The organism is Agrobacterium sp. rho-8.1 (assembly GCF_033957725.1).
Lineage (GTDB): Bacteria > Pseudomonadota > Alphaproteobacteria > Rhizobiales > Rhizobiaceae > Agrobacterium.
Genome location: NZ_CP192788.1, coordinates 55,809 through 282,304, shown reverse-complemented (window position 1 = coordinate 282,304; position 226,496 = coordinate 55,809). Strand labels below are relative to the sequence as shown.

Sequence of the window (226,496 nt, the reverse complement as noted above, 5' to 3'; positions counted from 1 at the left end):
AGCCATTCGTGTTTTCGATCGACAGCATCCGCATCACAGATGTTGCAGCCTTGAAGGCAAGTTTTCGAAATGCGTTCACTGAGCACCTGCCATCTCACGGAAATAATCGTCCATACCTGCGTTACCTGAAGCTTCAGGGTTTCTGCCCATCAGCTCGCCAGCGTTGAAGGCCGCGACCAAGGGGTCAATCTTGGAGCTGGCTGTTTTCTTGTCGATGTAGATGTTGCTGCCGCGCTGCTCTGCGCTCGCGTTCTGGACGCACCAGGTCAGTAGGCCAGAGCCGCACTGCTTCATGGTGCCGTTAGCAAGCTTGCGTTCAATCCCGAAGATCGAACCCGACAGCTTGTACCCTTGCGAAACCGCCTTCACCATCGGATCGACGATTGAGTATCCAGCTAGCTCTTCCAGCAAAGCTGTCACGCCGTTCGGGTCAAGCCCGATCGCACCAACCTCTGGTAACTTCCCGGCGTCACGTAGGCTGGCAATGATGGCCGCTGCTTCCTCTACATCCTGAGTGACGCGCTTGCAGATGACCAGGTCGCCATCACGCTCGAAGTCATTCAGCTTCTCGACTATCTCCGGATGACGCTTGAGAACGGACGGTTGCGCCCATGCCTTTGCCCACAGCAACCAGTGGCGCGTGACTTTGTGACGTCCGATTGCTGCCAATCCCCAAAGGTCGAGGAGGCCTCCAACATCGCCACCCACGACAATCACGTCGCACTCGTTGATCAGATACTGAAGGGTAATGCGCTTGTCAGCAGCGGCCTCCCAGTAGTCAGCACCGATCCACCGATCGGAATGCAAGGCCAGGCCAATTTCCACGTTCAAGTGCTGGCTTGCCCAGCGCCGCTCTTCTTCTTCACCCTTCTTCTGGGCGGTCTGCCATTCCTCAATCAGGCGATCCAACGTGATGGAAAGTCCGAGATTTGGCAGAACCATGTGCCAGTTGGATGGATCTTTCCAAGGCTTCTGTCGCTGGTCTGCATTTCTTCCGGGAACTCGTAGAGAACCGGAAGCGTGCTGCCGTCGACAATGGTGCCATCTCGAACACCTCGGGCATATTGCAGTTCAGACTTGAACACGCCCGAGGGCGGCTCGTCGCTTTGCGTGGTAATTATGATCAGGAACGATTCTTTGTTCGGGATCAAACCACCGCTGATCTGACCAAGCACACGCGAGGCGTAGGAGTATGACGACATGATGTGCAGCTCATCGAGCAGAACGCCCGCAGGCTTGGAACCTGTCAGCACCTTCATGTCAAAAGTCTTGATACGCAGCTTCGCCTTATTGAGGCGATCAACTATCTTCTTCTTATGCTCGATGGCGTGAAACCGTTTCGCGAGATACGGATCAGCCTCAATCATGCCCGCCGCCTGCTGATATGCTGTGTCGGCCACGTCCTGCGTCGGACCAATCAGCAGAAACTCAGCGCGAGGGCGCTTATTCATCAGCAGCGCCGTGACCATGATGCCAGCGCCGCCCGTCGTCTTCGAATTTTTCTTCGGTACCAATCCAAAGACGTTGCGAACATGGCGTTCGCCATTCTCGTCGATTGAACCGAAGATTGCGCGAACGATGTGGCGAAACCAATCACCGGCAGCGTCGGCCATGTAGGGTTGGTCGGGAACATCAGGCAGGCGCAGATTATCGAAGATGCCTACCGCGCGATTTCCCTCGTCGAAATCAAGAGGAAGTTCGGGGACGATTGGCCGACCATCGCGAAGCCGCTCGGCCCAGTCCGGGCATGAGAAATTCCAGTCGGCCTTTATTGCAGAAGCGAAGCCCATGGAGTGCCTTCATGCGCCGTATGGGCGTCTCTGTCGGCGGCCTCCTTTTCCCCAACCTTTTCGTCCGGCTCTTTTGCGGGAGCTCTTGGAATTGGAACGGCGGCAGCGCCTTTTTCGATGATGTCGAATATTCTGGAGATCGCGACCGAGTTGCCGGACTTCAATTTCTTAAGCGTGACCTCAAGCGCCATGCCTTCGATCTGGTCCGCGCCTTCGTTGAGCTCACGGGAAAAATTCTTCCGTAACGTCTTCTCATCGCACCGAAGATACCCGGCAATCCGCGCTTGCGTCCAACCCGCCGCCCGAAGTAGGCACACAAGCTCCTGATTTTCATTGCTTTTTCCGAATGACGGTCTGCCGCGGCGATCTTTGATCGGCTCAATTGGCTTGCCGAACAGATCAAGCTCGACACCCTCGCCATTTTTTTCATCGGTCACGGTAAAAAAAATCTCTCGTTGTGGGGGACGCGGGTGCGGGAGAAAGAGGCTTTCCAGACTTCTTGCCCCCCCGACCACTTCAACAGGATGAGGCAAGATAAGATTGGCAAAGTGAGATATCTAATAAATTAGCGAGCGGGTTCCGATGGACGACTTAAACAAGATCAATTCAAAAATAGAAGAATTAAATCGTGAAACGGTTCGCATCAGCAACCAGTCTCAGGCCGTTGAGACTGTTAAGTTCATGTTCGAAGCTGTTCAGAAATCAATGGACAGCTTCACTAGCAGATTAACCATATTTGCCTCAGTTACTGTGGCTGGCCTTGGCCTTGGAACCATTGCAAACGGTTGGTATCAAGTAGAGAGAATTTCTGAGGTAGTGGAGAGCGCTAAAAAAGGCGAATTTCAACGGGACGCGAAGCTCAAGGAATATTTTGATACCAGAAATTTGAAGGCAGTGAATGTCTTTGGCACATTAGATCAACGAAACGTTTTGGAAGGCACCGTAACGGTCGTACCAACAACACTCGCGGATAGAATTATCGGCTACAGAGTGGAAGCACAATTTCCATTTAAAGTCTCGTTTGAAGGTTCAAATTCTATTAAACTTAATTCGTACCACCTGACCTTCTCGGAGAAGTTTACCGGAGCATTTTTCGACAATCTCGATGAGCTCGTTGTTAGAGAGTCACTGAACGGCACGACATCAACCAATGAGATAAACATGGTATCGAGCGTTAAATATAACGTTTCCCACCTCATATCGTTGACCAAAACAGAGTGCGAAAGCGCGTACAGAAAAGTGCACGATCTTGTTAATAACAAAGATTTGGGAACAGTCGCGATCCAGCCATATTTTGAGGTTGAGAGTCAGATCATCAAGGATCATGTTTTTGATATCAAGCTTTCTGAAGCACGGTCGGTTTACGATTGTGATTATCTAAAATCTCTTAGTAAGTAACTTCGCGACCGCTCCTCTCGTTGCTTCAATGTGTCGTGGCATAGCTTGCACAGCGTCTGAAGATTGGTCTCATCGAAGAACACCACCTCATCACCCTTGTGAGGTTTGACGTGGTCGCAGATGAGTTTCGATGTGTTGCCTTCGATCTTGCCGCAGCCTGCCATCTGGCGTGTGAACAGGTAATCCCCCCGCAAATTAACGGGCTTCAAAAGTAGAATTTTCTCGGGCTTTATGATCGAGGAGATTTTTGATGAAGACGAGCAGATTTAGCGAACCGCAGATATTGGCCATCCTGCGCCAGGCAGAAGGTGGTGTTCCAGTTCCCGAGCTATGCCGGGAGCACGGGATGAGCACTGCCTCATTTTACAAATGGCGGGCCAAGTATGGGGGCATGGACGCATCGATGATCAGCCAGATGAAAGCTCTGGAGGATGAGAACCGTCGGCTGAAGAAGATGTATGCGGAGATGAGCATGCAAGCGGAACTGCTCAAAGAGGCTTTGGGAAAAAAATGACGCGGCCATCTCAACGCCGAGAGATGGCCGGGAAAGCAGTGGCATTACGCGGGGTGAGCATTGCGCTTGCCTGCCGCACCTTCCAGGTCAGCGAGACCTGCTATCGCTACAGCGCCAAGCTGAACGACGAGAACGAGCAGATCGCCGATCTCCTGATCGGGCTGACGCGGGCAAAGAAGACTTGGGGCTTTGGCCTGTGCTTTCTATACCTACGGAATGTCCGAGGACATCGCTGGAACCACAAGCGTGTCTACCGCATCTACCGCGAGCTGGAGTTGAACCTCAGGATCAAGCCACGCAAGCGTTTGAAGCGGGACAAGCCCGATGCGTTGACCGTGCCGGAAGCTCCGAACCTGGTCTGGTCCATGGATTTTATGGCGGATCGTTTGGAGGACGGTCGGCAATTCCGACTGTTGAATGTCCTGGACGACTTCAACCGGGAGGGGCTGGGTATCGAGGTGGACTTTTCGCTGCCTGCTGAACGCGTCATCCGCAGCCTGAACCGGATCATCGAATGGCGCGGTAAACCGTTCGCCATTCGTGTGGATAACGGGCCTGAGTATGTCAGTGGCAAACTGATGGAATGGGCCGAAACGCAAGGAATTGCGTTGAGCCACATCCAGCCCGGAAAGCCGCAACAGAACGCCTATGTCGAGCGCTACAACCGCACCGTCCGACATGAATGGCTTGACCAGTACATCATTGAAAGCATCGAGGAGGCGCAGGAATTCGCCACGCAGTGGCTATGGACCTACAACAACGAACGGCCCAATATGGGCATCGGCGGCATAACGCCTGCACAGAAACTAAAAATGGCCGCGTGAGTTCTACTGCGGAGCCCCGTTAAGAATGGGGGGATTACCAAGGGAATCGAACCCTCGTATTCAGCTTGGGAAGCTGCTGCTCTGCCATTGAGCTACACCCGCGCACAAGATGACGGTGTGACAGTTGTGGTAGACTGTCAAGCTTCGTTAGGGCTATGCAGCGCGGAAGTGTTTTGACAATTTGAGGCCTTGGGCCTGATAATTGGAGCCGAGGCCGCTGCCATAGAGGCCTTCCGGCTTGGTCAGCATGTGTTCATAGACCAGGCGGCCGACGATTTGGCCGTGTTCCAAAATGAAGGGGACTTCATGGCTTCGAACTTCGAGAACGGCGCGGCTGCCGGTGCCACCGGCGCTGGCGTGGCCGAAGCCTGGGTCAAAGAAGCCGGCGTAGTGGACGCGGAATTCGCCGACCAGCGGATCGAACGGTGTCATTTCAGCAGCGTAGAGGGGCGGAACATGGACGGCCTCCTGCGAGACAAGAATGTAGAACTCGTCCGGGTCAAGAATGAGTTCGGCACGACCTCTCGCGTGGATCGGCTCCCAGAAATCCAGGACATCATGGGCAGCTTTCTGGTCGACATCCACAACTGCGGTGTGGTGTTTGCCACGATAGCCGATCAGGCGGTTTTCACCAAAACCCTGAAGATCGATCGACAAGGCGATGCCTCCGCCGGACACGTTGGGCATTTCGCTCGCGACCAGCGTTTCCTCTTCGTGCAAGGCCAGCATTTCAGCATCGGCCAGGACGGAATGACCGATACGAAAGCGAATTTGTGAGAGACGCGAGCCCTGACGGACGACGATTGGGAACGTGCGCGGGCTTATTTCGAGATAGAGCGGGCCGTTATAGCCCGCGGGGATCTTGTCGAATTCCTGCGCATTGTCGGTGATGACGCGGGTGAAGATATCGAGACGACCCGTAGAGCTTTTGGGGTTGGCAGACGCGGACATATCCGAAGGCAGGGCAAGCGCCTCCATCAATGGTACGATGTAAACGCAGCCGGTTTCCAGAACGGCACCTTCGCCGAGATTGATTTCGTGCAAGCTGAAACGCGTCAGCTTTTCGATGACTTTTGTCGATGGGCCGGGCATGAAGCTGGCGCGTACGCGGTAAGCTTTTCCGCCCAGACGCAGATCCAGGCTTGCTGGCTGGATCTGATCTCCATCCAGCGCGCGTTCGCTCTTCAACTGTCCAGAACTGAACAGTTCCCGGATCGCAGTATCCGCCAATATGCCCGTCGTTCTCGCCATCGTTTGATCATCCCTTTTCACGGCGACAAAACCAAAAGCAAGGCATTGACGCAAGTCGTTAACAGAGTTAAGCCAAGCTTATCCCGTGGTGATTTGGCCGGTCGGCTTGCAGCCACGTTAAACAAGTGGCTAAAAAGACCGGGTGCGCTTGTAACCGGTCTGCTTTTGCGGCCGGTTTTTTTGTTTGTAAGGTGATGACATGAGCAAGAAATGGCGCCCGGCAACACAATTGGTACACGGTGGTACACTGCGTTCCGGTTATGGCGAAACATCTGAGGCGATCTACCTCACGCAAGGGTTCGTCTATGACAGTTCCGAGGCGGCCGAAGCCCGTTTCAAGGGCGAAACGGAAGGCTTCATCTACGCCCGTTACGCAAGCCCAACCAATGACATGTTCGAAAAGCGCATGTGCCTGCTGGAAGGCGCCGAAGATGCGCGCGCCACGGCTTCTGGCATGGCTGCCGTCAGCGCCGCCATTCTCTGCCAGCTGAAGGCAGGCGATCATATCGTTGCCGCCCGCGCCTTGTTTGGTTCTTGCCGTTGGGTCGTCGAGACGCTGGCACCGAAATACGGCATCGAATGTACGCTGGTCGATGGCCGCGATCTCGCCAATTGGGAACAGGCAATCCAGCCGAACACCAAGCTGTTCTTCCTTGAAAGCCCGACCAACCCGACGCTGGAAGTGGTCGATATCGCAGGCGTAGCAAAGCTTGCCAACCAGATCGGCGCGAAGCTGGTGGTCGACAACGTGTTTGCCACACCACTTTTTCAAAAGCCGCTGGAACTGGGCGCACATATTGTCGTCTATTCCGCAACCAAGCACATCGATGGCCAGGGACGTTGCCTGGGCGGCGTCGTTCTGTCCGACAAAAAGTGGATCGAGGAAGAGCTTCAGGATTACTTCCGCCACACAGGCCCGGCCATGTCTCCTTTCAACGCGTGGACGCTGCTTAAAGGTGTTGAGACGCTGCCGTTGCGCGTGCGCCAGCAGACAGAAAATGCCGGAAAGATTGCGGATTTTCTCGCCGATCAGGGCAAAATCGCCAGGGTTATCTACCCAGGCCGCGCCGACCATCCGCAAGCCGACATCATCGCCAAGCAGATGACGGGTGGCTCGACGCTGGTGTGCTTTGAATTGAAAGGTGGCAAGGAAGCGGCCTTCAAGCTGCAGAACGCGTTGGAAATCGTCAAGATTTCCAACAATCTGGGCGATGCGAAGAGCCTGATTACCCATCCTGGGACAACTACGCACAAGAACCTGACCGACGAGGCCCGCGCTGAACTCGGAATTTCCGGCGGCACGCTGCGTCTTTCCTGCGGGATCGAAGATACTGACGATCTGCTGGAGGATTTTGCAGCCGCAATCGCTAAGGTATCCGCCTGATGTGACAGCCACGGCCCGGGCATATGCCGGGCCGTTTCTACCCGTTCCTCTGCCACAGACTAGCGCGCCGAGACGCCCGAAAAACGCCAAACGCCAAAAAGTCGGTGTGGTAACCGGATATTACCTTACAGGTGATATCTATTCGGGAAAGCGTGCATCGTATTCGTCAAAATCCCGCGTTGACCTGCAGTTTCTTGACGATGACCCACGCCTTTGGTGTAGAATGTTTGACAAGCAATGACTTAGGGCCGCATTATGTATCGAGCAGTGACAAGAGACATCGAGGTCACCGTCGACCCCTATTACCTTGAAGAGCAGTCAGACCCGGATGACAGCCGTTACGTCTGGGGCTACACGGTGGTGATCTCCAACCATTCCAGTTTGGCCGTCACCCTCGTCAGCCGGTATTGGAATATCACGGATGAGACGGGACAGGTGGACGAAGTATCAGGCCCTGGCGTGATCGGTGAACAGCCGCAGCTGAAACCCGGCGACACATATGAGTATTCCTCCGGCTGCCCGCTGGATACACCATCCGGCATGATGTTCGGCCACTATGAAATGAAAGCAGAAACCGGCGAGGTTTTCACCGTCGCCATCCCCGCATTTTCTCTGGATAGTCCCGGGCTGACAAGAATTCTCAATTAAAAAAGGCGGGATATCATCCCGCCTTTTCAATTCATTTCGCCGCTTCCATTTCCTCTACCGGATAATGATAGGTGGTGGAGCAGAACTCGCAGGTAACGGAGATGACACCATTCTCCTGGCTTTCCTGGATTTCTGTTGCGGAAAATCCTGACAGGACCCCTTTGATCTTGTCGCGCGAGCAATTGCAGCGATCAAGGATCAATTGCGGGTCATAGACGCGCACGCCCTGCTCGTGGAAAAGGCGAAACAGCAGTTTTTCCGCAGGCACCTGCGGATCGGTCAGCTCATCCATGTCCACCGTGTCGATCAGAGCAACCGCTTCGGTCCAGGCATCATCCTCCGAATATTCGGCAGCGCCCTCGTCGCCATCACCGCCGTGCAGGTCGCGTTGGCGAACACGCTCAGGCGCCTGTGGCAGAAACTGCGCGATAATACCGCCCGCTCGCCAACTGCAACGCGGATTGCCATCGCTGTCCCGGTCAAACAACTCGGCAACGCCAAGGCGTACGCGGGTCGGCAACTGTTCTGACTGCCGAAAATAGACACCGGCAATATCCTCCAGCGACGACCCATCCAAGGGTACGATGCCCTGATATGGTTGCATGCCCACGCCCTGGTCGATGGTGAAAGCGAGAATACCTTCGCCCAGCAACTGTTCCGGCGAGGTTTGGCCAGCAGCGGTCGCCTCAGTCAGGCGCTCCTCATCGAAACGAGCATAGGCGCGCATACTCTCAGGTGCAGAAAAATCCGCGACCAGTAGATCCACAGGACCATCGCTCTTCGTTTGAAGGGTCAGTTTGCCAGAAAATTTGAGGGACGTGCCAATCAGCGACGTCAAAACCACGGCCTCCGCCAAAAGGCGAGCCACGACCGGCGGGTAATCATGCCGCGCCAGAATAGCATTGAGGAGTGGCCCGACCTGAACGGCGCGACCGCGCACGTCCAGTCCCTCTACCTGAAAGGGAACGACCTTGTCATCGCCAGCCAATTTAAGATCGTCCAGCTGTACCGTTGCGTCTGCCATGTCCTAACTCCTTAACGTCACTCGCCCGTGCTTTCGCGCAAAATGATCGAAAACGCGATGGTATCGACCAACAGGCATGATGTTCGTCTTGCGCAGATAGACCGGGCACGATGAAAACGGAACCACCGTGCCACCTTAACTTTAGCAAAAGGGGCGGTTTATCCAAAAACAGCGTGTCCGTTCGGACCGGACCTCCTGCGAGACACGAGCCGGCACGAAGCCACCGAGCGGCGAACGATTGATGAAAGGTTGCCGTTTTAAATAACGGCAACATTGAATTGCGCTAGAAATAGGAACCTTGGCTTGAAATTCAAGTCAACCGGTTCCGCATCACCTGCAGGTGATTGGCTGACGCAAATCAGATAACGCCCATGCACCAGGCGATGATGGCCTTTTGGGCATGCAGACGGTTTTCGGCTTCATCGAAAACGACAGACTGAGGACCGTCGATGACGTCATCCGTCACCTCTTCACCGCGATGCGCCGGCAGGCAATGCATGAACAGGGCGTCCTTGCTGGCTTTGCCCATCAGGGCGGCATTGACCTGATAAGGCTGAAAGATGTTGTGGCCGCGAGCCTTGTGTTCCTGGTTCATGGACACCCACGTGTCGGTCACCACGCAATCGGCACCGGCAACTGCTCGTTCCGCATCGTGATATAGCGCCACTTCGCCGCCATTGTTGCGCGCCCAGTTCAGGAAACGGTCATGGGGCTCAGACCCCATCGGTACGGCCATGTTCATGCGGTAACCGAAGCGGGCAGAGCCTTCCACCAGCGAATGCAACACGTTGTTGCCATCCCCCGTCCAGGCGATGGTCTTGCCCTTGATTGGGCCGCGATGCTCCTCGAAAGTGAGAATGTCGGCCATGATCTGGCAAGGGTGCGTCTCGTCGGTGAGGCCGTTGATGACGGGCACGGTCGCGTGTTCGGCAAGCTCCAAAAGGCGCGAATGGTCCGTGGTGCGGATCATGATCGCGTCGACATATCGCGACAGAACCTTGGCCGTATCGCCAATGGTTTCAGCGCGGCCAAGCTGCATTTCCGTGCCCGACAAAAACAGCGTCTCGCCGCCCAGTTGGCGCATGCCGACATCGAAGGAGACACGCGTCCGCGTGGAGGGCTTTTCGAAGATCATTGCCAACATCTTGCCAGCCAGCGGCTTTTCCGCCGTGCCGTTCTTGGTGGCAATCTTTCGGGCACGGGCGTCGTCCATAATAACCCGCAGGTCTTCCGAACCGACGGCCGAAAGGTCTAGAAAATGCTTTGCTGATGCCATTTCAATATAGTCCCGTTGGTGCAGGCCGCGCTTGGCGCTTGCCTGAACAATGCGCGTTCAAGCGCTTCTTGCCATTTTCGTCGTAAGGCTTTCCGCAGCTCGTTCGAGCCGGGCCAACCCCTCTCGCGCCTCTTCTGCCGTCACGACAAGCGGCGGCAGCAGGCGGATGACATTGTCACCAGCGGGAACGCCCAGAAGCCGCTCTGCGCGAATGGCGTGCAGCAGATCCGATGACGGCACCTTCGCCTTGACGCCGATCAGCAGGCCCTCGCCTCTGATCTCCTCGATCACATCAGGATAGCGATCCTTCAAGGATGCAAGTCCTTGACGAAACACAAGCGTCACATCCCGCACATGCTGGAGGAAGCCCTCGGCCAGAACGATATCCAGCACCGCGTTGCCACAGGCCATCGCCAGCGGGTTGCCGCCGTAGGTCGTACCATGAACGCCAGCCGTCATGCCGGACGCGGCCTCTGCCGTGGCAAGACAAGCGCCGAACGGAAAACCGCCGCCGATACCCTTGGCCACCGCCATGATATCCGGCGTCACGCCCGACCACTCATGCGCAAAGAACTTGCCCGTGCGGCCAACACCGGTCTGCACTTCATCAAAAATCAGCAGCAGGCCATGTTCATCACACAGCGAGCGAAGTTCCCGCAAAAATTCTGGGGTTACAGGGCGAACACCGCCTTCACCCTGAATGGGCTCGATCAGCAACGCTGCCGTTTCCGGTAAGATCGCCGCTTTCAGCGCGTCGAGATCGTTAAACGGCACCTGATCGAAGCCTTCGACCTTCGGGCCGAAACCTTCGATATATTTTTCCTGTCCACCGGCGGCAATCGTTGCCAGCGTGCGCCCATGGAATGCGCCTTCGAAGGTAATGATACGGAATTTTTCCGGATGACCGTGCGTGTAATGATAACGGCGCGCGGTTTTGATGGCGCATTCCAGGGATTCTGCACCCGAATTGGTGAAGAACACCTTGTCCGCAAAAGTTGCATCCGTCAGCCGCTTGGCGAGCACTTCCTGCCCCTCAACCTCGTAGAGATTGGACAGGTGCCACACCTTCTCTGCCTGCGACTTCAAAGCGTCCACCATGTGAGGATGGCTGTGACCAACCGATGTGACCGCTACCCCCGCGCCGAAATCCAGATATCGCTCGCCGTTTTCCGTAACGAGCCAAACGCCCTCTCCTCGTTCAAAGCGCAGAGGAGCTCTGGAAAACGTATCGAACAATGGCGCGGTGTCGGCCATGGCAGTGTCACTCCTTGCGCGAAAGGCGCTCTCATGAGGGCTTACCGGTCATCCCGTGCCTGAAAATCAAAAATGCCGCCTCGCGGCGGCTTCTGGTCGTCTTCCTCTTACGCGATCACTATTGTCACTTCACCTGGCGATGTCAACAAATGTCCGTATTTTCCGGCTTTCTCAAGCCATGGTAGGCAATTTGGGACACCATACGAGGTGTTGCTTTTCTGACTCACAAATGCAGCAAGTTGGGGAAAACCGGAAAATCGATTCCAGATGATTCCCACGACTCTTGTCAGAGAGTCACCCGACGATTAGGTTAATCTTCAATTACTAGACTGCAAGCGGCGGAACTAGTCACCTAAAATCTGGCGGACACTCTGCGCGTGGTTCACTCCACGGCATTAGAGAATGATTCGGCCTGCGCGACAAGCGGAGAAGCGGCATGAACTGGACTGACGAACGCGTTGAGAGACTCAAAAGGTTGTGGGCCGAGGGCCTGAGCGCGAGCCAGATCGCGGCACAACTTGGCGGTGTCAGCCGCAATGCCGTTATCGGCAAAGTCCACCGTCTGAACCTGCCCGGCCGCGCGAAAGCAGGCGGCACAGTTGCTACGTCACGTCCCGCAGCAAAGCGCCCAACGGTCGCGACACCGTCTGCTGCACCCCGCGCCGCAAATACCTTCCAGGCACGTGCTGCGACACCACGTCCAACGGTGCGCACAGCAACGTCGAACGATCAGGATACCGATACAGGCCGGGTTCTTGACTACGCACCGGTCAACACAGCGGTTCTGCCGACATCGCTGCGTCTAACACTGACGGAACTTACGGAACGCACCTGCAAATGGCCGGTCGGCGATCCGCTAAAGGATGACTTCCATTTCTGCGGCTGCGACGCGTCTGAATCCTCGCCTTACTGCAAATTCCACGCAAAGATGGCGTACCAGCCTGTGAGCGAACGCCGCAGAGCCTGAAGGTTCGAGAAACACATTATGATGATAAAAAAGCGGGTCATTGGCCCGCTTTTTTAATGTGTGAAGTGTTGTGATGTCTTCGACGTCGGCACGCTTCGCTCAAAGCGTCTATTATCACTGCTTCGGTGTGATAGGTCAGAATGGTGCGCCACTCTTCTACCTCTTGAGTCGTGATGAGTTCGGGCAAGCGGAGAGGCACCTGTTCATCGTCGGCCAGATGTTCAATGAAGCCAACCGCCGCAGCGGTGTTGATATCTGCGTGTGGAGCTGCAAGACAATAGCGGGCGTAATGCACGATACGCCGGGCTTTCTCTCTTCTGTCGTTTTTCACGCAGTCTTCGAAAAACGGGCGCAGCTCTATCCATGCAGCCATGGGCGACCAGGCGCGTTCGATCTCATCGCGCAGTTCGGGTGCAGCCTCGATGGCCTTACGACGCCAAACGCTCATATCAATTGTCCACCATCATCCCATGAACTCTTATAGAGCGATGAGCTTGACGTTGGACCGAAATATTCAGGAGAAGAATTATGCTGTGCGCAAAAAGCGTCCCAGACAGGGATCTGCCTGAGCGGTGAGCGCTGAGAATGCCGTGTCCGGGTTAGTGCCCTACGCCGCTAGAAGTTTGACAAGGCACCCGGCCAGATCGCAGCCCTTCGATTGAACGGCTGCTTGATCTTGGCGGATGGTTCAGCCTTGACGGGCTTTGCGGTTGGCATAGCGGCGATCGCGCTCTGCCTTGCAAGCGGCTTCGTCTTCGATGACGCGGGCGATGCGGTTTTTGTCGGCCAGCTTACGGGCGTCTTCTTCAGCACTTGCCGCAGCTTCGAGTTCAGCCTGCTTTTCGGCGGCTTCTGCTTCGAGGCGGATTTTTTCGTCGCGTTTTTGCTGGTCGCGTTCAGCCTGGCGCGCTCTGCGGGCCTCGGCAACGGCAATCTGTTCGGCCTGCTTGGCTTCAAGCATGGGTGCCGCAGCTTCCTTGGCTTCGCGATAGGCCTTCAAAAGAGCAGCCTTTGCGTCAGCCGCGGCGCCGCGTTGTTCGGAGACTTCGTTGTTCTTGATGTTTCTAGTGTTTCTCAAATCTCTATTCCAGTTGAGTGGTCATACTGATCCTGCGATCAGGACTTCTTACCACGTTTCGTCGGGGCGGGTGCAGGGTTCAGGCTGTCTTGCAATTCTTTGGCAAGACGCGCTTCGCGCAGTCTGAGCGTCTTTTCTTCACGAGCTTGCGTAATCGAATTCAGTTCGTCAACCGCATGGCCACGCGCAAAAAATTGCGTCTGCGTCGCGCCGAATGCGATCTCTGCCTGTTTGCGAGATTTGCTGTGTGTTTCAGACATGAAATTTCCTTCCTGTCGCGCCGGCCTGAAATCGGGATCGATTTGCTGGAAGTCCGATGCGTGGTGGATCGAGCAGCCTGGAGCCTGTTACGCCATAAAGGCACAGTACCCGAAGCGAGTGCCGCCAAGCAGCACAAAAAAAGGCCAGGCAAAGTGCCTGACCTCGGTTGGTCTCATGCTTTCAACAGTGCCAGTACATCCGTGGTCAAGGGAAAGCAGATCCCGTTATTTAAGCAGCCTGAAGGTTGCAAGCAGACATTTTGCCCGACTTGTTGTCGCGCTCAAGGTCGTAGCTCAGCTTCTGGCCTTCAACGATTTCGCGCATACCTGCACGCTCTACAGCGGAGATGTGTACGAATGCGTCTGTGCCGCCGTTGTCAGGCTGAATGAAGCCGAAGCCCTTGGTGGAGTTAAACCATTTTACTGTGCCTGTGGTCATAATGAACCCTTTCAAAGCATAAGAGATAGATCGCAGAACTGATGCCCTGCGTGCGATTATAGCGATTTTTTTGAAGAAAGGGTTAGTTCAAAACGCGGTGCTAATCGCGCGGCAACCAAAGCTCAGCAAGAAAAATATCGACAACCAATTAATAGAGCCTTCCGGTCGGATAGTCAAACTTTAATTTTCAGATAATTTCAATCAGCCCTTGTCATCATATCAGTGGCCATCCGATATCGTTTGCTTTTGTTGACGATATTGAGCTCTGAAACGTTCGGGTATCCCGGTTGTTTATCACCCCAGATCCACATCTGTCCAACACATCATATCTTCAGCGTAGCTTAAGCGAGGCCCCCACCGGCTTGTGATGAGCCTAGAGCAACCACGCGATCCCATACGTAAACGCACATTGCTGATATGCGTCGATTATGGGCGCGCGCTCTTCGATGCGTCACGTCGCATCTGCCTTCGTCGTAGACGTCAGGCTTCCATCGAATATCCTGCGCCGCGTACGGTGCGGATAACATCCTGCATGCTGGAGAAGTTGAGCGCCTTGCGCAGACGGCCCACATGGACGTCCACCGTGCGTTCATCCACGTAGATGTCGTGCCCCCATACGCCGTCAAGAAGTTGCGAGCGGGAGAAAACGCGGCCGGGCGATACCATCAGGAACTCCAGCAAACGGAACTCGGTAGGTCCCAGGCGCACTTCGCGGGCCTTGCGATGAACGCGGTGGGTTTCGCGATCCAGTTCGATGTCGCCGCATTTCAAAACGGATGACAGGACTTCGGGCCGGGCGCGGCGCAACATGGCCTTGACGCGCGCCATCAGTTCCGGCGTGGAGAACGGCTTGACCACATAGTCATCGGCCCCTGTGGCCAATCCACGCACGCGTTCGCTTTCCTCGCCACGCGCCGTCAGCATGATGATCGGCAGACGTTCCGTTTCAGGGCGCATGCGTAAACGACGGCACAGCTCGATGCCAGAGACACCTGGCAGCATCCAGTCGAGAATGAGCAGATCCGGGGTACGTTCCTGCAAGCGGATTTCCGCCTCGTCACCACGCGGGATCGTGTCCACGTCGTAACCTTCGGATTCGAGATTGTAGCGAAGAAGAACGCTCAACGCCTCTTCATCTTCGACAACTGCTATTTTCGGCACCATGACTAGTGACTCCGCCAGGCTTGTAGGAAATTCACTCGGTGATCGCACCGAGCGTATTGGAACTGTCGTCCTTGGGACGCTCGCCTGCCGGCTGGCTGCCGGTGGCCATGTAGTAGATGGTTTCCGCGATGTTCGTCGCATGGTCGCCCACACGCTCGATGTTCTTGGCGCAGAACAGGAGGTGTGTGCAGGTGGTGATGTTGCGCGGGTCTTCCATCATGTAGGTCAGCAGCTCGCGAAACAGCGAGGTGTACATGGCATCGATTTCCTCGTCGCGTTCGCGGATGGTCTGCGCCTTTTCCGCCGAACGGGTGGAATAGACATCCAGAACGTCCTTCAACTGGACCAAGGCCAGCTCGGACAGATGCTCGAGGCCGCGGGCCAGCTTGCGGGGCACGCCGGTTCCGGCAACCGCGATAACACGCTTGGCGGTGTTTTTGCCAAGGTCGCCCACGCGCTCCAGATCAGCGGCGATGCGCAGCGAACCGATGATTTCGCGAAGGTCAGCCGCCATCGGCTGACGCTTGGCAATGGTCACGATTGCCTTGTCCCCGATTTCGCGTTCGGCGTTGTCGAGGATCGTATCGTCCGAAATGACCTTCTGGGCCAAAGCAGCATCGGAATTGACGAGTGCGCGCACCGCATCGCTGCACATCTGCTCCGCAAGGCCACCCATTTCAGCGATACGGCGGCTGAGGAACTTCAGTTCTTCGTCGTACGCGGACATGATGTGTGAGTTTGTCGGCATGGTCGAATTCTCCAGTTTCGATGCGGCTGGCCGCAAGCTCTGTCGGGCTCAAGCGGTTCGACGCGATGGGTTGCAATCAACGACGGGATCAGCCGAAGCGACCCATGATGTAATCCTGCGTGCGCTGGTCATCCGGGTTGGTGAACATCTTGTCGGTGTCGTTTTCTTCGACGAGGTGGCCCAGATGGAACATCGCAGTGCGCTGTGAAACGCGGGCCGCCTGCTGCATGGAGTGGGTCACGATGACGATGGTGTAGTTGGAGCGAAGCTCGTGGATCAACTCCTCGACCTTGGCCGTCGCAATCGGGTCGAGCGCCGAGCAAGGCTCGTCCATCAGAATGACTTCAGGGCTGACGGCAATCGCGCGGGCGATGCACAGACGCTGTTGCTGACCACCCGAAAGGCCCGTGCCGGACTCCAAAAGGCGATCCTTGGCTTCGTTCCACAGGCCTGCCTTTTGAAGGCTGGCCTCGACGATCTGATCCATATCCGCCTTGTTGCGAGCAAGACCGTGAATGCGCGGGCCGTAAGCGATGTTCTCGTAGATCGACTTCGGAAACGGGTTCGGCTTCTGGAACACCATGCCGACGCGGGCGCGCAGTTCAACCACATCGATGTTGCTGTCGTAGACATCTTCGCCATCGAGTGTGATCTTACCCGTGACGCGGCAACCGTCGATCGTGTCGTTCATGCGGTTCAGCGTCCGCAGGAACGTGGACTTGCCACAGCCCGATGGTCCGATGAGCGCGGTCACGGTGTTTTCGCGGACGTTGAGGTTCACATCGTAGAGCGCCCGTTTGTCGCTGTAGTAGACGGACACGTCCTTGCCGATCATCTTATGAGAAACGTCATTCATTTTCTTGTCCAGCGCCTTTTCCATTGCTGCTTCCGACAACATATTCATCGTTCTAAGCTCCTTCTACCAGCGCCGCTCGAAGCGACGCCGCAAGAGAATTGCGCCAACATTCATGACAACGAGGAACATCAGCAGGATAATGATAGCGCCGGATGTCCGTTCGACAAAGGCGCGCTCTGCCTCGTTTGCCCACATATAGATCTGGACCGGCAAGGCCGTGGATGGGTCCATCGGCGTTGTCGGGTAGTTTGCGACGAAGGCGACCATGCCGATCAACAGCAGGGGAGCGGTTTCGCCCAGAGCATGCGCCAGGCCGATGATGGTGCCGGTCAGAATACCCGGCATGGCCAGCGGCAGAACATGGTGAAAGATCGTCTGCATCTTCGAGGCGCCCAGTCCCAAAGCCGCAGCACGGATCGATGGCGGCACGGCCTTCAGCGCCGCACGGGTGGCGATGATGATCGTCGGCAAGGTCATCAGCGTCAACACGAAGCCACCGACCAGAGATGCCGAGCGCGGAAAGCCCATGAAGTTGATGAAGACCGACAGGCCGAGCAGACCGTACACAATCGATGGCACGGCTGCGAGGTTGTTGATATTCACCTCGATCAGGTCGGTAATGCGGTTCTTGGGCGCGAATTCCTCCAGATAGATCGAGGCTGCCACGCCAATCGGCAGGGACAGCACCAGAACGATCATCATCATGTAGAAGGAGCCGATGAGCGCGACACCCACACCGGCGGCCTCCGGACGGCTCGACGCACCATTCACGAAAATGCCGGTGTTGAACTGTTTGGCGAGTTGGCCGCTTGCGACGAGCTGATCCATCCATTTGACCTGCTGGTCGGAGACGCGGCGGTTGGCCTCTTCGCCGGTCATGTCGAACTGGCCCTTGAAGGCCGAGTCGATATCACCGGACGCCAGCAGCGCGACATTCCGCGTCGTACCGATCACACTGGGATCAGACGTTACGATGTCACGCAACTGGGTGCGTACACTGTCGGATACCATGGTGCCGATGGTGCGTAAGGCTGTGCGGTCGTCCAGCGACACGCCCAGCGCCTTGGCCACCGCGTTGCGCGCCAGAACCGGGTAGTTTGCCGTAACAAGCTTGTTCGGATTGGTGGCGCGTTGATTGTCAGGATCGATGATCTGTTCGGAAAACTCGACCGGAACCGTAATCGTGGTCTGTTGAAACGCCGTGTAGCCTTTGCCCACAACCGACCAGATCAGGAGGAAGAGGAACAGCAGGCCGAAGGAAATCGCGGCAACGCCATAGGTGCGGAAGCGGCGCTCCGCTGCATAACGGCGCTTGATGCCGATATCGCGACGGGCCGTCTTTGGCGCGACTGGCACGCCAGCCGCCGAAGAAACAACGTCGGTCATTCGTACTGCTCCCGGTATTTGCGCACAATGAAGAGCGCGTAGATATTAAGGCATAGCGTGATGGCAAAGAGCGTGATGCCGAGCGCAAAGGCAACCAGCGTCTGCGGCGAGGTAAACTCAAGGTCGCCGGTCAACTGGCTGACGATCTTCACCGTCACCGTCGTCATCGGTTCGAACGGGCTGATCTGCAAGCGTGCGGCAACACCTGCCGCCAGAACCACAATCATGGTTTCACCGATGGCGCGCGATGCCGTCATCAGGATGGCGCCGACGATGCCAGGCAGGGCAGCGGGAAGGAGGACACGCTTGATGGTCTCGGAGCGAGTGGCCCCCAGACCAAGCGACCCATCACGAAGTGTGCGTGGCACGGCTGTAATGATGTCGTCAGACAGCGAGGACACGTAAGGGATGAGCATGATGCCCATCACGAAGCCTGCCGTCAGAACGCTCTGTGCCTGAATGAAAGAGGTGTAATCGCCAGTCGTCAGGCCGTTGATCTGCGAGGAGATGTCGCGCAGGAACGGGCCAACGGTGGTCAGCGCGAAGAAGCCGTAGACGATGGTCGGAATACCGGCCAGAACTTCCAGCAGCGGCTTTGCAATGGAGCGGACACGCCGAGACGCGTATTCTGCCATGTAGATGGCCGAGAACAGCCCCACCGGGACGGCGACCAGCATGGCGACGAAACCGATGTAGAGCGTACCGGCAAGAAGCGGAATGAGACCGAACTGGCCGACTGATTCCGTTGCCCCTGCGGCCGCAAACCGCGGGTCCCAAACGGTGCCGAAGAAGAACTCGTGGGCTGGCACCATGTTGAAGAACTGAATGGCTTCCGTCAGCATCGACATGACGATGCCGATGGTCGTCAAAATGGCGAGCGACGACGCCAGAAGAAGCGCACCGAGAATGACGCGCTCGACTTTGTTTCTTGCCCGAAATCGAGGAGCAATGGCACGCAGCGCATAGAGCGCGCCAAGCAATGCAGCACCCAGCACCACAACAATCATGCCGATACGGCTGGACGTCGTCATCGTGTTGAGCGTCTGGGCTGCCTCGACCATGTAAGGCTCTGGGTCACCGGCGATGGCGACGCCCTTGGCGGCAAGCAGCGGGCGAACCGGCGCACCGGCTTTCACAGCGTCGTGCTCTTCCGCCGTCAGGCGCTGAAGACCACGCGCGATGGAGCCGACCATACCGTAGTTCAGGCTCTGCTGCGCCTCTGACTGCGCGCGAATATCTTCCGGAAACTCGGCGCGAACCGCTGCCGTGATGACCATCGGGCTGACGATGAGCCAAACAGCCAGAATGAAGGCCGACGGTAGGATGGCCCACACCAGTGCATAAGAGCCATGGTAACCGGCGCGAGAATGCATGGATGATGGACGACCACCTGCCAGCGCGACAGCGCGGCGCGTGCCAAGCACGTAACTGGTGATGCCGATCAACGCCAGTATCAACAAAATGATAGGTGTGTTCATGAAACTTTCCTCGGCACGCCACATGGCGCGATGCGGTATCGGGCACTTTCAAAGGCGATAAAAATTTCGGCCTTTTGACCGAAGATGTCATCTGTTCGGACAAAGCCGACGCAGTCCGGCTTGATACACAAAGCGATCACCGGGTTTAAGCGTTTCGATCAACGGAAGACGACAATCCACAGAAGGATGGATGCGCGACGCCTCGCCGCGCATCCAGCTTTATTACATCGTGGTACCAGCTTCGAACTTCGAACGGATTTCCTTGCGCTCTGCATCAGGAGCAGACACCAGGCCGTAGTTTGCCAGCGGGGAGTCAGGGCCGATCATTTCGTCGGACAGGAAGAATTCAACATATTCCTTCACGCCAGGAATGACGCCGACATGTGCCTTCTTGACGTAGAAGAACAGTGGGCGCGACACTGGATACTTGCCGCTTGCAACGGTTTCGGTCGATGGAACAACGTCGCTGACGGTCGCAACCTTCAGCTTGTCCTTGTTGTTTTCGTAAAACGCGAGACCAAACACGCCGAGGCCACCCTTGTTGGCATCGATGCGGGCAAGCGTTTCCGTGTAGTCGCCGTCGATGTCGACAGCGGCACCGTCTTTACGAACTGCAACGCACTTGGCAGCAGCCTGCTTGGCATCAGTCACGAGGGTCTTGAGAGCCTCGGTCGCGCCAGCTTCCTTGCAGCCGTCAGCCATGATCTTCTCTTCGAAGACTTCGCGCGTGCCGTGCTTGGAGCCAGGGATGTAAGCGGCAATCGCAACATCCGGCAGGTCCTTGTTGATTTCCGTCCACTTCTTGTAAGGGTTGGCAACAAGCTTGCCGTCCTTGACGATTTCAGCGGCGAGACCGAGGTAGAGGTCCTTCGGTACGAGCTTGATGTCCTTGTTGGACTTGTCCATCGCGAACACGATGCCGTCGTAACCGATCTTGACTTCCTGCACGTCAGCGACGCCAGCTGCCTTACAGGCCGCAAGTTCGTCAGCCTTGATAGGGCGTGAAGCATTGGCGATATCGATGGTGCCTTCACCAACGCCCGAGCAGAAAGCCTTCAAACCGCCGCCCGTGCCGCCGGACTCGACAACAGGAGCCTTGAAGTCAGGGAAGGTTTCGGCGAACGTCTCAGCAACGATCTTTGCATAAGGCAGAACGGTGGACGAACCGGCAACCTGGATCTGGTCGCGCGCAGCAGCAGCACCTGCGAAGGCAACCGAAGCCACCAAGGCTGCGGCGGACAATTTAACGATGTTCATATAACTCTCCCGTAGGGGCCCGTGGCGGGCATGTGTGGACGCTGCCGGCAGTATCTTTTACCCTCTGCCCAATCTGGGCTGCCCCGGCGGCCTCTTCATAACCAGTCTTGCCCCACCCTTTTATGTCACTTCGATGAAGTATTTGTGACAGTTTAAGAGTTTGATTTTATTGTACATTTTTTATAACACCACGATCTATGCGAGTCTTGTGTTAAAAACGCACCGTGAAGTCCGTGCCAACGTCGAGCTCTGAGCGGATAATCAACCGGGCACGGTGGCGGGTGAGGATATGTTTGACGATGGCCAGCCCCAGACCTGTTCCTTTTTTCGAGCGGCTGTCTGCCACACTGACCCGATAAAACCGCTCGGTCAGGCGCGGCACATGCTCGGCTGGAATGCCCGGCCCCTTGTCCACCACGCTGACTTCGACCGGCTTTCCGGCATCCGAACGCAGCGCGACATCCACGACCTTGCCATCCTGTCCGTATTTGCAGGCGTTTTCGACGAGGTTCTGAAACACCTGCACCAATTCGTCGCGGTCTCCCGTCACTTCCACCTTGCCATCCGGCATATGCAGGTTGATGGAGACATCGAGATCCTGTGCCAAAGGTAAAAGAGAATCCCGGACATGGCCCAGCAGCGGCACGAGATCGACCTTCTGGTCGGGCGCAATATTGGCCCGCAACTCCAGCCGAGACAACGACATCAAGTCATCCACCAGACGGCTCATACGCGTGGCCTGATCCAGCATGATGCCCAGGAACCGCTCTCGCGCCTTGGGATCGTCGCGGGCCGGGCCCTGCATCGTCTCGATAAAACCGCGCAACGAGGCCAGAGGCGTGCGCAACTCATGGCTGGCATTGGCGACGAAATCGCTGCGCATGCGATCGATGCGGCGCAGTTCGGAAATGTCGCGGAACGATAAAACATAAAGCGGCGCACCTGCCTTGTCCTTCGTGACCACCTTGGCGATGCGCACGATGAAGACGCGTTCGGACGGCAAACGCTCGGAATGCTCCACCTGATTGGCCTCACCTGTCGTGATGGCTTCACGAATAACGTCGAGGAGACCGGGTGAGCGCATACGACCGGAAATGTGTGAACCGACCGGCATCAAACCGAAGGCGCGTTCGGCAGCGGCATTTTCGAACAGAACGCTGGCGTTGCGATCCAGAATGAAGACCGGCGTATCGAGTGCGGCAAGGCCTGAGCGTACGCCGGCAAGCAGGCTTTCGCTGACACCTTGTTCATCATTTCCCGGGTCTGACACTTCCACACGCGCCTGAGCCTTGGACGACGTTCCCGAATTGAGCGCGAGGATGGCCAGAACAGCCGCGACCCACAAAACGGCGGGAACGTAGGGAGACAAAAGTTCGAGAGAAGCGACAACAGCAAGCAGGGAAACGACCAGAATAGGCAACCAGCCGCGGCGAAGCCTGTTCAGATATCGCGCCGATGTGCTGCCTTCATTCCTCACCATCTCGGTTCACCCTCGCCTTTCGCCGCAAATTGCGCATCGAAACCTTTTATCGCTCTTTCATGACAGAGATTCATCACTATGTCTTTTCTCACAGTTTGATATCCATATTGGATGCGAGCTCGTTTTTAAGAGCCCGTCAATTTCTTAAAGCAGCACTCAGGGAGCGATGATGAGCGAAAACGCCAAGGACCGTTCGGTTGAACTTGAGATCAACGGAAAAACCCGCATCTTCAACATCGATGACCCGGTTCTGCCGGACTGGATTGAAGACAACAAGCTGTCAGCCGGTGGCTTTCCCTACGACAAGAAAATGAAGCGTGAGGAGTATGACGAGACGCTGGAGGCTCTGCAGATCGAGCTCGTGAAGGTGCAATCGTGGCTTCAGGCCACCGGCACGCGTGTCATGTCGGTTTTCGAGGGACGTGATGCGGCCGGAAAGGGTGGCGTCATCTCCGTCATCAAGGAATATCTCAACCCCCGCAGCGCGCGCGTCGTCGCCTTGACCAAACCGAGCGAAACCGAACGCGGCCAATGGTATTTCCAGCGGTACATTTCCCATTTCCCGACGGCTGGCGAATTCGTGATGTTCGACCGGTCCTGGTATAACCGTGCCGGTGTCGAACCGATCATGGGTTTCTGCACACCCGAAGAACACAAGCGTTTCTTGAAAGAAGCCCCTCGCCTTGAAAAGATGGTCGTTCACGAAGGCACCTATCTCTTCAAATTCTGGCTGGATACCGGCCGCGAAACGCAGCTTGACCGTTTTCACGACCGCCGCCATAGCCCTTTGAAGGCCTGGAAACTCTCGGACATGGACATCGCCGCGCTGAGCAAATGGGACGACTACACGGCCATGCGTGATTTGATGCTGGAAAAGACCCACAATGACGAAGCGCCCTGGACGGTCATTCGCGCCAACGACAAACGCCGGGCCCGGATCAACCTCATCAGGCACATTTTGAAATCGCTGGATTACGATGGGAAGGACAAGACGGTGATCGGCGAGATTGATCACAAGATTCTCGGTTCCGGGCCCGATTTTTTGAAGTAGGAATCTGAACCAGTTTGACGCATCATCAAGTCGAGAGAGTGATGCCGCAACGTCCGTTACCCTGAGTTCTTCAGAGCGTTCCCTTTTTTCAAGGGAACGCGACGTCCACGCCGACCTGTTGAACGGTCACTGCCCCGGCAGAATGCGTGCCGAGTAAAGATTGACCGGGCGTCCGTTGCCATCGATATCGCTGTTGATAATGATGGTGCCAGAGTTGCTTGGCGCGAGCGTGCGGTCAAATGTGACATTGATCAACATATCGGCACGTTCTGGCGTTGCCGTGAAGCGGTGGCGGGCGCAATCCCCAAGGGTGCCAAAATCGCAGCTGATGGACAGCTGGGTCTGGCGGTCACTGGAGGATTGCAGCGTGATGGCGATGGTCGAGGACTTGCCTGCCATTTCACGCAGAACATCGGCCGGAACCGTGATGGCGATATTTCCATCGGCTTCCGAAACCCGCGAGGTGAGACGGACAGCCTTTCCGGCGGCCGTCGAAATCGGCTCGAGGGCGGCAAGCGAACCTGCCTGAAGTCCCTCGTTGCCCCGCTCTGCATTGAAAACCTCTTCCCAGGCATCGGAAAAGCCGCGCCCTGCCTCAAGGCTAGGCTGGGGTGCTGCTTCGGTACCGGTAAAATCTTCCGATTGCACTTCCGGTGGCGGGTTGGGGACACCGGTGTCGCGCTCCGACGGGCTCAGCAATATGCCGGAACTGTAGATCCACCACGCTCCGAAACCGAAAAAAGCGATGAGGGTAAAAGAGATGAATAGCCTGGCGACGAGACCCTTCTTGCGGCGGGCTTTTGCCGTGCGCTGCGGCGTAAACGAAAGGGATGCCGCATCAGCAGCAGGCGCAGTTCGGGCATCGGGTGCGATCACTCCCCGTTCGGCATGAAAATCATCGCCGCTGCGACTTGTGGTCTGCGCTTCGTCTGGCGCCTCGGCGCGAATTGGCGTCTCAACCGGCAGCACATCGTCTTCGTCAGTGCGTGGTGAAGGCGGTATAACTTGCGGGGTGGCGCGCGATATCGGCTGGGCGGGCGCCGATGTGCGAGAGGCCTCACGCCGGACATGATCTTCCACGACGCTCAGCAGCCGATTTCGCTCTTCGGCCTCAATCGTGTGAACAAGCACCTCCAGGCGCTGGCGTTGCTGCGCCACCACCTCGGGGTCATCTATCCCTTGTTTGCGCAAACCCGCTTCCAGCGCCTGGCGCGAAGATTGGTAAATCCGTGCCCGCACTTCGGCACTGGATCGGTCCGATTTTTCGAGGGCATTTCTGATTGCCGTTTCCAGTCCGCTCACTATCGGTCCTTTTCTCGCCATCCGAAAGGCTTTTGCGGCATTGCGCCATATGTTTACGATTCGGTAACCTCTCGCTTGCTCAACCGCAAGAGACGTCTTGGTCAAATATGGGGATGGAATGGTGAAAACGTGTTGAGCGGGTGCGCCGAGCGACCGGTTGACCGTCCTACGAACATCCCACTTCAGCAAACCCGGTATCAAAAAGACATGACGGTCGCCGCGTCAACGGCCTTAAGGCTCCCACCACCGCCCTCTTCTTTTTCGCTTTTCATATCCTGTTGGCTTCGCTACATCTTACGTGCGCGTAAACGTCACTCATGGGAGGAAACATGCTGCCGTCCGTACTCAGGGACAATCTTCGACTGCCGGTGATTGCCTCGCCACTGTTCATCATCTCGCATCCCGAACTGACGCTGGCGCAATGCAAGGCGGGTGTCGTCGGCGCGTTTCCAGCGCTCAACGCACGCCCCGAAAGCCAGCTGGACGAATGGCTGGCGATGATGACCGAGGACCTGGCCAGCCACAACGCAGCAAACCCTGACAAACCGGCAGCCCCCTTTGCCGTCAACCAGATCGTCCACACTTCCAACAAGCGTCTCGAGCATGACCTCGGGCTGTGCGTAAAATACAAGGTGCCGATCGTCATCTCTTCCCTTGGTGCAGTTCCCGAAGTCAATGCTGCGATCCACTCCTATGGCGGCATCGTGCTGCATGACATTATCAACAACCGCCATGCCAATTCGGCCATTCGTAAGGGTGCCGACGGATTGATCGCCGTTGCAACCGGTGCTGGGGGCCACGCGGGGACTCTCTCGCCCTTCGCGCTGGTGCAGGAAATTCGCGAATGGTTCGACGGCCCCCTGCTTCTGGCGGGTGCAATCGCCAATGGCGGTGCCATTCTCGCTGCCCAGGCGATGGGCGCTGATATGGCCTATATCGGCTCCCCCTTCATTGCCACGACAGAAGCAAGGGCGAACGACGCCTACAAACAGGCCATTGTGGACGCTCAGGCCAGCGACATCGTCTATTCCAACTATTTTACCGGCATCCACGGCAACTACATGAAAGCCTCGATCGTTGCAGCTGGCATGGACCCCGACAACCTGCCGGTCGCCGACCCATCCAAGATGGACTTCGGCGCGGCAAACAGCGGTACCAAGGCGTGGAAAGATATCTGGGGTGCCGGTCAGGGCGTGGGTGCGGTGAAGGCAGTCGAACCCGTTTCCGCACTGGTGGATCGCCTTGCCAAGGAATACGACGCCGCCAAGGCTCGCATTCTGGCTTGATGGAGGCCACGAGGATTGGTGACGCGGGATTTTTGATCGAAGCCTTATTCAAGACTTGAAATCCATCCCCAATGCCTGTATCAGCCCGCCATACACCGCGCCGACAGCTGTTCGACGCTTGGCAAGCCGCTTTAGCTCAGGTGGTAGAGCACATCATTCGTAATGATGGGGTCGCAGGTTCGAGTCCTGCAAGCGGCACCAGTTTCAAGATTATAAATCAAACCACATGCCTTCGTTCGTCGCAGTGTGATTACCAGCAATCGAATATAGGCCCGTGCCAGTTTCACGATCTATAAGTTCGACTCCACTGGTCGATGGGCGCGCGGAATAGGGAGTTTGCAATCGTGCTTTTCAGACGGGCAAGACAGCGCGTTATTGGTTTCTTGAGCAGGGGAAAGGTTCAGTTTGGACCCAAGTGCGACATTAACTTCGGAACACAGTTTCTCGTGCAAACTGGCACGATAACGATCGGTCGACGAGCGCATATCCGCAGAGGTTCCATCATTCACACCTATGGCGGCGACATCACGATCGGGAACAACTTCAGTCTTAACCCGTATGCGATTATCTACGGTCCCGGTCGCGTCCTCATAGGCAATGACGTTCGGGTCGCGGCGCACGTTACAATCGTCGCTTCCAATCACAATTTCGACGATCCCAGCAGAACGATAAAATCCCAAGGCAACTCTTCAATCGGCATCACCATCGGAAACGACGTCTGGATTGGTGCCAATTGCGTCATTCTCGACGGTGCCAAGATCGCTGACGGATGCGTTATTGCGGCTGGCTCCGTGGTGCGCGGAGAAACCGTGACGATGGGAATATACGCAGGCGTTCCGGCCAAGCTGAAACGCCTGCGGGGTCAAAACAGATCGGTCCAGCTGTAGGATTTAGCCGATACGGGGGCAGCCCTGTCGATTGGCCAGTCGGAGTCGGGTATATTCGTTTCTGCGCCCATAGCCCTCAATCACGATGCGCCGCGAATCGGCTTCGATGATCTGTGGATCTATCATACCCCGACGAAGAGCATTTCTTATCGCTTCCCTGGGGCTGCAACCCCGATCGTACCGCTCTTCACCATAGTCCCGATCAGGCCTGTAGTCTCTGTTTCTGCCTTCACGGTAGTCCCGATCAGGCCTATAATCTCTGTTTCTGCCTTCGCCGATATGCAGTTCGAAGTCCTGCGCTTGCGCAGCGAACGGTTCATGGCCGACAGAAACAATCGTCGTCACAATGAGCAGAGTAAGGCTTGCCAGTTTCATGGTGGTTCTCCCGCGTTGTTCGGCAAGTATAAATCCCTTATGATGAACGCCAGCAGAACGGTTGTCTTACCGCACTGGCGCTGCCATCACTGTTGGGGCTGCGGCTGAACCGTTGTCCTCGGGATCAACGTGCCGTCCTGGCTTTGGGGTGAAAGCTGTCTGTCTCCGTTCAGAAACGCAATGCTCACCACGATACCGACGAGCACGCACAGCAGCGCTACAAAAATCAGACCTGATCTGTCTATTGGTTGTTTCATAACGCCCTAACATAAACGCGAATGTGAAGATGGTGGGGCGAAAAACACGATTCTTTAACGGCGGACATATTTGGTTACAAATGCATGAAGGCACGCTCTCGCGTGCCTTCATGTGTTAACGTTTGCCGCTTAGGTGGAGCGCGTCAGATGATGCCGCCACTACCGCCTTTCGATTCAGGGCGCTCAGCTGCCACTTTGGCGCGATAGCCGCTGGCGCGATAGGTGGCGACAGGGTCGATGGCTCCGCCGGCCCGTTTCCGCGCCTCCGCCAAAATAGGCTCCACATCAGTCCGATACGCGCGTTTGAGAGTGTCGGATGCCATGAGAGCATCGTTGTCCTGCTGGAAACCATCAAGTGCCATGCGATCCACCAGCAGCGCCTGCGCATAGGCGCGGCGGATTTCGTTGGCGCTGGAAATGAGGCTTTCGATGGGGTCGGTCACATTGTGCGATTGGTCGATCATATGGGCTGGGTGGAAGCCTTTGACGCCGCGATGGTCGGCATCCACCAACTCGTTGAAGACGAGGAACAGGCGGTAAGGATCGATGGAGCCCGCATCCAGATCGTCATCGCCATATTTGCTGTCGTTGAAATGGAAGCCGCCGAGTTTGCCGAACTGGATGAGGCGGGCGACGATCATTTCGATATTGGTATTCGGCGCGTGGTGGCCGAGATCGACAAGGCAGTAAGCTTTTTCACCCAGCGTGTTGGCAATGAGGTAGTTCGTGCCCCAATCCTGCACCACTGTGGAATAGAAGGCGGGCTCGTACATCTTGTGTTCGGAGAAGATGCGCCAGTCATCCGGCAGCGCTTTGTAGATGTCTGCCATTCCCGAAAGATAGCGCTCGAAACTCTTGGTGAAATTGCTCTGGCCGGGGAAGTTGGAGCCGTCACCCACCCACACCGTCAGCGCCTTGGAACCGAGCGCGTTACCAATTTCGATGCATTCGATGTTGTGGTCGATGGCCTGTTGACGCGTCGCCGCATCTGCGTGGCTGAGTGAACCGTATTTGTAGGAATGCGGTTGGTCCGGCGCGTCCGAAAAGGTGTTGGAATTCATGGCATCGAAGCCGAGGCCCAGCGCGTTCGCATGCTCCTTGAGCGCTTTCGGATCTTGCCTGTCCCATGGAATATGCAGGGAAACATTGGGCGTGGCTGAGGTCAGCTGGTTGATGACGGCGCAATCGTCCAGCTTGTCGAAAATGCCCCGCGGCTCTCCCCTGCCGGGAAAGCGGGCGAAACGGGTCCCACCGGTACCGACACCCCAGGAGGGAACGGCGACGAAAAACTCGGACACTTTTTTCGCGATAACATCGATGTCGATATTGCGGCGCGAGAGATGCGCGCCCAACGCGGCGTAATCCGCGTCATGTGCTTCACCGCGCTTTTGGTTTTCCGCCTCGACAATATCTGCCGCAATCCTCAATTCCATCATCCCTTCCTCCCTTTGCTCGCCCTGCCGATTGAACCAATTCCGTGCTCCCCACGTTATGTCGTCGAAAACAATCAGACGGGGTATTCAATCGTGGACGTTATTCGCATCATTCTTGCCATTTTCCTGCCGCCAGTCGGCGTCTTTCTTCAGGTCGGCCTTGGCCTGCAGTTTTGGCTCAACATTCTGCTGACGCTGTGTGGATACATCCCCGGCATCATTCACGCCATCTGGGTCATCCTGCGCAGATAAAAGGTTTTTCACCCGCGACTAGCGGGTGAAACTTTGCGCGTTACCGGCATCGACATTGATGATGTTGCCGGTGGACTTGGCCGACACGTCCGAGGCGAAGAAGTAGATCGCCTCGGCAATATCTTCCGGGAAGACATTCAGCTTCAGCATGGAACGCTTCCGGTAATGCTCTTCCAGATCATCGATTTCGATCTTGGAAGAAGCGGCGCGTTGTTCCCGCCATTCTCCATTCCAGATTTTCGAGCCGCGCAGAACAGCGTCGGGATTGACGGTGTTGACGCGGATACCGGCATCAGCACCCTCGAGCGCCAGGCAACGGGCAAGGTGAATTTCGGCAGCCTTGGCTGTGCAGTAAGCGGACGCATTTGGTGACGACGCCAAGCCGTTCTTGGACGCGACGAAAACGACGTTGCCACCAAGATTCTGGCGACGGAACAGGCGGAATGCTTCTCTTGAGACGAGGAAATAACCGGTCGCCAGAATATCGATATTCTTGTTCCACATGGCGAGCGTGGTGTCTTCCACCGGGGCAGATGACGCGATGCCTGCATTCGATACCAGAATATCCACACCGCCAAATTCAACACTGGCTTCAACGAAGGCTGAAAGCACCGCTTCTTCCTTCGTCACATCCAGCTTGACGCTACGAACCGCATCAGCGCTGAAACGCTTTTCGAAGTCATTTTTCGTCGTTTCCAACGCGCTTTCATCAATGTCCGCCAGCACCACGCAGGCACCTTCGTTGGCCAAACGTTCGGCCGTCGCACGGCCGATGCCGCCCGCACCACCAGTAATGAAGGCCACGCGGCCGGCAAGGCTTTTCGGCTTGGGCATACGCTGAAGCTTTGCTTCCTCCAGCAGCCAGTATTCGATATCGAAGGCTTCCTGCGCAGGCAGGCCCTGATATTCGGATACCGTCGAGGCGCCGCGCATGACGTTGATGGCGTTGACGTAGAACTCACCGGCAATGCGTGCGGTCGCCTTGTCCTTGGCGAAGGACAGCAGACCGACACCGGGAATGAGGAAAATTACCGGGTTGGGGTCGCGGATTTTCGGTGAATTGTCGCGCTTGCAGCTCTCGTAATAGCGCGTGTAATCAGCGCGATAGTCATCCAGCGCCTTGTCCAGACAGGCCAGAACGGCGTCTACATCCGGGTTAACAGTATCGAGATCGAGGATGAGCGGACGGATCTTGGTGCGAAGGAAGTGATCCGGGCAGGATGTGCCAAGCGCGCCCAGCGGCTTCAATTGTGCGGAATTGACGAATTCCAGAACGGAATCCTGATCATCGAAATGACCGAGCTTGCGCTCGTCACGACCGATGCGGCCACGAATTTCCGGCATCAGGCGCGCAGCAATGGCGCGGCGCTCATCCTTCGCCAATGTCTTGGCAACCGCGCCCCCGAAAATGGTCTTGCCTTCGGTCTTTGCGGCGAACCATTCGATCGCCTTGTTGATGATGGCGAGCGTCAGTTCGTAGCACTTTTTCGCATCATTATCCCAAGTGAAAAGGCCGTGGCTTTCCAGCACGACGCCCTTGGAATTGGGATTGGCCTTCACGAAGGCTTCGAGATCGAGACCCAGCTGGAAGCCCGGACGACGCCATGGCAGCCAGCCGATGTCAGCCCCGAAAATCTCTTGCGTCAATTCTCTCGAATTCTTCGAAGCGGCAATGGCGATGATGGCATCCGGGTGCATGTGATCGACATGGTCGAACGGCACGAAACCGTGCAGAGGGGTGTCGATGGAAGCCGCGCGCGGATTGAGATTGAAGGTGCAATGGGGAAGAAAACCGACCATGCGGTCTTCATCGTCCACACCCTTGTAGATGCCCTTCAACGCTTCGAGCTTGTCCATGTAGAGCGTGGCAAAGCCATCCAGCTTGATGGTGCCGACATCGCCGCCAGAGCCCTTGACCCACATGACGCGAGCCTTTTCGCCGGTTGGAGGATCGGTTTCCAGCACCTTGGCAGAGGTGTTGCCGCCACCGTAGTTGGTGATGCGCTTGTCTGCGCCCAGCAGATTGGAGCGATAGAGCAGCTTGCCTGGCTCATCGAGCTTTGCAGCATAAGCATCGTCCCAGCGGCTTTCGAGAAGACGTGTTTGTCCCATCGCTATATCCTCCCAGATCGTTCACATGCGGACTATTGAACCAGCCCGCCTTCCGTTAGGAGCAGGTATCGCGCATTCAAAAGCGCAATGTCAATCATAAACGATCATATATTTTCATTGTGCGATGCAACATTATTTATTTTGATTGAACTTGATTGACAACATCAGAAGTTTACGGAAGATTGCGATCAGGAGGACCCCATGCACGAAAGCGAACGCCATCGCATCATCTTGAGCGCCATACAGGAAAAGCCTGTTGTGACGGTGCAGGATATTGCCGAATTGACGGACGCTTCCGAAGCAACGATCCGACGCGATATCGCTTCTCTGCATGTTCAGGGAAAGCTGAGGCGCGTCAGAGGCGGGGCAGAGGCAGTCCACCCGCCACAGCTGGGGAATCTTGCCGCACGCCCGTTTCGGGTGTCGGAATCGGTCAACATCGATAAGAAACGCGCAATTGCACGCAAGGCTGTCGATCTCTGCGAGGAAGGTGACGCCATCATCATCAATGGCGGTACGACCACCTTCCAGATGGTGCATTACATGTCGGCCCGGCGCTTGCAGGTGATGACGAATTCCTTCGCCATCGCAGAGCACTTGGTGAAGCATTCGAAATGCAATGTCAGCGTTCCCGGTGGCGCGATCTACCGCGACCAGAGCCTGATCCTGTCGCCTTTCGAGAATGACGCGATCCGCAATTTCTATGCGCGGCGCATCTTTATCGGCGCGCAAGGTGTCGGTGCGCTTGGCATCATGGAATCGGATGCGCTGGTCATCCAGAGCGAACAGAAATTGATGCGGCAAGCGGAGGAGCTGATCGTGATGGTCGATAGCTCCAAATTCCGAAAACGCTCCAGCCTCATTCTCTGCCCTTTGGACAATGTCTCGACCATCATCACCGATGACGGCATTTCGGACGAGGCAGCGCGGATGGTCGAGGCAGCGGGCGTTGCACTTGTTGTCGCCGGATCGGTTGCGGGTGCGCAGGCGCCGCCATCGCCGGATGAAGAGGATTCTGCTTCGGTTGCTTGAGGGGCGCCAAGCGGAAGTTGTTTTAACGGGAGGAAACGGAACATGAAACTGACACGTAGAAAACTGACCCGCGCCTTGGCGCTCAGTGTTGCCATCGGCGTTGCCGGTTTCGGCGGCATGGTGCAAGCGAAGGACATGAAAATCGCGCTGGTCGTCAAGTCGCTCGGCAACGGCTTCTTCGAGGCCGCCAACAAGGGCGCTCAGGAAGCCGCCAAGGAACTGGGTGGTGTGGAGATCATCTATACAGGCCCAACTTCAACAACAGCCGAAGGCCAGATCGAGGTCATCAACTCGCTGATTGCGCAGGGCGTGGATGCCATCGCGATTTCCGCCAACGATCCGGACGCTGTCGTGCCAGCCCTCAAGAAGGCAGCACAACGCGGCATCAAGGTCATCTCCTGGGATAGTGGCGTTGCACCGGCGGGCCGTATTCTACAGTTAAACCCATCGTCCAACGCCCTAATCGGCAAGATGTGCCTGCAGCTTGCAGCCGCGCATCTCGAAGGCGGCAAGGGTGATTTTGCGATTCTCTCTGCCACGACCACCTCCACGAACCAGAATATCTGGATCGAAGAGATGAAGAAGCAGCTGAAAGACTTCTCCGGCCTCAACCTCGTCACCACTGTCTATGGCGACGACCTGGCCGACAAGAGCTACCGTGAAGCGCAGGGCCTGTTGACCTCGCAGCCGAATGTGAAGGTCATCGTCGCGCCGACCACCGTCGGTGTGCTTGCGGCATCGCAGGCGGTAAAGGATGCGGGCAAGATTGGGCAGGTCTTCGTGACAGGTCTCGGACTTCCTTCCGAAATGGCGGGTGCCATCAAGTCCGGCGCCACCAAGGAATTCGCCATCTGGAACCCGATTGACCTCGGCTACTCCGCAACCCAGATCGCCTATCACCTCGTCAAGGGTGATACTGACGGCAAGCCGGGCACCGAGATCGAAGCCGGACGCATGGGCAAGATCAAGGTTGGCGAAAACAGCGAAGCAGCCATGGCCGATCCGTTCATCTATGACGCCAAGAACATCGATCAGTTCTCGAAGATTTTCTGATCTGACCTAGACGTGGCGGGTGGGGCTTACCCCCCCCCTCTGCCCTGCCGGGCATCTCCCCCTCAAGGGGGGAGATTGGCAAGACGCGTGAGCGCCACTTAAAGGTCGACAATCGAGATGTTCGAAAGGTTGCCGCGATCCGATCTCCCCCCTTGAGGGGGAGATGTCCGGCAGGACAGAGGGGGGTGGCCCCACCCACAAATTCCAATAAACTGACTGGCAAGACAGATGACGCGTGTTGAAACCAAAATCATGGATGCGCCCGAGGCCTCAAGCCCCTCGCCCATTCTCGAAATGCGCGGCATCAGCCAGATATTTCCCGGCGTCAAAGCGCTGGATGGCGTCAACATCCAGCTCTACCCCGGCAAGGTCACGGCGCTGATCGGTGAAAACGGCGCCGGCAAATCGACGCTGGTGAAAATCCTCACCGGCATTTACCGCCCCAATGAAGGCGAGATCCTGCTGGACGGCCAGCCGGTGACGTTTCACAGCGCTCAGGATGCTCTCGATGCCGGTGTCACCGCCATTCATCAGGAAACCGTGCTGTTCGATGAACTCTCAGTCGGCGAAAACATCTTCCTCGGCCATGCGCCGAAAACCCGTTTCGGGCTGATCGACTGGAAGACCATCAACGATCAATCGCGCGCCCTGCTGGAGCGGCTGGAAAGCAAGATCGATCCGACGATCCGGTTGAAAGACCAATCTATTGCGCAGCGGCATCTGGTGGCGATTGCCCGTGCGCTCTCTGTCGAAGCGCGTATCGTCATCATGGACGAGCCAACAGCTGCGCTTTCCCGCAAGGAAATAGACGACCTGTTCCGCATTGTCGAAAACCTGAAACGGCAGGGCAAGGCCATCCTGTTCATCAGCCACAAGTTCGATGAGGTCTATGAAATCGCCGAAAGCTACGCGGTTTTCCGCGATGGCAAGATGGTCGGTTCGGGCGATCTGGCGCAGACCCCTCAGGACGAAATCGTGCGCCTGATGGTGGGTCGCGACGTGAAGGACGCCTTTCCGAAACAGCCTGTCAATATTGGCGCGACGACGCTTTCCGTCGAGCGATACTGCCACGAGACGGAGTTTCGTGACATTTCCTTCGACCTGCGCAAGGGTGAAATTCTCGGTCTTTACGGGCTGATCGGCGCTGGCCGCTCGGAGCTTTGCCAGTCGCTCTTCGGCATCACACGCCCTGCATCCGGCACGCTCACATTGAATGGCGAAGCGCTGGCCATCCGCTCGCCCGAAGATGCGATCCGCGCTGGCATCGTCTATGTGCCGGAAGAGCGTGGACGGCACGGGCTGGCGCTCGATATGCCGATCTATCAGAATATGTCTTTGCCATCTCTTTCGCGTACATCGCGAAAAGGCTTTCTGGCGGCAGCCAACGAATTCGCGCTTGCCCGTAAATATGCCTCTCGTCTCGATCTGCGCGCCGCGGCGCTCTCCGTTCCGGTCGGCACGCTATCAGGCGGCAACCAGCAGAAGGTGGTCATCGGCAAATGGCTGGCGACGCAGCCCAAGGTGATCATTCTGGACGAGCCGACCAAGGGCATCGATATCGGCTCCAAGGCCGCTGTCCACGGATTCATCAGCGAGCTTGCCGCCGAAGGACTATCGATCATCATGATTTCATCCGAGTTGCCGGAAATTCTCGGCATGTCCGACCGCGCCATCGTGATGCGGGAGGGCTTGATGGCAGGTACGTTCGAGCGTGCCGAATTTTCACCGGAAAAGCTGGTGCGCGCCGCCACGGGCAATGCGTGAAGGGAGCCACAGCATGAAAAAACTACTCAAGAACCGCGAATGGCTGCTGGCAGGCATCATCATCCTGTTGATCGCAGCCTTTTCCTGGCGCTCTCCGGGCTTTGAGCGACCGGGCAATCTCGTCAACATCTTCAACGATACGTCGATCCTGATCATTCTGGCGCTGGGCCAGATGGCGGTCATCCTGACGAAATCCATCGACCTGTCGGTGGCCGCAAACCTTGCCTTTACCGGCATGGCTGTCGCCATGACCAATGCCGCCTTTCCCGGTCTTCCCCTGCCCGTCCTCATTGTCATGGCGGTGGCCATCGGTGCGTTTTTGGGCTCGATCAACGGCATTCTCGTCTGGTGGCTGGGACTTCCTTCCATCGTGGTCACGCTCGGTACTCTGACCATCTATCGCGGCATGGCCTTCGTGCTGTCAGGCGGCGCCTGGGTCAATGCACACCAGATGTCGCCCACGTTTCTCAACGTCCCGCGCACGCCGATCCTCGGCATGCCGGTGCTGTCATGGGTGGCGATCCTCATCATCGCAGGCGCATGGCTGGTCTTGAGCCGCACCTCATTCGGGCGCTCAGCTTACGCGTCCGGTGGCAATCCGGGTGCTGCTGTCTATGCCGGTATCGATGTCGGACGGACGCGCTTTCTAGCCTTCGTCCTCTCCGGTGCCTTGGCGGGTCTGGCGAGCTATCTCTGGGTCTCCCGATACGCAGTGGCCTATGTCGATATTGCATCCGGCTTCGAACTGGATAGCGTCGCGGCAAATGTCATCGGTGGCATCTCGATTGCGGGCGGCATCGGCTCCGTCGCTGGTGCCGTATTGGGTGCGCTCTTCCTCGGTGTCATCAAGAATGCGCTGCCGGTCATCGGCATTTCGCCCTTCGCGCAGATGGCGATTTCGGGCGTCGTCATCGTGCTCGCTGTCGTCTTCAACGCTCGCGCCGAAGCCAAGAAGGGCCGCATCATCCTGCGTGACAGAGCAAAGACTGAAATCACCAAGGAGGCTTCGGCATGAGCGCGACCGAAAATACGACGCCGCGCGTCATTCCCGACAAGCTCGGCACGCCGTTCAAACGCATCATGGCAAGCTGGGAGGTGCTCCTGCTCGGCGTCGCCATTCTCATCTTCATCGTCAATTCCTTCGCATCACCCTATTTCCTCGATGCCTTCAATCTCTCGGACGCTACCTTCAACTTCACCGAAAAAGCGCTGATCGCATTCGCCATGGCGCTGCTCATCATTGCCGGCGAGATCGATCTTTCGGTGGCAGCCATCATCGCGCTTGCCTCCACCGCCATGGGCTATGCGGTGCAGTTGGGTGTCGGCACGCCGGGGCTGGTTGCCATCGGCATCTGCACCGGCCTTATCTGCGGGGCGTTCAACGGCTTTCTGGTTGCAGGCCTGAAATTGCCGTCCATCGTCGTCACGATCGGCACGATGAGCCTGTTTCGCGGCATTTCCTACATGGTGCTGGGCGATCAGGCCTTCGGCAAATACCCCGAAGACTTTGCCTATTTCGGCCAGGGCTATGTCTTCTGGGTCATCTCTTTCGAATTCGTGCTGTTCGTGGTGATGGCCGTGGTTTTCGCCATCCTGCTGCATGCCACAAATTTCGGACGGCAGGTCTATGTTATCGGTACCAATCCGTTTGCCGCACGCTTTTCTGGCATTCCGGTGGAGCGGGTGAAGTTTATCCTCTTCCTGCTCACCGGTCTGATGAGCGGCATCGCCGCCGTCTGCCTCACATCCCGCCTCGGCTCCACCAGGCCTTCCATCGCGCAAGGATGGGAGCTGGAAGTGGTGACGATGGTGGTGCTGGGTGGTGTGTCTATCCTCGGTGGATCCGGCACCATCGGCGGGGTGGTGATTGCGGCCTTCGTCATGGGTCTCGTCACCTTCGGGTTGGGTTTGTTGAACGTTCCCGGCATCGTCATGTCGATCTTCGTCGGCCTGCTTCTCATCATCACCATCGCCATTCCCATCGTCGTTCGCCGCCTGCGGGCCATGAGGTAGACCATGCCGGACCTTGAAAAATACGCCTTCAAGATGAAGCTCTTTCCCGGTATGGAAGCCGAGTATAGGAAGCGCCATGACGAGATATGGCCGGACCTGGTGACGCTGCTGCATGAGGCGGGCGTGAGCGATTATTCCATTCACCTCGATCATGAAACAAATATTCTATTTGGTGTTTTGACCCGCCCGAAGGACCACGGAATGGCCTCTTTGCCCGATCATCCTGTTATGAAAAAATGGTGGGCGCATATGTCCGACATCATGGAAAGCCATCAGGATAATTCCCCCGTTACGACCGACCTCACACTGTTGTTTCATCTGCCATGAGCGCGCCGGTCCGCAATGTCGCCGTCATCGATATCGGCAAGACACACGCCAAGCTGATCGTCGTGGATGGGCAGAGCGGCGAGGAAATCGCCTCTCGCAAGATAGCCAACCGGGTTTTGAGTGGCCCACCTTATCCGCATTACGATATTGACGCGCTGTGGACGTTCATCATTGAGGGGCTCGCAGCGTTTCACGAGCAACCGGGATATCAGGCCATTTCGATCACAACGCATGGGGCGAGTGCTGCTCTGCTGAATAGCGAGGGTGATCTGGCACTGCCAGTTCTGGATTACGAACACAGCTATCCCGATCCCATCCAAAAAGCCTATGCGGCCTTGCGCCCTCCTTTTGAAGAGACCTTCTCACCGGCTCTTCCCATGGGGCTGAATGTCGGCGCGCAACTGCACTATCAAAAAATTGCATTTCCTGATGCGTTCGCCGATGTCACCGACATCATGACCTATCCACAATATTGGGCTTACCGGCTCACCGGCGTTAAGGCCAACGAGGTGACGTCGCTGGGTTGCCATACCGATCTGTGGCAACCGGGTAAGGCTGCATTTTCAAGCCTCCCGGACATTCTGGGCATCACCGATCTGATGCCACCCGTGCGCTCAGCCTTCGATACGCTCGGATCGCTTTTGCCAGATATAGCGAAACGTATCGGTGCACAGGAAGACATACCAGTCTATTGCGGTCTTCACGATTCCAACGCCTCCTTGCTGCCGCATCTGATGGTGCGTAAAGGCCCGTTTTCCGTGGTATCGACGGGCACATGGGTCATCTGCTTCGGCGTCGGGGCGCTGTTGGAAACGCTGGATCCGGCACGCGATACGCTGGTCAATGTGGATGCTTTCGCAAAGCCCGTACCCTCGGCCCGCTTCATGGGCGGGCGGGAGTTCGAGCTGCTGACTGCGGGCATCACACCAGTTGATCGTTCGGCAAGCGAGGCAGCACTCGATCGTATCGTGACCGACACCATTCTCTATATTCCCAATGCGGTCGAAGGGTCAGGACCGTATCCCGGAATGAAGGGGCGTTGGGTCAGGGAGCCCCGAGATGATGCTGAACGCTGGGTGGCTGCGTCTCTTTACGCCGCCATGATGACGGCACGTTGCCTCGAGATTATCGGTAACGCCCCAACGATCATTATCGAAGGGCCGTTTGCGACAAACACGCATTTCACTTCTGCACTGGCTGCTATAACCGGTTCGCGCGTCATGGTCACCGATGGAAACAGCCCGTCAGGCACGGCCTTGGGCGCGGCACTGCTGGTGACGCGGCACGCGCCGCATCAGTCCTATCACGCGGTCCAGCCGCTCTTGGGCTCGGAAAGCTATTATCGAAAGTGGCGCGATCTCACCGATGCGGCTTACAGGGCAAGCTGAACCAGCCAATATCCGCCAACGGCTGCGGCGCCCGTCAGCACGGTGCCCCAGATGATATCGACGACACACATTTTCAGTGACCAGCCCTTGAGCGTCGAGAGGTTGGTCATGTCGTAGGTGCCGTAACCGATAAAGCCAAGGATGGCGCCGGACACCAGAGCCGACTGCCAGCTATCGCCATTGAGTGCAGGCACGACAGCGAAGTATACGATGCCCGCAATGTAGAAGAGGTAGAATATACCGGCGGCCGCAAAATTTGGTTTTGCCAGCATCAGACCGCCGATTTCGCGCCTGTAAAAACCGATGGCCAGTTTTGACAGCCACAGAAAATCAAATCCGAAAAAGACGATGGCCGTGCCCACATAGGCTATGAAATAGTCCATCGTCCGCTCTCCCTATATGCCCAGAACAGGCTGAACGAGGCGAACCAGCCAGCTCTTGAATTTCAACGGCGCGTCGGTCACGGCCAGACAGATGCAGTCCTGGCCTTCACCTGCAACAGGCTGGTGCATCAAATCTTCGTCTGCTTCCTCGAAATCACCGCGACGGAAGACGTCGTTGCCGTCCTTGAAGTAACCGGAGAGAACAACGGTCAGTTCCCGCCCGCCATGCGTGTGTTCCGGCACCGGTTTGCCAGCGGGTATGCGGAGCAGCCGAACATTCGCCTCGCCGTCGCGTGTGCGGATGGGAAAATGGTAAGCACCGGGTCCAAGCTGTTTCCATTTCAGCTTGTCCACGTCACCACCGGCATAGGAACGCAAAGGCTCAGGCAGCACTGCGTCGTCCCTGGTCTGAACGGCCGGACGGGATGTTGCAGACGATCTGTCGGCGTGCAGAAGGGTGCGTATCTTCTCCCAGTCTGCATCCCCGTTGCCCTGCGTCGGCTCGATGTCCGTTAGCAGTGCACCGCCGGTCATTTCCATCGCTTCGAGCCTTTGCCGGCTTTCGGGACACAAGGCGAGATGCGTCGAGACCGCGAGGCTCCAGCTCTCCCCAAGGCTTCCCGATGCGTAATCCAGCAGCAATTCGTCGCTAACCTGATGCCGTACACTCATGTGCGTGACTCCAGCGCTGCGCGCAGCTTTGCGAAAGCAAGCCGGATGCGCGATTTGACCGTTCCAATGGGCAGACCGAGTTGCTCGGCAATGGTGCTGTGGGACGCTTCATCGAAGAACGAGCGCTTCAGCAGGTCGAGCTGCTCCTGCGGCAATTGCGCCAGTGCGCGGTGCAGACGCTGCGCATCCTGCACCTCTTCCAACTGTTTGTCGGCGGCAGGTGCGTCGTCTTTCACGAAAGCCGGATCGTTGATGTCGAATTCCGGGCGCCTATCCTTGCGGTGCGCGTCAATCCTCAAATTTCGGGCAATTCTGAAAATCCAGGCGGACACGTTGCCGCGGGCCGGATCGAAAAGGGCGGCCTTGTTCCAGACCGTCAACATGGTTTCCTGCATCAGTTCCTCAGCGGCTTGCGCATCGCGCACCTGCCGTAACATATAGATCCGCACGCGCGGCCCGTAATAACGAAAAAGCACCTCGAAAGCCTCGACGCTGCGCTCGCTGGCAACAGCTTTTATGAGGCTAGGACATTCACTCTCGATCGTATTCTTGACGGTATCATTCATGCGGATCGGCTTCACTCCGCTTCCATATGGCTTGGCTGTAACCGGACCGTTCCGGTTACTCCTAATATACTGGCACGCAGGTCCAGCTATGGAAACGTTTATTGTCATGAAACCGACTACGCCAGCGATATGGCAATGGATCACCAACAACAAAAAAATGCACTTGGAGCAATCCAGTTGCCAACCGGCTGCGTAATTGCTGACATGAGAATATGGAACCGGCGGCAATGGATGTGATGACAGGCGACAACAACCGACAGACAAGACGCCGGATCGCCGTCATCGGCTCGGGTATTTCAGGCCTTTCCGCCGCGTGGATGCTGGATAAATCCGCAGACGTGACGCTGTTTGAAGCCGACAGTCGGTTGGGCGGCCATGCCAATACGGTGTTTGCAGACGTCCCCGGCTCGGACCCAATCGCGGTCGATACCGGTTTTATCGTTTATAATGAGCGCAACTATCCAAACCTCGTCGCCCTGTTCAAACATCTGGGCGTTGAGACCGACGCATCCGATATGTCGTTTGCAGCATCCTTGCGCGGTGGATCCCTGGAATATTCCGGTTCCGGCATCGACGGCCTGTTCGGTCAGCGTTCCAACATTTTGCGTCCACGCTTCTGGAGCATGGTGCGCGATGTCATGCGTTTCTACAAAAAGGCGCCGGAGCTTCTGAACGACCCGTCATTGCAGACAACAAGTCTTGGTGAATATCTCGATTCCAACGGCTATTCTTTGAGTTTTGTCGACGACCATCTGCTGCCTATGGGAGCCGCGATCTGGTCCACGACGGCGGCAGATATGCGCGCCTATCCGCTGCAAGCCTTTATCCGGTTCTTCGTCAATCACGGGCTGGTGCAATTGTCGGACCGGCCGCAGTGGCGAACCGTCAGAGGTGGCAGTCGCGAATATATCGCGCGCATTATGGCACAGTTCAAAGGCACTGTCGTTCTCAACAGCCAGATTGAAGCCATCCAGCGTACCGACAGTGGCATCACCCTGCTCGACCGATCCGGTCAGGCATCCCATTTCGATGACGTGGTGATTGCCACCCATGCGGATCAGGCGCTTTCGCTTTTGGCGGATGCCGACGAACGGGAGCGCTCGCTGCTCGGTGCGTTCGAATATACCCGCAATGCCGCCGTGCTGCACAGTGACGAAACGCTGATGCCGAAGCGCCGCAATGTTTGGTCCGCCTGGAACTATCTGAGCGAACCCAATGCGACCGGTACCGAGCAGCTTTGCGTCACCTATTGGATGAACCGCCTTCAGAACATCGATGAAGCGACGCCGCTTTTCGTAACGCTTAATCCTTCCCGGCCGATAGATCCCGACAAACTCATTCGCGCTTTCGACTATGCCCATCCACTTTTCGATACCAAGGCGCTCGAAGCTCAGAAGCAATTGTGGAGCCTGCAAGGCCGTCAAAACACGTGGTTCTGCGGCGCGCACTTCGGTAGCGGTTTCCATGAAGACGGATTGCAATCGGGTCTAGCTGTTGCAGAGGCTCTCGGCGGCCTGAAGCGTCCATGGACCGTCGCGCAGGAATCGGGACGGATTTTCCTCAGCCCCGAGAAGGCTTTGGCGTCATGACGTTTCGCTCAGCCATCTATGCAGGACACGTCGTGCATGCGCGCCACCGCCCGCACGCCCACAAGATGCGCTATCGCGTCTTTTCGCTGCTGCTGGATCTGGATGAGCTTTCCATTCTGGACAGGGGGCTACGCCTCTTCGGCTATAACAGACGCGCCGTCTTCAGCTTTCGTGACACCGACCATGGTGCCGGTGAAAAAGGTCAGTTGAAGCAATGGGTCGAGCGCCATTTGGCGGCTGCGGGTTTGAACGTATCGCCCGATGCCCTGCGCGTCGATATGCTCTGCTATCCGCGCATCTTCGGCTACGTCTTCAATCCGCTGACGGTCTATTTCTGCCATGACCGGCATGATGCTAACCGTCTCGTGGCCATTCTCTATGAGGTCTGCAATACCTTTCACGAGCGCCATACCTACATTATTCCGGCTGCCGTGAACGACAACGGCACGGTGCAGCATTCCTGCGCCAAGGAAATGTATGTCTCGCCCTTCGTGCCGATGGAATGCACATATGATTTCCGCATCCGTCCGCCGGATGACAAGGTCCTCGTCACCATCAATGAACAGGATGCTCAAGGCGAGCTTTTGTATGCGTCCTTTGCGGGAAAGCGCCGCACGTTGAGCGATGGCACACTTGGGCGTGCGCTTCTGACCTATCCATTGATGACGCTCAAGATCATGGGCGCCATCCACTGGGAGGCGCTCCGCCTCTGGGCAAAAGGCAATCCGATTTATCGACACAAGGCCGCGAAGCAACGCATCGCGAGTTCTGTCAGCGTCAGTGACCGTGCAACGGTGGGCGCAACACTGGGAGGTACAGAGAAATGAGTCACGCCGAAGAGGAAACCATTCCGTTTCTGATGGATCGTGCCCCTTTGTGGCAGCGTATGATCTGCCGTCGATTGAAAAACATGACGCATGGTCGGCTAACTCTGGTCTTTCCCGGCGGGTGCGAATATGTCGTCAGCGGCCCTGAGCCCGGCCCGCATGGCGTCATCAGCCTGAACCGAGGACGTGTCGTTCGCAGGCTGGTCATGGGCGGAAGCCTCGGCTTTGCGCAATCCTACATGGATGGCGACTGGGATAGTCCCGACCTCGTCAGTCTGCTGGAGGTTGCCATCGCCAATGAGAAAAACTGGCAGGCCGTGTCCGAGCCATCCCGGCTGGTGTCAGCCTTCGCGCTTCTGCGCCACCGCCTGCGCCGCAACTCAAAGGCAGGCAGCCGTCGCAATATCTCGTTCCACTATGATCTCGGCAATCGCTTCTATTCCGCATGGCTCGATGAGACCATGACCTATTCGTCCGCGCTTTTTGACAGGCCGGGCCAAAGCCTTGCCGAAGCACAAAACGCGAAATACGACCGCATTGTCGAGCAGTTGAAGATCGGGCCTGACGACCACGTTCTGGAAGTCGGCTGCGGCTGGGGCGGCTTTGCGGAATATGCCATCGCCAAGACCGGCTGCCGCGTGACGGGCCTTACGCTCTCTACCGAACAGGCAGATTTCGCGCGGGCACGTCTTGCGAAGGCAGGCCTTGCGGACCGCGCCGATATTCGGTTGGAAGACTACCGCGATTGCCAGGGGCAATATTCGAAAATCGTCTCCATTGAAATGTTCGAAGCTGTGGGCGAAGAGAACTGGCCGACCTATTTCCGCCGCCTGCGCGAGCTTCTGGCAAAAGGTGGGGAAGCCATGGTGCAGGTCATCACCATCCACGAAGACCGCTTCGATGAATACAGTCGCAATGCCGACTTCATTCAGACCTACATCTTCCCCGGCGGCATGCTCCCCTCCATCACAAAGTTCCGTGATGCGGCTGCGCGTGAAGGCTTTGCCAACACCGACACGCTGCAGTTCGGTAAGGATTACGATCGCACGCTGATGCTGTGGGACCGCGCGTTCCTCGCCAATTGGCACCGCATCGAGCCGCTCGGCTTCGACGAGCGTTTTTTCCGGATGTGGCGCTACTACCTGCATTATTGCTCTGCGGGTTTCCGTGCCGGGACCATCGACGTCGTTCAGTTCAAGTTGAGCAACAGCTGAGGCTGGCAAATATGTAGAGAGGGCAATCCCCTCGTGCGCAATGAAATTGCCAGCAAGGATGGAACTTCCAGAAGGCATTCACGTTACGGTGAGTGTCTTTGTTTTAGCATCGAATATTTTAGCGCCGACAGAATGGCCCATTTGATGCGCAACCTGGAGTGTCTCCCATGAATCAGATTATCTACATCGTCGGCCTGGTCGTCATCGTTCTCGCTATCCTGTCGTTCTTCGGCTTCCGTTGAGATCAAATTTCCGATTGTAAACTTAAGCATTCGCGAATATTCTCTTTCATGGGAACCATGTCGATGAGCTACTCGTTGACGTTGGCTATTAGGGAGGCGTCCGCATGAAACAAGCGATATGGGCAGAACCTGTCGAAGTGAATTTCGACAAGAATACCAGAAACGTCGTTGCCGGGCCGTTCGATGCCTTGGCTCTTTTGACCGAGAACTGGCCACATGTGCAGGGATTGACGTTCGTCAGAGCCCGTAGCGCATGCCGTGCAGCTCTGGATGGTCGCAAACCAGTCGAGGAAGCGCGGCGATGGTTTGAGGACGCTGTATCCGAAGCCGGAAAGCAGAAGAAGCACTGACGGCGAGGCCTTCGTATCGATATAGATTAGACTTAAAAAAAATGGCCCCAGTCGGGGCCATTTTTCGTTGATGCTACATCCAGTACGGCGGAACGCCATAGTAGTCGTAGACCTTGCGATCGTCATTGCCGAAAAGGCTGTCGTCATCGCGGTTTGCGAACTTAGGGCCATTTTCGATCTGGTCTTTTGTCAAATCGATGCGGTAGCCATCAAGCTCTTCATCGTAATGCAGCTTTTCCCACGGCAGTGGATAGTAGTCGTCACCGATGCCAAGAAATCCGCCAAAACTCAGCACCGCATAGGCAACCCGGCCGCCGCGCTTTTCAAGAATGATGCGCTGGATCGAGCCGATCTTCTTGCTGTCAGCGCCGTAGACGCTTGTGCCTTCAACCTTATCGCTGGCAATGAAGCTTGGGGTGTCCTTGACGTAAGGATCCTGACCGGGCTGAGGGGTGTGATGTACCATAACGTTTCCTCCTTCGCGTTCTATTCGTTATGGTTTGTAAATCCTCCGAAGACGAAATCGTTCCTCTTTTCGTCTAATCAATGCCAATCGAGCTTGTCGACCTCTTCGCGAAAAGCAAAGCGCAACAGGTGACTTTCGACTACAGATTTTGCGCGCTCCAGTTTCTCCTCGTCCGGCGCTGTGACAGCTATCCTCAGACGATCGCTATGCGCATCGAGGCTGGCCGTCCCGAAATCGAACGCGCATTCGCCATGGGTGTCGGAGTAGCTGACCTCGATCTTATGGGCAAAGTGTTTGAAAAGCTGGACGAGATATTTGCTGCCACTTTCCGTTGCCAATTCCGATTTCGCTACCAGCATGCTGGCTCCTTTATATAACATGATATAATTAGTCATGTTTAATGCCGAAGGCGGGATTTGGCAAATGAAAAGTCCCCCACGGTATCGCGCTCAAACTCTGATACGTCCGACCCGGGCGAGCAGCATGACGGGTAAAATACCGACGATGACGATGGCCAACGCGGCGATCGACGCTTCCTCGTAGGTCCCGCGCGCCGCCTCGCCATACAGATGCGTGGCGAATGTCTCGAAGTTGAGCGGACGCAGAAGCAGCGTCGCCGGTAATTCTTTCACGCAATCGACGAAGACCAGCAGTGCGGCGGCGGCTACCGCTGCCTTGGAAAGTGGCAGGTGGATGCTGTGGAACGTTGCAATCGAGGTGCGGCCAAGGGTTCGGGAGGCCTGATCGAGAGATAGGGGAATTCGGCTAAGCCCCGCATCGATCCCGCCGCCAGCAATGGTCAGGAAACGTGCCATATAGGCAAAGATCAGGGCAGAGCCGCTGCCGATCAACAAAAGACCGGTGGACACTCCAAACCAGTGCCGCATCGTTCCATCGACAAATCGGTCGAACCCGCCGAGTGCGATCAGCATGCCGATGGCAATGACGGTTCCCGGTGCCGCATAGCCAACGGTCGCCAGCCTGAAAGACCAGTGCGAGACCTTTCCCGGCGCAAGCCGCATGGCGTAGGCGACCACAAGCCCTGCAATGATCGTTGCCATGGTCGCGACACCGGCAAACAGCACCGTGTTCATCGCCTCAGCCGCAAACCGGGCGGAGAGCCCACTGAACTGAAATCGCTTCCATGCTTCCGTGACCAGATAGATCGCCGGGGCAATGAAGCCGACCAGAATCGGCAGACCGCCAAGCAAAAATGCCGCAACAGCGCGCGCACCTTGAAGACGCGCGGGGGCAAGAGCGGTGCTCTTTTGTGCCGAGGTGGAATAGCGTTGCCTGCGTCGCGCCCATTGTTCCATCGCAACCAGTGCGACGACCAGGAGCAACATGCACAGCGCAATCTGCGCCGCCCCCGGCAAATCGGATCTGGTGACCCAGGTGGTGTAGATGGACACGGTCAGCGTTCGCACACCCAGAAACTCCGACGCTCCGATATCGTTCAGAGCCTCCATCAGGGCGAGGCTGACGCCCACCGCGATGGCCGGGCGGGCAAGCGGCACCGCGACCTTGAGAAACAGCGCTCGTCTCGATGTTCCGAGCATACGGGCAGCATCGAGAAGGGTTCCAGCCTGCGTCAGAAACATCGCCCTGACCGGAATATAGACATAGGGATACAGCACGAAGCCGAGCAGGATGATGCAACCGGTCATCGAGCGGATATCGGGCAACCGAAATTCGCGCGGACTGGAATATCCCAGTATCCAGCGTATCGCTCCCTGCACCGGCCCCAGCGGATGCAAAATATCCAGATAGGCGTAGGCGACGATATAGGTCGGCATGGCCAGCGGCAATAACAGCGCCCACTCCAGAAGCCTGCGCCCACGAAAATCATAGGCGCTGACAAGCCAGGCACTGGCTGTGCCGATGACTCCGGCCAGAATGCCAACGCCGAGCAAAAGGATCAGCGTTTCGGGAAGTGCCGTTGCCAGCACGGTATCGCGCAGATGCCCCCAAAGACCATTGGAGCCCTTGATCGCCTCAGATAGCAGCGCCAGCACCGGCAGCATAGCGAAGGCTGCGATGACACAGGACGTCAACAGCCACCAGAATGCGGAGTTTATCCGCAGTCTCGGTCGGGAAGAATTGGCTGTGGCGGTGCTGGAGTGCATGCTGATCTTGGGAGTTTGACCGTGCAAAAACACGGGTTGCTTGAAACAGGCAAGGCGCCCGCGTGAAACGGGCGCCTGAGATCGAAGGGACCGAAGTCCCTGCTTTTCGTCATCCTCGGCCTCGTGCCGAGGATCTGTTGCCGTCGCAACACCCGGTCCGTTACAGATCCCTCGGGACAGCCCGAGGATGACGGACTTTGTGGTGAGCGGCCAACACATCAACGCGCCCGTTCAAGGCGCTATGTCCCCTAGCCCTTAATTGTCGAAACCGACCTTATCGACCAGCTGGCTGGCTTCCTTGCGGTGAGATACGATTTCGGTCAGCGACTTGGTATCGACTTTCAGGTCACCGAAAGAGGCGACGATCTTGTCGAGGGCGGCGCCCTTTTTCACGGGGTATTCGTAGTTGGCTTCCGCATAGATCTTCTGGGCTTCGTCGGACACCAGATATTCGAGAAGCTTGACGGCTTCGGCCTTGTTCGGCGCGTTTTTGGCAACGGCTGCACCCGAGACGTTCACCTGCGTGCCGCCGTCCTTGAACGTTGGCAGGACGACTTTGATGGCCTCGCCCCACTTGACCTGCTCTTCGCCGCCCTTGCCGGAGCGCATCAGGCCGACATAGTACGAATTGGCGACGCCGATCTCGCAAATGCCGCCGAGAATGTCCTTGGCGACATCGCGATCACCGCCGCCAGCCTTGCGGGCCAGATTGTCCTTGACGCCAGTCAGCCACTTCTCAGTGGCTTCGGTGCCATGGTGGGTGATGTAATTCGCAAACAGTATCGTGTTGTAGGGATGCTGGCCTGCGCGGATGCACACCTTGCCCTTCCATTTCGGGTCAGCGAGGTCTTCGTAGTTGAACGTGGAGACATCGACGTCTTTGGCTGCGTAGAGAACGCGAGCACGCAAGGACAGCGCAAACCAGTTGCCCTTGGCATCGCGCAGCTCGGCCGGAATGGCCTTCGTCAGAACCTCGGATTCGACCGGCTGGGTCACACCCTTTTCAACCAGATCGACCAGATTTCCAGCATCGACCGTCATCAAAACGTCAGCGGGCGAGCTCGTACCTTCGCTCAAAACGCGCTCGGCCAGACCGTCCTTGAGGAACACGGAGTTGACTTTGACGCCGCTCTCCTTGGTGAAGGCATCCAGCAGCGGCTGCATCAGGGCCGGTTCGCGGGTCGTATAGATGTTGAGTTCCGCAGCATTTACCGCTCCGGCCGAAAAGGCCATCGTGCTGGCCAGAAGCGCAATTTTGGTGATGGTCAGTGATGTCATGCCTATGTCCCTGTGACGTGAAAATGATGTCGGAACTGCATGCACCATACCTGATCGGTTAAATCAAGTTATGTTCTCCAGGTTTTCAGCGCGTTTCTCTCACTTTGAGTTGAATATAAGCGCTTTTTTGGAGTCTGAATTCAGATATTCAATCTGAGGTAAAGGTTAGAACGGTCTCTTTCTCTACCCAGAGATTGACCTCTTCAACATCGACAGGCGTCCGGCGCATGCTGCGGACCCGCACGTCCTGCATGAGGCCGTCCACGCTCACCGAAACCTGTTCGATCTCGCCCATGAACACACGGTTGGTGATGCGCCCAAAAATTGCGGCGCCGGTCTTAAACGGAGAAATGGTGATCGCGCCCGGGCGGATATAGGCGAAGGCCTTCTCCCCTTCACGCAGATCGCCCTTGTGGGCAAAGCTTCCGATCGGCGTTTCCAAGTACCCGTTTCTGACTGTGCCTTCCACCTTGTTGAAGGAGCAGAAGAAATCTGCGGCATAACGGCTGACCGGGTTGTCATGCAACTCGTAGCCCGTGCCGGTCTGCACGATACGACCTTTCTCCATCAGCACCACGCGATCGCCCGCAGACAAAGCCTCTTCGGGGTCGTGCGTGACCATGATGGCCGTCGTTTTCAGGTCTCGCAGGAGGCCGAGCGTTTCTTCGCGCACGCTGTCACGAAGCCCGCGATCCAGATTGGAGAAAGGCTCGTCCATCAGCAGAATGTCAGGCTTGGGTGCCAGGGCACGCGCCAGCGCCACGCGCTGCTGCTCACCGCCGGAAAGCGTATGCGGATAGCGCCTGGCCAAATCCGCCAGTCGCACATGCTCGATCATCTCGGCAGCACGCGCCCGCGCTTGCGCTTTCGGCTGACCTTTCAAACCGAAGAGAACATTCTGCTCGACCGTCAAATGCGGAAACAGCGCATAGTCCTGAAACACGAAACCGATACGCCGCTTTTCGGGCTCCATGAACGTCGTCGGCCCGGCAATCTCGCGCCCGTTCATCATGATCGAGCCTGAATCAGGCGTCTCGACACCCGCGATAATCCGCAAAAGGGTCGATTTACCGCAGCCTGAACGACCAACAAGGCAGATGATCTCGCCGCGCATGACCGTCAGGTCGATACCCTCAAGCACATCCACATCGCCAAAGCGCTTTCCGATGGTGCTGAGGTGGAGAGCGGCGGTCTCTGGCATGTCAGGGTTCCGTGTTTTCTGATGTGGTTTTGTTGATCGCGCAAATCAGGATTAAAGTCAAAAGCCAAACACGACGTCCCGGGCAGACATCGGGGATTTGGCCAGGGCGATAGTTGACGTTTACGTTAGAGTTAAATACGCTGATGTGAGTGGATGGTTTTGGAGGCTTCATCTACAGTTGCAATCATTGGTGCATCATCACGCCGAGGAGCTGGCAGGGATGACCGCACATTGCAGGTGATTGCAAATGCCAGCATGGGAGGACGGACATGAGCGACGTGAGTTTTAGCCGCCAGGAACCGGGTAGTCTGCCGCGACCCTGGCTTGCATCCTATCCGCAAGGCGTCCCTGCGGAGATTCCCGACCTTGGTTATTCCTCCCTCGCCGAGCTGCTGGAAAAAAGCTGCGCGCGCTATGCCGATCGCAAGGCATTTTCCTCCATGGGCAAGTCCCTCACCTATCGCCAGCTGGAAGAACAGACCCGCCGCGTCGGTGCTTGGTTGCAACAGTTGGGCTTGCAAAAGGGTGACCGCGTTGCGGTCATGATGCCCAATATTCTCCAGAACCCGGTTGCAACTTACGCCATTTTGCGCGCAGGACTGGTCGTGGTAAACGTCAACCCTCTCTACACGCCCCGCGAACTGGAACATCAGCTGAAAGATTCCGGCGCCAAGGCGCTGTTCGTGCTCGAAAACTTCGCCCATGTCGTTCAACAGGCGCTGCCGAAGACGGATGTGAAGCATGTCGTCGTCGCGTCCATGGGCGATCTGCTGGGCCTCAAGGGCCACATCGTCAATCTCGTGGTGCGCAAGGTCAAGAAGATGGTTCCGGCCTATGCGCTGCCGCAGGCTGTCAGCTACAAGGCTGTACTGGCGCAATCTCGCCAGATGGAATTGAAACCGACCGATATCGGTCTCAACGACGTGGCCTTCCTGCAATATACCGGTGGCACGACGGGTGTTTCCAAAGGCGCTGTCCTGACCAACGCCAATCTCCTGGCCAACAAAAGCCAGATCGCGTTGTGGATGGAACCCGGCTTCGTCAACAGGACCAGACCTGAAGTCTTGAACTTCGTGTGCGCCCTACCCCTTTACCACATTTTCGCTTTGACGGTGAATTCGCTGATGGGCATTGCGCTCGGTGGTCACAATCTGCTGATTGCCAATCCACGCGACATTCCCGGATTCGTCAAGGAGCTGTCGGGTTACCAGCCTCACATCTTCCCCGGTATCAACACGCTGTTCAATGCACTCCTGAACAATGAGGAATTTCGCAAACTCGATCTCTCGTCGCTGGTTCTTGTCATGGGCGGCGGCATGGCGGTGCAGCGACCGATTGCGGAACGTTGGGCATCTGTGACAGGCACCCATATCTGCGAAGGTTACGGTCTTTCCGAAACATCGCCGGTTGCCACGGTCAACCCGCTCGGGGTACCGGATTTCAGCGGCACGATCGGGCTTCCCATGCCTTCGACCGATATCGACATTCGCGACGATGACGGCAACAGTCTGCCGCTTGGCGACGTGGGCGAGATTTGCATCCGCGGCCCTCAGGTCATGGCCGGTTACTGGCAGCGCGATGACGAAACCGCCAAGGTCATGACGCCAGACGGCTTCTTCCGATCCGGCGACATCGGTTTTCTGGACAACCGTGGCTATACGAAGATCGTTGACCGCAAGAAGGATATGATCCTCGTGTCCGGGTTCAACGTCTATCCGAACGAGATCGAAGAGGTGGCCGCAGCCCATCCCGGCGTGCAGGAATGTGCCGCCGTTGGTATTAACGACGAGCATTCCGGCGAAGCGGTAAAGCTTTATGTCGTTAAAAAGGATGCCAGCCTCACCGCTGACGACCTGAAGGCGTTCTGTGCGAAAAGCCTGACCAACTACAAGCGGCCCAAGCATATCGAGTTCCTGCCGGAACTGCCAAAGACCAATGTCGGCAAGATCCTGCGGCGTGAACTTCGCAAGCTGGCTAACTGATTGGTGTCCTTCACGATATTTCAATCGATTTACCAGATCTCGCCTTGATTTAGCCCGATGAAAAAGAATAGCTTCCTCATCCTTTCCCGGAGCATGAGGAGCATTCCATGCAGGCCATCGTCGAAAACCTGAAATCCACCGCCGCAAAAACTGCGGCTACCGATCTTCGCGCCGCATTTGCCGCCAACGCCAACCGTTTCGAGCAGTTCAGCGTCCGCTTCGATGACCTGTTGATGGATTTTTCCAAATGCGCGGTGAATGACGAGGTCCTCGCGCTTCTCGAAAAGCTTGCCGTCGAAGGCGGCGTCCAGAAGAAGCGCGATGAAATGTTCTCCGGCAAAGAAATCAACTTTACCGAGGGACGCGCCGTGCTGCACACCGCACTGCGCAACCGTTCCAACACGCCTGTCATGGTGGATGGCAAGGATGAGATGCCGGATGTGAACGGCGTTCTGGCTGCCATGGGCAAGTTTGCCGATGCCATCCGTTCCGGTACGCTCAAGGGTGCGACGGGCAAAAAGATCACCGATATCGTCAATATCGGCATTGGCGGCTCGGACCTCGGCCCTGTTATGGCCACTTTGGCGCTGGCTCCGTTTCATGATGGCCCCCGCGCCCATTTCGTCTCCAACATCGACGGCGCGCATATTGCCGATACGCTGAAACTGGTTGAACCGGAAACCACGCTCTTCATCATCGCGTCCAAGACATTTACCACCATCGAGACGATGACCAATGCCGCGACGGCACGCACATTCATCGCCGATGCGCTGGGCGAAGAGGCTGTGAAGCACCACTTCTGCGCCGTCTCCACCGCATTGGACAAGGTTGCCAAGTTCGGGATCGACAGCGACCGGATCTTCGGCTTCTGGGATTGGGTCGGCGGTCGTTATTCCATCTGGTCGGCCATCGGCCTGCCGCTCATGATCGCTGTTGGTCCAGAGAATTTCGGAAAGTTCCTGGATGGCGCCCACGCCATGGACACGCATTTCCGCGAGGCGCCCGTGCGCCAGAACCTGCCAATGCTGCTCGGCCTTATCGGCTTTTATCACCGCAATGTTCTGGATTATTCGACGCGCGCCATTCTCCCTTACGACCAGCGCCTGTCGCGCTTCCCGGCCTATCTGCAACAGCTGGATATGGAATCGAACGGCAAGGGCGTCACCATCGACGGCACCCCTGTCGAAGGCCAGTCCGGCCCGGTGGTCTGGGGCGAGCCCGGCACCAACGGTCAGCACGCTTTTTATCAGCTCATCCATCAGGGCACGAGCGTCATTCCTGCCGAATTCATGATTGCCGCCAACGGCTTCGAGCCGAACCTGCGCCACCAGCACCAGCTGCTCATCGCCAATTGCCTTGCGCAATCGGAAGCGCTGATGAAGGGCCGTACGCTGGCCGAGGCCAAGGAGCAGCTCACCTCGAAGGGCATGGACGACAAGAAAGCCGACTTCATCGCCCCGCACCGCGTCTTCACCGGCAACCGCCCGTCGATCACCTTCGTTTACGACACGCTGACACCCTTCGCGCTCGGTCGCCTGATCGCGCTGTACGAACACCGCGTCTTTGTGGAAGGTGTCCTCTTCCGTATCAATTCCTTCGACCAATGGGGTGTGGAACTGGGCAAGGAACTGGCGACGGGTCTGCTGCCGGTGGTGGAAGGCAAGGAAAGCGCCGAAAGCCATGACAGCTCGACGCAGGGGCTCGTCAAAGCGCTGTCAGGCCTCGCAAAGTAAGACATCAAGCCCTTTCGCATCAAAAAAACCCGCTGGTCTCCCAGCGGGTTTTGTCGTTTCAAAGCGGTCAAAACACCTATTCCGCAGGCACCGCCCCCGGGTCGAGCGCGTCGATGCCTTCCTGACGGTCGTAGGCGGCCTGATCGAGAATACCCTGACGTTTCGCAACGATGGTTGGGATGAGTGCCTGACCCGTGACGTTGACGGCCGTTCGGCCCATATCGAGGATTGGATCCACCGCCAGCAACAAGCCAACACCTTGAAGAGGAAGGCCAAGCGTGGAGAGCGTCAGCGTCAGCATGACGGTCGCGCCGGTCAGGCCAGCCGTCGCTGCCGAGCCGAGAACCGATACGAAGGCGATCAGCACATATTCCTGAATGCCGAGCGGCACGCCATAAAACTGCGCGACGAAGATAGCGGAAATCGCCGGGTAGATCGCAGCACATCCGTCCATCTTGGTCGTCGCGCCCAGCGGCACGGCAAAGGCTGCATATTCACGCGGCACACCGAGATTGCGCTCCGTCACCTGTTCCGTCACCGGCAGGGTGCCGATCGACGAACGGGACACGAAAGCCAGCTGGATGGCAGGCCAGGCGCCCGAAAAGAAGCGGACAGGATTCAACCCGTTCGCGGTCAGGATAATCGGGTAGACCACGAACAGAACCAGCGCGAGACCGATATAGATCGCTGCGGAATACCAGCCGAGCGAAGCCAGTGCCTCCCAGCCATAGACGGCAACCGCGTTGCCCAGCAGACCAATGGTACCGATCGGTGTGAGACGGATGACCCACCACAGAATTTTGCGGGTGATGGCGAGAAGCGAACGATTGAACGCTAGAAACGGCTCCGCCTTCTCACCCACCTGCAAGGCCGCGATCCCGACGGCAATGGAAATCACCAGGATTTGCAGCACATTGAAGTTGAGCGACGTCGCCGCACCCGTTCCACTGATTTTGGTCGACGCCTGAAGACCCAGCAGGTTGGCAGGGATCAAGCCTTTGAGAAAATCGAGCCACGAGCCCGTGCTGGACGGCACGGCCGCAGCGGTGGCCGCAACACCGGAGTTAACACCCGGCTGGATCAGCAACCCAAGCGCAATGCCGATGACAACGGCAATCAAAGCCGTGATCGCAAACCACAACAGCGTCTGCCACACCAACCGCGCCGCATTGTTCAACTCTCGCAGATTGGCGATGCTGGCAACGATGGCGGTAAAGATCAAAAGCGGCACAAGCGCTCGCAGCAGCTGAACAAAAATCGTGCCGATGGTCGACAGCGTCTGCACCAACCAATTCGGCCCCGCCTCCGAAGCGCCCATCTGTCGGGCGATGTAGCCCAGCACAAGACCGACAACCATAGCGGCAAAAACCTGAAAGCCGAACGACGCATAAAAGGGCTTATGTGCCCGTGGGGTGGATGAAGCAGACATTTTGGTATTCCATGAAAGCACGACAACCATGTCAGTCGTCTAATGCATGAAGGAGGGAGAGTTGACCTAATAGTCGGCATATTTACCAAGCATATCAACGAATGAGATTGCGCCGGAAAGGGACCTATTGAAATTTTGATCCACCAGAGCGTCTAAGCTTATACAAAAACTGGTACGCAGCACTGAAATTATGGATTTTCACTGATCTCCAAATCGATCTAGAATTTCCTGCAAGTCGGTTCGAGTTTCCTCATTGGCTTTTTTGAGCACTTGGTCAATCGGACCGATCGACGCCTTCCCATATTTGAACAAAAGCGCATAAACCGAAGATTTTAACAGCGGATCGTCACTCTTGAGGCGCGCCTTGAGCGCCGTCCTGATGACGAAATCCACCTTATCAATAGGCACAGCCCCTTCCGACCCAATGGCGCTCATTATAATCGCCATGCTTTTTTGTTTTTCGTCGACCACCTCAACGTCAACAATCTTCGCCAATCTCAGGACACCGTTTTCGCCAACTTCTGCTAAAGCGCGTCCAACAGCGCCACTCTTGAGTGGATCGTTCGTCAGCGCCAATGCGGTTGCCAACGCATCGATGACAACGTCATCTCGACCAGGAAATCTTCCGAGTTCTGTCGCCCAATGCATCCGTTCGTCGTCTGACGATGCTGAAATGAGTTTGGTAAGAACCAGATTGAATACACCGTCGAAAGAGCCTGAGTTGGGACCAAGTGCCTGTGCAATCTTGATGCGAACATCATCTGCATCGGATGCGATTAAAATTTCTTCGAATTTCTGCCGAACCTGAGGCGGCAATGGGGTCTTTCTCAAGAGACTGGCAAGATTTCCGATAAATTCGACATTGGCTGACGCTAACACCGCTTTGAAAATTAGATCGCTCGATCTCTCAACTTCGCCGTAAAGAGAGGAATGATAAACTCCTCTTTCATCCGAGGATGCAGACATCTCGGCACGTCTAAGAATTTCAGTTACCAGAAAATCTCGACTTTCTTTGTTGGAAGCAACTGAGAGCAAGATTAGTCCTTGCGTCCGCTTCATGAAGTTTTTTCGGGTCAATCCCTCGACGGCGGCGACCATAAAATCTTGTTCGAAACTAACGTTGCGAAAATACTCGAGCGGTTCAAATCTACGCACGAGAAGAACATACAATTTGGTGAGCATCTCTGTTCGCTCGTCCTGATCTGACGACAGGTATCGGTCAACAAAGTCTTTCGGACAATACCTATCGCCAGAAGCCAAACTTCTGCACGGCAAGTCGTAAAACATGTCAGATGCACTCTCGGCTTTCGCCGACAGGGACATCAACATCAGTGGTAAACCCACCATAATGAGTACGGAGGTTAACTTGTTCATACATCTCGCTCAAAAATCGCAGCACTTACAGCCTAAGCAATTGATAGTAAGACAATGAACACTTTACAACCTAACTACAACCCAATCTCCTCCGCCCAAGGCGGGTTCGCCCCGGCGCGTGAAACCGTCACCGCCGCGGCCTTAGCGCCCAGCGCCAGTGCCTTGGCAATCTGCTCTTCGGTCAGTGCCGCAACCTGTGGCTTGGTCAGCAGGCCCTGGAGTTTGAGCGAGGCCAAAATGCCGGCGTCGAAGGTGTCGCCGGCGCCGACGGTGTCAACGACGTCGACGCGTTCGCTTGGAACTTCCACGCGCAGGCTGGAGGTGTAGCCGACGGCGCCTTGTGCGCCGCGCGTGACGACGACGAGTTTAGCGCCGTGGTGTAGCCAGTGGCGGGCGAGTGTGTCTTCGTCGCCTTCCAGACCAAACCAAGCCAGATCTTCATCCGAGAATTTGACGATGTCAGACTTGGCGGCCATGCGGTTGATGCGGTCGAGGTGTTTCTGTTTGTCCTTGATGAAACCGGGGCGGATGTTGGGGTCTAGAGAGATGACGCGCTTCTCGTGTTCGCGCATCAGAAGCGCTTCATAGGTGCCGCCGCAGGGTTCTGGAATGAGGCTGATCGCGCCGAAATGCATGGCCTCGCAATCGGCACCTATGTTGGGTAGATCGCTCTCCGACAGCATGCGCAGCGCCGTGCCTTCATCGTAGAAGGCATAGGTCGCGTGACCGTCCACCAGCTTGACGAAAGCGATTGTGGAGGGGCGATGCGAGAAGGCGCAGAGGCTGTAATCGACATTGCTGGCCTTCAGCGTGTCTTTCAGGATTTCGCCCATCATATCGTCGGCAATGCCGGAGAAGAAGGACGAGGGAACGCCGAGACGACCGAGCGCGATGGCGGTGTTGAAGACCGCGCCACCTGCATAGGGCGCAAAACCCGGCTCGCCTTTTGTGGTCTCACGCGGCAGCATATCGATCAGGGCTTCACCACAACACAGGATCATCCGGTTCTCCTCCGTATCAAAAACTAAATCGATTTAAACAACTTCACCTGAATTGGCCAGTCGCTGCACGATCGAAATTCGGCCCCAACCAAGATTACGATTGCGGCAATTCGCTGATGCCACCGCGTGCGGCAGACCATGGCAACGGGTTGTCGAGGAAGGCTTCCACTTCCGACAACGTCTTATCATCGAATAGTTTTTCGGAGCGGGCGACCGCCAAAACATTGCGCCATGTGCTGAGGTAATGCAGTTTTACGTTTCCGTTGGCAAAACGTGCTTCGGCTTCCGGGAAGATACCATAATAAAACAGCGCGATGCCGTGATCGACAATGCCACCGGCAGCGCGGATCGCGTCGATGAAGGTGAACATGGACCCGCCAGCGGTGGTCAGATCCTCGATGACAAGAACGCGTGCACCTTCCGGCATATGGCCTTCGATCTGCGCATTGCGGCCATGGCCCTTTGGCTTTTTACGGCAATAGATCATCGGCAAGCCCAAGCGTTCGGCCAGAAAGGCTGCGAAGGGAATACCCGCCGTCTCGCCACCCGCCACGCAATCGAACGTTTCAAAGCCCGCGTCAGTGACGATCTTGGCCGCTGCAAAATCCATCACGGCGGAGCGGATGCGCGGGTAGGAGATCAGCTTGCGCATGTCGATATAGACAGGGCTCTTCATGCCGGACGCGAAGGTGTAGGGGCTCTCGGAGTTGAAATGGACCGCCTTGATTTCCCACAACATCTTCGCAACAAGCTCCGCCACAATGGCGCGATCCGTGAATGTAAATTGGGACATCGGGCGTTTTCCTTTATCGTCATGGAGCACATAGAAAAACTGCCGGATAAACCGGCAGCAATTGAAAAAATCAGGCGACGTCCCAGTGCAGCGGGAACATCGGGTCGAACACTGTGACAGTGCCATCACCGGTTTCGATCTTGGCCGGGAAATTCACGGGCTCATCGCGTTTCACCAACGTGATCGTGTCCTCGTTCGGTGCCAGACCATACCAGGCCGGACCGTTGAGCGAAGTGAAAGCTTCCAGTCTGTCGAGCGCGTTGTCCTGCTCGAACACATGGGCAAGGCAGCTCATGGTGTTGATGGAGGTGTAGACGCCGGCGCAACCACAGGCGCATTCCTTCAACGGGTCCACATGTGGGGCGGAATCCGTGCCGAGGAAGAACCTGATATCGCCGGAGGTGGCGGCGGCGCGCAGCGCCAGGCGATGTTCTTCGCGCTTGGCCACCGGCAGACAGTAATAATGCGGCTTGATACCGCCGACCAGAATGGCGTTGCGGTTGATGATCAGATGATGGGTGGTGATGGATCCGGCGAGATTGGCCTTGGACGCCTTGATGTAATCCACACCGTCTTGCGTCGTGACATGCTCCATCGTGATTTTCAATTCGGGCAGACGCTGACGCAGCGGGTCCAGAACCGTGTCGATGAAGACCTTTTCACGGTCGAAAATATCGACCTCCGGCGTCGTCACTTCACCGTGGACGCACAGCGGCAGACCAATCTTCGCCATGCGCTCCAGCACCGGCATCGCCTTGTCCATATCCCGCACGCCGCCGTGGGAATTGGTGGTAGCACCGGCGGGATAGAGCTTGACGGCGGTAATGAGGCCGCTGGCCTTCCCCTCCTCCACATCGTCGGCGCTGGTCTGTTCGGTCAGATACAGCGTCATCAGCGGCTGGAAGGTGTCGCCAGCGGGAATGGCCTTGACGATACGATCCTTGTAGGCAATCGCATCAGCCGTTGTCACCACCGGTGGCACGAGGTTGGGCATGATGATGGCGCGTGCGAAATGGCGGCTGCTATCCCCGATCACGCCTTCCAGCATCGCACCATCGCGCAAATGCAGGTGCCAGTCATCAGGGCGGCGAAGGGTGATCGACTTCATCGTGAAACCTCTGGATCATGCTGGAATTGCGCCCGTTTAGCACCATTCCATGGAAGAAAACAACGTCCAGAGCAGACTTTTTCAACGCAAACGTGGCTTAGATCGCGCCTGCCTGCGGGCCCCACACGTCCGTCATGGCAAATCCATCTGCCAGTGGATCATTCGGATCGAGCCAGACCTGATGCATGCCGAAGGTGAAGCCGCGCCCGGTAATGGTGGGAATGACCGCTGGTCTTCCGGCGACCTCCGTGGTGGCTGAAAGCCCTACCTCAAACTGCGTGCCGATGATGGAGCGCGACGTGTAGGTATCACCCACCTTTACCTTGCCGCGCGCATGAAGCGTGGCGAGATTGGCGGAATTGCCCGTGCCACAGGGAGAGCGATCCGCCCGGCCCGGCCACATGGTGGTGCAGGTGCGGATGGTGCCATCAGCCTCGGTATCGCGGAACATCACGTAAGCCACGCCCGAGATGGCCGGGATTTCGGGGTGCGCAACGGGAATTTCGCGGTTGACGATATCCTTCAGCACCATGCCCGCCGCCACCAGTTTCGCAGCATTGGCCTTGTCTATGGTCAGGTCGATCTGCTGCACATCCACCAGCGCATAAAAAATGCCGCCATAGGCGATATCCATGCGGATGCGGCCCCAGTCCGGCGTATCGATCTCGACATCCAGTCGATGCACGAAGGACGGCACCATGGTCAGTTTCACCGTCTCGCAACGACCGTCGCGGCAGGTGGCGGTGGCCTTTACCAGACCGGCGGCCGTTTCCAGCGTGACGATCGTTTCCGGCTCCTTCATCTCCACTATGCCGCTTTCCAGCAGCGCTGTCGTGGCACAGATGGAGTTGGAGCCGGAACTGGCATGTGCCTGATCCGGCTGGATAATGACGAAAGCGGCATCGGCATCGGGGTGCTTGGGCGGCAGCAGCAGGTTGACAGAGCCGATCGGCGCGCCACGTGGCTCCAGCGTCAGGAAGCGGCGAAGCTCTTCGCCTTTGGGATCGGTGTTCAGCCAATGGAGTTGTTCGGCAACGGTGGCACCGGGAATTTTCGGAACGCCACCGGTAGCAACGCGCCCGATTTCACCTTCGCAATGCACATCGAGAAGCTGAAGGGTGCGTTTGAAGCGCATGAAGATCACTCCGAAAATGGATTATCGTTGGCCGGTCTTAGCGCATCAAATACTGTTTGTATATTATAGGCTCAACGATCCCGGCATTCGGACTTTCCGCGATTTTGAGATGCGGCGCAATCCAGATCGCCGCGTGGTCCCGAACTCAGATCTTGCGGATCGACCACGCTCGTCGCCGTATCCCCCACGGATCCAACCGTATTGCCGACAGAACGGCCGAGACGCTCGACCTGCCGCCCGTAATTCTCGCGCGTGCGTGGATCGAACACCGCAATCGGCGCACTGACGACGACGCTGGCCGCCGTACCAACCGTTTGTGCTGCACCGATGCCCACCGCACCAATCGCTTCACCCAGACCGACATCGGAATCCGTCACCGTCTGCCCGTCGATCAGCCTGCCGCCAATGAGGCGCACGACTTCGGGGCTTTCGGCGAACTTTCCATGGTTGAGACTATCGCCGGACTTCAGTTTGGTGAGATCGAGCACGGTAATGCCAGCGCTCTCCAATTGGCTGCGATAGGGCTCTGCGCCGGGGTCGATCTGGCCGAGGCGATCCACATTGCCGGAAATGCGACGCGACAGGCTAAGCGCCCTGTCATCCTGAGATACGAACAATGTGAACTTCGGCTTTTCCTTGCCAAGGCTCGCATATTGGCGGGCAAATACATCCACATCGAGATCCGGTGCAGCCAGAATGACGTTGTTGATCTTTGGATAGACCCGTCCATGGCGGATCGCCATCTGGCGCAGCGCCTCGACTGCGAGCCAGGTTCCCATGGAGTGCGCCATGACCGTCACGTCGCTGACCGCACTGTCCTTGGCCAGCCGGGTCAGCATTTCTTCCAGCGCATCGCGGGAATAATTGGTGCTTTCCTTGTCGTAGTTGTAATCGAACACGCTGGCGCGCGATGGCCAGGTGAACACCACCGGCAGGACGTCGGACCCGGAATCGTGGACGATCTGCGCAAAGCGATAGACCGATTCCTCATATCGATTGTTGAAACCGTGGACGAAAACCAGCACACGCTTGTTTTTCAGGCTGTTACGCTTGATCCAGTGTTGAGCGTCGGTGTCGCTTTTCAGCGATTCAACGGAAACAGTTGTGAAGCTCTTCAGTGGGTCAGCCGGCAGCTTCTTCGGCCACTGCACCTGACCCACCTTGCGGTTGGCCTCAGGCGGAATGGAAACCGAGATCGCATCGACCTTCAGCCCGGTCCCGCGCTCTCCCCCAAACAGAATAGCCTTGTCATCGGATGGTGCACGCGTGGTGGCAACCAGAAGATTGACCGCAGAGGTACCCTGCACTCTTTGCCCTGTCGGCGTCATCACCCCAATGGGACGCCCGCCGCAACTGGCAAGAAAAGCAAGCAAGGTGACAAGGGCTACAAGCCTTGCGGCCATTCAGATACTCCAGGGAAACGGCGAAGGCTCTCTCGTCACAAGTGACGATCTATCGCCTTCGTTACCAACTGTCTCCCTTATTACAGAACAGCTGCCCATAGGCCAGCCGCCATGGCACCGTGGGGGGCGCTTTTCGCCGCAGTGTGTCGCGCGTGCCGCAGACGACCGTTGGCGCAGGAGCGCCACTGCCAGATATCTGGCGGTGGTGCGCCAGATACCGCAATAACAGCTGGATTTACAAATGAAGTGTCAGCGGAGGAATTTGTGGAGCCTTCTCGACAAGCACCAATCCACGCGCGAACTTTATGCTCGCGATGGATTTTGCCAGCGCGATAACTTCGTACTGATTTCTCGACCCTGGCAAGTGAACGGCAAAGTCGTTGTAATTATAATCTTCGAAAATGCTGTTTTGAATGTCGATCAGCATCTTGAAGAATTCGACAGTGGTCACCGGCGCGTCGCGGAAAGCATCGGTATGCCCCCAGTACATGCACTCCAGATCCTCCACGAAATAGATGCCGGTATCCTTTAGTCCACTGTTGAACAGACCGTTGAAGGACGCAATCTGATGCGAGGCAATATGGCTGCCGTCATCGATGATGATGTCGAACGGACCATATTTGTCGACGACCGATTGCAAGAAAGTCGGATCGCTCTGATCGCCGATTTCGACATGGATGTCGTGTTCAGGCGCGTTGAAGCGTGCGCAGCCTTCGTCAATGTCGATTCCGACAATGACCGCTCCATCTCCGAAGAAACGTCTCCACAATTGCAAAGACGCTCCTTTGTAAACGCCAATTTCAAGAACGCGGGGTTGCTTGCCGTGATATCGTCCAAACTCGCGGTCATAGGTCTGAAAATAGCCAAGCCATTTGTGCCCCCCTGGAATCGTCGCCCACACCTGGCCGGAGACGGTGTTGTCGACACTCGGGAATGGCGGAACTTTGTTGCCTTCCCACGCAACTCTCTTGCGCATTTCTTCGGTCAGCAGGTTATGAATAGGTCTGGACGGCATGATTTTCCTACGTTCTCGGTTGTAATCCGGCAATCAAAAGGTTTAAGCGATTTTCACGGCATGTAACGGATTGCCGAGCGACAGGTTGTTTTTTTGCTCTCGCTGCAAGGCGGTGAGTTTTGGACCCCAGGCAGGAATAAGCTCTGCGATCGCATCTGCCGCGATTTTCAGATTGTCCAGCGTCGGCATGGTCGTTGGCGGATCGAACCGATCGAGCCCGGACATGAAGTGACCGAACGTCTCGCGCATGGCAGCGATGATTATCCGGGCAAGGTCACTGAATTCGTTGTCCTGCTGCAGAACCTTGAGGCGGTGGTTATCGTGAACGGTCAGGACGGCCGATCCATCGAGAGACGCGTTCAGGGCTTCGAAGAAAATCCGGTATTCGTGGAAGTCCTTCAGGACAAGCGTCTCAGGAAGGTACTCCGTGGCATTCGCAAGTTTGGGTTCGCCTATCAGAACGCAAGGCGTGATGGCGTTCCCGCGCCCCATCCGCTGTACAATTGTCCCCAACGACCTGCCGGTCCCGACGAAATCGACGAGTAGATTGTGACGTCCCAGCCTGCCCTGAAAATATGCCTCGTACTCAGCGGATTCGATGTAGCAGACCGATCTGGAAATGCGGACATATTCCGAGTGTGGCATGCCTGTCTTGGCAAAATGGCGTGAAGACACCATCTCGTGCCAGAGGTTACAGTCGCGAGCGGCCATCAAAACCTTATCGGCACCCTGCTGCTCAACCAGCAGCCTGATCCAGAACGCGCCGAGGATCATGAGCGGAATATTGACCGAGGCCTGAGCATTCAACGCATGGCGAATGTGAATATTGCGATGAAACACATGTAGGCGTGTTTCCCGCACGGCATGGGCATAGGGTCCAAGACCGATCGAGTGAAGAATTTCCTCGGTCCGGTCCCATTTGGAAATGGTGACGAAATTCACGCCGATACCAAAGCTCGACGGGCTTATGATATCGGCCTGGATGTTGTCACCGAAATGGCTGCGCAGTTGATAGGTATCGAGAATTTGCGGCCATATCAGCTTGTGATGCTTGCCGTAATTGCTGAGGTAGAGCTTGTTGTCGAGGCCGCATTTTTCCTTGAGGACGCGCTCGATGAAGGCGTAGGGCAGATACATGTCGGAAATGACGATATCATTGGCATTGACCCGTGCCACCACATCGCCAATCGGGAAAAGGTGATCCCACTCCTCCTCAAGCTCCATCCACTTGAGCACATTCGCCTGCTTTTCCGTCAGAAAAGCATCCGCGACCATCATGATGTAGATATCATCGAGCCCGTAGCGACGGTGCCCGAACATGCTCATTTCCACTCTGTGGCGTTTGTCCGCAAAGCCCACGACACCGGCCTTGCGCTCAACGATACGGAAAATTTCCAGAGGATCATGACAGCGGCGGGCAACCAGCGTATCGAAAAGATCGAAGCTCTGGATTTTGGTATGGCTGTCGGATGAATTTTCTTCGAGAATGTGGAAATTGCTGGTTTGCTCGTATCCCGATGCAGGGTCAAGAAAATAACCGCCGAGCCTGATCACGCCATCCGTGCCGGGCTGCGAGGACAACCGGCATGTGATCCCGCCATCCTTGTCCAGAATGTTCACACACGTTCCATCCATCTCCCAGAACATTTCATTCGGGTGACTGTAGCCGATCAGGAACCCGTTCTTGTGGAACACGAAGTCTTCGCTGATAACCGTGTCGTTCTCTGCGACCCGGAACGTAAATGTTCTTGAAAGAAGCTGGTCTGCGGTAACGGATATGGAACCTTTCGGCTCCGAAATATTGATCATCTGTTGTTCCGCCTCTGGAATATCGAACAACACTAGGATTTTAAGCTTGCCTCAGCCTAACCAAACCACCGACGCAGGCCAGTCTAGCCCTGGCAGAACAACCATTACTTCGGACGGGAAATGATCGAGCAAAGGCGCAATATTCATCGCTTAAGGCGAAACCAGAAACTGTCGCATCTGCGACGTATCGTTACGACAATCAGTACTGGGATTTTAAGTTAGAAAATGGCGCACCCGGAACGATTCGAACGTCCGACCCTCAGATTCGTAGTCTGATGCTCTATCCAGCTGAGCTACGGGTGCGTGCCGTGGAAGCGTGTTCCGTTGGCGTGGCGATCCTCTAAAACGTCCGGGGAATGAATGCAAGTCATTTCACTGGAAAATTGTCATTTTCCTGCAATGATATTTCCAAGCCATTGAAATCGATCATGATTTGATAGGACTGCAACAGAGGTGCGAAACTGCCCCCCGACCGTGACCGTCGACCCGGCGCGTCGAAAGCAGGCGCGTCAATTCACTCCGACGGGCTCGAATGCTGGTCCTTCTTGGGGCTGTCGGGGATTTCGATACGAAACTGGGTGCCGTTGCCGGATTTTTCCACCAGCGCGATCGTTCCCTTGTGGGAGAGCACCAGTTCTCGAGCGATAACCAGACCAAGACCGGTGCCACCGGAACGGGCTGAACCACGGAAGGCCGAGAACAGGTTCTCTCTTGCCTTTTGCGGCATGCCCGGGCCGTTGTCGTCGATGACGATGCTGACCACGTCTCCATTGCGCTGGGCGGCAATCGTCAGCCGTTTATCGGGGTATACCTCGCCACTGGCCTGTTGCAGGGCCTGCACGGCATTGCGACAGAGATTATAGAGGACGCGAAACAGCTGCTCGCCGTCGGCATCGATGAGCGTGCCCGGCGAAACATTGTCCACCAGATCGATCGCAGCTGCGGGATCGATGGCAATGATGTCCTTGACGTCCTGCACCAGTTCACTCAGGTCTGTCAGCCGTCTTTTCGGCGTACCTTCTGTCGCCTGCCCGTAAACCAGAACTGCGCTGGTATAGCCCACGGCGCGATCAATCGTGCGCAGAAGCTTCGGGGCAAAACTTCGCACCATCGGGTCCTCGACATCCACCAGACGGTCGGACATCAGCTGCGCCGACGACAGAATGTTGCGCATGTCGTGGTTGATCTTGGAGACGGCCAGGCCGAGATCGGCAAGATTTTTCTGCTGTTTCAGGGTCTTTTGGAGCTGGGTCTGCATATCCGCCAGATGTCGCCCGGCCACGGCCAGCTCGTCGCTACCTTCCTCAGGCTTGAAGACGTTGGCGGGATCATCCGGCTGTTCGGAAAACACCTGCATACCTGCCGTCAGTCGACGGATCGGGCGAATAAGAATGCGGTTGATCGATACGAAAATCAGGCTGGCCGTGATGAGTGAGAGCGCAACCGAAATCATCAGCACGTTGCCCGCATAGGCGATCATTGCGGCACGCAGTTTATGCTCACCGATGACGATTTCGATGATCATGTTGCTATCGCCGATCACGTCGAACACGCGAATGACCCGGTTGCCGCCAAACAGAAGCACGGAGAAGGCGTCGCGCACGGCTTCCAGCTGCGAAACGCCTGACAGATCATACTGATCGTCGACGCTCGGCGGCACTTCAGTTGCTGCTAGAAGCGTCGAGGTGCCGTCTTTCTTCAGCGCGATCAGCTTGGCGCCGGTGGCCAGCAGCGTGTCGTTCTGTACGCTGCGGGGCAACTCGGTTTGCAAACCGTCGATTACCACGCCAGCCGCCGCAGCGGTGTTCAAGCGGTCGCGCAGCCAGGAGAGGCGCATATTGGCAACGGAGGGGACGAAGATCAGCACTTCGGCAATCATGACGAAGATGACCGTCAAGAGCAGCAGGCGACCGGACAAGCCCTTCGTCAAGGCGGGCACCTCGGTCTGCGGGTCCGCGGTCTGACGGTCGGTCCTGTTCATGACGGTCGAAAACACCAGGCCTGTTCCTGTTGATACGTGGCCTCTGGTTTCATATCGGCGCAGGCGTGTAATTCCAAGAGATATTAAGGCGTCCGCACCGTTTTCCAAGCTGCCGCGATACCAAGGCCAAACAAAAACGCCGCCATCTCTGGCGGCGTCATGATCATTATGCCCTATGTGAGGCTTAAAACTCCTGCCACTCGTCTCGGGATTGCGCGACGGCGGCGTTGCCCTTGAAGGCGCGCGACACATTTCCCATCATCTTTCGGGCAGGAGACGCGACCGGGGCAGAGCGAGCCGACGCGGCGACAGGCCGGTAAGAGGATGCCGACGCGGTTTCGTTACCGAGGCGGAAGCGTCCGACCAGCGAGACGAGGTTTTCGGCCTCGCCGCTGAGCTTATGGGTCGCAGCCGAGGTCTCTTCCACCATGGCGGCATTGCGCTGCGTGACCTGATCCATCTGGTTGATGGCCGTGTTGACCTCCTGAAGACCGGTCGACTGTTCCTTGGCTGCGGTGGCGATCGAATGGATATGGTCGTTGATACCGACAACGCGGGTTTCCATCTCGTCCAGTGCTTCGCCCGTGCGCTTGACGAGCGTCACGCCACGCCCAACTTCGTCACCCGACTTGGTGATGAGTGTCTTGATGTCCTTGGCAGCGTTTGCTGAGCGTTGCGCAAGCTCGCGGACTTCCTGCGCCACGACCGCAAAGCCCTTACCGGCTTCACCGGCGCGCGCTGCTTCCACGCCAGCATTCAGCGCCAGCAGGTTGGTCTGGAAGGCGATCTCGTCGATGACGCTGATGATCTGGCTGATTTCACGCGAAGCCTGCTCGATGCGTCCCATGGCGGCGACCGCTTCGCGGACGACCTTGGCGGATTCAGTGGTCTTTTCCTTGGTTTCGGACACCATGACGCTGGCTTCCTGAGCGCGCGCCGTCGAACTGCGGACAACTGCGGTAATCTCGTCGAGAGCAGCGGAGGTTTCTTCCAGAGCCGCCGCCTGCTGCTCGGTCCGCTTGGACAGATCGTCTGCGGCGGAGCGCAGTTCGTTGGCATTGCCGTTGATGCTCTCGGTGCTGCCACGAACTTCGGAGATGGTACCCTTCAGCTTGGAGAATGTCTCATTCACATTCGATTGAAGCTCGGCAAACACGCCGTGGAAACTTCCGTTCATCGTCTGCGTCAGGTCGCCCTGCGCCAGGCTTTCGATGACGCGGCCGGTCTCGGTCACGCCGGTATCGACGCTGACCAGCAACGCGTTGATGTTGGTGGCGAAGCGGTTGAGATTGTCGTCACCGTAGTCCTTGGTGATGCGGCTGGTGAAATCACCGGCAGCAGCAGCACTCACGACCTCGGCCATGCCTGCCTGCAAATCATCGCTCTTGGCTCGCATTGCCGTTTCCTGTGCGTTCATGCGGCGCACTTCCAAACCGTTGCGTTTGAAGACTTCGACGGCAGCCGCCATCTCACCGATTTCGTCCTTGCGGCCAAGATAGGGAACGTCTGTGTCGAGCTTGCCCTCGGCAACGGAATTCATCGCGTTCGATACGTTGAGGATAGGGGCACTGAGCTCCTTCGAGCCGATGTAAAGACCAAGGGCGGACCCGGCGATGACACCACCGGCTGTCACGAAGACGACAACGAGAAAGATCATCTCGCCAAAGCTTTCGATGCTTATCTTGACTGCGGCAAGCTCCTGCATGTCGGACTTCACGACGGCATCGATATCGGCCTGGTAGGCCTTGCGATTTTCACGGTTGGCTTCGTTGTTGCCCTGCGTGTTGGCGTCCTGCGGGCTGACCTCGCGTCCCAGACGCGCCGTTTCCGTGCGGAACGTGCGGAAATCCCCGAAAAGCTTGTCGATATTGGCAAATGCCGCGACCTGGCTGGCGGGAACGCGTGGTTTCCAATCCTTCAGCAACGCATCCATGTCGTTGAGGTTTTTGATGATGCCATCGGCGAATTTTGCGGCCGCTTCCTTGTCCTTGGCGGCGTAGACACCGCGCGCCTCCATGACGACAGCAGTAACAAGACGGTTCAATGTCTCTCCACGGCGCGCTCGGTCAGCAATCGCATCCAGAGCGACAGTCTGTGTCTGGTATTCCTTGACCGCATAGATCGACAGTCCGCCGATCGTGCACGCCACGAGACTCAAAAGCCCCACCAGAAGATTAATTTTTCCCCGAATTCTCACTGCGTATCCCCTTACAAAGCGCCCCCCTCACACGGATGTGAGAACGCAGACGAACAGATAGTTCGCCATGACAACATTTATCGCTCTACTCTTAAAAATTAATTTCGAATTTGACGGGTCGCTGCTTTACTCTTGAAATGAAGACCTAACTGCCCGACTTACACGACGTGGCGGGTTGAGATCGCTCTGGTGTCCTTGACCGCGCCGCACAGGTTTGACCGGCAGCGATTGACTTTCCAGCCCGGAAGCCCTTATAAGCCCGCACGTTCGGGCATTTTCCGCTTGCGCTGATGGTCTGAACGTCAATCGAAACGCTCTTGTCCCACAAGGGGCAAAGTCAAGAAGGGCCGCACCCCGCGGTATTAAATAAATGTCTAAGCGTACTTTCCAGCCATCCAAGCTTGTTCGCAAGCGTCGTCATGGTTTCCGCTCCCGCATGGCAACTGCCGGCGGTCGCAAGGTTCTTGCCGCTCGCCGCACACGCGGTCGCGCACGTCTTTCGGCCTAATTGGGCCGCAGCCCGATGAAAGTCGTGGCATATGACGCATGACAGACACATACCCGGTCGGTTGAAAAACCGACCGGAGTTTCTTGCTGTCCAGGCAGGAGAAAAAAGACGAGGCAGCACTTTCCTTCTCGAAGTGCTGGATCGGAAGCAGCCCGAAACCGCTCCAAGGGTCGGTTTCACCGTAACGAAACGGCAGGGAAACGCGGTTGAACGCAACCGCATGCGACGCCGTTTGAAGGAAGCCGTCAGGCTTTCAGCCGGGTCTTCCATGAAGCCCGGACTTGACTATGTGATTGTCGCCCGCAGGGACGTATTGAAGACCGAATTTGCCGTACTGGAACACTTGCTCACAGAGCGGATCGAGGGACGCGCGAAATCAGGCCGCTCCCGGGAGACCCGCTCCAGGAAAGAATGATGGAAAAAAACCGCAACTACTTCATCGCGATAGGCCTTTCGGTTGTCATCGTGCTAGCCTGGCAGTTCCTGTACATGAACCCGCGCATCGAGCAGCAGCGCCGTACCGAGGAGGCTCGTCAGGCCCAGCAGGCGACGCAGCAGAGCCAGCAAACGACAACGAACGCCGCTCCCGGCGCCCCGGCGCCAGCGGGTGCTTTGCCCGGCGCAACCGCCCAGCAGGCGGCAACCGTTTCGCGTGACGAAGCACTCGCCAAGTCCCCACGCGTTCAGATCGAAACCAACGCCATTCAGGGCTCCATCAATCTGACCGGCGCACGTCTGGACGATATCCGCCTCAAGGATTACCACGAGACGGTGGACGATTCGAGCCCGCTGATCACCCTGTTCTCGCCGTCGGATACCCGTGACGGCTACTTTACCGAACTTGGTTACATCGCCGGTGAAGCGGTGGGCACTGTTCCCGGTCCCTCCACTGTCTGGACGGCGGCTTCCGGTTCCAAGCTGACGGAAACGACACCGGTTGCGCTGACCTTTACCAACGACAAGGGCGTGGTCTTTACCCGCACGCTTGCCATCGACGATCACTACATGATCACGATCACCGACAAGGTTGAAAACCCTGGCCAGGAGCCGATTTCGTTTTCGACCTACGGTCGCATCACGCGTAACAACAAGCCTGCCACGCCTCCGGTTTTCGTGATTTTCGAAGGCTTTCTCGGCGTTGCCGGTGCAGACGGAAGTCTGGCGGAAGAAAGCTACAAGAACGTCGAGGAAAAGCCCTTCACATCGCCAAAGGCGACTGGTGGCTGGCTTGGCATTACCGACAAGTACTGGGCAGCAGCCATTGTCCCGCCGCAGACCGTTCCTGTCGAATCCCGCTACACCCATTTCACAGATGGTCAGCCGCGCTATCAGGCAGACTACCGCGCCGACGCAGTGACCGTCGCTCCGGGCCAGTCGATCGAATTGAAGAACCTCGTCTTCGCAGGCGCCAAGGAAGTTCCGCTGGTTGATCGTTACGAGGCTGAATACAGCATTCCGAAGTTCGATCTGCTGATCGACTGGGGCTGGTTCTACTTCATCACCAAGCCGATGTTCAAGCTGATGGACTTCTTCTTCCGTCACATCGGCAATTTCGGCCTTGCGATCCTTCTGACCACCATCGTCGTCAAGCTTCTGTTCTTCCCGCTGGCGTCCAAGCAATACGCTTCCATGGCCAATATGAAGCGCATGCAGCCGAAGATGGAAGAGCTGAAAGCCAAGCACGGCGATGACCGCATGGCCATGCAGCAGGCCATGATGCAACTCTACAAGGAAGAGAAGATCAATCCGGTGGCCGGTTGCTGGCCGATGCTGTTGCAGATTCCGGTGTTCTTCGCGCTCTACAAGGTCATCTACGTCACCATCGAAATGCGGCATGCGCCGTTCTTCGGCTGGATCCACGACCTGTCCGCTCCCGATCCGACATCGCTGTTCAACCTTTTCGGTCTTCTGCCTTATGACGTTCCGCACTTCCTGATGATCGGCGTCTGGCCCATCATCATGGGCATCACCATGTTCATGCAGATGCGGATGAACCCGACACCTCCAGATCCGACACAGGCGATGATCTTCACCTGGATGCCGCTGATCTTCACCTTCATGCTGGCGTCCTTCCCTGCCGGTCTCGTCATCTACTGGGCGTGGAACAACACTCTGTCGATTTCCCAGCAGGCCGTGATCATGAAGCGCCACGGTGCCAAGATCGAGCTGTTCGACAACATCAAGGGATTGTTCAAACGAAAGCCGGTGGAAACCAAATGACGGGCGACAATAAAAGCGGTCAGCCGGCGACGGAAAAGCCGCTGTTCGGGCGGCCCTGGATTTTCATTCGCGGTGTACCAGCCATGAAGTTCCTGCCACCCGAAGGACCGCCTGAAATCGCATTCGCCGGGCGCTCCAACGTCGGAAAGTCGTCGCTCATCAACGCGCTCGTCGGCCATAAGGGGCTGGCGCGCACGTCGAACACGCCGGGCCGTACGCAGGAACTGAACTACTTCGTTCCTGAAGGCTATTCGGGTGAAGCGGGTGATCTTCCGCCCATGGCGCTGGTCGATATGCCGGGTTACGGCTATGCGCAGGCGCCAAAGGACCACGTGGATGCCTGGACGAAGCTGGTGTTCGATTACCTGCGTGGCCGCGCAACGTTGAAGCGCGTCTACCTGCTGATCGATTCGCGCCATGGCATCAAAACCAATGACGAGAATGTTCTGAATATCCTCGACAAGGCGGCCATCTCCTACCAAGTCGTGCTGACCAAAACCGACAAGATCAAAGATGTCGGCGTCCCACGCCTGATCAACGAGACCCTGGAAAAAATCCGCAAGCGTCCGGCGGCATACCCCGAGGTTCTGGCAACATCATCAGAGAAATCTGTGGGGATGGATTTCCTGCGCGCTGAAATCTGCAGGACAGTTGGCGCCAAGTGACAGTGATGAGGTGGCTACGGTCACCTCACAACAGCCGCTCAAGCGACTGCAAACAGCAGCACCATCGCCCAAAGCATCGCCGCAACTGTCGTCAATCGCCAGAAGCGCGCAGAATTCCAAAGCGACAAGACGATCGAAAATCTCCCGTAAATGCTGCGGTGCAGCTTGTCATGGGGACGGCGCAGGGCGTGGTCCAGAGACGCGTCCCTGAGATAGTCAGAGAACACCCGACGCTCACGCTTGTCGTTTTCTGCAAGGCCATTCTTCCAGCGGCGCACGGTCGCGGCGAACTGACGGTCCGTTTTGATGCGTCTGGCAAGGGCCGCTCGGGCCTCGTCGGATAACGCTCCCAACACATATTCGCCTGCTAGCACCTCATCGCGCAACCCGCTTGGCTTCTCCCGATCCGGCAAGGTCATTCGTCGTCGAACTCCTGGCTTGGTGCGTAGCCCAACCCGCTGGCGACGCACATCTCCCCTTTTGCAAAGCTGGTCTGATTGGCCTTGCATGTCAATCGTTGCTGATGAACGACGCGATCACGTTTCAACTTTCTGTGCCTGCGTGACTGTCCGTTGTTTCATCCGTCAAAAACTTGGGTTAAAAGCGCCACAATCAACGACGAGGTGATTTCCCATGACGTCTTCCGAAAGCGAAATGCAGGCTCGACTTCTGGCGCAGGCCCTGCCCTTCATGCAGAAATACGAGCACAAAACCATCGTCGTAAAATATGGCGGCCATGCCATGGGCGATACGAGCCTTGGCAAAGCCTTCGCCGAAGACATCGCTCTTCTCAAGCAATCGGGCATCAACCCGATCGTCGTTCACGGCGGCGGACCGCAGATCGGCGCGATGCTGAGCAAGATGGGCATCGAATCGAAATTCGAGGGCGGCTTGCGGGTCACCGATGCCAAAACGGTCGAAATCGTCGAAATGGTTCTGGCCGGTTCGATCAACAAGGAAATCGTTGCCCTCATCAACCAGACCGGCGAATGGGCCATCGGTCTCTGCGGCAAGGACGGCAACATGGTTTTTGCCGAAAAGGCCAAGAAGACCGTCATCGATCCCGACAGCAACATCGAGCGTGTTCTCGACCTGGGTTTCGTGGGAGAAGTCGTCGAAGTCGACCGCACGCTGCTTGATCTTCTCGCCAAGTCCGAGATGATCCCGGTCATCGCACCGGTGGCGCCTGGGCGTGACGGTGCGACCTACAACATCAATGCCGACACCTTTGCCGGTGCCATCGCCGGCGCGCTGCATGCCAGCCGCCTGCTGTTCCTGACAGATGTCGAAGGTGTTCTCGACAAGAACAAGGAACTGATCAAGGAATTGACGGTGTCGCAGGCCCGCGCGCTGATCAAGGACGGCACGATTTCCGGCGGCATGATTCCCAAGGTCGAAACCTGCATCGAAGCCATCAAGGCGGGCGTTCAGGGCGTCGTCATTCTCAACGGCAAGACGCCCCACTCGGTTCTGCTGGAAATCTTCACGGAAGGCGCGGGCACACTCATCGTTCCCTGAACCCTTGTCGCTCAGCCAAATGCGAGCAATGACAAAACGCCAAGCACGATCAACAGGCACCCTGTCACTTCCAGCCTGTTGATCTTTTCCTTGAAGAAAAACACCGTCGAGGCGAAGGCGAACAGCATTTCCACCTGCGCCAGCGCCTTGACCACTGCGGCTTGTTGAAGCGTCATGGCCGTGAACCAGCCGAACGATGCAGTGGCGCCTACGAACCCCACAGCAATGCCCGGTCTCCACGCCTTGGCGATACGCGGCAATTCGGAACGCTCCCGCCATACGAGCCAACCCAGCATGCACAGCGTCTGCATGACGATGACCACGACCAGCGTGAAACTCGCCTGCATCACGGCATCCGGTCTTTCCAGACTTGGGGCGAGCGAAAGTGACGCCGAGCGATAGGCCACCGAAGACAAGCCGAAAAAGGCACCGGATGCCAGCCCGATGCCTGCAGTGCGGCTGAAAATCGACGTCAGAATGGATGTCGGAGAAAGCTCTGTTCGCGCAACGGAAATCAGCATCACCCCCGCGACCGATATCGCAATGGCCAGCACCGTGCCGGAACTGACGCTCTCGCCCACGACAATCAGGGCGATGATGGCGGCCTGTGCCGGTTCCGTGCGGGAATAGGCCGTGCCCACTGCAAAGTTTCGCAGGGAAAACAGGTGAACCAGCAGAAATGTTGCGACGATCTGCGCCATGGCACCGACCACCGCCCACATTGCGAATGCAGCATTGGTGGATGGGAGCGGCTTACTCAGCCCGAAGTGCAGAAAGGCGAGATAGGCAAGCGCGAAGGGCATGCCGAAACCAAAGCGCATGAACGTCGCGCCTGTCGTTCCCATGCTTGCCTTTAAGTGCTTTTGCAAGGTCGAGCGCACGTTCTGCAAAAACGCGCTGACAAAGGTAATGCCGATCCAGAGTTCCATGGAATGGCGGTACCACGGGCTTTGCGCGTCCGCCAAGGTCGCTTTTCTCGCACGGCGTCGCCTTTTCCGTTTTCTTTGCAGTCCAGCCATTGCATAAGAATGGGCATGAGCACGAAACCGAAAAATGAGCCGAATCCCGCCGATTTCTCCCATGTGAGCGAATGGGTGTTCGATCTCGACAACACGCTTTACCCGCATGAGGTAAACCTGTTTTCGCAGATCGACACAAACATGACGGCCTATGTCGCCGAACTGCTCGAACTGGCACCCGACGAAGCGCGCAAGCTTCAAAAGCAGTATTACCATGAGCATGGCACCACGCTTCAGGGGTTGATGATCAATCACGGCATCGATCCCAATGCTTTTCTGGAGCGGGCGCATGCCATCGATTATTCCATGCTTGCGCCAAACCCCGAGCTGGGTGAGGCGATCAAGGCGCTGCCGGGCCGTAAGTTCATTCTGACCAATGGCAGCGTGCCGCATGCGCAGGCAGCCGCCGGTGCGCTGGGTATTCTCGACCACTTCGAGGATATCTTCGATATCGTCGCGGCCGATTATCTGCCCAAGCCCGCCAGCGCGACCTATGAGAAGTTCGCAGCCCTTGCCAAGCTCGACACGACCAAAGCGGCGATGTTCGAAGACCTGCCGCGCAATCTCGTGGCACCCAAGGCGCTGGGCATGAAGACGGTGCTGCTGGTGCCGCGCAATCTCGAAGGCGTCATCATGGAGCGCTGGGAAATTCCCGCCGCAAGCGACGAACACATCGATTTCATCACCGATGATCTGACAGGCTTTCTCAAGGCATTGCCGATGACATGACCCGCATTACCGATTTGTCATGCACATTGCTGATGTTTAACTGGTGAAGGCGGAACGGCGACACTACCTTTCCATCAGGGACAGCATTTGAAAGGTACACACCATGACAATTCGTAAATTTGCGCTGACAGCTCTTGGAGCGGCTCTGGTGCTTGGAACGACAGCACCCATGTCGATGGCGGCACCGCGTGGCCCCGGCCGAGACGGCCCGCCCATGCGCCCGGAACTGGCCTATGTCTATCTGCTGAAAACGGCCGATACAAATAAGGACGGCAAGGTCTCCAAGGAAGAGTTCACAGCCCGCCAGGACGCCTTGTTTACCGAGATCGATGCCAACAAGGACGGTTCGATCACGCCCAAGGAAATGCGCGATAATCGTCGGGAGAAGATGGAGGCATACCGTGCCGCCAACCCGCGCCCAGAGCGCGAAGACGCCAAGGGTCCCGATGGCAAGAAGGGTGGCCCGGAACAAGCCGACCGCAAGGGCGAGCCAGGCCGCAAACACGAAGGACGCGAAGGCGGCAAGGGTGGCAAAGGTGGTCCTGGCGGCCGGATGAACGCCATGTTCTCCATGGTCGACACCGATGGCAACGGCCAGATCAGCAAGGCCGAATTCACGGCGGCTGGCGAGAAAATGTTCACACGTCTCGACAAGAACACTGACGGCGTCATCAGCATCGACGACATGCCGGATCGCCCGTTCCTCTGATCCGACCGCTCGCCGAATGACATCCAGCAAAGCCCGCCACGTGCGGGCTTTGTCCGTTTCAGGTCTGCTCTGTTCAAACGCTGTCTTCATGCTATAGCGATGTCTCCTGTTTTCGAAGGATATGACCGTGAGCCTCGCCAGCCTTTTCGCCTACGCCACCGCCCTTTTCATTGCAGCGGCCATTCCCGGCCCGGGCATGACGGCCATCGTGGCGCGGGCTCTGGGGTCCGGCTTTCGCGAAACCTTCTTCATGGGGCTGGGTCTCGTGCTGGGCGATATGGTCTATCTGACCGCCGTCATCCTGGGTCTCGCCTTTCTGGCGCAGACGTTTCAGGAAGCCTTCATGGTCCTGAAGATCGCAGGCGCCATCTATCTTCTTTACATCGCCTGGAAACTCTGGACAGCAGGGATTTTGCCGAAGGATCTGCAGGCGAAGAAGAGCACCAGCATCGCCATGTCGTTTCTATCGGGCCTGCTCATTACGCTTGGTAACCCGAAGACCATGCTGTTTTACGTGGCGCTGGTGCCGACGCTGATCGATATCCGCGTCATCGGCAGCACCGAATACATTACCCTGCTGGCAGTGACCTTCACCGTGTTGATGGCCGTGCTGCTGCCCTATATTCTGCTGGCCTCCAAGGCCCGAACCCTGTTGAAGCGTCCCAGCGCACTCACCATCCTCAACCGCACCGCCGCCGGGATTTTAGCAGCGACAGCAGCGATGATCGCCACCCGCGCGACGTGAAATGATCGTATCGGCAACGCGGCGATTTTGAGAACGATATACCAGGAAAGATGCTACATACGCATTCTCGTTCTCTAGCGTCATCGGATCATTCCTCCTATTCTGCGCAAAATTCTGATGCATTTGCACAATGGGAGCCTGTCATGTCTGAAGCCAGAAAACCGGGACGCGGACGGATCTATTCCTCGATCACGGAGACGATCGGCGACACGCCGCTGGTGCGTCTCGACAAGCTGGCCAATGAAAAGGGCGTGAAGGCAACAATCCTGGCGAAGCTCGAATTCTTCAACCCCATTGCTTCGGTCAAAGACCGGATCGGCGTTGCGATGATCGAGGCGCTGGAAGCGCAGGGCAAGATTACCCCCGGCGTGACGACGCTGATCGAGCCGACGTCGGGCAACACAGGCATCGCGCTGGCTTTTGCCGCCGCAGCCAAGGGCTACAAGCTGATCCTCACCATGCCCGAGACCATGTCCATCGAACGGCGCAAGATGCTGGCGCTGTTGGGTGCCGAACTGGTTTTGACCGAAGGCCCCAAGGGCATGAAGGGCGCGATCTCCAAGGCGCATGAACTGGCCGAAACATTGCCCAATGCGATCATTCCGCAGCAATTCGAGAACCCGGCCAACCCGGATGTGCACCGCAGGACGACGGCCGAGGAAATCTGGAACGATACCAATGGTGACGTCGATATCTTCATTTCCGGCGTCGGCACGGGCGGCACGATCAGCGGGGTCGGCCAGGTTCTGAAATCCCGCAAGCCTGAGATCAGGGTCGTGGCCGTCGAACCCGCCGACAGCCCGGTTCTCTCGGGCGGCACCCCGGGCCCACATAAGCTTCAAGGCATCGGCGCAGGCTTTGCGCCCAACGTTCTCGATACGAAAATCTACGACGAAATCATCACCGTCACCAATGACGAAGCATTCGAAACTGCCCGCCTCGTTGCCCGCCTCGAAGGTGTGCCCGTCGGTATTTCCTCCGGTGCTTCACTTGCTGCCGCCATCAAGATCGGTGCGCGGGACGAGAATGCCGGCAAGACCATGGTCGTGATCATTCCGTCGTTTGCCGAGCGATACCTGTCGACGGCGCTGTTTGAGGGTTTGGAGTTTTGAGGGTTTTTTTGGTTCTTTGATGGAGCGTTGAGGGTGAGGTGCGCTCCGTCTGCCGATGCGGATTCTTATTAACGTCGCGGATGCGGCTTACCCCCCTCTGCCCTGCCGGGCATCTCCCCCACAGGTGGGGAGATCGAAGCGCGGTTAACTCTCGCTCCTCTTGAACGTTGAAGATGAGGCGGCTGCGGGCTCCGTGCTTCCACCCATCCTGTCAAAAACACCGGCCAGCCTTTCACGCAAGCTTCGCCGTTCACGCGGCAGCATCTGCCCGTGGTTTGCTCTCTTCTCAGGGTCCACGGCCTTGTCGGCCATGGTATTCGGACGGGGCGCTGCAAGCTGCCTCGTTGGGGTAGAATAGTATTGGCACCTTTCAGCGCCCCGTTCAGCGGTTTGTGCCCGCCTGCGATCCTCTTGCCACGGCTGGCGCATCCCGGACGGCGAAGGGCCGAAACCCTGCCGGTTGACCGGTCGGACATGTTCAAGGTCCAACCCTTCACCTCCGGGCAGCGGGGGCTTCGTTGCCGAAATGCCCCGCCTGCCAGTTCGGCCACATCTGCCCTTTCTCCCCTGTCGAGGATGTCGGGCAGATGCAGCGTTTGCCTGTGTACCGCCTGACTTTCGCTTCAAACTCCTCGCGGTCGCGTTCGACCAGGAGCCGATGAGCTGTCGGTACACCCGGCGGCGGGCGGACAGGAGCGGCAATGCCTGGATCTCGAAACCCGTCAGGATATTCGAGGCAGGCATGCCGATCCGGTCCGAACATCTGGCGCGGTGCACCGGCCGGTCCGAAACCGGTGCCACGCCCCACCCGTTGCCGCCGGGGGGATTCGCTGCCGGACCCCGGCGATGAGGGGTTGCGTACCCCTTCACCACCAGCGCCGGTCCCGCCTCGCCGCAACGCCTTGCGGTGTATCCGAGGGCGGAACGGGACAAGTGTGCGGGCGATTCGCGACCCGTGGAGAAAACTGCGGGGGGATTTTTTGCTGTTTTTCTCGGTTTTTTGGTAAGGTATTGATTTGGTTGGGAAGTATTTTTGGTGTGGGTGGTTGGGCGCACATCGTGAGACTTGAGGGTGGGGCTTACCCCCCTCTGGCCTGCCGGCCATCTCCCCCTCAGGTGGGGAGATCGATTCGTGGTTGGCTCTCGGCCATCTTTACCGTTGCGGATAGAGCGGAGGGGCATGCGGTTTGCCGATCTCCCCCCTTGAGGGGGAGATGTCCGGCAGGACAGAGGCGGGTGAGTGGCTGGCACGGCGGTTACCGTATATTACCGACCTCGACCTCGCTCACGCCGCCGCCGTCAAACGCTCACCTGCGATACGATAGGAAATCGCTTCCGCCAGATGAATGCGGCCAACGGTCGACTTGTCGTCCAAATCGGCCAGGGTGCGGGCGACCTTGAGGATGCGGTGGTAGCCTCGGGCGGAGAATTTCAGTTTTTCGGCGGCGTCGCGGAGGAGTTGCAGGCCTGGCGCATCGGGTTCACCGAATTTTTCGATCAGCGCCGTGGAGCAACGGGCATTGGTGCGGATGCCGTTGAAACCGGCACTCGCGAAACGGTCCTGCTGCAGATCACGAGCGCGGGCCACGCGACGCGCGACATCGGCGCTGGCTTCGGCCGCCATGGGGCGGATGAGGTCGGCCGCTGAGACAGCGGGGACCTCGATGCGGATATCGATACGGTCCATCAGCGGGCCGGATATGCGCTGTTGATAATCGGTCAGGCAGCGCGGCCCTCTGGCGCAGGTAAAGCCGGGTTCGCCCGCCATGCCGCATTTGCACGGGTTCATGGCAGCAACCAGTTGGATTTCTGCGGGATAGCTGACACGGTGATTGGCGCGGGCAATGATGCATTCTCCGGTTTCCAGCGGCTGACGCAGCGCATCCAGAGACTGGGGTGAAAATTCCGGGAACTCATCGAGAAAGAGCACGCCGTGATGGGCAAGCGACGCCTCTCCGGGTCGCGCCCGCAGGCCACCGCCGACAAGGGCTGCCATGGTGGCGGAATGATGCGGGGTGCGGAACGGGCGACGATCCGACAACTTGCCACCGGAGAGTTGCCCAGCGATGGAATGGACCATGGACACTTCCAGCAATTCCGCAGCCGACAGCGGCGGCAGGATGGAGGGAAGGCGCGAGGCGAGCATGGATTTGCCCGAACCGGGCGGACCGACCATCAGGAGATTATGCCCACCAGCGGCGGCCACCTCCAGCGCGCGCTTGGCACTTTCCTGCCCCTTGATATCGGCCAGGTCAGGCAGGTTGGCGGGATGCGCGCGGATGGCGGGAACAGGACGTGAGAGGCGCTGTGTTCCGCGAAAATGATTGACGAGAGCGATCAGGCTGCGCGGAGCGAGAATATCGAAATTGGAACCGGCCCATGCGGCTTCTCCACCACTGTCTGCCGGGCAGATCAGCCCTTTGCCCTGCCCGTTTGCGCCGATGGCGGCCGGCAGCGCGCCGGACACGGCGCCGATGGTGCCATCCAGATTAAGCTCGCCCAGAACGACATAGGAATCCAGCGCATCGGCGGGAATGGCACCCAAGGCGGCCATCAAGCCCAGCGCGATGGGCAAATCGAAATGACTGCCCTCTTTTGGCAAATCAGCCGGAGCGAGATTGACCGTGACTTTCTTTGCTGGAAGCGCCAGACCAGAGGCATGCAGGGCCGCCTGCACCCGCTCCCGGCTTTCGGCCACGGCCTTGTCCGGCAGGCCGACGATCTGCATCCCGACCTTGCCGGGTGCGACCATGACCTGAACTTCGACGGGCACGCCCTCTATGCCCTGAAATGCCACCGTATTGACGCGCGCGACCATCTAAGCCCCCAACAGGCGGACTTTAGAAAACGCGCAATCAAGCGTGTAAGTGTCCGCCCATGCAACCTTGCACAACGCAAACCAGAAAACAAGAACAAGAAGTGAACAATTTCACTTGGCACGTGCAAAAATGGCGCGTCCTTGTGAGAGCGTCACACGCCGGTTGAGCCGAAGCCGCCGGTGCCACGGGCCGTATCGGAGGTCTCGCTCACCTCGAGAACCGAAACGTGGGTGACGGGTGCTATAACCATCTGGGCGATGCGCATACCACGCTCGATCACGAAATCCTCTTGGCCCAGATTGGCGAGGATGACTTTGACCTCTCCGCGATAATCGCTGTCCACCGTTCCCGGCGAATTGAGGCAGGTGATGCCGTTCTTGATGGCGAGGCCGGAGCGTGGGCGGATTTGCGCCTCAAAGCCCTTCGGCACTTCGAAGATGAAGCCGGTGGGCACCAGCGCGCGGGCGCCCGGTGTCAGCACCAGCGGCGCGTCCCCGGCGACGGCGGCGCGCAGATCCATGCCAGCTGCTCCCAACGTCTCGTAGGAAGGCAGCTCGATGCCCTCTGCATGGTCCAGACGAACGAGATTGAGGGCGGGACGATTTTGGTTTTCTTTGGTCATGCGGCATTAGTTTTCCGTTGCAGGGCCAAGGTCAATTGCAAAAGCGGCCCCGAAACGCTAGATACCGCGCAATTCCACAGGATTTGTTTGATGCCCGAAACACTCGCAGAGGCGGTTTCCCGCCGCCGCACCTTCGCTATCATCGCGCACCCGGACGCCGGTAAGACGACGCTGACCGAAAAGCTGCTGCTGTTCGGCGGTGCCATTCAGCTGGCCGGTGAAGTGAAGGCGAAGAAGGATCGCATCCAGACGCGGTCCGACTGGATGAAAATCGAGCGCGAGCGCGGCATCTCGGTCGTGACCTCGGTGATGACGTTCGAATATGACGACAAGGTCTACAATATTCTCGACACGCCGGGCCATGAAGACTTTGCTGATGATACCTACCGCACGCTGACGGCGGTGGATGCAGCCATCATGGTCATCGATGCTGCCAAGGGTATCGAACCGCGGACGCTAAAACTGTTCGAAGTCTGCCGCATGCGCGACATTCCCATCATCACCTTCGTCAACAAGATGGACCGCGAAAGCCGCGACATCTTCGAAATTCTCGATGAGATCGAGGAGAAGCTGGCGCTGGACACGGCGCCGATCACCTGGCCGATCGGTCGTTCGAAGAGCTTCTGCGGCTCCTATTATCTGGCCAGCAACATGGTGCGTGGCTCTGACACGGAAGTCGAGGCAACCCAGGCCAATGGTCCTCAGGACGTGGCCAGCCGGTTGCCGGAAAACGAGCGCGCGGCCTTTATCGAGGAAACGCAGCTGGCGCTGGAAGCGTGCCGCCCGTTCAACCGCGAGGCCTTTCTGGAGGGGCATCTGACACCGGTCTTCTTCGGCTCAGCACTGCGCAACTTCGGCGTTCGAGACCTGATCAACGCTCTCGGCGACATTGCGCCGCCACCGCGCGACCAGGTGGCCGATACGAGAACGGTTCACGCGGCCGAAGAAAAAATGACGGCCTTCGTTTTCAAGATTCAGGCCAATATGGACCCCAACCACCGCGACCGCATTGCTTTCGCGCGCATCTGCTCCGGAAAGCTGGAGCGCGGCATGAAGGCGCGGCTGGCGCGCACCGGCAAGCAAATGGGCCTGACGGCACCGCAATTCTTCTTCGCCTCGCAGCGTCACATTGCCGACACGGCCTTTGCGGGCGATGTGGTGGGTATTCCCAACCACGGAACCCTGCGCATCGGCGATACGCTGACCGAAGGGGAGAACCTCGTCTTCCAGGGCGTGCCGAACTTCTCGCCGGAAATTTTGCGCCGTGTGCGTCTCGAAGATGCGATGAAGGCGAAGAAGCTGAAGGAAGCGCTGCACCAGATGGCCGAAGAAGGCGTCGTGCAGCTGTTTTCACCCGAGGACGGCTCCCCGGCCATCGTCGGCGTCGTCGGTGCGTTGCAGCTGGATGTTTTGAAGGAACGGCTGATGGGCGAGTATGGCCTGCCGGTTTCGTTCGAAATGTCACGTTTCTCGATCTGCCGCTGGATATCGTCGGATCAGGCTGCGGATATGGAAAAATTCCTGACCGTGAAGCGCGGCGATATTGCCCGCGATCTGGATGGCGACCCGGTGTTTCTGGCGCAGGATGCGTTCTCTCTGCGCTACGAGTCCGAACGCTATCCAGCTATCAAGATGGCCGCGATCAAGGAGTATCACGTCGCCAAGGCGGCGTGAGTTTGAATTTGGCTTAAGGTCGGCGGTTGGTGTCAGTGGGCTTGGCTTACCCCCCTCTGCCCTGCCGGGCATCTCCCCCTCACGTAGGGAGATCGACTCGTGGATGGCGCCCGACCATCTCGAAGGCTGCGGATAGAGTGAGGAGCATGCGACTTGCTGATCTCCCCCCTTGAGGGGGAGATGTCCGGCAGGACAGAGGGGGGTAAGCCCCACCCAATGCCGCCTAAATCATGCGTTTTTTCTACGCCATTTCAGCCATGAGCGTCGCGTTTGCGCTCGATGGCGTCCCAGAGCAGGCTGGCGACATCGGCGCCGCCGAATTTCTTGACTTCGCGGATGCCCGTGGGTGACGTGACGTTGATTTCCGTCATGTAATCGCCGATGACATCGATGCCGACGAAGAGGAAGCCGCGTTCGCGCAATGCTGGGCCGATGCGCTGGCAGATTTCCTTTTCGCGCGCCGTGAGCTCTGTCGGTTCAGGGCGGCCACCGGCGTGCATGTTGGAGCGGGCGTCGTTTTCCGCAGGCACGCGATTGATCGCACCGACAGGCTCGCCATCCACCAGGAGGATGCGCTTGTCGCCCTTGCGAACGTCGGGCAGATATTGCTGGGCGATGTAGGGTTCGCGGAACATCTGGCCGAACATTTCCAGAAGCGAGGAGAAGTTGCGGTCATCGCGGGTGGAGTGGAAGACGCCAGCGCCGCCATTGCCGTAGAGCGGCTTCAGGATCATGTCGCCCATCTCCTCGCGGAAGCGGGCGATCTCGCTCACATCCTTGGTGATGAGTGTCGTGGGCATGAGATCGGCGAATTCGGTGACGAAGATCTTTTCCGGCGAATTGCGCACCCATGCCGGATCGTTCACCACCAGCGTCTTGGGGTGGATACGCTCCAGGAGATGGGTGGAGGTGATGTAGGCCATGTCGAAGGGCGGATCCTGGCGCAGATGAATGACATCCATGGTGGCGAGATCGACGCGCTCCGGTTCGGCCAAGGAGAAGTGGTCACCCTTGATGTCGCGCAGTTCCATCTGCTCGACCGTGGCGTAAATCTTGCCATCGCGCATCGACAGACGATCCGGCGTGTAATGGAACAGGCGGTAACCGCGGGCCTGGGCCTCAAGACTGATCGCAAAGGTGCTATCACCAGCAATGTTGATGCCGGAGACATGATCCATCTGGATCGCGACGTTCTTGATTTTGGCCATGCGCAGTTTCCTTTTGAAAGCCCGAAATGTGTAGGGCAGGCAAGCTTCAAAGGCAACTGCTACGGAGTGGCGTATCTATGAGTTTTATTGACGGCTTCGCGGCTTAAAGCGACGGGGTTTTGGCTGGCAACAGCTTGTTCTTCAAGCGGTATGCAAAGGCGATCGGCGAAGGGAAAGGGCGGCGCAGGAAGGCAACTTTGCGCACGTAAGTATCCACCCGCCATGTGGCCCAGGTGCCGGCCTTGAAATAGGCGACGTCGCCCGCACCGAGGTGATGCACGGAGCCGTCTTGCGCCGTGACATGCACCTCGCCCTCGACGATATGGACGGTTTCGTCCCAGGCGAAGAACCAGCGGAAGGTACCAGCCGTACAATCCCACAGAGCAGTATAGGCGGCGCGATCTGCGCTTCTGGAATGGTCTGCCATGCGGGCAACGGGTTCGCCTGCGATGATCCAGTCCGGGTTGATGGGGGCTGGCTGCATGTTCAGGCCGCTGGAAGCAGCTGACACGACGGTCTGCGTCCGCCCGGCACTCCTGGTGCGCGGCATCAGCGGCACGGCGCGGGCCGCCATTGCAGCCACACTTGCGATCATGACATGAAAAACCATATTGCGTCCCCACCTTGCAATGGAAACGCCTTAGCACATATCGAGTAAGAATGCTCTTCCTTAAATTGAGACAATTTTAACGACGTGCATTTCCAGCCGACTTTAATGGGCCGCGACGAGCTGCTCCGCTGGCTGACGCGGCATGACATCGGCGCTGGTCGTGATGCGCTTGCCGGTCTCATTGTCGAAGAAATGCAGCTTTTCGCGCGCAATCGCCAGCAACATCTCCTGCGGCATCTCGGTTTCGGAGGCGCAAGCCACAGTCAGAACCTGATCGCCCACCATGCCATGGAGGAGACGCTGCGAGCCGAGTTCCTCGATATAATCCACGCGGAAAGGGATGCCCTGTTCACCGGCGCGGGCAATCCGCAGGTCTTCTGCGCGCATGCCGACCGTGACAGGGCCGGACGCCGGGGCATAACCATTGAGCGAAAGAACCGTCGGGCCGATGGCGAGACTGTCGCCGTGCAATTCGCCTGCCAGAAGGTTCATGGCGGGCGAGCCGATGAAGCTGGCGACGAAGGTGGAGGCGGGCTTGTGATAGACCTCCAGCGGCGCGCCGATCTGTTCGATGCGACCGGCATTCAGCACCACCAGGCGGTCTGCCAGCGTCATGGCTTCCAGCTGGTCGTGGGTGACGTAGATGGAAGTGGTGCCGAGGCGGCGTTGCAGGCGCTTGATCTCACCGCGCATCGAGACACGAAGCTTGGCATCGAGGTTGGACAGCGGCTCATCGAAGAGGAAAGCGGCCGGTTTGCGCACGATGGCGCGACCCATGGCAACGCGCTGGCGCTGGCCACCGGAGAGAGCGCGGGGTTTGCGATCCAGATAGGGCTGAAGCTCCAGCATGCGGGCGGCTTCCGCCACACGCGCATCGATCTCGGCCTTCGGCGTCTTGCGGTTTTTCAGGCCGTATTCCAGATTTTGGCGCACTGACATATGCGGGTAGAGCGCGTAGTTCTGGAACACCATGGCGATGTCGCGGTCTGCGGGCTCCACGTCATTGACGACGCGGTTGCCGATGCTGACCTTGCCTTGCGAGATCTCCTCAAGGCCGGCAACCATGCGCAGCAACGTGGACTTGCCGCAGCCCGAGGGGCCGACGAGGACGATGAATTCGCCGTCCTTGATGGATATATCCACGTCATGCACGGCGCGTATGCCGTTGGAGTAATCCTTGCAGACCTGGGTGATTTCGATCTCGGCCATAACAGGCTCCTTATTTGTCGCTTTCGGTGAGGCCCTTGATGAACCAACTCTGGAAGATGACGACGATCAACACAGGTGGCAGCATGGCCAGAACGGCGAGCGCGAAAGCTTCGTTGTAATCGGGAAGTTGCGAACCGACCCAGACCTGAAGGATCTGTTTGATGCCGCGCATGAGGGTGAAGAAGCGCTCGTCATTGGTCATCAGCGTGGGCCACAGATACTGGTTCCAGCCATAGACGAACATGATGATGAAGATGGCCGCCATCATGGTGCGCGAGAGCGGCAGCAGGATATCGATGAAGAACTTCACCGGCCCTGCCCCATCGATACGGGCGGCTTCCAGAATCTCGTCGGGAACGGATTTGAAGAACTGGCGGAAATAGAAGGTGCCGGTGGCAGATGCCAGAAGCGGCACGATGAGGCCGGTATAGGAGTTCAAAAGCCCCAGTTTGCTCATGACCTCATAGGACGGCATGATGCGGACTTCGAGCGGCAGGAGCAGGGTCGTGAAGATGACCCAGAAGGCGAGCGTGGCGAAGCGGAAGCGGAAGTAGACGATGGCGTAAGCCGCCAGCATCGACAGAACGATCTTGCCGACAGCAAAGCCGATGCCGAGGATCAGCGAGTTGATGACCATGTTGAGGCCGGTGATCTGACCCGTAAAGCCGCCCTTCTGGGTCAGAACCTTCTCATAGGTCCCGACGAAATTGTCTCCCGGCAGAAGCGTCAGGCCATTCATATGGATTTGCGCTGCCGTATGCGTCGAGGTCATGAAGGCGACGATCACAGGCATGATGAGAAACAGCGCGCCGATGATGAGGATCAGGTGATCGAGAGGTTTTGTCTTGTACATCGTGAAAATCCCTCAACCGTAATGGATGCGTTTTTCGAGGAAGCGGAACTGGATGACCGTCAGCACGAAGACCACGATCATGAGAATGACCGATTGGGCCGATGAGCCGCCAATGTCATTGCCGCGGAAGCCATCCACATAGACCTTGTAGACAAGGGTAATCGGGTTGTTGGCCGCCTTGTCCTTCACCATCACGTCGATGACGCCGAAGGTATCGAACAGCGCATAGGTGATGTTGATGATGAGCAGGAAGAAAGCGGTGGGCGCCAGAAGCGGCATGATGACCGTCCAGAACCGGCGAAAACCGGAGCGGCAATCGATAAAGGCAGCCTCACGAACGGACACCGGCACGCTTTGCAGGCCCGACAGAAAGAAGATGAAATTATAGGGGATCTGCTTCCAGACCGACACGAAAATCATCGCAAAGGCGGTATCGAAATAGGTGACGCCGACCTGCATGTGCCAGCCGAAGAAGGCAGCCATTTTCACGAAAGGGCCGATGTGCTGATCAAAGAACATCATGCCGATGAGGCCCGCGACCGGTGGAGCGATGGCATAGACCGAAATCAACAGCGTCTTGTAAGCCGAAGCGCCGCGAATGATCGCGTCCGCCTTCACGGCCAGCAAAAGGCCCAGCGCCAGTGAAAAGACGGTAACGAGAACAGTGAAAATCACCGTGAATTTGGCGATGTTGAGATATTCAGCGCTGAACAGCGCATCGGAATAATTGGCAAAACCGACGAAGGTGGAGCCGAAGCCGAAGGGATCTTCGATGTAAAACGAAGATTGCACCGCCTGCACCGACGGCCAGTAGAAGAAGACGAAAATGACGATAAGCTGCGGCGCGATCAACAGATAAGGCAGCGCGGACGACGAGAACTGCACCCGCTTGGCTGGCTCAGATATCGCGACAGGCTTCTTGGCCTTGGCGACGACGCCGGGAATAGGCCGGACGAGACCCGGCTGGGACGAGGTATAGGCCACGCGCGCGAACCTTTTTGTGTTGGGGCCTGTCTTCGGGGATGAAGGGAGGCCGTGGACTGAGGCAGGACGTTGCCCCTTTGCGGCGTCATCCTCGGGCTTGTCTCGAGGATGACGGAAGAGAATTTGGCAAACCTTCAGACAACCAACGGACCTCCCTCACTATGAAGGGAGGCCCATTTCTTAAGGCTTCAGTTCAATCAACCGGCAGTCTTGGCAAAACGGGCCAGAAGCTCGTTGCCTTCCTTTTCGATGATGTCCATGGCCTGCTTCGGCTCGACTTCACCGGAGAAGATGCGACCATATTCACGCTCCATGATGGAGCGAATCTGTGGGTAGAAGCCGAGGCGGTAGCCCTTGGACCATTCGCCGCCTGGAAGAGACAGCTGCTTGATGCCGACTTCGGCAACAGGCTGCTTCTCGTAAAAGCCTTCCTTCTTGGCCAGCTCATAGGCTGCCTGGGTGATGGCGACGTAACCGGTGGCTTCGTGGTAGAACTTCTGGATTTCAGGCGATGTCAGGAACTGGAAGAAGTCAGCCACGCACTTGTTTTCTGCTTCCGACTTGCCGGACATGGCAAACAGGGCCGCGCCGCCGATAAAGGAGTTGGTGCCAGCGCCCTTGATGGAGCCCCAGTATGGCAGGAAGGTTGCCGAGAACGGCATCTGCGCCGTCTTCTGCAAACCGCCGAAGGAGCCGGAAGAACCGATCCAGAGCGCGACCTTGTTTTCTTCGAACGGCTTCTGGTTATCGTTCCAGCCAGCGCCGTAATAGGCGAAGTAGCCCTGATCCTTCCAGGCCTTCAGCTTGTCGAACATCATGACGAGGTTCGGGTCGGTGACCTTAAGCTTGGTGTCGACGACGCTGTCGTAACCATTGTTGTTGGTGGCGAACTGAAGGTTGTTGCGCGAGAAGAAGTTCTCGGTGAATTCCCATGTCAGCTGCGTCTGAACGAGCGGAATGAAACCGGCTTCCTTCAGCTTCGGCGCTGCGGCTTCGAACTCTTCCCAGGTCTTGGGTGCTTCGACACCGGCCTTTTTCAGGGCTTCCGTGTTGTAGTACATGATCGGCGCGGACGAGTTGAACGGCATGCCGACGAACTTACCATCGGCAGCGGCGTAGAAGTTCCGCACGCCGGGAATGAAGGCTTCGCGATCGAACTTGTAACCGGCCTTGGTGATGATGTCTTCGGCCGGAATGATCGCGCCCTTGGCGTTGATGATGGTGGCGGCACCGGCATCGAAAACCTGAAGGATGTTCGGCTGTTCGCCGGAGCGGAAGGCAGCGATGCCGCTGGCCAGCGCTTCTTCGTATGTGCCCTTGGACACAGGCGTCAGCGCGCAATTGGTCTGCGCAGCGTTGAACTTCTGCGACACTTCATTGATGACTTCGCCGTTGCGGCCACCCATGCCATGCCACCAGGTGATGTTTGTCGCCGCCATGGACGATGTCGCCGAAAACGTGATGGCCATTGCAGCCATAGAAAACTTCTTGATCATAGTTCCGATCCTCTACCGCCCTTGTTGGGTGAGGATGCGAATAGGCGCGTTCCATGACGTCTCGTTTACGGTTTTATGTCGGATTTATAACAGTATGGTACCAAGAAGTGCTCCATGACTTCACGTATCAATCAATAGTTGCCGGCAACGATGCCGAAACGAGGCGAGCGGGATTTCCGACCACGGTCCGACCGGCAGCGACATCCTTCGTGACCACGGAGCCCGCGCCGATGATCGCACCATCGAAAATGCGGATGCCGGGCAGGATGATCGCCCCGCCGCCAATCCAGACATTGTTGCCAATGGTAACGGGTTTGGCGATCTCGATGCCGCGTGCGCGCTGCGCGCCATCCCTATGGTGATCGGCGCAATAGATCTGCACGCCGGGGCCGAGCATGGAACCATCGCCTATGGTCACGGGGCCGGAATCCAGAATGACGCAGCCCGCGTTGAGATAGGTGTTTTCACCCAGCGATATATTGAAGCCGTAGCTGCAATGAAACGGTGCTTCGATGAAGGCCGTTTTCGAGACTGAACCGAAGAGAGAGCGCAGAAGCGGGGCCATCGCGCCACGGGCATCCGGCACCATGCTGTTATGTTGATGGACCGCCCGGCGGGCCGCGACACGCAAGGCATCGAGTTCATCATCCAGACAGCAATACCATTCTCCGGCTGCCATTTTTTCCCGTTCGCTGCGCATCCGCTTGTCTCCCTAGAACGCGTCGATGAAATGTTTGGGCAGGCGACGCGGCAGGACGGCGACGATATCGAAGCGCAGCGACAGCGCAGCGGCGTCCTTGCGGCGTGACAGCCAGAGATCGGCGGCGGCGCGGATGCGGCCTTGCGACGCGTAGCTGACCGCATCGATAGCGCCTGTTTCAGACGCCCGGGCCTTGACCTCGATGACGGCGATCACGTCCTTCTTGCGTGCGATGATATCGATTTCACCAGACCGGGTGCGGTAACGCAGGGCGAGGATGCGATAGCCCTTCAACAGCAGATAAAGTGCCGCCCAATATTCGGCAACATGGCCGCGCCGCTCGGCTCGGCGTTTGCTCGCCTCACGCGCCATCGCTATCCTTCAGGTCAAGGATACGCTGGTAAAGCTCCTTGCGCGGCAGGCCGGTGAGTTTGGCCGCCTCTGCGGCGGCTTTTGCGGCAGGCATGGTGGAGACAAGGTCTTTCAGCAGCTTTTCGACGTCTTCCATGTCGGGAATTTCATCATAGGAGGGCGGCTCGATCAGCAGCACGATTTCACCTTTGACGATGCGGTCTTCGTTGTAAAATTCCGTTAGCTCACCCAGCGTGCCACGGCGGAACTCTTCGAAGGTTTTCGTCAGTTCCCGACACACGACGGCGCGGCGGTTCGGCCCCAGAACCTCCGAGGCGACCTTGATGGTGGCGCAGATGCGGTGCGGGGATTCGAAAAACATCATGGTCGCCGGAATTTTAGACAGTTCGGAAAAGCGGTCTCGCTTGCCCTTGTCCTTGACCGGCAGGAAACCTGCGAACATGAAAGCGTCGCTCGGCATGCCGGAGCCGACCAGCGCGGCCAAAGGCGCCGAAGCACCGGGAATGGGCACGACACGGTGGCCCGCCTCGACTGCCATTTGTCCTAAGCGATAACCGGGATCGGAGACCAGCGGCGTGCCCGCATCCGACACCAGCGCCACGGATTTTCCGGCATCCAGGGCGGCGATGAGCTTGGGGCCTGCCTCTTCGGCATTGTGCTCATGATAGGAATAGGGGCGATTGCGGATGCCGTAACGGTCCAGCAGAATGCGGGTGACACGGGTGTCTTCGCAGGCCAGCACATCGGCAGAGGCCAGCGTTTCCAGTGCTCTTATGGTGATATCGCCGAGATTGCCGATGGGGGTGGCGACCAGATAGAGTGCGGCATCGATGGGTCGTGCAGGTACGGTAAAGCCACCGACCTTGAAACCACGCCCCGTGCCGTCTGCGTCTTCTATCGTCTGGTCCGTTGTGGCGTCATCTGTCACTGCATCATTCCCGTCATGTGGTATTTCCCTGTCTTTATGGGCAAGACGGCGCCTTCGAACAAGGGCCGTTATTGGCGCTCAAGTCATGTAAGGAAATGTATAGCGTGGAAAATTGGGGAATGACGCGGTCTGGCCCCTTGCCTTTTCCTCGATAACTCTGCCATTTTGCCCGTCCACATTATCCGGCCAAAATGCCGGAGACACTATCTTGGCGATCCGGCCTATCGGGATCGCATCGGTTGAAAGCGGAAGTCTTCATGCGTATTACCCTCGAGCGGTCGAACCTTCTGAAATCGCTGAACCACGTTCATCGTGTGGTGGAACGGCGCAACACGATTCCCATTCTGTCCAACGTGCTGCTGCGCGCATCCGACGCCAAGCTGGACATGAAGGCGACCGACCTCGATCTCGAAATCACCGAAGCGACACCGGCCATGGTGGAACAGGCAGGCTCGACGACGGTGCCTGCGCATCTGCTGTATGAAATCGTGCGCAAGCTGCCCGACGGTTCCGAGGTTCTTCTGGCTACCAATCCCGATGGCTCGACCATGACGGTTGCGTCCGGTCGCTCGAAGTTTTCGTTGCAGTGCCTGCCGGAAACCGACTTTCCGGACCTGACCGCAGGCACGTTCAGCCACGTCTTCAAGCTCAAAGCCGCCGACCTGAAAATGCTGATCGACCGCACGCAGTTTGCGATTTCGACCGAAGAGACACGTTATTATCTCAACGGCATCTTCTTCCACACGATTGAAAGCGGCAACGATCTGAAGTTGCGCGCAGTGGCCACCGACGGTCACCGTCTGGCGCGCGCCGATGTGAACGCGCCATCCGGTTCCGAGGGCATGCCTGGCATCATCATCCCACGCAAGACGGTGGGCGAGCTGCAAAAGCTGGTCGATAACCCGGAGCTGGAAGTGACCGTCGAGGTATCCGACGCAAAGATCCGCATTGCGATCGGCGACATCGTTTTGACGTCCAAGCTGATCGACGGCACGTTCCCGGATTACCAGCGCGTCATCCCCACTGGCAACGACAAGGAAATGCGCGTCGATTGCCAGTCCTTCGCCAAAGCGGTGGACCGCGTCTCGACCATCTCGTCCGAGCGTGGCCGCGCGGTGAAGCTTGCGATTGCCGAGGGACAATTGACGCTGACCGTCAACAACCCGGATTCCGGCAGTGCGACGGAAGAAGTCGCGGTCGGGTACGAACACGAAGGCATGGAGATCGGCTTCAATGCTAAATATCTGCTGGACATCACGGCGCAGCTTTCCGGGGAAGACGCGATCTTTCTGTTGGCCGACGCCGGTTCACCGACGCTCGTGCGCGACAATGCAGGTGACGATGCCCTTTACGTGCTGATGCCTATGCGCGTTTAGCACTCTCTCATTTAGTGAAAACTTAAAAATGCCGGTGACATCCTCACCGGCATTTTTGTTTGGAGATTCTGCACAGTTTGTTAAGATTTTCCTATTGCGACATTTTTCATTGTCTTTACGACAGTCTGAAACAACATATCGCCACAGTTTCACCAAATGTTGTTTTGATTGAATTTGTGAGGGGGAACGGATGGGACTGAGCCTGAAACAGCGCTTCGGCAGAAAATTCGAAGAGGAAATTCGTTTCTTCAAGGGAATGGTCAACCAGCCGAAAAAGGTAGGCGCCATCGTTCCGACCTCCGGTGTGACCGCACGGCGCATGGCCAGCGTCATCACCCCGCAATCCGGCCTGCCCGTGCTGGAGCTTGGGCCTGGAACCGGCTGTATCACCAAGGCCATTTTGGCGCGCGGCGTGAAGCCGGAAAACGTGACGGCCATCGAATATTCCACGGACTTCTATCAGCAACTGCTGCGCAGCTATCCGGGCGTGAATTTCATCAATGGCGATGCTTTCGATCTGGATACGACGCTGGCGGCGCAAAAAGACCAGATGTTCGATTGCGTCATCTCAGCCGTGCCCATGCTGAACTTCCCGATGGCCGAGCGCATCCGTCTTCTCGACGACCTGCTCAATCGCGTGCCGCATGGACGTCCGGTCATCCAGATTTCCTATGGCCCGATGTCGCCGATCGTGGCGCAACCGCACCTCTACCACATTCGCCACTATGATTTCGTGGTGCGCAACATTCCACCCGCACAGCTGTGGACCTACACCCGCGCCTGAGCTAGCGTTGCATCATGTACGCGCTTTATATCACCCACCCACAGGTCAGGATCGACGCCGATGTGCCGGTTCCCGAATGGGGCCTGTCGGAGTTGGGCGTCGAAAGGACACGCAAGGCCAGCGCCCTGCCCTGGGCCAAAACCTTGAGCCGCATCGTTAGCAGCACCGAGAACAAGGCCGCCGAAACGGCGCAGATTGTTGCATCGGTGAGCGGCGTTGCCGTTGAGACCGTTCCCGACATGCACGAAAACGACCGGAGTGCGACGGGGTTTCTGCCGCCAGACCAGTTCGAGGCAGCGGCGGACTGGTTCTTTGCCCACCCGCATGCCAGCTACAAGGGGTGGGAAACTGCCATTGATGCGCAAGCCCGCATCGTAGCGGCTGTCGAGGCTGTTCTCGCAGACCATGATCCTAGGCTGGCTATTGCCTTTATCGGACATGGCGGCGTCGGCACCTTGCTGAAATGCCACCTCGCAGGAAGCCAGATTACCCGCAGCACCGACCAGCCACCGGGTGGTGGCAATCTGTTCTGTTTTACCCTTGCAGACCGGCGCATCACATGCGACTGGACGGCAATGGAAACGTGGCAGGGGATGACACTATGACCGCACGCGAGCGCCTGATCGTCGGGCTTGATGTTCCAACCGTGGCTGAGGCCGAAACCATCGTCAATGCGCTGGGTAACGACGTGCTGTTCTACAAGATCGGCCACCAGCTCGCCTTTGCGGGCGGGCTGGGATTCGCCAAGGAACTGGCCGCGAGCGGCAAAAACATCTTCCTCGATATGAAGCTCCTAGACATCGACAACACAGTGGCGTCGGGTGTGGAAAACATCGCCAAGATGGGCATGTCGATGCTGACGCTGCACGCCTACCCCAAGGCCATGCGGGCTGCGGTGAAGGCGGCGCAAGGGTCCGGGCTGACGCTGCTGGGCGTGACAGTGCTGACCTCGATGGATGATGTGGATTTGATCGAGGCCGGATATCAGGGTGACGCCCGTTCGCTGGTGCTGAAGCGGGCAGCCCAGGCACGGGACGCAGGCATGGGTGGCATCGTTTGTTCAGCGGAAGAATCTGCCGCTGTGCGTGAGATCGTCGGTGCCGATATGGCCGTCGTTACCCCCGGAATTCGCCCCATTGGTGGCGATGCCGGTGACCAGAAGCGGGTCGTGACGCCATACGATGCGATCAAGGCTGGCTCCAGCCATCTGGTCGTGGGCCGCCCCATCGTCAAAGCCGCCGACCCAAAGGCTGCAGCACTTGCCATTCTGGACGAGATGTCCAAAGCAATCTGAAAAGGATAAGACCATGGCCAAGGGATACTGGATTGCACAGGTGGATGTGCGTGACGCCGAGCGTTACAAGGACTATATCTCCACAGCCTCACCGGCATTCGAGCGTTTCGGGGCAAACTTTCTGGCACGCGGTGGCCTCGTCACGCAGCTCGAAGGCAAGGGCCGGGCGCGCAATGTCATCATCGAGTTTCCCTCGATGCAGCATGCCCTCGATTGCTACAACTCCGATGAATATCAGCAGGCGCTGAAAATCCGTCAGGAGGTGGCCGATACCGAACTGATGATCATGGACGGCGCCTGATCATCGCCAAGTAACCGTTCATTCTGGTTGGCCGCAAACGCTGTTCTCTCTTCCCGTTGCATCGGGTTTAAGCTAAGAGACGGAAACGCTTGTAATCAACGCTTCGCAGGAGCCTCCCATGCCATTGGCCAACCTTCCCCCTCTCGTCACCGTTTTTGGCGGCTCGGGCTTTGTCGGACGGCATGTGGTGCGTTTTCTGGCCAAGCGCGGCTACCGCATTCGTGTTGCCGTTCGCCGTCCTGATCTGGCCGGCTTTTTGCAGCCGCTGGGCAATGTCGGGCAGATCTCCTTTGTGCAAGCCAATCTGCGTTACAAGGAGTCCATCAACAAGGCCGTTGAAGGCGCCGACCATGTGGTCAACTGCGTCGGAATTCTGTTCGAGAGCGGTCGCAACACATTCGACGCCGTACAGGAATTCGGTGCGCGTGCCGTGGCCGAGGCCGCAAAGAACACAGGCGCAACCCTGACGCATATTTCCGCCATTGGCGCCGATGCAACTTCGTCCGTTGGTTATGCCCGCACAAAAGGCCGCGCCGAAGCTGCGATCCGCTCGGTTCTGCCGGATGCCATCATTCTGCGCCCGTCGATCGTGTTCGGACCGGAAGACGATTTCTTCAACAAATTTGCCGGTATGGCGCAGCGCATGCCGTTTCTGCCGCTGATCGGTGGCGGGCACACCAAGTTCCAGCCCGTCTATGTCGAGGACGTGGCGGAAGTCGTGGCCCGCAGCGTCGATGGCGTGCTGAAGGCTGGCGCGACCTATGAACTGGGCGGGCAGGACGTGATGACATTCCGCGACTGTCTCGAGGCCGTGTTGGCTGCCACCTATCGCCAGCGGCCGCTCGTCTCTCTACCTTTCGGCATCGCATCGATGATCGGCAAGGTCGCATCGATGATACCGCTCATCACCCCGCCACTGACGGCCGATCAGGTCACGATGCTGCGAAACGACAATGTCGTGTCTGCAGAAGCCACCAATTCCGGAATGACGCTCGACGGTCTCGGCATCACGCCGGTGCGCGTCGCATCCGTTCTGCCGTCCTACATGGTGAGCTACCGCACCCACGGACAGTTCAGCAAAACGGGCAAAGCCGCTTAAGCTTTCTGGGCATGTCCGGACGAAAACCCCGCATCAAATATTCGTCGTCACGCTTTTAAAAAAGTGCGTGCAACCAAATTCAAAACTGTGAGTTAAGCACCCAACGGGCAGCGATCACGTTCGCTGCCTTTTTTTTCGTATGTGGGGGCACATCATGAAATCAGCACGACAGAAGACCAAGCGTGGCACATGGGCAACTGTGAACAAGAGTTCGCATTAACCCGGTGTTCAGCAAGGTCCTTTATTGCTAAATGCCACATCCTACACACAATCCAGAACCTAACAATCATCGTGCGGCGGCGGGTGTCGTTGCGGTCATCGTCTGAAAGGCAAATATAAAATGGGCAAGTCTATCGCACTCTTTTTTGCGTGTGCGGCGTTGGTTGTTCTGGCAGGTTCGTTCATGGCGCCGGGCACGGTCGCAGCTGGCAAGACCGGTTGTTCGCCAGCCTATGGCGTCGATCCATGTGCCACGAGCTCGATCTCGGCAAACTGATCGATTTCAAGCAAAGCGCTTGTGCCATGATTTCAAAAAAGCGCCATCGGGTCGATCGAAGGCGCTTTTTTCGTGGGTGAATGGGCCTTTTCAGCGATAAAGTGATGTGGCAATCGCGCGGCTGTTAAACTTGTCTTAAAAAAGCTGAACTTATAGTTTCTGCACAGGCCATCGTTTGTCCGCCGCCTGGCGATAAAGACAACCCTTCCTTTCATCAAAAAATCTGAGTGCCATGCCAACCCTTTTTCATTCTCCCATGTCGACCGCATCCCGATTCGTTCGGCTGATCCTGACCGAATACGGTTTTCAGGCGGATCTCGTCGAGGAGCAGCCATGGGAAAAGCGGCGGGAGTTTCTGGCACTCAACCCGGCGGGAACGCTGCCGGTCTATCTCGACGACAATATGCGCTCGCTCTGTGGTCCCTATGTTCTGGCCGAATTTCTGGACGAAACCCATGGTGTGCTGAAACGGGACAGGCGCCTTCTGGCCGAAGACCCGTTCCAGCGCGCCGAGATCCGCCGCCTGACGGAATGGTTCTTGCAGAAGATGGAAACGGATGTGACGCGGCCGCTGGTGCGGGAACGTGCTTACAAGTTGCAGATGTCCACCGCTCAGGGTGGTGGCCCGCCTGACAGCAAGCTGTTGCGCACGGCCCGCTCCAACGTCCATCAGCATATGAAATATCTGGAATGGCTGGCAGGTTCGCGCACGTGGCTTGCAGGCGACCGGCTGAGCTACGCCGATCTGGCCGCTGGAGCCTCCGTTTCCATTCTCGATTATCTCGGCGAGATCAACTGGCTGGAAGCGCCGATTGCCAAGGAATGGTACCAGCGCGTCAAATCGCGCCCCTCTTTCCGACCGCTACTGACAGAGCGCGTGCCACGGCTTGCGCCCTCGTCCCATTATGCGGACCTGGATTTTTAAGCCTGAGACATCGGCTTACGATATAATGGTGCACGACGCGGTTTCATTGCGCCGCGCATCGGGAGAAAAGCCATCGATACGGCATTGCAGAAGCAACAGATGCATGCTGCCAAGCTGACGGACTTCGTCCGCGCAGAAGCCGCCGCGCTTGGCTTCGATCTCTGTCGTGTCACCTCAGCCGACAGTATTCCACTTGCGCCTGAGAGACTTAGGGAGTTCATCGACAACGGCTTCCACGGCACCATGGGCTGGATGGAAGAGACGCAGGAGCGCCGTGCGCGACCGAAGACGTTATGGAGCGAGGTGAAGTCCGTCGTCATGTTTGGCCTGAACTATGGCCCCGATGAAGACCCGCGCGGCATCTTATCCAAAGCCGACAAGGCCGCGATTTCCGTTTACGCCCGCAACCGCGATTATCACGATGTCATCAAAGGACGATTGAAAGAGATTGCCACGCGCTTTGCTGCGCGTGCGGGCGAAGACGTGAAGGTCTTTGTCGATACGGCGCCGGTGATGGAAAAGCCGCTGGCCCAGGCTGCCGGGTTGGGCTGGCAGGGCAAACATACCAATCTCGTCAGCCGCAGCCATGGGTCGTGGCTGTTTCTGGGCAGCATGTTCACCACAGCCGATCTGCGCCTGGATGAGGCGGAAACGGATCACTGCGGCTCCTGCCGGGCCTGTCTCGACGCCTGCCCGACCAATGCCTTTCCCGCACCCTACAAGCTGGATGCACGGCGTTGCATTTCCTATCTGACCATCGAGCACAAGGGACCGATACCGCCGGAGTTCAGGCCGATGATCGGTAACCGTATCTATGGTTGTGACGATTGCCTTGCCGCCTGCCCCTGGAACAAGTTTGCGGCGAGCGCATCCGAGATAAAACTGCAGGCGCGAGACGATCTGAAGGAACCGGAAATCGCTTTTCTGCTAACGCTGGACGATGCCGCTTTCCGTGCCTTTTTCAGCGGATCTCCTGTCAAGAGGATTGGTCGCAATCGCTTCATTCGCAATGTCCTGATCGCTGCTGGAAATTCCGGTGACGCGAAATTTATTGATCAATGTCAGATACTTGCACAGGATAAATCGCCCGATGTACGCGGTATGGCGGTGTGGGCACTGTCAAGATTGATGGACAGGCACAGCTTCAATGCCTACGCTGGCACACGTGCATCCGAAGACGATTCGGACGTGCTGGACGAGTGGTTGTTAGCAGGAGTGTAAATGTCGCATCTGATGATTTTCGGGGCCGGATATTCCGGCAAGGCCATCGCCAGAGCACTCCAGACCGATATGGACCGCATTTCCGGCACGACGCGCGGCGAAGACAAAATCTCGACATTGCAGTGCCGGGCCATCGCTCCTTTCATTTTTACCGGCGAGGCGATCAGCGACGAGTTGCGCACAGAGTTGCGCGGCGTTACGCACCTGGTGCAGTCGATTGCACCGAGCGCTTCTGGCGATCCGCTGCTGCGGCTGTGCAAGGGCGACCTCAAAAGCCTCATGCCGGACTTGCAATGGGCTGCCTATCTCTCGACGGTGGGTGTCTATGGCAACCACGATGGAGACTGGGTGGATGAAGACACGCCCTGCCGCCCTGTCTCCGTACGCTCCGTAGAGCGCGTGGAAGCGGAACAGGCCTGGGACACGGCCTGCCAGCAGGCAGGCGTCAAGCTCTGCACCTTGAGGCTTTCGGGAATTTACGGCCCGGGCCGTAACGGCCTCATCAACCTTGAAAAGGGCACGGCCCGGCGACTGGTGAAGAAGGAGCAGGTGTTCAACCGCATCCGCGTCGAGGATATTGGTGCTGCCACCGAATTTCTGATCGAACACCAGGCCCACGGCATCTTCAACGTGACGGATGACGAGCCTGCACCGCCGCAGGATGTCGTCGCCTTTGCGGCCGACCTGATGGATGTGGAACCGCCGGAAGAGCAACCCTTCGAGACCGCACAGCTGAGCGAGATGGCCCGTTCTTTCTATGGCGAAAACAAACGCGTCTCAAACCGCAAGCTGAAAGAGCTTGGCTTCACCTTTGCCTATCCCAACTATAGCCAATCGCTGCGACAGATGTGGGATGAAAGCATTTGGCGAGATGAATAACCGTTCATATTCCGCCGTTATGAAAAATCCATCCAAAGCCCTTTTCTGGAATGTTTTAATCGCATTTTCGCCTTTTTAACCATTTGTTAAGGCGCAACTTGGCTAAAATTTTCATGTCTTGGAAAATTATTTCAGAGTGAATTCGTGATCCGGTTCGCTTTACCCGGCATTTGCACGGATTTTTCGTTTGGCGTTGATTCCAAATGAATTTTTTCCGAATGTATCGAAACCTGTCTAAATTCAGGGGTCATAGACGCTTCACGAATGTTACAGCGCGTAACACTTCGTGATGACCCCTTGGCCATTTTTCGCCATCTTTCGCTCGCTCTACACTCTCCTCAATTCAATACGCCTAAGTCCATCGGCGCGGGGCCGAGTATCAGGGAAGCACAGTTTGACGCATATACGACGCATGACTTTTGCGGCTGCAACTATAGCCGCATGTTCCATCATTGCTCCACTTTCAGCACAGGCCGGTACCGGCTGCGGAGGCGCATCCTGGTATGCACTGACCTCCAAGACTGCTTCGGGCGAGCGGATGAACCCCTCCAACCTGACCGCGGCTCATCGTTCGCTGCGCTTCGGGACCAAGGTCAAGGTAACCAACGCTCGCAACGGCAAGGCCGTCGTGGTTCGCATCAACGACCGTGGTCCGTTCATCAAGGGACGCGTGCTCGATCTTTCCAAGGCAGCCGCCAAAAACATCGGCATGGTCAGTTCCGGCACGGCCAAGGTCTGCTACGAAATCATGGCCTCCAACTAAGCCTGTTCCTTCTGAGCGTTTTTTAGGGAATTCTGGGCGAAGACTTGCCCTCGACACCATTCGCGTCTACCAACCCGGACAGATTGTGAATGAGGTAGAATATGCGTTTGGGCGGGCGGTTGGCCGGGGCTATCGAAGTGTTGGCGGATATCGAGGCGCGCAGACGCCCGGTTGCCGACGCACTGAAGGACTGGGGACTGGCGCATCGTTTTGCCGGCTCCGGTGACAGGGCCGCCATCGGCAACATCGTTTACGATGCTCTGCGCATGAAACTTTCCCACGCATGGCTGATGGATGATGAAAGCGCGACTGCGCTCGGCTACGCCGTCATGTTGCGCCAATGGGGCAAATCCGCCGAGCAACTGACAGCCGAATTCGACGGCGACAAATTTGCGCCGGAACCTTTGTCAGATGCGGCTTTGTCGGCATTCGCATCGCGCGCTCTGTCTGACGCGCCTGCCCATGTTCAGGGCGACATTCCCGACTGGGTGCAGGCATCGTTCGAGGCGACCTTCGGTGAGGACTGGCTGCGGCAGGCAAAGGCGCTGAACGAGCGCCCGACGCTCGACCTTCGCGCCAATACTCTGAAGGCATCGCGCACCAAGGTCATCAAGGCACTGGAAGACGCAAAAGCCGAGGCCACGCGCATTGCCCGCCAGGGCGTGCGAATTGCGGCAGGCGCAGGCCCTTCGCGTCTGCCCAACGTGACAGCCGAGCTTTCCTTCCAGAAGGGCTGGTTCGAGGTTCAGGACGAGGGATCGCAGATCGTAGCCGATCTTGCCGGCGCGCAAGAGGGCGAACAGATCCTCGATTATTGTGCGGGCGGTGGCGGCAAGACGCTGGCCATGGCGGCGACCATGAACAACAAGGGTCAGGTTCATGCCTTCGACGCCGACCGCAAGCGGCTGGCTCCGATCATCGAACGATTGAAGCGCGCGGGAACCCGCAATGTGCAGGTTCACGACCGCGCTGAGGCCCTGGAGCGCTATCAAAACAAATTCGACCGCGTTCTGGTCGATGCCCCCTGCACCGGCACCGGCACATGGCGTCGTCGGCCCGACACCAAGTGGCGGCTGACGCAGCGCAATCTGGAAGAGCGGGTCGAACAGCAGCGACAGGCACTGGATCAGGCCAAGATGTTCGTGCGCCCCGGTGGAGAGCTGGTCTATGTCACATGCTCTGTCCTTCCAGAAGAAAACGAGCGTCAGGTTCGTCGTTTCTGTGCCGAGAACCCGGAGTTTTCCATCCGTTCCGCGCTGGATCGCTGGACCAGCATCTTCGGTCCCGACACGGTCAAGCCGTACTCTGCCGATGGCGAAACTTTGACACTGACGCCTGCGACTACCGATACGGACGGCTTCTTTTTCTGCGCCATGAAGCGGACTGCCTAGAGGTATTTCACCCACCGGCAACTGCCGGTTTCGAAAGATATCGAAATCCTGCGCCCTTGTTGGAAAGTTTCTAAACTAGAATATTTGACACAAGTTTGCGATTGGTTCAGAACTCGCCTTCACGGCCTCGTTACAAGGGGGCCGATAGGAGAGACCATGTTCCGCAAATCCTTTTTTGGCGCAAGTCTTGCGCTTCTGGCCACATCAGTGACCCTCACCGCGCTTCCCGCCAGCGCCGCGACCGACCCAGCAGCGGTGGTCAAACATTACGCGGAGCTTGGCCACGCGAAATATCAGGACGCGCTGACGACCGCGCAGACACTCGACAAATCCATCGATGCGCTGATCGCCACGCCGAGCGAGGCCAATCTGAAGGCTGCGCGCGAAGCCTGGATCAAAGCTCGCGTTCCCTATCAGCAGACGGAAGTCTACCGCTTCGGTAACCCGATCGTCGATGAGTGGGAAGGCAAGGTCAATGCCTGGCCGCTGGATGAAGGCCTGATCGATTACGTCGACGGCGCCTATGGCACAGAAAGCGACGAGAACGAGCTCTACACCGCCAACATCATCGCCAACAAAAAGATCAAGGTCGGCGGCGAAGAGGTCGATGCCTCCAAGATCACGCCGGAGCTGATCCAGAGCCTTGCGGAAGCGGGCGAAGTGGAAGCCAACGTGACCACCGGTTACCACGCCATCGAGTTTCTGCTTTGGGGCCAGGATTTGAACGGCACGGGACCGGGTGCGGGAAACCGCCCCTACACCGATTATGATACCAAGAATTGCACCGGTGGCAATTGCGACCGTCGCGCCGATTATCTGAAGGCAGCCTCGACGCTTCTGGTTGCCGACCTCAAGGAAATGACCGACAACTGGGCACCGGATGGCGAAGCGGCAAAAACCGTGGAAGCCGATCCGAAGAAGGGGCTGACCGCCATTCTGACCGGTATGGGCTCGCTGTCTTACGGCGAACTGGCAGGCGAACGCATGAAGCTTGGCCTTCTGCTGCACGACCCGGAAGAAGAGCACGATTGCTTCTCCGACAACACCTACAACTCGCATCTCAACGACGCCATCGGCATCGCCGCCGCCTATAGCGGTGAGTACACAACGGTAGATGGCAAGAAGCTGACCGGCCCTTCGCTTTCGCAACTCGTCGCTGCCAGTGACAAATCGCTGGACACGGAAATGCAGGCCAAGCTGAACAAGACGCTGGATGCCATGCATGCCATGGAAAAGCGCGGCCAGACGGTTGAGGCTTACGACCAGATGATTGCCGAAGGCAACAAGGACGGCAACGCGACCGTACAGGCTGCGATCGACGGGCTTCTGGACCAGACCAAGACCATCGAGCGCGTCATTGCAGCTCTCGATCTGGGCAAGATCCAGCTCGAAGGCTCCGACAGCCTTGATAGCCCGAACGCGGTGTTCAAGTAAGATCGGTGCAGGCCGCGTGCGTGACATGCGGCCTGCCTCCTGCTGCCAGAACCTATGCGGGCGAATTGTTGTGCGAAGAACGCAATCACTCACTTTGACCATGCCTGGGCCTATCCTCCGCGTGTCTTTATGACGTCCACGAAACCACCTCGTTTGCTGGGTACGTTGCTGATCATGGTGACCAGCACTCTGGCGGCTGCGCAAACCGCAGGTCGGTCCGATCTTTCCGCCAAAGACCTGGGCCGAGTCCAGCAGATAACCCGCCCAACCACCGACTTTTCCAAGGCAGAACCGTTCGAAGCCATGTCCGCCGGGGCTGCGACGACAACTGAAGTGCGCGATCCGTTTTCGCAGGCCTCCGCCAACATGACCTTCGAGCGTGGCCAGGATTTCAAGCTGGGCAATGCGCTGTTTCAGAAGCTGTGGGTGTCCTCGCCGTCTTCCACGCAGGCATCTGACGGGCTGGGGCCGCTCTACAATGCGCGGTCTTGCCAGAGCTGTCACACCAAGGATGGGCGCGGGCGACCGCCGGTGGGGAATGAAGACGCGGTTTCGATGTTTCTACGCCTCGCGCGGCCTGCCCGCACGCCGGACGAATTACGAGCGATCCGTGACCACGATGTGGTGAACTTTCCCGATGCGACCTATGGCGGGCAACTACAGAACCTTGCAGTCCCGGGACTTAAAGCGGAAGGCAAGCTCGCCATCTCCTATCAGGAGCAAGTGGTCACGCTTGGTGATGGTGAGACCGTATCCCTGCGAAAGCCCACATACACTATCGACGGGCTGACTTACGGGCCGCTGGAGCCGGATACGACGCTTTCTGCCCGCATCGCTCAGCCGACGCTGGGTCTGGGCCTGATCGAGGCCATTCCTGACGCGGATATTCTGGCCAATGCGAGACCGGATGGCGGCAGGCCGGCTTTTGTGCGGGACCATCGCACAGGTGAATTGAAACTCGGTCGTTTCGGCTGGAAGGCGCAGAATGCCAGCGTGCGCGATCAGGCCGCCCATGCGCTGTCGCATGATATCGGCATTTCCTCGCCGGATGCGCCAAATGCCTTTGGCGACTGTACGGAGAACGAGCCGGACTGTCTGGCCATGCCGACCGGTGTGCAGAAGCGTCTGGGCGACGTGGAAGCGCCCTCCCCCGTGCTGGATCTCATGACCTTCTACACCGAAAATCTGGCCGTACCTGCACGCCGCAATGTCGATGACCCCTCAGTTCTGCGCGGCAAGCAGCAATTCTATGAGGCGGGATGTGCGTCCTGTCATGCGCCGAAATTCGTGACCAAACGCGACGCCAACGATCCGCTGCATTCCTTTCAACTGATCTGGCCCTATTCCGATTTTCTGTTGCACGACATGGGCGAGGGATTGGCGGATGGTCAGCAAGTGGGCGAGGCCAGCGGGCAGGAATGGCGCACCCAGCCGCTTTGGGGCATCGGCCTGACGCAAGCCGTGAACGGCAATGGTTTTTACCTGCATGACGGGCGGGCGCGCAGCCTGACCGAAGCGATCTTGTGGCATGGCGGCGAGGCACAAAAAGCCCGCGATGGTTTTGCTGCCTTGCAAAAGTCGGATCGGCAGGCTTTGCTCAAATTTCTGGAGTCTCTTTGATGGAAAATGCGATGCGAAAAATTCACGCCCTTCTGCCGCTCGCGTTTCTGGTGAGCTTCGGCACCGCACTGGCGCAGGATGTGGAACTGATGCCGCCACCGCCGCTCGACCCGGTGAAAGTCCGCAGCGTGATGGAAAAGGCCGTGGATGGCTTCATTCGCCCCGGCTATGACGGTTTTCGCGATAGCGCCAAGGCGCTGGAGGGCAAGATGCAAGCGCTGTGCGCCGCGCCTTCCGCAGACACGATGGCGGCAGCGAAAGCAGGCTTTGCGGATGCGGCCCACGCATGGGCGGGTATCGAGATCGTCCGCGTCGGCCCCGTCATCGAGCAGAACCGCTTCGAGCGGGTCCTGTATTATCCCGACAAGAAGGGTCTTGGCCTGAAGCAGGTGCAGCGCGCCCTCTCGGAAAAAGACGAGAGCGTGACGACGCCGCAGGGGTTGCGGGCAAAAAGCGTTGCGGCGCAGGGTTTTGGGGCACTGGAATATGTGCTGTACGGCACTGGTGCGGACGCCATTCTGACTGAGAAGAACGGCTTCCGTTGCCGCTATGGCGCGGCCATTGCGGGCAATGTCGCCAATATTGGCAAGGAACTTTCCGAACTCTGGGACGCGCCGGACGGGATGGCGAAGAACTGGAAGGAACCCGGACCTGACAATCCGGTGTTTCGTGACGAGCGCGAGGCGCTGGTGGCGCTGCTGGGCATTCTGGTACACGGCTCGGAAGCCATTCGCGACCAACGCATCGAAACCTTCTACAAGGGGCCGGACAATGCCAAATTTCCGCGCACCGCAATCTACTGGCGCTCGGGCCTGACATGGAAGAGCATTGGCGACAATGTGTCTGCCGTGCAGACGCTGCTGCACAAGGCAGGCATGAGCGATCTTCTGCCGCCGGATCAGCGCTCGATTATGGGCTCCATCGACTTTATCGCCAAATCCATGGTCCGCGTGTCCAGCACCATCGAACCCGATGTTGAAAAGGCGCTCGATGACGACAAGGAACGCGCCAAGGTCGATTATCTTCTGTTGAACGGCAAGGACCTGATCTACCGCATCAACGACCAGTATGGTGGGGCCGTCGGCCTCAGCTCCGGCTTTTCGTTTGCGGATGGGGATTGAGTGTGACGAAGGACAAACGGCTGCTGATCGACCGCCGCACCTTCATCAAGGCGGCAGGATTGCCGTTTCTGGCATCGCTTGCGCCGCGCTCGCTCTATGCACTGGAGCGGACGGACGCGGTCTTTGCCTCTGCCTTCCGCGACCGCGATGGCGCTCACGGCGTGGCGACGGTGAGCGAAGCGGGCGAGATTATCGACCGGTTGGTTCTGCCTGCCCGCGCCCATGGCATGGCGGCCAGCCGTGCTACCGGCGTAACGGTGGCCTTTGCCCGCAGGCCCGGCACCTTCTTCATGGCGTTCGACCCCGCCAAACGGCGCGAACCCATCGTGATGCACACGCCGGAGAACCGGCATTTCTACGGGCACGGCCAGTTTTCGCCTGATGGATCGATCCTCTATGCCAGCGAAAACGACTTCGACAGAAATCGTGGTGTGATCGGTCTCTACGATGCCCGTGATGACTTCAGGCGGATCGGTGAATATGATGCGCGCGGCATCGGCACCCATGACATGACTGTCAGCGACGACGGGCGGATGATCATCATCGCCAATGGCGGCATCGAGACACACCCGGATTTTGGTCGCACCAAGCTCAACATCGACGCGATGGAGCCTTCGCTGGTGCTGCTCGATGCGGCGACGGGACGGCTGATCCAGCGGCATGGGCTCGCGAAAGACCTGCGCCAGCTTTCCACCCGCCATGTCGATCTGGGACGTGACGGGCGCATCTGGTTTGCCTGTCAGTATGAGGGACCGCGCAACGATATGCCGCCGCTGGTGGGGTATTTTTCCAAGGGTGATGATCTGCGCTTCATCGATATGCCGGAAGAAACCACCGCGCGACTGGCCAATTATGTCGGGGCCATCGCCATCAACCGGAAAGACGGCATCGTCGGCCTGACATCGCCCAACGGCAATGTGACGGTGATGCTGGATGAGAAAAGCGGTAGCGTTGTCGGCGAGACGGCGCTTCGCGAGGCGGCGGGTGTGGCCGCTGCGGCAAAAGGCATCGTAACCTCGTCCTATGATGGGCAATTCGGGACCAAAACCAGTGCCGTGGCGTGGGACCAGCACATCGTGAGACTTGCCTGATAAATTGCTAAAATAACACCGGAACAGAAGGCACGTCTGTGCATTTGATCTCTATGAAAAAAGCGCTGGTCTATTTCCTTTTCGTCCTGGCAGTCGTCACCATCGGCGCGCTGATCGGCATGAACAATGTGCCGGGCGAATGGTACCAGTCGCTCAACAAACCCTTCTTCAATCCACCCAACTGGATTTTCGGGCCGGTCTGGACAGCGCTTTACGTGATGATTGCGATTGCCGGAGCCCGCACGTGGCTGCAAAGCCGCATGGGCGGGCGCATGCAGTTGTGGGGCAGCCAGATGCTGTTGAACTTCATGTGGTCGCCGATCTTCTTCACGATGCAGAGCCCCGCTGGGGCGCTGATCCTTATCGTACCGATGCTGATCTGCGTCGTCGCTTTCATCCTGATGACTGCCACGCGCGACCGCATCTCCATGTGGCTGTTCGTCCCCTATGCGGTTTGGGTGGCTTTTGCGACGCTGCTCAACGCCAGCATCGTCTATCTCAACTAGCCACCTCATCGCCCTTGCCTTGTGGTCCTGCACACGCCATGTTTCGACTAGGAAACAGGGAAAGGCAGGGGAATGGATTTTACCGATCCCGGCGATTATCGCCAGCGGATAGAAAAAAGCTTCGCACGCCAGGGCGTCGTTCAGGCCATCAAAGCCGAGATTTCGCGCATCGAGCACCGGCTGGTGGAAATCGAGCTGCCGTTTCACCCGAAGCTCACGCAGCAACACGGCATCCTGCATGCAGGTGTTATTGCCGCTGCGCTGGACACCGCCTGCACCTATGCTGCCTACACGATCATCGCGCCGGAGACGTCGCTTCTGACCATCGAGTTTAAGGTCAACCTGATGTCGCCAGGGCGTGGCGAGCGGTTTTTGTTTCGCGGTGAAATCACCAAGCCGGGCAGCAATATCATCGTCGCAGACGGTCGCGCTTATGCGCTGTCCGATGGACCCGCCAAGTTGATTGCCTCCATGACCGGCACGATGATGGTGATGAAGGGCCGCGAAGGTTTCGACGAATGAGGGATGAGACTGTGGATGTTGCAGGCAAACGTCTGCTGTTCGTGATGGCGGCCGATGCCGAATATGGCCCGCACCTGAAAGCGCGTTTCACACCGCTGATGACGGGCGTTGGTCCGGTGGAGGCCGCCGTTTCGGTGGCGACGGCGCTCGCCGAAATGCGGATGCGGGACAGTTTGCCGGACCTCGTGGTGTCGCTCGGGTCTGCCGGATCGCGCACACTGGAGCAGGCGCAGGTCTATCAGGCCACCTCCGTGTCCTACCGCGACATGGATGCGTCTGCCTTCGGGTTCGAGAAAGGCCGCACGCCGTTTGTCGATCTTCCTGCCGAAATCGCTTTGCCTCTGCGCATTCCGGGGGTGGCGCAAGCGCGGCTTTCCACCGGCGCAAACGTGGTGTCCGGCTCGGCCTATGACGTGATCGATGCAGAGATGGTGGAGATGGAGACATTTGCCATTTTGCGGGCCTGCCAGCGCTTCGACATTCCGCTGATCGGTCTGCGCGGCATCTCCGATGGCAAGGCGGATGTGAGCCATATCGATGACTGGACGGAGTATCTGCACGTGATTGACGAGAAGCTGGCGGAAGCCGTGGACAGGCTGTGTCACGCCGTGGAAGTTAGCGAGATCGCGCTCTAAAGGTCTTGCTAAATCGCTTATTTTCTGGCTTTTCAGGCCATGTCACGGGTTGCCTAAAGCCCCGGATTTCTTTAAAGGCTCGCCATGACCCAGATAGCCCATCCCGACAGCATCCTCATCATCGATTTCGGCAGCCAGGTGACGCAGCTTATTGCGCGCCGTGTTCGCGAGGCCGGAGTCTATTGCGAAATCCACCCGTTTCAGAACGCCGCGGACGCTTTCGAGAAGCTGGCACCGAAGGGCGTCATTTTCTCCGGTGGCCCGGCTTCCGTGACGGCAGAGGGAAGCCCGCGCGCACCGCAGGCTGTGTTCGATGCAGGCATTCCGATCCTCGGCATTTGCTACGGCCAGCAGACGTTGTGCACCCAGCTGGGCGGCACTGTCGAAGGCGGGCATGCGGCGGAATTCGGACGCGCCGACATCGAAATCAAGAAGGCGAGCCCGCTGTTTGACGGTTTCTGGGAACTGGGTGGACGCTACCCCGTGTGGATGAGCCATGGCGACCGCGTGACGCAATTGCCGCATGGTTTCGACGTGGCCGCGACATCCGAGAACGCGCCGTTTGCCATCGCCGTCGATGAAGAGCGCCGCTATTACACCACCATGTTCCACCCTGAGGTCATGCACACGCCTGACGGTGCCAAGCTGCTCTCCAATTTCGTCCACAAGATCGTCGGTCTGAAGTCCGATTGGACCATGGCAGCCTACCGCGCAGAGATGATCCGCAAGATCCGCGAGCAGGTCGGCACCGAGCGGGTGATTTGCGGTCTGTCGGGTGGCGTCGATTCCTCCGTTGCCGCGGTTCTCATCCACGAAGCCATCGGCGACCAGTTGACCTGCATTTATGTCGATCACGGCATGATGCGCCTTGCCGAGAGCGATCAGGTCGTGACCATGTTCCGCGACCATTACAACATTCCGCTGGTGCATGTGGATGCGTCCGACCTGTTCCTGACGGAACTGGCCGGTGTTTCCGACCCGGAAGTCAAGCGCAAGACCATCGGTCGTCTGTTCATCGAGACCTTCGAGGCCGAAGCCGCCAAGATCGCGTCCGACGGCAAGGGCGCACCTGCATTTCTGGCGCAGGGTACCCTCTACCCCGACGTCATCGAAAGCGTGTCCTTCTCCGGTGGTCCATCCGTCACCATCAAGAGCCACCACAATGTCGGCGGTCTTCCAGAACGCATGAACATGAAGCTGGTGGAGCCGCTGCGTGAGCTGTTCAAGGATGAGGTGCGTGTGCTTGGCCGCGAGCTTGGTCTGCCCGAAAGCTTCATCGGTCGCCACCCCTTCCCCGGACCTGGCCTCGCCATCCGTTGCCCCGGTGTCGTGACGCGCGAAAAGCTGGATATTCTCCGCAAGGCCGATGCCGTCTATCTCGATGAGATCCGCAAGGCTGGCCTTTACGACACCATCTGGCAGGCTTTCGCCGTGCTGCTTCCGGTGCAGACCGTGGGCGTCATGGGTGACTACCGCACCTACGATTTCGTCTGCGCGCTGCGCGCCGTGACCTCGGTGGACGGCATGACGGCAGACTTCTACCCCTACGACATGAACTTCCTAGGACGTGCGGCAACCCGCATCATCAACGAAGTCAAGGGCATCAACCGCGTCGTGTATGATGTGACCAGCAAGCCGCCCGGCACGATCGAGTGGGAATAGAACAGCTTTGACTGTTTGGGATTGGCCGGGCGCTGTTGAAAGACGGTGGCCCGGCTTTTTTGTGTTCACTCGAAACGCTTGAATATGGCCTGCTGACGCTGTATCTTACTCTTGTCTTACTTGAGGGGGATGCATGCCGCAGACTGAAAAACTGACCACGACAGTCTCGACAAAGGGGCAGGTCATTCTTCCCAAGGCCATACGTCAGCATCGCGACTGGGGTGCGGGAACGCGTCTGATTGTCGAGGAAACGGCTGAGGGGGTTCTTTTGAGGCGCGCGCCAGCCTTTGCGCAGACCAAAGCCGAAGACGTGTTCGGCATGTTGCCGTTCAGCGGAGAACCGAAAACACTTGATGAAATGGATGAAGCCGTTCTAGCCGAAGCACGCCGCAGCCATGATCGCGATTGATACCAATATCGTGGTTCGCTATTTGACCGGCGACCACCCGGAACAATCACCGCGCGCCCGCTCAATCATCGACGGGCAATCTGTCTTCGTGACCGTCACTGTGCTGCTCGAGAGCGAGTGGGTGTTGCGCAGCGCCTATAACTATAGCCGCACCGAGACTGTCCATGCCCTGCGTGCTTTTTGTGGATTGCCGACTGTCAGTACGGAAGACGCTGACGCGGTGGCCATCGCGCTCGATCTGTCGCAAAAGGGTGTGGATTTTGGCGATGCCCTGCACGTAACACGAGCCGCCCATTGCGAAAGGTTCGTGACCTTTGATCGCAGATTTATCAAAGCCGCTTGCGCCGCCGGGCATGAAGCGATTGGCGAGGCTTGATCAACTCACGCCAGGACGAGGCAAATGCGCCTCGTCACACACAATCAAATCTTAGAGCTGAACTTTGTTGAAAGCAGAACGGTCGATGCCGAGTGCTTCGAGGTCTGCGCCGGCTGGCTTGCGGTGTGAGCGAACTGCGGCAGAAACGGCAACGGCTGCACCAAAAATGGCAAAAGTCTCGCCGAAGAACTTACGGGATGTCTTAGCAACGTTACGCATGTTTCTATCTCCTTGTGTGTTGCTTAGAATATGGGCATGGACAGTGTTTTGCACAACGCCTGATGTAGCAGGCAAGCCATGCGCCGCAGCTGGAACTCGTTTGGATGTCAGCTATCGCAAACTTGCATGGCTCATCGTTATTTGAATGGGCTTTATATTTTGATATGCCAGTGTGTGAGCATCAAAAGGCAGGCAGAATGACCATCACCATCTACGGTATCAAGAATTGCGACACGATGAAAAAGGCCCGCACCTGGCTGGAAGCGCGCGGTGTTGATTATGCCTTTCATGATTATAAAACGGCTGGCATCGATGCTGCCCATCTCAACGCGTGGTGTGATGCCGCCGGTTGGGAAACGGTGCTGAACCGCGCAGGCACAACGTTCAAGAAGATCGATGATGCCGACAAAGCCGATCTGAATCGCGACAAGGCAATCGCGCTGATGCTGGCGCAACCATCCATGATCAAGCGCCCTATTCTGGAGGCCAAGGACAAGATCACTGTGGGGTTCAAGCCGGAAATCTATGAAGCACTTTTCGGTTAGGCGACACCCATGTCGAAGACCACGCGCGCGACCCAGGTGCTGTCCAAGGCTGGAATTACGTTTACGACCGTGACCTATGACTACGATCCGAATGCAGAACGCATCGGCCTTCAGGCGGCAGAAGCCATCGGTGCCGAACCGCATCTGGTGCTGAAGACGCTGATGGCGGATGTCGATGGCAAGGCTGTCTGCGTTGTCGTACCCTCCGATCACGAGGTCAGCATGAAGAAGCTGGCGGCAGCTTTTGGCGGCAAATCCGCCCAGATGATGAAGCCAGCCGATGCCGAACGCGCGACGGGATATCATGTCGGCGGGATCAGCCCCTTTGGCCAGAAAAAGCAGGTGCCGACGGCGATCGAGGTGCAATCCATGCGCCATGATCTCGTCTACATGAATGGCGGGCAGCGAGGCTTGCAGGTACGTCTTTCCCCTGGCGATGCACAGGCGGTTTTGAAGGCGCTGGCGGTTTCTCTGGTCAGCGAATAGCAGAAAGCCGGTTGGCTTTCGCGGCGAATGGGCTATGTTTTGCGCCTCGCAATACAGACGTGAAGGCGTATCATGACAGTCTCCCCCATCGATCCCGTCAAACTGGAAAAGCTGGCTGAAGTTGCCATCAAGGTCGGGCTGCAATTGCAGAAGGATCAGGATCTGGTCATCACGGCCCCGCTGGCGGCGCTACCGCTGGTGCGGTTCTTGACCAAGCACGCCTATATGGCTGGCAGCGGTCTGGTGACGGCTTTCTATTCCGACGAGGAAACGACGCTGGCACGTTATAACCATGCCAGCGACGCCAATTTCGACCGGGCCTCCGGCTGGCTCTATGAAGGCATGGCGAAGGCCTATGCCAATGGTGCCGCTCGTCTGGCGATCTCAGGCGACAACCCGATGCTGCTGGCCGATGCCGACCCGGCCAAGGTTGCACGTGCCAACAAGGCCAATTCCACCGCTTACAAGCCAGCCCTTGAGAAGATCTCCAACTTCGATATCAACTGGAACATCATCTCCTACCCCAACCCATCCTGGGCCAGACAGGTGTTCCCCGGCATTCCAGAAGACGAAGCCGTGAAGAAGCTGGCCGATGCCATCTTTGCAGCGTCGCGTGTCGATCTGGCCGATCCGGTCGCGGCATGGGCGGAGCACAATGCCAACCTTGCCAAGCGCTCCAAGTGGCTGAATGGAGAGCGGTTCTCCGCCCTGCATTTCACCGGACCCGGTACGGATGTGACCATCGGTCTCGCAGACAGCCATGAATGGCATGGTGGTGCCTCTGTCGCCAAGAATGGCGTGACCTGCAATCCCAACATTCCGACCGAAGAAGTCTTCACCACGCCGCATGCGCTGCGTGTGGATGGCTACGTGTCGTCGACCAAGCCGCTGTCGCATCAGGGCACGTTGATCGACGATATCCAGGTCAAGTTCGAGGCAGGTCGCATCGTGGAAGCCAAGGCGTCCAAGGGCGAATCCGTCCTGAACAAGGTTTTGGATACGGATGAGGGCGCACGGCGTCTGGGCGAAGTGGCCCTGGTGCCGCACTCCTCCCCCATCTCGGCCAGCGGCATCTTGTTCTACAACACGCTGTTCGATGAAAATGCGTCGTGCCACATCGCGCTGGGTCAATGCTATTCCAAGTGCTTCGTCGATGGCGCTTCGCTCACGCAGGATCAGATCAAGGCGCAGGGTGGCAATTCCAGCCTCATCCACATCGACTGGATGATCGGCTCCGACAAGGTGGATATCGATGGCGTCAGAGAAGATGGCACCGCGGTACCCGTGATGCGCAAGGGCGAGTGGGCCTGACGATGTCTAGCGTGGCGCCTGACTTTTCTGACTGAGCCACACGCTGGACAGCACCATGACAAAACCGGCGATCTGCGCTGGCGCAAGGCTTTGTCCGAGCGCCAGCCAGCCCAGAAGTGTCGCTGTCACGGGGCTTAGGAAGCCGAGTGATGCCGCCACCGATGGCTCGATGCGCGAAAGGCCACGAAACCACAGGAGGTAGGTAAAGGCGGCGCCGATCAAGCCGAGATATGCCAGGCCCAGAATGTTCGCCGCGCTGAGTGTGGGCAAAGCGGGCTCCAGACACCAGGCGACCGGCACGAGCAGGAGGCCGCCCGCCGTGAGTTGCCACGCCGTAAATGTCAGACTGGAGACCGGCGGCTGCCATTTGCGCGTCAAGACCGTACCGAAGGCCATGGAGACCGCACCGGCAAGAGCAGCTGCAATCCCAACGGGGTCCAACGCCGCATGTGGTGTCACCACCAAGAATGCCACGCCTGCCATGCCGATGATGCCGGCGGCGATTGCCATGGCGCGAATGGGACGGGCAAGAAACACCCGCGATAGCGCGATAACGATCAGAGGCTGGACCGCGCCCACAGTGGCTGCCACGCCGCCGGGCAGACGGTAGGCAGCGACGAACAGCATGGCCCAGAAGACAGCGAAGTTCAGCCCACCCAGAAAAAAGGCCCGGCCCCACCAGATGCCGAACGGTAGCCTGCGAACAAACAGCAGCAACAGCAGGCCCGCCGGCAGGGCACGCAACATGGCAACGTGCATGGGGTAGCCATAGGGCAAAAACTGGGTCGTGACGAAGTAGGTACTCCCCCAAATGGCTGGGGCGATTGCCGTCAAGGCAACGTCGGAGATGTTGCACGTATATTTCTTCATTTCAAGAATCTCTATATCAAGATAAATTTAAGGTATCGACATTTATCTTGACGTCAAGAGACCTGCTGATATCTTTCGTCCATGAGTGAAAAAAACGAAGCTGATCATGTCGATGCCATTCTGGCCCAATGGGGACGGGAACGGCCTGACCTGGATGTCGCACCCATGGGCATCATGGGCCGTCTGCACCGTCTGGCCACCCATCTCGGCCGCGAGGTCGAGGCCGTTCTGCTGCAACATGGATTGTCTTCTTCAGCTTTCGATGTGATGGCAACCCTGCGGCGCGCAGGCGCACCCTACCGGCTTTCGCCCGGCGAATTGCTTGAAATGACCATGGTCAGTTCAGGCACCATGACAAACCGCATCGACCAGTTGGAAAAAGCAGGGCTGGTGGAGCGGATCAACAATCCCGATGACCGACGGAGTGTATTGATTACCTTGACGGAAAAAGGGTTTGCGACGGTGGACGCGGCGGTGAAGGCGCATGTGGCAAACCAGCACAGGCTGCTCGCCGCCATCAGCGAAAACGACAAAGCCGAGTTCAATCGCCTGCTGAAAACGTTCCTCGCCCGTCTTGAGTGAGGCGGCAACGACCGACTAAAACAGGCTGCCCTGACCAGCCGGACCCGATATCGGCGCCTTCGTGGTTTTTTTCTTCGGCGCGGATGCAACGCCGTCTTCTGTCGCCACTCCCTCGCCCGTGGCAACCGCTGAAACGCGACCGTCGGCAAATTCCATCGATACCATCGCACCTGGCATGACGGCGGCCGCACGGGTCAGCGGATTGTTGTCCTCATCGCGAATGACGGCGTAACCGCGTTTCAGTACATTCTTGTAGGACAGCGACTGTAGAATACGATCATGGGCGGCGATGCCGGAGCGATTTTGCGCCATGCGGTGCAGAACGGCGGTATCGGTGCGACGGGCGGCACTGGACACCCTTTCCTTTTGGCGCTCCAGCTGGCCGAGAAGCCGGGCTGGCAGGGCACGCAGGGAGGAGTCCGACGAGGACACACGCGATTGCGCCTGCAGCAAGCGGCGCTCGACCAGACTTTCGGCCCGCTGCATGCGCTCCTGAATACGCTGACGTTGTTGTTTGAGGCCATGGGCCAGCACATCCGGGCGAAGACCCGAAGCAGTGCGCTCGAAACTGCGGCGCTTGTTGAGGGTGTTCAACTCCAGTCCGCGACCCAGCCCGCTGGCAGCTTCATCGAAGCGACGACGTGGCAGCGCGAGCAACTGATCGATGGAAGGGAGTGCCCGCACCAGTGCCCGCACGCCCTGGCGGCGATTGTCCATCTGCCGGGACATGGAGCCGGAAAGCCGGGCGGACAGGCCCGAAAGCTGCGCCTCCAGATCCGCCCGAACAGGCACGGCCATTTCGGCGGCACCTGTCGGCGTCGGCGCGCGCACATCGGCGGCGTGGTCGATCAGTGTCGTATCGGTTTCATGGCCGACGGCAGAGATCAACGGGATCTGGCTCTCGGCCGCAGCACGTACGACGATTTCGTCGTTGAAGCTCCAGAGATCCTCCAGGCTACCGCCGCCACGCGCCACGATCAGCACGTCGGGGCGCGGAATATCGCCGCCAATCTCCAGCGCGTTGAAGCCTCTGATCGCGTTGGCAACCTCTTCGCCGGAGCCTTCGCCCTGCACTTTCACCGGCCAGACCAGCACATGCACGGGGAAGCGATCGGAGATGCGGTGCAGAATATCACGGATGACGGCGCCTGTCGGCGATGTGACGACACCGATGACCCTTGGCATATAGGGCAGACGGCGCTTGCGGGCCAGATCGAACAGGCCTTCGGTGGCCAGTTTGCGGCGACGCTCTTCCAGAAGCGCCATCAGCGCGCCAGCACCGGCAGGCTCCAGGCTCTCGATGACGATCTGGTATTTGGATGAGCCGGGGAAGGTCGTGATCTTGCCGGTGGCGATGACCTCCATACCCTCTTCCGGGCGGAATTTCAGCTTGGAGAAACTGCCCTTCCAGATGACGGCATCGATGCGGGCGCGATCGTCCTTCAGCGAGAAATAGGCATGGCCCGACGTGTGCTGGCCACGATAGCCGGAAATCTCGCCCCGCACGCGCACCTGATCAAAGGCGGTCTCAACGGTACGTTTGATGGAGCCGGAAAGCTCCGAAACGGAAAACTCCGCGAGATTGGTGAGAGGCTGGCTGAAAATGTCGCTCATGCCCTTTACTACCGCCATGTCTGGCGATTCGCAAACCGGCTTGATGACGCGGATTTGACAATTTTCTGCCGATTAAATTTCACAAAATTGCAACAATCTGCTATTTTGGCAGTTGGACGTGCATATACGGAGGAGAATACGGGTCTTTGAGGATGACGGTGCCTTTCCTCAGGCCCTCTGGAGGAGGAGCGGCATCATGGTATTTGTTCTTGGACTCTCACTTGGCATTGCTGCGCTTGCTTTGCGCTCGGTGACCGCCATTGCAGCCACTGGCATTATGATTGTTGTCGCCTTTGCGGTGGCGGCCTTGGTCTCTGCATCCGGCGTTCAATTTATAGCGCTTCTGGTCGCTCTGGCAGGGTATAATGTCGGAATTGCAACAGGCTTCGGCGCCACGCTTGCGATGCGGGGACTGCGCCCCGTTTGAAGCCTTGTGTGCTTGGGGTGTCGCTGAACGTCCTTTCATTCATTTGAAAAGTGACGTTTGGTCCCGCGCGTTGGCTTGCCCATCGGTTAGCCAGAGTAGGTATGAGCGGTTGCTTACCCCGCTAATCTGCCTTGGCTTCGGCTTATCCCGGCCCTGCCCTAGGGTCGAAACCCAATCAATCTATTGATTATATTATCTCTACATGATTCACTTGCCGCAAAAGCGGGAGTGTTTGACCATGGCCGGAGAATTTTGGCTTGATGACCACCAATGGGCAGTGATTGCGCCAATGCTTCCCACCAACCAGCCTGGCGCTCATCGCACCGATGATCGCCGGATCATAAGCGGGATCATTCACGTCTTGCGATCCGGCTGCCGATGGCAGGATTGTCCGGCCTGCTACGGCCCCTCAACAACCGTCTACAATCGCTTCCATCGCTGGTCTGCAAAAGGGATATGGCGAAGACTGTTTGAAGCCTTGGTGCAAACCACCGATCGGGATATCCATATGATCGACAGCACCACCGCAAAAGCACACCGTTCAGCCGCTGGCGGAAAAGGGGGGCAGATGCCGAAGCCATCGGTCACTCGCGAGGCGGCAGATCGACAAAAATCCATGCTGTTGTCGATGGTTGCGGCCGTCCAATCGCGTTGCGAATAACGCCTGGGCAACGCGGGGACGCACCCGTTGCCATTCCGCTGCTCGAACCTTTGCCACCGACGCGGCTCTGCGCCGCAGATACGGCTTACGACAGCGACGCTTTGCGCGACTTCCTGACAACGCGCGGCACTGAACCCGTCATTCCAAACAATCCAACCCGAAAGCGGATCAAGCCCTTCGACCCGATCGCCTACAGACGACGAAACATCATCGAGCGCACATTCTGCCGTCTCAAGGATTGGAGGCGTGTTGCAACACGATACGACAAGCTCATGATCAACTTCGCGGCAACATGCTACATCGCCGCTATCGTTACATGGTGGATTAATTGAGTCTGGAGCCTAGTGCTTACGCGCTCGACGCGGAATGAAACCGGCAAAAACGGCTTGCGATGGTCATGCGCCGGATTAGACCGTCTCCCAACCGTCCTTTTCAGCCGCGCGATAGATCGCGTCGATGAAGCGCTGGCTGCTTCTGGAGCTTTCCAATGAAACAACCTCAGCTTTTCCGCCGCTTGCCGCTGTTGCGAAGGCCTCGATCTCGCGCCTGTACTGGCGGCTGTCCTGAAAACGGAAAACCTGCGACTGGCCGTGGTTCTGGTTGGTGAGTTCGACCTCCTCAGCACCCCAGCGGTCGGCATTGAAGGGTGACTTGACCTCGATATAGCCTTCGGTGCCATGCAAAACCATCAGCTGGCGACCAGCAAGCTGGGTGGAAATGTAGAAGCTCAGCTCGAAATCGCCAAAATCCGCTTTGACGCTGGCATAGAAATCGGTGCCGAATTCTGGGTCGCGCTCGACCACGGCCTGAACGCGCTTCGGCTCTTTGCCCGTCGCAAAGCGGGTGGTGATGGTTGGGTAGACACCGATATCGGGAAGCGCGCCACCGCCCAGTTCTGGAATGTTGCGCATGTTTCCGGGATCACGGTTGAAGTAGGTGAAGGAGCCCTGCACGTGTTTCAGTGTACCGATGGCGCCGGAGGCCAGCAACTCACGCACCTTCAGCCACACCGGTGCATAGGTCACCATATAGGCTTCCGAAATCAGCACCCGGTTGCGGTCCCGCGCGGCAATGAGGCTGTCGATCTCGTCCGCCTTCAGCGCAATCGGCTTTTCGCAGAGAACATGCTTGCCTGCGTCGGCAGCCTTGATCGACCACTCCACATGCTGGGCGGTGGGCAGTGGGATGTAGACGGCGTCGATAACGTCGGAGGCCAGCATTTCCTCATAGGACCCGAAAGCATGCGGCACGGAGAAGCGGTCTGCCAGTTGTCGGGCCTTGTTGAAATCACGGCTGGCAATGGCAGTGACGACGGCGTTTTCCGCATCCTGAATAGCCGGGATAACGAGCTCACGACCGATCTTCGCCGTCGACAAAATTCCGAAACGTAACATGCGTGCCTCCACTGTGATAGCCGGCACCTTAGCATGGCATTGCAGACACGCAACCGTTCGACACCTGAGGACACAACAGCTATCATAATGGCTGAAAATGTCCTTCATTCGGCCCAATGTGTACTTTCAGCCTATTAGACAATAGGAAATACTGCAATAATTAGAAATTGGAGATACAGAAAATGTCCCATTCACAGACAGCACTGCTGGTTATTGATGTGCAGGAATCCTTCCGGCATGCCCCCTATTTCGATGAGGTCCACGTATCGACCTATCTTGTTGCCCAGCAAAAGCTGATCGATGACGCAGAAGCGGCTGGCATGCCGATCGTCCAGATTTTTCATGTCGATGGCGACCGGGCCTTTAGCGAGGACAGTGGTTTCGTTCGCGCGCTGGAGGGTCTTCGTATCCGGCCGACCGTGACCTTTCGCAAGAACCGCCATTCGGCGTTCGTCGGTACGGGCCTCGATGTCTGGTTGACGCAAAACGGCATCAACCGCCTGATCGTCTCGGGCATTCGCACCGAACAATGCTGCGAAACCACCACACGCCAGGGTTCTGATCTTGGTTATACGGTCGATTTCGTAACCGAGGCCACTTTGACGTTCCCGATGACACATGCGTCCGGCAAGGTCTTTTCAGCGGCGGATATCGCCATGCGCACCGAACTGGTCCTTTCCGGACGCTTCGCACGGATCGTGACAGTGGACGAAGCGTTGCGGCCACGACAAGAAGCTTCATGACCATGAGTGGTGTCGGCACCCAGACCCTGATCATCCCGGTCTTCGTGGTCTTGCCGCCGCAAACGCTGCTGCTGGATGTTGCCGGACCTGTGGAGGTTCTGCGTTATGCCAACCAGGAGCAGGATGCTGTCCGGTTCGATTGCCGATATGTCGCCGCGAACCACACACAGACGACGACCATCGGTCTCGCGCTGGCCGGGCTGGAGGCCTTGCCAGATGCCCTGTCCCCTCATGCCATGGTGTTGATTTCCGGCGGCTCTTTGCTGGAAACGACGCAAGCAGGCGCGGGGCGGGAAAGGCGTGTTCTCGCAGATTGGCTACGCCGGGTTGTGCGAGACGACACGACGATCGTGTCCATCTGCTCCGGCGCGCTGATTGCCGCAGAAGCCGGTGTCTTCGATGGTCATCAATGCACCACCCATGCAGACTGTATCGCCGAATTGCGACGGCTGGCACCTTTGGCGCATGTGCTGGACAACCGACTGTTCGTGGAGGATCGCATGCGCTTTTCGAGTGCGGGGATTTCCACCGGCATCGATCTTCTGCTGCACATGGTATCGTCCCTCACGAGCCCCGTGATTGCCGCGCGGATTGCCCAGATCATGGTCATCTATGTCAGGCGCGCGGCGAATGATCCACAGATCTCACCCTGGCTTTCTGGCCGCAACCACATTCACCCCTCCGTCCACAAGGCCCAGGACGCCATCGTCGCCGATCCTGCCGCCGACTGGTCGCTGGCCAGGATTGCCAAAGCGGCTGGCTTAAGCGAACGGCACCTGTCGCGGCTGTTTCGCGACCATACCGGGGTCAGTGTGGTGGATTACATCAACCTGATGCGCGTCAACCTTGCGCGCGATATTCTCGTGCATTCGAGGCTCGACATGGAGGCTGTGGCCGAACGCTCCGGCTTTGCTTCTGCCCGGCATCTGCGCCGTGTCTGGCAGCAACATCACGAACAGCCGCCCAGTTTTTACCGAACCCTTTCATCCTGAGCGTCGTTTCCATCACGCAAGTGGCGGCCAACCATCAAGGAAATTCAATGGTTAAGCGGCCATGTGATTGCTAATGTCACGACACATCAGAAAAAACAGGGAGTATCATCCATGGAGAAACGCGCGCTTGGCCGGACCGGCCTTTCCATCGCCCCGATCGTCTTTGGCGGAAACGTCTTCGGCTGGACGGCAGATGAGAACACATCCTTCAATTTGCTGGATGCGTTTTTCGATGCAGGCTTCAACACCATCGACACCGCCGATGTTTATTCCGCATGGGTCGATGGCCATCAGGGCGGCGAGTCCGAGACCATCATCGGCAAATGGCTGAAGCGCGGCGGCGTTGCGCGTGACAAGGCCATCATCGTTTCCAAGGTTGGATATGACAAAGGCCTCAAAGCAGAGCGCATCGCGGATGCGGTCGAAGCATCGCTGCGGCGTCTGCAAACGGATTACATCGATCTTTATCTGGCGCACAAGCCGGACGCAGAGACACCCATCGAAGAAACGCTCGGCGCTTTCACCAAGTTGAAGGAACAGGGCAAGGTCCGCGCCATCGGCTGCTCCAACTATGACGCACCGGACCTGCAAGCGGCACTCGATATATCGGCCAAGACCGGACTGGCGCGCTTCGATGTCGTGCAGCCGGAATACAATCTCTACACCCGTGAGAGATTTGAAGGACCGCTTGCCGAACTGACCCAGAAGGAAGATATCGGCGTCATCAATTACTACAGCCTTGCTGCAGGATTTCTGACCGGCAAATACCGCAGCAAGGCGGATACGGAAGGTGTCGCGCGCTCCTACCGCGTCGGCGATTACGTCAACACGCGCGGCCTTGCCGTTCTCGGTGCCATGGACACGATTGCTGCCGAAACCGGTGCAAAGCTTGCCGACATCGCGCTTGCCTGGCTGCTGCGCAAGAAGACCGTCACCGCACCGATTGCCAGCGCCACCAGCCTTTCGCAGCTCGAAAGCTTCAAGCGCGCCGTCAACCTGAAACTGACGGACGAGATGGTCTCGATCCTCGACAAGGCTGGCGCATAAATGAGCCTGACAATTCATGACGCCCGCCCGGATCACCGGGCGGATTGGCTAAAGCTGTGGAACGACTATCTGGCATTTTACAGCGTCGATCTGGTTGAGGATGTGACCGCCCACACATGGGAGAGGATCATCGATCCGACCTCCCGCGTTTCCGCCCGCCTTGCTGTTCTGGATGGAACGCTGGTCGGCTTTGCCATCCACCATTTCCACGACTCCACCTGGGTCAAGACGCCCGATTGCTATCTGGAAGACCTTTTCATTGACGAGACCATTCGTGGCAAGGGGATTGGCCGTGCATTGATCGATGATCTGATTTCCATCTGCGAGGACAAGGGGTGGTCGCGCCTGTACTGGCACACCAACCAGGACAATGCGCGCGCCCGCAAGCTTTATGACAGCTATATGGAGAGTGACGGCCACATCCGGTACCGCATCAAGTTCTGACGTGGCTTAGCGGTGGTGGTGGGTGTGGCAAGGCACCCGACAACACCGCTACCCCCTGAACCGAAAGAAATCCACGAACGCCCTGAGCGCTGGCCGCATCTGCTGGCGCGAGGGGTAATAAATGTAAAAGCCGTCAAACGGCGCACACCAGTCTTCCAGCACTCTGATCAATCTGCCGTGCTGCACATCATCCTCAACGCGTTGCTCGAACACGAAGGCGAGACCTGCCCCGTCGATGGTTGCTGCCCGAATAAGGCTCTGGTCGGTGAGAATGAGAGGTCCCTGCACATCCACGACAAGCGGCTTGCCGTCTTTCTCCAGCTCCCAGCGATAGATCAGACCGCTTGAAAAACGGCGCCGGATGCAGCGGTGTCGCATCAGGTCTCGCGGATGTTGCGGAAGGGAGTGATGTTCAAAATAGGCGGGCGAACCGACGATTGCACCGCGCCATGCGGCGCTGGCGCGCACCGCAATCATATCAGCCTCCAGATTTTCACCCAGCCGCAAACCCGCATCGAACCCCTTGGCAACGATATCCTCGAACCGGTCATCGGTGGAAATTTCGAGTGAAATATCCGGGTAAAGGCGCAGAAATTCGCCAAGTCTCGGCACGATCAGATCTTCTGCCGCCAGACGCGGCATGGTGATGCGCAGCGGTCCGGCGGGACGTCCACCCTGTTCTGCAAGTGCGACAATCACCGCATCGATATCGGCCAGGGCGGGGGCCAGTGTTTCAAGGAGACGCCTGCCCTCTTCCGTGGGAGAGACGCTGCGCGTGGTGCGGTGAAGCAGACGCATGCCGAGGCTCGCCTCCAGCGCAGACACCGCGTGGCTGACGGCAGAGGGTGCAATGCCGAGCTCTGCCGCTGCCTTTCGGAAGCTGCGGCCCTCTGCGACGGCGGCCAAAACGGCCAGTTGGGAAAGCTGTATGCGGTTCATTGTTCTAAATAATAGAACAACCCGCGCGCATTTGCAGCGATTATTTTTGCCGCCTTGTAGCGCTATTGTGCCATCACGCCTGCACGGACAGGCGGCTCCTTATGGAAGGCAGACAGATGCAAAACAGAATTCTCGGAGACAATCTCTCCGTATCGGCACTGGGCCTCGGCTGCATGGGCATGAGCCATGCCTACAGCCCCTCGGCCGACGAAAGCGGATCAATCGCGACACTTCACCGCGCAGTGGAACTGGGCGTAACCTTCTTCGACACGGCAGAGGTTTACGGCCCTTACACCAATGAAGTGCTCGTCGGGAAAGGCCTGAAACCCTTCCGCGACAAGGTGACGATCGCCACCAAGTTCGGTTTCAGGATCGATGCCAGCAAGCCATCAGGGCAGATGATGGTCGGCACCGACAGCCGCCCGGAAAATGTTCATGCTGCTGCCGAAGCCTCGCTCAAGCGCTTGGGCGTCGAGGTCATCGACCTGTTCTACCAGCACCGTGTCGATCCGAATGTGCCGATTGAAGAGACAGTCGGTGCGATGGCAGAACTGGTACAGGCAGGAAAGATCCGTCATCTGGGCTTGTCGGAAGCCAATGCGGCAACCATTCGGAAGGCGCATGCCACCCATCCCATCACCGCCCTTCAAAGCGAATATTCGCTGTGGACGCGCGATGTCGAACAAAATGGTGTGCTCGACACCTGCCGCGAGCTCGGCATCGGTTTCGTGCCCTTCAGCCCACTCGGTCGCGGAGTACTAACCGGCGCGCTGAAAAACCTCGACGGTCTCTCGGACACGGATTTCCGCCGTTCGCTGCCCCGTTTTCAAGCCGAAAACTTTGACGCCAATCTGGCACTCATCACGCTGCTGGAAGATATGGCGGCACAAAAAGGCATCGAGGCCGGACAACTGGCGCTAGCCTGGGTCATGGCACAGGGCGATTTCATCGTCCCCATTCCCGGCACCACCAAAATCGCGAACCTGGAAAAGAACGTGGCTGCTGCCAATGTTTCTTTGAGCGCAGAGGAAGCCCAGAAGCTCGGCGATCTGCTGTCACCTGCAAAGGTCTCGGGCGGGCGGTACCCGGAACAGATGGCGGCGATGGCAAACCGCTAAATGCCAAAAGCCGCGGAAGACTGTTTCCGCGGCCTTTTTTCAATCATAACAATTATTTAAGCCCTGAGAACACCGCCCGTTGATTTCTCGACATTGCCGACGATCTTGGCGGTCAGCGCTTCGAAATCCTCATCCGTCAGGGTCTTGTCGACCGGCTGGATCTGGACTTCGATGGCGATGGATTTCTTGTTTTCGCCGACGGACGCGCCTTCGAACACGTCGAACACGTTGACGCCTGTCACCAGCTTGCGGTCGGCACTCGTTGCCGCCTTGATGATGGCACCGGCTTCAACGCTCTTGTCCACCACGAAGGCGAAGTCGCGTTTCACGGTCTGGAACGGCGACAGGTCCAGCGCCGGTTTGGTGCGCGTGGCTTTCTTTTTCGGCTCGGGCATTGCGTCGAGATAGATTTCGAATCCAGCGTAAACGCCGGAGACGTCCAGTTCGGACAGTGTCTTCGGGTGGAATTCGCCGAAATAGCCCAGAATGACCTTCGGTCCCATCTTGATGGTGCCGGAACGGCCCGGATGATACCAGCCAGGTGCGCCCGCTTCGATCTGGACATTGCCCATCGGCAGGCCGCAGGCTTCGATAACCGCCAGCGCATCGGCCTTGGCATCGTAAACATCCACCGGCTTGCCGCCGCCCTTGGCCGCGTTGGACCACATGCGGCCCGAACCGGACAGCGATGCCGTGCCACGGCGAATGCCACCGGCCACGCGACGCTGGGCTTCCGGCGTATCGCCTTCATAAGTGCCGGACACTTCGAAAACAGCCACGTCACCATGGCCCTTGTCGGCATTGCGCTGCGCCGCGGTCAAAAGACCAGGCAGCAGCGAAGGCCGCATGTCCGACATATCGGCAGCGATGGGGTTGGCCAGTTTCAGCGCTGGTGCGCCGCCGCCGAAAAGCTTGGCCTGCGCTTCTGGAATGAAGGACCATGTGACCGCTTCCAGCATGCCACGGCTTGCCAGTGCGCGCCGCGCCGTACGGGTGCGGATTTGCAGCGTGGTGAGAATACGGCCATTGACCGCGCCGAGGTTTTCCAGCGGCTCCGGCTTGATATTGTCAACGCCATGAATGCGCATGACCTCTTCCACCAGATCCGCCTTGCCATCCACATCCGGACGCCATGACGGCACCGCAACGCGGACGCGCTCGCCGGACCCTTCCACGCCGAAACCAAGACCCTTGAGAATATCAAGACTTTCTTCGGCGGAAACCTCCAGACCGGTCAGGCGCTTGACTTCCGACAGCGGGAAATCGACAAATTTCGGCTCAAAGCCCTTGTAGCCAACGATCTTGGCTTCGCCTGCCGTGCCACCGCACAATTCGAGAACCAGTTCCGTGGTGCGCTCCAGACCCGGAAGCATATATTGGGGGTCGATGCCGCGCTCAAAACGATAGCGGGCATCGGTGATGATGCCGTGCGCGCGGCCTGTCTTGGCAATGTTGATCGGGTCCCACAGGGCAGATTCGATCAGCACATCCGTGGTGTTTTCGTCACAACCGGAATGCTCGCCGCCCATGACGCCGCCAATGGATTCGAGGCCGTTATCATCGGCGATGACCACGTTGTTGGGTCCAAGCTTGTATTCGCGCTGGTCCAGCGCCAGAATGGTCTCGCCTTCCTCGGCGCGACGCACCGTGAGGTTACCCTTCACCTTGGCCGCATCGAAGACGTGCATCGGGCGACCCTGATCGAACGTCATGTAGTTGGTGATATCCACCAGCGCATTGATGGGGCGCAGCCCGATGGCGATCAGGCGCTGCTGCATCCATTTCGGGCTGGGGCCATTTTTCACGCCGCGCACGATGCGCAGTGAAAAGCCGGGGCAAAGTGCTGCATCATCCAGATCCAGAGTCACATCCACAGGTGTTACGCCGTCGACCTTGAAGCTTGGTGCTGGCTTGGTCTTGAGCTTGCCCAACCCCGATGCGGCAAGATCGCGCGCGATGCCATAGATCGAGGTGCAATCGGGACGGTTCGGCGTCAGGTTGATCTCGATGACAGGATCATCCAAACCTGCATAGGCCGCGAACGACGTACCGACCGGCGCATCTTCGGGAAGATCGATGATGCCATCATGGCTATCGGACATGTCGAGCTCCTTTTCGGAGCACATCATGCCATGACTTTCGACGCCACGGATCTTGCCGACGGCAAGCGTCACGTCGATGCCCGGAACATACACGCCCGGACGTGCCAGCGCGCCGATAAGACCGGCGCGCGCATTGGGCGCACCGCACACGATCTGCACCGGTTTGCCATCCCCCGCATCCACGGACAGCACCTTGAGACGGTCGGCTTCAGGATGCTTTTCAGCGGTCAGAATCTTCGCGATGACGAAAGGCTGGTACGCCGCCTTGTCATCCACGTCCTCGACTTCGAGACCGATGGCCGTGAGGCGTTCGCAAATCTTTTCCAGAGAGGCATCGGTTTCGAGATGCTCTTTCAGCCAAGAGAGTGTGAATTTCATGTCTATGCGTCCTTAACGGTATTTGTCTCTTCTGGTCGAACGGTCTGCCGCTTCAGCTTTATGCAGCTTCCTGTGGCGCTTTGGCGTTGGGTGCCTTGCGGCCCTTCAGCATTCCATCCACGGAAAGGTCTTCGTCCACTTCAGGCCAATGCACACCGGAAAGCATCAACTCGACGGTATTGCGTTGGGCGGGGCTTGCGGCCAGCAAGCGTGGATACCACCAGAGGGGAGTCGACACGTGTCTGCCGTCGGCCAGCCGGACATGGACCTCGTGCAGATCGCACCATGCCTCCACCGGGCGGTTGCTTTCGGGGTATGCGTCATCCGAAATAGTCATGCCACGCCTCCACCATCTGCTCTCTGTGCTCTGTGCTCTTGAACCGTCTCGATTATACGGGCGATATCGCGCTGATTGAAGCCCTTCGATTGCGCCAGTTCGACATTCGCCAGCCATACCTTCGCTTCGCCATCCGCTCCATCCACGTGGATGTGAGGCGGCTCATGCCCATCGCCTGAGTAGAAATGGAAACGGAAGCCATATTTGCGAAGGACGGTCGGCATATTCTTAAGTGCTCAAACCACCAAACAGCGTCGGCATGTCGAGCGGGCGGAAGCCGTAGTGATTCATCCAGCGGACGTCGGCGTTGAAGAAGTCGCGCAGGTCGGGCATGCCGTATTTCAGCATGGCGATGCGGTCGAGGCCCATGCCCCAGGCAAAGCCCTGATATTCATCCGGGTCCAGCCCGCCAGCGCGCAGCACATTGGGGTGCACCATGCCGCAGCCGAGGATTTCCATCCAGTCCTTGCCTTCGCCGAACTTGACGATGGGGCCGGAGCGGTCGCACTGGATATCTACCTCGAAGCTTGGCTCCGTGAAGGGGAAGAACGACGGGCGGAAGCGCATGACGACGCTATCGACCTCGAAGAAGGTCTTGCAGAACTCTTCCAGTATCCAGCGCAGATTGCCGACATGGGATTTCTTGTCGATGACCAGACCTTCGACCTGATGGAACATCGGCGAGTGCGTAGCGTCACTGTCCTGACGGTAGGTCTTGCCGGGAATGACGATGCGGATCGGTGGCTTCTGCGCTTCCATCGTTCGGATCTGCACCGGCGAGGTGTGCGTGCGCAGCACCTTGCGTTCGCCGTTTTCGTTGGGCGGGAAGAAAAACGTATCGTGCATTTCGCGGGCCGGATGTCCCTCCGGAAAATTGAGCGCCGTGAAATTATAGTAGTCGGTCTCGATGTCCGGGCCTTCGGCGATGGAAAAACCCATATCGGCAAAAATGGCGGTGATTTCATCGACGATCTGGCTGATCGGGTGAATGCGGCCGCGCTCTGCCGGAGACTGGCGAACCGGCAGGCTGATATCCAGCGTTTCCGCTTTCAGCCGCGCTGTGATGGCGGCGTCCTTCAATTCGCTCTTGCGGGTAGTGATCAGGTCCGTCACTTCGGTCTTGAGCTGGTTGATGGCGGCACCACGGGTTTGGCGCTCTTCCGGCGTCATCGAGCCCAGCGTTTTCAAAAGCTCGGAAACCGAACCTTTCTTGCCGAGTGCCGAAACGCGCACGGCCTCGATGGCGGGTTCATCCGATGCTGCGGCAATGTCGGAGATCAGTTGGGATTTCAAGGTATCAAGTTCGGTCATTCTGTCCTGCCTTGCCAGCATCGGTCTCTATGGCATCGAGTTTGAGGGCATTCATCAAAAAGTCGGTGGCCACGATAAAGCGTCGCAGATCACTACCCATCTGTACGCGGCCAATCAACCGGGCAAGCGGCAAAAAACGCCCCAGAATCATGGTCAGGCGACGCAATTCTGAAATGGCCGCCTGCGGGGCACGCGCAGCCCAGGCCCGGTAGGCCGCATCCAGCGTCGGCTCTCCGTTCAAGACACGCGTTGAAAGCGGCAGAAACAGCAGCCACAGATCCCGCGCCTGGGCGGTTTCCAGCGGCATGACCGACTGCGGCAACTCCTCGAAATCCATGAAGCCGATGCGCCCGTCCTGCATGAAGAAGTCCCGCACATGCGGGCGGCCGTGACACAGACCGGCCGTGTGCAAATCACCAAGCGCGGCGGCGCACTCCACCATGAGCGCGTCATGTTCCGCCGGCGCATCCTCCAGCCGATCCAACCGCTGGGCGATGGTCAGACCGGCATCGGAAAGAACCATGGCCGTATCGGACGCGTAGATGATCTGTGGAACGGGGAAACCCTTGGCCGCAAAGCGCTCCATGGCGTCGATCTCGCGGCGCATCATGCTGGTGGGATCGAGCGTCGGTGAGGGCCGCATGAAGGCATAGGGTAGAAGCTTGGCGAGAACGCCGAGCGATTTGACCCACCAGGACGGTTTTTCCGTGCCCTGACGCTTGATCCAGACCGTGCCGGACGACAGCTTGACCTGCTGCACACGTTTTTTGCTCGCAAGCAGCGTTTGCATCAAAGCCGAGATGTCCTCGTCCTCCAGATGAACGCGGAAGCCGTCACGTGTCGCCTGATCGTCTGCCGTTTGGATCATGATAATCTGCACCGATTGAGAGAGTGCCTTCGTGACAAGACAGAAGCCCGCGCCGGAGACCGGCGCGGGCTTCAAATGAACAACACATTGTCCGCGCCGTAATTACTTTACAGCGGTTTCAAATTCGTTGGTGGTGCCTGCGTCCTTGAGGTACTCAAGAGCCTTCTTGGCGCTGTCGACGAGAACGCCGAATGCTGCTGGCTCATGGATTGCCATGTCGGACAGAACCTTGCGGTCGACTTCGATCCCAGCCTTGTTCAGGCCGTCGATGAAGCGGCCGTAGGTCAGGCCGAATTCGCGAACAGCCGCATTGATGCGCTGGATCCACAGAGCGCGGAAGTTGCGCTTGTTGACCTTGCGGTCGCGGTAGGCGTATTGTTTGGAACGGTCCACAGCAGCCTTGGCTGCGCGGATGGTGTTCTTGCGGCGGCCGTAGAAGCCCTTGGCTGCCTTGAGTGTCTTGGTGTGCTTGGCGCGGGAAGTTACGCCACGTTTTACGCGTGCCATGTCATGATCTCCTTAAATGTCCAAAAGTGCGGAAAAGTCTTAGAGACCGTTCGGCAGATAGTTCTTGACGACCTTCTTGGCGTCAGCTTCGGCCAGAACCATGGTTCCGCGCGCGTCGCGAATGAACTTGTTGGAACGCTTGATCATGCCGTGGCGCTTACCGGCGGCGGCTGCGAGAACCTTGCCGGTGCCTGTGATCTTGAACCGCTTTTTAGCGGCGGACTTCGTCTTCATCTTGGGCATTTTGCTACTCCATTATTTTGTATCGAAAAACAGGCAGACGAAGCCTGCTTTCAAGCTATTCTAGAACGGCCACGGCATGCCCTGCCGGACCGTTCGGACGCGCTCCTATAACCGCGTTCACGGAAAAGAGCAACGGGGAATGAGAAATTCCCCTGCGCGGTGATCAAAGCGCCCGAAATTCAGACGCTTCCGGTTTATTTTGGCGCCAGGACCATCATCATCTGACGTCCCTCGAGCTTTGGTTCGGCTTCGACCTTGGCAATGGCCACGGTGTCTTCCTTGACCTGCAGCAGAAGCTTCATACCAAGTTCCTGGTGGGCCATTTCGCGGCCACGGAACTTCAGCGTCACTTTCACCTTGTCGCCCTCGTCAAAGAAACGGTTCATCGCCTTCATCTTCACCTCGTAATCGTGGGTGTCGATGTTGGGACGCATCTTGATTTCCTTGACCTCAACGATCTTCTGCTTCTTGCGCGCTTCGGCCGCCTTTTTCTGAGACGAATATTTCAGCTTGCCGAGATCGAGAATCTTGCATACCGGAGGTTCGGCGTTCGGCGAAATCTCGACGAGATCGAGACCGGCGTCTTCCGCCATCTTCAAAGCCTCGTCCGTCGCCATGACGCCAAGGTTCTGGCCTTCTTCATCAATCAGCTGAATCTTGGGAATTCGAATTTCCCTGTTGGAGCGCGGGCCCTCTTTGACGGGGGCATCGGCTTTGAACGGTCTGCGAATGGTCGTATTCTCCTGATCTGTTTCGGGATCGCGTCGGCAAAAACCAGCTTGTCGGTGCAAATGGCGGAAATGTCGTGAATGCCGCCGCGAAGTCAATAGCACGCCTGCGCAAAAAAATCACCTCCTGTCGTGCTTTTTCAGAATTTGCACTACATGAAGGGCAAATTTCAGGAGAATAACACCATGATGACCGAGCAACCCATCGAGTTCATTACTGTCGGCGTAGCAGGCGACACACGCGAGATCGCGCTTCTTTCCCGTGAAGCGCGAGACGATGACGATGCTCCAACCCTGGTGTGGCTTGGCGGCTATCGCTCCGACATGACCGGCACCAAGGCTGTCGAGCTGGACCGCTTTGCCGCAGAGCATGGCTTGGCCTGCATTCGCCTGGATTATTCCGGTCACGGCGCGTCGAAGGGCGATTTCAACAAGGGTACGATTTCGCGCTGGCTGGAAGAAACCATCGCCGTGTTGCGCCACAAGGCACCAAAACGCATCGTCGTGGTCGGGTCGTCGATGGGCGGCTGGATCGCACTGAGGTTGATCAATGAACTGCGTAAGGACAAGACCGGCCCGCACGCGTCAGGCCTATTGCTGATCGCCCCGGCACCGGACTTTACCGCCGAACTGATCGAACCCAATCTTTCGGATGCGGAAAAAGCCTCGCTTCGCGAGCGCGGTTACTTCGAGGAGCCGTCCGAATACAGTTCAGAGCCAAACATCTTCACCCGCGACCTGATCGAGGATGGGCGCAACAACCTGGTGCTGCACGGCATCATCGAAACGGGATGTCCGGTTCATATTCTCCAGGGCATGAAAGACGACGACGTGCCCTACAGGCATGCCCTGAAATTGCTCGAGCACCTGCCCGCCGACGATGTGGTGCTCAGCCTTATCCGCGACGGCGACCATCGGCTGTCGCGTCCGCAGGACATCGAACGCATGCTGGCGGCGGTCAAAAGCCTTGCTGTGTCGGCAAACGGGTCACGGTCTTAACCATATTATTCATCTTACGTTCATGGACGTTGAGTTCCGATTGACACATACCCCTGCCGTCTCTTAACTTTTCATTAAGATTTTAAGGGACGGGTTTCATGAAGAACGCACCTCGGGCGCTTGCTCTGCTAGTTGCAGTTGCGGCAGGAATACTTTCTGCGGCATCCGCGCAGGCAGATAACAAGGGCAGCCCGTCCATGGTCACCGGAGGCATCACGTCCCAGCCTATCGGTCATTACGAGTTCTGCCAGAAGTATGTTTCCGAGTGCGATATACGCAGCAAGCTGACCCCACCACCGCGTGTGACCGAATATGGCTGGAAGGTCATTCGCGAGGTCAATACGGAGGTCAACACCACCATCATCGCCATGACCGACATGGAAGTTTACGGCAAGGAAGAAGTCTGGGAATATCCCAAAACGGCTGGTGACTGCGAAGATTTCGTGTTGCTGAAGCGCAAGAAACTGACCGAACGCGGCTTCGCCGTTTCCGACCTTCTGGTCACCGTCGTGCGCAAGCCGGATGGTGAAGGCCATGCCGTTCTGACACTCCGAACAAATGACGGCGATTTCATTCTCGATAACCTGTCGGATGACGTCAAACTCTGGACAGATACCACCTACACCTACCTGAAGCGTCAGGCATCTTTCAACACAGGTCGCTGGGTTTCCATCGAAGATGGCCGCGACGTTCTGGTCGGCGCGCTGAGATAGTATCCTGACCGGGTATCACCGCTTTGCCAACAGGCCGGAGGCCATGTGGCGGAAGGCTTCGACTGCCTTGGGAAAAGCGGCGCGCGGATCGTCGGCGGCTGCAATCCACAAAGCTGCGTTCAAGACGGCACCATTGAGCAGCCATGTTGCCGCTTTCGCATCGACAGGCTTGAGCGTTCCATCATCGATCAAGCTCTGAACGGTTTCCTCGATGCGGCGAAGACAAGCGGTCTGGTTGGGCCATTTGGCCGGGTCACCCAGAACCGCCGGTCCATCCAGAAGCATGACCCGCTGAATTTCCGGCTCCAATGCCATTTCGATGTAAGCCGTGCTTTCTGACAGCAGGCCCAGCCATGGCGTTTCTGCACCCTCCTGCACCACCCGCAGGCGCTCCAGCATTTCTGCATCGATCTGATCGATGACGGCCTGAAGCAAACCCTTTTTATCGCCGAAATTGTGGTAGAGCGCGCCCCTCGTCAAACCTGCTTCCGCTGTCAGATCATCCATGGAAGACGCCGCGTAACCCTTTGATGCGAATGCTTTTCGCGCAGCGGCAATCAGCTTTCCACGTGTTTCTTCGACCATTTGCGCGCGCGTTTTGGGTGACATATTCCGTCCTTAAAATCACATACGGGGCGTATGCTTATTGACATACGCCCCGTATGTTCGCATATATAGACATACGAGGCGTATATCAAATTACGGCCCGAACATCAATGATGAGCCGACCCCAAGCCCTGAGGGCACCTCGCCAGGGATAGGGTTCGGCTGACCAAAAACTGGAGATAATCATGAGCAACCGCGACGCCGTTTTTCTACCCAATCGACACGCCCTCTATGACAAGCACGGCTATTCGCCTGCGGTCCGATCCGGCGAGCTCCTGTTCGTTTCAGGTCAGGTCGGCAGCCGCGACGACGGATCGGCCGAGCCGGATTTCGCCAAACAGGTCCGGCTTGCTTTCGATAATCTGAAAGCCGTTCTGGCGGCAGCAGGCGCCACCTTCGACGACATTGTTGACGTGACGACCTTTCATACCGACCCGGAAAACCAGTTCGAAACCATCATGAGCGTCAAGGAGACAGTCTTCGACGATAAGCCTTACCCCACCTGGACTGCGGTTGGCGTCACCTGGCTGGCCGGGTTCGATTTCGAGATCAAGGTCATTGCCCGTCTTCCGTCCAAGGACTGACAGACATAGAGAAGGGAGGGCGGTTTCAACCGCCCTCCTCCATCGTCAACCATTGCCGATGAGAATACCGGCGGCCAGCACAAGCGAGCCACCCAGCACCACCTGAAAGACAGCACGCAGGAACGGGGTTTCCATATAGCGGTTCTGGATGAAGGCGATGGCCCAAAGCTCCATGAAGACGATGACGGCGGCAACGGCGGTTGCCGTCCAGAAGTGCGAGATGAGATAGGGCAGCGTATGACCCAGACCGCCAATGGCCGTCATGATGCCGGATGCGAGGCCGCGTTTCAAAGGAGATCCACGTCCCGACAGCTTGCCATCGTCATGGGCGGCTTCCGTAAAGCCCATGGAAATGCCCGCGCCGACGGATGCGGAAAGGCCAATCAGAAACGTTTGCCAGGTGTCTTGCGTGGCGAATGCGGCGGCAAAGATCGGGGCGAGCGTCGAGACCGAGCCATCCATCAGACCGGCAAGACCAGGCTGCACGTAGGTCAGGAGAAACTGCCGCTTCGCAGTCTCTTCTTCCTCGGACTTCGCGTCCTCCGTTAGATGCTTCCCATCCAGCATCCCGGCAATATCTTCGTGACCACGTTCGGCCTCGGCCAGATCGCCCAGCAGCTTGCGCGTCGAGGCGTCGGTCACGTGCTTGATCGCCTCGTCGTAGAAACGGATCGCCTGCTGCTCCATCTCTTCTGCCTGTTCGCGGATCTTTTCCAATGGCAGGTTTTTCACCAACCAATCGGGCTTGCGCTCGTAGAAGCCACTGACATGCTCTCGGCGAATGAGGGGAATCGTCTCGCCAAAACGATCCTGATGCATGCCGATCAGCATATTGCGATGCGCGTGCTCGACCTCCGCCATATCCTCGAAGACTTTGGCGGATTGCGGAAATTGCGCTTTCAGATGCCCGGCATAGGAGCGGTAAATGCGCGCATCGTCCTCCTCAGACGATATGGCAAGAGCAAGAATTTCCTGCTCGCTGAGAGATGAAAATGGGCGCTTTGACCCCGGCAAGATGCTGCGGAACATGGATCGATCCTCTTTAGAATAATTCTAATTACAGCCACACCCATAAAAGCGCAAGATAAATTAGAATGATTCTAAAAGGCTCGAACAAAGTCCTGCACTGCGGCTTGACGCCAATTCGCTGCGCGTTTCCAGTTGCTGGAAAACTGAGAACCGAGACTCAATATCACCAAGATTATCTTGAAGGCTCATGGAGGACATGGTTATTAGTTCGCGGGAGGCGTACCAGGCGGTTCGCCTATTTTGCTACTTTCAGGGCTTGAATCGACATGGATCGCAGATCATTTATCCGCCGGGCTGGTGCCGCTGGTGCAGGCGTCACAGCAACCGCTCTTGCCGCACCTGCCATTGCGCAGGAAAACCCCAAGATCAACTGGCGCATGACATCGTCCTTCACCAAGGGTCTCGATATTCTGTTCGGCGCGGGTCAGATCGTTGCCGACCATGTGAAGGAAGCCTCCGGCGGCAATTTCACCATTCAGCATTTCGCGGGTGGCGAGATCGTCCCTGCCCTTCAGGCCGCAGATGCGGTGACAGCGGGCACGGTCGAAATGGCCCATACCTGCTCATATTATTACGTTGGTAAAGACCCGACCTTTGCGCTCGGCACAAGCATTCCTTTCGGCCTCAACGCCCGCCAGACCAATGCCTGGTTCAACCAGGCGGGTGGCAACGAGTTGCTGAACGCGTTTCTGGCCAAGTATAACATCCATTCCATTCTGCTGGGCAATACCGGCGCGCAGATGGGCGGCTGGTTCCGCAAGGAAATCAATACGATCGACGATCTCAAGGGTCTGAAAATGCGGATCGCCGGTCTGACGGGCCAAGTCATGCAGAAGGTTGGCATCACCCCACAGCAGATTGCAGGCGGCGACGTCTACGCGGCGCTGGAAAAGGGCACCATCGACGCCACCGAATTCGTCGGACCCTATGACGACCAGAAGCTCGGCTTCTACAAGGTCGCGAAATACTACTACTATCCCGCATGGTGGGAAGGTGGCCCGGCATGCCATGCCTTCGTCAATCTCGAAAAGTTCAACAGCCTGCCTGATCATTACAAGCGCATGCTGCAAGATGCCTGTGCGGCTGGCAGCGCCTCGATGCTGGAGCGTTACGATGCCCGCAATCCCAAGGCTTTGAAGGAACTGGTAGCACAGGGCGCCATCCTGCGTCCCTTTAGCCAGGAAATTCTCGACGTCTGCCACAAGGCGGCGCTTGAAACCTATGCAGAGCTTTCCTCGGTCAACGAGAACTTCAAAAAGATTTACGAGCACCAGCAGGCGTTCAAGAAGGATGCTTATCTCTGGGCTCAGATTTCCGAATACACCTACGACACCTATATGATGATCCAGCAGCGCAACGGCACGCTGTAATCAACCCGATCAGCCCCATCGAAAAGGCCACGTGGTTATTCCGCGTGGCCTTTGTTGTTGGCTGACACCAGTTTCCAGACCTGACGTTCGCGCCAGGCCAGCGGGCTCATGCCGGTGATGCGACGAAATTCGCGATTGAAATTGGACTTGGTCTGGAAACCGCTTTCCAGCATGATGGCGGTGACCGATTGCTCGGTTTCTTCCAGCAGGCGGCAGGCATCGGCAACCCTCAACTGATTGATATATTGCGAGACATTGCCACCCGTGGCGCGGTTGATGGCCTGGGAAATCTGGCGACTGGGCAAGGCCAGTTTGCGAGCAAGACGGGACAGGTTGAGGTTCTCGTCGCGGTAAACCTTATGACCCACCATCAACGCCTCCAGCCGCGCCATGATCTCGTGGTCCTCGGCCGTGGGGCCTGATGGTTCTGGCTCCGGCTGCACGCCGCTTGACGATGCCTCCGGTTTACTGTCACCCGCGACCCATGCAGTGAGGCCAATCAGAAGCAGGCCCAGCAAGTTGCCGTTGCTGATGATGACGCCCGCATTTTCTCCGCGTGCCCAATGAAAATCCAGCAGAACGAGAATATCGAAAGCCGCCGAAAGGCACAGTGCGGCGGCGGCAAGATAAAGGGCGCGATGGACCGGCCCAACGCTTGCAAACTGCGCCTCCTCCAACCCGTCCGGGCCACGGCTGCCGAGCAGCACGATGGCGATTGCGTAGCCCACAAACAACGCAATGAGCGTAGCGTCGATGGCAATGGGATAAACGACCAAAAGCGCTGCGATCACCAACGGCGGCACGACGACACTGGCAATCGTCGCCATGCTTTCCAGACGCCAGCCATTCATCAGGCTGCGAAAACTGGCATAGGCGAGCGGCGGCAACAGCGAGGCCATGATCGGCAGCGCAAATCGCAGCCATTCGATCTGATACCCCCAGCGCAGACCCACAAGCGCTGATTGCACGGCACTGAGCGCAATCAGCGCCAGAAACGGGCGGTTGGCTTTACCCGCACCATGTCCCACTAGGATCGAGACCAGCATCATAAACAGCAGAAGTGAAACGACAATGGGCAAGGGAATGAAAAGCACGTGGGCTGACCCAAAACTTGAACCGACAATGGCTCCTACATGACCTGAATCGCGTTCGGGGACGACCTCAAACGTGATTCAGGGCGTGAAAAAAGTGAGGCGGGACGAAACCGGCATCGTTGCTCCAACCCATGAGGCCTTTCGATGCGAACCCTCCTCTCAGCTGTTCTCCTATCCACCCTCGCCATGACGCCCGCTTTTGCAGGTGGCGATGTCGGCACCCGCGACATTTCCATCCCCTCGCCCGCACGCGGCAAGGACCTTGCCGTGACCATTTGGTATCCTACCGATGGACAAGGTGATCGTGTCGATGTCGGCGAAAACAGGATTTTTGTGGGCGCTGCCGCACTCAAGAACGCAACTCCTCAGTCCGGCCATCTACCCTTGGTGCTCCTGTCGCATGGTTCCGGCTCTCGCGGCATCGGCATGGCCTGGATTGCCACCGCACTTGCTTCCGCGGGTTTCATCGTTGCAGCACCGGATCACCCCGGCACCACCAGTGGCGATTCCACCCCTGAAGATACGCCGAAAATCTGGGAGCGGACCGATGACCTCTCCACCATCATCACATCGCTCACGACCGGCGCACAATGGTCTCCTTTCATCGATGCCAATCGCATCGGTGTCTTGGGCTTTTCGCTGGGTGGCAGTGCGGCATTGGAACTGGCAGGCGCGCGGGCCAATCTGGACGCCTATGTGCAATATTGCGTCGATTACGCGCAATCCATGGATTGCACATGGTTCACTGGCGGGCGTGGCTATAAAAACGAAGAAAGGATCGATGTCCCGAAATTCGATTTGCGAAGCGTCGATAAAGCGCGCTTCGAACAATCAAACCACGATGAACGCATCCGCACCGCAGTTCTGGTCGATCCCGGTCTGGAGATCGCCTTCACAAAGGACAGCCTGAAAGAGATCCAGATACCGCTGTCCTTCATCAATTTGGGCAGTGTCGGTAAAATCCCCGTCTCTGTCCTGTCCGATCAACTCGCCAGAGACGTGCAGAATGCGGCATATGTGCAAATCGACGATGCGGACCACTTCAGCTTTCTGCCGGTGTGCAAGCCGGGTGCGGCAGAGCTTCTAAAGTCTGTTGGCGAGATCGATCCGATTTGCACACCCACCGACCGCGATCGGGAGGACATCCATGCGCAACTGGCAACGCTGATCGTCACTGCATTTCGCACAGCGCTGAAAGCCGATAACTGAGAAAGGCCACGGATTACAACCCGACTTTAGCAGGACGCCGGATGATTGCGCCGGCGTTCATGATATGAAGCTCATCTAACGCCAAGCCCTTTGGTCTTAACATTTTTTTCAAACCTCGGTTGCACAAGTTGAAACACGACGATTCCACGAGAAACGGGACGTCAGTTCAGAAGCGGGCTTTGGGGAAAGTTAATGATCATCGATAATTTGCTGGCGCGGTTTAAGATACAAACCAAGGTCATTGTGTTCATCGCGCCATTCGTTGCCAGTATTCTAGCAGTCGGGCTGTCCGGTCTATACGCATCTAACCTCCTGCAAAGCCGCATGGATGTTTCCAACACGATCCTGCGATCCTTGACCGGATTCAAGGAAGTCTATGGGGGAATGACATCGTTTCTCAGCAATACCAATGATGACACACGGGCCGCGTTGCACCGCCAGCTTTCAGAACAGGCCAATTTTCTGCGTGCAACCGAAGACGGTCATTCTCCGGAAATAAAAGACGCGATCGAGCGCACAGCAACCATCGACAAGCAGGTCGATGAGCTGTGGACCAGCCACGGTCAGGAACAGGCTCTTCGCGCCAGCATGAGTGCCGACCTTGGCACGATCACAAGCGAATTGCGCGGCCTTCTGGCCAATGCCACCAACATGAGAAGCACGTTGCAGACCGATGAGGCGAAAGCCAAGCTGATGTTGCGTGAAGCCGACAAACTGAACCGCGGCGCCAACGTGATCGCTACCGTGGTCACCGACTTCAACAAAACGACAGCGCCTGAAGAAAAGACCGCCGTCGTGAAGGCCGCCATCGGCACGCTGGAGAGCACCGTCAAGGAACTTGTCGCCATCGCCAATGTCGACCAGAAGATGATTATCGATCAGCTCGCCGACGGTGTGACGCAGATCCGCGCGCAGCTGGATATCGGTGTTGTCAACGACAGCACGGTTGGAACCATAGACCGCGTCGTCAACCTGATGCGCCCGGCGACAATCCGCCTCCAGGGATTTGCCTCCGTCAAATCACGACTGGCGACAGAAGTGTTTGGTAAGCTCGATCAGCCCATCGAGCAGGCAACAGCCTTCCTCGCCACCGCCCGCCAGATTGCCGAAGATGCCAAAAACCTGGAGCTGCAGATGGCTGGCTATGTGGCCGCACCCAGCAAGGCGTCGCTTGAGACCTTCCGAGACGCTGCATTTCGCCTGAATGTTTCCACCGGCGAAATGACCGGCGACACCAAGATGTCCGACGCCACGCGCAACAGCGCCAAGGCGATCGATAATCTGGCAACGAAACTGGATGGCTCCGCGACCGCGCTTCTTACCATTTCCCAGCAGCGCAAAGTTGCCTTCGGCATGGCCGAAGACGAAATCCGCAACGTTTGGGCAAGCCTGACGTCGTTTTCCGAAAAGCAGCGTACAGCAGCCGATACCGAACGCAGCAAGGCGAATGACATCTCCCTGTCCGCCATGGTCATTGGCGTTCTCGTCGCGATTTTCGCTGGTATCGGTCTGGTCATGACCTTCAAGGGACCGATCCTCGGTATCGTCAGCGCCATGAAACGTCTGGCAAAGGGAGAGATCGACATTCCGCTGGATGGAAAGAACCGTTACGACGAAATCGGCGACATGGCGCGTGCACTTGAAGTCTTCAAGGAGAATGCCGAAGAGCGCACCCGTCTTGAAGCCTCCACGCGAGAACAGCGCGCCTCCGCCGAAGCGGCCCGCCAGTTGAACGATGCCGAGCGAAAAGAACTGGATCGCCAGATCCAGTTTGCTGTTGCCGCTTTGGCGGGTGGCCTCAAGAGACTGTCCGCAGGCGACATTTCCACCACCATCGACACCCCGTTCAGTGATCGTCTCGAGCAGTTGCGCGTCGATTTCAACCAGTCCATGCTGCGATTGCGCGAAACCATGGGCGGCATATTGGAAAATGTCGGCGCCATCAGGGGCAACGCCCAGCAGATGTCTGAATCTGCCGTCGATCTTGCGCGCCGCACGGAACGTCAGGCTGCCTCGCTAGAGGAAACGGCGGCAGCCGTGGATGAGGTCAATTCCAATATGCGCAACGCCGTGGACCGTGCCCGTGAAGCCAACACCATTGTCGACAAGACCCGCCGCAACACCGATGATTCTCTCGTCATCGTCGGCAATGCGATATCGGCCATGGAGCGGATCGAGAATGCATCGAAGACCATCGGCAACATTACCGAGGTCATCGATTCCATTTCGTTCCAGACGAATTTGCTGGCTCTGAACGCGGGCGTCGAAGCCGCGCGCGCCGGTGAGGCGGGCAAGGGCTTCGCCGTCGTTGCCCATGAAGTTCGCGAGTTGGCGCAAAGATCGGCCGCGGCTGCCAAGGAAATCCGTCAGCTGATTGCCGTTTCAAACCAGGAGGTTGCCGCAGGTTCCAGCCTCGTGACCCAGACCGGCGAAGCGCTGGCACAGATCGGCACGCAAATTTCCCATGTCAGCGACCATGTCCAGCAGATCACGCAGGCTACGCAGGACCAATCGGTTGCCATGCAGCAGATCAACAGCTCCGTGGGTGAAGTGGATCTGCTGACGCAGCAGAATGCTGCGATGGTGGAAGAGACAAGTGCAGCCAGCGAACAGCTGAATGAAGAGACGGATCAGTTGCTCGGTCTGCTGGAGCAGTTCCGCCTTGACAGCACGCGGGATCACCGGCGCGCTGCCTGACCCAAAACGGGAATTTCAAACGTGAGCGCGGGCGGTTTCGTCCGCGCTTTTTGCTGTCATGCTCAATGCCGTCTCACGCAAACGTCATCTCGTCTTTCTCGTGATTTTCCCATCGTAAAGATTGGATTCAGCCTTTTTTGATAATTTGTCGTTAGTCATCTTTTTTCACGGTTCCAGGGTGGTGCATCTCGTGCTTGCCCGTCTGTTTTGCGTACGGATTCTCATGTATCGATCGACAGTACCAGCCATCTTTCTAGCCTGCCTATCCCTTGCGGGATGTACGTCCAGTTCCGGGCCGGAAAGCCTGATGGCGGGAATTCCTTCCAAGGAAACGACGAGTTCCGTAACGCCTTCGGCACCGGTGCCGCAGGCCAGTGTTGGCCAGACGCGCGCGCCGCTTCGTGCCGAATCTGCCCAGAAGGTATTGGCCTGGGGCGGACCGGTTCCGCAGGAACCCAAAGCCTTTGCCGCTCTCGATCAACAGGCCGCGCCGCGCCGTGTCGTGCCTCAGATCGACACGTCCATGTCGCCACAGGCCGGTGTCGGACTTCCAGATGAGGCGTCGGTGCAGATGGCCATGGCCGCCGCACCCGCCATCAATGCCGGGCCAGCCGTACGATCCCGCATCTTTCGCTCAAACTTCAGCGATGCCAAGCCGATCAATTTTGGCAGGATTACGCCACGGCACTTCGCCGTGCATGGCGTCGATGTTTCCCGCTGGCAGGGCAATATCGATTGGGAGAGGCTGAGATCACGCGGTGCCAACTTTGCGTTCATCAAGGCAACCGATGGCGGTGATCATCTGGACCCGATGTTCAAGACCAACTGGAACCGCTCCAAGGCCGCAGGACTTCGCAGGGGCGCCTACCACTTCTTCTACTGGTGCCGCCCCGCAAGCCAGCAGGCAGACTGGTTCATTCGCAACGTCCCGCGCGATCCCGATGCGCTGCCGCCCGTGATCGATGTGGAATATAATGGCGAATCCAGCTGCAAAATGCGGCTGCCGCGCGCCAAGGTGCTGGAAAAGATGCAGGTCTTCATGGACATGCTGGAAAACCATTACGGCCAGCGCCCGATCATTTATACTGCACCGGACTTCTACAAGGACCACCTGTCGGGTGAATTCCAGAACTATCCCTTCTGGCTGCGAGCCGTGGCTCAGCATCCGTCCAAGGTCTATCCCGACCGCAAATGGATGTTCTGGCAATATTCCGGATCAGGCCTGTCCCATGGTGTGGAGGGCAAAATCGACCTCAACGTCTTCAGCGGCAACGAGGAAAGCTGGCTTCGCTGGACATCGCGCCGTGGCAAAGGCTAATCAGGCCGCGGCTTCGTCGCCGATTTTTTCGCCCCGACGACACAGGCCACGACACCAACGGTTGTCAGCAGCATCGGGATGCTGACGATTTCGCCCAGCAGGCTTGCCGCCAGCACAAGCCCCATGAAGGGCTGGAGCAATTGCAATTGGCCAACGGCCGCGATGCCACCCAGCGCCAGTCCGCGATACCAGAAGATAAAGCCGATCAACATGCTGAACAGGGACACGTAGACAAGCCCTCCCCACGCGGCAACGTCAATCTCGCTCCACGATGCTGGCAGGGTGAAGAGTACGAGCGGCAGCATGATGGGCAGCGACAAAACCAGCGCCCATGAAATGACCTGCCAGCCGCCAAGCTTGCGAGACAAAACCGCACCCTCCGCATAGCCTATGCCGCAAAGCGCAATGGCCGCCAACATCAGGAGATCACCGGTCAGCGATGCCGACCCGCCCTGTGTCATCGCGAAACCAGCGACCAGTGCACTTCCTACACATGAGTACAGCCAGAACGCCAAAAGCGGGCGCTCGCCTCCGCGCAGAACGGCAAATATGGCCGTCGCCAACGGCAGCAGGCCGATGAAGACGACAGAATGGGCGGAGGTGATGTGCTGCAATGCCATGGCTGTCAGCAAAGGGAAGCCGACGACGACACCCAGCGAAACGATGGCCAGAGACAGCACGTCGCTCTGCGCGGGACGCTTTTGCCGAAAAGCCATGAGAAGCGCTCCCCCGAGCAGTCCTGCAATCGTGGCTCGCGCCAGGGTCAGAAATACGGGATCGAACCCCATGACCGCCAAGCGCGTTGCAGGCAAGGAGCCACTGAAAATCACCACGCCCAAAAATCCGCTCCACCAACCACTCGACTGCCGGTCCATTTGAATACTCCGTTTCCATGGATGTATGGGCCGGAATGGATGGTACAGACAGCGACAGTGCGATACAGTTTGTCGAAACTGTTCTGGTATTATGAGCAATACAGATGAATTTAGCTGCACCTGAACCTGGCGATCGCGCGCCGCGTATCAATAGCGTGATGATGGAAATCAGGCAGCGAATTTCTTCCCGCAGCCTTGCGGCGGGGGCAAAACTCCCATCCGTGCGCGCATTTGCAAAGACGATGCTGGTTTCAACCTCAACCGTCGTCGAAGCCTATGAACGGCTGATTGCAGAGGGTATCATTCAGTCTCGCCCCGGATCGGGATTCTATGTCGTCGCGGCTTTGGCTCCACTTTCGATAGCCGAGATCGGCCCTAAGCTCGACCGCGCGGTTGATCCCTTCTGGGTCTCGCGCCTTGCGCTCGGTGGTCAGGATGGCATGATAAAGCCCGGTTGTGGCTGGATGCCGCCTTCATGGATGCCGGAAGAGGCAATGCGCCGAGCCATGCGCACCGTGGCACGCGCCGATCCACACATCTTGACCGACTACGGCACACCGCTCGGACTTCTCCCCTTGCGGAAACTGCTGGCACGGCGACTGTCGGAAAACGGCGTGCATGCTGCGCCGGACCACATCATGCTGACGGATAGCGGCACGCACGCTATAGATCTGCTTTGCCGTTTTCTGCTGGAGCCAGGGGCGACGGTCCTGGTCGATGACCCCTGCTATTTCAATTTTCACGCTCTGCTGCGCGCTCATCGGGTCAAGGTCATCGGCGTGCCGTACACGCCATCCGGACCTGATGTGGCGGTGTTTGAACAGGCGTTGAACGAATACCAGCCGCGCCTCTACATCACCAATTCTGCGATCCATAACCCAACCGGCGCGGTTCTTTCACCCGTCACAGCGCATCGGGTGCTGATGTTGGCGGAAAGAGCCGGACTTACAATCATTGAAGACGATATTTTTGCAGATTTCGAAGACCACAAAGCACCGCGACTTGCGGCCTTCGATGGGCTGAACCGTGTCGTGCAGATCGGCAGTTTTTCCAAGACACTCTCGGCATCCGTTCGCTGCGGATACATCGCCGCGCCACAACGGTGGATAGAGCCTTTGACAGACCTTAAGATCGCCACGAGTTTTTCCGGCAACCAGCTTTGCGAGGCATTGCTCCTGGCCGCGCTGAAGGATGGCGGCTACAGGCGTCACATGGAAGCGGTGAAAGTCAGGCTGTCGCGAGCAAGGATGGAAACGGCAGCACGGCTTCGCATGCTTGACATCAAGCCATGGATCGAGCCGCAGGCGGGTCTATTTTTGTGGTGCAGCCTGCCTGACGGTGTCGATGCGGCAGCTGTCGCTCGGCTTGCCCTCTCGAAAGATGTTGTCCTTGCCCCAGGCAACATCTTCAGTCAGTCGCGAACCGCCTCGTCACATATGCGGTTCAATGTTTCACAGTGCGACGACCCTGAATTTGCAAAGGTTTTGCATGAAGCAATCGATGCGGCGCGCGCGACATCGTAGAGCTACCAGTTTTCACCCCTTATAGATTTCCGGAACCAATCACGCAAAATTGTATTTTCTCCCCTGGGAAGAGGAGAAACACCATGACATTCGATCCAAACCTGCCACGCGATCCCAATCTTCGTCCAGACCGCCCAGAACTTCGTACAACACCCGCAGCAGCCCGCAAATCGGCTAGCTGGGCGCCATGGGTAGCTGTTATCGCCGTTCTCTTGGTCGGTGGCTTCATCTGGATGCAGATGAGTGCTCCGTCAAAGACCAACGCAACAACGACGACGACCACGTCAACCCCAGCGCCAATGACGCCAGTCGCACCGAACAACACGGCACCTGCTTCGCCGAACACCGGCGGTACGCAGACACAGCCATAGGACTGATATCATTGCCAGACATGGAGATCGCTTGCCTCCGGGCAAGCAGTTTCGGGTGTGGCTGGCAAAAAACAGAGAGTCCTGCCGAAAAGACCCTGTGAGCGATCGCAACAGAAAGGGCGCCCCGGCGCCCTTTTCATATCAATCGTCGCTCATCTTCAGTGCGGCAATGAACGCTTCCTGCGGAATATCCACCTTGCCGAACTGGCGCATGCGCTTCTTGCCTTCCTTCTGCTTGTCCAGAAGTTTGCGCTTTCGGGTAGCGTCGCCGCCGTAGCACTTGGCGGTGACGTCCTTGCGCATGGCCGAGATCGTTTCGCGGGCGATGACGTTGCCGCCGATCGCCGCCTGAATGGGGATCTTGAACATGTGACGCGGTATGAGGTCTTTCAGCTTCTCGCACATGTCCCGACCGCGCTTTTCGGCAGCGGTGCGGTGGACCAGCATGGATAGCGCATCCACCGGCTCGCCATTGACCATGATCGACATCTTGACGAGGTTGCCTTCGCGGTAACCATCCAGATGGTAATCGAACGAGGCGTAACCCTTGGAGATGGATTTCAGGCGGTCGTAGAAGTCGAACACCACCTCGTTCAGTGGCAGCTCGTAGGTCAGCATGGCGCGCTTGCCGACATAGGTGAGTTCGGTCTGAACGCCTCGGCGATCCTGACAGAGCTTGAGAATGCCGCCGAGATAGTCATCCGGGGTGAGGATGGTCGCCTTGATCCACGGTTCGCGGATTTCAGAGATGCGAACAACATCCGGCATGTCGGCCGGGTTATGCAGCTCGCGCTCGGACCCATCGGTCATCGTCAGCTGATAGACCACCGAAGGAGCCGTCGCGATCAGATCGAGATCGAATTCGCGCTCGAGGCGTTCCTGAATGATTTCCAGATGCAGCAGGCCGAGGAAGCCGCAACGGAAACCGAAGCCGAGAGCGGCGGACGATTCCATTTCGAACGAGAACGACGCATCATTGAGGCGAAGCTTGCCCATGGCAGCGCGCAGGTCTTCGAAATCCGCAGCATCCACCGGGAAGAGACCGCAGAACACCACCGGCTGAGCCGGTTTGAAGCCCGGTAGCGCCTGCGCCGTCGGCTTCTTGTCTTCGGTAATGGTATCGCCAACGCGGGTATCGGCCACTTCCTTGATCGAGCCGGTGATGAAACCGATCTCGCCAGGGCCGAGGCTATCGACAGCCACCATCTTAGGCGTCAGAACGCCGACGCGTTCGACCTGATATTTCGCGTCCGTGCCCATCATGCGGATGGTCTGGCCCTTGGTCAGCACGCCATCGAGCACGCGCACCAGAACCATGACGCCGAGATAGGTATCGTACCAGCTATCGACGAGCAGCGCTTTCAACGGACCCTTTTCGCCAAGCTCGCTCTTTGGCGGCGGCAACTGGTGGACAATGGCTTCCAGAACGTCTGGGATGCCGAGGCCTGTCTTTGCTGAAATCAGAACGGCCTGGGAGGCATCGATGCCGATGACTTCCTCGATCTGTTCACGAATGCGGTCCGGCTCGGCGGCTGGCAGGTCGATCTTGTTCAGAACCGTGACGATCTCATGGTCGTTGTCGATGGCCTGATAAACATTGGCCAGTGTCTGCGCTTCCACACCCTGGGACGCATCCACCACCAAAAGCGAACCTTCACAGGCCGACAGCGACCGCGACACTTCGTAGGCAAAGTCGACGTGGCCGGGGGTGTCGATGAGGTTCAGGACATAGATTTCGCCGTTGTTCGCCTTGTAGTGCAGGCGCACGGTCTGTGCCTTGATGGTAATGCCGCGTTCCCGCTCGATATCCATATTGTCGAGCACCTGCTCGGACATGTCGCGCTCGGCAAGGCCGCCCGTCGACTGGATCAACCGGTCGGCCAGCGTGGATTTGCCATGGTCGATATGGGCGACGATGGAGAAGTTGCGGATATGGTCAAGCGGGGTGCGGGTCGAATTTGTGCTCATGCCCCGCGCTATAGCAGGGGCCCTTGCGCTGGAAAAGCGGGAATTTGGTTAAAAGCCTTTAAAGTTGGGCTTTTCCAGCCAGCAGACTGCGCGGATGGAGATAGGGGATGGCGGAAATCGTGAATGGCATGGACGGACGTTCAGGTCTCAGGGCGCGAATTCTCTCATCATGGATATTGACTCTACTATAAAGGATAATTAATCTATTATCATGGAACATCGGACAGACACCTTCGAACAGTCGATTGCGCAGCGCATCAAGCATCTGCGGACCCGCGGCAATCTCACGCTCGACCAGCTTGCCAGCGCTTCCGGCGTCAGCCGCGCCATGATTTCCCGTGTCGAGCGTGGCGAGGCGAGCCCCACAGCAGCGCTTCTGGCACGCATCTGTGCGGCCCTTGGGTTGTCGCTTTCCGGCTTCTTCGCGGAAGATGAAGACGCCGTCTCGCCGCTGATCAAAAGGCAGGACCAACCGACATGGCGAGACCCGGATACGGGCTATGTGCGGCGCGCCATCTCCCCTCCCCGCGTCGGCTCGGATGTCGATATCGTCGAGGTGAATTTTCCCGCGCGCGCAAAAGTCAGCTTTCCCCCGCATGCGGCCAGCCACGGCATGACGCAATATGTGTGGCTGCTGGAGGGTACGCTCGAAATGACTACAGGCGATGCCGTGCACCGGATGTCTTCAGGGGATTGCCTGTTCATGCCCGTTGGCGAGGGCCACACATTCCATAACCCGTCCGACACCCCCGCCCGCTACGCCGTGGTGCTGGACCAGCGCAAGCGTTGATATCTCAGGAGTTTTAGATGACGAATATCCGCACATTGACCGGTGGCGAGACACTGGCCGCACTGCCAGATCTTTGCGACATCGTGGCCGATTGCGTCAATGGTGGCGCTTCTGTCGGCTTCATGCTGCCTTTCGCACCCGCCGACGCAATGGCATATTGGCAAGGCGTGGCAGAGGCCGTGGATCATGGCGACACGATCCATGGCGTGGCACAGATAGACGGAAAAACAGTCGGCACGGTTCAGATCGGACTCGCCTCCAAACCAAACCAGCCCCACCGGGGTGACCTGATGAAGCTTCTGGTGCATCGGTCGGCACGCGGACTTGGTCTTTCGCGCAGGCTGATGGCGCATGTGGAGGCAGAGGCCGCAAACCGCGGAAGAACGCTTCTGGTCCTTGATACGGCAACCGGCAGCGATGCAGAGGCGATCTACCCTCGGTTTGGTTGGGAACGCGTGGGCGTGATCCCGGACTACGCGCTTTTTCCCGATGGGTCCTCTTGTGCCACCACTTTGTTTTACAAGCGGATCGCATAGCGCCTCATGTCTCCACCAACGAAAAGGGCAAGCGACAGCCCCTTGCAAATCTACGCCCGCTGAAGAATGATTCCGCGCATGACGAATGAGGGCACCATGGCAGACGCACCCCCCAAACCGCGCATTTCCATTATCTATTGCACGCAGTGCAACTGGCTCTTGCGTTCGTCATGGATGGCGCAGGAGCTTTTGCAGACATTCGCCGATAGTCTCGGGGAAGTCGCGCTGGTGCCAGCGACTGGGGGGCGGTTCGAAATCCTGGTGGACGGAAACGTCATCTGGGAGCGCAAACGCGATGGCGGTTTTCCCGGCGCGAAGGAACTCAAGCAGCGTGTTCGGGATGTCATCGACCCTACCCGCGACCTCGGCCATCTCGACAGGTCGAAAAACGAAGGCCTAGACACCTGATTCTCGAGGACGTTTAAGGGCAGCCATTCGCCACGCGAGACAGGCTTTGGTCTGGCGCATCGATTTTTTCGCTGAAAAATCAATGATCGTCACAAAACTTCAAAATCTCTGTTGACACCAGAGGGCTGCCCCCGTACATGGCTCCTCGTCGCCCAGATGGCGGAATTGGTAGACGCGCCAGCTTCAGGTGCTGGTACTCGAAAGGGTGTGGAGGTTCGAGTCCTCTTCTGGGCACCATTCCATTTTTGATCTTAGCCAGATCAAACACTTAGCTAAAAAATCACCATAAAAAACAGCGCCTTCGGGCGCTTTTTGCGTTGGTGCTCGCTTGGCTTGATGGGGCTTTGTCGCAGCACATATCTGCCACTCGGAATATTCTGGATACGATTACTGGCCGCTACCCGTCGCGCCCTCATTGGGGGAATGTTCTTCGCAATTGGGTGTGCAGGACAGAACCGTGCGGGCGGTCTGGCGGAAGACGCGGACGGTGTTGCCTTCGTCGATAGAGACGAGCACGCGTTGATCAACGATGGCATTTCCGTCGCTGTCCAGCAGGACCAGATTGGTGGTGCCGAAGCTTCGTCCGGTGAGAACGATGGTTGTCGCATCCGCAACAGTTGCGTCTGCGACCTTGGAATTGCCGATGATGACCTTGCTGACCGGCCGATCCAGTTTCAGGACACGGGCGTGGTTCATGGAAACGCGCAACATGTCGTCCTCGCTGGACATCGCCATTGCCGGTATCGCGGCAAGCACCACAAGCGCAACAGCAATTCTGGCCACGAAAACGGATGACATGGATATGGGCAGCCCTTGTTGACGCATCACGCGGTCTCTCATCCCCAACATCATGCGCCGGATTGGTGAATCAACAGTTAAACACAGATCCCATAACGAGACGCAGCAATGCTGCTATCACAAATATAGATTTTAACTGATAGTAATGCATCATAATGGCACGGGACTTGTATCATCTCAGGAAATATTATCGCAAGCAAAAGTCTCCGAAAACCTTGAGAATAAGCGCATCTCCTGCTTTATAAAAATTGATATTTTACTTTGATATATTGTTTACCACGCCAAATTACATAGGCTGTTTACGACTTCTTAAGGAAATTTTTTAAGCGATTGGAAAGTGACCTTCTGTAATTTGGCGTCAACCGAACAACGGCAAACAGTTGGCGGCGTGCTGATCAACAATCGACGAGTTTCAGGAGACAACCCATGACAAACATTTTCGCTCGCTTCATGAAAGACGAGTCCGGCGCGACCGCCATCGAATACGGCCTGATCGCAGCGCTGATTTCCGTTGCCATCATTACTGGTGCTACGACAGTTGGAACGCGTCTCGGCGCAATTTTCACGACACTTAGCACTCGCCTGACCACGGCCGCTACCGCCGCTAACAACTGATTGAGTTTGAAGTCGAACATCTTCGCGCCGCCCTTTCGGGGCGGCGTCATGCTTTAGCAACAGGGCCAATCCATTTCGGGGCTTATCATGGTCATCGCAGCTATCTTTCTGATCGTGCCCCTGTGCCTTGCCTTCGCGGCTCTCAACGACCTCTTCACGATGACCATTCCCAATCGCATTTCGGCAATTCTGCTTCTCTCGTTTGTTGTCGTCGCACCTCTCGCCGGAATGGACCTCCAGACCTTCGCCATGAGTCTTCTTGCCGGACTTATTGTCTTCGCGGCAAGCTTCGGCCTTTTCGCCTTGAACACAATGGGCGGCGGTGACGCGAAGCTGCTGACCGCGTCTGCCGTCTGGTTCGGCTTCGATACGGCACTGGCTGTCTATATGATTGCCGTTGCGATAGTCGGTGGCATTCTGACCATGGGTATTCTGTTTATCCGGTCGTACCGACAGGAAATCATGGTGACGGGCCTGCCCGTTCCAGACTCGCTGCTGGTCGCGAAGAAAGTGCCCTATGGCATCGCCATCGCTATTGCGGGCCTGTTGACCTATCCGGAAGCACCGCTGGTGCAACTTGCCATGCAACACCTGATGTAAATCGCTGAAGCGAAAAACAATCGCGTTTATTTCTCATTAACCACAAGCCAACACATTTTATTAACCATAATTACACCAATGGCGGGCCATGGTCAGAGTTAAGATTCTGACTCCTTCAAGGCCCGAGCATGAAACCGTCGCGCGTCGTCATTCTTTCCGTAGCTGTCGTTGCTGCCGGTCTTGCCGGGTTGCTGGCCATGCAGCTCGGTGGTCCGCAGCAGGTTGTCGAGCAGGCCGAAGCGATCATCCAGAAAGAGCCGACCGTCAATATTCTGGTCTCTTCCGTCAATCTGCCTGTCGGAAGCCGGCTGAGTGCGGATTCCGTACGCTGGGCGCCATGGCCGCAAGGCAGCATCAACGACAACTACCTGACCGAGAGCAAACGACCCGACGCCATTGCCGAATTGACCGGATCGATCGTGCGCCTGCCTTTGTTCGAAGGTGAGCCGCTACGCCCGGAAAAAGTTGTCGATTCCGGCACCAGCATCATGTCTTCGCTTCTGCCGGCGGGCAAGCGCGCGGTCGCCACGGAGATTTCAGTCGCCACGGGTGCAGGCGGGTTCGTGCTGCCCAATGACCGTGTCGACGTCATCATGGTCCGCAAGGGTGATGGCGGTTCGTTTCTCACTGAAAATGTTCTCAACAATGTCCGGGTTCTGGCTATCGACCAGCAGATCAAGGAAGGCGACAACGGCACGACATCGGTCGTCGGCGCTACCGCAACGCTGGAACTGACACCCGAGCAGGCCAAGATCATGACGGTCGCCCAACAGATGGCGGATCGGCTGACGCTGTCCCTGCGATCCGTGGCGGATGCCCAGGAAAGCGAGACGACGTCTGCCGACTACCTCTTGAGCGGTGGCTCCGGAAAACCAGCCATCCAGATCATCAAATCCGGCTCTATCGTCCGGGACGGACAGGGAGGGTCGTCACAATGACCAGACATCTCGCAATTCGCCGCCTTGCACAGTCCATGCGCTCGTCCGTTACCGGCGGCCTGGCGTTCTGCATTGCGTTCTCCGGCTTTCCCGGTCTGCATGCCCCCCTTGGTCTCTCGACATCTGAAGCGCTCGCCCAAAGCGCCAGCATCGTTCGCATCAGCGAAAGCGGACAGGGCGTTCGCAAACGGCTGAAGCTTGGCTTGAACAAGGCGCTCGTCATCGATCTGCCGCAGGATGCGCACGACATTCTCGTCGCCGACCCCAGCATGGCGGATGCGGTCACGCGCAGCTCGCGCCGGATCTATCTCTTCGGCAAGGCTGTGGGACAAACCAACATCTTCATCTTTGGAGATCAGGGCCAGGAAATCGTCAGCCTCGATCTTGAGGTCGAACGCGACATTTCAGGTCTTCAGGCCAATTTGCGCCGCTTCATTCCGGAATCGGACATTCGCGTCGAGATCGTTTCCGACAATATCGTGCTTTCGGGAAGTGTGCGCACGCCACAGGATTCCGCACGCGCCGTGCAATTGGCATCCGCCTTTCTCAAGGGCGGTGAAGCCACCACGCGCAACATTACCGAGACAAGCCAGAGCAATGGTGACGGAGCGGTCGCGATTTTTGCCGAAGACCGTCAGCAATCCTCCATCGTCAACATGCTGACCATCGAGGGTGAAGATCAGGTCACGCTCAAGGTCACGGTTGCGGAAGTCAGCCGTCAGGTTTTGAAGCAGCTTGGCTTCAACGGCTCGATCAGCGGTTCGGGCAGCGATCTGGGCGGGCGTATCTCATTTTCCAATCCCGCCAATCTCGGCAACGCCATCGGTCTCGCCGGCACGGGCAATGTCGCTGGCACCATCGGCAAGTTGACACTGGGTAGCTATTTCAACGCCATGGAACAGGCCGGCGTCATGCGCACGCTGGCCGAACCGAGCCTCACCGCAATTTCCGGCGAGCAGGCCAAGTTCTATGTCGGCGGCGAATTCCGCCTGCCTGCGGAACAGGAAGTGGCCATCGATGACGCCACCGGGCGACCGACAGTCACGCGCTCCACCGATAAGGTCGATTACGGCATCGAGTTGAATTTCCGCCCAGTGGTGCTATCGCCCGGGCGGATCAGCCTGAAAATCGAAACCAACGTTTCCGAGCCCACGTTCGAAGGCAGCGCTGCGACGGGCAATGGCAGCAGCGTTTCGATTCCCGGCAGCACCTATCTGTCGATCCGCAAGCGCGAGGCGTCCACCAGCGTGGAACTGCCCTCCGGTGGCTCCATCGTCATCGCCGGTCTGGTGCAGGACAATGTGCGTCAGGCCATGTCCGGCATACCGGGCGTTTCAAAGGTGCCTGTTCTGGGCACGCTGTTTCGCAGCAAGGACTTCATCCGCAACGAAACAGAACTCGTCATCATCGCCACGCCTTACCTCGTGCGTCCGGTATCACGCAACGAGATCGCGCGGCCCGACGACAACTTCAACCCGGAAAACGACGCCGCTATGTATTTCATGAACCGGGTGAACAAGGTCTATGGCAACCGGCAAGAGGCACACACACAGCCCTATCAGGGCTCGGTAGGGTTTATCTACAAATGACACAGATGGATCAGATGAAACCTCTTGCACATGCGCGTTCGCTCCGCCGGGCCGGTCTCGTGTTGGCGCTGTTGACCACGGCGGCGCTCGCGCAGGGATGTGCACGTGACCCGATGTCGACAGGCGCCATTCCCGACGATTATCGCACCCGCCACCCGATTACGCTCTCGGAAGCACAGCATTCCCTCGATATTCCGGTCTCGGCCAGTGACAACCGCCTGACGGTTGGCATGGCCGATACGATCAAGGGCTTTGCGCAGAGCTATACCGCGACATCCTCGGGTGTCGTCCAGATTCAGGTGCCGACAGGGTCTGCGAATTCCGCGGCAGCTTCCATCCTCAAGCGCCAGATACGTTCCGTGCTCAATTCGTCCGGCATAGCCTCGAGCAAGATCGTGGAAACCCATTATAGTGCGGCCCCTACGGGCGATGCGGCTCCCATTCGCTTGAGCTTCATCGCGATGACGGCCATGACCGGACAGTGCGGACAATGGCCGGAAGACCTGTCCGACAACACCTATTCCAACAAGAACTGGTACAATTTCGGCTGCGCGTCGCAAAACAACCTCGCCGCACAGATCGCAAATCCGATGGACCTCGTCGGTCCGCGCGGCATGAGTCCGATCGATGCGGAGCGTCGCTCCGCCGTCATCGGTAATTATCGCGCAGGCAAGAACACGGCAACAACGGAATGACGTTCAGCACAGGCCGCATGCGGCAACAGGAAAAACCATGAGCTCGGTTGATTACGACATTCAACGCGGACCTTCGCAGGAGCCCTATGCGGACGAGCCTGTGCGGACGAGCGATCTCGACGCGCTTCGGCCCCTGCCACGCATCTCCGTGCACGCTTTTTGCGAAAGCGACGGTTTGCAGCGCGTGATCGAGCGCCTCTCGGGCGACAGACGCATGAACAAGGTCAGCCTGCGGGTGACCAATGGCGAAGTCGAAGCCGCTGCAACCATGTTTGCGGCAAGTCCAACGCCCAACCTGATCATTCTTGAAACAGCGCGCGAGCCATCGACCCTCCTCAATGATCTCGCGCCGCTTGCCGAGGTCTGCGATCCGACCACACGCGTCATCATCATCGGTCGCCACAACGACATTTCGCTTTATCGCGATCTGATCCGTAATGGCATTTCGGAATACCTCGTCGCACCGGTGACCATGCCGGATCTGCTGGCATCGATTTCGGCCATTTTCGTGGATCCTGAATCAGAGCCACTTGGCCGCAACATCGCTTTCATCGGGGCAAAGGGCGGCGTCGGTTCGTCCACGATTGCGCACAATTGCGCCTTCGACATTTCGACGCTGTTTTCGACCGAAACCATTCTGGCCGATCTCGACCTGCCCTTCGGGACCGCGAATATCGACTTCGATCAGGACCCTGCACAAGGCATCGCCGAAGCCGTCTATGCACCGGAACGTCTGGACGAGGTTTTTCTTGATCGCCTGCTGACCAAATGCTCCGAGCATCTGTCATTGCTTGCGGCCCCCTCCCTCCTCGACCGGCCCTATGATTTCGAACGGCTGGCCTTCCAGCCGCTTCTGGAGCTCCTGCAACGCAGCTCTCCCGTTGCCGTTCTGGACGTCCCGCATATCTGGTCGGACTGGACGCAGACGGTGCTGGCGGAGGCTGACGAGGTGGTGATTACCGCGGTGCCGGATCTTGCCAATCTTCGCAACACCAAGAACCTTCTGGATGCCCTGAAAAGGCTAAGACCGAACGACAAGGTCCCGCATCTGGTGCTCAATCAGGTCGGCATGCTCAAACGCCCGGAAATCGCACCTGCCGATTTCTTTGAACCCTTGGAAATCGAACCGATTGCCATCATTCCATTTGATGTGCAGCTGTTTGGCAATGCGGCCAATAGCGGGCGCATGATCAGCGAAATCGATGCGAAATCCCCGATTGCCGAAACCATTTCGCAAATATCCCACATCGTTACGGGCCGGTCTTCAGCACGCAAGGCAAAGCGTGCGGGACTGGGCAAATTCATGGACCTCATAAAACGCAAGTGATGCACGGCGATCCGTGCAACAAGCGACCGGAAGACAGATATGTTCGGAAAACGTGGCAACGAAGGCTCCCCCAGGAGCGCACAGATCGGGCAGGTGGTTTCCCCCCCTGCCTCGTCTTCTGTTGCGCCCATGCCGCGCGCCGAACCCGCAGAGACGCTGGTGCTCGCACCGCCTGCCCCGCCCACACATGCGGCACCTCCCCAGACACGCAAGCGTGCGCGCACCGAGGAATATTACCAGACGAAGGCGCAGGTCTTTTCCGCGCTGATCGACACCATCGATCTGTCGCAGCTGGCGAAACTCGACACCGAGAGCGCGCGCGAGGAAATCCGCGATATCGTCAACGATATCATCACGATCAAGAATTTTGCGATGTCGATTTCCGAGCAGGAAGAGCTGCTGGACGACATTTGCAACGACGTTTTGGGTTACGGTCCGCTGGAGCCGCTTCTGGCGCGCGACGACATTTCCGACATCATGGTCAATGGTTCAGGCCAGACCTTCGTCGAAGTGGGTGGAAAGACCATCGAATCCGATATCCGGTTTCGCGACAATGCCCAGCTCCTGTCCATCTGCCAGCGCATCGTCAGTCAGGTCGGTCGACGTGTCGATGAATCCAGCCCGATCTGCGACGCCCGCCTGCCGGACGGTTCGCGTGTCAACGTCATCGCGCCGCCGCTGGCCATCGACGGCCCGGCGCTGACGATCCGCAAGTTCAAGAAGGACAAGCTGACGCTCGATCAGCTGGTGCGCTTCGGTGCGATCACACCGGAAGGCGCGGTTCTGCTGCAGATCATCGGGCGCGTGCGCTGCAATGTCGTCATTTCGGGTGGAACGGGTTCAGGCAAGACGACGCTTTTGAACTGCCTGACCAGCTATATCGACAAGACCGAACGGGTCATTACCTGCGAAGATACCGCCGAACTTCAACTTCAGCAGCCGCATGTGGTGCGGCTGGAAACACGGCCACCGAATATCGAAGGCGAAGGCGAAATCACCATGCGTGATCTCGTCAAGAACTGCCTGCGTATGCGCCCCGAGCGCATCATCGTCGGTGAAGTGCGTGGACCTGAGGTCTTCGACCTGTTGCAGGCGATGAACACCGGTCACGACGGTTCCATGGGGACGATCCACGCCAACACGCCACGTGAGTGTCTGAGCCGTATGGAATCGATGATCGCCATGGGTGGCTTCAGCCTGCCTGCGAAAACGGTGCGCGAAATCATCTCCTCATCGGTCGATATCGTCATTCAGGCCGCCCGTCTTCGAGATGGCTCGCGTCGTATCACGCAGATCACCGAGGTGATGGGCATGGAAGGCGATGTCATCATCACCCAGGATTTGATGCGTTTCGAGATGGACGGCGAAGACGCGGGTGGCCGCATCATCGGGCGCCATGTCTCCACCGGCATCAGCAAGCCCTATTTCTGGGATCGGGCCCGCTATTTCAACGAGGAGAAGCGCCTTGCGGCGGCCCTCGACGAAATGGAAAGCAAGTCTCAGTAGAAGAATGTCAGATGATGCAGAGCGTGGCCAGGCCAAGGCGGAACAGTAAATGAACATGACGGTGATGCTGCTCGTGATCCTTGTCGCCATTTCGGCAGGAGCGATGGCCTATGTCTTTCTGTTCCCGCAGATCGAGGTCGAGAAGAAGACCGCCAGCCGTGTCAGCCGCGTCAAATCCGCAGAAACCGACCACACCAAGATCAAGGCCGCCCGCGACCGCGTTCAGGAGATGAGCAAGCGGCGTAAATCGGTGCAGGATACGCTGAAAGATCTGGAAAAAAAGCAGAACGAGAAATCCAAAGACCGAAAGGATACCAGCCTCCGTGGCAGGCTGGCGCAGGCTGGTCTTTCCATCTCCGTCCAGAAATTCTATCTCATCGGCGCTGGCTTCGGGCTCGCCATTTTTCTGGTTGCCTTGCTGTATGCGGCACCGTTTTTTCTGGCGCTTGGCGGCGGCTTCGTGGGTGCGCTCGGTCTGCCGCGCTGGGTGCTCGGCTTTCTGGTAAAACGCCGCCAGAACAAGTTTCTCGAGGAGTTTCCGAACGCGCTTGACGTCATGTATCGCTCCATCAAATCCGGTCTGCCGCTCAACGATTCCATCCGGCTGATTGCATCGGACGGTCAGGAGCCGGTCAAGACCGAGTTCCAGCGGGTGGTCGAAGCGCAGCAGGTGGGTATGACCATCCCGGAGGGGATCGGCCGCATGATGCTGACGATGCCGCTACCGGAAGTGAACTTCTTCGGCACCGTCATCACCATTCAGGCCCAGGCCGGTGGCAATCTGTCCGAAGCGCTGGCGAACCTTTCCAAGGTTTTACGCGAACGGCGCAAGATGAAGGCCAAGGTCGCGGCTCTCTCCATGGAAGCGAAGGCGTCTGCCGTCATCATCGGCGCGCTTCCCTTCATCGTGGCGACGCTCGTCTATCTGACGTCGCCAGACTACATATCGGTCCTTTTCACCGATTCCCGCGGCCATCTCATTCTGGGTGCTTCGGCGCTGTGGATGTCCATCGGTATCGTCGTCATGCGCCAGATGATCAACTTCGATTTTTGAGGCGGTAGCACCATGTCAGAGCAATTCGCATCCAGCCTCATCAACCCACATCTGATCATCGCCATTCTGGTGTCCGTGGCAGTGTTTGCGACGTTCTACACGCTCGCCATTCCCTATTTCGAAAAGGGAGATCTCAACAAACGCATGAAGGCGGTGTCCACCGAACGCGACCAGATCAGAAGCCGTGAGCGCGAACGCATGAGCGAAGCCGCGAAGGGTGAAAAGGCGTCGTTGCGGGCAAACAACAACAAGTCGGCCCGAAAGATTGTCGAACGCTTCAACTTGCGTGAAGCGCTGGTGGACGCCAATACGGTCAACAAGCTGCGCGCTGCCGGCTATCGCTCGCAAAATGCGCTGAACACCTTTCTGGCAGCCCGCTTCATTCTTCCCTTCGTTTTCCTGCTGCTGGCGTTTCTGTGGGTCTTCGTCATGGGAAATCTGGGCACGCGACCGTTCGGCATTCGCCTGATGGCCGTGCTAGGATTTGGCTATCTCGGCTTTTACGCGCCAAATATCTTCATCTCCAACCAGATGTCCAAGCGACAGAAATCCATCAAGCGGGCATGGCCCGATGCGCTGGACCTAATGCTGATCTGCGTCGAATCGGGTGTGTCGATGGAAGCGGCCATGCGCCGTGTGGCCGAGGAAATGGCGGACCAGTCGCCTGAGCTTGCAGAAGAAATGGTGCTGACGACGGCCGAACTGTCTTTCCTGCAAGACCGGCGCACGGCACTGGAGAACCTCGGCATCCGCACGCAGCTAGACGGCGTGAAAAGCGTGGTTCAAGCGCTGATCCAGGCCGAACGATACGGCACGCCTTTGGCGCAGGCCCTGCGGGTTCTGGCACAGGAAGGCCGTGACGAGCGTATGAACGAGGCCGAAAAAAAGGCCTCCGCCCTGCCGCCGAAACTGACTGTCCCGATGATCCTGTTTTTCCTGCCGGTCCTGATCGCCGTCATTCTCGGGCCCGCAGGCATCCGCATTTCCGATACGTTTTAATTTGATCGGCTCAAACGAAAAGGGCGGCCATCAAGGCCGCCTCTTGTGATACCTGACACGAGGGACGGGTTAGTTTGCAGCCGTCTTCTTGCCCTTGTCGGCCAGCTGCGACCAGGCATTCTTTTGCGCCAACATGCCGCGCAGATAGGTCAGATTGGCCTGCGCCTGCTGGGCGGACAGTTCCTGCATGGCAATGCGTTCGGCTTCTTCGAAACGGCCCTGAAGGCCGACCACGAGTGCAAGGTTCTGTCTGATCCGGCTATCGGCACCGGGCTGTGAAACGGCCGAGCGCATATAGGTTTCCGCCGTACGTGGATCGCTCTGAAGCACGTAGGACATGCCCAGATTGGACAATATGCTTGGATCGTTTGGCCTCAGATCGAGAGCTTGGCGGTACTTGGCACGGGCTTCGTTCGAGCGTCCGAGCTGATCCAGGACAGCACCCTCAGCGGAATAGAGCCGCCAATCGGGACGGTCCGGCATCTGCGCGCGGTTGATGGTGTTGAGCGCCTGTTCGAGCTGACCGGCAGCGGCTTGCGACTTGCCATAGGCTGCCAGAACCTCCCGGTCGGATGGATAGGCGATGGCAACCTGCTGCATGACGGCGAGCGCCTGCGTGTTCTTGCCGGTCATCATCAGAAGGTTGGCGTAGTTGAGTCCGGTGTTGCGGTCTTTCGGGTTGCGCTCATAGGCCTGTCCGGTGGACGCTTCGGCCTGGCGCAGCTGCTCCATGTTCATCTGGTCATAGGCACGCGACACCTGCGGAATGGAGCCCGTCGACATGCGATCCGGCTTGGTCGTCGAACAACTGGCAAGGGAAAGCGCAAGTATCGCCGCGCATGCACCGCGAAGCAGTGTCGTGCGACGTGCTGAGATGGTAGAAACAGCAATCATGACATTGCCCCGGCTTTCAATTTGGATCGAAACGGCGCGCGATGTATCTTCAATCGACGCAACCCTCGCTCCAGCAATAATCTGTTAACCCTAATAGAGTGTTAATTTACCGGTTTCAGACCTTTACGAAAGCAGCCAATGCCCTCCTATCAATTTATCGAACGCACCACGCCTTTCAGCTCCAAAGCAGGCAAGACGCTGCCGGTTTTTGCCGTGACGCCCGCCCATATCGAACAGGGTGCGATCGATCCGATCGCTTTGGACTGGGCACGCAAGGCAGGCTTCAAGGCAGATGCAGGCGCACTTCTTCTGATCCCCTCAGCAGAAGGTGCACTCGGTGGCGCACTTCTGGGTCTCGGCACCAACCCGTCCGAACTGCCGTTCATCACCGGTAAACTTGCAAGGGAGTTGCCGGAGGGCGACTGGCACATCGAGACGGCACCGCTGACGGTCAACCGCCTGATGCTGGGTTTCGGTCTTGGTGCTTACCGCTTCGACAAATATCGCACCGTGAAAAGCAATGGCGCCAAGCTTCTGATCCCCCGCGATGCCGAGGATGCCGAAATCAAGCGTGTTCTGGCCGGTGTCTATCTGGCCCGCGACCTGATCAACGTGCCTGCCAACGATATGGGACCGGATCAGCTCGAAATCGCCTTCCGCGGTCTGGCAGCTCATTACAAGGCAAAGGTTTCCGTCGTGGCTGGCGAAGATCTGCTGAAAGAAAACTTCCCTTTGGTACACGCGGTCGGTCGTGCCAGCGAAAGCGCACCACGCCTTCTTGAGATGACATGGGGCAAGAGAGGCAATCCACGCCTGACACTGGTCGGCAAGGGCGTGTGCTTCGATACCGGCGGGCTCGACATCAAGCCATCCTCCTCCATGGCCTTGATGAAGAAGGACATGGGTGGCGCGGCCAATGTGCTGGGTCTTGCCTTGATGATCATGGATGCGCGCCTTCCGATCGACCTGCGCGTCATTGTGCCAGCGGTGGAAAACTCCATTTCCGCCAATGCCTTCCGCCCCGGCGATATTTATCAGAGCCGCAAGGGCCTGACCGTCCAGATCGACAATACCGATGCGGAAGGACGTCTCGTCCTGGCCGACGCGCTGGCTTACGCCGATGAAGACGCACCCGACCTGATGATCGACATGGCGACATTGACGGGTGCTGCGCGCGTGGCGCTCGGTCCCGACGTGCCGCCGTTCTTCACCGACGACGAGGACTTGGCCCACAGCATTGCCGATGCCAGCATGGATGTGGATGACCCCTTGTGGCGTCTGCCGCTGTATATGGGCTACGACAAGGATATCCGCTCGCGCGCGGCCGACATCACCAACGCGCCAGCCGGTGGCATGGCGGGCTCGATTACGGCTGCCCTTTTCCTCAAGCGTTTCGTGACGCAGACGAAGAAATGGGCGCATTTCGACATTTACGGCTGGTCTTTGAGCGAACGTCCGCATTCGTCCATCGGTGGCGAAGCACAGGCGATCCGCGCATTGTTCCACTATATCTCACGCACCTTCGCCAAGACGTAAGACACCGAATGAGGGCGGGAAACCGCCCTCGCCTCACACGCGCACAACCTGTTCCTTGCGGTCTTCCTGACCGAAGAATTTCAGGTAACGCTGCACTTCTTCCGGCTCGCCTGTGGCCTTTTGCGGATTATCGGACAGCTTCACCGCTGGTCGGCCATTGGCATCGATGGCCTTGCAGACGATCGAGATCGGCTTCAGGCTTTCGATGGTTTTTGGCGCGCAGTCGGCAAAGTCGTTCGTCAGGTTCGTGCCCCAGCCGAAGCTCATGCGCACGCGTCCTTCGAAATGCTTGTAGGTGTCGATGATGGCATCGACATCGAGACCATCCGAAAAGATCAACAGCTTCTTCTTCGGATCGCGGTTCATTTTCTGCCACCAGTCGATGATCTTCTCACCGCCTTCGATGGGCGGCGCACTATCAGGCCTGAAGCCGGTCCAGTCGGCCACCCATTCCGGCGCGTTGCGCAGGAATGCGGCCGTGCCGAACGCATCCGGCAGAACGATCAGCAGATTGCCGCCGTAGAGACGGTTCCAGTCCTTCATCACCTGATAAGGGGCCGACGCCAGTTCCTCGTTATTCTGCGCCAGTGCCGCGACCACCATGGGCAGTTCATGGGCGTTGGTGCCCACGGCTTCCAGATCGGAATCCATTGCCAGAAGAACGTTGCTGGTGCCGGTAAAGGCCGGGCCGATGCCTTCCTTCAAGGCTTCGACGCACCAGCGCTGCCACAGGAAACTGTGGCGACGGCGGGTACCGAAATCGGAAATGCGCAGGCCCGGCAGTTCGCGCAGCCGCTCGACCTTTTCCCACATCTTGGCTTTGGCGCGGGCGTAGAGCACGTCGAGCGTGAAATAGCCCATCGAGCGCATGGCACTGCGCGAGCGCAATTCGTTGATGATGGCAAGGGCTGGAATTTCCCACAGGGTGGTATCCATCCAGCGGCCATGGAAATTCAGCTCATATTGCCCATCACGCTTGAACAGTTCGTATTCCGGCAACTGATAGCTATCCAGCCATGACAGGAACTCCGGTTCGAAAATCTGCGAGCGGCCATAAAACGTGTTACCCGCCAGCCAGATGCTTTCCTTCTTCGAAAGCCGCAACGTGCGGGCGTGGTCCAGCTGCTCGCGCAGTTCCATCTCGTCGATTTCATCGGCAAGCTTGACGGACTTGGTACGGTTGATCAGTGAAAAGGTCGCGTTGACCTCTGGATAGAGCTTCCAGATCATCTGCAACATCAGAAGCTTGTAGAAATCCGTATCGATGAGACTGCGGATGATGGGGTCGAGCTTCCAGGTGTGGTTGTGCACACGGGTCGCTATATCTGTCTTCGTCATTGCTGCTGCTATCCCCCGCACCAGACCCCGTCTTCAACAAGGGTCGGTATCGCCGCGCATTTCGAAAGGCGTCGCGCCTTCGAGAGCCTGATCCGCTCCCGGCACAAGACTTATCTGATAAAACCGCGCCAAGTCCAGACCGGTTTGGGCAAAGACGGTTCGGAAACGCCGATCAGAAATCGACGGCAGGCGGGTTGATGCCGGGATACCAGTCCTTCGATGTCGGCACGCGTGTTCCCGTGGCGGTCACGCCGGCTGATCCCGTGCAGCGATAGCCTTGTACGGGCAGACCGCGGCTTCCGAAGAGATCGCGATATTCCCCGTCCGGGTAACTTGAGGTGACCGATGTGGAGGAGCAGGTGTAGCGTTCTTTCTGCTGAAGCGTCCTGGGATCCTTGACGCCGGGAAGATTGGTGTAGGCATCCGGTGCCGGCTTGTAACCATTCTCATAGACGGTTTGCGCCTGCGCGGAAGCGGCAAGGAAAAGCCCTGCCACTACGAAAGCCGCGATGCCTGTCGATGGTCTTGCCATATGCCCGTCCTGCCGTGAATGCGATCCCCGTTTATATAGAACGGCACGCGCACCGAAACAGCCGGACGGCTCAAACGTTTTCGTGAAACCTCATGGGCGACGAAACGCAGTCGGTCTCTCATAGAGCCAACCGATCCGCTCAATCGCTTCGGCCAGATTCTCGCGCGAAACCGTCATGGTGTGACCGTTGGCGTGGAGCAGCGTCTCTGCATCCTCCATCAGTCCGACATGGCCTTTCCAGAAGACGAGATCGCCGCGCTGGAGGTCTTCACGCGTGATCTCTCGTCCCAGCGAGCGAACCTGCATGTCCGTATCACGCAGAACGGATTTTTCCGTCATCGCCATGGAAAGCTGCACAAGGCCGGAGCAATCGATCCCGAAACCCGAACGTCCACCCCACAGATAGGGCGTTTCCAGAAAGCGAAGCGCGACGGACACATAGTCGCTTCCCAGAGCCGTGCCGACTTCAAGGCAGTGCGATGCGATGACGGCCTCGCCCTTGTCCGTCACGAGATACCGTGTCCCGCGGGTCTCCGCCTCGCCCACGAACGTCAAGCGGCTTCCCATGGACAGCGCCGCCACGGGTGGCTTTCTCAGTTCGGCCTGAGGATAGAGAAAAGTGCGCTGCGCGATGATACGGTGGGTAGCGGCAACGATCTCGCCAATCGCGGTTTCGGGTAGATAGCCCGCATAGCCGTCGGCATCGGCCTGCACCCAGGCCCAACCATCGGCACGCTCGAACACGCACACCGTTTCGCCCATCAACAATTCCGTGTCGATACCGGCGGCAAGATCGGGTTTCGGGCGCAGCCCGATCACGGGAACTGTGACCTGCGCTGGCGTACCGCTGACAAATCGGGCCGCTTGGACCTGACCTTTCAGGCGCTCATCGGCGAGATCGTCCCTGAAGACGTTGAGGCGGCGATCGAGTGGGGTATCTACAAGCGTCATCGTAAGTCGTCCCATGCTTTCAAGCCTTGCGCGCCTGATCGATAATCAAATCACCGAATTTTTCCAGATAGAGCGCACCCGATACGGTTCTTTTTATGACAACGTTCCGACGGTCGGCAGGGTCACGCTCCCGGTCGACGAGACCCATAGCACCCATACTGTCCAGCGCGCGGGTGATGACGGGCTTGGTGACCCCGAGAACCTGAGCCAGCCCGCGCACCGTGTGCGGCGGCGGCACGAGATAGATGTGAAGCAGGATGGCCATTTGTCGCGCGGTCAGATCCGGCGCATCCTCTTCGACCTGCGCCAGCACGACCCGATGCCACAGGCTCAGCGCTTGAGAGGGAGACAATTCGACAGGCACGTCCGGCTCCGTTCGTTTCGTATTCAGTCGGTCGGTTTCAACGCATCTTGGCGCAAACCGGTGAACAAAAACAAAACTGCCGCCACGACGATTGCACTGGGGCATATCGACGGTGGCGGCAGTGGATGCTCTTTGCGAGCTTTTGCGTCCCCTCTGGACTTGACCACAACAAAGCAGGAAGCATGCCAACTGCAGATGTCGTGGAAAAGCCTGCACATCAAGCGATTTGAAAACGACAAAGCCCCGGCGTGACGACGCCGGGCTTAATTTTTAATCGCTCGGAAGCGAAACGCTTCAATTTAAGCCGTCGCCGCGCGGGCGAGAGGCCGTTGACGTGTCAAGCGACCGGACCGTTACCGGATGCGGCCTGGTGGGCTCTCTCCCGCTTGTTGTAGCGGATCGAAGACCACAGCGAGATACCGATCAGCGTTGCGCCGCCAAGACCGGTGACGACTTCCGGAATATGAGCGAGGGTCTGCACGTACATGATGACCGAGAGGATGAGGATGGCGTAAAACGCGCCGTGCTCCAGGTAGCGATATTCCGCCAACGTCCCCTTTTCGACCAGCATGATGGTCATCGAGCGCACATACATGGCACCGATGCCAAGACCGATGGCGATAATGAAGAGGTTTGACGTCAGCGCGAAGGCACCGATGACGCCATCGAAGGAGAAGCTGGCGTCCAGCACTTCCAGATAGAGGAATGCGCCGAAGCCGCCCTTGGCCGCACCTTCCAGCACCTGCTGGCTGCGGTCCAGGATACCGCCCAGAACTTCGACCAGAAGGAAGGTCAAAAGACCCCAGATCGCCGAGCTGAAGAACAGGTTTGCAGCTTCTGGCCCCAGTTTGGGATCGGCACTGCCGGCGATGATGCGCGAGAAGACCAGCATGACGATCAAGACGAAGGCGATCTCGATGCCCTTGATGGAGGAATAGGTAGATATCTTTTCTTCCACCCAGCGCACCCAGTGCACGTCTTTCTCATGATCGAAGAAGAAGCTGAGGCCGACCATCATCAGGAATGTGCCGCCGAAGGCAGCGATCGGCAGATGCGCGTCCTTCATGATCTGCGCATAACGATCCGGTTCGGTTGCGGCCATCACCATGGCGGTCCAAGGACCGACATTGGCAGCGATGACAACGATCAGAAGCGGGAAGACGATACGCATGCCGAAGACGGCGATGAGAATGCCCCAGGTCAAAAAGCGATGCTGCCATTCCGGCGTCATGTCTTTCAGCTTGTTGGCATTGACGATGGCGTTATCGAAGGACAGCGATATCTCCAGAACCGCCAGAACCGCGCAGATGAAGAAGATCGTGGCGGTGCCGCTGACGGTACCGGTCATCTGCCAGCCGAGATAGCCACCCAGGATGAGGCCGACGACCGTGACGATGAAGGCCCATTTGAAATAGGTCAGTGTGGATTTTGTTGTCGGTGTCATCACATTGCTCCCTTGCGCGCTGGGCAAACGGGAAAACGTGGAGCAGGCATGGCACAAAGCGCACGCATGGAATGCATGGTCAGATATTTCATGGGTTTAAATCCGCCGGCGTCAGAAGCAGGCGGTACCGACATCGCGAGAGCGCCGTAAAACTCTCGCCAGAGGGGCCCGGCACCAAAGTTCGGTTCCCAAATCCAGATGTCAGGGGATGGGAATGCCCTTGTAGTCTCTCAAGTTCGTGATCCCGTCAAGATGAAAGTTGTCTTTTGAAGCGTCAACCTGCTGGACAGTCCAAATTTCACCGATTTTGCAAACAAAAAGTTGCATCCTCGCCTGCGAGAACTTTCGCGTTAGACCACATCTTCCATTGGCGGTCGCGCAGCTTTCGCCTGCCTGCGCTTGAGGGCGTTTTCGCGAAAGAAGATATAGAGCCCCGCCAGCACGATCAGGCCGGCACCGATTACGATGCTTTTCTGGGGTACATCGCCAAAGATCAGCCATCCGAACACGACTGCCCAGAGCAGAAGCGTATATTGCAGCGGTGCGACGGTTGCGGCATCTGCCAGCTTGAGGGCGCGATTGACCAGCACATGCGCCGTCATGGCGACGATGCCTAAAAGTGCTAGCAGGAAGAGATCGAAGCCGGATTGCAACGGCACCCAGCCCGACGGTGCCCAGGCAATGGCAACCAGCCCGGCGACGGCAGCGCCCACGACCTGCCAGAAGGCAAGGACGGTATCGGGCGTGTTTCTCAACTGACGCCCGGACAGCATCATGAATGCGAAGGCTGCACTTCCGAGAACCGAAAACAGTGCCGCCGATGTGAGGGACGCGGAGCTTGGCTGAAGCGCAACCAGCACGCCAACAAAGCCGATGGCAATCGCCGTCCAGCGCCGCCATCCGACCTTTTCACCCAGAAGAAACGGCGAAAGGGCAGCCACATAAATGGGTGCTGCCAGCCAATAGGTCATGACATCCGCCAGGGGCAAAGCCGCCACGGCAAAATAGAAGCAGAAGAGTTCGGCGGTCGAAAAAAATACGCGCGCCGCCTGCAAGACGGGACGCTCGACCTGCACCAGATTTCGCAATCCCGACCGCAAAAGAATGGGCAGAAGCACAATGATGGCGGCGGCACTGCGCACCAGTACGACCTGACCCAGGCTGTAGGTTGCGACCAGCCATTTTCCCATCGCATCGTTCAGCGCAAACAGCAGCATGCCGAGCAACATCACGGCCACACCGAGACCGGTGGGCGAAAGCTGACGAAGAAAACGCGGCATGACTTAAGGGCTCCCTGGAAGCCTTAGCACTCGGCGAGGTCTTGGCCCAAGTCAAGCCCCGGAGACCTCGCTCTGCCGCATCGGCTTATCTATGCAGACAAAAGTTCTTTCATGGCCGTGTGAAAGCGGTGGGAGATCGTCTCCCGCGCCACATGCCTGCCGTTTCGGACAACCGCCTTGCCATGGATCCAGACCGTGTGCGGTTTCACCAAACCACCAAAAATCCATCCGTCCAGCAGATGATCCTTCTCCAGATAGGGCGCGTGCGAGGTGTCCAGCGACACGATATCGGCTGCCTGACCTTCGACAATGCCCGCCTTTACGCCCAAGGCTTGCGCGCCGCCGCTGAGTGCGCCATCGAGAAGCGTTCTGCCGGTGGAGCCATTGGCAGGTGCGATGACGTTGCGCGCGCGCTGCGACAGGCGTTGCGAATATTCCAGCTGCCGCAATTCGTCACCAACACCGATCAGCACATTGCTGTCGGAGCCGATACCGAACACGCCTCCAGCCGCCAGAAAGTCAGGTGCTGCGAAGGTACCGTCACCTAGGTTCGCTTCGGTAATAGGGCAGAGCCCGGCGACCGCTCCGGCCTTTGCCATACCCGTCGTTTCCTCCAGCGTCATGTGCGTCGCATGGATAAGGCACCAGCGATCCGTGATATCGTTGGTGTCCAGCAACCACTGCACAGGCCGTTTGCCAGACCACGCCATGCAGTCTTCGACTTCCTTGACCTGCTCGGCAATGTGAATGTGCAGGGGTGCGTTCGGCGCAAGCTGCGCCGCGATCGCCAGTTCTTCCGGTGTCACCGCCCGCAGGCTGTGGGGGGCCACACCGACCACACTGTTCGGCAGCGTGGCGACAGCATCGAGGCAGCCATCCACCAGGCGTGCAAAACTGTCCGTTGAATTGATGAAGCGGCGCTGACCGTCCAGCGGTTCCTGTCCGCCAAAGCCAGAATGGGCATAGAGCACAGGCAGCAATGTCAGCGCGATACCGGTTTGCGAGGCCGCAGCGGCGATCCGCTCGGCAAGCTCGGCGATGTTGGCATAATGGCCGCCGTCCTTGTCATGGTGGAGGTAATGAAATTCGCCGACACGGCCGAAACCGGTTTCCAGCATCTCCATGTAGAGTTGAGCCGCCACTGCCTCCATCTGGTCCGGCGTCATGGTCAGCGCGAAGCGGTACATCAACGTTCGCCAACTCCAGAAACTGTCCGCCGTGCTCCCACGCGTTTCCACCATTCCTGCCATGGCCCGCTGAAACGCGTGGCTGTGCAGGTTCGGCATGGCGGGAACGATGGCCTTTGCCCGCTCGTCACTCGGCTGCGCCGCGACATCCGTTTCAAGAGAGGCGATCTGTCCGCCCACGATTTTCAAGCGGACGTTTTTCGCCCAGCCATCGGCCAACAAAGCAGTTTCAGCGTGAAGGATCATATCGGCTCCTCAATTTTTTAGATCGCAGCTCTTGCCTCGCAATCCATTATGTATATACATATTAAACATAAGGGAAGGGAAAATCGAGCATGACCGGCAACTCCATTCCAGACGATCACAGCATGATTTCACTGTGGCGCAATGCCCATCTTGCGACGCTCGCACCGTCGATGTCCGGTCTGGGCATTATCGAGAAGGGCGCGATAGCGGTGAAAGATGATCGCATCGTCTATGTAGGTCCCGATGCGGACCTGCCGGGCGAGTATGCAAGCACGTCCGACAGCTTCGATTGCGAAGGTCGATGGATTACCCCGGCCCTGATCGACTGCCACACCCATCTTGTCTTCGGCGGTAACCGCGCCATGGAATTCGAAATGCGCCTGAACGGCGCAAGCTATGAAGACATTGCCAAGGCGGGCGGCGGCATCGTCTCGTCCGTTCGCGATACCCGGACGCTGAGCGAAGACCAACTGATTGCGCAGGCCTTGCCGCGCCTGGATGCGCTGCTTGCGGAAGGCATTTCCACTGTCGAGATCAAATCCGGTTACGGGCTGGATATCGAGACGGAACTGAAAATGCTGCGTGTGGCGCGCAAGCTCGGGATCCTGCGACCGGTCCGCATCGTCACCAGCTACCTTGCCGCCCATGCGACACCGGCGGAGTACAAGGGCCGCAAAGCGGACTACATCACCGAGGTCGTCCTGCCCGGAATGGACCGTGGCCATGCGGAAGGCTTGATCGACGCCGTCGACGGCTTCTGCGAGGGCATCGCTTTTTCCGTTGACGAGATGCGCACCGTTTTCGAGAAAGCGACGTCCCTGGGCCTGCCGGTGAAACTGCATGCGGAGCAGCTCTCCAATCTTGGCGGTTCACAACTTGCCGCTGCCTTCGGCGCACTCTCTGCCGATCATCTCGAATATCTGGATGCGGCAGGTGCCGACGCGCTCGGTAAAGCCGGAACCGTCGCGGTGCTGTTGCCCGGCGCATTCTATGCGCTGCGCGAAACGCAAGCGCCGCCAGTTCAGACGCTACGCGATGCGGGTGCCGATATCGCGCTCGCGACCGATTGCAACCCCGGCACCTCCCCGCTGACCTCGCTGCTGTTGACCATGAATATGGGCGCAACGCTGTTCCGCCTGACGGTCGAAGAGTGCCTGACGGCCACGACGCGGAATGCCGCAAAAGCCCTTGGGCTCACCTCCGAGACCGGAACACTGGAGGTCGGTAAATCTGCCGACTTCGCCATCTGGAATATCGAGCGCCCCGCCGAGCTTGTCTACCGCATCGGTTTCAACCCGCTTCATGCCCGTATTTTCAAGGGACGGATCACATCATGACCATCACGCTTCACCCCGGTTCCGTGCAGCTTGCCGATCTTGCCGACATCTACTGGAACAATGGGTCTGCAAAGCTCGACCCGTCCTTCGATGCCGGGATCGAGCGCGCGGCCAAACGCATCGCCGAGATAGCGGCAAAGAATGCCCCTGTTTATGGAATCAACACCGGTTTCGGCAAACTGGCCTCGATCAAGATCGACGCCGCCGATGTGACGACCCTTCAACGCAATCTCATCCTCTCGCACTGCTGCGGCGTGGGTGCCGCGTTGCCGGAAAATATCGTCCGCCTCATCATGGCACTGAAGCTCATTTCGCTCGGTCGCGGTGCATCCGGTGTGCGGCTGGAACTGGTGCGGCTGATCGAAGACATGCTTGAAAAGGGGGTCATCCCGTGCATCCCGGAAAAGGGTTCGGTTGGCGCATCCGGTGATCTTGCGCCGTTGGCGCACATGGCCGCGGTGATGATGGGTGAAGGCGAGGCATTTTATCAGGGTACTGTGCTGCCAGCCTCTGACGCACTTTCCAAGGCCGGACTGACGCCGATTGTTCTGGCTGCCAAGGAAGGCCTGGCGCTGATCAATGGCACGCAGACATCGACGGCATTGGCGCTCGCCGGACTTTTCCGAACCCACCGTGCAGCGCAGGCGGCGCTGATTACCGGCGCGTTGTCCACCGACGCGGCCATGGGCTCATCCGCGCCATTCCATCCTGATATTCATACCTTGCGCGGCCATAAAGGCCAGATCGATGCGGGCGCCGCCCTTCGCAACCTGCTGGAGGGTTCGGAAATCCGCGTCAGCCATATGGAGGGCGACGAGCGCGTGCAGGACCCCTATTGCATCCGATGCCAGCCGCAGGTGGATGGCGCCTGCCTCGACCTTCTGCGCCAGGTCGCTCACACGCTCCAGATCGAAGCCAACGCCGTCACCGACAATCCCTTGGTGCTTTCGGACAATTCCGTCGTGTCCGGCGGCAACTTCCATGCCGAGCCGGTGGCTTTTGCCGCGGACCAGACGGCGCTTGCCATCTGCGAAATCGGCGCCATTGCCCAACGCCGGATTGCCTTGCTGGTCGATCCCGCCTTGTCTTACGGCCTGCCCGCCTTCCTGTCGAAAAAGCCGGGGCTGAATTCCGGCCTGATGATCGCGGAAGTCACCTCCGCTGCCTTGATGAGCGAAAACAAGCAGATGTCCCATCCGGCATCGGTCGATTCCACACCGACATCCGCCAACCAAGAAGACCATGTGTCCATGGCGTGCCACGGCGCGCGCCGCCTACTGGCGATGACGGAAAACCTGTTTGCCATCATCGGCATTGAGGCAATGTCTGCGGTGCAAGGCGTGGAACTGCGCGGCCCGCTGAAGACCAGCCCGGAACTGCAAAAGGCGATGGCCGTTCTGCGCGATGTCATTCCTTCGCTGGATGAAGACCGCTACATGGCCCCTGACCTGAAAGCAGCCTCGGAGCTGATTGCGTCCGGTGCACTGGTGTCTGTCATCTCCGATGGCATTCTGCCGAAGCTTGAGGCGTGACGATGCCTGTTTTCGAAACGCACCAGGGCTCTTCCCCCATCATTCTCGGTCTGCCACACACCGGCACAGATGTGCCCCAGGAAATCTGGGAGCGCCTGAACGACAACGGCAAAATCCTTGCCGATACGGACTGGCATATTCACGATCTCTATGCGGGACTGCTTGGTGATGCGACCACCGTTCGCGCAGCCTTCCACCGCTATGTCATCGACGCAAACCGCGATCCAGAAGGTTTGAGCCTCTACCCCGGCCAGAATACGACCGGTCTGGTTCCGACAACGGATTTCGATGGCAATCCGATCTGGAACGAGGGCGAAGAGCCGACGAAAGCGGATATCGCCCATCGGCTCGCAACGTTTCACGCGCCGTACCACGCAGCTCTTGAAGCGGAAATCACGCGGGTGAAAGCCATCCACGGCATCGCCATTCTCTACGATTGCCACTCCATCCGCTCGCATATTCCTTTCCTGTTCGAGGGTGCGTTGCCGGATTTCAATATCGGTACGGATATGGGCCGCACCTGCGACCCCGCCATCGAAGCGATCGCCATCGATGTGACAGTGAATGCGCGAGGATACACGTCCGTTCTCAACGGGCGCTTCAAGGGCGGCTGGACGACGCGGCAGTACGGCAAGCCGGACAGCGGCGTTCACGCCATCCAGATGGAACTTGCGCAATTCACCCATCTCGCCACAGAAGCGCCGCCCTTCGCCTATGACGCCGAGAAGGCCGGAACGCTTCGGATTCACCTCAAAGATATTCTGACGCGGATGGAAGACTTCGCGCTGCACACCAACGAACAGGGGAGACCATCATGACCAATCCACGCCACAATGAACGGGAAGTCCGCAGCCCTAGAGGCTCTGAACTCAACGCCAAAAGCTGGATGACCGAAGCGCCGCTGCGCATGCTGATGAACAATCTCGACCCTGACGTCGCCGAGCGCCCGCATGAGCTGGTTGTCTACGGCGGCATTGGCCGAGCCGCCCGCACTTGGGAGGATTTCGACCGTATCGTCGCCACCCTGAAGGACCTCAATGAGGACGAGACGTTGCTGGTGCAATCCGGCAAGCCGGTCGGCGTGTTTCGCACCCACAAGGATGCGCCGCGTGTGCTGATCGCCAATTCCAACCTCGTGCCGCATTGGGCGACGTGGGAGCACTTCAACGAACTGGATAAGAAGGGGCTGGCCATGTACGGCCAGATGACCGCCGGTTCGTGGATTTACATCGGCACACAAGGCATCGTTCAGGGCACCTATGAAACGTTCGTTGAGGCTGGTCGCCAGCATTATGACGGCAATCTCAAGGGCAAATGGATTTTGACCGGCGGCCTGGGGGGCATGGGCGGCGCGCAGCCGCTCGCCGCCGTCATGGCCGGTGCGTGCTGCCTTGCCGTGGAATGCGACGAGACCCGCGTCGATTTCCGCCTGCGCACCCGTTACGTCGATGCCAAGGCCCACACGCTGGACGAGGCGCTGGCACTGATCGACCAGTGGACGAAGGCGGGCGAAGCCAAGTCTGTCGGCCTCATCGGCAATGCCGCCGACATTTTTCCTGAACTGGTCAAACGCGGTGTCCGACCCGATATCGTCACCGACCAGACCTCGGCCCATGACCCGATCCACGGGTATCTGCCCGTCGGCTGGACCGTGGCCGAATGGCGCGCCAAACAGGAAAGCGATCCGAAGGCCGTGGAAGCTGCCGCCCGCGCTTCGATGAAACTTCAGGTTCAGGCCATGGTCGATTTCTGGAATGCGGGCGTTCCAACGCTGGATTACGGCAACAACATCCGCCAAGTTGCCAAGGAAGAGGGTTTGGAAAACGCCTTCGCCTTCCCCGGCTTCGTGCCCGCCTATATCCGCCCGCTGTTTTGCCGTGGCATCGGCCCGTTCCGCTGGGCAGCGCTTTCGGGTGATCCGGAGGATATCTACAAGACCGACGCCAAGGTAAAGGAATTGACCCCCGGCAACACCCATCTGCACAACTGGCTGGACATGGCACGGGAGCGCATCGCCTTTCAGGGCCTGCCCGCCCGTATCTGCTGGGTGGGTCTGGGCGATCGTCACCGCCTGGCGCTGGCCTTCAACGAAATGGTCAAGACCGGCGAGTTGAAAGCTCCGGTCGTCATCGGTCGCGATCACCTCGACAGCGGCTCCGTCGCCTCACCCAATCGTGAGACGGAAGCGATGAAGGACGGATCGGATGCCGTCTCCGACTGGCCGCTTCTCAACGCGCTGCTGAACACGGCGTCGGGCGCGACGTGGGTGTCGCTGCACCATGGCGGTGGTGTGGGCATGGGCTTTTCCCAGCACTCCGGTGTCGTCATCTGCGCCGATGGTTCGGAAGACGCAGCAAGACGTCTGGATCGTGTCCTGTGGAACGACCCGGCAACCGGCGTCATGCGTCACGCCGATGCAGGTTACGACATCGCGCTGGACTGCGCCCGGGAAAAAGGCCTGCGTCTGCCCGGCATTCTCGGCAACTGATCGGGATGAAGCTGCTTCGTTCCAGCGATTACAAACATATGCCGTGGAAGAATGGTGGCGGGGAGACGGTGGAAATCACCGTCTTTCCACCCGATGCCTCAGTCGATAATTTTGACTGGCGCATCAGCATGGCAACGGTTGCAAGCGACGGACCCTTCTCGATCTTTCCCTATATAGATCGTACGCTGTCCATTCTGAGCGGGAACGGAATGTCGCTTTGGATGGATGGTCGAGAAGCCGTCCTTATGACGCTTTCAAGCCCGCCGCTCGCCCTCCCAGCAGATATTCCGGTGGAGGCAACCCTTGTCGATGGACCGATCACCGACCTGAATGTGATGACACGGCGTGGGCGCTATCGTCACAGCGTCGAGCGTGTCAGTGGTCGCTTTTCGGTCAGCAAACAGGCGGACACCGAAACGGTGCTAATGTTGGCTACGGGCGATGTGTCTGCGGTATCGGACCATCAGTCAGTGGCCCTCACGGCGCTCGACGCGGTGTCGATCAGTTGCACGGTGGCGGTCCAGGCAGATCACATCGTCTGCTATATCATCAGACTGACGCCGGAGGACTGAAGATAGACCGTTCGCTGGTAACAATGTCCTGAAGGAATTGCACCACGGTTCTGACGCGCGCCAGCTGGCGGGCGTTTTCGTGAAATGCCGTCCAGTAGGAACGGCGTATCGTGACATCCGGCAGAATGCGGGTGAGGTCCGGATCATTGCGAGCGATGTAATCATGCAAGATGCCGATGCCCGCACCAGAACGCACCGCCTCCGTCTGGCCGATGGCGCTGGATATTTCGAAGCTGGCATTCCAGTCCCGCATGATTTCGCCGGTGTAATTCAGCGATGGCGAAAAGATAAGGTCTTCGACATAACCAATCCTGCGATGACGCTTCAGCGCCTCAACGGTTTCAGGCGTCCCATTGTCTTTCAGATAGGATTTCGACGCATACAGCCCCAGCGAATAGTCGGTGAGTTTGGATAAGACCAACCTGCCCTGCTCCGGCCTTTCTATCGTTATGGCAATATCCGCCTCGCGCTGGGACAGGGAAAAAGAGCGGGGAACCGGGACAAGCTCGATCTTGAGTTCTGGATGGAGTGATGTCAGCGCGCCCAAGCGGGGTGCCAGAAACGAAACGCCGAACCCGTCAGGGGCACCGATCCGCACAGTCCCGCTAATCGCAGCATCGCTGCGTCCGAGACTTGCCTGAGCGCCAAGCATTTCGGCTTCCATGTGCTCTGCCGATATCAGAAAACGCCCGCCATCTTCCGTCAAGTCACAGCCGTTGGTGCGGCGGATGAAAAGCCGGGTCTTCAGTGCGTCTTCAAGGGATGTCAGCCGCCGGGACAACGTGGCGTGGTTCAAGCCGAGGCGTTTCGATGCCGCAAGGATTTGGCCCGCGCGCGCAACAGCCAAGAAGATGCGGACATCATCCCAGTTCATGGTTTGCTCCGCAAAATCACGGGTTCCACGTCGATCAGCGTGAGCGACGTCACCATTGCTGCCGTTGCTGCCTTGTATTTGAGGAAATGTGGCGTCTGCAAATGGGCTTCGTATGCAGCAGGGCTGGCGTAGATTTCAAGGATACGGATTTTCTCCGGGCAATCCTTTATCGCCACCGCATTCAGTGACATCACGCCCTCTTCCAGACTGACCGAAGCCTCGATCTCCTCGGCAAGCAGTTCCCGATAAGCATCCAGATGAATCGGATCGATTTCGATGTCCGCCATTCTCACGACAAGGTCTTGTTTCATCGATCTGCCCACTGTTTGGTTGTCCATAGACACACCAGCGTCCAGCGTTGGACTTTAATTTACGCACAACGGCTTCTTATATCAGCGCATTGATTTGTACAAATTGAAGTGCGATGGTTTGCCATCAAAAATTCAGGAGGAACACCCATGAAAGAAATCGGTCATTTCATCGACGGCAAGCATGTTGCCGGCACCAGCGGACGCACATCCAATGTCTACAATCCGGCAACGGGTGAAGTGCAGGCAACGCTTTCACTGGCGAGCGATGCCGAAATTCTGGCCGCCGTCGAAAGCGCCAAGGCGGCGCAGCCAAAATGGGCCGCGACCAACCCCCAGCGTCGGGCGCGCGTGTTCTTCAAATTCGTTGATCTGCTGAACCAGCACATGGATGAACTGGCCGTGCTGCTATCCAGCGAGCACGGAAAGACGGTCGACGATTCCAAGGGCGATATCATTCGCGGTCTTGAAGTTTGCGAATTCGTCTGCGGCATTCCCCATCTTTCCAAGGGTGAGTTTACCGAAGGTGCCGGCCCTGCCATCGACATGTATTCCATTCGCCAGCCTGTTGGCATCGGCGCTGGCATCACGCCGTTCAACTTCCCCGGCATGATCCCGATGTGGATGTTTGCGCCGGCCATCGCCTGTGGCAACGCCTTCATCCTCAAACCGTCCGAGCGCGATCCATCCCTGCCACTTCGTCTTGCGGAACTGATGATCGAGGCCGGTCTGCCAGCCGGTATTCTCAACGTCATCAATGGCGACAAGAGCGCGGTTGACGGTATTCTGACCAACCCGGATATCGGCGCCATTTCCTTCGTCGGCTCCACGCCGATCGCACGCTATGTTTATGGCACCGCTGCCATGAACGGCAAGCGCGCGCAGTGCTTCGGCGGCGCCAAGAACCACATGATCATCATGCCCGATGCGGATCTCGATCAGGCCGTCAGCGCCTTGATGGGTGCCGGTTACGGTTCGGCTGGCGAACGCTGCATGGCGGTGTCTGTGGCTGTCCCGGTCGGTGAAGAGACCGCGAACCGCCTCATTGAAAAGCTCATTCCCCAGATCGAAGCGCTGAAGATCGGTCCTTACACCGATGACAAGGCCGATATGGGTCCGTTGATCACCAAGGAAGCGCAGGCACGCGTGAGCGGCCTGATCGACAGTGGCGTTGAGCAAGGTGCCAAGCTTGTCGTCGACGGCCGCAATTTCAAGCTTCAGGGCTATGAAGATGGTTATTTCGTCGGCGGATGCCTGTTCGACAACGTGACCACCGACATGGATATCTACCGCCAAGAAATCTTCGGGCCTGTTCTCTCGGTCGTTCGCGCCAAGAACTATGAAGACGCGCTGGAGCTCCCGATGAAGCACGAATACGGCAACGGCGTTGCGATCTTCACCCGTGACGGTGATGCAGCCCGTGATTTTGCCAGCCGCATCAATATCGGCATGATCGGCATCAACGTTCCGATCCCAGTTCCCCTCGCCTACCACTCATTCGGCGGCTGGAAGGCTTCGAGCTTCGGCGATCTCAACCAGCACGGCACCGACTCGATCAAGTTCTGGACGAAGACCAAGACGGTCACAGCACGCTGGCCATCCGGCATCAAGACCGGTGCTGAATTCGTCATGCCGACGATGAAGTAAGAGATATCTATCTCGATGATCAAGCGCCCTCATCGCTGAGGGCGCATTTTTTGTGCGTTACTTCGTGCCGTACATCCGGTCACCGGCGTCACCGAGACCGGGCATGATGTAGCCCTGTTCATTCAGGTGGCTGTCGATAGACGCGGTGAAGATCGGGACATCCGGGTGCGCTTCGCGAAAATTCTTGATGCCTTCAGGGGCAGCCAGCAGGCAGAGGAAGCGCATGTTCTTCGCACCGCGTTCCTTCAACTTGTCGACGGCGGCGATGGACGAGTTGCCGGTTGCCAGCATCGGATCGACAACGATGATGAGGCGCGCATCGAGATTATCGGGCGCCTTGAAGAAGTATTCCACCGCTTCCAGCGTATCATGATCGCGGTAGACGCCGATATGCGAGACACGAGCAGAGGGCACCAGCTCCAGCATGCCTTCCAGCAGGCCGTTGCCGGCGCGCAGGATGGAGGCGAACACCAGTTTCTTGCCTTCCAGAACCGGCGCTTCGATGGTCTGCATCGGCGTTTCGATGGTTTCCATCGTCATTTCCAGATCGCGCGTTACCTCGTAGCAGAGCAGCGTGGAGATTTCCCGCAGCAGACGGCGGAAACCGGCGGTCGAGGTTTCCTTCTTGCGCATGATGGTGAGTTTGTGCTGCACGAGGGGATGAGCGATAACGGTGACGCCGTCCATGAAGCTGGCCTTTTCTTTGATCTCTGATGTCTCTGTATTTCACCGAATGAACGGCTTTCGCAAGACCGAAAGTCCATTTTGCACCTGCGTTCCCGCGTGATTTACGCCGCAGGCGAATGTGCATCCAGCTTGGCAAGCAGCGTCGTTCGTGTTTCCTCGTCAACGAATGCAGCCTCGATGGAGGTGCGCGTCATGGCGTTGATCTCCGCATCGCTGAAGCCGAAGGCATGGCGGGCGATCTCGTATTCCTGCGCCAGCGATGTGTGGAAGAACGGCGGATCGTCGGAACTGATGCAGACGCGAACACCCGCGTCGCGAAGGCGCTTCAACGGATGGCTTTCGAAATCCGGGTAGACATTGAGCGCAATGTTGGAGCCCGGGCAAACTTCCAGCACAGTGCCGAGATCGACAAGCCGAGCCACCAGCGCTTCATCCTCGATGGCGCGCACACCATGGCCGATGCGCTGTGGTTTGACGAGATCGAGCGCGTCTGCAACGCTGAAAGCCCCGCAAACTTCGCCTGCGTGAATGGTCAATCCAAGACCGGCATCGCGGGCGATGTCGAAGGCGCGCGCATAATCGGCCACCCGACCCATGCGCTCTTCACCCGCCATGTTGAAACCGGTGATCAGCGGGTGTCTGACGCGCGCTGCATACTCCGCCGCCGCGATGACGCGTTCGGGGCCGAAGTGGCGCTCGCCGGTGACGATGATACGCGCCTCGATCCCGGTTTTCTGCTTTGCAGATTCGATGCCTGCTGCGATCCCTAAGAGATAGGCATCCGCACCCAGCCCGATGCGATCACCATGGTCGGGCGAGATGATCAGCTCGCTGTAGATGGTGTTTTCACCGGCCAGTTCCGTAAGATACGCCTCCGTCAGAAGCGCGTAATCCTCTTCCGTCTTGAACACCTGAGCGACAGCATCGTAACAGCGGATGAACTCGGCAAAATCTGACCAGACGTAAGCGCCGTCGCGTAAGAACGGGCTGCTGTCTATCCCGTATTTCTGCGCCTGCATTGCCACCAGCGATGGCGGAGCGGCACCTTCCAGATGGCAATGGATTTCTGCTTTAAGAAGATGCGACGTCACATGAAACTCCTGCCGTGGCGGCTTGCTGGTATGCCGAGATGAGACGCGATACTTTCGCCGATATCGGCAAAGGATGACCGTATCCCGATGTTCCTTTCGCGAATGCCGGGGCCGAAAGCCATGATCGGCACGCGTTCGCGGGTATGGTCGGTGCCGCGCCAGGTCGGGTCGCAACCGTGGTCGGCGGTGAGGATGGCAAGATCGCCCGGCTGCATCTTGCGATGAATTTCCGGCAATCGCGCATCGAAGGCTTCGAGGGCGGCGGCATACCCCGCGACATCCCGACGGTGGCCGTAATTCATGTCGAAATCCACGAAATTGGTGAAGACGAGATCGCCATTTTCGGCCTCTTCCATCGCTGCCAGAGTCGCATCCATCAGTGCTTCGTTTCCACTGGCCTTGATGACACGCGTAACGCCCTGATGCGCATAGATATCACCGACCTTGCCGATGGCGAGCACCTTGTGGTCCATCTCCACGAGGCGATCGAGCAATGTCGGCTCGGGCGGCAGCACGGAAAAATCACGGCGATTGCCGGTTCTCTGGAACGTGGCGACGGTTTCACCGATGAAGGGCCGGGCAATGACCCGGCCGATATTGAGGGGATCCACGAGTGCGCGCACAGTCTGGCAAAAAGCGATCAGTCGTTCCAGGCCGAAATGCGTCTCATGCGCCGCGATCTGGAAAACGGAGTCCGATGATGTGTAACAGATCGGCTTTCCCGTTCGGATATGCTCGGCACCGAAACGCGCGATGATGTCGGTGCCCGACGCGTGGCAATTGCCAAGGATGCCTGGCACCTTGCCGTGCTCGCAAATCGCATCGACCAGCTCCGGTGAGAAAGCGTCTCCCTCCGTCGGGAAGTAACCCCAATCGAAATGAACCGGTGTCCCTGCGATTTCCCAGTGGCCCGACGGCGTGTCCTTGCCCTTGGAGACTTCGCTGGCGCAGCCGTGCAGCCCGTAGATGCGCTCCGGCGCGTCCATTCCGGCAGGCGTCTCGCCACTGGCCAGCGTCGCAATGTCCAAGAGGCCCAGTGCCGACATGTTCGGCAACATCAGCGGCCCCGACCGCAACCCGGAACGATCGGCCGCACCGGCAGCGCAGAACTCGGCGATGTGGCCCAGCGTATTGGAGCCGAGGTCACCATATTGCTCGGCGTCCGGCGCGCCACCCACGCCAAAGGAATCGAGAACGAGAAGGAAGGCTCGTGCCATGCATCACCCAGAAAAAGCGCGACCGAAACGGCCGCGATAACGAACGAGTGATATAATCATCGTGAGAAGAAAGGTGAAACCCTTTCTTCAAGCACCCTCTTGGCCTTTGGAGGACGGCGCGTCGGTTGCTGCCTTCGGGGCATTCAGATTGCGGATGACGTACCAGCCAGCAGCAACCACCATGCCCGCCAGAATGTACCATGTGATGGCATAGGACAGATGGTTGTTGGGAAAGGTCAGCATGGTCTTGCCACCGATGGGCAGACCACCGGTATTGGGCGTCGCATCCGCATCGATGTAGAAGGGGGCGGCGTTTTCGATCCTCTTCACATCTGCAATTTGGGCGATGTTGCGTGAATACCAGCGATTGTTTTCCGGGTCGTTGGTCCGCAGGAAAAGCCCGCCCGTCTCCGTTACCCGCATCAGGCCGATGATCTCGACATTGCCGTCCACCTCGCCTTGCGGGCGGGTCGATGGATCGCGTCTATCGGTTGGCACGAAGCCGCGATTGACGATGACACCTGTGCCATCGGCGCGCTGCAACGGCGTCAGCACCCAATAGCCGGGACCACGATCGGTGACCGTATAGACCTGCACCTCGTCCTGATGGCGATAGGTACCTGTCACCTTCACGTGGCGATATTCATATTGTGAAGGGTCCGTCATGGCGGGCCACTCGTTTGGCGCGGGTATGTCCACAGGCGTGGCATGCGCGCGCTCTTCCACCCGCGCGATGAGATCAAGCTTCCACGCGAGACGTTTCACCTGCCACGTACCAAGCGCCAGCAGGCAGCCGGTCAGGATGACGGTTATCAGCATGACGCCAATGGCTGCCGGGCGGATACCCCTGCGCGGAGTGGTTTCGCTTTGACTGGTCATTAAGAGCTTTCCCGCTCAACAGAAAACCCCACGAATCCGCTCTCCGATTCATGGGGTCTTGCGTCTCTCGGAGAAGCGCGGCCCGCTTGGATGCAGGCCGCAATATCATTGCAACAGCGCCGGTTACGGCATGTTGCGCATCTGCTCGATTGTCATCGTCGGCATCATGTTCTTGTTCATGTTGTACATGACCCAGAGCGATCCGACGAGGGTGATCATGACAACCACCAGCGTGAACAGCAGCGACATGAATATCCAGCCGCCCTGCGATTTGGTGTTCATGTGCAGGAAGTAGATCATGTGCACGAAGACCTGGACCACGCCGAAGAGCATGATGATCAACACCGTTGTCATCCGGCTTTCCAGCACGTCACCCATCACGAGCCAAAACGGAACTGCCGTCAGGATGACCGACAGGATGAAGCCAATCATATAGCTCTTGAAAGAGCCGTGATCTTCGCCGCTGTCGTGATCGTGGCCGTGATCGTGCGCGTGACTATGGTCGTGCGTGTTTGAACTCATCACAGAACTCCAACCAGATAGACAAAGGAAAAGACGCCGATCCAGATCACGTCGAGGAAGTGCCAGAACATGGAAAGGCACATCAGACGGCGCTTGTTTTCGGCATGAAGACCATATTTCTTCACCTGCACCATCAGCGTCACCAGCCAGATAATGCCAAAGGTCACGTGCAGACCATGGGTTCCGACCAGCGCGAAGAAGGCGGACAGGAAGGCGGACCGCTGGGGTGTCGCACCTTCTGCAATCAGGTGGTAGAACTCGTAAAGTTCCAGCCCGATAAAGGCGACACCGAACAGACCGGTGATGGCGAGCCAAATCAGCGTGGTGTTGACCTTCTTCTTCTCCGCTTCCAGCATGGCAAAGCCATAGGTGATGGAGGAGAACAGCAGGAAACCCGTGTTGATCGCCACCAGCTTCAGATCGAAAAGATCCGCGCCGGAGGGGCCAGCCGCATAATTGCGGCCGATAACGGCATAGGTCGCAAAGAGCGTTGCGAAGATAAGGCAGTCGCTCATCAGATACAGCCAGAAACCCAGCGATGTACCGTTTTCCGGATGGTGGTCTTCCTTGAGATAGAAGACCGGCTTTTCCGCGCCGTCGGCGCTCTGTGCAGGTGCTTGAGCCATTCTGTTACGCCTGATTTGCCAGCAGCTTGGTACGGGCTGCTTCAACGTCTGTTACATCCGATGCGGGAATGTAATATTCGCGATTGTAGTTGAAGGTGTGCGCGATGGAGATCGCGATGATGGCAACCAGGGACAGGATTGCCAGCCACCAGATGTGCCACACGAGTGCAAAGCCAAGAACCACACTTACCGCGCTGAGGATAACACCCGTGCCGGTATTTTTCGGCATGTGGATGGGAATGAACCCGTCCACCGGACGTTCGGCGCCGTGCTTCTTCATGTGCGCCCATGCATCGACTTCATGCACGACCGGTGTGAAGGCGAAGTTGTAGGCAGGCGGTGGAGACGACGTGGACCACTCCAGCGTACGTCCATGGTAGGGGTCGCCGGTGAGATCACGCAGTTCTTCGCGCCGGAAGAAGCTGACAACGAGCTGGATGATGAACGACGCAATGCCAAGCGCGATAAGGAAGGCACCGAATGCGGCGATGATGAACCAGATTTGCAGCGACGTGTCTTCGAACTGGCTGAGGCGGCGTGTCACGCCCATCAGACCCAGCACGTAGAGCGGCATGAAGGCGAAGTAAAAGCCGACGAACCAGAACCAGAAGGACATTTTGCCCCAGAATGGATCGAGACGGTAGCCGAAGGCTTTCGGGAACCAGTAGACGATACCCGCCAGCACGCCGAACAGGACGCCACCGATGATCACGTTGTGAAAATGGGCGACCAGGAACAGTGAGTTGTGCAGCACGAAGTCTGCCGGAGGGACGGCAAGAAGAACACCCGTCATACCACCGATGACGAAGGTGATCATGAAGCCGATTGCCCACAGCATCGGGACATCGAAGGTGATACGACCCTTGTACATGGTGAAGAGCCAGTTGAAAATCTTCGCACCAGTCGGAATAGAGATAATCATCGTCGTGATGCCGAAGAAGGCATTGACGCTGGCACCCGAACCCATCGTGAAGAAGTGGTGCAACCACACGACATAGGCCAGAATGGTGATGACCACCGTTGCGTAGACCATCGACGCGTAACCGAAGAGACGCTTGTTGGAGAAGGTCGATACGATTTCCGAGAAGATACCGAATGCAGGCAGGATGAGGATGTAGACCTCCGGATGGCCCCAGATCCAGATGAGGTTCACATACATCATCGGATTGCCGCCAAGATCGTTGGTGAAGAAGTTCGTACCAACATAACGGTCAAGCGCCAGCAGCGCGAGTGTTCCCGTCAGGATCGGGAAGGATGCCACGATCAGGATATTGGAACACAGCGATGTCCAGACGAAAATCGGCAAACGCATCATGGTCATGCCCGGTGCGCGCATCTTGATGATGGTGACGATCAGGTTGATGCCGGACAGTGTCGTTCCGACGCCGGCGACTTGCAGGCCCCATATATAATAATCGACACCGACGCTCGGACTTCCCTGAATGCCCGACAGTGGTGGGTAGGCTAGCCAGCCTGTCTGCGCATATTCACCGATGAACAGCGAAATCATGGTGATAATGGCGCCGGCCATCGTCATCCAGAAGGAGAAGTTGTTGAGGAACGGGAAGGAAACGTCACGCGCGCCGATTTGCAGCGGAATGACGAAGTTCATCAGACCCGTGATCATCGGCATGGCCACGAACAGGATCATGATCACGCCATGCGCGGTGAATATCTGATCGTAGTGATGCGCGTTCAGGTAGCCCTCGGAGCCACCAGACGCAATGGCCTGCTGAATGCGCATCATGATGGCGTCGGCAAAGCCACGCATCAGCATGACCAGCGCCAGAATGATGTACATGATACCGATCTTCTTGTGATCGATACTCGTGAACCATTCCTTCCAAAGATATCCCCAGAGCTTGAAATAGGTGAGGAGCCCCAGAACAGCTGCCCCACCAATCGCCACGACCGCGAACGTGACGATCAGAATGGGCTCTTGGATGGGGATGGATTCCAACGTCAGCTTCCCGAACAGGAACGACGTTTGATCGGTGGTGGCGACCATTTTAGCCTCTTACGATTGACTTAGAGTGCCATGCGTCCGTCCGGATGCACGCTGCGCTCCAACCTCATTAAATCTACGCATCGTTGGTTCAGATGCACGTCACGACGTTCAGCCTGCGGTTTTCGGTGCAGACGGCAGCTCGGCCTTGGTATCGGGCAGAGCCGTGGACTGGAATGTCTGGCCCTGAATGGCGGCAGGCAACGATTGCGGCCCTGATGCAACGCCATAAGGCGAAAGCGGGGTGCAAACCACGGAGTTCAGAGCCTTGGCCATATCGATGCCCTCCTTGCCGCCGCCGCCATTCGCATCGATATGCATCATGTCACGCATGCAAAGCTTGTTAGGCTCCACACAGCGGTTGAGAATCGCGTCGAAAAGCTGAGGGTCGACATTGGCGAAATACTGCACGGGTTCGCGCTCGCTTGGCTTTGCAAGCTCGAGATATTCCATGCGGCCGAAGCCCTTGCCGCCATCCTTGACCTTGGCAACCCACTGGTCGAAGCCTTCCTGGCTCAGACCATGGAACTTGAAGCGCATGTGAGAGAAGCCTGGGCCAGAGAAGTTGGCCGAGAAACCATCATAAACGCCTTCCTTGTTGATGACCGCGTGAAGCTTCGTCTGCATGCCGCCCATCGAATAAATCTGACCAGCCAGCGCAGGCACGTAGAACGAATTCATCGCAGTCGTGCCGGTAATCTTGAAATTGATCGGCACATCGACGGGAGCCGCGAACTCATTGACGCTGCCAATGCCCAGTTCCGGGTAGAAGAAGACCCACTTCCAGTCCATGGAGACGACCTCGACCGTGATTGGTTTCGTCTCGGCTGTTACCGGACGGTCCGCATCGATACGGTCAAGAGGACGATACGGATCGAGACGGTGCGTCGCAATCCACGTAACCGTTCCAAGCATGAGGATGATGGCAACCGGAGCAGACCAGATGACCATTTCAAGACGGGTGGAGTGATGCCATTCGGGATCATAATCCTCCGCCTTGGCGGATGCACGGTACTTCCACGCGAAGAAGAGCGTGAGGGCCAGAACCGGAACGATGATCAGAAGCATCAAGACCGTTGACGTGATGATAAGATCGCGCTGCTGGATGGCGATGTCGCCGGAAGGGTTCATCACGACGAGATCACAACCGCTGAGCAGGAGCGCAGACGACAGGGCCGCAAGGGCAGAGGATTTTTTCATAAGGGTGCGCACGTTTTGGGACTCGTACTGTTTTTCATATTGCTTGATGCGTATAATTGCCGAACGTCATAAAGGACATGAGGTAGTTTGTCGCGGTGCAACATGACATTTTCACTGCGGTCTTCGCAGCATGCGGAAAATTGAGACCGAAGGGCGGAAAGTCCCGCATTATCTCATAGGATAGCGTGTGGGCAAGCCCTTCCACACATTCTTCAATTGACGGCCTCAAACCCCTGTGTGACAATCCGCCGCATAACATCGACGAAAGAGGAGCGTCGGTCGTTATGGTCATGGCTAGCCCATACGCAGGAGGGAATCTTATGAGTTATACCGACACGGCCTCGTCCTACTCACAAAACAACGGACCGAACGGCCAGCCAGGGGCGCCTGTCGCCGTGGACCCGGATCGCATCACGATCGCGGTCATCCTGGCCAGAATGACGGAGTTTTTTGATTTCTTCGTTTATGCCATCGCTTCCGCCCTCGTTTTCCCTCACGTCTTTTTCTCGTTCGTCGACCCCCTCACAGCCACCCTCTACTCCTTCGCCGTGTTTTCGCTGGCATTCATTGCCCGCCCCATCGGCTCTCTCCTGTTTCTGCAAATCGACCGTAAGTTCGGACGCGGCGTCAAGCTGTCGGCAGCGCTGTTTACGCTCTGTGGTTCCACCATGGCGATCAGCTTCCTGCCATCCTATGCGGATGCAGGCATGATTGCGCCGATCCTGCTGGCGGTGTTCCGTATCGGTCAGGGCATTGGACTTGGCGGCGCATGGGACGGCCTCGTCTCCCTTCTGGCGATGAATGCGCCTGAAAAGCAGCGTGGCTGGTACGCCATGATGCCACAACTGGGTGCGGCCATGGGCTTTGGTCTTGCGAGCGCCTTCTTCATCATCTTCACCACCCAACTTTCCAACCCGGAATTCCTGGCGTGGGGCTGGCGTTTCCCGTTCTTCGTCGCTTTGGCGCTCAACGTTCTGGCGCTCTTTGCCCGCCTGCGGATGATCGTTACGCCGGAGTTCCAGTCCATGCTGCAACAGCATGAACTGGAGCCCAAGCCCATGTTCGAGATGCTGCGCAATCAGTCACGGGTCGTCTTGACGGGCGCATTCGTGCCCCTGGCCAGCTTTGCGCTCTTCCATCTCGTCACCGTGTTTCCGCTCAGCTGGGTGTCGCTCAACACGAACCAGCGCGTCTCCGACTTCCTGTTCGTGCAATTCGTCAGCGCCATCATCGCAGGCGGCATGATCGTCGTTTCCGGCATTGTGTCCGACAAGATTGGTCGTCGCAAACTGCTCGGCATCGCCGCTGCGCTGATTGCGATCTTCAGCTTCATAGCACCGGTTCTTCTGGCGTCGGGCGATATCGGACGCTACCTTTTCGTGCTGATCGGCTTTGCCTTGCTTGGCCTGTCCTTCGGTCAATCGGGCGGCGCGCTGGCCTCTCGCTTCAGCCGTGAATATCGCTACACGGGCGCATCGCTCACCTCCGATATTTCATGGTTGATCGGCGCTGGCTTTGCACCTCTGGTCGCGCTGGGTTTCTCATCGAAGTTCGGGCTCTTCGCCGTCGGCATCTATCTTTTGTCTGGTGCGCTGTGCACCATCGTGGCGCTCTATTTCAGCCGCGTGCTAGATATGCCGTCGGAATAACCTTGAAAACGAACACTACGGAAAAGCCGCGGAAAGATGCCCCGCGGCTTTTTATGGACCATGCTCACATGTTTGTTTCAGCAATCGGTGCAGGTAATCGGATCCTGCTCGCGCTTTGCGAAGTAATAATCCCGACCGATCGTAATCTGCCGAATGCTTGGGGCTGCGTTCGACAGGAACATCAATAGCGTATGGGGAATCGTCAACTCCGCATGGACGAGAAACGCGTTGGGTTGCCTGAGATTGTCGGGAAGGTTGACGACGGAATTTGCGGGGTACGGGCGCTGATTGCTCTGGCTCCAGGACCAGTTGATCCTGGCGACCCTGTTGGCATCCACCTGAATGCCACTGATCTTCAAATCGAGCCCGGTCGTGGCGTAGGGCACGAAAATTGCCGAGGCGACGTCGGGCATGGTCTTCAGGTACGCCTTGTTGACGCTCACCTGCTGCGACACGAGGTCGGCGATCGTGCCGGCCGCATGCGTTGCCCGCTTGTAGACACTGAAGCCGATCGTCAGTTCGAACGCCGTTATGTAAAGCGCCAGCAAGACCGGGAAGATGATCGCAAACTCCACCGCGCCCACGCCCTGACGATCCTGCCGCAATCGCTTGAACGTCTGGCCGATGACTCGCAAGGCCGTTTTTGTCTTCATCACCATCCGGCCGCACTCACTGGTATGCTTCATTGCGGAACGCATCTGTTGCGACAATCAGGAAATGCGAAGGCATGGACCCATCCTTCGGGCGGATATTGGTCAGGAAAGGCCGGACGATATCGGCCACCACCTGCCAGCGGTAATAGACGCGTAGCATGTTGATCGTGCTCGGCCCTCCCGGTGCAAACCGGAACGCGGAAACATCGAGATCGAAGAACTGGCCGTTCGGCGTCAAGGGGATGGTTTTGGGAATATCGGCAAAAGTATTGAAGCTGCGAAGATCGATATAGAGCTTTTGCGGTGTCTTGATCTCCTCTGGAGAGCAGGTGATCAGGATCGACACTTCGTCGCAAAACAGCTTTCTGAAATCTTCCTGACTGATGGAGCTGGAAATCTGTCCCGTCCTCAACTGACGCGCCAACCGGTCCGTTGCATTCGTGACCAGTTGTTCGCCCATCATCGCCAGAAAAGTCTCGATGATGGCAAAGACCAACAGAAAATAGGGAACGGCCAGAATGGCGAACTCTATGGCCGCCGAACCTTTGCGTGAACGCGCAAATCGTCTGGCCAACAACATTTTCGGAGACAATGCCTGCATTGCGCTTTTTCAATCTTCATGACGGGAAAGCATGTCTGCCCGAGAGCTTTGTGCCCATGAAGTGTATGGCGGCTTCGTTTACATTTTGTTGCTGGAAAACCTCGCATTTCCAATATTGTATGATTTTTGAGCGCAATCCACGCCTTCGGAGATCATATCAGTGATTTGGGAAATAATATAAATATTGCCAAGACCGACCATTTACGGGATATTTGATCAATAGAAAGTTTGACCGGAGACAATGCCAGCGTGTGATGTCTCCCCCATCGTTTCGGAGAGAATATTGGCCAGCCTCAGTGAACCCGTCGATGGCGGTGCGAAAGAAAAGCCTCAAAGCGGTCGCACAGGCGGATCGCTGGTCAGTCAGACCGCAAACGCGTTGCGCCAGACCATTCTGTCCGGCCAGTACAAGCCGGGAGACAAGCTGCCGAGTGAAGCGGGCCTGACGGAGCTTTATAAAGTCAGCCGCACGGTCGTGCGCGAGGCCGTTGCAGCGCTCAGAGCAGACAGACTGGTCGAGGCACGTCATGGTGCGGGCATTTTCGTTCTGGAACTTCCCACCCAGCAGCCGCAGCCGTTTCAGGATGTCGATCATGATCGGATTTCTTCCATCATCGAACTTCTGGAATTACGGGCAGCCGTCGAAACCGAGGCCGCCGAACTTGCCGCCGTGCGCAGATCGCCCGCACAGGAAGAGGCGATCATCCGCTGTCTATCCTCCGTTCAGGCCTGCATCGATACGAGCGTCCCAACCGCAGAGGCGGATTTCAAGCTTCATCTGGCCATTGCTGACGCTACCAACAATCCGCGCTTCCGCGAGTTTCTGGAGGTGATGGGTCAGAATATCATTCCAAGAGCAGCGTTGCGTGCCTCCCAATCTGAGAAGACGGCAGCCCCTTATTTGCAACAGCTTCAAAATGAGCATAACGCCATCGTGCACGCGATTTCGGATGGGGATTCAACGGCTGCGCGCGAGGCCATGCGTCAGCACCTGAAGGGCAGCCAGCAGCGTTATCGCGCGATGCTGCGTCAGGGCGACCGATAGTCTCCGGTAGACCGTTTCCCTGTTCAATGGAAGCCCTCTAGCACATCCACACTGAAAGGTTTTTCATGGCGATCGTCAGAACATTTGATGGCGACAAACCTCGCATGGTGATGCCCAAGGGTGCCATCGATACCCAGATGCACATGTATCTTCCTGGGTTTCCCGCGTTGGAGGGCGGCCCGCCGGTGCCGGGGGGAACACCAGGCCCTGAGGAATACCGCCGTCTGATGAACTGGCTCGGCATTGAGCGCGTCGTCATTACCCAGGGCAACGCCCACCAGCGCGATAACGGCAACCTGATCGCCAGTCTGCGGGCCATGGGGAACGTTGCCAAAGGTGTCGCCGTCGTGACCCGGCAAACGCCGCTCGACGCGATCCAGGAGATGATCGATGTCGGTGTCATTGGCGCCCGCATCATGGATTTGCCCGGTGGCGCGGTCGATCTCACGCATCTGGAAGAGGTCGACAGCATCGCCCAAGAGCTGGGCTGGTGCATTGCCGTGCAATTCGACGGCTCCCATATTCTCGACCACGAAGAGCGTCTGGCAGCCGTCAAGAGCCGCTGGATTTTTGACCACCACGGCAAGTTCTTCGCCGGGGTTACGCCCGATAGTCCGCAGATATCTGCGCTGAAGCGTCTGATCGACAAGGGCAATTGCTGGTTCAAATTTGCCGGATGCTATGAATCCAGCCGCTCCGGTGGACCCGAGTTTGACGATATCGCCGCCGTTGCCCGCGTCATCGCGGCCCATGCACCGGATCGCATCATATGGGGCACCAACTGGCCCCATAACAACGCCAAGACGACTGCAGACTATCCAAACGATGCGGATTTGCTGGGCAGGGTTCTGTCATGGCTTCCTTCGCAAGAGGCGCGCAGAAAAGCGCTGGTGACCAACCCGGAAGAATTGTTCGGTTTCGACCCCGTGTGAACCGAAATGCAAAAAGCCCGGCATGACCGGGCTTTTCAATCGTCACTCCACGAACGAGCGTTATTCGCTGTCGGCGTTATAAAGGACGTCAAGCGTCGGGATCGACGTGATGTTGAAGCCGCCATCGACGTAGTGACATTCGCCCGTCACGCCGCGTGACAGGTTCGACAGAAGATAGAGCGCCGAGCCGCCAATGTCTTCGATGTCAGGCGTGCGGCGCATCGGCGCGTTCTTCTGGTTCCACGAGAAGATGGCGCGGGCATCCGAGATACCGGCACCGGCCAATGTGCGCACGGGACCTGCGGAGATGGCGTTGACGCGAATCCCCTTGGGACCGTAATCGGCAGCCAGATACCGAACGGATGCTTCTAGCGCCGCCTTTGCGACACCCATGACATTGTAATTGGGGATGACGCGCTGCGAGCCGTTATAGGTCAAGGTCAGCATCGAGCCGCCATCGGTCATCAACGCGGCCGCACGCTTGGCGATTTCCGTAAACGAGAAGCAGGAAATGACCATCGTCCGGCTGAAGTTTTCGCGAGTCGTGTTGGCGTAGAGGCCTTTCAACTCGTTCTTGTCGGAAAAGCCGATGGCGTGAACGACGAAATCAAGAGACCCCCAGCGTTCGCGCATCGCGTCGAACAGGGCATCGACGGAGGCCAGATCTTCCACGTCGCAGGGGACGATGAAATCGGAGCCGACGTCCGCCGCAAGCGGCTTGACGCGCTTTCCCAGCGCTTCGCCCTGATACGTGAAAGCAAGCTCCGCCCCTTGGGCGGCCAACGCCTTGGCGATGCCCCAGGCGATGGAGTGGTTGTTCGCGACCCCCATGATGAGGCCGCGTTTTCCCTGCATGATGCCATTCATAGGCAATTATCCGTTGTAACGCTGGAAGACGAGCGTGGCATTGGTGCCGCCGAAGCCGAAGGAGTTCGACAGGACCGTATCGATTTTGGCATCATCGATGCGTTCACGAACGATGGGCACCCCTTCGAATTCGGGATCGAGCGTATCGATATGGGCGCTTTTGCCGATGAAGCGTTCCTGCATCATCAACAGACCATAAATGGATTCCTGCACGCCTGCGGCACCCAGCGAGTGACCCGTCAGCGACTTGGTCGACTGCACATGCGGGATTTTCGCGCCAAACACTTCGCGGATCGCGCCGATTTCCTTGCTGTCGCCGACAGGTGTGGACGTGCCGTGGGTGTTGATGTAGTCGACCTCACCCTTCACGGTTGCCAGCGCCTGACGCATGCAACGAATGGCGCCTTCGCCCGACGGTGCAACCATGTCGTAACCATCGGATGTTGCGCCGTAACCGACGATCTCGGCATAAATCTTGGCGCCGCGTGCCTTGGCATGCTCCAGTTCTTCCAGAACCAGAACGCCCGCACCGCCAGCGATGACGAAGCCGTCACGGTTGGCATCGTATGCGCGGGACGCGGTGGATGGATTGTCGTTGTACTTGGACGACATCGCGCCCATGGCGTCGAACAGGTTCGACATCGACCAGTCCAGATCTTCATGGCCGCCTGCAAACATCACGTCCTGCTTGCCCCACTGAATCATTTCGGTGGCATTGCCGATGCAGTGTGCCGAGGTCGAGCAGGCAGACGAGATGGAGTAGTTGACGCCGTGAATCTTGAACCAGGTCGCCAGCGTGGCGGATGCCGTGGACGACATCGCCTTCGGCACGGCGAACGGGCCGATGCGCTTGGGGCTTTTGTTCTTCAGCGTGATGTCGGAGGCCTCAACGATGGTCCGGGTCGAAGGACCGCCCGAACCCATGATGATGCCGGTGCGTTCATTGCCGCTGATGACGCTCTCTTCGAGACCGGAATCGGCAATCGCCTGCTTCATGGCGACATGGTTCCACGCGCCGCCCTGGGACAGGAAGCGCATCGCGCGACGGTCAACCAGGTCGGTGGGGTCGAGAGACGGTTTGCCCCAGACCTGGCATTTGAAGCCATGCTCGGCAAAATCCGGCGAGAATGAAATTCCCGACTTCGCATCTCTCAGGGACGCCGTGACCTCTGCAGCGTCGCTGCCGATCGATGAAACAATACCGAGGCCGGTGACTACAACTCTTCTCATGAAGTTGACCTTTTCTGTGTTTGCCGCGCGATGGGTTCTGGTTCCGAGTGGCATTGGCCACCCGTCACCGAACGATCAGGGGGTCAGGCGGTCTTTTCCTTGGACAGACCGACACGCAGGTCCGACGCTTGATAAATGGTTTCGCCATCGGCTTTCAGCCAGCCATCGGCCGTACCGAGAACGAGGCGACCGCGCATGACGCGCTTGAAATCGATGCCGTATTGCAAAAGCTTGGTTTCAGGGCGAACCATCCCCTTGAACTTCACTTCCCCGGTGGAAAGGGCCATACCGCGACCTTCTTCACCCAGCCAGCCAAGGAAAAAGCCGGTCAGCTGCCACATGCCATCGAGACCGAGGCAGCCAGGCATGATCGGGTTGCCCTGAAAGTGGCAGGGGAAATACCAGTCATCCGGCGACACGTCGTATTCGGCACGGATGAAACCCTTGTCGTGGGCGCCACCGGTTTCGGAGATTTCGGTGATACGGTGAACCATGAGCATGGGAGGCAGAGGAAGCTGCGCATTGCCGGGGCCAAACAGTTCGCCACGTCCACAAGACAGAATTTCCTCGTAATTGTAGCTCGATTGCCTCGTTGCCATGTCGTATCCATTTCCCCGTTTACACGCTTTGAAAGACTTCTCTAGAACAAGTTAGGTTGAAAATGAAGCGCCACAAGGGCAACTTACATGTCTGGTTGCTCATGCTTTGACCGAAGCCCGCCTAAACATGGCGCCCGCATACAGGAAGCGTAAGGCCTGAACCAGAGGAAATTTGCAAAAATCCCCGCTTTACAGCTAATTGCGGGACGGCGTTCTACCGGAATCTATTGAAACCCGGGCGCGTAAAAGTTATATGCTTATGGAATTGGGTTTATTCTACCGGTTTTGAGGCCGCGTTTTATGACATTTGACGCCACATTGGATATCGGAACGAGATTGCGCCGCTTTGGCCTTCGCCCCACACGTCAGCGTGTAGCCTTGGGCGATCTGCTATTCGCCAAGGGTGACCGGCACCTGACAGTCGAGGAATTGCACGACGAGGCCGTCAATGCCGGTGTGCCGATTTCGCTCGCCACCGTCTACAATACCCTGCATCAATTTACGGAAGCCGGCATCATTCGCGTTCTCGCCGTTGAAGGCGCCAAGACCTATTTTGACACCAACGTATCGGATCATCACCACTTCTTCGTCGAAGGTGAGAACGAGGTGCTCGATATTCCCGTCAACAATCTGGAGATCGGCAATCTGCCGGAACCGCCAGAGGGCATGGAAATCGCCCATGTGGACGTGGTGATCCGCCTTCGCCGCAAGCGCGGCTAAAGGCCTATCTCAGGGTCGCAAGTCTAGGGATCGAACGTCAGTTCGACGGGCCGTCATTAAAGCCCACCTCATCCACCAGTTCTGATGCTTCCTTCCGGTGTGCGGCGATTTCAGTCAGTGACAGGCTGTCCGGCTTGATCGGGCCAAAATTCTTCACGACGTCGGATGGTTGCGCGCCTGGCAGCACCGGATATTCGAAGACCTGTTTGGCATAGATTTCCTGGGCTTCGCCGGATGCCAGAAATTCCATCAGCTTCAAGGCATTGTCCCTGTTGGGCGCGTATTTCGTCATCGCAACGCCGGAGATGTTGACGTGGGTGCCGCGATCCTGCGCATTCGGGAAGATGACGCGCACCGCATTGCCCCAGACCTTTTCCTCAGGCTCCTGTTCGTTGGTCAGCATCAGCCCGACATAATAGGTGTTGCCCACTGCGATGTCGCATTCACCGGAATAGATGGATTTCGCCTGGCTGCGATCGGTGCCATCGGGCTTGCGGGCTAGATTGTTCTTCAGGCCTGTGAGCCATGTGCGCGTATAATCCAACCCGTGATGGGCAATCATGGATGCAAACAGCGCGATATTGTAGGAGTGCTGGCCATCGCGAATGCAGATCTTGCCTTTCCATTTCGGATCGGCAAGCTCCTCATAGGTGATATCCTTCGGGCTGACGCGGTCTTTCGAGGCGTAGACGACGCGGCCTCGCGTGGTCAGGCCGAACCATTCGCCTTCCGGGTCACGAAGATTGGCGGGAATGTCCTTTTCGATCACAGGATCGTTCAGGACCGGTTGCGTCACCTTGCCTTCCTTGGCCTCCACAAGGCGGGCAATATCGACCGTCAGTAGAATGTCGGCTGGTGAATTCACGCCTTCCGCCTGGATGCGCTCGACCAGACCCTTGTCCAGAAACAGCACATTGGCCTCGATGCCGGTCTCCTTGGTGAAGGCATCGAGCAGCGGCTGAATGAGCTCAGGCTGGCGATAGGAGTAGACGTTGACTTCGCCACCCGCGACAGCTGTGGACATTCCGCAACCGATAACCGATGTCGTGGCTGCAATTGCACAAAATATCGACTTCACGCTTGCCATGGGGCACGCCTCCGGTAGATTAGATTCTTGAGTTGTTTGTTCATGAATCACAGCAGGCGGTCAACAGGACAATTGAAGGATCGGAAATCTCTCGGAGATTTTTTCATTTCTGGAATTGTTCTAAAGTAAAATAACGACTATATGACTCCACATTACTGGAGTTAGGAGATCAGCATGCGTTTGACCAAACAGACCAACTATGCCGTCCGCATGTTGATGTATTGCGCCGCCAATGACGGCAACCTCAGCCGCATCCCGGAAATCGCCAAGGCTTACGGTGTCTCCGAACTGTTCCTGTTCAAGATTTTGCAGCCGCTCAACAAGGCCGGCCTGGTTGAGACGGTGCGTGGTCGCAATGGCGGCGTCAAGCTCGGCAAGCCCGCCGACAAGATCAGCCTGTTCGATGTCGTCAAGGTGACGGAAGACAGCTTTGCCATGGCGGAGTGCTTCGAAGACGGCGCCGTGGAGTGCCCGCTGGTGGATAGCTGTGGTCTGAACTCGGCGCTGCGCAAGGCGCTCAACGCCTTCTTCGACGTCCTGACCCAATATTCCATCGACGATCTCGTCAAGGCTCGTCCACAGATCAGCTTCCTGCTCGGTCTCGAAGACACCATGGCCAAGCGCCGTCCGCCGCGCGTCGTGGCAGCGGCCCCGGCGGCCTGAGCCTAAAGCTTCCCTGGCGAGATTTTTCAACCCGCGGACATCGTTCGCGGGTTTTCTGTTTTTAGGCCACGTGCGGTTGACGGTTGCGCTTTAAAAGGCACAGTTGCATCTCGATAGCCTCACCGTCCGATTCTCTCCCGCCGATCGCCTTCCCGTAAGCATGATGACCAAGCCAGACCTCCACAGCTTTTTCCTCACGGCCCTCATCGGCAGCATCGGCGCTCTGGTCGCATCTCTGATCGGACTGCCCGCGCCGTTTCTCTGTGGACCGGCGCTTGCCGTTACGCTGGCGGGTTTGTCGGGGCTGCGCCTTTCCGTGCCGCAAATGCTGCGCAACGCCACCTTCGTCGTCGTCGGCATTTCCATGGGAACGAGCGTGACGCCGGAGGTAATCGATGCCGCCAAGGCCTGGCCGCTCAGCTTTGTCGCCGTTCTGGCAACCGTCGTTCTTCTGCTCTACGTCGCCTATTGGATTTTGCATTTCGGTTTTGGCTATGACCGCACCACGGCCATGCTGGGCGCATCACCGGGCCATCTCAGCTATATCATCAGCCTGACGGCAGAAACGAAGAGCGATCTGGCCACTGTCAGCGTCATCCAGAGCGTACGCGTTCTTGCCCTGACGCTCGCCGTGCCGGTCATCGTCGAGTATCTCGATCTGATCAGCATCGAACCTTTGATCCTGGCGCCGCCGATGCCACCGATGGTGCTGGCTTTGACGGTGCTGGCATCACTTGCTGTCGGGTGGCTTTTCATGCGCTGGCGCTTTCCCGCAGCCCTGCTGCTCGGTGGCGTTGCCGTTTCCATCGGCATTCACATCACCGGACTGACGAGCGGCGGCGTACCAGGCTGGCTCAGCCAGCCGACCTATATCATTCTGGGCAGCCTCATCGGCACGCGGTTCACCCGCTCTTCGCTTCGCGACATGAAAATGGCCTTCGTGGCGGGCGGTGTCGTGACCGTGGCTGTGATGTTGCTGGCCTGTCTTGCCGCAGTTGTGGTATCCAGAATTACCGGCGTTCCGCTCAATGCGGTGATGATCGCCTTTGCGCCGGGCGGTCTCGAAACCATGGCCGCCATGGCAATCATGATGCACGCAGACACTGCCTATGTCGGTGCCCATCACGTTCTGCGCCTGCTGTTTCTCTCCGTTCTCATGCCGCTCGTCATGGGCAAGGACGCGCGCAGAAAATCGGACTGAGACGACACAGCGCTTCCTGCATTAGGCAATGCGTATAAATCGCGATCCCGCATGCAACCTTTCGATCTCTTTTTCGTTACCGCCACATGACTTGGAGACCGTCGCAAACGCCTTGCGCACAGACGATTTCCTGAAATTTCCCCGTATCCTGTTGGAGATGCTTGATGAAGCGTTTGATGAAACTCACCGGCGCAGGATTTGCGCTCGCACTTTATGCATCCATAGCACAGGCGCAGGTCGTCGTTTCATCCAAGATCGATACGGAGGGCTCCGTCCTCGGCAACATCATCATGACGGTGCTGAGCAAGAACGACATCGAAACCACCGACCGCATTCAGCTCGGCGCTACCCCCGTTGTGCGCAAGGCGATCACGGCGGGCGAAATCGACATCTATCCCGAATACACAGGCAATGCCGCCTATTTCTTCGAAAAGGCGGAAGACCCTCTCTGGAAAGATGCGGCAAAGGCCTATGAAGAAGCCAAGACATTGGACTTCAACGCCAACAAGATCGTCTGGCTGACACCGTCTCCCGCCAACAACACCTGGGGCATCGCCGTTCGCAAGGATGTTGCAGAGAAGAACAGTCTGAAAACGCTGAGTGACTTCGGCAAATATATCGCCGGTGGCGGCCAGGTCGTGCTGGCTGCTTCCTCCGAGTTCGTGAACTCTGCCGCAGCCCTTCCCGCATTTCAAAAGACCTACGGCTTCACACTGAAGGCCGATCAGCTGATCACGCTTGCCGGTGGTGATACCTCCGCGACGATTGCTGCGGCTGCCAACCAGACCAACAATGTCAACGCAGCCATGGTTTATGGAACCGACGGCGGCATCGCGCCATCTGGTCTCGTCGTTCTGGAGGACGACAAGAACGTACAGCCGGTTTACCAGCCAGCGCCGGTCGTGCGCGAAGAGGTCTTGAAAAAGCACCCTGAGATCGAAACCCTATTGAAGCCGGTCTTCGAAAAGCTCGACCTGACCACACTTCAGGAGCTGAACGGTCGTGTGCAGGTGGGCGGTGAGCAGGCGAAGACTGTTGCCCTGGACTTCCTGACGAAAAACGGCTTCGTGAAATAAGGGGCTGCTTTGCAACGCGCCTCGCACTGGCCCCTCCCACAATACGATAAGGTCGGAGCGCTGATTGCGGCGCTCCTCGCCTATGCCCTTCTTGCTCTTCCATTCGCAACCTCTAGGGCAAACCGTATCGTTCCGGGCGAAGTGCGTAGCGTTCTGGACGCCCTGCCTCCAGCATGGGCCTACGCGCTCTACGCACTGGTCGGCATCACGATCTGCGTCACCTTTTTTCGAAATGATACGCGGCTGCGGCTTGGTCTCGCACTGGTGGGTCTTGTCGCCTTGGCGCTCGCCATCGGTAGCGCCGCATCCCATCTGACGCCCGCTGGCAACAGCTATGCACGGGTATCTCCCGCCAGCGGCTTTTGGCTGCTGGCATCGGGCTTGATCCTGATGGCAACGGACGCCATCGCGCGGCTCAATCCTCGCCCTGCAACACGCATATTGCTGCTTTTCCTTGCGCTGAGTGTGGTTGCCGCCACGCTCATATCCGGGCAATGGGACGCGCTGTCGGTCATGAAGGAATATGAAAACAGGCGGGACATCTTCTGGACGGAGGCCGGGCGTCACATCCAGCTTGCAATCGGCTCACTGTTTGCCGCGACACTCGTCGGCATTCCCCTGGGCATTCTCTGCTACAAGGTCGAGCGTCTGCGCGCGGGCGTGTTGAACAGTCTCAACATCGTACAGACCATTCCCTCCATCGCGCTGTTTGGTCTTTTGATCGCCCCGTTGGGCTGGGTTGCTGCCAATATTCCCGGTGCATCCGAAATTGGCATTCGCGGCATTGGAATGGCGCCCGCATTCGTGGCGTTGTTTTTATACTCACTTCTGCCCGTCGTTTCCAACACCGTCGTGGGGCTGAATGGCGTCTCGAATGCCGTGCGGGAAGCAGCACGCGGGCTTGGCATGACGGCTGTGCAAAGGCTCTTCAAAATCGACTTTCCGCTGGCCCTGCCCATCATACTCACCGGCATTCGCATCGTGCTCGTCCAGAATATCGGGCTCGCGACGATAGCCGCGCTGATCGGCGGTGGCGGGTTTGGCGTCTTCGTGTTTCAGGGTATCGGCCAGACGGCCATGGATCTGGTTTTGCTCGGCACCATCCCGACAGTCATTCTGGGCTTTACCGCCGCCATCCTTCTGGACGCCGTCATCGAGAGCAATCTCTTCAACAGGGGAAGCAGGGCATGATCGAGGTCGACCATCTGACCAAGGACTATGACGGCACAAGGGTGGTGGACGATGTGTCGATGGTAATCGATGCCCGCAGCATCACTGTGATCGTCGGCACATCCGGTTCCGGCAAGACGACGCTGTTGCGCATGATCAACCGGCTGGTCGAACCCTCCTCCGGCATCATTCGCATCGATGGACAGAATATTCTCGACATGCCCGGACACACGCTGCGCCGCAGCATCGGCTATGCCATCCAGGGACACGGTCTGTTTCCGCACCGGACGGTAGCGCAAAACATTGCTACCGTGCCGGAACTGCTGGGCTGGGACCGCGCCCGGATCGACGCGAAGGTCAGCGAGCTGCTCGATCTCTTTCAGCTCGACCCCGCGCAATACGCCGACCGCTTTCCCGCGGCCCTGTCGGGCGGGCAGCAACAGCGCGTGGGCGTTGCCCGCGCCCTTGCGGCAGAGCCGAACATTCTTTTGATGGACGAACCCTTCGGCGCGCTCGATCCGATCATCCGCGCCAAGGCGCAGGACGATCTTCTCGCCATTCAGAAAAAGCTTGGCGTCACAATCGTTCTCGTGACCCACGATATGGACGAGGCGTTCCATCTGGCCGACCGCATCGCCGTCATGGATAGAGGCAAAATCGTTCAATATGGCGAGCCCGCCGAACTGGTGCTGAAACCGGCAACGGAATTCGTGCGCACGATGATCGGGGAGCGCGAGCGGCCACTCAGGTTGCTGTCCGTCGCGACAGTCGGGGACATCGTCGAACCCGGCCAGTCCGACGGAGAACCGCTTCTGGCGGGGACCAGTCAGCGTGATGCCCTGTCCGCCATGCTGTGGACCGGACGCGAAACGCTGCCCGTCATGGACGCCGATGGCACCATGACAGGCCTAGTCCGCCGCGAGGTGTTGATACAGAACGCGGCCGGTTCCGCATGACGATAAAGCTGGGGCCTCTTCTGCTGGCAGTTCTCGTCTTCGTGCTCCTCGCCTTTCTGGTGAGGCCGGAGATGTTCGAGCCCGTGTTTCGGCCTCTCGCGCAGCCCAATGCACCCGCCATCTATATTCAGGCCAATCTTCTGTCTCTGACCCTATCGCACTTGAAGACCGTCGCGATTGCCACGGGCACCGCGGTGCTGATCGCCGGCACGCTTGCCATTCTGGTCACGCGCCCCTTCGGGCGTGAATTTCTTCCGCTCTCACGCAGCATCGTCAATATCGGCCAGACCTTTCCACCGGTCGCCGTGCTGGCGCTGGCCGTGCCGATCATGGGGTTCGGGGAAAAGCCGACATTGATTGCGCTTTTTCTCTATGCCCTCCTGCCCATCTTCGAAAACACGGTGACGGGTCTGACCACGCTTCCCAACGCCATTCTGGAAGCAGCGCGTGGCACCGGCATGACAGATGCGCAGCGGCTGTGGCGGGTGGAGCTGCCGCTCGCGCTTCCGGCCATTCTTGCGGGCATCAGGCTTTCCGCCGTCATCAGCCTGTCAACGGCGACCATCGGCTCGACAGTGGCGGCCACGACACTGGGAGAGGTCATTATTGCCGGGCTGCAATCCAACAACCTCGCCTTCATTTTGCAGGGTGGCATGATCGTGGCAGCCCTTGCCGTGCTCATCCATAGCGGGCTATCCATGCTGGAAGCCAAGGCTGCGCGACGAGCAGGCTACTGATCGTCGCGGCGTAGCCTTGGAAAAATGTTTCCCCTGCGCACGCAAATACAGTAGGCGAGTACGATATTTTTGAATACGCAGGAGATCATCGTGAAACAGGCAATCATCGTCATGGGCGTCAGCGGCTGCGGCAAGTCCACCGTGGGCGAAGAACTGGCCGAGCGGCTGGCTATCCCCTTTATGGAGGGCGACAAGCTTCACCCTGCCTCCAATGTCGAGAAAATGGCTGCCGGAACACCACTTACCGACGAGGATCGTTGGCCGTGGCTTGATCTTGTGGGCGCGGAGCTTCGCAAGGGCTTCGAGGCAGGCGGTGTCGTCATCTCCTGCTCGGCCCTCAAGAAGACCTATCGAGACCGCCTGCGCGATGCCTGCGGTGGACCCTTGGCCTTCGTTTATCTGGAGGGAAGCGAAGCGCTGCTGACCGAGCGTATGGGCGCACGCACCGGCCACTTCATGCCGCTTTCACTGCTCAAGACGCAGCTCGCCACGTTGGAAGTGCCGACCGGCGAATCCGGCGTCGTCACGGTCAGCATCGATGCCACGCCAGACGAGATCACCGAGAATGCCCTGAAGGGCCTGACCGCACTATAGGTTTTCACGCGATTCCGGACGCAAAATCGCCTCACACTTTTGCGGGAATTGCTTTAGGCTCCAGACTCAATTAATCCACCATGTAACGATAGCGGCGATGTAGCATGTTGCCGCGAAGTTGATCATGAGCTTGTCGTATCGTGTTGCAACACGCCTCCAATCCTTGAGACGGCAGAATGTGCGCTCGATGATGTTTCGTCGTCTGTAGGCGATCGGGTCGAAGGGCTTGATCCGCTTTCGGGTTGGATTGTTTGGAATGACGGGTTCAGTGCCGCGCGTTGTCAGGAAGTCGCGCAAAGCGTCGCTGTCGTAAGCCGTATCTGCGGCGCAGAGCCGCGTCGGTGGCAAAGGTTCGAGCAGCGGAATGGCAACGGGTGCGTCCCCGCGTTGCCCAGGCGTTATTCGCAACGCGATTGGACGGCCGCAACCATCGACAACAGCATGGATTTTTGTCGATCTGCCGCCTCGCGAGTGACCGATGGCTTCGGCATCTGCCCCCCTTTTCCGCCAGCGGCTGAACGGTGTGCTTTTGCGGTGGTGCTGTCGATCATATGGATATCCCGATCGGTGGTTTGCACCAAGGCTTCAAACAGTCTTCGCCATATCCCTTTTGCAGACCAGCGATGGAAGCGATTGTAGACGGTTGTTGAGGGGCCGTAGCAGGCCGGACAATCCTGCCATCGGCAGCCGGATCGCAAGACGTGAATGATCCCGCTTATGATCCGGCGATCATCGGTGCGATGAGCGCCAGGCTGGTTGGTGGGAAGCATTGGCGCAATCACTGCCCATTGGTGGTCATCAAGCCAAAATTCTCCGGCCATGGTCAAACACTCCGCTTTTGCGGCAAGTGAATCATGTAGAGATAATATAATCAATAGATTGATTGGGTTTCGACCCTAGAGCGCTTCCTTGTTAAATAGAAACAGTTCTGTTGGTTCAAACGGGACCAACTGATTGTCCGGGCGGCGTGTGCCGTAGCCATAGCATACGGCCAAGCCGCCCGGGCAATCTGTTGGTCCCGTTTGAACCAACCCGAAGGGCCGGGCATCTTTCCGCCAGGATCAAAGGCGATTGGCTCGAACGTACCTTTGGGTATGTCCTTCGCCAATCGCCTTTGCCCTGTCGAAAACCTGCCCCGGCAGAACGTTTCCATTTAACAAGGAAGCGCTCTAGACACCCAGCCTGTCACGCAGGCCGTACCACCATGCGCCGAGCATGGTGAGCGGCACGCGGAACGTCTTGCCGCCGGGGAACGGGTAGTTCGGTAGCGATGACCAGACGTCAAAGCGTTCCGCATGACCCGCGACCGCCTCGCCCAATATCCTGCCCAGCAACTGCGTCGTTGTCACACCATGGCCGCTATCGCCATGGGAGAAGTACACGTTCGGCGACAGACGCCCGATATGCGGAATACGCGTCAGCGTGAGCGCGAAATTGCCGCTCCAGGCGAAATCGATCTTGGTGTTTTGCAATTGCGGGAACGTTTTCAGCATGTTGGGTCGGATGACGCTGGTCAAGTCAGCCGGATCGCTGCCGCCGTACCCGATTCCGCCACCGTAGAGCAGGCGATTGTCGGATGTGCGGCGATAATAATCGAGAATGTAATTGGCATCCTCGACGCAGTAATTGGCAGGCAGCAGCTCTTCGATCAACGCCGCATCCAGTGGCTCCGTCGCCATCACCTGACTGGACACCGGCATCATCCGCTCACCGATTTCCGGCAGCAGACCACCGAGATAGGCATTGCCGCACACCAGCACATATTTCGCGGCGACCTTGCCCTGCGCTGTGCGCACAACCGGGTTCGCGCCCTGCTCGACCGCGATGACGCGCGAGTTTTCGAAGATGCGACCGCCAAGGCTTTCAATCGCTGCTGCTTCGCCGAGAACATAGTTCAACGGATGAATATGTCCGCCGAAACGGTCGATCATGCCACCTGCGTAACGGTCGGACTTCACATATGTGCCGACCTCGGCCTTCGACACCATCTCTAGCCCGGTATGGCCGTGCTTTTCCCAATTGGCCTTGTTGGCGGCCATCTCGGTGATCTGCTTGGGCGTGAACGCCGCAAAGAAACCGCCATCGACCAGATCGCAATCGATCTCGTATTTCGCCACCCGCTCGCGGATGATCTGCCCGCCCTCGAGCGACATTGCGCCTAGCTGTGCTGCTTTCTGCGCGCCATAACGGCGGGCAATGGTGTGGAGGTCTCGGCTGTAGCCATTGACGATCTGGCCGCCATTGCGCCCGGACGCACCGAAACCGACCCGCTCACCCTCCAGAACAATGACGGAAAAACCCTTTTGCGCCAGCTCCAACGCTGCCGACAGCCCGGTGAACCCTGCGCCGATGATGCAGATGTCCGCATCCTGGTCGCCCTGAAGGGCAGTGCGGACCGTCTTGGTGTTGGCAGACGCCGCATACCACGAGGTGGTGTGGCCGGGATTCGGAGCGCTTGTTACTTCAACCATTTTACACCGTCCTGATATAGGCGTCGTATTCGACGTCGGTCACGCGCAGAGAAAATTCGGATAATTCCTGCTGTTTGCAGGCAGAATAGAGCGTGCGATATTTCTGCCCGAACGTCGCATAGGCAAAACTGGAGCGCGTGAAGCGCTGAAGGGCATAGTCCCAGTTCGTTGGCAGCGGCTCGTGGTTGATGGCATGGCTATCGCCGGAGATCGCCCCGCCCGGCTGGCGCTTTTCCTTCATGCCGGCAAGGGCCGCACTGAGGATCATGGCCAGCACCAGATAGGGGTTGGTATCTGCTCCTGCCACGCGGTGTTCGATGCGGGTTGCAGCCTTGCTGGCGACGATCACACGCACGGCAGCGGATCTGTTGTCGATACCCCAGGACGCATAGGTCGGCGCGTGTTCGCTGGGGCGCAGGCGACGGTAGGAGTTTGCATGCGGCGCAAACACCGCCATGCTCTCTCCCATGTTCTCCAGAAGACCGCCGACGGAGTGCATTAGCGCTTCGGATGGACCGTTTTCGCCCGCGTAGATATTGTTGCCGTCCCTGTCGAGCATGGAAAAGTGGACATGCATGCCGTTGCCTGCCTGCATGCCATAGGGCTTGGCCATGAAGGTGGCGTCGAGCTCATGCTTGCGCGCCACACCCTTGACGATGCGTTTCAGGAAGACGGCATCATCAGCCGCCCTCAATGCATCCGGTACGTGGTTGAGGTTGATTTCGTACTGCCCCGGACCGTTTTCGCGAAGGGTCGTGTCGGCACCGACATTTTGGGCGCGACACGCCGTCGAGATGTCGTGGAAGACGCCTTCGAAATCCTGCAATTCGGAAATGGACAGAACCTGCGTCTGGCCGGTATGCCAGCGACCTTCGCGGCTGCGCGGCGGGCGCACGGGGTCAAGCGCCGAGCGGACAGGGTCGATCAGATAGAATTCAAGTTCGGTGGCGACGACCGGCGTCAGCCCGCGACGGGTAAAACCGGCCAGCACCTGCGCCAGAACATTGCGCGGATCGCCATAGAAACCGTTGCCATCGGGGTCCTTCATGGCGAGCAGAACCTGTGCCGTAGGGCGTCCCAACCAAGTGACGCGTGACAGCGTTTCAGGAACAGCAAAGCACAGACCGTCAGGATCGCCAGTGCCCTCGGCAAGGCCTGCGGCATTCACGTCGCGGCCCCATATATCCAACGCGTAGACCGACCGCGGCACGGCCATGCCTTTTTCCAGCACATCAATGGCGCGTTCACGCGGTATCCATTTTCCGCGCGGCACACCGTTTACATCGATGACAAAGGCTTCAAGAATTTCAATATCAGGGTTTTCTTCGAAAAATGTTTTTGCGTAATCAATATCGACCATCATTCACCAGCAGGTTGTTTCATCTTCGGTTCGCGGCAGAGTCGCTAACGGAAAGCATCCACAAGCTGATAAATAAGATATCGCGTCGTCATGATGACATCACGCCTCATTGTTTTCCACGTTCTCGTTGCATCGTACGTGGGCCGGCCCCAGAAGGCCAGCATGTTCTTGAAAACGTTATTCGCTGATCGCTGCCGTCTTGACGGCTTCGATGTTGAAGGCCGCAGCCATCAGCGCCCGCGTATAGTCTTCCTTCGGCGCTTCAAAGATGGATTTCGCCGGGCCGCTCTCCACCACTTTGCCGTGGCGCATGACGATCATGTCGTTGGCCAGCGCTTTGACCACCTTCAGATCATGGCTGATGAAGAGATAGGCCAGATCGTGCTTCGCCTGTAGGTCACGCAACAGATCAACCACCTGCGCCTGCACGCTCATATCCAGCGCCGAGGTCGGTTCGTCCAGCATGACGAAGCGCGGTTTCAGCACCATGGCGCGGGCAATGGCGATGCGCTGCCGCTGTCCCCCGGAAAACTCATGCGGGAAACGCCAGCGGGTGGCGGTGTCGAGACCCACCTCATCCAGCGCCTGCGCCACGCGCCGGTCACGCTCGTCCGCAGACAGGGACTTTTCGTGCACGCGCAGACCTTCGGCTATGATCTCGCCCACCGACATACGCGGGCTGAGCGAACCGTAAGGGTCCTGAAACACCACCTGAAGCCGATTTCTCAGCGGCTTCATCATTGCATAGGAATAACCATCGATGGACTGCCCGATGAAGCTGATGCGCCCCTTGGATGAAATCAGCCGCGACAGCGCCAGACCCAACGTCGTCTTGCCGGAACCGGATTCGCCCACGACGCCCACCGTCTGACCAGCGCGCAGCGTGATATCGATACCATCGACCGCCTTGACATGATCGACAACCTTCCGCATCAGCCCGGCCTTGATCGGAAACCAGACCTTGATGTCATCACCCTGCATGATGACGGGCTTGCTGCTATCGGATATCGGTGGCTCGCCCTTGGGTTCCGCTGCCAGGAGGTGGCGGGTATAGGCGTGCTGCGGATTGGTGAAGACGTCCTCGACGGTGCCGGTCTCGACGATCTTGCCCTTGGTCATCACGCACACGCGGTCGGCGAATTTGCGCACGATGCCGAGATCATGGGTGATGAACAGCATGGACATGTCATGCTGGCTCTTCAAATCGCCCAGAAGCTCCAGGATTTGCGCCTGTACCGTCACGTCGAGTGCTGTCGTCGGCTCGTCTGCGATCAGCAGCTTCGGACGGTTGGCCAGCGCCATGGCAATCATCACACGCTGACGCTGGCCGCCGGACAATTCATGCGGATAGGCCTTCAGCCGCTTTTCAGGTTCGCGAATGCCGACCTGCAACAGCAGGTCCAGTGTCCGCTTGCGCGCCTCGACACCGGTGATGGCCTGATGCAGTTCAAGGATTTCGCCAATCTGCCGCTCGATGCTGTGCAGCGGGTTGAGCGAGGTCATCGGCTCCTGAAAGATCATAGTGATGTCATTGCCACGAACGGCGCGCAGTTCGCGGATCGAAGCATTCAACAGATCCTTGCCCTCGAACAGGATCTGACCCGAGGGATGACTGGCTGCGGGATAGGGCAGAAGCTTGAGAATGGAATTGGCCGTGACCGATTTGCCGGAACCGGATTCGCCAACCAGCGCCACGATTTCACCGGGCATGATATCGAACGAGACATGATCGACGGCCACGCTCTCCTTGCCACCCTGATGGAAGGCGACGGAGAGGTCGCGGACGGAAAGAAGCGGAGCGGTCATCGTATCCTTTACGGCACTCATCGGAATGTCTTTCTCGGATCGAAGGCATCGCGCACCGCTTCACCGACAAAGATCAGCAGCGACAGCATGATCGACATGGTGAAGAAGGCTGTCAGCCCCAACCATGGAGCCTGCAGATTGTTCTTGCCCTGCGCAATCAGCTCACCCAGCGAAGGCGAGCCGGGCGGCATGCCGAAGCCGAGGAAGTCGAGCGATGTCAGCGTGGTGATCGAGCCTGAGAGAATGAAGGGCAGGAAAGTCAGTGTCGCTACCATGGCGTTGGGCAGAAGATGGCGAAACATGATCGTGCCGTTGCCGACACCCAATGCACGGGCCGCGTTCACATATTCAAAGTTTCTGGCGCGCAGGAACTCGGCGCGGACAATGCCGACGAAGCCCACCCATGAGAAAAGCAGCATGATGCCGAGTAGCACGAAGAAGCCGGGCGGCAGGATGGCGGCGATGATCAGCAGGATGTAGAGCACCGGCATGGACGACCAGATCTCGATGAAGCGCTGCATTAGAAGGTCGGTCCAACCCCCGAAATAACCTTGCACCGCACCGGCGCTGACGCCGACGATGGCAGAGGCGATGGTGAGCGCAAGGCCAAACAGCACTGAAATGCGGAAACCATAGATGACACGAGACGCGACATCGCGGGCCTGATTGTCGGTGCCGAGCCAGTTGAGATTGCCCAGCGTGCAGCCCGGATCGGCAGCCCCTTGCGGATAGCCCGAGCAACGCTCCTGCGCATCCATCAACCAGAAGGGGGCCGTCGGGGCCGAATGCGGAATGTTGGAATTGACCGTCTGGTAGGAATAGCGGATCGGCGGCCAGATCATCCAGCCATTGGCGCTGATCTCATCCTGAATGAAGGAGGATTTGTAATCCGTCTGGGCAAGGAAGCCGCCGAATTTCTCTTCCGGATAATCCACCATCACAGGCACGAGAATCTCGCCCTTGTAGGAGGCGATGATCGGCTTGTCATTGGCCAGAAACTCGGCAAACAGGCTGAGGCCGAAGATCAGCAGAAAAAGCCAGAAGGACCAGTATCCCCGGCGGTTCGCCTTGAAATTCTGCCACCGCCTGACGCTGGTTGGCGAGAAGAAGGGCCGCTTTTGAGGCAACACATCGGTAACGATGGGCGTTGTCACGGTCATCACACGTCCCTCCGCTCGAAGTCGATGCGCGGATCGATCCAGGTGTAGATCATGTCGGAGATGAGGCTGACGACGAGGCCCATGAGCGAGAAGATGAACAGCGTTCCGAACACGATCGGATAATCGCGATTGACGACCGAGAGGTAGCCGAGCCGCCCAAGACCATCGAGCGAGAAGATGTTTTCGATCAGAAGCGAGCCGGTGAAGAAGGCGGAGATGAAGGCACCGGGAAACCCTGCGATGACGATCAGCATGGCGTTGCGGAAGACGTGGCCGTAGAGCACCTTGCGCTCCGACAGACCCTTGGCGCGGGCCGTCACCACATATTGCTTCTTGATTTCATCGATGAAGGAGTTTTTGGTCAGCAGTGTCGTCGTGGCAAAAGCGGACAAGACAAGCGCCGTCAGCGGCAGCGCCAAATGCCAGAAGTAGTCGATGATCTTCTGCCACCATGTCAGTTGCGCAAAATTGTCGGAGGTCAGCCCGCGCAGCGGGAACCAGTCGAAGAACGAACCACCGGCAAACACCACGATCAGCAAAATGCCGAACAGGAAGCTCGGCACCGCATAACCGACGATCACGATGCCCGATGTCCAGACATCGAATCGCGATCCATCCGAGACCGCCTTCTTGATGCCGAGCGGAATCGAGATGGCGTAGGAGATGATCAAGATCCAGAAGCCCAGCGAAATCGAAACCGGCAGCTTGTCGATGATGAGATCGATGACGGAGGAATTGCGGAAGAAGCTGTCGCCGAAATCGAAGCGGATGTAATTCCACATCATCTCGAGAAACCGTGTGAGCGGCGGTTTATCGAAACCGAACTGCTTTTCGAGCTTGGCGATTAGCTCGGGGTCCAGTCCTTGCGCGCCGCGATACTTCGAACCGCTTTCATCCATCCCCCCACCCATCAGGTCGCCACCGCCTGAAAGTCGGTCGGAGGCGCTGTCGCCGGAGCCGGAAAGCTGGGCAACGACCTGCTCCACAGGTCCACCCGGCGCAAACTGAATGACGAGGAATGAGATGCCCATGATGCCGATGATGGTCGGTATCATCAAGGCAAGACGCCGCAAAAGATAAGCTCCCATCAGGCGCCTCCCTCAATGGCATCGGGCTCGGTTGTCATCGGCTTCGTCAAACCGTTTCCTTTCGGGCCTGCGGTATCCCACAGGCGGCGTGATTCGTAATCGCTCATGTGAATCAAGGCTTGGCCTATAAAGCAAGGCCCAGCTTATTTTCCGGCACTTGCAGACCACCAGGCGTCGGGGAAGCCGATGCCATAGCGAGGCAGTGTCTGGGGCTGTACCAGCGTATTCCAGTAGGCGAGCGTCATTTCCCCGCGATAGAATTGCGGGATCACATAGTTTCCGGCCAGAAGCACCCGGTCCAGCGCCTTAACTGCTGCGACCTGATCATCGCGGTTCGCTGCAAAAATAATCTTGCGCACAATCGCATCCACGGCAGGGTTGCTGATGCCCGCAAAGTTCTTGGACCCTTGGCGATCAACCGCCTTCGAGCCCCAATAATCCGCCTGCTCATTTCCTGGATTCGCGCTCTGAGCCCAGAGATTGACAATCATGTCGAAATCAAACGAGCGGGTGCGATTTGTGTATTGTGACGTATCCACCACCCTGACTGTCGCATTGATCCCGATCTTTTTCAGATTCTGTGCGTAGGTCACCACCACGCGCTCCATCGCAGCGGAATCGACAAGTATCTCAAACTCGAAAGGCTGGCCTGTGGAGGCGTTCACCATTCGGTTGCCGCGAAGCTCGTAACCCGCTTCCTTCATGAGTTTCACGGCTTCACGGAGGTTGTCACGCTGCTTTGCCGGATCGCCGCCGACCGGATTTTTATACTCTTTCGTAAAGACTTCAGGCGGAATCTGGTCTTTGACTTCGTTGAGAATTTCCAGCTCTTTTCCTTCCGGAAGGCCTGAGGATGCCAGATCGCTCCCCATGAAGTAGCTGCCGATTCGTTGATATTGGTTATAAAACAGCGTGCGGTTCATGTCCTCGAAATCGAAGGCGTAGTTCAAGGCCAGACGAACGTTCGGGTCTTTGAACTTGTCTCGTCGTCCATTGGGCACGAGCGCCTGCATGATGCCCACTGAACGATAGATGTTGGGTAGCTCTTCTTTTTTGACCCGACCGTCTCTGACGGCAGGAAAATCATAACCGGTCGCCCACCGACCTGCGGAATTCTCCTGCCAAAAGTCCGTATTTCCAGCCTTGAAAGCCTGAAATTCAACATCCCGGTCAGTATAAAATGTGTAGCTCACGGTCTTGAAGTTGTTCATTCCGACATTGAGGTTGAGGTCCTTGCCCCAATAATCGTCACGTCGTTCATAGGTTATGGTTGAACCTGGCGAGATGGATGCAATCTTGTAGGGGCCGGAGCCCATCACCGGCTCAAGCGTGCCGCGGGAAATATCGCGGGGCTTGCCGTCTGCACCATTGGCTTCCCACCAGTGTTTCGGCACGACCATGATCTGGCCGACGATCTGTGGAAGTTCCTTGTTGTTCTTTTCATTGAATGTGAAGGTGACTTCGCGCTCACCAGTCACTTCAGCTTTGCTGACATGGGTATAGTAGGTTGCAAGTTGTGGACTTAAGTCCTTCGCTTTTTCGAAACTGAACACGACATCTTCAGGCGTTACCGGCTGACCATCGGCCCACTTGGCTTCTTTTCGCAGGCGAAAACTGGCCTTGGAGATATCATCGGGAAAGCTGACGGCTTCGGCAAGAAGGCCGTAGGATGAGGAGAGCTCCTCTTCCGAGGATTTCATGAGTGTATCAAAGACAGCGCCGAGCCCGGTCGCAAGCTCCCCCTTTGCCAACAGAGGATTGACCGTATCGAACGTACCAGCGGTCGACAGCCTTAGCGTCCCGCCCTTGGGTGCGTCAGGATTCACATAATCAAAACGCTCAAAACCATTTGGATGCTTCAAATCGCCAATCGTCGAAATCCCGCTGCGCCAATTGTCGCTGTCTTGAGCGTTTGCCGCAATCGGCGCTGCCACGAACGAGACGGCGGCCAGAGCGAACAAACCGGATTTCAACCTTGCAAATGCCATAGGGCGACAGTCCTCTTCGTTTTTCATTGCTGTGCAGCATAAGACAAACATTGGCAAAATATAGGGGATTTGGCTCACAAGCAGTTTATGTCGCTGAAATCGGCGAACATGCTTTCACCTAATTCGCATTCCAGCGTAATCTTGCAAAGAGAATCATTTCAAGCATTGCAGGCGGCGGACCATATGGAAAAACAGGTAAGGGGCGTGGGCAAAGCATCACTCCTGGCACTCTCGATGATGTCCATTCTTGCCGTCGATAGCGGTTCCGCCTTTGCGCAGGACGCTCCCGCCAAGCAGGTCTTCGGCAATATCGCCTTACCATCTTCCGGTCCATCCGCCTCTTACGGCTCCTATGCCAAGGGTTGCCAGTCCGGTGCCGTGGCGCTTCCCACCGAGGGGCAAGGCTTTCAGGCCATGCGGCTTTCCCGCAACCGCCGCTGGGGCCAGCCGCAGATGATTTCCTTCATCGAACGCTTTGCGCAGGATGCCCAGAAGATCGGCTGGCCAGGCCTGTTGATCGGCGATATCTCGCAGCCGCGTGGTGGCCCGATGCTGACGGGCCACGCCTCGCACCAGATCGGCCTCGATGCCGATATCTGGTGGCGACAGATGCCCAACCAGATCATGAGCGCCGAACAGCGCGAGAGCACGCCCTTCATCTCCATGCTCGACAAAAGCAAGTTCCTGACGGTAGACGATCGAAAATGGTCTCCGCTCAATGCCAAGCTGGTGATGATGGCGGCAAGTTACCCGCAGGTAGAGCGTATCTTCGTCAATCCGGCCATCAAGCAGAAGCTGTGCAAGACATGGACGGGCGACCGCACCTTCATGGGCAAGATCCGTCCGATCTACGGACATGACGAGCATTTCCACGTGCGTCTGGAATGCCCGCCCGGCGCTCCCAACTGCAAGCCGCAGGCACCTGTTGGTGCCGGCGATGGCTGCGACAAATCGCTGGCATGGTGGTTTACCAAGGAACCTTGGGCAGCCCCTAAAAAAGACCCAAATGCCAAGCCGCCAAAGCCGCCGCGCCCGATGATGGTATCCGATTTGCCGAAGGCCTGCGCTGCCATCGCGGCAGCACCTTCGGCGGGCCGTGCAACAAGTGCTGCGGCACAAAAGTCCTACGCGCCCGCAGCGATTGAATCTGAAGTGGAAGATGCCGGTCCGCAGTCGTCCCGTTCGGGCGGACCCATGCCGCCTGCCGATGTCCCCCGGCCATCCTCCCGCCCATCATCGAATTGATAGCGCGCGGCTTTCCAACCGGTACAAAGTTGCGGTAGAAGGCTTCAAATCGATTGAGAAACCGCGATCTGAACAAGGCTGGGGCGCAGACATCATATGACGGGGCAACGCTGTATCGCTTTGATCGCGCATGACCAGAAAAAAGACGATATGGCGGATTTCGCACGGCAGCATCAGGCCGCCCTGTCGCGATTCAGGATCGTCGCCACGGGCACCACCGGCGGGCGGGTACAGGATGCCTGTCCAGGCTTGAGCGTTGTGCGCCTGAAGAGTGGCCCGCTGGGTGGTGATCAACAGATCGGCGCTATGATCGCGACGGGCGACGTCGACATGCTGATCTTTTTCATCGATCCTCTCTCTTCCCTACCCCACGACGTGGACGTCAAAGCCCTGACGCGCCTTGCGACCGTCTATGACATTCCCATGGCCTTGAACCGCGCCACCGCCGAACAATTGACCGACTTTCACGAGACACATTGATATCCGGCCATCCAGGAGCAGCGATGACCAAGCAGAACGAAACACTTTCCTTTCCGATTCTGATCGGAGACATCGGCGGCACCAATGCGCGCTTTTGCATTCTGCCGGATGCGGATGCCGAACCGACGCTCCTGACGAGCGTCAAGACCGCCGACTTTAAGTCCATCGACGACGCGATCCAGAAAGCCGTGCTGGATCACACGGACTTGCTGCCCGTTTCCACCATCCTCGCGGTCGCCGGCCCGATCGAGACCGACGAGATACCGCTGACCAACTGCCACTGGGTCGTCAAGCCGAAGGAGATGCTCGTCAATCTTGGCTTGAAAGACGTCATCGTCATCAACGATTTCGAAGCGCAGGCTCTCGCCATCGCCTCGCTTGGTGGTGATGACAGAGAGACTATCGGCCCTGATGAACCGGATATGATGGCGTCGCGCGTCGTGCTTGGGCCCGGAACCGGGCTGGGTGTCGCAGGCCTCGTTTACGCGCGTAACATGTGGTTTCCCGTTCCCGGCGAAGGCGGTCACATCGATATTGGCCCACGCAGCGCACGCGACTATCAGGTCTTTCCGCATCTCGACAGCATCGAAGGGCGCATTGCAGGCGAGCAGATCCTGTCCGGTCGAGGGCTCGTCAATCTCTATCGCGCCATTTGTAAAGCCGATGGCATGAAGCCTGACTTTTCCGATCCCGCAGACGTGACGGCAAAGGGATTGAGCGGTGAAAACCGCCAGGCGCAGGAAACTCTGTCGCTGTTCAGTACCTATCTCGGCCGGATCGCTGGCGATATGGCATTGATTTTCATGGCCCGTGGCGGTGTCTATCTTGCCGGTGGCATCTCGCAGAAGATCATTCCCGCCTTGCGCCTGCCGGAGTTCCGCGCAGCCTTCGAAGACAAGGCCCCGCACAAGGCTCTGATGCGCAGCATTCCGACCCACGTCGTCACTCATCCGCAGGCGGCCTTGGCCGGACTTTCGACGTATGCCCGCACGCCAGCGAATTTCGGCCTGACATTGGATGGGCGGCGCTGGCAGGCGTGACGGCCAAGTCTGCACTGGTCAAAACCTGCCCGAATGTCTATAGACGCCGGTTGAAGAGACGGCCTGCCCGTCTGAACCGCACAAGGTGGATGAACCTTTGAAGACCGCCAAGACAAGAAAAACTGTGGATTCCGAAACGATGACCGCAGTTTTGAAACGCGTATTCGCCGAAAATGCGCGTGACCACATTCCCGGATATGCCTTCGCGATATTCTGCCTGCTGGCAGTCGCAGGCACGACGGCTTTCACGGCATGGATCATGGACTCGATCATCAACGAGGCCTTCGTCAACAGACGCGCCGATCTCGTCTGGATCATCTGCGTTTCCATTTTTGCGGCCTTCTTCATTCGCGGTCTGGCAACCTATGGCCAATCGGTGGCGCTGTCGAAAATCGGCAACAACATCGTCGCCCGCTACCAGAAGCGGCTTTACGCGCACCTCATGACCCTGTCGGTCGGCTATCTCAGCGAATCGCGGTCGGCGCATCTTTCTGCGCAGGTCAGCCAGAACATCGGCGGCATTCGCGATGTCATGAACATGACCGTCACCTCGGTCGCCCGAGACCTTTTGACCTTTATTGCCCTTGTGGTCGTGATGATCGTCAAGGACCCCATTCTATCGCTCATCATCGTCGTCATCGTGCCGCCGCTGGTTTTAGGTCTGCGCTACATCGCAAGACGCCTTCGCAAGGCGACACGCGACGCCGTCATCCTCAACAGTCGCGTGCTGGGCGCGATGCAGGAAACGCTTCAAGGCATTGCCATCGTCAAAGCCTTCACCATGGAAAAGCCGCTGGAAGATCGCGTCAACAAGGTGATCGAAGCGGCTGAATGGCGCGCGAACCGCATTGCCAAACTGACAGAAAAGACGGCACCGCTGACCGAAACGATCGCGGGCCTGGCGGTCTCCGGTGTTCTCGGCTACGCCGCTTATCGTGCGATCTATGACAATGTCCCGCCTGGCGCCTTCTTCGCGTTTATCACCGCCCTTCTTCTCGCCTATGATCCTGCGCGCCGTCTGGCCCGCCTGCAGGTTTCCATGGAGCGTGCCGTCGTCAATGCCCGCATGATCTATGAAATTCTCGATATGCAGCCCCTGCAGCGTGAAAAGCCCAACGCGCCAGACTTGACGACGACCAGCGCCACGGTCGAATTTCGCGATGTTGTCTTCTCGTACAAGGATGGCGGACCCATTCTGAAGAATGTCAGCTTCACCGCCGAAGGCGGCAAGACGACAGCGCTGGTGGGTCCATCGGGTGCAGGCAAGTCGACCATCATCAACCTCATTCCGCGTTTTTACGACCCAAGCGGCGGCGCGATCCTGATCGATGGTCAAAACATCGCCGATGTCACGACACGCTCGGTTCGATTGAACCTGGCCTATGTGTCGCAGCAGCCATATCTGTTCGAAGGCACCATCCGCGACAACATCCGCTATGGCCGCCCCGAAGCAACGGACACCGAGATAGAGGACGCAGCAAAGCTTGCATTCGCGCATGATTTCATTCTCGCGCAGCCGCAGGGCTATGATACCGCAGTGGGTGAAAATGGCATGAGCCTTTCGGGCGGTCAGCGCCAGCGTCTGTCGATTGCCCGCGCGCTGGTGCGCAACGCGCCCATTCTTCTGCTCGATGAAGCGACATCCGCGCTGGATACGGAGTCGGAAGCGGTCGTGCAGAAGGCGCTGGATACGGCCATGTCCGGCCGCACCGTCATTGTCATCGCGCACCGTCTGTCGACTGTGGTGAAAGCGGACAAGATCGTCGTCATGAACGAAGGTCTGGTCGTGGAAGAAGGCGCGCACGAGACGCTTGCGCGCCAGGAGGATGGTCTTTACGCTCGCCTCAACAATCTTCAGGCAACGGGTGTGCGTGGCCTTTGAACCGGAAAGCATGAGCGAGGCAGCATGAGCGGCGATGGCATGAAACTGGTGGTCGTGGGTGCGGCTGGTCGTATGGGGCAAACCCTGATCCGGCTGATCCATGAGACACCGGGCGTTCAGCTTCATGCAGCGGTCGGGCGTGAAGGCTCACCGTTCATCGGCCGTGACGCTGGCGAGCTTGCCGGTCTGGGTCCAATCGGTCTACCTGTAACCAGTGATGCACTCGCTGCTTTCGTGCACGCCGAGGGCGTCATCGATTTCACCTCACCCACAACAAGCACGACTTTTGCAGGGCTAGCGGCGCAGGCGCGGATCGTTCATGTCATCGGCACGACCGGCTGCTCGCCGCAAAACGAGGAGACGTTTCGGGCAGCTGCTCGCCATGCCCGAATCGTGAAATCCGGCAATATGAGCCTCGGAGTCAATCTGCTGAGCGTGTTGACCCGGCAAGCAGCGAAGGCGCTTGAAGCCAACGCCTGGGACATCGAAATCCTCGAAATGCATCACAAGCACAAGGTTGACGCGCCGTCCGGTACCGCACTGCTGTTAGGCGACGCCGCAGCACAGGGTCGCGGTATTGACCTTGCGGCCAGATCGGTGCGCGTTCGTGATGGTCATACCGGCCCGCGCGAAGGCGGCACGATCGGCTTTGCCACATTGCGCGGTGGCTCTGTCGTGGGAGACCACTCGGTGATTTTTGCCGGCGAAGGTGAGCAGGTCACGCTTTCGCACCACGCCGCAGACCGGACGATCTTTGCCCGTGGCGCAATCGCTGCCGCCGTCTGGGCACACGGCCAAAAGCCGGGCTTTTATTCGATGCTGGACGTTCTCGGTCTGGCTGAAAAACCATAACCAACCTCTGGAGAGACATTGCTATGAGCGGAACCCTCGTCCTCGTTCGTCACGGCCAAAGTGACTGGAACCTCAAGAACCTCTTCACCGGTTGGCGCGACCCGGACCTGACCGACCTTGGCGTTCAGGAAGCCAATGCCGGTGGCAAGGCGCTTGCCGATTACGGCATCAAATTCGATGTGGCGTATACGTCGTCGCTCATCCGTGCCCAGCGCACCTGCCAGATGGTTCTCGACAATGTCGGACAATCCGATCTCGAAACGATCCGCGATGAGGCTTTGAACGAACGCGACTACGGAGATTTGTCCGGCTTGAACAAGGATGATGCGCGCGCGAAGTGGGGCGAGGATCAGGTCCACATCTGGCGCCGCTCCTACGACATCCCGCCGCCAGGCGGCGAAAGCCTGCGCGATACGGGCGCGCGCGTCTGGCCATATTATCTGACGGAAATTCTGCCGCGTGTGCTGCGCGGCGAAAAGGTGCTGGTGGCTGCGCACGGCAATTCGCTGCGCTCGCTCGTCATGGTGCTGGACAAGTTGAGCAAGGACGAGATCCTCAAGCTCAATCTCGCGACCGGTGTGCCCATGGTCTACAAGCTGAATGCCGATTCAACCGTCGCCGCGAAAGACGTGTTGGGCGATATGTCGGCCGCGCATTAAGGCCAAACGAAAAGAGCGCCCGTCAGGATATGGCAGGGCGCTCTCATGATCGAATAAATTAGCAGTATAGGGGCTCATCGAAGCATAGCTTCAGAAGTTACGATGTTCGCCGAACCAGTAGGCGCAAAATACTGTTGAACCCGCGAAAACAGCGAAGAACGTCGCGATAAGAATTCCAATTTCCATGATCGTTTACTCCTGTCATCTTTTGAAACTTGCATTGATAACGCACGATGCTTGAAGAAGTTTCATTGACGGTCCAAAGCCCTGTTGTCGTGCAGTGTCACGCGGTCCTCGGGGGGCGTTGAAACAAGTGGAAACCGGACAAACGTCCTCGCTTGATGCGATATCACGACAAGCATCATCATTCCGTCACGCAGAAGCATTAATTCGCTGTGACAGCCTTGAACATCAGAGGCGATTTCATTCAAACTGTCGTTTGATCGTGACTATCGAAAGTGCTGCCCCGTGCGTTACGCCATTTATTTCACACCAGCGAAAGACGATGCCCTTACTGAAACGGCCTCGCGATGGCTCGGGCGACATGCGTTCACGGGTGCTCACTACGAGGAACACGCAGCTTATGCCAACACGACCGCTGAACCTTGCCGCTACGGATTTCATGCGACGCTGAAAGCACCCTTCGAGCTTGCGTCTGACCGTAGCGAGACCGATCTTTTGACGGCCTTGCGCGCCTTTGCCGGCAACCGTCAAGCCTTTGATATCCCGAATGCCGTTATCGGAACGCTCGGCCCCTTTTTTGCTGTCGTGCCCGACAGGGTCCATCAGCCGCTGCAGGATTTCGCTGCAGATGTTGTCCGCTATTTCGAATCCTTCCGAGCGCCCCTTTCAGAGAGCGATATCGCGCGACGCAGGCCGCAAAACCTGACGGAAAACGAGAGGCAGAACCTGACGCGATGGGGTTACCCGCATGTCATGGACGATTTTCGCTTTCACATGACGCTGACCGGGCCTGTGCCTGAGAACCGCCGTTCGGACGTGGCAAGCGTTCTCAACCGCGAATTTGCCGCCTTTACCAATCGCCCGCTGACGATTTCGGGGCTAGGACTGTTTGTTGAGCCGGCGCGCGGCGATGATTTTACCGTCCATACCTGGTTGCCCCTTGCCGGATCCGCCGGACAGACGCACGGCGCCGATAGCGCCAACGACACGAAAGACTGATACCCATGACCGAACATGTTTTTTCCAAAGCTCGCATCGTCCTGGAAGACGAAATCATCAAGGGCTCTGTGCTTGTTCGCGATGGCCTGATTGTCGATATCAGTGACGGTTCGTCGAGGGCAGGCGAGGATATGGAGAACGACTTCCTGATCCCCGGTCTGGTCGAACTACACACCGACCATCTGGAGCAGCATTATTCTCCACGCCCCGGGGTGACGTGGAACAAGACCGCTGCCATTCAGGCCCACGATGCGCAGGTCGCGTCATCGGGCATCACCACGGTTTTCGATTGCCTGCGTCTCGGTTCGGATGAGGACGGCGGCTTCGAAAAGGGCGAGATGCGCGACATGGCGGATGCGATCGAGCACGCCCAGAGCGAGAACCGACTGCGTGCCGACCACCTGCTGCACCTGCGCTGCGAAGTAGCGGCGGCCGATGTGCTGGATCATTTCGAAGATTTCGAAAACGACCCCAAGGTAAGACTGATCTCCCTGATGGATCACTCCCCGGGTCAGCGACAGTTCCAGACGATGGATCAGTACATCAAGTTCTACCAGAAAAAGCGCGGCTTGAGCGACGAGGTCTTCAAAGCCTTTGTCGATCGCCGTGTGTCCGCATCCAGAAAGTACTCGGCGCAACACCGCGATTTTCTGGCTGCCCGCTGCGCCGAGCACGGCATCACCGTGGCCAGCCATGATGATGCGACCGATGCGCATGTCGAGGAAGCCATCGGCCACGGGGTGAAGCTGGCGGAGTTTCCGACCAGCGTCGAGGCCGCAAAGGCGTCGCACAGTGCCGGTATGAGCGTTCTGATGGGTGCGCCGAACATCGTTCGCGGCAAGTCCCATTCCGGCAATATCGCGGCGCGAGACCTCGCCGAACTCGGGGTCCTTGACGTGCTGTCGTCAGATTACGTTCCCTTCAGCCTTCTCTACGCACCGTTTTTGCTTGTCGATCAGGTCGAGGGGATGACGCTTCCCAAGGCGATTTCCATGGTCACGGCCACGCCTGCACGCACTGTCAGCCTGGACGATCGCGGTCGTATCGCACCGGGCATGCGCGCCGATCTCGTGCGCGTCCACCGTGACGATGGTGTGCCCGTCGTTCGCTCCGTCTGGCGACAAGGAAGGCGTGTGGCATGAGTGAAAACTCGTCACAGCGCTCCGATCCTGCGCCAAGCTCCCGCGGCGTCATGATCGTGGTGGTGGGACCGAGCGGCGCTGGCAAGGACACGCTTATGGCGTTCGCCTCAGCGCAACTGGGCCAGACCGACAAGCTGCACTTCGTGCGCCGTGTCATCACCCGCGATCATGCCGCTGGCGGCGAGGACCACGATGCGGTGAGCCAGAGCGAATTCGACCGGCGGCAGACGGCGGGAGATTTCTGCGTCTCCTGGCAAGCGCATGGCTTGAGCTACGGAATTCCGGCGTCTGTACTGGAGAGACTGGACCAGGGTCAGGTCGTCATCGCCAACGGTTCGCGCTCAGCATTGGCACAGTTCAAGGCGACATTTCCCTCCCTGAAAGTCATCAACATCGTCGCAACACCAGAGGTGTTGGCGCAAAGGCTGGAGAATCGCGGGCGTGAAAGTCGCGAGGACATCTTGCGACGCCTCCAGCGCGGTTCCATTGAGGTCTGTGGAGAGTTCGATGTCGTAACGATCGACAATAGCGGCGCGCTGGACAGGGCCGGCAGGGTGCTGGCGGAGGTCCTCGAAGACCACATCCGCCGCTGCCGCTGATTACAGCGCCTGAATTTCAGCGAGAATATCGCTATCGATGATGATGCCGTTTTCCAGCGATTGCTTGCGAACACCCTGGCTGCGGCGGCCCGGAAGGCGCGCATTCTCCTGCCCCTCGATTTCGCTGGCCATCAGTGCCAAACGCTTGGCAAAGACATGATCCCCGGCAATAGCGGGATCGATGGCAATCAGCGTGTGCCCCAGCGAGGGTGCCGTTCCGGTGTCATCCAGCAGCGAAGACGCTTGGAACCCGAAATTGCCCCCCGTCAGACCGGCGGCCATGACCTCCACCATCAGCGCCAGTGCCGCACCTTTGGCGTCACCGGCAGGCGCCATCGTTCCGTTGATCGCCTCATGCGGATCGGTCGTCGGGCGCCCGCTCGCATCCATCGCCCATCCCTCGGGAATGCTGACGCCCTTCTGCCGGGCAGCCATGATTTTTCCGCGCGCGACCTTGGACAAGGCAAGGTCGATAACCAGCGGATCGGTACCCTCGACAGGAGCCGCAAAGGCAATCGGATTGGTTCCATATAGCGGCTTGATGCCACCCCAGGGCGCCATCGACGCGGGTGCATTGGCCACCATGAAGGCGACGAGACCCTGTTCCGCAAACCGTTCCACCGTCAGCGCCATGACGCCAGCATGGTGAGACCGACCGATGACGGCAAGCGCGATACCCTGTTCTCTGGCAATGGCAGGAAGTTGGTCGACAGCCAGATCTATAGCCGGGTAAGCATAACCAAGATGGGCATCGATGGACAGGACGGCCGGGCGCACACGCGTCGCGACCGCGACCGCCTTGGCATCCACTTTTCCGACCCGCACCTGCTTGATGTAGACGGGAATACGCCTGAAGCCATGGCCGCTTTGACCTGCGGCTTCCGCCGACACCAGTGCGCGAGCGACCGATCGTGACGTGGCCGGAAGGACGCCGTCTTTTTCAAAAATGGAAGACACGAAGTCTTCCGCCTGTTCAATGCTGAATTTCATGATGTCGAATGCTTCCCGGTGAGAAGACAGCCGTACCTCAATCCCGCGCGAACAAAAAGTCCGATCACCTCAAATAATGGGTGATTACTCCAATAGAATCCTGACCTGGAATGTCGTTTCGGCCCCTTCTGGTGGTGCCGATACCGATACACGCTGGATCGCGCTCAGGACCTTGCTGTCGATCTGCGCATCTCCGGTCGAACTGAGAATACGGGCTCTGGATATGGAGCCGCTTGCATCGACACTGAAAGCAACCGTGACGGCCGTGCCCTTGTCCGCAAGCCTTACCACGCGCCGTGAGACGGCAGATCGCACCTTCGAATTCCACTTGGCGGGCGATACCGATGACGAAAACAACCCGGAACTCGTTTTTGGTGCTGCGGTCCGATTGGATTGTGTGGTTTCCGAGCGGGCAGCCTGTCTGGCTTCCGAGGGAGGCGGCGCAACCTTGCGTTCGGCCTTTTTCCTGTCGGGCTGCTCTTTCTTCTCAACCTGCTTTTCAACAGGCGGCGGCGGTCGCAGCGCGGGCAACGGCACCTCGACATTTTCAAGCTCTGCCATCTGCTGCTGCTGAACGGGATCCACCTCTTCCACGGGCGGCGGCGGCTCTTCCGGCAATGGCTCGGCGACCTCCGGCGGCGGCTCAGGCATGGGTTCAGGCTCAGGCAGAGGTTCCGGCGGTGGCGGCGTTTCCTCGGCAACAGGTTCCGGTGGCGGCTGGGGCGCTTCCTGCGGTGGCGTCTCCTCTACTTTTTCAGGCTCGACGTTTTTAATCTCTTCGGTATCGACAACATCCTCAGCTTCCACCATTTCTTCGGTTTTCGCAGCCTCGGGAAGAGCCGCAAGCTCGATCATGATGGCCGCTGGCGGTCCATTATCTGCCGGAGGCTCCGGCGGTTGCTGCAAAAGGTAATAGGCGGCACCGGCATGCACCGAAATCGTCAGAACCGCAGCCGTCGTCCACAGGGCCACTTCTCCCAGCCGGGAGCGTCCTGTGCGAAAAGCGGTCTCGTTCATGGAGCCGCTCCGCCGGGCGCGGGTGTGCCCGATGGCGCAGTCTGATGCTGAGGGGATGGTGCCGCTATTGCCGGCTGGCTCGCAGCCGCCGCATTCTCAAGTCCCACGAGCGCGATCTTGAGATAGCCGCTGTCACGCAGCATGTTCATGATTTCCATGAAATGCCCGTAATCCACGGCCTTGTCGGCACGCAGAAAAATGCGGGTGTCCTTGTTGCCGCCGGTGCGCGCATCAAGGCTCGCCGTCAGCGCGTCCCTGGCAACGGCGTCGTTTCCAAGGTTGAGAGAGAGGTCGTCCTTGACGGTCAGATAGAGCGGCTCTTCGGGTCGCTCTGCAGGCTTGGCGCTGGACGCGGGAAGATCGACATTCACATCGACGGTCGCCAAGGGTGCTGCCACCATGAAGATGATGAGCAGAACCAGCATCACGTCGATGAAAGGCGTGACGTTGATCTCATGGTTTTCGGAGAGCTCGTCTCCCCCGCTGTCGCGAATACCGCCCGCCATGATCAGCGCCCCACGAGTGAAACAGCTGGCTTGGCCGCATTACCGGGCGGAATGCGGCGGAAATCGAGGTCACGGCTGACCAGACGCTCGACGCCTGCGGCGACATCGGCCAACAGGTGGCGATAGCCGGTGATGGAGCGGGCAAAGACGTTGTAGATCACCACGGCCGGAATGGCGGCGACGAGACCGATGGCGGTTGCCAGAAGCGCTTCGGCGATACCGGGTGCCACGACGGCCAGATTGGTCGTTTGCGATTCCGAGATGCTGATGAAGGAGTTCATGATGCCCCAGACCGTGCCGAACAGGCCGACGAAGGGCGATACGGAACCGATCGTCGCCAGAATGCCGGTGCCGCGCGACATGCGGCGACCCGCATGGGTTTCGATGCGACCGAGAACGGACGACACGCGCTCCTTGATGCCGCCGCCATCGGTGTGTGCCACCACGGCGTCCGAAAGCTGCATTTCATGGGTCGCCATGCGCAACATCACCGCGCTGGGGCCGCCCTTTTTCTCCACCGCGTCGGTGGCTTCCGACAAGGTCTTGGCCTTGTGGACGATCTTGAGGATGGACTTGGCGCGAATGCGGGCTCCCGCCAGCTCGATGGTCTTTGCAACCCAGACCGTCCAGGTGATGAGCGACGCGATGGCGAGCCCGATCATCACACCCTTGACCACCCAGTCGGCGGCCATGAACATCCCCCACGGAGACAGGTTGTGCGGAATATCCGCGCGCTTTTCCGGCGCGGCGGCGGGCGGCGTGACAACAGGCTCGGCCAATGTCGGCTGAAGCGGCGGCTGGGCTGTTGTCGCCGGTGCGGGGCTCGCAGGCGCGGGCGCAGGCTGCGCCTGTTCGGGTGCTGGAGGTGCCGCGTTCTGCACTGCCGGGGCTGGCTCGTTTGCCGGCGCTGGCGGCGTTGTTTGGGCCAACACTGCGCTTGCGCCGAGGCAGACCACCAGTGACAGCATGATGGCGACGGACCCGCACCGCTTGCGCGACATAGCATGGGAGTTTGACGAAAAGGTCGACGTTTCAAGTGCCATCATGTTGCTCCCGGATATCGTAACAAGCGTCGATTTTGCCAGCCACAATCCGCATCTCTTAAAAAACCCAGATGCAAACGCGGCCGCGCGCCTCGCTAACAAAGTTGAGTAGAAAAGACAACTAATACATCGTGAAAATATGATCTGTAAACTCTTCTTATGCAAAAAGAAGAGCGGGCAAAGCCTCACATCTGCTGCGACGGCATAAATTGCGCCACCAGTTCGTGACGATCTCCGGGATAAGTCACCTTGACGTGCGTGATATAGGTCTGGCCGTTCCAGGTCCGTCTCTCGATCACGAGACAGGCAGTTCCGTTGGGTATCGCCAGCGCTTCGGCGACACGCTTATCGGCCGGGATCGCCCGGATGCGATGTTCCGCAGCACTCCACGGCACCATCTTCAAAAGCCAGGAGCCAGGCCCCGTTGTGGAAAAATCGGCGTCACCAGCTTCGGGAACGGTGGTCACATTGATGACGCGTTCTTCGAGGCAGAAGGGAACGTCAGCCGCGAAATGACGGCAGGTCAGGGCCAGAACCGGTGAACCCGGCCCAACGCCCAGCGTCGTCTGGTCCGAAACGTTCGACGATCTCATCTCACGGCGATCAAGCCTGTAGGCATAGATCAGACCCAGCGCCTGCACTTCGCGCTGAATGTCCTGAATCTCCAGAACGGCGGATTGGGCATGCGGCTGGGTCACGAAGCTGCCAGAGCGGCGGCGCCGCTCGATCAGGCCCTTCTTCACCAGTTCACCCAGCGCCTTGTTCACGGTCATCCGCGAACAGCCGTAGTCAAGCGTCAGCTCATGTTCGAAGGGTATGCGATGACCAGGGGGCCATTCGCCCGAGAGAATGCGTCCTTCCACGTCGCCCGTAATGCGCTCATGCAGCGATTTTTCCGGGATACGGGGGGCATCAGTCATACGTTCGTTCGTCCTGTTTTCTTGCCCGCGTGATAGCACCCCGTACCGCACTTAGCCATATAGTGCCATCGCGGTTGAAATCCTCGTCACAGCGGGCTTTAACGCAAGCTCAATTCCAGACTGGAAAATGTGCGCTGGACCAGCCCATACAAGACCGCATGATCTTCCAGTGACGCCGCCGTGCCGTTGCTCGCGATCCTCCCCTCCGCACCGGGCACTGCAAACGGCTTCGTCGTTTCCCCACGCGAGCGACAGACTTTCACTGCGCTTTACTCTAACTGGCACGAACCGATTGTGGTAAGCGTTACTTGGCCGAAATCGTCACGAATTTGGTGCCACGCACACGCACGGTCATCACGCAGGGCTCACTGTCGGTGCGCTCGCAATAGCGGGGATGCATCTTGAATTCGAACACCATGTTGCCAAAACGCTGGACGAAATCATAGCTGTAGATCGTGGCGGTGGCGATCATCAGATAGCCGCCTTCCTTGACCTGCACATAGAAATTATACGGGCAGCCATCGTCGTTGCAGCTGCGCGCCTTGTCACCATCGCAGGTCAGTTCGCCGCGATTGGTGATCGCGTCCATAATCCCGTCATTGTTGATGTCGAGCCGGGTGATGAAACCCTCGCCGAATTCAGCAACTTTGCACTCCTGGCGAAAATGGTCCTTCTCGTAGATTTCAGGGTCGCTGACCAGCTGCTGCTGGGCCTGCGCCATCATCGGAACGGCCAGAAAAACCAGCGCTTGGAGCGTAACGAAGAGAAGGCGTCTCACGGCATTTTCCTTTGGGTCTGTTTCCGCTATGGATGCGGCAGCATGGGCGTGCCGTCCTTGATCCGGCGGTGGATCATATCGGGCCGTCCTTGCGTGACACTGACCGCGCGCAAACATTCGAGGAGCGCCTTTCCATGACCCTTCTGGCCTTTCTCGATTATGCCGGCGTTGCCGTTTTTGCCGCGAC

Annotated in this window: 226 protein-coding genes, 4 tRNA genes, 1 pseudogene and 1 riboswitch (1 of these 232 only partly in view); of the genes and pseudogenes, 117 read left to right on the top strand and 114 right to left on the bottom strand. The window is 57.9% G+C overall.

The annotated features are described in order from the left end of the window. Nucleotides 1-75 precede the first annotated feature (75 nt). From RMR21_RS01450 to RMR21_RS01440, 3 genes are read right to left on the bottom strand one after another with little or no spacing between them, the layout of a single operon-like run. A complete protein-coding gene (locus tag RMR21_RS01450) occupies nt 76-942 on the bottom strand; it encodes a terminase TerL endonuclease subunit (protein WP_498668963.1) in 867 nt (288 codons plus the stop codon). Further along, nucleotides 897-1,790 (bottom strand): terminase large subunit domain-containing protein, encoded by an 894-nt coding sequence (locus RMR21_RS01445; RefSeq protein ID WP_498668962.1) that lies wholly within the window; start codon nt 1,788-1,790, stop codon nt 897-899. Before RMR21_RS01445 ends, RMR21_RS01450 begins: the two co-directional genes overlap by 46 nt. After that, nucleotides 1,769-2,227: a hypothetical protein gene (locus RMR21_RS01440; RefSeq protein WP_498668961.1), complete on the bottom strand. Its 459-nt coding sequence runs from the start codon at nt 2,225-2,227 to the stop codon at nt 1,769-1,771. Before RMR21_RS01440 ends, RMR21_RS01445 begins: the two co-directional genes overlap by 22 nt. Nucleotides 2,228-2,372: 145 nt before the next feature. Between RMR21_RS01440 and RMR21_RS01435 the strand changes: the two genes are divergently transcribed. Continuing rightward, nucleotides 2,373-3,188 carry a hypothetical protein gene (locus RMR21_RS01435; protein WP_498668960.1) on the top strand — a complete coding sequence of 272 codons (816 nt, stop codon included), beginning with the start codon at nt 2,373-2,375 and terminating at the stop codon, nt 3,186-3,188. Here the strand turns inward: RMR21_RS01435 and RMR21_RS01430 are convergent. Then, nucleotides 3,164-3,352 (bottom strand): HNH endonuclease, encoded by a 189-nt coding sequence (locus RMR21_RS01430; protein WP_498670206.1) that lies wholly within the window; start codon nt 3,350-3,352, stop codon nt 3,164-3,166. The genes RMR21_RS01435 and RMR21_RS01430 overlap by 25 nt on opposite strands. An 86-nt stretch (nt 3,353-3,438) precedes the next feature. Here RMR21_RS01430 and RMR21_RS01425 point away from each other — a divergent pair. Next, nucleotides 3,439-4,526 (top strand): IS3 family transposase gene (locus RMR21_RS01425; RefSeq protein WP_498668958.1). Its coding sequence is split into 2 segments (ribosomal slippage): nt 3,439-3,688 and nt 3,688-4,526, totalling 1,089 coding nucleotides; the frame shifts between segments, so codons are not numbered across the junction. A gap of 26 nt (nt 4,527-4,552) precedes the next feature. On the opposite strand, the gene RMR21_RS01420 is transcribed toward RMR21_RS01425, so the two are convergent. Then, a tRNA-Gly gene (locus tag RMR21_RS01420) sits at nt 4,553-4,626 on the bottom strand. A 53-nt stretch (nt 4,627-4,679) separates the two neighbouring features. Next, nucleotides 4,680-5,777 carry a 2'-deoxycytidine 5'-triphosphate deaminase gene (locus tag RMR21_RS01415; RefSeq protein WP_498668957.1) on the bottom strand — a complete coding sequence of 366 codons (1,098 nt, stop codon included), beginning with the start codon at nt 5,775-5,777 and terminating at the stop codon, nt 4,680-4,682. Nucleotides 5,778-5,852: 75 nt separating this feature from the next. Then, nucleotides 5,853-5,931: riboswitch (SAM riboswitch) on the top strand. Between the two features lie 45 nt (nt 5,932-5,976). Here RMR21_RS01415 and RMR21_RS01410 point away from each other — a divergent pair. Together RMR21_RS01410 and apaG are read left to right on the top strand one after the other, a co-directional pair. Beyond that, nucleotides 5,977-7,161, top strand: a complete 1,185-nt coding sequence (locus RMR21_RS01410; RefSeq protein ID WP_498668956.1) for an O-succinylhomoserine sulfhydrylase — start codon at nt 5,977-5,979, stop codon at nt 7,159-7,161. Nucleotides 7,162-7,416: 255 nt separating this feature from the next. Next, nucleotides 7,417-7,809, top strand: a complete 393-nt coding sequence (gene apaG, locus RMR21_RS01405; protein ID WP_498668955.1) for a Co2+/Mg2+ efflux facilitator ApaG/CorD — start codon at nt 7,417-7,419, stop codon at nt 7,807-7,809. 31 nt (nt 7,810-7,840) lie between these two features. Here apaG and RMR21_RS01400 read toward each other — a convergent pair whose 3' ends face one another. From RMR21_RS01400 to RMR21_RS01390, 3 genes are all read right to left on the bottom strand, one after another. Beyond that, complete coding sequence (locus RMR21_RS01400; protein WP_498668954.1) at nt 7,841-8,833, bottom strand: Hsp33 family molecular chaperone; 993 nt, start codon at nt 8,831-8,833, stop codon at nt 7,841-7,843. Between the two features lie 358 nt (nt 8,834-9,191). Beyond that, the gene (argF, locus tag RMR21_RS01395; RefSeq protein ID WP_498668953.1) at nt 9,192-10,109 is read right to left on the bottom strand and encodes an ornithine carbamoyltransferase; all 918 of its coding nucleotides are present in this window, start codon (nt 10,107-10,109) and stop codon (nt 9,192-9,194) included. Between the two features lie 57 nt (nt 10,110-10,166). Continuing rightward, nucleotides 10,167-11,363 carry an aspartate aminotransferase family protein gene (locus RMR21_RS01390; protein WP_498668952.1) on the bottom strand — a complete coding sequence of 399 codons (1,197 nt, stop codon included), beginning with the start codon at nt 11,361-11,363 and terminating at the stop codon, nt 10,167-10,169. A gap of 436 nt (nt 11,364-11,799) precedes the next feature. Between RMR21_RS01390 and RMR21_RS01385 the strand changes: the two genes are divergently transcribed. Then, entirely contained in the window at nt 11,800-12,330 is a 531-nt protein-coding gene (locus tag RMR21_RS01385; protein ID WP_498668951.1) for a GcrA family cell cycle regulator, read from the top strand. Nucleotides 12,331-12,367: 37 nt separating this feature from the next. Here the strand turns inward: RMR21_RS01385 and RMR21_RS01380 are convergent, their stop codons facing one another. The 11 genes from RMR21_RS01380 to phoR all read right to left on the bottom strand — a co-directional run bounded on the left by RMR21_RS01380 (nt 12,368) and on the right by phoR (nt 22,476). Continuing rightward, a complete protein-coding gene (locus RMR21_RS01380; protein WP_498668950.1) occupies nt 12,368-12,778 on the bottom strand; it encodes a DUF7674 family protein in 411 nt (136 codons plus the stop codon). 240 nt (nt 12,779-13,018) lie between these two features. Further along, complete coding sequence (locus RMR21_RS01375) at nt 13,019-13,408, bottom strand: DUF6481 family protein (RefSeq protein ID WP_498668949.1); 390 nt, start codon at nt 13,406-13,408, stop codon at nt 13,019-13,021. 38 nt (nt 13,409-13,446) lie between these two features. After that, entirely contained in the window at nt 13,447-13,668 is a 222-nt protein-coding gene (locus RMR21_RS01370) for a hypothetical protein (RefSeq protein WP_498668948.1), read from the bottom strand. Nucleotides 13,669-13,897: 229 nt separating this feature from the next. Then, a complete protein-coding gene (locus RMR21_RS01365; RefSeq protein ID WP_045229895.1) occupies nt 13,898-14,107 on the bottom strand; it encodes a cold-shock protein in 210 nt (69 codons plus the stop codon). Nucleotides 14,108-14,587: 480 nt separating this feature from the next. After that, the gene (gene phoB / locus RMR21_RS01360; RefSeq protein ID WP_174152016.1) at nt 14,588-15,271 is read right to left on the bottom strand and encodes a phosphate regulon transcriptional regulator PhoB; all 684 of its coding nucleotides are present in this window, start codon (nt 15,269-15,271) and stop codon (nt 14,588-14,590) included. Nucleotides 15,272-15,302: 31 nt separating this feature from the next. Further along, nucleotides 15,303-16,019, bottom strand: a complete 717-nt coding sequence (phoU, locus tag RMR21_RS01355) for a phosphate signaling complex protein PhoU (RefSeq protein WP_174152014.1) — start codon at nt 16,017-16,019, stop codon at nt 15,303-15,305. Nucleotides 16,020-16,107: 88 nt separating this feature from the next. Then, the gene (gene pstB / locus RMR21_RS01350) at nt 16,108-16,923 is read right to left on the bottom strand and encodes a phosphate ABC transporter ATP-binding protein PstB (protein WP_498668947.1); all 816 of its coding nucleotides are present in this window, start codon (nt 16,921-16,923) and stop codon (nt 16,108-16,110) included. A gap of 15 nt (nt 16,924-16,938) precedes the next feature. After that, nucleotides 16,939-18,261 carry a phosphate ABC transporter permease PstA gene (pstA, locus tag RMR21_RS01345; RefSeq protein ID WP_498668946.1) on the bottom strand — a complete coding sequence of 441 codons (1,323 nt, stop codon included), beginning with the start codon at nt 18,259-18,261 and terminating at the stop codon, nt 16,939-16,941. Beyond that, complete coding sequence (gene pstC, locus RMR21_RS01340) at nt 18,258-19,739, bottom strand: phosphate ABC transporter permease subunit PstC (protein ID WP_498668945.1); 1,482 nt, start codon at nt 19,737-19,739, stop codon at nt 18,258-18,260. Before pstC ends, pstA begins: the two co-directional genes overlap by 4 nt. Before the next feature lie 222 nt (nt 19,740-19,961). After that, the gene (locus RMR21_RS01335; RefSeq protein WP_498668944.1) at nt 19,962-20,996 is read right to left on the bottom strand and encodes a substrate-binding domain-containing protein; all 1,035 of its coding nucleotides are present in this window, start codon (nt 20,994-20,996) and stop codon (nt 19,962-19,964) included. A 211-nt stretch (nt 20,997-21,207) separates the two neighbouring features. Further along, entirely contained in the window at nt 21,208-22,476 is a 1,269-nt protein-coding gene (phoR, locus tag RMR21_RS01330) for a phosphate regulon sensor histidine kinase PhoR (RefSeq protein ID WP_498668943.1), read from the bottom strand. Nucleotides 22,477-22,645: 169 nt separating this feature from the next. Here phoR and ppk2 point away from each other — a divergent pair, with 169 nt between their 5' ends. Beyond that, complete coding sequence (gene ppk2, locus RMR21_RS01325; RefSeq protein ID WP_498668942.1) at nt 22,646-23,527, top strand: polyphosphate kinase 2; 882 nt, start codon at nt 22,646-22,648, stop codon at nt 23,525-23,527. Between the two features lie 126 nt (nt 23,528-23,653). On the opposite strand, the gene RMR21_RS01320 is transcribed toward ppk2, so the two are convergent. After that, on the bottom strand, nt 23,654-24,829 hold the full coding sequence (locus RMR21_RS01320) for a hypothetical protein (protein ID WP_498668941.1): 1,176 nt from the start codon (nt 24,827-24,829) through the stop codon (nt 23,654-23,656). A 329-nt stretch (nt 24,830-25,158) separates the two neighbouring features. On the opposite strand from RMR21_RS01320, the gene RMR21_RS01315 reads away from it, so the two are divergent. From RMR21_RS01315 to RMR21_RS01305, 3 genes are all read left to right on the top strand, one after another. Next, the gene (locus RMR21_RS01315; protein WP_498668940.1) at nt 25,159-26,115 is read left to right on the top strand and encodes an NAD(P)H-dependent flavin oxidoreductase; all 957 of its coding nucleotides are present in this window, start codon (nt 25,159-25,161) and stop codon (nt 26,113-26,115) included. Nucleotides 26,116-26,240: 125 nt separating this feature from the next. Further along, nucleotides 26,241-26,316: transfer RNA gene (locus RMR21_RS01310), tRNA-Thr, on the top strand. A 245-nt stretch (nt 26,317-26,561) separates the two neighbouring features. Then, a complete protein-coding gene (locus RMR21_RS01305) occupies nt 26,562-27,002 on the top strand; it encodes an acyltransferase (protein WP_498668939.1) in 441 nt (146 codons plus the stop codon). Nucleotides 27,003-27,005: 3 nt separating this feature from the next. Here RMR21_RS01305 and RMR21_RS01300 read toward each other — a convergent pair whose 3' ends face one another. Both RMR21_RS01300 and rhaI read right to left on the bottom strand, forming a co-directional pair. Continuing rightward, nucleotides 27,006-27,377 (bottom strand): hypothetical protein, encoded by a 372-nt coding sequence (locus tag RMR21_RS01300; RefSeq protein ID WP_498668938.1) that lies wholly within the window; start codon nt 27,375-27,377, stop codon nt 27,006-27,008. Nucleotides 27,378-27,777: 400 nt separating this feature from the next. Then, nucleotides 27,778-29,070 (bottom strand): L-rhamnose catabolism isomerase, encoded by a 1,293-nt coding sequence (rhaI, locus tag RMR21_RS01295; RefSeq protein ID WP_498668937.1) that lies wholly within the window; start codon nt 29,068-29,070, stop codon nt 27,778-27,780. Between the two features lie 90 nt (nt 29,071-29,160). On the opposite strand from rhaI, the gene RMR21_RS01290 reads away from it, so the two are divergent. Next, the gene (locus RMR21_RS01290; protein WP_206591108.1) at nt 29,161-29,319 is read left to right on the top strand and encodes a YqaE/Pmp3 family membrane protein; all 159 of its coding nucleotides are present in this window, start codon (nt 29,161-29,163) and stop codon (nt 29,317-29,319) included. 18 nt (nt 29,320-29,337) lie between these two features. On the opposite strand, the gene RMR21_RS01285 is transcribed toward RMR21_RS01290, so the two are convergent. Beyond that, nucleotides 29,338-31,431, bottom strand: a complete 2,094-nt coding sequence (locus RMR21_RS01285; RefSeq protein WP_498668936.1) for a bifunctional rhamnulose-1-phosphate aldolase/short-chain dehydrogenase — start codon at nt 31,429-31,431, stop codon at nt 29,338-29,340. Nucleotides 31,432-31,632: 201 nt separating this feature from the next. On the opposite strand from RMR21_RS01285, the gene RMR21_RS01280 reads away from it, so the two are divergent. The 7 genes from RMR21_RS01280 to RMR21_RS01250 all read left to right on the top strand — a co-directional run bounded on the left by RMR21_RS01280 (nt 31,633) and on the right by RMR21_RS01250 (nt 39,008). Then, nucleotides 31,633-32,463, top strand: coding sequence for a DeoR/GlpR family DNA-binding transcription regulator (locus RMR21_RS01280; RefSeq protein WP_498668935.1), 831 nt, complete (start codon nt 31,633-31,635; stop codon nt 32,461-32,463). Between the two features lie 42 nt (nt 32,464-32,505). Further along, a complete protein-coding gene (rhaS, locus tag RMR21_RS01275) occupies nt 32,506-33,516 on the top strand; it encodes a rhamnose ABC transporter substrate-binding protein (protein WP_498668934.1) in 1,011 nt (336 codons plus the stop codon). A 228-nt stretch (nt 33,517-33,744) separates the two neighbouring features. After that, nucleotides 33,745-35,280 (top strand): sugar ABC transporter ATP-binding protein, encoded by a 1,536-nt coding sequence (locus RMR21_RS01270; RefSeq protein WP_498668933.1) that lies wholly within the window; start codon nt 33,745-33,747, stop codon nt 35,278-35,280. 13 nt (nt 35,281-35,293) lie between these two features. Continuing rightward, nucleotides 35,294-36,295, top strand: a complete 1,002-nt coding sequence (locus tag RMR21_RS01265) for an ABC transporter permease (RefSeq protein WP_498668932.1) — start codon at nt 35,294-35,296, stop codon at nt 36,293-36,295. Further along, nucleotides 36,292-37,293 (top strand): ABC transporter permease, encoded by a 1,002-nt coding sequence (locus RMR21_RS01260; protein ID WP_498668931.1) that lies wholly within the window; start codon nt 36,292-36,294, stop codon nt 37,291-37,293. The genes RMR21_RS01265 and RMR21_RS01260 overlap by 4 nt, the downstream gene beginning before the upstream one ends. 3 nt (nt 37,294-37,296) lie before the next feature. Then, nucleotides 37,297-37,620 carry an L-rhamnose mutarotase gene (rhaM, locus tag RMR21_RS01255; protein ID WP_498668930.1) on the top strand — a complete coding sequence of 108 codons (324 nt, stop codon included), beginning with the start codon at nt 37,297-37,299 and terminating at the stop codon, nt 37,618-37,620. Further along, complete coding sequence (locus tag RMR21_RS01250; RefSeq protein WP_498668929.1) at nt 37,617-39,008, top strand: FGGY-family carbohydrate kinase; 1,392 nt, start codon at nt 37,617-37,619, stop codon at nt 39,006-39,008. Before rhaM ends, RMR21_RS01250 begins: the two co-directional genes overlap by 4 nt. Here RMR21_RS01250 and RMR21_RS01245 read toward each other — a convergent pair. Genes RMR21_RS01245 through RMR21_RS01235 form a run of 3 tightly spaced genes read right to left on the bottom strand, consistent with a single transcriptional unit; the run spans nt 38,993 to nt 40,629 of the window. Further along, nucleotides 38,993-39,391, bottom strand: coding sequence for a DUF2177 family protein (locus tag RMR21_RS01245; protein ID WP_498668928.1), 399 nt, complete (start codon nt 39,389-39,391; stop codon nt 38,993-38,995). The genes RMR21_RS01250 and RMR21_RS01245 overlap by 16 nt on opposite strands. A gap of 12 nt (nt 39,392-39,403) precedes the next feature. After that, a complete protein-coding gene (locus RMR21_RS01240) occupies nt 39,404-40,063 on the bottom strand; it encodes a ChrR family anti-sigma-E factor (protein WP_498668927.1) in 660 nt (219 codons plus the stop codon). Further along, nucleotides 40,060-40,629 carry a sigma-70 family RNA polymerase sigma factor gene (locus tag RMR21_RS01235; protein WP_498668926.1) on the bottom strand — a complete coding sequence of 190 codons (570 nt, stop codon included), beginning with the start codon at nt 40,627-40,629 and terminating at the stop codon, nt 40,060-40,062. The genes RMR21_RS01240 and RMR21_RS01235 overlap by 4 nt, the downstream gene beginning before the upstream one ends. A gap of 236 nt (nt 40,630-40,865) precedes the next feature. On the opposite strand from RMR21_RS01235, the gene RMR21_RS01230 reads away from it, so the two are divergent. The 4 genes from RMR21_RS01230 to RMR21_RS01215 all read left to right on the top strand — a co-directional run bounded on the left by RMR21_RS01230 (nt 40,866) and on the right by RMR21_RS01215 (nt 44,851). After that, nucleotides 40,866-42,218, top strand: coding sequence for an NAD(P)/FAD-dependent oxidoreductase (locus tag RMR21_RS01230; RefSeq protein WP_498670205.1), 1,353 nt, complete (start codon nt 40,866-40,868; stop codon nt 42,216-42,218). Next, nucleotides 42,215-43,045, top strand: coding sequence for a DUF1365 domain-containing protein (locus tag RMR21_RS01225; RefSeq protein ID WP_498668925.1), 831 nt, complete (start codon nt 42,215-42,217; stop codon nt 43,043-43,045). Before RMR21_RS01230 ends, RMR21_RS01225 begins: the two co-directional genes overlap by 4 nt. Then, nucleotides 43,042-44,259 carry a class I SAM-dependent methyltransferase gene (locus RMR21_RS01220; RefSeq protein WP_498668924.1) on the top strand — a complete coding sequence of 406 codons (1,218 nt, stop codon included), beginning with the start codon at nt 43,042-43,044 and terminating at the stop codon, nt 44,257-44,259. Before RMR21_RS01225 ends, RMR21_RS01220 begins: the two co-directional genes overlap by 4 nt. A gap of 346 nt (nt 44,260-44,605) precedes the next feature. After that, on the top strand, nt 44,606-44,851 hold the full coding sequence (locus RMR21_RS01215; RefSeq protein ID WP_498668923.1) for a DUF982 domain-containing protein: 246 nt from the start codon (nt 44,606-44,608) through the stop codon (nt 44,849-44,851). Nucleotides 44,852-44,924: 73 nt separating this feature from the next. On the opposite strand, the gene RMR21_RS01210 is transcribed toward RMR21_RS01215, so the two are convergent. The 5 genes from RMR21_RS01210 to RMR21_RS01190 all read right to left on the bottom strand — a co-directional run bounded on the left by RMR21_RS01210 (nt 44,925) and on the right by RMR21_RS01190 (nt 49,922). Then, nucleotides 44,925-45,317, bottom strand: coding sequence for a PRC-barrel domain-containing protein (locus RMR21_RS01210; protein ID WP_498668922.1), 393 nt, complete (start codon nt 45,315-45,317; stop codon nt 44,925-44,927). Nucleotides 45,318-45,394: 77 nt separating this feature from the next. Then, complete coding sequence (locus tag RMR21_RS01205) at nt 45,395-45,676, bottom strand: DUF2218 domain-containing protein (protein WP_498668921.1); 282 nt, start codon at nt 45,674-45,676, stop codon at nt 45,395-45,397. A gap of 90 nt (nt 45,677-45,766) precedes the next feature. Beyond that, complete coding sequence (locus tag RMR21_RS01200) at nt 45,767-47,443, bottom strand: ABC transporter permease (RefSeq protein ID WP_498668920.1); 1,677 nt, start codon at nt 47,441-47,443, stop codon at nt 45,767-45,769. Nucleotides 47,444-47,698: 255 nt separating this feature from the next. After that, on the bottom strand, nt 47,699-48,721 hold the full coding sequence (locus RMR21_RS01195) for a Fe(3+) ABC transporter substrate-binding protein (RefSeq protein ID WP_498668919.1): 1,023 nt from the start codon (nt 48,719-48,721) through the stop codon (nt 47,699-47,701). A 148-nt stretch (nt 48,722-48,869) separates the two neighbouring features. After that, the gene (locus RMR21_RS01190; protein ID WP_498668918.1) at nt 48,870-49,922 is read right to left on the bottom strand and encodes an ABC transporter ATP-binding protein; all 1,053 of its coding nucleotides are present in this window, start codon (nt 49,920-49,922) and stop codon (nt 48,870-48,872) included. Between the two features lie 269 nt (nt 49,923-50,191). Between RMR21_RS01190 and RMR21_RS01185 the strand changes: the two genes are divergently transcribed. Next, nucleotides 50,192-51,904 carry a long-chain fatty acid--CoA ligase gene (locus tag RMR21_RS01185; protein ID WP_498668917.1) on the top strand — a complete coding sequence of 571 codons (1,713 nt, stop codon included), beginning with the start codon at nt 50,192-50,194 and terminating at the stop codon, nt 51,902-51,904. 107 nt (nt 51,905-52,011) lie between these two features. Next, nucleotides 52,012-53,637, top strand: a complete 1,626-nt coding sequence (pgi, locus tag RMR21_RS01180) for a glucose-6-phosphate isomerase (RefSeq protein ID WP_498668916.1) — start codon at nt 52,012-52,014, stop codon at nt 53,635-53,637. A gap of 76 nt (nt 53,638-53,713) precedes the next feature. Here the strand turns inward: pgi and RMR21_RS01175 are convergent, their stop codons facing one another. From RMR21_RS01175 to RMR21_RS01120, 12 genes are all read right to left on the bottom strand, one after another. Further along, nucleotides 53,714-55,066 (bottom strand): dicarboxylate/amino acid:cation symporter, encoded by a 1,353-nt coding sequence (locus RMR21_RS01175; RefSeq protein ID WP_498668915.1) that lies wholly within the window; start codon nt 55,064-55,066, stop codon nt 53,714-53,716. A 198-nt stretch (nt 55,067-55,264) separates the two neighbouring features. Next, nucleotides 55,265-56,440, bottom strand: a complete 1,176-nt coding sequence (locus RMR21_RS01170; RefSeq protein ID WP_498668914.1) for a hypothetical protein — start codon at nt 56,438-56,440, stop codon at nt 55,265-55,267. 74 nt (nt 56,441-56,514) lie between these two features. After that, nucleotides 56,515-57,441: a carbohydrate kinase family protein gene (locus tag RMR21_RS01165; RefSeq protein ID WP_498668913.1), complete on the bottom strand. Its 927-nt coding sequence runs from the start codon at nt 57,439-57,441 to the stop codon at nt 56,515-56,517. Between the two features lie 94 nt (nt 57,442-57,535). Further along, entirely contained in the window at nt 57,536-58,234 is a 699-nt protein-coding gene (locus RMR21_RS01160) for an orotate phosphoribosyltransferase (RefSeq protein WP_498668912.1), read from the bottom strand. Nucleotides 58,235-58,304: 70 nt separating this feature from the next. Beyond that, nucleotides 58,305-59,342, bottom strand: coding sequence for a dihydroorotase (gene pyrC / locus RMR21_RS01155; RefSeq protein WP_498668911.1), 1,038 nt, complete (start codon nt 59,340-59,342; stop codon nt 58,305-58,307). 97 nt (nt 59,343-59,439) lie between these two features. Then, nucleotides 59,440-60,477, bottom strand: a complete 1,038-nt coding sequence (locus RMR21_RS01150; RefSeq protein WP_498668910.1) for a 4-hydroxyproline epimerase — start codon at nt 60,475-60,477, stop codon at nt 59,440-59,442. 71 nt (nt 60,478-60,548) lie between these two features. Next, nucleotides 60,549-61,880, bottom strand: coding sequence for an alpha/beta hydrolase (locus RMR21_RS01145; RefSeq protein ID WP_498668909.1), 1,332 nt, complete (start codon nt 61,878-61,880; stop codon nt 60,549-60,551). Between the two features lie 235 nt (nt 61,881-62,115). Further along, the gene (locus tag RMR21_RS01140) at nt 62,116-62,895 is read right to left on the bottom strand and encodes a class I SAM-dependent methyltransferase (protein WP_498668908.1); all 780 of its coding nucleotides are present in this window, start codon (nt 62,893-62,895) and stop codon (nt 62,116-62,118) included. Nucleotides 62,896-62,937: 42 nt separating this feature from the next. Continuing rightward, nucleotides 62,938-64,704 (bottom strand): hypothetical protein, encoded by a 1,767-nt coding sequence (locus tag RMR21_RS01135; RefSeq protein WP_498668907.1) that lies wholly within the window; start codon nt 64,702-64,704, stop codon nt 62,938-62,940. Nucleotides 64,705-64,930: 226 nt separating this feature from the next. Next, nucleotides 64,931-65,007 (bottom strand) — tRNA-Arg (locus RMR21_RS01130). Nucleotides 65,008-65,218: 211 nt separating this feature from the next. Next, nucleotides 65,219-66,685, bottom strand: coding sequence for a sensor histidine kinase (locus tag RMR21_RS01125; RefSeq protein WP_498670204.1), 1,467 nt, complete (start codon nt 66,683-66,685; stop codon nt 65,219-65,221). Nucleotides 66,686-66,869: 184 nt separating this feature from the next. After that, entirely contained in the window at nt 66,870-68,882 is a 2,013-nt protein-coding gene (locus RMR21_RS01120; protein ID WP_498668906.1) for a methyl-accepting chemotaxis protein, read from the bottom strand. Nucleotides 68,883-69,252: 370 nt separating this feature from the next. On the opposite strand from RMR21_RS01120, the gene rpmH reads away from it, so the two are divergent. The 4 genes from rpmH to yihA are packed head-to-tail and all read left to right on the top strand — an operon-like array spanning nt 69,253 to nt 72,275. After that, nucleotides 69,253-69,390 (top strand): 50S ribosomal protein L34, encoded by a 138-nt coding sequence (gene rpmH / locus RMR21_RS01115; protein ID WP_042616368.1) that lies wholly within the window; start codon nt 69,253-69,255, stop codon nt 69,388-69,390. A 31-nt stretch (nt 69,391-69,421) separates the two neighbouring features. After that, nucleotides 69,422-69,805, top strand: a complete 384-nt coding sequence (gene rnpA, locus RMR21_RS01110) for a ribonuclease P protein component (protein WP_045229969.1) — start codon at nt 69,422-69,424, stop codon at nt 69,803-69,805. Next, nucleotides 69,805-71,610 (top strand): membrane protein insertase YidC, encoded by a 1,806-nt coding sequence (gene yidC / locus RMR21_RS01105; protein WP_498668905.1) that lies wholly within the window; start codon nt 69,805-69,807, stop codon nt 71,608-71,610. The genes rnpA and yidC overlap by 1 nt, the downstream gene beginning before the upstream one ends. Then, the gene (gene yihA / locus RMR21_RS01100; protein WP_498668904.1) at nt 71,607-72,275 is read left to right on the top strand and encodes a ribosome biogenesis GTP-binding protein YihA/YsxC; all 669 of its coding nucleotides are present in this window, start codon (nt 71,607-71,609) and stop codon (nt 72,273-72,275) included. The genes yidC and yihA overlap by 4 nt, the downstream gene beginning before the upstream one ends. A 38-nt stretch (nt 72,276-72,313) precedes the next feature. Here yihA and RMR21_RS01095 read toward each other — a convergent pair whose 3' ends face one another. After that, nucleotides 72,314-72,694, bottom strand: coding sequence for a hypothetical protein (locus RMR21_RS01095; RefSeq protein ID WP_498668903.1), 381 nt, complete (start codon nt 72,692-72,694; stop codon nt 72,314-72,316). A 214-nt stretch (nt 72,695-72,908) separates the two neighbouring features. On the opposite strand from RMR21_RS01095, the gene argB reads away from it, so the two are divergent. Beyond that, nucleotides 72,909-73,793 carry an acetylglutamate kinase gene (gene argB, locus RMR21_RS01090; RefSeq protein ID WP_174151958.1) on the top strand — a complete coding sequence of 295 codons (885 nt, stop codon included), beginning with the start codon at nt 72,909-72,911 and terminating at the stop codon, nt 73,791-73,793. Between the two features lie 11 nt (nt 73,794-73,804). Here argB and RMR21_RS01085 read toward each other — a convergent pair whose 3' ends face one another. Then, entirely contained in the window at nt 73,805-74,722 is a 918-nt protein-coding gene (locus RMR21_RS01085; protein WP_498670203.1) for an EamA family transporter, read from the bottom strand. 105 nt (nt 74,723-74,827) lie between these two features. Between RMR21_RS01085 and RMR21_RS01080 the strand changes: the two genes are divergently transcribed. The 4 genes from RMR21_RS01080 (at nt 74,828) to cysK (ending at nt 78,107) form a co-directional block, all read left to right on the top strand. Further along, complete coding sequence (locus RMR21_RS01080) at nt 74,828-75,541, top strand: pyrimidine 5'-nucleotidase (protein ID WP_498668902.1); 714 nt, start codon at nt 74,828-74,830, stop codon at nt 75,539-75,541. Between the two features lie 103 nt (nt 75,542-75,644). Further along, nucleotides 75,645-76,250 (top strand): EF-hand domain-containing protein, encoded by a 606-nt coding sequence (locus tag RMR21_RS01075; RefSeq protein WP_498668901.1) that lies wholly within the window; start codon nt 75,645-75,647, stop codon nt 76,248-76,250. 127 nt (nt 76,251-76,377) lie between these two features. Next, nucleotides 76,378-76,995, top strand: coding sequence for a LysE family translocator (locus RMR21_RS01070; protein WP_498668900.1), 618 nt, complete (start codon nt 76,378-76,380; stop codon nt 76,993-76,995). 143 nt (nt 76,996-77,138) lie between these two features. Further along, nucleotides 77,139-78,107 carry a cysteine synthase A gene (gene cysK / locus RMR21_RS01065; protein ID WP_498668899.1) on the top strand — a complete coding sequence of 323 codons (969 nt, stop codon included), beginning with the start codon at nt 77,139-77,141 and terminating at the stop codon, nt 78,105-78,107. A 493-nt stretch (nt 78,108-78,600) separates the two neighbouring features. On the opposite strand, the gene RMR21_RS01060 is transcribed toward cysK, so the two are convergent. The 3 genes from RMR21_RS01060 to dut all read right to left on the bottom strand — a co-directional run bounded on the left by RMR21_RS01060 (nt 78,601) and on the right by dut (nt 81,548). Next, nucleotides 78,601-78,915 (bottom strand): hypothetical protein, encoded by a 315-nt coding sequence (locus tag RMR21_RS01060; protein WP_498668898.1) that lies wholly within the window; start codon nt 78,913-78,915, stop codon nt 78,601-78,603. A gap of 477 nt (nt 78,916-79,392) precedes the next feature. Further along, nucleotides 79,393-80,925 carry a YifB family Mg chelatase-like AAA ATPase gene (locus RMR21_RS01055; protein ID WP_498668897.1) on the bottom strand — a complete coding sequence of 511 codons (1,533 nt, stop codon included), beginning with the start codon at nt 80,923-80,925 and terminating at the stop codon, nt 79,393-79,395. A gap of 152 nt (nt 80,926-81,077) precedes the next feature. Next, nucleotides 81,078-81,548: a dUTP diphosphatase gene (gene dut / locus RMR21_RS01050; protein ID WP_498668896.1), complete on the bottom strand. Its 471-nt coding sequence runs from the start codon at nt 81,546-81,548 to the stop codon at nt 81,078-81,080. A 90-nt stretch (nt 81,549-81,638) separates the two neighbouring features. On the opposite strand from dut, the gene RMR21_RS01045 reads away from it, so the two are divergent. After that, a complete protein-coding gene (locus RMR21_RS01045) occupies nt 81,639-83,222 on the top strand; it encodes a peptide chain release factor 3 (protein ID WP_498668895.1) in 1,584 nt (527 codons plus the stop codon). A 251-nt stretch (nt 83,223-83,473) separates the two neighbouring features. Here the strand turns inward: RMR21_RS01045 and gshB are convergent, their stop codons facing one another. The 9 genes from gshB to rsmI all read right to left on the bottom strand — a co-directional run bounded on the left by gshB (nt 83,474) and on the right by rsmI (nt 91,552). Next, on the bottom strand, nt 83,474-84,430 hold the full coding sequence (gshB, locus tag RMR21_RS01040) for a glutathione synthase (RefSeq protein WP_498668894.1): 957 nt from the start codon (nt 84,428-84,430) through the stop codon (nt 83,474-83,476). 103 nt (nt 84,431-84,533) lie between these two features. Next, a complete protein-coding gene (locus RMR21_RS01035) occupies nt 84,534-85,040 on the bottom strand; it encodes a cupin domain-containing protein (RefSeq protein ID WP_498668893.1) in 507 nt (168 codons plus the stop codon). A gap of 102 nt (nt 85,041-85,142) precedes the next feature. Beyond that, nucleotides 85,143-86,249 carry a sn-glycerol-3-phosphate import ATP-binding protein UgpC gene (locus RMR21_RS01030; protein ID WP_498668892.1) on the bottom strand — a complete coding sequence of 369 codons (1,107 nt, stop codon included), beginning with the start codon at nt 86,247-86,249 and terminating at the stop codon, nt 85,143-85,145. 10 nt (nt 86,250-86,259) lie between these two features. Next, entirely contained in the window at nt 86,260-87,102 is an 843-nt protein-coding gene (ugpE, locus tag RMR21_RS01025; protein ID WP_498668891.1) for a sn-glycerol-3-phosphate ABC transporter permease UgpE, read from the bottom strand. 12 nt (nt 87,103-87,114) lie between these two features. Next, entirely contained in the window at nt 87,115-88,086 is a 972-nt protein-coding gene (locus RMR21_RS01020; RefSeq protein ID WP_498668890.1) for an ABC transporter permease subunit, read from the bottom strand. Nucleotides 88,087-88,283: 197 nt separating this feature from the next. Then, nucleotides 88,284-89,582, bottom strand: coding sequence for an extracellular solute-binding protein (locus RMR21_RS01015; protein WP_498668889.1), 1,299 nt, complete (start codon nt 89,580-89,582; stop codon nt 88,284-88,286). Between the two features lie 127 nt (nt 89,583-89,709). Beyond that, nucleotides 89,710-90,282, bottom strand: coding sequence for a sugar O-acetyltransferase (locus RMR21_RS01010; RefSeq protein ID WP_498668888.1), 573 nt, complete (start codon nt 90,280-90,282; stop codon nt 89,710-89,712). Between the two features lie 12 nt (nt 90,283-90,294). Further along, complete coding sequence (locus tag RMR21_RS01005) at nt 90,295-90,654, bottom strand: YraN family protein (RefSeq protein ID WP_498668887.1); 360 nt, start codon at nt 90,652-90,654, stop codon at nt 90,295-90,297. Next, nucleotides 90,644-91,552, bottom strand: a complete 909-nt coding sequence (gene rsmI, locus RMR21_RS01000) for a 16S rRNA (cytidine(1402)-2'-O)-methyltransferase (protein ID WP_498670202.1) — start codon at nt 91,550-91,552, stop codon at nt 90,644-90,646. Before rsmI ends, RMR21_RS01005 begins: the two co-directional genes overlap by 11 nt. A 287-nt stretch (nt 91,553-91,839) precedes the next feature. On the opposite strand from rsmI, the gene dnaN reads away from it, so the two are divergent. From dnaN to RMR21_RS00890, 22 genes are all read left to right on the top strand, one after another. Beyond that, nucleotides 91,840-92,958 (top strand): DNA polymerase III subunit beta, encoded by a 1,119-nt coding sequence (gene dnaN / locus RMR21_RS00995; RefSeq protein ID WP_498668886.1) that lies wholly within the window; start codon nt 91,840-91,842, stop codon nt 92,956-92,958. Nucleotides 92,959-93,148: 190 nt separating this feature from the next. Then, the gene (gene pmtA, locus RMR21_RS00990; RefSeq protein ID WP_498668885.1) at nt 93,149-93,742 is read left to right on the top strand and encodes a phospholipid N-methyltransferase PmtA; all 594 of its coding nucleotides are present in this window, start codon (nt 93,149-93,151) and stop codon (nt 93,740-93,742) included. 14 nt (nt 93,743-93,756) lie between these two features. Further along, nucleotides 93,757-94,347 (top strand): histidine phosphatase family protein, encoded by a 591-nt coding sequence (locus tag RMR21_RS00985; protein ID WP_498668884.1) that lies wholly within the window; start codon nt 93,757-93,759, stop codon nt 94,345-94,347. Beyond that, complete coding sequence (gene pyrF / locus RMR21_RS00980) at nt 94,344-95,036, top strand: orotidine-5'-phosphate decarboxylase (protein WP_498668883.1); 693 nt, start codon at nt 94,344-94,346, stop codon at nt 95,034-95,036. The genes RMR21_RS00985 and pyrF overlap by 4 nt, the downstream gene beginning before the upstream one ends. Nucleotides 95,037-95,049: 13 nt before the next feature. Continuing rightward, complete coding sequence (locus RMR21_RS00975) at nt 95,050-95,337, top strand: DUF1330 domain-containing protein (RefSeq protein ID WP_498668882.1); 288 nt, start codon at nt 95,050-95,052, stop codon at nt 95,335-95,337. Between the two features lie 118 nt (nt 95,338-95,455). Further along, nucleotides 95,456-96,436 (top strand): complex I NDUFA9 subunit family protein, encoded by a 981-nt coding sequence (locus tag RMR21_RS00970; RefSeq protein ID WP_498668881.1) that lies wholly within the window; start codon nt 95,456-95,458, stop codon nt 96,434-96,436. Nucleotides 96,437-96,776: 340 nt separating this feature from the next. Then, complete coding sequence (locus RMR21_RS00965) at nt 96,777-96,932, top strand: hypothetical protein (RefSeq protein WP_164470679.1); 156 nt, start codon at nt 96,777-96,779, stop codon at nt 96,930-96,932. Nucleotides 96,933-97,164: 232 nt separating this feature from the next. Then, a complete protein-coding gene (locus tag RMR21_RS00960; protein ID WP_174151912.1) occupies nt 97,165-97,857 on the top strand; it encodes a glutathione S-transferase family protein in 693 nt (230 codons plus the stop codon). A 99-nt stretch (nt 97,858-97,956) separates the two neighbouring features. Continuing rightward, on the top strand, nt 97,957-99,078 hold the full coding sequence (gene queG / locus RMR21_RS00955) for a tRNA epoxyqueuosine(34) reductase QueG (protein ID WP_498668880.1): 1,122 nt from the start codon (nt 97,957-97,959) through the stop codon (nt 99,076-99,078). Next, nucleotides 99,079-99,957 (top strand): SDR family oxidoreductase, encoded by an 879-nt coding sequence (locus RMR21_RS00950; RefSeq protein WP_498668879.1) that lies wholly within the window; start codon nt 99,079-99,081, stop codon nt 99,955-99,957. It abuts the gene before it with no gap. Between the two features lie 394 nt (nt 99,958-100,351). Beyond that, nucleotides 100,352-100,720, top strand: coding sequence for a septal ring lytic transglycosylase RlpA family protein (locus RMR21_RS00945; protein ID WP_174151911.1), 369 nt, complete (start codon nt 100,352-100,354; stop codon nt 100,718-100,720). Between the two features lie 101 nt (nt 100,721-100,821). Beyond that, nucleotides 100,822-102,111: an RsmB/NOP family class I SAM-dependent RNA methyltransferase gene (locus RMR21_RS00940; protein ID WP_498668878.1), complete on the top strand. Its 1,290-nt coding sequence runs from the start codon at nt 100,822-100,824 to the stop codon at nt 102,109-102,111. A gap of 156 nt (nt 102,112-102,267) precedes the next feature. Further along, the gene (locus RMR21_RS00935; protein WP_498668877.1) at nt 102,268-103,545 is read left to right on the top strand and encodes an imelysin family protein; all 1,278 of its coding nucleotides are present in this window, start codon (nt 102,268-102,270) and stop codon (nt 103,543-103,545) included. A gap of 129 nt (nt 103,546-103,674) precedes the next feature. Further along, nucleotides 103,675-105,165 carry a di-heme oxidoreductase family protein gene (locus RMR21_RS00930; RefSeq protein WP_498668876.1) on the top strand — a complete coding sequence of 497 codons (1,491 nt, stop codon included), beginning with the start codon at nt 103,675-103,677 and terminating at the stop codon, nt 105,163-105,165. Then, nucleotides 105,165-106,286 (top strand): imelysin family protein, encoded by a 1,122-nt coding sequence (locus tag RMR21_RS00925; protein WP_498668875.1) that lies wholly within the window; start codon nt 105,165-105,167, stop codon nt 106,284-106,286. Before RMR21_RS00930 ends, RMR21_RS00925 begins: the two co-directional genes overlap by 1 nt. 2 nt (nt 106,287-106,288) lie before the next feature. Beyond that, nucleotides 106,289-107,377, top strand: a complete 1,089-nt coding sequence (locus tag RMR21_RS00920) for a DUF1513 domain-containing protein (RefSeq protein ID WP_498668874.1) — start codon at nt 106,289-106,291, stop codon at nt 107,375-107,377. A gap of 53 nt (nt 107,378-107,430) precedes the next feature. Continuing rightward, nucleotides 107,431-107,883 carry a TspO/MBR family protein gene (locus RMR21_RS00915; protein ID WP_498670201.1) on the top strand — a complete coding sequence of 151 codons (453 nt, stop codon included), beginning with the start codon at nt 107,431-107,433 and terminating at the stop codon, nt 107,881-107,883. 72 nt (nt 107,884-107,955) lie between these two features. Beyond that, nucleotides 107,956-108,405 carry a PaaI family thioesterase gene (locus RMR21_RS00910; protein WP_498668873.1) on the top strand — a complete coding sequence of 150 codons (450 nt, stop codon included), beginning with the start codon at nt 107,956-107,958 and terminating at the stop codon, nt 108,403-108,405. Next, complete coding sequence (locus RMR21_RS00905) at nt 108,402-109,040, top strand: 5'-methylthioadenosine/S-adenosylhomocysteine nucleosidase (protein ID WP_498668872.1); 639 nt, start codon at nt 108,402-108,404, stop codon at nt 109,038-109,040. The genes RMR21_RS00910 and RMR21_RS00905 overlap by 4 nt, the downstream gene beginning before the upstream one ends. 84 nt (nt 109,041-109,124) lie before the next feature. After that, nucleotides 109,125-110,702: a glutamine-hydrolyzing GMP synthase gene (guaA, locus tag RMR21_RS00900; protein ID WP_498668871.1), complete on the top strand. Its 1,578-nt coding sequence runs from the start codon at nt 109,125-109,127 to the stop codon at nt 110,700-110,702. Nucleotides 110,703-110,835: 133 nt separating this feature from the next. Further along, nucleotides 110,836-111,111, top strand: coding sequence for an AbrB/MazE/SpoVT family DNA-binding domain-containing protein (locus tag RMR21_RS00895; protein WP_498668870.1), 276 nt, complete (start codon nt 110,836-110,838; stop codon nt 111,109-111,111). After that, nucleotides 111,098-111,487, top strand: coding sequence for a type II toxin-antitoxin system VapC family toxin (locus RMR21_RS00890; protein ID WP_498668869.1), 390 nt, complete (start codon nt 111,098-111,100; stop codon nt 111,485-111,487). Before RMR21_RS00895 ends, RMR21_RS00890 begins: the two co-directional genes overlap by 14 nt. Nucleotides 111,488-111,538: 51 nt before the next feature. Here the strand turns inward: RMR21_RS00890 and RMR21_RS00885 are convergent, their stop codons facing one another. Next, nucleotides 111,539-111,706, bottom strand: a complete 168-nt coding sequence (locus RMR21_RS00885) for a hypothetical protein (RefSeq protein WP_498668868.1) — start codon at nt 111,704-111,706, stop codon at nt 111,539-111,541. Nucleotides 111,707-111,903: 197 nt separating this feature from the next. On the opposite strand from RMR21_RS00885, the gene RMR21_RS00880 reads away from it, so the two are divergent. The 3 genes from RMR21_RS00880 (at nt 111,904) to RMR21_RS00870 (ending at nt 114,048) form a co-directional block, all read left to right on the top strand. Further along, nucleotides 111,904-112,251, top strand: coding sequence for an ArsC family reductase (locus RMR21_RS00880; RefSeq protein ID WP_498668867.1), 348 nt, complete (start codon nt 111,904-111,906; stop codon nt 112,249-112,251). A gap of 9 nt (nt 112,252-112,260) precedes the next feature. Then, nucleotides 112,261-112,737: a Cys-tRNA(Pro) deacylase gene (gene ybaK, locus RMR21_RS00875; RefSeq protein WP_498668865.1), complete on the top strand. Its 477-nt coding sequence runs from the start codon at nt 112,261-112,263 to the stop codon at nt 112,735-112,737. Between the two features lie 72 nt (nt 112,738-112,809). After that, complete coding sequence (locus RMR21_RS00870) at nt 112,810-114,048, top strand: aminopeptidase (RefSeq protein WP_498668864.1); 1,239 nt, start codon at nt 112,810-112,812, stop codon at nt 114,046-114,048. A 6-nt stretch (nt 114,049-114,054) separates the two neighbouring features. Here RMR21_RS00870 and RMR21_RS00865 read toward each other — a convergent pair whose 3' ends face one another. Beyond that, nucleotides 114,055-114,918 carry an EamA family transporter gene (locus tag RMR21_RS00865; RefSeq protein ID WP_498668863.1) on the bottom strand — a complete coding sequence of 288 codons (864 nt, stop codon included), beginning with the start codon at nt 114,916-114,918 and terminating at the stop codon, nt 114,055-114,057. An 81-nt stretch (nt 114,919-114,999) separates the two neighbouring features. Between RMR21_RS00865 and RMR21_RS00860 the strand changes: the two genes are divergently transcribed. Next, nucleotides 115,000-115,500 (top strand): MarR family winged helix-turn-helix transcriptional regulator, encoded by a 501-nt coding sequence (locus tag RMR21_RS00860; RefSeq protein WP_498668862.1) that lies wholly within the window; start codon nt 115,000-115,002, stop codon nt 115,498-115,500. Between the two features lie 15 nt (nt 115,501-115,515). On the opposite strand, the gene xseA is transcribed toward RMR21_RS00860, so the two are convergent. Further along, nucleotides 115,516-117,114, bottom strand: coding sequence for an exodeoxyribonuclease VII large subunit (xseA, locus tag RMR21_RS00855; protein WP_498670200.1), 1,599 nt, complete (start codon nt 117,112-117,114; stop codon nt 115,516-115,518). Nucleotides 117,115-117,310: 196 nt separating this feature from the next. Between xseA and RMR21_RS00850 the strand changes: the two genes are divergently transcribed. Both RMR21_RS00850 and RMR21_RS00845 read left to right on the top strand, forming a co-directional pair. After that, on the top strand, nt 117,311-117,541 hold the full coding sequence (locus RMR21_RS00850; protein ID WP_498668861.1) for a hypothetical protein: 231 nt from the start codon (nt 117,311-117,313) through the stop codon (nt 117,539-117,541). A 238-nt stretch (nt 117,542-117,779) separates the two neighbouring features. Next, a protein-coding gene (locus RMR21_RS00845; protein ID WP_498668860.1) for an IS5 family transposase occupies nt 117,780-118,534 on the top strand; the annotation gives its coding sequence in 2 pieces (ribosomal slippage) (nt 117,780-118,110 and nt 118,110-118,534; 756 coding nt in all). Nucleotides 118,535-118,609: 75 nt separating this feature from the next. On the opposite strand, the gene RMR21_RS00840 is transcribed toward RMR21_RS00845, so the two are convergent. Beyond that, nucleotides 118,610-119,596, bottom strand: coding sequence for a Gfo/Idh/MocA family protein (locus tag RMR21_RS00840; protein WP_498668859.1), 987 nt, complete (start codon nt 119,594-119,596; stop codon nt 118,610-118,612). 182 nt (nt 119,597-119,778) lie between these two features. Here RMR21_RS00840 and RMR21_RS00835 point away from each other — a divergent pair, with 182 nt between their 5' ends. From RMR21_RS00835 to RMR21_RS00820, 4 genes are all read left to right on the top strand, one after another. Beyond that, nucleotides 119,779-120,339: an isochorismatase family protein gene (locus RMR21_RS00835; protein ID WP_498668858.1), complete on the top strand. Its 561-nt coding sequence runs from the start codon at nt 119,779-119,781 to the stop codon at nt 120,337-120,339. 2 nt (nt 120,340-120,341) lie between these two features. Continuing rightward, nucleotides 120,342-121,331 carry a GlxA family transcriptional regulator gene (locus tag RMR21_RS00830; protein WP_498670199.1) on the top strand — a complete coding sequence of 330 codons (990 nt, stop codon included), beginning with the start codon at nt 120,342-120,344 and terminating at the stop codon, nt 121,329-121,331. A 111-nt stretch (nt 121,332-121,442) separates the two neighbouring features. Beyond that, nucleotides 121,443-122,378, top strand: a complete 936-nt coding sequence (locus RMR21_RS00825) for an aldo/keto reductase (protein WP_498668857.1) — start codon at nt 121,443-121,445, stop codon at nt 122,376-122,378. After that, nucleotides 122,379-122,822, top strand: coding sequence for a GNAT family N-acetyltransferase (locus RMR21_RS00820; RefSeq protein ID WP_498668856.1), 444 nt, complete (start codon nt 122,379-122,381; stop codon nt 122,820-122,822). 48 nt (nt 122,823-122,870) lie between these two features. Here RMR21_RS00820 and RMR21_RS00815 read toward each other — a convergent pair whose 3' ends face one another. Beyond that, the gene (locus RMR21_RS00815) at nt 122,871-123,761 is read right to left on the bottom strand and encodes a LysR family transcriptional regulator (protein WP_498668855.1); all 891 of its coding nucleotides are present in this window, start codon (nt 123,759-123,761) and stop codon (nt 122,871-122,873) included. Nucleotides 123,762-123,877: 116 nt separating this feature from the next. Here RMR21_RS00815 and RMR21_RS00810 point away from each other — a divergent pair, with 116 nt between their 5' ends. Then, nucleotides 123,878-124,879 carry an aldo/keto reductase gene (locus RMR21_RS00810; protein ID WP_498668854.1) on the top strand — a complete coding sequence of 334 codons (1,002 nt, stop codon included), beginning with the start codon at nt 123,878-123,880 and terminating at the stop codon, nt 124,877-124,879. 56 nt (nt 124,880-124,935) lie between these two features. Here the strand turns inward: RMR21_RS00810 and pheT are convergent, their stop codons facing one another. The 8 genes from pheT to infC form a co-directional block, all read right to left on the bottom strand. Beyond that, nucleotides 124,936-127,359 carry a phenylalanine--tRNA ligase subunit beta gene (gene pheT, locus RMR21_RS00805; protein ID WP_498668853.1) on the bottom strand — a complete coding sequence of 808 codons (2,424 nt, stop codon included), beginning with the start codon at nt 127,357-127,359 and terminating at the stop codon, nt 124,936-124,938. Nucleotides 127,360-127,417: 58 nt separating this feature from the next. Continuing rightward, a complete protein-coding gene (locus RMR21_RS00800; protein ID WP_498668852.1) occupies nt 127,418-127,696 on the bottom strand; it encodes a DUF2442 domain-containing protein in 279 nt (92 codons plus the stop codon). Then, on the bottom strand, nt 127,693-127,920 hold the full coding sequence (locus RMR21_RS00795; RefSeq protein ID WP_498668851.1) for a DUF4160 domain-containing protein: 228 nt from the start codon (nt 127,918-127,920) through the stop codon (nt 127,693-127,695). Before RMR21_RS00795 ends, RMR21_RS00800 begins: the two co-directional genes overlap by 4 nt. Before the next feature lie 4 nt (nt 127,921-127,924). After that, nucleotides 127,925-129,007 carry a phenylalanine--tRNA ligase subunit alpha gene (gene pheS / locus RMR21_RS00790; protein ID WP_498668850.1) on the bottom strand — a complete coding sequence of 361 codons (1,083 nt, stop codon included), beginning with the start codon at nt 129,005-129,007 and terminating at the stop codon, nt 127,925-127,927. Next, nucleotides 128,994-129,875: a lipopolysaccharide kinase InaA family protein gene (locus RMR21_RS00785; protein ID WP_498668849.1), complete on the bottom strand. Its 882-nt coding sequence runs from the start codon at nt 129,873-129,875 to the stop codon at nt 128,994-128,996. The genes pheS and RMR21_RS00785 overlap by 14 nt, the downstream gene beginning before the upstream one ends. 102 nt (nt 129,876-129,977) lie before the next feature. Next, nucleotides 129,978-130,382, bottom strand: a complete 405-nt coding sequence (gene rplT / locus RMR21_RS00780) for a 50S ribosomal protein L20 (protein ID WP_045230035.1) — start codon at nt 130,380-130,382, stop codon at nt 129,978-129,980. Between the two features lie 39 nt (nt 130,383-130,421). Further along, nucleotides 130,422-130,625, bottom strand: coding sequence for a 50S ribosomal protein L35 (gene rpmI, locus RMR21_RS00775; RefSeq protein WP_045230036.1), 204 nt, complete (start codon nt 130,623-130,625; stop codon nt 130,422-130,424). 194 nt (nt 130,626-130,819) lie between these two features. Then, complete coding sequence (gene infC / locus RMR21_RS00770) at nt 130,820-131,356, bottom strand: translation initiation factor IF-3 (protein WP_174151947.1); 537 nt, start codon at nt 131,354-131,356, stop codon at nt 130,820-130,822. A gap of 186 nt (nt 131,357-131,542) precedes the next feature. Between infC and RMR21_RS00765 the strand changes: the two genes are divergently transcribed. After that, complete coding sequence (locus tag RMR21_RS00765; RefSeq protein WP_498670198.1) at nt 131,543-132,352, top strand: alpha/beta hydrolase; 810 nt, start codon at nt 131,543-131,545, stop codon at nt 132,350-132,352. A gap of 98 nt (nt 132,353-132,450) precedes the next feature. Further along, on the top strand, nt 132,451-133,065 hold the full coding sequence (locus RMR21_RS00760) for a transglutaminase-like cysteine peptidase (protein WP_498668848.1): 615 nt from the start codon (nt 132,451-132,453) through the stop codon (nt 133,063-133,065). Between the two features lie 15 nt (nt 133,066-133,080). Here RMR21_RS00760 and RMR21_RS00755 read toward each other — a convergent pair whose 3' ends face one another. After that, the gene (locus RMR21_RS00755; protein ID WP_498668846.1) at nt 133,081-133,674 is read right to left on the bottom strand and encodes a TetR/AcrR family transcriptional regulator; all 594 of its coding nucleotides are present in this window, start codon (nt 133,672-133,674) and stop codon (nt 133,081-133,083) included. A 182-nt stretch (nt 133,675-133,856) separates the two neighbouring features. Here RMR21_RS00755 and RMR21_RS00750 point away from each other — a divergent pair, with 182 nt between their 5' ends. Further along, a complete protein-coding gene (locus RMR21_RS00750; protein ID WP_498668845.1) occupies nt 133,857-134,255 on the top strand; it encodes a RidA family protein in 399 nt (132 codons plus the stop codon). 45 nt (nt 134,256-134,300) lie between these two features. Here the strand turns inward: RMR21_RS00750 and mbfA are convergent, their stop codons facing one another. After that, entirely contained in the window at nt 134,301-135,284 is a 984-nt protein-coding gene (mbfA, locus tag RMR21_RS00745; protein WP_498668844.1) for an iron exporter MbfA, read from the bottom strand. Between the two features lie 266 nt (nt 135,285-135,550). Here mbfA and RMR21_RS00740 point away from each other — a divergent pair, with 266 nt between their 5' ends. Then, complete coding sequence (locus RMR21_RS00740; protein ID WP_498668843.1) at nt 135,551-136,654, top strand: TRAP transporter substrate-binding protein; 1,104 nt, start codon at nt 135,551-135,553, stop codon at nt 136,652-136,654. A 35-nt stretch (nt 136,655-136,689) separates the two neighbouring features. On the opposite strand, the gene RMR21_RS00735 is transcribed toward RMR21_RS00740, so the two are convergent. Beyond that, nucleotides 136,690-137,748 (bottom strand): helix-turn-helix domain-containing protein, encoded by a 1,059-nt coding sequence (locus RMR21_RS00735; RefSeq protein WP_498668842.1) that lies wholly within the window; start codon nt 137,746-137,748, stop codon nt 136,690-136,692. A 144-nt stretch (nt 137,749-137,892) separates the two neighbouring features. Here RMR21_RS00735 and RMR21_RS00730 point away from each other — a divergent pair, with 144 nt between their 5' ends. From RMR21_RS00730 to RMR21_RS00720, 3 genes are all read left to right on the top strand, one after another. Next, the gene (locus RMR21_RS00730) at nt 137,893-138,957 is read left to right on the top strand and encodes an alpha/beta hydrolase family protein (protein ID WP_498668841.1); all 1,065 of its coding nucleotides are present in this window, start codon (nt 137,893-137,895) and stop codon (nt 138,955-138,957) included. Nucleotides 138,958-139,149: 192 nt separating this feature from the next. Further along, nucleotides 139,150-141,654, top strand: a complete 2,505-nt coding sequence (locus RMR21_RS00725; RefSeq protein WP_498668840.1) for a methyl-accepting chemotaxis protein — start codon at nt 139,150-139,152, stop codon at nt 141,652-141,654. Nucleotides 141,655-141,877: 223 nt separating this feature from the next. After that, the gene (locus RMR21_RS00720) at nt 141,878-142,972 is read left to right on the top strand and encodes a glycoside hydrolase family 25 protein (protein WP_498668839.1); all 1,095 of its coding nucleotides are present in this window, start codon (nt 141,878-141,880) and stop codon (nt 142,970-142,972) included. Here RMR21_RS00720 and RMR21_RS00715 read toward each other — a convergent pair. Beyond that, a complete protein-coding gene (locus RMR21_RS00715; RefSeq protein WP_498668838.1) occupies nt 142,969-143,847 on the bottom strand; it encodes a DMT family transporter in 879 nt (292 codons plus the stop codon). The two genes, RMR21_RS00720 and RMR21_RS00715, sit on opposite strands and share 4 nt — an antisense overlap. A 104-nt stretch (nt 143,848-143,951) precedes the next feature. Between RMR21_RS00715 and RMR21_RS00710 the strand changes: the two genes are divergently transcribed. Both RMR21_RS00710 and RMR21_RS00705 read left to right on the top strand, forming a co-directional pair. Continuing rightward, a complete protein-coding gene (locus RMR21_RS00710) occupies nt 143,952-145,370 on the top strand; it encodes an aminotransferase-like domain-containing protein (RefSeq protein ID WP_498668837.1) in 1,419 nt (472 codons plus the stop codon). 83 nt (nt 145,371-145,453) lie between these two features. Continuing rightward, on the top strand, nt 145,454-145,741 hold the full coding sequence (locus RMR21_RS00705) for a hypothetical protein (protein WP_498668836.1): 288 nt from the start codon (nt 145,454-145,456) through the stop codon (nt 145,739-145,741). A gap of 141 nt (nt 145,742-145,882) precedes the next feature. On the opposite strand, the gene lepA is transcribed toward RMR21_RS00705, so the two are convergent. Then, nucleotides 145,883-147,721, bottom strand: a complete 1,839-nt coding sequence (gene lepA / locus RMR21_RS00700; protein WP_498670197.1) for a translation elongation factor 4 — start codon at nt 147,719-147,721, stop codon at nt 145,883-145,885. 199 nt (nt 147,722-147,920) lie between these two features. On the opposite strand from lepA, the gene RMR21_RS00695 reads away from it, so the two are divergent. From RMR21_RS00695 to RMR21_RS00680, 4 genes are all read left to right on the top strand, one after another. Beyond that, on the top strand, nt 147,921-148,499 hold the full coding sequence (locus tag RMR21_RS00695; RefSeq protein ID WP_498668835.1) for a helix-turn-helix domain-containing protein: 579 nt from the start codon (nt 147,921-147,923) through the stop codon (nt 148,497-148,499). A 17-nt stretch (nt 148,500-148,516) separates the two neighbouring features. After that, nucleotides 148,517-149,035, top strand: a complete 519-nt coding sequence (locus tag RMR21_RS00690; RefSeq protein WP_498668834.1) for a GNAT family N-acetyltransferase — start codon at nt 148,517-148,519, stop codon at nt 149,033-149,035. Between the two features lie 96 nt (nt 149,036-149,131). Then, the gene (locus RMR21_RS00685) at nt 149,132-149,443 is read left to right on the top strand and encodes an Rdx family protein (protein WP_498668833.1); all 312 of its coding nucleotides are present in this window, start codon (nt 149,132-149,134) and stop codon (nt 149,441-149,443) included. Between the two features lie 150 nt (nt 149,444-149,593). Beyond that, nucleotides 149,594-149,680, top strand: a tRNA-Leu gene (locus RMR21_RS00680). Between the two features lie 150 nt (nt 149,681-149,830). Here RMR21_RS00680 and RMR21_RS00675 read toward each other — a convergent pair. Next, nucleotides 149,831-150,178, bottom strand: coding sequence for a pilus assembly protein N-terminal domain-containing protein (locus RMR21_RS00675; RefSeq protein WP_498670196.1), 348 nt, complete (start codon nt 150,176-150,178; stop codon nt 149,831-149,833). 489 nt (nt 150,179-150,667) lie between these two features. Between RMR21_RS00675 and RMR21_RS00670 the strand changes: the two genes are divergently transcribed. The 9 genes from RMR21_RS00670 to RMR21_RS00630 all read left to right on the top strand — a co-directional run bounded on the left by RMR21_RS00670 (nt 150,668) and on the right by RMR21_RS00630 (nt 159,564). Beyond that, complete coding sequence (locus RMR21_RS00670; RefSeq protein WP_498668832.1) at nt 150,668-150,856, top strand: Flp family type IVb pilin; 189 nt, start codon at nt 150,668-150,670, stop codon at nt 150,854-150,856. A gap of 87 nt (nt 150,857-150,943) precedes the next feature. Next, nucleotides 150,944-151,456, top strand: a complete 513-nt coding sequence (locus RMR21_RS00665) for an A24 family peptidase (RefSeq protein WP_498668831.1) — start codon at nt 150,944-150,946, stop codon at nt 151,454-151,456. A 128-nt stretch (nt 151,457-151,584) separates the two neighbouring features. Further along, nucleotides 151,585-152,394, top strand: coding sequence for a Flp pilus assembly protein CpaB (gene cpaB, locus RMR21_RS00660; protein WP_498668830.1), 810 nt, complete (start codon nt 151,585-151,587; stop codon nt 152,392-152,394). Next, on the top strand, nt 152,391-153,983 hold the full coding sequence (locus RMR21_RS00655) for a type II and III secretion system protein family protein (RefSeq protein ID WP_498668829.1): 1,593 nt from the start codon (nt 152,391-152,393) through the stop codon (nt 153,981-153,983). The genes cpaB and RMR21_RS00655 overlap by 4 nt, the downstream gene beginning before the upstream one ends. A gap of 14 nt (nt 153,984-153,997) precedes the next feature. After that, the gene (locus RMR21_RS00650) at nt 153,998-154,678 is read left to right on the top strand and encodes a CpaD family pilus assembly protein (RefSeq protein ID WP_498668828.1); all 681 of its coding nucleotides are present in this window, start codon (nt 153,998-154,000) and stop codon (nt 154,676-154,678) included. Between the two features lie 37 nt (nt 154,679-154,715). Then, nucleotides 154,716-156,005, top strand: coding sequence for a CpaE/TadZ family protein (locus RMR21_RS00645; protein WP_498668827.1), 1,290 nt, complete (start codon nt 154,716-154,718; stop codon nt 156,003-156,005). A gap of 39 nt (nt 156,006-156,044) precedes the next feature. Beyond that, nucleotides 156,045-157,511, top strand: a complete 1,467-nt coding sequence (locus RMR21_RS00640; RefSeq protein ID WP_498668826.1) for a TadA family conjugal transfer-associated ATPase — start codon at nt 156,045-156,047, stop codon at nt 157,509-157,511. Between the two features lie 49 nt (nt 157,512-157,560). Further along, nucleotides 157,561-158,565 (top strand): type II secretion system F family protein, encoded by a 1,005-nt coding sequence (locus RMR21_RS00635; protein WP_498668825.1) that lies wholly within the window; start codon nt 157,561-157,563, stop codon nt 158,563-158,565. Between the two features lie 12 nt (nt 158,566-158,577). Next, complete coding sequence (locus RMR21_RS00630) at nt 158,578-159,564, top strand: type II secretion system F family protein (protein WP_498668824.1); 987 nt, start codon at nt 158,578-158,580, stop codon at nt 159,562-159,564. A gap of 69 nt (nt 159,565-159,633) precedes the next feature. Here the strand turns inward: RMR21_RS00630 and RMR21_RS00625 are convergent, their stop codons facing one another. Then, on the bottom strand, nt 159,634-160,347 hold the full coding sequence (locus RMR21_RS00625) for a tetratricopeptide repeat protein (RefSeq protein ID WP_498670195.1): 714 nt from the start codon (nt 160,345-160,347) through the stop codon (nt 159,634-159,636). A 249-nt stretch (nt 160,348-160,596) separates the two neighbouring features. On the opposite strand from RMR21_RS00625, the gene RMR21_RS00620 reads away from it, so the two are divergent. After that, nucleotides 160,597-161,994, top strand: a complete 1,398-nt coding sequence (locus RMR21_RS00620; protein ID WP_498668823.1) for a leucyl aminopeptidase family protein — start codon at nt 160,597-160,599, stop codon at nt 161,992-161,994. Nucleotides 161,995-162,027: 33 nt separating this feature from the next. On the opposite strand, the gene pncB is transcribed toward RMR21_RS00620, so the two are convergent. The 4 genes from pncB to RMR21_RS00600 all read right to left on the bottom strand — a co-directional run bounded on the left by pncB (nt 162,028) and on the right by RMR21_RS00600 (nt 165,179). Next, entirely contained in the window at nt 162,028-163,332 is a 1,305-nt protein-coding gene (pncB, locus tag RMR21_RS00615) for a nicotinate phosphoribosyltransferase (protein ID WP_498668822.1), read from the bottom strand. Nucleotides 163,333-163,504: 172 nt separating this feature from the next. Continuing rightward, nucleotides 163,505-163,864, bottom strand: a complete 360-nt coding sequence (locus RMR21_RS00610) for a hypothetical protein (RefSeq protein WP_498668821.1) — start codon at nt 163,862-163,864, stop codon at nt 163,505-163,507. 90 nt (nt 163,865-163,954) lie between these two features. Beyond that, nucleotides 163,955-164,815 carry a C40 family peptidase gene (locus tag RMR21_RS00605; protein WP_498668820.1) on the bottom strand — a complete coding sequence of 287 codons (861 nt, stop codon included), beginning with the start codon at nt 164,813-164,815 and terminating at the stop codon, nt 163,955-163,957. A gap of 19 nt (nt 164,816-164,834) precedes the next feature. Then, nucleotides 164,835-165,179 carry a MarR family winged helix-turn-helix transcriptional regulator gene (locus RMR21_RS00600; protein WP_498668819.1) on the bottom strand — a complete coding sequence of 115 codons (345 nt, stop codon included), beginning with the start codon at nt 165,177-165,179 and terminating at the stop codon, nt 164,835-164,837. Nucleotides 165,180-165,239: 60 nt separating this feature from the next. Between RMR21_RS00600 and RMR21_RS00595 the strand changes: the two genes are divergently transcribed. Continuing rightward, nucleotides 165,240-165,431, top strand: a complete 192-nt coding sequence (locus tag RMR21_RS00595) for a hypothetical protein (RefSeq protein ID WP_498668818.1) — start codon at nt 165,240-165,242, stop codon at nt 165,429-165,431. An 85-nt stretch (nt 165,432-165,516) separates the two neighbouring features. On the opposite strand, the gene RMR21_RS00590 is transcribed toward RMR21_RS00595, so the two are convergent. The 3 genes from RMR21_RS00590 to RMR21_RS00580 all read right to left on the bottom strand — a co-directional run bounded on the left by RMR21_RS00590 (nt 165,517) and on the right by RMR21_RS00580 (nt 169,336). Then, nucleotides 165,517-166,623 carry a DUF475 domain-containing protein gene (locus RMR21_RS00590; RefSeq protein WP_498668817.1) on the bottom strand — a complete coding sequence of 369 codons (1,107 nt, stop codon included), beginning with the start codon at nt 166,621-166,623 and terminating at the stop codon, nt 165,517-165,519. A 350-nt stretch (nt 166,624-166,973) separates the two neighbouring features. Beyond that, the gene (locus RMR21_RS00585; protein WP_498668816.1) at nt 166,974-167,903 is read right to left on the bottom strand and encodes a DMT family transporter; all 930 of its coding nucleotides are present in this window, start codon (nt 167,901-167,903) and stop codon (nt 166,974-166,976) included. An 89-nt stretch (nt 167,904-167,992) separates the two neighbouring features. Beyond that, nucleotides 167,993-169,336: a formimidoylglutamate deiminase gene (locus RMR21_RS00580; protein ID WP_498668815.1), complete on the bottom strand. Its 1,344-nt coding sequence runs from the start codon at nt 169,334-169,336 to the stop codon at nt 167,993-167,995. Between the two features lie 89 nt (nt 169,337-169,425). Between RMR21_RS00580 and hutI the strand changes: the two genes are divergently transcribed. The 5 genes from hutI to RMR21_RS00555 are packed head-to-tail and all read left to right on the top strand — an operon-like array spanning nt 169,426 to nt 175,265. Beyond that, a complete protein-coding gene (gene hutI / locus RMR21_RS00575; RefSeq protein WP_498668814.1) occupies nt 169,426-170,673 on the top strand; it encodes an imidazolonepropionase in 1,248 nt (415 codons plus the stop codon). Then, nucleotides 170,670-172,205: a histidine ammonia-lyase gene (gene hutH, locus RMR21_RS00570; RefSeq protein ID WP_498668813.1), complete on the top strand. Its 1,536-nt coding sequence runs from the start codon at nt 170,670-170,672 to the stop codon at nt 172,203-172,205. The genes hutI and hutH overlap by 4 nt, the downstream gene beginning before the upstream one ends. A gap of 2 nt (nt 172,206-172,207) precedes the next feature. Continuing rightward, entirely contained in the window at nt 172,208-173,023 is an 816-nt protein-coding gene (gene hutG, locus RMR21_RS00565) for an N-formylglutamate deformylase (protein WP_498668812.1), read from the top strand. After that, on the top strand, nt 173,020-174,693 hold the full coding sequence (gene hutU / locus RMR21_RS00560; RefSeq protein ID WP_498668811.1) for a urocanate hydratase: 1,674 nt from the start codon (nt 173,020-173,022) through the stop codon (nt 174,691-174,693). The genes hutG and hutU overlap by 4 nt, the downstream gene beginning before the upstream one ends. Before the next feature lie 5 nt (nt 174,694-174,698). Further along, on the top strand, nt 174,699-175,265 hold the full coding sequence (locus RMR21_RS00555) for a HutD/Ves family protein (protein ID WP_498668810.1): 567 nt from the start codon (nt 174,699-174,701) through the stop codon (nt 175,263-175,265). Here the strand turns inward: RMR21_RS00555 and RMR21_RS00550 are convergent. Continuing rightward, nucleotides 175,243-176,139 carry a LysR family transcriptional regulator gene (locus RMR21_RS00550; protein ID WP_498668809.1) on the bottom strand — a complete coding sequence of 299 codons (897 nt, stop codon included), beginning with the start codon at nt 176,137-176,139 and terminating at the stop codon, nt 175,243-175,245. The genes RMR21_RS00555 and RMR21_RS00550 overlap by 23 nt on opposite strands. Next, entirely contained in the window at nt 176,136-176,450 is a 315-nt protein-coding gene (locus RMR21_RS00545) for a putative quinol monooxygenase (protein WP_498668808.1), read from the bottom strand. Before RMR21_RS00545 ends, RMR21_RS00550 begins: the two co-directional genes overlap by 4 nt. Before the next feature lie 147 nt (nt 176,451-176,597). On the opposite strand from RMR21_RS00545, the gene RMR21_RS00540 reads away from it, so the two are divergent. Continuing rightward, entirely contained in the window at nt 176,598-178,094 is a 1,497-nt protein-coding gene (locus tag RMR21_RS00540) for a CoA-acylating methylmalonate-semialdehyde dehydrogenase (protein ID WP_498668807.1), read from the top strand. Between the two features lie 57 nt (nt 178,095-178,151). On the opposite strand, the gene upp is transcribed toward RMR21_RS00540, so the two are convergent. From upp to cyoA, 8 genes are all read right to left on the bottom strand, one after another. Further along, nucleotides 178,152-178,781 (bottom strand): uracil phosphoribosyltransferase, encoded by a 630-nt coding sequence (upp, locus tag RMR21_RS00535; RefSeq protein ID WP_113086320.1) that lies wholly within the window; start codon nt 178,779-178,781, stop codon nt 178,152-178,154. Nucleotides 178,782-178,882: 101 nt separating this feature from the next. Beyond that, on the bottom strand, nt 178,883-179,872 hold the full coding sequence (locus RMR21_RS00530) for an adenosine deaminase (RefSeq protein WP_498668806.1): 990 nt from the start codon (nt 179,870-179,872) through the stop codon (nt 178,883-178,885). Next, entirely contained in the window at nt 179,869-181,089 is a 1,221-nt protein-coding gene (locus RMR21_RS00525) for a phosphopentomutase (protein ID WP_498668805.1), read from the bottom strand. The genes RMR21_RS00530 and RMR21_RS00525 overlap by 4 nt, the downstream gene beginning before the upstream one ends. A gap of 87 nt (nt 181,090-181,176) precedes the next feature. Next, the gene (locus RMR21_RS00520; RefSeq protein ID WP_498668804.1) at nt 181,177-181,968 is read right to left on the bottom strand and encodes an SURF1 family protein; all 792 of its coding nucleotides are present in this window, start codon (nt 181,966-181,968) and stop codon (nt 181,177-181,179) included. Between the two features lie 123 nt (nt 181,969-182,091). Further along, entirely contained in the window at nt 182,092-182,490 is a 399-nt protein-coding gene (gene cyoD, locus RMR21_RS00515; protein ID WP_498668803.1) for a cytochrome o ubiquinol oxidase subunit IV, read from the bottom strand. Next, nucleotides 182,490-183,116 carry a cytochrome o ubiquinol oxidase subunit III gene (gene cyoC / locus RMR21_RS00510; RefSeq protein WP_498668802.1) on the bottom strand — a complete coding sequence of 209 codons (627 nt, stop codon included), beginning with the start codon at nt 183,114-183,116 and terminating at the stop codon, nt 182,490-182,492. The genes cyoD and cyoC overlap by 1 nt, the downstream gene beginning before the upstream one ends. Before the next feature lie 4 nt (nt 183,117-183,120). Beyond that, complete coding sequence (gene cyoB, locus RMR21_RS00505; RefSeq protein ID WP_498668801.1) at nt 183,121-185,124, bottom strand: cytochrome o ubiquinol oxidase subunit I; 2,004 nt, start codon at nt 185,122-185,124, stop codon at nt 183,121-183,123. A 108-nt stretch (nt 185,125-185,232) separates the two neighbouring features. Next, nucleotides 185,233-186,321 carry a ubiquinol oxidase subunit II gene (gene cyoA, locus RMR21_RS00500; RefSeq protein ID WP_498668800.1) on the bottom strand — a complete coding sequence of 363 codons (1,089 nt, stop codon included), beginning with the start codon at nt 186,319-186,321 and terminating at the stop codon, nt 185,233-185,235. A 320-nt stretch (nt 186,322-186,641) separates the two neighbouring features. On the opposite strand from cyoA, the gene RMR21_RS00495 reads away from it, so the two are divergent. After that, a complete protein-coding gene (locus tag RMR21_RS00495; RefSeq protein WP_498668799.1) occupies nt 186,642-187,970 on the top strand; it encodes an MFS transporter in 1,329 nt (442 codons plus the stop codon). 77 nt (nt 187,971-188,047) lie between these two features. On the opposite strand, the gene RMR21_RS00490 is transcribed toward RMR21_RS00495, so the two are convergent. Both RMR21_RS00490 and RMR21_RS00485 read right to left on the bottom strand, forming a co-directional pair. Then, nucleotides 188,048-188,623: a TadE/TadG family type IV pilus assembly protein gene (locus RMR21_RS00490; protein WP_498668798.1), complete on the bottom strand. Its 576-nt coding sequence runs from the start codon at nt 188,621-188,623 to the stop codon at nt 188,048-188,050. Between the two features lie 16 nt (nt 188,624-188,639). Next, nucleotides 188,640-189,203, bottom strand: a complete 564-nt coding sequence (locus RMR21_RS00485; RefSeq protein ID WP_498670194.1) for a TadE/TadG family type IV pilus assembly protein — start codon at nt 189,201-189,203, stop codon at nt 188,640-188,642. Between the two features lie 304 nt (nt 189,204-189,507). Between RMR21_RS00485 and RMR21_RS00480 the strand changes: the two genes are divergently transcribed. Further along, complete coding sequence (locus RMR21_RS00480; protein ID WP_498668797.1) at nt 189,508-190,269, top strand: FadR/GntR family transcriptional regulator; 762 nt, start codon at nt 189,508-189,510, stop codon at nt 190,267-190,269. A gap of 65 nt (nt 190,270-190,334) precedes the next feature. Continuing rightward, nucleotides 190,335-191,201, top strand: a complete 867-nt coding sequence (locus RMR21_RS00475) for an amidohydrolase family protein (protein ID WP_498668796.1) — start codon at nt 190,335-190,337, stop codon at nt 191,199-191,201. A 60-nt stretch (nt 191,202-191,261) separates the two neighbouring features. Here the strand turns inward: RMR21_RS00475 and fabI are convergent, their stop codons facing one another. The 3 genes from fabI to fabA all read right to left on the bottom strand — a co-directional run bounded on the left by fabI (nt 191,262) and on the right by fabA (nt 193,897). Beyond that, the gene (gene fabI / locus RMR21_RS00470; protein WP_498668795.1) at nt 191,262-192,068 is read right to left on the bottom strand and encodes an enoyl-ACP reductase FabI; all 807 of its coding nucleotides are present in this window, start codon (nt 192,066-192,068) and stop codon (nt 191,262-191,264) included. A gap of 6 nt (nt 192,069-192,074) precedes the next feature. Next, nucleotides 192,075-193,298, bottom strand: a complete 1,224-nt coding sequence (fabB, locus tag RMR21_RS00465) for a beta-ketoacyl-ACP synthase I (protein ID WP_498668794.1) — start codon at nt 193,296-193,298, stop codon at nt 192,075-192,077. 83 nt (nt 193,299-193,381) lie between these two features. Then, the gene (fabA, locus tag RMR21_RS00460; protein WP_045230086.1) at nt 193,382-193,897 is read right to left on the bottom strand and encodes a 3-hydroxyacyl-[acyl-carrier-protein] dehydratase FabA; all 516 of its coding nucleotides are present in this window, start codon (nt 193,895-193,897) and stop codon (nt 193,382-193,384) included. Between the two features lie 300 nt (nt 193,898-194,197). Here fabA and irrA point away from each other — a divergent pair, with 300 nt between their 5' ends. Next, nucleotides 194,198-194,617 (top strand): iron response transcriptional regulator IrrA, encoded by a 420-nt coding sequence (gene irrA, locus RMR21_RS00455; protein WP_045230087.1) that lies wholly within the window; start codon nt 194,198-194,200, stop codon nt 194,615-194,617. A gap of 37 nt (nt 194,618-194,654) precedes the next feature. Here irrA and RMR21_RS00450 read toward each other — a convergent pair whose 3' ends face one another. Further along, the gene (locus RMR21_RS00450) at nt 194,655-195,704 is read right to left on the bottom strand and encodes a Fe(3+) ABC transporter substrate-binding protein (RefSeq protein WP_498668793.1); all 1,050 of its coding nucleotides are present in this window, start codon (nt 195,702-195,704) and stop codon (nt 194,655-194,657) included. Between the two features lie 174 nt (nt 195,705-195,878). Here RMR21_RS00450 and rirA point away from each other — a divergent pair, with 174 nt between their 5' ends. The 7 genes from rirA (at nt 195,879) to RMR21_RS00415 (ending at nt 202,101) form a co-directional block, all read left to right on the top strand. Continuing rightward, the gene (gene rirA, locus RMR21_RS00445) at nt 195,879-196,367 is read left to right on the top strand and encodes an iron-responsive transcriptional regulator RirA (RefSeq protein WP_498668792.1); all 489 of its coding nucleotides are present in this window, start codon (nt 195,879-195,881) and stop codon (nt 196,365-196,367) included. Between the two features lie 160 nt (nt 196,368-196,527). Further along, complete coding sequence (locus RMR21_RS00440) at nt 196,528-197,568, top strand: AbrB family transcriptional regulator (protein WP_498668791.1); 1,041 nt, start codon at nt 196,528-196,530, stop codon at nt 197,566-197,568. Between the two features lie 164 nt (nt 197,569-197,732). Beyond that, nucleotides 197,733-198,644 (top strand): glycine betaine ABC transporter substrate-binding protein OsmF, encoded by a 912-nt coding sequence (gene osmF / locus RMR21_RS00435; RefSeq protein ID WP_498668790.1) that lies wholly within the window; start codon nt 197,733-197,735, stop codon nt 198,642-198,644. A gap of 9 nt (nt 198,645-198,653) precedes the next feature. After that, nucleotides 198,654-199,835, top strand: a complete 1,182-nt coding sequence (locus RMR21_RS00430; protein ID WP_498668789.1) for an ABC transporter permease — start codon at nt 198,654-198,656, stop codon at nt 199,833-199,835. Further along, nucleotides 199,832-200,770: an ABC transporter ATP-binding protein gene (locus RMR21_RS00425; protein ID WP_498668788.1), complete on the top strand. Its 939-nt coding sequence runs from the start codon at nt 199,832-199,834 to the stop codon at nt 200,768-200,770. Before RMR21_RS00430 ends, RMR21_RS00425 begins: the two co-directional genes overlap by 4 nt. Further along, the gene (locus tag RMR21_RS00420; RefSeq protein WP_498668787.1) at nt 200,767-201,507 is read left to right on the top strand and encodes an ABC transporter permease; all 741 of its coding nucleotides are present in this window, start codon (nt 200,767-200,769) and stop codon (nt 201,505-201,507) included. Before RMR21_RS00425 ends, RMR21_RS00420 begins: the two co-directional genes overlap by 4 nt. 111 nt (nt 201,508-201,618) lie before the next feature. Continuing rightward, nucleotides 201,619-202,101: a gluconokinase gene (locus RMR21_RS00415; protein WP_498670193.1), complete on the top strand. Its 483-nt coding sequence runs from the start codon at nt 201,619-201,621 to the stop codon at nt 202,099-202,101. 66 nt (nt 202,102-202,167) lie between these two features. On the opposite strand, the pseudogene RMR21_RS00410 reads toward RMR21_RS00415, so the two are convergent. The 7 genes and pseudogenes from RMR21_RS00410 to RMR21_RS00380 form a co-directional block, all read right to left on the bottom strand. Then, a pseudogene (locus tag RMR21_RS00410) lies at nt 202,168-202,871 on the bottom strand (IS5 family transposase). Nucleotides 202,872-203,270: 399 nt separating this feature from the next. Continuing rightward, nucleotides 203,271-204,572 carry an NAD(P)/FAD-dependent oxidoreductase gene (locus RMR21_RS00405; protein WP_498668785.1) on the bottom strand — a complete coding sequence of 434 codons (1,302 nt, stop codon included), beginning with the start codon at nt 204,570-204,572 and terminating at the stop codon, nt 203,271-203,273. Between the two features lies 1 nt (nt 204,573). Continuing rightward, complete coding sequence (locus RMR21_RS00400; RefSeq protein ID WP_498668783.1) at nt 204,574-205,935, bottom strand: glutamine synthetase family protein; 1,362 nt, start codon at nt 205,933-205,935, stop codon at nt 204,574-204,576. Between the two features lie 174 nt (nt 205,936-206,109). After that, nucleotides 206,110-207,759, bottom strand: a complete 1,650-nt coding sequence (locus RMR21_RS00395) for an ABC transporter ATP-binding protein (protein ID WP_498668782.1) — start codon at nt 207,757-207,759, stop codon at nt 206,110-206,112. Further along, a complete protein-coding gene (locus RMR21_RS00390; protein WP_498668781.1) occupies nt 207,756-208,898 on the bottom strand; it encodes an ABC transporter permease in 1,143 nt (380 codons plus the stop codon). The genes RMR21_RS00395 and RMR21_RS00390 overlap by 4 nt, the downstream gene beginning before the upstream one ends. Beyond that, nucleotides 208,898-209,986, bottom strand: coding sequence for a microcin C ABC transporter permease YejB (locus tag RMR21_RS00385; RefSeq protein ID WP_183896707.1), 1,089 nt, complete (start codon nt 209,984-209,986; stop codon nt 208,898-208,900). Before RMR21_RS00385 ends, RMR21_RS00390 begins: the two co-directional genes overlap by 1 nt. A gap of 143 nt (nt 209,987-210,129) precedes the next feature. After that, nucleotides 210,130-211,974, bottom strand: coding sequence for an extracellular solute-binding protein (locus RMR21_RS00380; protein ID WP_498668780.1), 1,845 nt, complete (start codon nt 211,972-211,974; stop codon nt 210,130-210,132). Nucleotides 211,975-212,157: 183 nt separating this feature from the next. Here RMR21_RS00380 and mepA point away from each other — a divergent pair, with 183 nt between their 5' ends. The 9 genes from mepA to phnN all read left to right on the top strand — a co-directional run bounded on the left by mepA (nt 212,158) and on the right by phnN (nt 221,055). Next, nucleotides 212,158-213,219 carry a penicillin-insensitive murein endopeptidase gene (gene mepA / locus RMR21_RS00375; protein ID WP_498668779.1) on the top strand — a complete coding sequence of 354 codons (1,062 nt, stop codon included), beginning with the start codon at nt 212,158-212,160 and terminating at the stop codon, nt 213,217-213,219. A 96-nt stretch (nt 213,220-213,315) separates the two neighbouring features. After that, nucleotides 213,316-213,699: a methylglyoxal synthase gene (locus RMR21_RS00370; RefSeq protein ID WP_498668778.1), complete on the top strand. Its 384-nt coding sequence runs from the start codon at nt 213,316-213,318 to the stop codon at nt 213,697-213,699. 23 nt (nt 213,700-213,722) lie between these two features. Next, nucleotides 213,723-214,739 carry a glucokinase gene (locus tag RMR21_RS00365; RefSeq protein WP_498668777.1) on the top strand — a complete coding sequence of 339 codons (1,017 nt, stop codon included), beginning with the start codon at nt 213,723-213,725 and terminating at the stop codon, nt 214,737-214,739. A 139-nt stretch (nt 214,740-214,878) separates the two neighbouring features. After that, nucleotides 214,879-216,621: an ABC transporter ATP-binding protein gene (locus RMR21_RS00360; protein ID WP_498668776.1), complete on the top strand. Its 1,743-nt coding sequence runs from the start codon at nt 214,879-214,881 to the stop codon at nt 216,619-216,621. A gap of 24 nt (nt 216,622-216,645) precedes the next feature. Next, nucleotides 216,646-217,473: a 4-hydroxy-tetrahydrodipicolinate reductase gene (dapB, locus tag RMR21_RS00355; protein WP_498668775.1), complete on the top strand. Its 828-nt coding sequence runs from the start codon at nt 216,646-216,648 to the stop codon at nt 217,471-217,473. 23 nt (nt 217,474-217,496) lie between these two features. Continuing rightward, a complete protein-coding gene (locus RMR21_RS00350; protein WP_498668774.1) occupies nt 217,497-218,132 on the top strand; it encodes a 2,3-bisphosphoglycerate-dependent phosphoglycerate mutase in 636 nt (211 codons plus the stop codon). Between the two features lie 468 nt (nt 218,133-218,600). Further along, nucleotides 218,601-219,314: a DUF1045 domain-containing protein gene (locus RMR21_RS00345; protein WP_498668773.1), complete on the top strand. Its 714-nt coding sequence runs from the start codon at nt 218,601-218,603 to the stop codon at nt 219,312-219,314. A 5-nt stretch (nt 219,315-219,319) separates the two neighbouring features. After that, nucleotides 219,320-220,456, top strand: a complete 1,137-nt coding sequence (locus RMR21_RS00340) for an alpha-D-ribose 1-methylphosphonate 5-triphosphate diphosphatase (RefSeq protein WP_498668772.1) — start codon at nt 219,320-219,322, stop codon at nt 220,454-220,456. Beyond that, a complete protein-coding gene (phnN, locus tag RMR21_RS00335) occupies nt 220,453-221,055 on the top strand; it encodes a phosphonate metabolism protein/1,5-bisphosphokinase (PRPP-forming) PhnN (protein WP_498668771.1) in 603 nt (200 codons plus the stop codon). The genes RMR21_RS00340 and phnN overlap by 4 nt, the downstream gene beginning before the upstream one ends. Here the strand turns inward: phnN and RMR21_RS00330 are convergent, their stop codons facing one another. The 6 genes from RMR21_RS00330 to RMR21_RS00305 form a co-directional block, all read right to left on the bottom strand. Next, a complete protein-coding gene (locus tag RMR21_RS00330; protein WP_498668770.1) occupies nt 221,056-222,045 on the bottom strand; it encodes an Ldh family oxidoreductase in 990 nt (329 codons plus the stop codon). Nucleotides 222,046-222,129: 84 nt separating this feature from the next. Continuing rightward, the gene (locus RMR21_RS00325) at nt 222,130-223,062 is read right to left on the bottom strand and encodes an energy transducer TonB family protein (protein ID WP_498668769.1); all 933 of its coding nucleotides are present in this window, start codon (nt 223,060-223,062) and stop codon (nt 222,130-222,132) included. After that, the gene (gene exbD / locus RMR21_RS00320) at nt 223,059-223,568 is read right to left on the bottom strand and encodes a TonB system transport protein ExbD (RefSeq protein WP_498668768.1); all 510 of its coding nucleotides are present in this window, start codon (nt 223,566-223,568) and stop codon (nt 223,059-223,061) included. The genes RMR21_RS00325 and exbD overlap by 4 nt, the downstream gene beginning before the upstream one ends. Nucleotides 223,569-223,570: 2 nt before the next feature. Beyond that, complete coding sequence (gene exbB, locus RMR21_RS00315) at nt 223,571-224,611, bottom strand: tonB-system energizer ExbB (RefSeq protein ID WP_498670192.1); 1,041 nt, start codon at nt 224,609-224,611, stop codon at nt 223,571-223,573. Between the two features lie 185 nt (nt 224,612-224,796). After that, nucleotides 224,797-225,531 (bottom strand): histidine utilization transcriptional repressor HutC, encoded by a 735-nt coding sequence (gene hutC, locus RMR21_RS00310; protein ID WP_498668767.1) that lies wholly within the window; start codon nt 225,529-225,531, stop codon nt 224,797-224,799. A 304-nt stretch (nt 225,532-225,835) separates the two neighbouring features. Next, nucleotides 225,836-226,309 (bottom strand): hypothetical protein, encoded by a 474-nt coding sequence (locus RMR21_RS00305; RefSeq protein ID WP_498668766.1) that lies wholly within the window; start codon nt 226,307-226,309, stop codon nt 225,836-225,838. Between the two features lie 134 nt (nt 226,310-226,443). On the opposite strand from RMR21_RS00305, the gene RMR21_RS00300 reads away from it, so the two are divergent. Next, a protein-coding gene (locus RMR21_RS00300) for a trimeric intracellular cation channel family protein (protein WP_498668765.1) crosses the window boundary here: on the top strand, nt 226,444-226,496 show its 5' end (the start). The gene runs 583 nt beyond the window's last position; 53 of the gene's 636 nt are visible here — the first part of the coding sequence; it begins with the start codon at nt 226,444-226,446; its stop codon lies off the right edge, out of view.

Excerpts from the sequence above, each read along its gene's own strand:
- RMR21_RS01450 (WP_498668963.1), bottom strand. The coding sequence starts at position 942 with ATGGTTCTGCCAAATCTCGGACTTTCCATCACGTTGGATCGCCTGATT.
- RMR21_RS01445 (WP_498668962.1), bottom strand. The coding sequence starts at position 1,790 with ATGGGCTTCGCTTCTGCAATAAAGGCCGACTGGAATTTCTCATGCCCG.
- RMR21_RS01435 (WP_498668960.1), top strand. The coding sequence starts at position 2,373 with ATGGACGACTTAAACAAGATCAATTCAAAAATAGAAGAATTAAATCGT.
- RMR21_RS01430 (WP_498670206.1), bottom strand. The coding sequence starts at position 3,352 with ATGGCAGGCTGCGGCAAGATCGAAGGCAACACATCGAAACTCATCTGC.
- RMR21_RS01415 (WP_498668957.1), bottom strand. The coding sequence starts at position 5,777 with ATGGCGAGAACGACGGGCATATTGGCGGATACTGCGATCCGGGAACTG.
- RMR21_RS01410 (WP_498668956.1), top strand. The coding sequence starts at position 5,977 with ATGAGCAAGAAATGGCGCCCGGCAACACAATTGGTACACGGTGGTACA.
- apaG (WP_498668955.1), top strand. The coding sequence starts at position 7,417 with ATGTATCGAGCAGTGACAAGAGACATCGAGGTCACCGTCGACCCCTAT.
- RMR21_RS01400 (WP_498668954.1), bottom strand. The coding sequence starts at position 8,833 with ATGGCAGACGCAACGGTACAGCTGGACGATCTTAAATTGGCTGGCGAT.
- argF (WP_498668953.1), bottom strand. The coding sequence starts at position 10,109 with ATGGCATCAGCAAAGCATTTTCTAGACCTTTCGGCCGTCGGTTCGGAA.
- RMR21_RS01390 (WP_498668952.1), bottom strand. The coding sequence starts at position 11,363 with ATGGCCGACACCGCGCCATTGTTCGATACGTTTTCCAGAGCTCCTCTG.
- RMR21_RS01385 (WP_498668951.1), top strand. The coding sequence starts at position 11,800 with ATGAACTGGACTGACGAACGCGTTGAGAGACTCAAAAGGTTGTGGGCC.
- RMR21_RS01380 (WP_498668950.1), bottom strand. The coding sequence starts at position 12,778 with ATGAGCGTTTGGCGTCGTAAGGCCATCGAGGCTGCACCCGAACTGCGC.
- RMR21_RS01370 (WP_498668948.1), bottom strand. The coding sequence starts at position 13,668 with ATGTCTGAAACACACAGCAAATCTCGCAAACAGGCAGAGATCGCATTC.
- RMR21_RS01365 (WP_045229895.1), bottom strand. The coding sequence starts at position 14,107 with ATGACCACAGGCACAGTAAAATGGTTTAACTCCACCAAGGGCTTCGGC.
- phoB (WP_174152016.1), bottom strand. The coding sequence starts at position 15,271 with ATGGTGCCGAAAATAGCAGTTGTCGAAGATGAAGAGGCGTTGAGCGTT.
- phoU (WP_174152014.1), bottom strand. The coding sequence starts at position 16,019 with ATGCCGACAAACTCACACATCATGTCCGCGTACGACGAAGAACTGAAG.
- pstB (WP_498668947.1), bottom strand. The coding sequence starts at position 16,923 with ATGAATATGTTGTCGGAAGCAGCAATGGAAAAGGCGCTGGACAAGAAA.
- pstA (WP_498668946.1), bottom strand. The coding sequence starts at position 18,261 with ATGACCGACGTTGTTTCTTCGGCGGCTGGCGTGCCAGTCGCGCCAAAG.
- pstC (WP_498668945.1), bottom strand. The coding sequence starts at position 19,739 with ATGAACACACCTATCATTTTGTTGATACTGGCGTTGATCGGCATCACC.
- RMR21_RS01335 (WP_498668944.1), bottom strand. The coding sequence starts at position 20,996 with ATGAACATCGTTAAATTGTCCGCCGCAGCCTTGGTGGCTTCGGTTGCC.
- phoR (WP_498668943.1), bottom strand. The coding sequence starts at position 22,476 with ATGGTGAGGAATGAAGGCAGCACATCGGCGCGATATCTGAACAGGCTT.
- ppk2 (WP_498668942.1), top strand. The coding sequence starts at position 22,646 with ATGAGCGAAAACGCCAAGGACCGTTCGGTTGAACTTGAGATCAACGGA.
- RMR21_RS01315 (WP_498668940.1), top strand. The coding sequence starts at position 25,159 with ATGCTGCCGTCCGTACTCAGGGACAATCTTCGACTGCCGGTGATTGCC.
- RMR21_RS01300 (WP_498668938.1), bottom strand. The coding sequence starts at position 27,377 with ATGAAACTGGCAAGCCTTACTCTGCTCATTGTGACGACGATTGTTTCT.
- rhaI (WP_498668937.1), bottom strand. The coding sequence starts at position 29,070 with ATGATGGAATTGAGGATTGCGGCAGATATTGTCGAGGCGGAAAACCAA.
- RMR21_RS01285 (WP_498668936.1), bottom strand. The coding sequence starts at position 31,431 with ATGGGACAAACACGTCTTCTCGAAAGCCGCTGGGACGATGCTTATGCT.
- RMR21_RS01280 (WP_498668935.1), top strand. The coding sequence starts at position 31,633 with ATGCACGAAAGCGAACGCCATCGCATCATCTTGAGCGCCATACAGGAA.
- rhaS (WP_498668934.1), top strand. The coding sequence starts at position 32,506 with ATGAAACTGACACGTAGAAAACTGACCCGCGCCTTGGCGCTCAGTGTT.
- RMR21_RS01270 (WP_498668933.1), top strand. The coding sequence starts at position 33,745 with ATGACGCGTGTTGAAACCAAAATCATGGATGCGCCCGAGGCCTCAAGC.
- RMR21_RS01265 (WP_498668932.1), top strand. The coding sequence starts at position 35,294 with ATGAAAAAACTACTCAAGAACCGCGAATGGCTGCTGGCAGGCATCATC.
- RMR21_RS01260 (WP_498668931.1), top strand. The coding sequence starts at position 36,292 with ATGAGCGCGACCGAAAATACGACGCCGCGCGTCATTCCCGACAAGCTC.
- rhaM (WP_498668930.1), top strand. The coding sequence starts at position 37,297 with ATGCCGGACCTTGAAAAATACGCCTTCAAGATGAAGCTCTTTCCCGGT.
- RMR21_RS01250 (WP_498668929.1), top strand. The coding sequence starts at position 37,617 with ATGAGCGCGCCGGTCCGCAATGTCGCCGTCATCGATATCGGCAAGACA.
- RMR21_RS01245 (WP_498668928.1), bottom strand. The coding sequence starts at position 39,391 with ATGGACTATTTCATAGCCTATGTGGGCACGGCCATCGTCTTTTTCGGA.
- RMR21_RS01240 (WP_498668927.1), bottom strand. The coding sequence starts at position 40,063 with ATGAGTGTACGGCATCAGGTTAGCGACGAATTGCTGCTGGATTACGCA.
- RMR21_RS01235 (WP_498668926.1), bottom strand. The coding sequence starts at position 40,629 with ATGAATGATACCGTCAAGAATACGATCGAGAGTGAATGTCCTAGCCTC.
- RMR21_RS01230 (WP_498670205.1), top strand. The coding sequence starts at position 40,866 with ATGACAGGCGACAACAACCGACAGACAAGACGCCGGATCGCCGTCATC.
- RMR21_RS01225 (WP_498668925.1), top strand. The coding sequence starts at position 42,215 with ATGACGTTTCGCTCAGCCATCTATGCAGGACACGTCGTGCATGCGCGC.
- RMR21_RS01220 (WP_498668924.1), top strand. The coding sequence starts at position 43,042 with ATGAGTCACGCCGAAGAGGAAACCATTCCGTTTCTGATGGATCGTGCC.
- RMR21_RS01215 (WP_498668923.1), top strand. The coding sequence starts at position 44,606 with ATGAAACAAGCGATATGGGCAGAACCTGTCGAAGTGAATTTCGACAAG.
- RMR21_RS01210 (WP_498668922.1), bottom strand. The coding sequence starts at position 45,317 with ATGGTACATCACACCCCTCAGCCCGGTCAGGATCCTTACGTCAAGGAC.
- RMR21_RS01205 (WP_498668921.1), bottom strand. The coding sequence starts at position 45,676 with ATGCTGGTAGCGAAATCGGAATTGGCAACGGAAAGTGGCAGCAAATAT.
- RMR21_RS01200 (WP_498668920.1), bottom strand. The coding sequence starts at position 47,443 with ATGCACTCCAGCACCGCCACAGCCAATTCTTCCCGACCGAGACTGCGG.
- RMR21_RS01195 (WP_498668919.1), bottom strand. The coding sequence starts at position 48,721 with ATGACATCACTGACCATCACCAAAATTGCGCTTCTGGCCAGCACGATG.
- RMR21_RS01190 (WP_498668918.1), bottom strand. The coding sequence starts at position 49,922 with ATGCCAGAGACCGCCGCTCTCCACCTCAGCACCATCGGAAAGCGCTTT.
- RMR21_RS01185 (WP_498668917.1), top strand. The coding sequence starts at position 50,192 with ATGAGCGACGTGAGTTTTAGCCGCCAGGAACCGGGTAGTCTGCCGCGA.
- pgi (WP_498668916.1), top strand. The coding sequence starts at position 52,012 with ATGCAGGCCATCGTCGAAAACCTGAAATCCACCGCCGCAAAAACTGCG.
- RMR21_RS01175 (WP_498668915.1), bottom strand. The coding sequence starts at position 55,066 with ATGTCTGCTTCATCCACCCCACGGGCACATAAGCCCTTTTATGCGTCG.
- RMR21_RS01170 (WP_498668914.1), bottom strand. The coding sequence starts at position 56,440 with ATGAACAAGTTAACCTCCGTACTCATTATGGTGGGTTTACCACTGATG.
- RMR21_RS01165 (WP_498668913.1), bottom strand. The coding sequence starts at position 57,441 with ATGATCCTGTGTTGTGGTGAAGCCCTGATCGATATGCTGCCGCGTGAG.
- RMR21_RS01160 (WP_498668912.1), bottom strand. The coding sequence starts at position 58,234 with ATGTCCCAATTTACATTCACGGATCGCGCCATTGTGGCGGAGCTTGTT.
- pyrC (WP_498668911.1), bottom strand. The coding sequence starts at position 59,342 with ATGAAGTCGATCACCCTTCGCCGCCCTGATGACTGGCACCTGCATTTG.
- RMR21_RS01150 (WP_498668910.1), bottom strand. The coding sequence starts at position 60,477 with ATGCGCTTCAAACGCACCCTTCAGCTTCTCGATGTGCATTGCGAAGGT.
- RMR21_RS01145 (WP_498668909.1), bottom strand. The coding sequence starts at position 61,880 with ATGGCCGCAAGGCTTGTAGCCCTTGTCACCTTGCTTGCTTTTCTTGCC.
- RMR21_RS01140 (WP_498668908.1), bottom strand. The coding sequence starts at position 62,895 with ATGCCGTCCAGACCTATTCATAACCTGCTGACCGAAGAAATGCGCAAG.
- RMR21_RS01135 (WP_498668907.1), bottom strand. The coding sequence starts at position 64,704 with ATGATCAATATTTCGGAGCCGAAAGGTTCCATATCCGTTACCGCAGAC.
- RMR21_RS01125 (WP_498670204.1), bottom strand. The coding sequence starts at position 66,685 with ATGAACAGGACCGACCGTCAGACCGCGGACCCGCAGACCGAGGTGCCC.
- rpmH (WP_042616368.1), top strand. The coding sequence starts at position 69,253 with ATGTCTAAGCGTACTTTCCAGCCATCCAAGCTTGTTCGCAAGCGTCGT.
- rnpA (WP_045229969.1), top strand. The coding sequence starts at position 69,422 with ATGACGCATGACAGACACATACCCGGTCGGTTGAAAAACCGACCGGAG.
- yidC (WP_498668905.1), top strand. The coding sequence starts at position 69,805 with ATGGAAAAAAACCGCAACTACTTCATCGCGATAGGCCTTTCGGTTGTC.
- yihA (WP_498668904.1), top strand. The coding sequence starts at position 71,607 with ATGACGGGCGACAATAAAAGCGGTCAGCCGGCGACGGAAAAGCCGCTG.
- RMR21_RS01095 (WP_498668903.1), bottom strand. The coding sequence starts at position 72,694 with ATGACCTTGCCGGATCGGGAGAAGCCAAGCGGGTTGCGCGATGAGGTG.
- argB (WP_174151958.1), top strand. The coding sequence starts at position 72,909 with ATGACGTCTTCCGAAAGCGAAATGCAGGCTCGACTTCTGGCGCAGGCC.
- RMR21_RS01085 (WP_498670203.1), bottom strand. The coding sequence starts at position 74,722 with ATGGAACTCTGGATCGGCATTACCTTTGTCAGCGCGTTTTTGCAGAAC.
- RMR21_RS01080 (WP_498668902.1), top strand. The coding sequence starts at position 74,828 with ATGAGCACGAAACCGAAAAATGAGCCGAATCCCGCCGATTTCTCCCAT.
- RMR21_RS01075 (WP_498668901.1), top strand. The coding sequence starts at position 75,645 with ATGACAATTCGTAAATTTGCGCTGACAGCTCTTGGAGCGGCTCTGGTG.
- cysK (WP_498668899.1), top strand. The coding sequence starts at position 77,139 with ATGTCTGAAGCCAGAAAACCGGGACGCGGACGGATCTATTCCTCGATC.
- RMR21_RS01055 (WP_498668897.1), bottom strand. The coding sequence starts at position 80,925 with ATGGTCGCGCGCGTCAATACGGTGGCATTTCAGGGCATAGAGGGCGTG.
- dut (WP_498668896.1), bottom strand. The coding sequence starts at position 81,548 with ATGACCAAAGAAAACCAAAATCGTCCCGCCCTCAATCTCGTTCGTCTG.
- RMR21_RS01045 (WP_498668895.1), top strand. The coding sequence starts at position 81,639 with ATGCCCGAAACACTCGCAGAGGCGGTTTCCCGCCGCCGCACCTTCGCT.
- gshB (WP_498668894.1), bottom strand. The coding sequence starts at position 84,430 with ATGGCCAAAATCAAGAACGTCGCGATCCAGATGGATCATGTCTCCGGC.
- RMR21_RS01035 (WP_498668893.1), bottom strand. The coding sequence starts at position 85,040 with ATGGTTTTTCATGTCATGATCGCAAGTGTGGCTGCAATGGCGGCCCGC.
- RMR21_RS01030 (WP_498668892.1), bottom strand. The coding sequence starts at position 86,249 with ATGGCCGAGATCGAAATCACCCAGGTCTGCAAGGATTACTCCAACGGC.
- ugpE (WP_498668891.1), bottom strand. The coding sequence starts at position 87,102 with ATGTACAAGACAAAACCTCTCGATCACCTGATCCTCATCATCGGCGCG.
- RMR21_RS01015 (WP_498668889.1), bottom strand. The coding sequence starts at position 89,582 with ATGATCAAGAAGTTTTCTATGGCTGCAATGGCCATCACGTTTTCGGCG.
- RMR21_RS01010 (WP_498668888.1), bottom strand. The coding sequence starts at position 90,282 with ATGCGCAGCGAACGGGAAAAAATGGCAGCCGGAGAATGGTATTGCTGT.
- RMR21_RS01005 (WP_498668887.1), bottom strand. The coding sequence starts at position 90,654 with ATGGCGCGTGAGGCGAGCAAACGCCGAGCCGAGCGGCGCGGCCATGTT.
- dnaN (WP_498668886.1), top strand. The coding sequence starts at position 91,840 with ATGCGTATTACCCTCGAGCGGTCGAACCTTCTGAAATCGCTGAACCAC.
- pmtA (WP_498668885.1), top strand. The coding sequence starts at position 93,149 with ATGGGACTGAGCCTGAAACAGCGCTTCGGCAGAAAATTCGAAGAGGAA.
- RMR21_RS00985 (WP_498668884.1), top strand. The coding sequence starts at position 93,757 with ATGTACGCGCTTTATATCACCCACCCACAGGTCAGGATCGACGCCGAT.
- pyrF (WP_498668883.1), top strand. The coding sequence starts at position 94,344 with ATGACCGCACGCGAGCGCCTGATCGTCGGGCTTGATGTTCCAACCGTG.
- RMR21_RS00975 (WP_498668882.1), top strand. The coding sequence starts at position 95,050 with ATGGCCAAGGGATACTGGATTGCACAGGTGGATGTGCGTGACGCCGAG.
- RMR21_RS00970 (WP_498668881.1), top strand. The coding sequence starts at position 95,456 with ATGCCATTGGCCAACCTTCCCCCTCTCGTCACCGTTTTTGGCGGCTCG.
- RMR21_RS00965 (WP_164470679.1), top strand. The coding sequence starts at position 96,777 with ATGGGCAAGTCTATCGCACTCTTTTTTGCGTGTGCGGCGTTGGTTGTT.
- RMR21_RS00960 (WP_174151912.1), top strand. The coding sequence starts at position 97,165 with ATGCCAACCCTTTTTCATTCTCCCATGTCGACCGCATCCCGATTCGTT.
- queG (WP_498668880.1), top strand. The coding sequence starts at position 97,957 with ATGCATGCTGCCAAGCTGACGGACTTCGTCCGCGCAGAAGCCGCCGCG.
- RMR21_RS00950 (WP_498668879.1), top strand. The coding sequence starts at position 99,079 with ATGTCGCATCTGATGATTTTCGGGGCCGGATATTCCGGCAAGGCCATC.
- RMR21_RS00940 (WP_498668878.1), top strand. The coding sequence starts at position 100,822 with ATGCGTTTGGGCGGGCGGTTGGCCGGGGCTATCGAAGTGTTGGCGGAT.
- RMR21_RS00935 (WP_498668877.1), top strand. The coding sequence starts at position 102,268 with ATGTTCCGCAAATCCTTTTTTGGCGCAAGTCTTGCGCTTCTGGCCACA.
- RMR21_RS00930 (WP_498668876.1), top strand. The coding sequence starts at position 103,675 with ATGACGTCCACGAAACCACCTCGTTTGCTGGGTACGTTGCTGATCATG.
- RMR21_RS00925 (WP_498668875.1), top strand. The coding sequence starts at position 105,165 with ATGGAAAATGCGATGCGAAAAATTCACGCCCTTCTGCCGCTCGCGTTT.
- RMR21_RS00915 (WP_498670201.1), top strand. The coding sequence starts at position 107,431 with ATGAAAAAAGCGCTGGTCTATTTCCTTTTCGTCCTGGCAGTCGTCACC.
- RMR21_RS00910 (WP_498668873.1), top strand. The coding sequence starts at position 107,956 with ATGGATTTTACCGATCCCGGCGATTATCGCCAGCGGATAGAAAAAAGC.
- RMR21_RS00905 (WP_498668872.1), top strand. The coding sequence starts at position 108,402 with ATGAGGGATGAGACTGTGGATGTTGCAGGCAAACGTCTGCTGTTCGTG.
- guaA (WP_498668871.1), top strand. The coding sequence starts at position 109,125 with ATGACCCAGATAGCCCATCCCGACAGCATCCTCATCATCGATTTCGGC.
- RMR21_RS00895 (WP_498668870.1), top strand. The coding sequence starts at position 110,836 with ATGCCGCAGACTGAAAAACTGACCACGACAGTCTCGACAAAGGGGCAG.
- RMR21_RS00890 (WP_498668869.1), top strand. The coding sequence starts at position 111,098 with ATGATCGCGATTGATACCAATATCGTGGTTCGCTATTTGACCGGCGAC.
- RMR21_RS00885 (WP_498668868.1), bottom strand. The coding sequence starts at position 111,706 with ATGCGTAACGTTGCTAAGACATCCCGTAAGTTCTTCGGCGAGACTTTT.
- RMR21_RS00880 (WP_498668867.1), top strand. The coding sequence starts at position 111,904 with ATGACCATCACCATCTACGGTATCAAGAATTGCGACACGATGAAAAAG.
- ybaK (WP_498668865.1), top strand. The coding sequence starts at position 112,261 with ATGTCGAAGACCACGCGCGCGACCCAGGTGCTGTCCAAGGCTGGAATT.
- RMR21_RS00870 (WP_498668864.1), top strand. The coding sequence starts at position 112,810 with ATGACAGTCTCCCCCATCGATCCCGTCAAACTGGAAAAGCTGGCTGAA.
- RMR21_RS00865 (WP_498668863.1), bottom strand. The coding sequence starts at position 114,918 with ATGAAGAAATATACGTGCAACATCTCCGACGTTGCCTTGACGGCAATC.
- RMR21_RS00860 (WP_498668862.1), top strand. The coding sequence starts at position 115,000 with ATGAGTGAAAAAAACGAAGCTGATCATGTCGATGCCATTCTGGCCCAA.
- xseA (WP_498670200.1), bottom strand. The coding sequence starts at position 117,114 with ATGAGCGACATTTTCAGCCAGCCTCTCACCAATCTCGCGGAGTTTTCC.
- RMR21_RS00850 (WP_498668861.1), top strand. The coding sequence starts at position 117,311 with ATGGTATTTGTTCTTGGACTCTCACTTGGCATTGCTGCGCTTGCTTTG.
- RMR21_RS00840 (WP_498668859.1), bottom strand. The coding sequence starts at position 119,596 with ATGTTACGTTTCGGAATTTTGTCGACGGCGAAGATCGGTCGTGAGCTC.
- RMR21_RS00835 (WP_498668858.1), top strand. The coding sequence starts at position 119,779 with ATGTCCCATTCACAGACAGCACTGCTGGTTATTGATGTGCAGGAATCC.
- RMR21_RS00830 (WP_498670199.1), top strand. The coding sequence starts at position 120,342 with ATGAGTGGTGTCGGCACCCAGACCCTGATCATCCCGGTCTTCGTGGTC.
- RMR21_RS00825 (WP_498668857.1), top strand. The coding sequence starts at position 121,443 with ATGGAGAAACGCGCGCTTGGCCGGACCGGCCTTTCCATCGCCCCGATC.
- RMR21_RS00820 (WP_498668856.1), top strand. The coding sequence starts at position 122,379 with ATGAGCCTGACAATTCATGACGCCCGCCCGGATCACCGGGCGGATTGG.
- RMR21_RS00815 (WP_498668855.1), bottom strand. The coding sequence starts at position 123,761 with ATGAACCGCATACAGCTTTCCCAACTGGCCGTTTTGGCCGCCGTCGCA.
- RMR21_RS00810 (WP_498668854.1), top strand. The coding sequence starts at position 123,878 with ATGCAAAACAGAATTCTCGGAGACAATCTCTCCGTATCGGCACTGGGC.
- pheT (WP_498668853.1), bottom strand. The coding sequence starts at position 127,359 with ATGAAATTCACACTCTCTTGGCTGAAAGAGCATCTCGAAACCGATGCC.
- RMR21_RS00800 (WP_498668852.1), bottom strand. The coding sequence starts at position 127,696 with ATGACTATTTCGGATGACGCATACCCCGAAAGCAACCGCCCGGTGGAG.
- RMR21_RS00795 (WP_498668851.1), bottom strand. The coding sequence starts at position 127,920 with ATGCCGACCGTCCTTCGCAAATATGGCTTCCGTTTCCATTTCTACTCA.
- pheS (WP_498668850.1), bottom strand. The coding sequence starts at position 129,007 with ATGACCGAACTTGATACCTTGAAATCCCAACTGATCTCCGACATTGCC.
- RMR21_RS00785 (WP_498668849.1), bottom strand. The coding sequence starts at position 129,875 with ATGATCCAAACGGCAGACGATCAGGCGACACGTGACGGCTTCCGCGTT.
- rplT (WP_045230035.1), bottom strand. The coding sequence starts at position 130,382 with ATGGCACGCGTAAAACGTGGCGTAACTTCCCGCGCCAAGCACACCAAG.
- rpmI (WP_045230036.1), bottom strand. The coding sequence starts at position 130,625 with ATGCCCAAGATGAAGACGAAGTCCGCCGCTAAAAAGCGGTTCAAGATC.
- RMR21_RS00765 (WP_498670198.1), top strand. The coding sequence starts at position 131,543 with ATGACCGAGCAACCCATCGAGTTCATTACTGTCGGCGTAGCAGGCGAC.
- RMR21_RS00760 (WP_498668848.1), top strand. The coding sequence starts at position 132,451 with ATGAAGAACGCACCTCGGGCGCTTGCTCTGCTAGTTGCAGTTGCGGCA.
- RMR21_RS00755 (WP_498668846.1), bottom strand. The coding sequence starts at position 133,674 with ATGTCACCCAAAACGCGCGCGCAAATGGTCGAAGAAACACGTGGAAAG.
- RMR21_RS00750 (WP_498668845.1), top strand. The coding sequence starts at position 133,857 with ATGAGCAACCGCGACGCCGTTTTTCTACCCAATCGACACGCCCTCTAT.
- mbfA (WP_498668844.1), bottom strand. The coding sequence starts at position 135,284 with ATGTTCCGCAGCATCTTGCCGGGGTCAAAGCGCCCATTTTCATCTCTC.
- RMR21_RS00740 (WP_498668843.1), top strand. The coding sequence starts at position 135,551 with ATGGATCGCAGATCATTTATCCGCCGGGCTGGTGCCGCTGGTGCAGGC.
- RMR21_RS00730 (WP_498668841.1), top strand. The coding sequence starts at position 137,893 with ATGCGAACCCTCCTCTCAGCTGTTCTCCTATCCACCCTCGCCATGACG.
- RMR21_RS00725 (WP_498668840.1), top strand. The coding sequence starts at position 139,150 with ATGATCATCGATAATTTGCTGGCGCGGTTTAAGATACAAACCAAGGTC.
- RMR21_RS00720 (WP_498668839.1), top strand. The coding sequence starts at position 141,878 with ATGTATCGATCGACAGTACCAGCCATCTTTCTAGCCTGCCTATCCCTT.
- RMR21_RS00715 (WP_498668838.1), bottom strand. The coding sequence starts at position 143,847 with ATGGACCGGCAGTCGAGTGGTTGGTGGAGCGGATTTTTGGGCGTGGTG.
- RMR21_RS00710 (WP_498668837.1), top strand. The coding sequence starts at position 143,952 with ATGAATTTAGCTGCACCTGAACCTGGCGATCGCGCGCCGCGTATCAAT.
- RMR21_RS00705 (WP_498668836.1), top strand. The coding sequence starts at position 145,454 with ATGACATTCGATCCAAACCTGCCACGCGATCCCAATCTTCGTCCAGAC.
- RMR21_RS00695 (WP_498668835.1), top strand. The coding sequence starts at position 147,921 with ATGGAACATCGGACAGACACCTTCGAACAGTCGATTGCGCAGCGCATC.
- RMR21_RS00690 (WP_498668834.1), top strand. The coding sequence starts at position 148,517 with ATGACGAATATCCGCACATTGACCGGTGGCGAGACACTGGCCGCACTG.
- RMR21_RS00685 (WP_498668833.1), top strand. The coding sequence starts at position 149,132 with ATGGCAGACGCACCCCCCAAACCGCGCATTTCCATTATCTATTGCACG.
- RMR21_RS00675 (WP_498670196.1), bottom strand. The coding sequence starts at position 150,178 with ATGGCGATGTCCAGCGAGGACGACATGTTGCGCGTTTCCATGAACCAC.
- RMR21_RS00670 (WP_498668832.1), top strand. The coding sequence starts at position 150,668 with ATGACAAACATTTTCGCTCGCTTCATGAAAGACGAGTCCGGCGCGACC.
- RMR21_RS00665 (WP_498668831.1), top strand. The coding sequence starts at position 150,944 with ATGGTCATCGCAGCTATCTTTCTGATCGTGCCCCTGTGCCTTGCCTTC.
- cpaB (WP_498668830.1), top strand. The coding sequence starts at position 151,585 with ATGAAACCGTCGCGCGTCGTCATTCTTTCCGTAGCTGTCGTTGCTGCC.
- RMR21_RS00655 (WP_498668829.1), top strand. The coding sequence starts at position 152,391 with ATGACCAGACATCTCGCAATTCGCCGCCTTGCACAGTCCATGCGCTCG.
- RMR21_RS00650 (WP_498668828.1), top strand. The coding sequence starts at position 153,998 with ATGAAACCTCTTGCACATGCGCGTTCGCTCCGCCGGGCCGGTCTCGTG.
- RMR21_RS00645 (WP_498668827.1), top strand. The coding sequence starts at position 154,716 with ATGAGCTCGGTTGATTACGACATTCAACGCGGACCTTCGCAGGAGCCC.
- RMR21_RS00640 (WP_498668826.1), top strand. The coding sequence starts at position 156,045 with ATGTTCGGAAAACGTGGCAACGAAGGCTCCCCCAGGAGCGCACAGATC.
- RMR21_RS00635 (WP_498668825.1), top strand. The coding sequence starts at position 157,561 with ATGAACATGACGGTGATGCTGCTCGTGATCCTTGTCGCCATTTCGGCA.
- RMR21_RS00630 (WP_498668824.1), top strand. The coding sequence starts at position 158,578 with ATGTCAGAGCAATTCGCATCCAGCCTCATCAACCCACATCTGATCATC.
- RMR21_RS00625 (WP_498670195.1), bottom strand. The coding sequence starts at position 160,347 with ATGTCGACGGGCTCCATTCCGCAGGTGTCGCGTGCCTATGACCAGATG.
- RMR21_RS00620 (WP_498668823.1), top strand. The coding sequence starts at position 160,597 with ATGCCCTCCTATCAATTTATCGAACGCACCACGCCTTTCAGCTCCAAA.
- pncB (WP_498668822.1), bottom strand. The coding sequence starts at position 163,332 with ATGACGAAGACAGATATAGCGACCCGTGTGCACAACCACACCTGGAAG.
- RMR21_RS00610 (WP_498668821.1), bottom strand. The coding sequence starts at position 163,864 with ATGGCAAGACCATCGACAGGCATCGCGGCTTTCGTAGTGGCAGGGCTT.
- RMR21_RS00605 (WP_498668820.1), bottom strand. The coding sequence starts at position 164,815 with ATGACGCTTGTAGATACCCCACTCGATCGCCGCCTCAACGTCTTCAGG.
- RMR21_RS00590 (WP_498668817.1), bottom strand. The coding sequence starts at position 166,623 with ATGACACCGACAACAAAATCCACACTGACCTATTTCAAATGGGCCTTC.
- RMR21_RS00585 (WP_498668816.1), bottom strand. The coding sequence starts at position 167,903 with ATGCCGCGTTTTCTTCGTCAGCTTTCGCCCACCGGTCTCGGTGTGGCC.
- RMR21_RS00580 (WP_498668815.1), bottom strand. The coding sequence starts at position 169,336 with ATGATCCTTCACGCTGAAACTGCTTTGTTGGCCGATGGCTGGGCGAAA.
- hutI (WP_498668814.1), top strand. The coding sequence starts at position 169,426 with ATGACCGGCAACTCCATTCCAGACGATCACAGCATGATTTCACTGTGG.
- hutH (WP_498668813.1), top strand. The coding sequence starts at position 170,670 with ATGACCATCACGCTTCACCCCGGTTCCGTGCAGCTTGCCGATCTTGCC.
- hutG (WP_498668812.1), top strand. The coding sequence starts at position 172,208 with ATGCCTGTTTTCGAAACGCACCAGGGCTCTTCCCCCATCATTCTCGGT.
- hutU (WP_498668811.1), top strand. The coding sequence starts at position 173,020 with ATGACCAATCCACGCCACAATGAACGGGAAGTCCGCAGCCCTAGAGGC.
- RMR21_RS00555 (WP_498668810.1), top strand. The coding sequence starts at position 174,699 with ATGAAGCTGCTTCGTTCCAGCGATTACAAACATATGCCGTGGAAGAAT.
- RMR21_RS00550 (WP_498668809.1), bottom strand. The coding sequence starts at position 176,139 with ATGAACTGGGATGATGTCCGCATCTTCTTGGCTGTTGCGCGCGCGGGC.
- RMR21_RS00545 (WP_498668808.1), bottom strand. The coding sequence starts at position 176,450 with ATGAAACAAGACCTTGTCGTGAGAATGGCGGACATCGAAATCGATCCG.
- RMR21_RS00540 (WP_498668807.1), top strand. The coding sequence starts at position 176,598 with ATGAAAGAAATCGGTCATTTCATCGACGGCAAGCATGTTGCCGGCACC.
- upp (WP_113086320.1), bottom strand. The coding sequence starts at position 178,781 with ATGGACGGCGTCACCGTTATCGCTCATCCCCTCGTGCAGCACAAACTC.
- RMR21_RS00525 (WP_498668805.1), bottom strand. The coding sequence starts at position 181,089 with ATGGCACGAGCCTTCCTTCTCGTTCTCGATTCCTTTGGCGTGGGTGGC.
- RMR21_RS00520 (WP_498668804.1), bottom strand. The coding sequence starts at position 181,968 with ATGACCAGTCAAAGCGAAACCACTCCGCGCAGGGGTATCCGCCCGGCA.
- cyoD (WP_498668803.1), bottom strand. The coding sequence starts at position 182,490 with ATGAGTTCAAACACGCACGACCATAGTCACGCGCACGATCACGGCCAC.
- cyoC (WP_498668802.1), bottom strand. The coding sequence starts at position 183,116 with ATGGCTCAAGCACCTGCACAGAGCGCCGACGGCGCGGAAAAGCCGGTC.
- cyoB (WP_498668801.1), bottom strand. The coding sequence starts at position 185,124 with ATGGTCGCCACCACCGATCAAACGTCGTTCCTGTTCGGGAAGCTGACG.
- cyoA (WP_498668800.1), bottom strand. The coding sequence starts at position 186,321 with ATGAAAAAATCCTCTGCCCTTGCGGCCCTGTCGTCTGCGCTCCTGCTC.
- RMR21_RS00495 (WP_498668799.1), top strand. The coding sequence starts at position 186,642 with ATGAGTTATACCGACACGGCCTCGTCCTACTCACAAAACAACGGACCG.
- RMR21_RS00490 (WP_498668798.1), bottom strand. The coding sequence starts at position 188,623 with ATGAAGACAAAAACGGCCTTGCGAGTCATCGGCCAGACGTTCAAGCGA.
- RMR21_RS00485 (WP_498670194.1), bottom strand. The coding sequence starts at position 189,203 with ATGTTGTTGGCCAGACGATTTGCGCGTTCACGCAAAGGTTCGGCGGCC.
- RMR21_RS00475 (WP_498668796.1), top strand. The coding sequence starts at position 190,335 with ATGGCGATCGTCAGAACATTTGATGGCGACAAACCTCGCATGGTGATG.
- fabI (WP_498668795.1), bottom strand. The coding sequence starts at position 192,068 with ATGAATGGCATCATGCAGGGAAAACGCGGCCTCATCATGGGGGTCGCG.
- fabB (WP_498668794.1), bottom strand. The coding sequence starts at position 193,298 with ATGAGAAGAGTTGTAGTCACCGGCCTCGGTATTGTTTCATCGATCGGC.
- fabA (WP_045230086.1), bottom strand. The coding sequence starts at position 193,897 with ATGGCAACGAGGCAATCGAGCTACAATTACGAGGAAATTCTGTCTTGT.
- irrA (WP_045230087.1), top strand. The coding sequence starts at position 194,198 with ATGACATTTGACGCCACATTGGATATCGGAACGAGATTGCGCCGCTTT.
- RMR21_RS00450 (WP_498668793.1), bottom strand. The coding sequence starts at position 195,704 with ATGGCAAGCGTGAAGTCGATATTTTGTGCAATTGCAGCCACGACATCG.
- rirA (WP_498668792.1), top strand. The coding sequence starts at position 195,879 with ATGCGTTTGACCAAACAGACCAACTATGCCGTCCGCATGTTGATGTAT.
- RMR21_RS00440 (WP_498668791.1), top strand. The coding sequence starts at position 196,528 with ATGATGACCAAGCCAGACCTCCACAGCTTTTTCCTCACGGCCCTCATC.
- osmF (WP_498668790.1), top strand. The coding sequence starts at position 197,733 with ATGAAGCGTTTGATGAAACTCACCGGCGCAGGATTTGCGCTCGCACTT.
- RMR21_RS00425 (WP_498668788.1), top strand. The coding sequence starts at position 199,832 with ATGATCGAGGTCGACCATCTGACCAAGGACTATGACGGCACAAGGGTG.
- RMR21_RS00420 (WP_498668787.1), top strand. The coding sequence starts at position 200,767 with ATGACGATAAAGCTGGGGCCTCTTCTGCTGGCAGTTCTCGTCTTCGTG.
- RMR21_RS00415 (WP_498670193.1), top strand. The coding sequence starts at position 201,619 with ATGGGCGTCAGCGGCTGCGGCAAGTCCACCGTGGGCGAAGAACTGGCC.
- RMR21_RS00405 (WP_498668785.1), bottom strand. The coding sequence starts at position 204,572 with ATGGTTGAAGTAACAAGCGCTCCGAATCCCGGCCACACCACCTCGTGG.
- RMR21_RS00400 (WP_498668783.1), bottom strand. The coding sequence starts at position 205,935 with ATGATGGTCGATATTGATTACGCAAAAACATTTTTCGAAGAAAACCCT.
- RMR21_RS00395 (WP_498668782.1), bottom strand. The coding sequence starts at position 207,759 with ATGAGTGCCGTAAAGGATACGATGACCGCTCCGCTTCTTTCCGTCCGC.
- RMR21_RS00390 (WP_498668781.1), bottom strand. The coding sequence starts at position 208,898 with ATGACCGTGACAACGCCCATCGTTACCGATGTGTTGCCTCAAAAGCGG.
- RMR21_RS00385 (WP_183896707.1), bottom strand. The coding sequence starts at position 209,986 with ATGGGAGCTTATCTTTTGCGGCGTCTTGCCTTGATGATACCGACCATC.
- RMR21_RS00380 (WP_498668780.1), bottom strand. The coding sequence starts at position 211,974 with ATGGCATTTGCAAGGTTGAAATCCGGTTTGTTCGCTCTGGCCGCCGTC.
- mepA (WP_498668779.1), top strand. The coding sequence starts at position 212,158 with ATGGAAAAACAGGTAAGGGGCGTGGGCAAAGCATCACTCCTGGCACTC.
- RMR21_RS00370 (WP_498668778.1), top strand. The coding sequence starts at position 213,316 with ATGACGGGGCAACGCTGTATCGCTTTGATCGCGCATGACCAGAAAAAA.
- RMR21_RS00365 (WP_498668777.1), top strand. The coding sequence starts at position 213,723 with ATGACCAAGCAGAACGAAACACTTTCCTTTCCGATTCTGATCGGAGAC.
- RMR21_RS00360 (WP_498668776.1), top strand. The coding sequence starts at position 214,879 with ATGACCGCAGTTTTGAAACGCGTATTCGCCGAAAATGCGCGTGACCAC.
- dapB (WP_498668775.1), top strand. The coding sequence starts at position 216,646 with ATGAGCGGCGATGGCATGAAACTGGTGGTCGTGGGTGCGGCTGGTCGT.
- RMR21_RS00350 (WP_498668774.1), top strand. The coding sequence starts at position 217,497 with ATGAGCGGAACCCTCGTCCTCGTTCGTCACGGCCAAAGTGACTGGAAC.
- RMR21_RS00340 (WP_498668772.1), top strand. The coding sequence starts at position 219,320 with ATGACCGAACATGTTTTTTCCAAAGCTCGCATCGTCCTGGAAGACGAA.
- phnN (WP_498668771.1), top strand. The coding sequence starts at position 220,453 with ATGAGTGAAAACTCGTCACAGCGCTCCGATCCTGCGCCAAGCTCCCGC.
- RMR21_RS00330 (WP_498668770.1), bottom strand. The coding sequence starts at position 222,045 with ATGAAATTCAGCATTGAACAGGCGGAAGACTTCGTGTCTTCCATTTTT.
- RMR21_RS00325 (WP_498668769.1), bottom strand. The coding sequence starts at position 223,062 with ATGAACGAGACCGCTTTTCGCACAGGACGCTCCCGGCTGGGAGAAGTG.
- exbD (WP_498668768.1), bottom strand. The coding sequence starts at position 223,568 with ATGGCGGGCGGTATTCGCGACAGCGGGGGAGACGAGCTCTCCGAAAAC.
- exbB (WP_498670192.1), bottom strand. The coding sequence starts at position 224,611 with ATGGCACTTGAAACGTCGACCTTTTCGTCAAACTCCCATGCTATGTCG.
- hutC (WP_498668767.1), bottom strand. The coding sequence starts at position 225,531 with ATGACTGATGCCCCCCGTATCCCGGAAAAATCGCTGCATGAGCGCATT.